The organism is Prosthecobacter dejongeii, from assembly GCF_014203045.1.
GTDB classification, from domain to species: Bacteria; Verrucomicrobiota; Verrucomicrobiia; order Verrucomicrobiales; family Verrucomicrobiaceae; genus Prosthecobacter; species Prosthecobacter dejongeii.
The window spans coordinates 115,343-346,028 of the sequence record NZ_JACHIF010000005.1 but is presented as its reverse complement, the minus strand read 5'-3'; the positions used below and the strand labels follow the sequence as shown (position 1 = coordinate 346,028).

196 protein-coding genes, 1 tRNA gene, 1 other RNA gene and 1 pseudogene are annotated in these 230,686 nt (G+C 58.1%); 92 read left to right on the top strand and 107 right to left on the bottom strand.

Annotation, left to right across the window (positions count from 1 at the left end; all coding sequences use genetic code 11):
- Positions 1-526: 526 nt before the first annotated feature.
- The gene (locus HNQ64_RS14090; protein ID WP_184209643.1) at positions 527-2,653 is read right to left on the bottom strand and encodes a hypothetical protein; all 2,127 of its coding nucleotides are present in this window, start codon (positions 2,651-2,653) and stop codon (positions 527-529) included.
- A 241-nt stretch (positions 2,654-2,894) separates the two neighbouring features.
- Here HNQ64_RS14090 and HNQ64_RS14085 point away from each other — a divergent pair, with 241 nt between their 5' ends.
- Both HNQ64_RS14085 and HNQ64_RS14080 read left to right on the top strand, forming a co-directional pair.
- Positions 2,895-3,896 (top strand): CobW family GTP-binding protein, encoded by a 1,002-nt coding sequence (locus HNQ64_RS14085; protein WP_184209641.1) that lies wholly within the window; start codon positions 2,895-2,897, stop codon positions 3,894-3,896.
- A gap of 46 nt (positions 3,897-3,942) precedes the next feature.
- The gene (locus HNQ64_RS14080) at positions 3,943-4,422 is read left to right on the top strand and encodes a hypothetical protein (RefSeq protein WP_184209639.1); all 480 of its coding nucleotides are present in this window, start codon (positions 3,943-3,945) and stop codon (positions 4,420-4,422) included.
- Between the two features lie 278 nt (positions 4,423-4,700).
- Here the strand turns inward: HNQ64_RS14080 and HNQ64_RS14075 are convergent, their stop codons facing one another.
- A complete protein-coding gene (locus HNQ64_RS14075) occupies positions 4,701-7,010 on the bottom strand; it encodes a hybrid sensor histidine kinase/response regulator (protein WP_184209638.1) in 2,310 nt (769 codons plus the stop codon).
- 315 nt (positions 7,011-7,325) lie between these two features.
- On the opposite strand from HNQ64_RS14075, the gene HNQ64_RS14070 reads away from it, so the two are divergent.
- From HNQ64_RS14070 to HNQ64_RS14050, 5 genes are all read left to right on the top strand, one after another.
- Complete coding sequence (locus tag HNQ64_RS14070) at positions 7,326-8,456, top strand: tyrosine-type recombinase/integrase (RefSeq protein ID WP_184209636.1); 1,131 nt, start codon at positions 7,326-7,328, stop codon at positions 8,454-8,456.
- Entirely contained in the window at positions 8,453-9,022 is a 570-nt protein-coding gene (locus tag HNQ64_RS14065; RefSeq protein ID WP_184209634.1) for a hypothetical protein, read from the top strand. The genes HNQ64_RS14070 and HNQ64_RS14065 overlap by 4 nt, the downstream gene beginning before the upstream one ends.
- A 42-nt stretch (positions 9,023-9,064) precedes the next feature.
- A complete protein-coding gene (locus HNQ64_RS14060) occupies positions 9,065-9,313 on the top strand; it encodes a helix-turn-helix domain-containing protein (RefSeq protein ID WP_184209632.1) in 249 nt (82 codons plus the stop codon).
- A gap of 8 nt (positions 9,314-9,321) precedes the next feature.
- Positions 9,322-9,567 (top strand): hypothetical protein, encoded by a 246-nt coding sequence (locus HNQ64_RS14055; RefSeq protein WP_184209630.1) that lies wholly within the window; start codon positions 9,322-9,324, stop codon positions 9,565-9,567.
- 182 nt (positions 9,568-9,749) lie between these two features.
- Positions 9,750-10,964: a primase-helicase family protein gene (locus HNQ64_RS14050; protein ID WP_184209628.1), complete on the top strand. Its 1,215-nt coding sequence runs from the start codon at positions 9,750-9,752 to the stop codon at positions 10,962-10,964.
- A 107-nt stretch (positions 10,965-11,071) separates the two neighbouring features.
- Here HNQ64_RS14050 and HNQ64_RS24480 read toward each other — a convergent pair whose 3' ends face one another.
- The gene (locus HNQ64_RS24480) at positions 11,072-11,368 is read right to left on the bottom strand and encodes a helix-turn-helix domain-containing protein (protein WP_408004363.1); all 297 of its coding nucleotides are present in this window, start codon (positions 11,366-11,368) and stop codon (positions 11,072-11,074) included.
- On the opposite strand from HNQ64_RS24480, the gene HNQ64_RS14040 reads away from it, so the two are divergent.
- Complete coding sequence (locus HNQ64_RS14040) at positions 11,367-12,449, top strand: DUF4339 domain-containing protein (protein ID WP_184209624.1); 1,083 nt, start codon at positions 11,367-11,369, stop codon at positions 12,447-12,449. The two genes, HNQ64_RS24480 and HNQ64_RS14040, sit on opposite strands and share 2 nt — an antisense overlap.
- 284 nt (positions 12,450-12,733) lie before the next feature.
- Here the strand turns inward: HNQ64_RS14040 and HNQ64_RS14035 are convergent.
- From HNQ64_RS14035 to HNQ64_RS13995, 9 genes are all read right to left on the bottom strand, one after another.
- Positions 12,734-12,805, bottom strand: a tRNA-Arg gene (locus HNQ64_RS14035).
- A gap of 232 nt (positions 12,806-13,037) precedes the next feature.
- Positions 13,038-14,177, bottom strand: a complete 1,140-nt coding sequence (locus tag HNQ64_RS14030; protein ID WP_184209622.1) for a transposase — start codon at positions 14,175-14,177, stop codon at positions 13,038-13,040.
- A complete protein-coding gene (locus HNQ64_RS14025) occupies positions 14,174-14,668 on the bottom strand; it encodes a hypothetical protein (protein WP_184209620.1) in 495 nt (164 codons plus the stop codon). Before HNQ64_RS14025 ends, HNQ64_RS14030 begins: the two co-directional genes overlap by 4 nt.
- A gap of 257 nt (positions 14,669-14,925) precedes the next feature.
- Positions 14,926-15,690, bottom strand: a complete 765-nt coding sequence (locus HNQ64_RS14020; protein WP_184209619.1) for a hypothetical protein — start codon at positions 15,688-15,690, stop codon at positions 14,926-14,928.
- A 1-nt stretch (position 15,691) separates the two neighbouring features.
- A complete protein-coding gene (locus HNQ64_RS24350; RefSeq protein ID WP_184209617.1) occupies positions 15,692-18,430 on the bottom strand; it encodes an RHS repeat-associated core domain-containing protein in 2,739 nt (912 codons plus the stop codon).
- Between the two features lie 278 nt (positions 18,431-18,708).
- Entirely contained in the window at positions 18,709-19,485 is a 777-nt protein-coding gene (locus HNQ64_RS14010; RefSeq protein WP_184209615.1) for a GNAT family N-acetyltransferase, read from the bottom strand.
- Complete coding sequence (locus HNQ64_RS14005) at positions 19,482-21,011, bottom strand: amino acid adenylation domain-containing protein (RefSeq protein ID WP_184209613.1); 1,530 nt, start codon at positions 21,009-21,011, stop codon at positions 19,482-19,484. The genes HNQ64_RS14010 and HNQ64_RS14005 overlap by 4 nt, the downstream gene beginning before the upstream one ends.
- Positions 21,012-21,041: 30 nt before the next feature.
- On the bottom strand, positions 21,042-22,025 hold the full coding sequence (locus HNQ64_RS14000; protein WP_184209612.1) for a hypothetical protein: 984 nt from the start codon (positions 22,023-22,025) through the stop codon (positions 21,042-21,044).
- On the bottom strand, positions 22,000-23,436 hold the full coding sequence (locus HNQ64_RS13995; RefSeq protein ID WP_184209610.1) for an MBOAT family O-acyltransferase: 1,437 nt from the start codon (positions 23,434-23,436) through the stop codon (positions 22,000-22,002). The genes HNQ64_RS14000 and HNQ64_RS13995 overlap by 26 nt, the downstream gene beginning before the upstream one ends.
- 583 nt (positions 23,437-24,019) lie before the next feature.
- Here HNQ64_RS13995 and HNQ64_RS13990 point away from each other — a divergent pair.
- Positions 24,020-24,484, top strand: coding sequence for an RNA recognition motif domain-containing protein (locus tag HNQ64_RS13990; RefSeq protein ID WP_184209608.1), 465 nt, complete (start codon positions 24,020-24,022; stop codon positions 24,482-24,484).
- 372 nt (positions 24,485-24,856) lie between these two features.
- On the opposite strand, the gene HNQ64_RS13985 is transcribed toward HNQ64_RS13990, so the two are convergent.
- From HNQ64_RS13985 to HNQ64_RS13970, 4 genes are all read right to left on the bottom strand, one after another.
- Positions 24,857-25,978 carry an aldo/keto reductase gene (locus HNQ64_RS13985; RefSeq protein ID WP_184209606.1) on the bottom strand — a complete coding sequence of 374 codons (1,122 nt, stop codon included), beginning with the start codon at positions 25,976-25,978 and terminating at the stop codon, positions 24,857-24,859.
- 190 nt (positions 25,979-26,168) lie between these two features.
- Positions 26,169-26,432, bottom strand: coding sequence for a 50S ribosomal protein L28 (gene rpmB / locus HNQ64_RS13980; protein ID WP_184209604.1), 264 nt, complete (start codon positions 26,430-26,432; stop codon positions 26,169-26,171).
- A gap of 90 nt (positions 26,433-26,522) precedes the next feature.
- Positions 26,523-26,948: a nucleoside-diphosphate kinase gene (ndk, locus tag HNQ64_RS13975; protein ID WP_184209602.1), complete on the bottom strand. Its 426-nt coding sequence runs from the start codon at positions 26,946-26,948 to the stop codon at positions 26,523-26,525.
- Between the two features lie 106 nt (positions 26,949-27,054).
- Entirely contained in the window at positions 27,055-28,296 is a 1,242-nt protein-coding gene (locus HNQ64_RS13970; RefSeq protein WP_184209600.1) for a TolB-like translocation protein, read from the bottom strand.
- Between the two features lie 335 nt (positions 28,297-28,631).
- Here HNQ64_RS13970 and HNQ64_RS13965 point away from each other — a divergent pair, with 335 nt between their 5' ends.
- A complete protein-coding gene (locus tag HNQ64_RS13965) occupies positions 28,632-30,626 on the top strand; it encodes a DEAD/DEAH box helicase (RefSeq protein WP_184209599.1) in 1,995 nt (664 codons plus the stop codon).
- Positions 30,627-30,783: 157 nt separating this feature from the next.
- Here the strand turns inward: HNQ64_RS13965 and HNQ64_RS13960 are convergent, their stop codons facing one another.
- Positions 30,784-34,632, bottom strand: coding sequence for a hypothetical protein (locus tag HNQ64_RS13960; protein WP_184209597.1), 3,849 nt, complete (start codon positions 34,630-34,632; stop codon positions 30,784-30,786).
- Between the two features lie 255 nt (positions 34,633-34,887).
- Between HNQ64_RS13960 and serS the strand changes: the two genes are divergently transcribed.
- Positions 34,888-36,159, top strand: a complete 1,272-nt coding sequence (gene serS / locus HNQ64_RS13955) for a serine--tRNA ligase (protein ID WP_184209595.1) — start codon at positions 34,888-34,890, stop codon at positions 36,157-36,159.
- Between the two features lie 1,024 nt (positions 36,160-37,183).
- On the opposite strand, the gene HNQ64_RS13950 is transcribed toward serS, so the two are convergent.
- The 4 genes from HNQ64_RS13950 to HNQ64_RS13935 are packed head-to-tail and all read right to left on the bottom strand — an operon-like array spanning position 37,184 to position 40,106.
- Positions 37,184-38,023, bottom strand: a complete 840-nt coding sequence (locus HNQ64_RS13950; RefSeq protein ID WP_184209593.1) for a patatin-like phospholipase family protein — start codon at positions 38,021-38,023, stop codon at positions 37,184-37,186.
- Positions 38,020-39,051: a lysylphosphatidylglycerol synthase transmembrane domain-containing protein gene (locus HNQ64_RS13945; protein ID WP_184209591.1), complete on the bottom strand. Its 1,032-nt coding sequence runs from the start codon at positions 39,049-39,051 to the stop codon at positions 38,020-38,022. The genes HNQ64_RS13950 and HNQ64_RS13945 overlap by 4 nt, the downstream gene beginning before the upstream one ends.
- 14 nt (positions 39,052-39,065) lie before the next feature.
- Complete coding sequence (locus HNQ64_RS13940; protein WP_184209589.1) at positions 39,066-39,320, bottom strand: acyl carrier protein; 255 nt, start codon at positions 39,318-39,320, stop codon at positions 39,066-39,068.
- Positions 39,321-39,368: 48 nt separating this feature from the next.
- Positions 39,369-40,106, bottom strand: coding sequence for an SDR family oxidoreductase (locus tag HNQ64_RS13935; protein WP_184209587.1), 738 nt, complete (start codon positions 40,104-40,106; stop codon positions 39,369-39,371).
- 436 nt (positions 40,107-40,542) lie between these two features.
- On the opposite strand from HNQ64_RS13935, the gene HNQ64_RS13930 reads away from it, so the two are divergent.
- On the top strand, positions 40,543-42,327 hold the full coding sequence (locus tag HNQ64_RS13930) for a 2-oxoacid:acceptor oxidoreductase subunit alpha (protein ID WP_184209585.1): 1,785 nt from the start codon (positions 40,543-40,545) through the stop codon (positions 42,325-42,327).
- Positions 42,328-42,564: 237 nt separating this feature from the next.
- Positions 42,565-42,969: a glycine zipper domain-containing protein gene (locus HNQ64_RS13925; RefSeq protein ID WP_184209583.1), complete on the top strand. Its 405-nt coding sequence runs from the start codon at positions 42,565-42,567 to the stop codon at positions 42,967-42,969.
- Between the two features lie 7 nt (positions 42,970-42,976).
- Here the strand turns inward: HNQ64_RS13925 and HNQ64_RS13920 are convergent, their stop codons facing one another.
- The 10 genes from HNQ64_RS13920 to HNQ64_RS13875 form a co-directional block, all read right to left on the bottom strand.
- Positions 42,977-43,228 carry a hypothetical protein gene (locus tag HNQ64_RS13920; protein ID WP_184209581.1) on the bottom strand — a complete coding sequence of 84 codons (252 nt, stop codon included), beginning with the start codon at positions 43,226-43,228 and terminating at the stop codon, positions 42,977-42,979.
- A 205-nt stretch (positions 43,229-43,433) separates the two neighbouring features.
- The gene (gene folE2 / locus HNQ64_RS13915; protein WP_184209579.1) at positions 43,434-44,225 is read right to left on the bottom strand and encodes a GTP cyclohydrolase FolE2; all 792 of its coding nucleotides are present in this window, start codon (positions 44,223-44,225) and stop codon (positions 43,434-43,436) included.
- A gap of 83 nt (positions 44,226-44,308) precedes the next feature.
- Positions 44,309-44,548 carry a 30S ribosomal protein S18 gene (gene rpsR / locus HNQ64_RS13910; RefSeq protein WP_133795417.1) on the bottom strand — a complete coding sequence of 80 codons (240 nt, stop codon included), beginning with the start codon at positions 44,546-44,548 and terminating at the stop codon, positions 44,309-44,311.
- An 18-nt stretch (positions 44,549-44,566) separates the two neighbouring features.
- The gene (gene rpmG / locus HNQ64_RS13905; protein ID WP_184209577.1) at positions 44,567-44,740 is read right to left on the bottom strand and encodes a 50S ribosomal protein L33; all 174 of its coding nucleotides are present in this window, start codon (positions 44,738-44,740) and stop codon (positions 44,567-44,569) included.
- A 23-nt stretch (positions 44,741-44,763) separates the two neighbouring features.
- Positions 44,764-45,798 (bottom strand): TraR/DksA family transcriptional regulator, encoded by a 1,035-nt coding sequence (locus HNQ64_RS13900; RefSeq protein ID WP_184209575.1) that lies wholly within the window; start codon positions 45,796-45,798, stop codon positions 44,764-44,766.
- Positions 45,799-45,945: 147 nt separating this feature from the next.
- Positions 45,946-46,500, bottom strand: coding sequence for an ECF-type sigma factor (locus HNQ64_RS13895; protein WP_184209779.1), 555 nt, complete (start codon positions 46,498-46,500; stop codon positions 45,946-45,948).
- Positions 46,501-46,511: 11 nt separating this feature from the next.
- Positions 46,512-46,730 (bottom strand): hypothetical protein, encoded by a 219-nt coding sequence (locus HNQ64_RS13890; protein ID WP_184209573.1) that lies wholly within the window; start codon positions 46,728-46,730, stop codon positions 46,512-46,514.
- 184 nt (positions 46,731-46,914) lie between these two features.
- A complete protein-coding gene (locus HNQ64_RS13885) occupies positions 46,915-49,656 on the bottom strand; it encodes an ATP-dependent DNA ligase (protein WP_184209572.1) in 2,742 nt (913 codons plus the stop codon).
- Positions 49,657-49,745: 89 nt separating this feature from the next.
- Positions 49,746-50,462 carry a zeta toxin family protein gene (locus tag HNQ64_RS13880; RefSeq protein WP_221305454.1) on the bottom strand — a complete coding sequence of 239 codons (717 nt, stop codon included), beginning with the start codon at positions 50,460-50,462 and terminating at the stop codon, positions 49,746-49,748.
- Positions 50,463-50,485: 23 nt separating this feature from the next.
- Positions 50,486-50,809, bottom strand: coding sequence for a hypothetical protein (locus HNQ64_RS13875; RefSeq protein ID WP_221305453.1), 324 nt, complete (start codon positions 50,807-50,809; stop codon positions 50,486-50,488).
- A gap of 34 nt (positions 50,810-50,843) precedes the next feature.
- On the opposite strand from HNQ64_RS13875, the gene HNQ64_RS13870 reads away from it, so the two are divergent.
- From HNQ64_RS13870 to HNQ64_RS13835, 8 genes are all read left to right on the top strand, one after another.
- Positions 50,844-51,722, top strand: coding sequence for a hypothetical protein (locus HNQ64_RS13870; protein ID WP_184209568.1), 879 nt, complete (start codon positions 50,844-50,846; stop codon positions 51,720-51,722).
- A gap of 94 nt (positions 51,723-51,816) precedes the next feature.
- Entirely contained in the window at positions 51,817-52,068 is a 252-nt protein-coding gene (locus HNQ64_RS13865) for a hypothetical protein (protein ID WP_184209567.1), read from the top strand.
- 53 nt (positions 52,069-52,121) lie between these two features.
- Positions 52,122-52,427, top strand: a complete 306-nt coding sequence (locus tag HNQ64_RS13860) for a hypothetical protein (RefSeq protein ID WP_184209566.1) — start codon at positions 52,122-52,124, stop codon at positions 52,425-52,427.
- A gap of 3 nt (positions 52,428-52,430) precedes the next feature.
- Positions 52,431-52,904 (top strand): hypothetical protein, encoded by a 474-nt coding sequence (locus HNQ64_RS13855; RefSeq protein ID WP_184209565.1) that lies wholly within the window; start codon positions 52,431-52,433, stop codon positions 52,902-52,904.
- Positions 52,901-53,476, top strand: a complete 576-nt coding sequence (locus HNQ64_RS13850; protein WP_184209564.1) for an RNA polymerase sigma factor — start codon at positions 52,901-52,903, stop codon at positions 53,474-53,476. The genes HNQ64_RS13855 and HNQ64_RS13850 overlap by 4 nt, the downstream gene beginning before the upstream one ends.
- Positions 53,477-53,562: 86 nt before the next feature.
- Positions 53,563-54,141 (top strand): CDP-diacylglycerol--glycerol-3-phosphate 3-phosphatidyltransferase, encoded by a 579-nt coding sequence (pgsA, locus tag HNQ64_RS13845; RefSeq protein WP_184209563.1) that lies wholly within the window; start codon positions 53,563-53,565, stop codon positions 54,139-54,141.
- Between the two features lie 31 nt (positions 54,142-54,172).
- Positions 54,173-54,322, top strand: a complete 150-nt coding sequence (locus tag HNQ64_RS13840; protein ID WP_184209562.1) for a hypothetical protein — start codon at positions 54,173-54,175, stop codon at positions 54,320-54,322.
- 71 nt (positions 54,323-54,393) lie between these two features.
- Positions 54,394-54,858 carry a RidA family protein gene (locus HNQ64_RS13835; protein WP_184209561.1) on the top strand — a complete coding sequence of 155 codons (465 nt, stop codon included), beginning with the start codon at positions 54,394-54,396 and terminating at the stop codon, positions 54,856-54,858.
- Positions 54,859-54,876: 18 nt separating this feature from the next.
- On the opposite strand, the gene HNQ64_RS13830 is transcribed toward HNQ64_RS13835, so the two are convergent.
- From HNQ64_RS13830 to hisC, 3 genes are all read right to left on the bottom strand, one after another.
- A complete protein-coding gene (locus HNQ64_RS13830) occupies positions 54,877-55,059 on the bottom strand; it encodes a CPXCG motif-containing cysteine-rich protein (protein WP_184209560.1) in 183 nt (60 codons plus the stop codon).
- A 62-nt stretch (positions 55,060-55,121) separates the two neighbouring features.
- Positions 55,122-55,583 (bottom strand): SRPBCC family protein, encoded by a 462-nt coding sequence (locus HNQ64_RS13825; RefSeq protein ID WP_184209559.1) that lies wholly within the window; start codon positions 55,581-55,583, stop codon positions 55,122-55,124.
- Positions 55,584-55,669: 86 nt separating this feature from the next.
- Complete coding sequence (gene hisC / locus HNQ64_RS13820) at positions 55,670-56,767, bottom strand: histidinol-phosphate transaminase (RefSeq protein ID WP_184209558.1); 1,098 nt, start codon at positions 56,765-56,767, stop codon at positions 55,670-55,672.
- 142 nt (positions 56,768-56,909) lie between these two features.
- On the opposite strand from hisC, the gene HNQ64_RS13815 reads away from it, so the two are divergent.
- A complete protein-coding gene (locus tag HNQ64_RS13815) occupies positions 56,910-57,881 on the top strand; it encodes an NYN domain-containing protein (RefSeq protein ID WP_184209557.1) in 972 nt (323 codons plus the stop codon).
- Between the two features lie 724 nt (positions 57,882-58,605).
- Here the strand turns inward: HNQ64_RS13815 and HNQ64_RS13810 are convergent.
- From HNQ64_RS13810 to HNQ64_RS13795, 4 genes are all read right to left on the bottom strand, one after another.
- Positions 58,606-59,496, bottom strand: a complete 891-nt coding sequence (locus HNQ64_RS13810; protein ID WP_184209556.1) for a prepilin-type N-terminal cleavage/methylation domain-containing protein — start codon at positions 59,494-59,496, stop codon at positions 58,606-58,608.
- Positions 59,497-59,683: 187 nt separating this feature from the next.
- The gene (locus tag HNQ64_RS13805) at positions 59,684-60,202 is read right to left on the bottom strand and encodes a dihydrofolate reductase (protein ID WP_184209555.1); all 519 of its coding nucleotides are present in this window, start codon (positions 60,200-60,202) and stop codon (positions 59,684-59,686) included.
- Between the two features lie 89 nt (positions 60,203-60,291).
- Positions 60,292-61,230, bottom strand: a complete 939-nt coding sequence (locus HNQ64_RS13800) for a 2-hydroxyacid dehydrogenase (protein WP_184209554.1) — start codon at positions 61,228-61,230, stop codon at positions 60,292-60,294.
- Between the two features lie 26 nt (positions 61,231-61,256).
- The gene (locus HNQ64_RS13795; protein WP_184209553.1) at positions 61,257-61,637 is read right to left on the bottom strand and encodes a globin domain-containing protein; all 381 of its coding nucleotides are present in this window, start codon (positions 61,635-61,637) and stop codon (positions 61,257-61,259) included.
- A gap of 98 nt (positions 61,638-61,735) precedes the next feature.
- Here HNQ64_RS13795 and HNQ64_RS13790 point away from each other — a divergent pair, with 98 nt between their 5' ends.
- Positions 61,736-62,134 (top strand): molybdopterin synthase catalytic subunit, encoded by a 399-nt coding sequence (locus HNQ64_RS13790; protein ID WP_184209552.1) that lies wholly within the window; start codon positions 61,736-61,738, stop codon positions 62,132-62,134.
- Positions 62,135-62,194: 60 nt separating this feature from the next.
- Here the strand turns inward: HNQ64_RS13790 and rseP are convergent, their stop codons facing one another.
- Entirely contained in the window at positions 62,195-63,703 is a 1,509-nt protein-coding gene (gene rseP, locus HNQ64_RS13785; RefSeq protein WP_184209551.1) for an RIP metalloprotease RseP, read from the bottom strand.
- 223 nt (positions 63,704-63,926) lie between these two features.
- Here rseP and glgX point away from each other — a divergent pair, with 223 nt between their 5' ends.
- The 4 genes from glgX to HNQ64_RS13765 all read left to right on the top strand — a co-directional run bounded on the left by glgX (position 63,927) and on the right by HNQ64_RS13765 (position 68,808).
- A complete protein-coding gene (gene glgX / locus HNQ64_RS13780) occupies positions 63,927-66,038 on the top strand; it encodes a glycogen debranching protein GlgX (protein WP_246431051.1) in 2,112 nt (703 codons plus the stop codon).
- A 158-nt stretch (positions 66,039-66,196) separates the two neighbouring features.
- A complete protein-coding gene (locus HNQ64_RS13775; RefSeq protein ID WP_184209549.1) occupies positions 66,197-66,604 on the top strand; it encodes a GntR family transcriptional regulator in 408 nt (135 codons plus the stop codon).
- Complete coding sequence (locus tag HNQ64_RS13770) at positions 66,601-67,461, top strand: ABC transporter ATP-binding protein (RefSeq protein WP_184209548.1); 861 nt, start codon at positions 66,601-66,603, stop codon at positions 67,459-67,461. The genes HNQ64_RS13775 and HNQ64_RS13770 overlap by 4 nt, the downstream gene beginning before the upstream one ends.
- A gap of 63 nt (positions 67,462-67,524) precedes the next feature.
- Complete coding sequence (locus HNQ64_RS13765) at positions 67,525-68,808, top strand: hypothetical protein (protein ID WP_184209546.1); 1,284 nt, start codon at positions 67,525-67,527, stop codon at positions 68,806-68,808.
- Positions 68,809-68,819: 11 nt separating this feature from the next.
- Here HNQ64_RS13765 and vccD read toward each other — a convergent pair whose 3' ends face one another.
- The 8 genes from vccD to HNQ64_RS13725 form a co-directional block, all read right to left on the bottom strand.
- Entirely contained in the window at positions 68,820-69,452 is a 633-nt protein-coding gene (gene vccD, locus HNQ64_RS13760; RefSeq protein WP_184209544.1) for a Verru_Chthon cassette protein D, read from the bottom strand.
- A gap of 76 nt (positions 69,453-69,528) precedes the next feature.
- Complete coding sequence (gene vccC / locus HNQ64_RS13755; RefSeq protein ID WP_184209542.1) at positions 69,529-70,677, bottom strand: Verru_Chthon cassette protein C; 1,149 nt, start codon at positions 70,675-70,677, stop codon at positions 69,529-69,531.
- Between the two features lie 131 nt (positions 70,678-70,808).
- Positions 70,809-71,333 (bottom strand): Verru_Chthon cassette protein B, encoded by a 525-nt coding sequence (vccB, locus tag HNQ64_RS13750; protein WP_184209540.1) that lies wholly within the window; start codon positions 71,331-71,333, stop codon positions 70,809-70,811.
- Positions 71,334-71,565: 232 nt separating this feature from the next.
- Positions 71,566-75,909, bottom strand: coding sequence for a Verru_Chthon cassette protein A (gene vccA, locus HNQ64_RS13745; RefSeq protein WP_184209538.1), 4,344 nt, complete (start codon positions 75,907-75,909; stop codon positions 71,566-71,568).
- A gap of 231 nt (positions 75,910-76,140) precedes the next feature.
- Positions 76,141-77,094, bottom strand: a complete 954-nt coding sequence (gene tal / locus HNQ64_RS13740; RefSeq protein WP_184209537.1) for a transaldolase — start codon at positions 77,092-77,094, stop codon at positions 76,141-76,143.
- Positions 77,095-77,204: 110 nt separating this feature from the next.
- Positions 77,205-77,798, bottom strand: coding sequence for a hypothetical protein (locus HNQ64_RS13735; protein WP_184209535.1), 594 nt, complete (start codon positions 77,796-77,798; stop codon positions 77,205-77,207).
- Positions 77,799-77,937: 139 nt separating this feature from the next.
- Positions 77,938-79,296 carry a trigger factor gene (gene tig, locus HNQ64_RS13730; protein WP_184209533.1) on the bottom strand — a complete coding sequence of 453 codons (1,359 nt, stop codon included), beginning with the start codon at positions 79,294-79,296 and terminating at the stop codon, positions 77,938-77,940.
- Positions 79,297-79,483: 187 nt separating this feature from the next.
- Positions 79,484-80,659 (bottom strand): hypothetical protein, encoded by a 1,176-nt coding sequence (locus tag HNQ64_RS13725; RefSeq protein ID WP_184209531.1) that lies wholly within the window; start codon positions 80,657-80,659, stop codon positions 79,484-79,486.
- 229 nt (positions 80,660-80,888) lie between these two features.
- Here HNQ64_RS13725 and HNQ64_RS13720 point away from each other — a divergent pair, with 229 nt between their 5' ends.
- Positions 80,889-82,343, top strand: coding sequence for a phospholipase D-like domain-containing protein (locus HNQ64_RS13720; RefSeq protein WP_184209529.1), 1,455 nt, complete (start codon positions 80,889-80,891; stop codon positions 82,341-82,343).
- A gap of 51 nt (positions 82,344-82,394) precedes the next feature.
- Here the strand turns inward: HNQ64_RS13720 and ispG are convergent, their stop codons facing one another.
- The gene (gene ispG, locus HNQ64_RS13715) at positions 82,395-84,191 is read right to left on the bottom strand and encodes a (E)-4-hydroxy-3-methylbut-2-enyl-diphosphate synthase (RefSeq protein ID WP_184209527.1); all 1,797 of its coding nucleotides are present in this window, start codon (positions 84,189-84,191) and stop codon (positions 82,395-82,397) included.
- 171 nt (positions 84,192-84,362) lie between these two features.
- Between ispG and HNQ64_RS13710 the strand changes: the two genes are divergently transcribed.
- Entirely contained in the window at positions 84,363-86,585 is a 2,223-nt protein-coding gene (locus HNQ64_RS13710; protein WP_184209525.1) for a DUF1549 and DUF1553 domain-containing protein, read from the top strand.
- Positions 86,586-87,041: 456 nt separating this feature from the next.
- Here HNQ64_RS13710 and HNQ64_RS13705 read toward each other — a convergent pair whose 3' ends face one another.
- Positions 87,042-87,947: a helix-turn-helix domain-containing protein gene (locus HNQ64_RS13705; protein ID WP_184209523.1), complete on the bottom strand. Its 906-nt coding sequence runs from the start codon at positions 87,945-87,947 to the stop codon at positions 87,042-87,044.
- A gap of 104 nt (positions 87,948-88,051) precedes the next feature.
- Here HNQ64_RS13705 and HNQ64_RS13700 point away from each other — a divergent pair, with 104 nt between their 5' ends.
- From HNQ64_RS13700 to HNQ64_RS13685, 4 genes are read left to right on the top strand one after another with little or no spacing between them, the layout of a single operon-like run.
- Positions 88,052-89,095: a TIM barrel protein gene (locus tag HNQ64_RS13700; RefSeq protein ID WP_184209521.1), complete on the top strand. Its 1,044-nt coding sequence runs from the start codon at positions 88,052-88,054 to the stop codon at positions 89,093-89,095.
- A gap of 22 nt (positions 89,096-89,117) precedes the next feature.
- Positions 89,118-89,951: a class I fructose-bisphosphate aldolase gene (locus tag HNQ64_RS13695; protein ID WP_184209519.1), complete on the top strand. Its 834-nt coding sequence runs from the start codon at positions 89,118-89,120 to the stop codon at positions 89,949-89,951.
- A complete protein-coding gene (locus HNQ64_RS13690; RefSeq protein WP_184209517.1) occupies positions 89,948-91,069 on the top strand; it encodes a Gfo/Idh/MocA family protein in 1,122 nt (373 codons plus the stop codon). Before HNQ64_RS13695 ends, HNQ64_RS13690 begins: the two co-directional genes overlap by 4 nt.
- A gap of 13 nt (positions 91,070-91,082) precedes the next feature.
- Complete coding sequence (locus tag HNQ64_RS13685) at positions 91,083-92,090, top strand: carbohydrate kinase family protein (RefSeq protein WP_184209516.1); 1,008 nt, start codon at positions 91,083-91,085, stop codon at positions 92,088-92,090.
- Positions 92,091-92,097: 7 nt separating this feature from the next.
- Here HNQ64_RS13685 and HNQ64_RS13680 read toward each other — a convergent pair whose 3' ends face one another.
- The 4 genes from HNQ64_RS13680 to HNQ64_RS13665 all read right to left on the bottom strand — a co-directional run bounded on the left by HNQ64_RS13680 (position 92,098) and on the right by HNQ64_RS13665 (position 99,520).
- Positions 92,098-93,099: a Gfo/Idh/MocA family protein gene (locus tag HNQ64_RS13680; protein WP_184209514.1), complete on the bottom strand. Its 1,002-nt coding sequence runs from the start codon at positions 93,097-93,099 to the stop codon at positions 92,098-92,100.
- Positions 93,100-94,150: 1,051 nt separating this feature from the next.
- Positions 94,151-96,010 carry a hypothetical protein gene (locus HNQ64_RS13675; protein ID WP_184209512.1) on the bottom strand — a complete coding sequence of 620 codons (1,860 nt, stop codon included), beginning with the start codon at positions 96,008-96,010 and terminating at the stop codon, positions 94,151-94,153.
- A gap of 148 nt (positions 96,011-96,158) precedes the next feature.
- Entirely contained in the window at positions 96,159-98,861 is a 2,703-nt protein-coding gene (locus HNQ64_RS13670; protein WP_184209510.1) for a DNA translocase FtsK, read from the bottom strand.
- A 116-nt stretch (positions 98,862-98,977) separates the two neighbouring features.
- Positions 98,978-99,520, bottom strand: coding sequence for a gamma carbonic anhydrase family protein (locus HNQ64_RS13665; RefSeq protein WP_184209508.1), 543 nt, complete (start codon positions 99,518-99,520; stop codon positions 98,978-98,980).
- 140 nt (positions 99,521-99,660) lie between these two features.
- On the opposite strand from HNQ64_RS13665, the gene HNQ64_RS13660 reads away from it, so the two are divergent.
- Positions 99,661-99,936 (top strand): HU family DNA-binding protein, encoded by a 276-nt coding sequence (locus tag HNQ64_RS13660; protein ID WP_184209506.1) that lies wholly within the window; start codon positions 99,661-99,663, stop codon positions 99,934-99,936.
- Between the two features lie 154 nt (positions 99,937-100,090).
- Here HNQ64_RS13660 and HNQ64_RS13655 read toward each other — a convergent pair whose 3' ends face one another.
- The 10 genes from HNQ64_RS13655 to HNQ64_RS13610 all read right to left on the bottom strand — a co-directional run bounded on the left by HNQ64_RS13655 (position 100,091) and on the right by HNQ64_RS13610 (position 112,272).
- A complete protein-coding gene (locus tag HNQ64_RS13655) occupies positions 100,091-100,912 on the bottom strand; it encodes a helix-turn-helix domain-containing protein (protein WP_184209504.1) in 822 nt (273 codons plus the stop codon).
- 155 nt (positions 100,913-101,067) lie between these two features.
- Entirely contained in the window at positions 101,068-101,712 is a 645-nt protein-coding gene (locus tag HNQ64_RS13650; protein WP_184209502.1) for a response regulator transcription factor, read from the bottom strand.
- Positions 101,709-103,139, bottom strand: a complete 1,431-nt coding sequence (locus HNQ64_RS13645; protein WP_184209500.1) for a PAS domain-containing sensor histidine kinase — start codon at positions 103,137-103,139, stop codon at positions 101,709-101,711. The genes HNQ64_RS13650 and HNQ64_RS13645 overlap by 4 nt, the downstream gene beginning before the upstream one ends.
- A gap of 147 nt (positions 103,140-103,286) precedes the next feature.
- Complete coding sequence (locus tag HNQ64_RS13640; protein ID WP_184209498.1) at positions 103,287-104,189, bottom strand: universal stress protein; 903 nt, start codon at positions 104,187-104,189, stop codon at positions 103,287-103,289.
- Positions 104,190-104,275: 86 nt separating this feature from the next.
- Positions 104,276-106,672: a heavy metal translocating P-type ATPase gene (locus HNQ64_RS13635; RefSeq protein ID WP_184209496.1), complete on the bottom strand. Its 2,397-nt coding sequence runs from the start codon at positions 106,670-106,672 to the stop codon at positions 104,276-104,278.
- An 87-nt stretch (positions 106,673-106,759) separates the two neighbouring features.
- Positions 106,760-107,197: RNase P RNA component class A (rnpB, locus tag HNQ64_RS13630), an RNA gene on the bottom strand.
- Between the two features lie 77 nt (positions 107,198-107,274).
- On the bottom strand, positions 107,275-107,958 hold the full coding sequence (locus tag HNQ64_RS13625; protein ID WP_184209494.1) for a response regulator transcription factor: 684 nt from the start codon (positions 107,956-107,958) through the stop codon (positions 107,275-107,277).
- Positions 107,955-109,721, bottom strand: coding sequence for a PAS domain-containing sensor histidine kinase (locus tag HNQ64_RS13620; RefSeq protein ID WP_221305451.1), 1,767 nt, complete (start codon positions 109,719-109,721; stop codon positions 107,955-107,957). The genes HNQ64_RS13625 and HNQ64_RS13620 overlap by 4 nt, the downstream gene beginning before the upstream one ends.
- Before the next feature lie 8 nt (positions 109,722-109,729).
- Positions 109,730-110,713 carry an ABC transporter substrate-binding protein gene (locus HNQ64_RS13615; RefSeq protein WP_184209490.1) on the bottom strand — a complete coding sequence of 328 codons (984 nt, stop codon included), beginning with the start codon at positions 110,711-110,713 and terminating at the stop codon, positions 109,730-109,732.
- Positions 110,714-110,805: 92 nt separating this feature from the next.
- The gene (locus HNQ64_RS13610) at positions 110,806-112,272 is read right to left on the bottom strand and encodes a DUF1501 domain-containing protein (protein ID WP_184209488.1); all 1,467 of its coding nucleotides are present in this window, start codon (positions 112,270-112,272) and stop codon (positions 110,806-110,808) included.
- A 69-nt stretch (positions 112,273-112,341) separates the two neighbouring features.
- Between HNQ64_RS13610 and HNQ64_RS13605 the strand changes: the two genes are divergently transcribed.
- Genes HNQ64_RS13605 through HNQ64_RS13595 form a run of 3 tightly spaced genes read left to right on the top strand, consistent with a single transcriptional unit; the run spans position 112,342 to position 114,347 of the window.
- Positions 112,342-112,638, top strand: coding sequence for a type II toxin-antitoxin system VapB family antitoxin (locus tag HNQ64_RS13605; protein WP_184209486.1), 297 nt, complete (start codon positions 112,342-112,344; stop codon positions 112,636-112,638).
- Between the two features lie 8 nt (positions 112,639-112,646).
- On the top strand, positions 112,647-113,042 hold the full coding sequence (locus HNQ64_RS13600; protein ID WP_184209484.1) for a type II toxin-antitoxin system VapC family toxin: 396 nt from the start codon (positions 112,647-112,649) through the stop codon (positions 113,040-113,042).
- Between the two features lie 48 nt (positions 113,043-113,090).
- Complete coding sequence (locus tag HNQ64_RS13595; RefSeq protein ID WP_184209482.1) at positions 113,091-114,347, top strand: family 16 glycoside hydrolase; 1,257 nt, start codon at positions 113,091-113,093, stop codon at positions 114,345-114,347.
- A gap of 48 nt (positions 114,348-114,395) precedes the next feature.
- On the opposite strand, the gene HNQ64_RS13590 is transcribed toward HNQ64_RS13595, so the two are convergent.
- Together HNQ64_RS13590 and HNQ64_RS13585 are read right to left on the bottom strand one after the other, a co-directional pair.
- The gene (locus tag HNQ64_RS13590; protein WP_184209480.1) at positions 114,396-114,992 is read right to left on the bottom strand and encodes a pyridoxamine 5'-phosphate oxidase family protein; all 597 of its coding nucleotides are present in this window, start codon (positions 114,990-114,992) and stop codon (positions 114,396-114,398) included.
- 58 nt (positions 114,993-115,050) lie between these two features.
- Positions 115,051-115,422, bottom strand: a complete 372-nt coding sequence (locus HNQ64_RS13585; protein ID WP_184209478.1) for a hypothetical protein — start codon at positions 115,420-115,422, stop codon at positions 115,051-115,053.
- Positions 115,423-115,550: 128 nt separating this feature from the next.
- Between HNQ64_RS13585 and HNQ64_RS13580 the strand changes: the two genes are divergently transcribed.
- Together HNQ64_RS13580 and HNQ64_RS13575 are read left to right on the top strand one after the other, a co-directional pair.
- Positions 115,551-116,447: a LysR family transcriptional regulator gene (locus HNQ64_RS13580; RefSeq protein ID WP_184209476.1), complete on the top strand. Its 897-nt coding sequence runs from the start codon at positions 115,551-115,553 to the stop codon at positions 116,445-116,447.
- 80 nt (positions 116,448-116,527) lie between these two features.
- Positions 116,528-117,280 carry a Fic family protein gene (locus tag HNQ64_RS13575; RefSeq protein ID WP_184209474.1) on the top strand — a complete coding sequence of 251 codons (753 nt, stop codon included), beginning with the start codon at positions 116,528-116,530 and terminating at the stop codon, positions 117,278-117,280.
- 358 nt (positions 117,281-117,638) lie between these two features.
- Here HNQ64_RS13575 and HNQ64_RS13570 read toward each other — a convergent pair whose 3' ends face one another.
- Positions 117,639-118,418, bottom strand: coding sequence for an ABC transporter ATP-binding protein (locus HNQ64_RS13570; protein WP_184209471.1), 780 nt, complete (start codon positions 118,416-118,418; stop codon positions 117,639-117,641).
- 170 nt (positions 118,419-118,588) lie between these two features.
- Between HNQ64_RS13570 and HNQ64_RS13565 the strand changes: the two genes are divergently transcribed.
- The 4 genes from HNQ64_RS13565 (at position 118,589) to HNQ64_RS13545 (ending at position 124,399) form a co-directional block, all read left to right on the top strand.
- Complete coding sequence (locus tag HNQ64_RS13565; RefSeq protein WP_184209469.1) at positions 118,589-121,903, top strand: PSD1 and planctomycete cytochrome C domain-containing protein; 3,315 nt, start codon at positions 118,589-118,591, stop codon at positions 121,901-121,903.
- 45 nt (positions 121,904-121,948) lie between these two features.
- Positions 121,949-122,176 carry a hypothetical protein gene (locus tag HNQ64_RS13560; protein ID WP_184209467.1) on the top strand — a complete coding sequence of 76 codons (228 nt, stop codon included), beginning with the start codon at positions 121,949-121,951 and terminating at the stop codon, positions 122,174-122,176.
- A gap of 318 nt (positions 122,177-122,494) precedes the next feature.
- Positions 122,495-123,937 (top strand): DUF1501 domain-containing protein, encoded by a 1,443-nt coding sequence (locus HNQ64_RS13550; protein ID WP_184209463.1) that lies wholly within the window; start codon positions 122,495-122,497, stop codon positions 123,935-123,937.
- A gap of 27 nt (positions 123,938-123,964) precedes the next feature.
- Positions 123,965-124,399 carry a hypothetical protein gene (locus tag HNQ64_RS13545; RefSeq protein WP_184209461.1) on the top strand — a complete coding sequence of 145 codons (435 nt, stop codon included), beginning with the start codon at positions 123,965-123,967 and terminating at the stop codon, positions 124,397-124,399.
- 7 nt (positions 124,400-124,406) lie between these two features.
- Here the strand turns inward: HNQ64_RS13545 and trxA are convergent, their stop codons facing one another.
- From trxA to HNQ64_RS13525, 4 genes are all read right to left on the bottom strand, one after another.
- Positions 124,407-124,820 carry a thioredoxin gene (trxA, locus tag HNQ64_RS13540; protein ID WP_221305450.1) on the bottom strand — a complete coding sequence of 138 codons (414 nt, stop codon included), beginning with the start codon at positions 124,818-124,820 and terminating at the stop codon, positions 124,407-124,409.
- 217 nt (positions 124,821-125,037) lie between these two features.
- Positions 125,038-128,286: a PAS domain-containing protein gene (locus HNQ64_RS13535; protein ID WP_184209459.1), complete on the bottom strand. Its 3,249-nt coding sequence runs from the start codon at positions 128,284-128,286 to the stop codon at positions 125,038-125,040.
- Positions 128,287-128,404: 118 nt separating this feature from the next.
- A complete protein-coding gene (locus HNQ64_RS13530; protein WP_184209457.1) occupies positions 128,405-129,826 on the bottom strand; it encodes a class II fumarate hydratase in 1,422 nt (473 codons plus the stop codon).
- Positions 129,827-129,882: 56 nt separating this feature from the next.
- A complete protein-coding gene (locus HNQ64_RS13525) occupies positions 129,883-130,095 on the bottom strand; it encodes a hypothetical protein (protein ID WP_184209455.1) in 213 nt (70 codons plus the stop codon).
- 129 nt (positions 130,096-130,224) lie between these two features.
- Here HNQ64_RS13525 and HNQ64_RS13520 point away from each other — a divergent pair, with 129 nt between their 5' ends.
- From HNQ64_RS13520 to gcvH, 3 genes are read left to right on the top strand one after another with little or no spacing between them, the layout of a single operon-like run.
- A complete protein-coding gene (locus HNQ64_RS13520; RefSeq protein ID WP_184209453.1) occupies positions 130,225-130,830 on the top strand; it encodes a hypothetical protein in 606 nt (201 codons plus the stop codon).
- A gap of 37 nt (positions 130,831-130,867) precedes the next feature.
- Complete coding sequence (gene leuD / locus HNQ64_RS13515) at positions 130,868-131,464, top strand: 3-isopropylmalate dehydratase small subunit (RefSeq protein WP_184209451.1); 597 nt, start codon at positions 130,868-130,870, stop codon at positions 131,462-131,464.
- Positions 131,465-131,494: 30 nt separating this feature from the next.
- Positions 131,495-131,872 (top strand): glycine cleavage system protein GcvH, encoded by a 378-nt coding sequence (gene gcvH, locus HNQ64_RS13510; protein ID WP_184209449.1) that lies wholly within the window; start codon positions 131,495-131,497, stop codon positions 131,870-131,872.
- A gap of 24 nt (positions 131,873-131,896) precedes the next feature.
- Here the strand turns inward: gcvH and HNQ64_RS13505 are convergent, their stop codons facing one another.
- Positions 131,897-133,255 carry an arylsulfatase B gene (locus tag HNQ64_RS13505; RefSeq protein ID WP_184209447.1) on the bottom strand — a complete coding sequence of 453 codons (1,359 nt, stop codon included), beginning with the start codon at positions 133,253-133,255 and terminating at the stop codon, positions 131,897-131,899.
- A gap of 133 nt (positions 133,256-133,388) precedes the next feature.
- Here HNQ64_RS13505 and HNQ64_RS13500 point away from each other — a divergent pair, with 133 nt between their 5' ends.
- Both HNQ64_RS13500 and HNQ64_RS13495 read left to right on the top strand, forming a co-directional pair.
- On the top strand, positions 133,389-133,790 hold the full coding sequence (locus tag HNQ64_RS13500; RefSeq protein WP_184209445.1) for an NINE protein: 402 nt from the start codon (positions 133,389-133,391) through the stop codon (positions 133,788-133,790).
- A 63-nt stretch (positions 133,791-133,853) separates the two neighbouring features.
- The gene (locus tag HNQ64_RS13495; protein WP_184209443.1) at positions 133,854-134,903 is read left to right on the top strand and encodes a ComEC/Rec2 family competence protein; all 1,050 of its coding nucleotides are present in this window, start codon (positions 133,854-133,856) and stop codon (positions 134,901-134,903) included.
- Positions 134,904-134,923: 20 nt separating this feature from the next.
- Here the strand turns inward: HNQ64_RS13495 and HNQ64_RS13490 are convergent, their stop codons facing one another.
- From HNQ64_RS13490 to HNQ64_RS13475, 4 genes are all read right to left on the bottom strand, one after another.
- Positions 134,924-135,490: a hypothetical protein gene (locus HNQ64_RS13490; RefSeq protein ID WP_184209441.1), complete on the bottom strand. Its 567-nt coding sequence runs from the start codon at positions 135,488-135,490 to the stop codon at positions 134,924-134,926.
- A gap of 22 nt (positions 135,491-135,512) precedes the next feature.
- The gene (locus HNQ64_RS13485) at positions 135,513-136,925 is read right to left on the bottom strand and encodes a DUF1501 domain-containing protein (protein WP_184209439.1); all 1,413 of its coding nucleotides are present in this window, start codon (positions 136,923-136,925) and stop codon (positions 135,513-135,515) included.
- Positions 136,926-136,962: 37 nt separating this feature from the next.
- A complete protein-coding gene (locus HNQ64_RS13480; RefSeq protein WP_184209438.1) occupies positions 136,963-143,448 on the bottom strand; it encodes a DUF1800 family protein in 6,486 nt (2,161 codons plus the stop codon).
- Between the two features lie 103 nt (positions 143,449-143,551).
- The gene (locus tag HNQ64_RS13475) at positions 143,552-144,421 is read right to left on the bottom strand and encodes a LysR substrate-binding domain-containing protein (protein WP_184209436.1); all 870 of its coding nucleotides are present in this window, start codon (positions 144,419-144,421) and stop codon (positions 143,552-143,554) included.
- 223 nt (positions 144,422-144,644) lie between these two features.
- Here HNQ64_RS13475 and HNQ64_RS13470 point away from each other — a divergent pair, with 223 nt between their 5' ends.
- On the top strand, positions 144,645-146,018 hold the full coding sequence (locus HNQ64_RS13470) for a glycosyltransferase (protein ID WP_184209434.1): 1,374 nt from the start codon (positions 144,645-144,647) through the stop codon (positions 146,016-146,018).
- A gap of 236 nt (positions 146,019-146,254) precedes the next feature.
- Entirely contained in the window at positions 146,255-147,586 is a 1,332-nt protein-coding gene (locus HNQ64_RS13465) for a glycosyltransferase (RefSeq protein WP_184209432.1), read from the top strand.
- Here the strand turns inward: HNQ64_RS13465 and HNQ64_RS13460 are convergent.
- On the bottom strand, positions 147,583-148,707 hold the full coding sequence (locus HNQ64_RS13460; RefSeq protein WP_184209430.1) for an acyltransferase family protein: 1,125 nt from the start codon (positions 148,705-148,707) through the stop codon (positions 147,583-147,585). The genes HNQ64_RS13465 and HNQ64_RS13460 overlap by 4 nt on opposite strands.
- Before the next feature lie 478 nt (positions 148,708-149,185).
- On the opposite strand from HNQ64_RS13460, the gene HNQ64_RS13455 reads away from it, so the two are divergent.
- From HNQ64_RS13455 to HNQ64_RS13440, 4 genes are all read left to right on the top strand, one after another.
- The gene (locus tag HNQ64_RS13455; protein ID WP_184209428.1) at positions 149,186-149,383 is read left to right on the top strand and encodes a hypothetical protein; all 198 of its coding nucleotides are present in this window, start codon (positions 149,186-149,188) and stop codon (positions 149,381-149,383) included.
- A gap of 50 nt (positions 149,384-149,433) precedes the next feature.
- Positions 149,434-150,189 (top strand): NlpC/P60 family protein, encoded by a 756-nt coding sequence (locus tag HNQ64_RS13450; RefSeq protein ID WP_221305449.1) that lies wholly within the window; start codon positions 149,434-149,436, stop codon positions 150,187-150,189.
- A 56-nt stretch (positions 150,190-150,245) separates the two neighbouring features.
- Positions 150,246-150,755 (top strand): peroxiredoxin, encoded by a 510-nt coding sequence (locus HNQ64_RS13445; protein ID WP_246431050.1) that lies wholly within the window; start codon positions 150,246-150,248, stop codon positions 150,753-150,755.
- Positions 150,756-150,842: 87 nt separating this feature from the next.
- Positions 150,843-151,436, top strand: coding sequence for a hypothetical protein (locus HNQ64_RS13440; RefSeq protein WP_184209422.1), 594 nt, complete (start codon positions 150,843-150,845; stop codon positions 151,434-151,436).
- Positions 151,437-151,546: 110 nt separating this feature from the next.
- Here HNQ64_RS13440 and HNQ64_RS13435 read toward each other — a convergent pair whose 3' ends face one another.
- Entirely contained in the window at positions 151,547-152,998 is a 1,452-nt protein-coding gene (locus HNQ64_RS13435; RefSeq protein WP_184209420.1) for a Gfo/Idh/MocA family protein, read from the bottom strand.
- A 169-nt stretch (positions 152,999-153,167) separates the two neighbouring features.
- Between HNQ64_RS13435 and HNQ64_RS13430 the strand changes: the two genes are divergently transcribed.
- The 5 genes from HNQ64_RS13430 to metX are packed head-to-tail and all read left to right on the top strand — an operon-like array spanning position 153,168 to position 160,956.
- The gene (locus tag HNQ64_RS13430; protein ID WP_184209418.1) at positions 153,168-155,276 is read left to right on the top strand and encodes a tetratricopeptide repeat protein; all 2,109 of its coding nucleotides are present in this window, start codon (positions 153,168-153,170) and stop codon (positions 155,274-155,276) included.
- A 55-nt stretch (positions 155,277-155,331) separates the two neighbouring features.
- On the top strand, positions 155,332-156,042 hold the full coding sequence (locus HNQ64_RS13425; RefSeq protein ID WP_184209417.1) for a DUF1003 domain-containing protein: 711 nt from the start codon (positions 155,332-155,334) through the stop codon (positions 156,040-156,042).
- Between the two features lie 38 nt (positions 156,043-156,080).
- On the top strand, positions 156,081-158,618 hold the full coding sequence (locus HNQ64_RS13420) for a phosphatidylglycerol lysyltransferase domain-containing protein (RefSeq protein ID WP_184209415.1): 2,538 nt from the start codon (positions 156,081-156,083) through the stop codon (positions 158,616-158,618).
- 50 nt (positions 158,619-158,668) lie between these two features.
- Positions 158,669-159,694, top strand: coding sequence for an A/G-specific adenine glycosylase (locus tag HNQ64_RS13415; protein ID WP_184209413.1), 1,026 nt, complete (start codon positions 158,669-158,671; stop codon positions 159,692-159,694).
- A gap of 56 nt (positions 159,695-159,750) precedes the next feature.
- On the top strand, positions 159,751-160,956 hold the full coding sequence (gene metX, locus HNQ64_RS13410; protein WP_184209411.1) for a homoserine O-acetyltransferase MetX: 1,206 nt from the start codon (positions 159,751-159,753) through the stop codon (positions 160,954-160,956).
- A gap of 15 nt (positions 160,957-160,971) precedes the next feature.
- Here metX and HNQ64_RS13405 read toward each other — a convergent pair whose 3' ends face one another.
- The 3 genes from HNQ64_RS13405 to HNQ64_RS13395 all read right to left on the bottom strand — a co-directional run bounded on the left by HNQ64_RS13405 (position 160,972) and on the right by HNQ64_RS13395 (position 164,240).
- Positions 160,972-162,822, bottom strand: coding sequence for an amidohydrolase (locus HNQ64_RS13405; protein ID WP_184209409.1), 1,851 nt, complete (start codon positions 162,820-162,822; stop codon positions 160,972-160,974).
- Positions 162,823-162,929: 107 nt separating this feature from the next.
- Positions 162,930-163,463, bottom strand: a complete 534-nt coding sequence (locus HNQ64_RS13400) for an antibiotic biosynthesis monooxygenase (protein ID WP_184209406.1) — start codon at positions 163,461-163,463, stop codon at positions 162,930-162,932.
- Positions 163,464-163,562: 99 nt separating this feature from the next.
- Positions 163,563-164,240, bottom strand: a complete 678-nt coding sequence (locus tag HNQ64_RS13395) for a hydrolase (RefSeq protein ID WP_184209404.1) — start codon at positions 164,238-164,240, stop codon at positions 163,563-163,565.
- Positions 164,241-164,378: 138 nt separating this feature from the next.
- Between HNQ64_RS13395 and HNQ64_RS13390 the strand changes: the two genes are divergently transcribed.
- Positions 164,379-164,729, top strand: coding sequence for a winged helix-turn-helix transcriptional regulator (locus HNQ64_RS13390; RefSeq protein ID WP_184209402.1), 351 nt, complete (start codon positions 164,379-164,381; stop codon positions 164,727-164,729).
- 685 nt (positions 164,730-165,414) lie between these two features.
- On the opposite strand, the gene murC is transcribed toward HNQ64_RS13390, so the two are convergent.
- The 9 genes from murC to HNQ64_RS13345 form a co-directional block, all read right to left on the bottom strand.
- Positions 165,415-167,721: a UDP-N-acetylmuramate--L-alanine ligase gene (gene murC / locus HNQ64_RS13385; protein WP_184209400.1), complete on the bottom strand. Its 2,307-nt coding sequence runs from the start codon at positions 167,719-167,721 to the stop codon at positions 165,415-165,417.
- Between the two features lie 79 nt (positions 167,722-167,800).
- Positions 167,801-168,202, bottom strand: a complete 402-nt coding sequence (locus HNQ64_RS24345; protein ID WP_184209398.1) for an HNH endonuclease — start codon at positions 168,200-168,202, stop codon at positions 167,801-167,803.
- Complete coding sequence (locus HNQ64_RS13375) at positions 168,202-168,465, bottom strand: hypothetical protein (protein WP_184209397.1); 264 nt, start codon at positions 168,463-168,465, stop codon at positions 168,202-168,204. Before HNQ64_RS13375 ends, HNQ64_RS24345 begins: the two co-directional genes overlap by 1 nt.
- 43 nt (positions 168,466-168,508) lie before the next feature.
- Positions 168,509-168,793 (bottom strand): Smr/MutS family protein, encoded by a 285-nt coding sequence (locus HNQ64_RS13370; RefSeq protein ID WP_184209395.1) that lies wholly within the window; start codon positions 168,791-168,793, stop codon positions 168,509-168,511.
- 13 nt (positions 168,794-168,806) lie between these two features.
- Positions 168,807-169,556 carry a sulfite exporter TauE/SafE family protein gene (locus tag HNQ64_RS13365; protein ID WP_184209393.1) on the bottom strand — a complete coding sequence of 250 codons (750 nt, stop codon included), beginning with the start codon at positions 169,554-169,556 and terminating at the stop codon, positions 168,807-168,809.
- Complete coding sequence (locus tag HNQ64_RS13360; RefSeq protein ID WP_184209391.1) at positions 169,553-170,086, bottom strand: rhodanese-like domain-containing protein; 534 nt, start codon at positions 170,084-170,086, stop codon at positions 169,553-169,555. Before HNQ64_RS13360 ends, HNQ64_RS13365 begins: the two co-directional genes overlap by 4 nt.
- Before the next feature lie 12 nt (positions 170,087-170,098).
- Positions 170,099-170,587: a DsrE family protein gene (locus HNQ64_RS13355; protein WP_184209389.1), complete on the bottom strand. Its 489-nt coding sequence runs from the start codon at positions 170,585-170,587 to the stop codon at positions 170,099-170,101.
- A gap of 24 nt (positions 170,588-170,611) precedes the next feature.
- Positions 170,612-172,054, bottom strand: a complete 1,443-nt coding sequence (locus tag HNQ64_RS13350; RefSeq protein WP_184209387.1) for an MBL fold metallo-hydrolase — start codon at positions 172,052-172,054, stop codon at positions 170,612-170,614.
- A 21-nt stretch (positions 172,055-172,075) separates the two neighbouring features.
- Positions 172,076-172,633 carry a rhodanese-like domain-containing protein gene (locus HNQ64_RS13345; protein WP_184209385.1) on the bottom strand — a complete coding sequence of 186 codons (558 nt, stop codon included), beginning with the start codon at positions 172,631-172,633 and terminating at the stop codon, positions 172,076-172,078.
- Between the two features lie 86 nt (positions 172,634-172,719).
- On the opposite strand from HNQ64_RS13345, the gene HNQ64_RS13340 reads away from it, so the two are divergent.
- From HNQ64_RS13340 to HNQ64_RS13310, 7 genes are all read left to right on the top strand, one after another.
- Entirely contained in the window at positions 172,720-173,085 is a 366-nt protein-coding gene (locus HNQ64_RS13340; RefSeq protein ID WP_221305447.1) for an ArsR/SmtB family transcription factor, read from the top strand.
- Between the two features lie 5 nt (positions 173,086-173,090).
- Entirely contained in the window at positions 173,091-174,119 is a 1,029-nt protein-coding gene (queG, locus tag HNQ64_RS13335; protein ID WP_184209383.1) for a tRNA epoxyqueuosine(34) reductase QueG, read from the top strand.
- A gap of 66 nt (positions 174,120-174,185) precedes the next feature.
- Positions 174,186-174,935: a PEP-CTERM sorting domain-containing protein gene (locus tag HNQ64_RS13330; protein ID WP_184209381.1), complete on the top strand. Its 750-nt coding sequence runs from the start codon at positions 174,186-174,188 to the stop codon at positions 174,933-174,935.
- Between the two features lie 61 nt (positions 174,936-174,996).
- Positions 174,997-175,251, top strand: coding sequence for an acyl carrier protein (locus HNQ64_RS13325; RefSeq protein WP_184209379.1), 255 nt, complete (start codon positions 174,997-174,999; stop codon positions 175,249-175,251).
- Positions 175,248-176,462, top strand: a complete 1,215-nt coding sequence (locus tag HNQ64_RS13320) for an FAD-dependent oxidoreductase (RefSeq protein WP_184209377.1) — start codon at positions 175,248-175,250, stop codon at positions 176,460-176,462. Before HNQ64_RS13325 ends, HNQ64_RS13320 begins: the two co-directional genes overlap by 4 nt.
- Before the next feature lie 17 nt (positions 176,463-176,479).
- On the top strand, positions 176,480-177,655 hold the full coding sequence (locus tag HNQ64_RS13315) for a glycosyltransferase (RefSeq protein ID WP_184209375.1): 1,176 nt from the start codon (positions 176,480-176,482) through the stop codon (positions 177,653-177,655).
- Between the two features lie 92 nt (positions 177,656-177,747).
- On the top strand, positions 177,748-179,184 hold the full coding sequence (locus tag HNQ64_RS13310; RefSeq protein ID WP_184209373.1) for an exopolysaccharide biosynthesis polyprenyl glycosylphosphotransferase: 1,437 nt from the start codon (positions 177,748-177,750) through the stop codon (positions 179,182-179,184).
- Between the two features lie 33 nt (positions 179,185-179,217).
- On the opposite strand, the gene ggt is transcribed toward HNQ64_RS13310, so the two are convergent.
- On the bottom strand, positions 179,218-180,888 hold the full coding sequence (gene ggt, locus HNQ64_RS13305) for a gamma-glutamyltransferase (RefSeq protein WP_184209371.1): 1,671 nt from the start codon (positions 180,886-180,888) through the stop codon (positions 179,218-179,220).
- 50 nt (positions 180,889-180,938) lie between these two features.
- Here ggt and HNQ64_RS13300 point away from each other — a divergent pair, with 50 nt between their 5' ends.
- Complete coding sequence (locus HNQ64_RS13300; RefSeq protein ID WP_184209369.1) at positions 180,939-181,712, top strand: DUF3313 family protein; 774 nt, start codon at positions 180,939-180,941, stop codon at positions 181,710-181,712.
- Between the two features lie 18 nt (positions 181,713-181,730).
- Here HNQ64_RS13300 and HNQ64_RS13295 read toward each other — a convergent pair whose 3' ends face one another.
- The 3 genes from HNQ64_RS13295 to HNQ64_RS13285 form a co-directional block, all read right to left on the bottom strand.
- Positions 181,731-181,955 carry a PEP-CTERM sorting domain-containing protein gene (locus HNQ64_RS13295; RefSeq protein ID WP_184209367.1) on the bottom strand — a complete coding sequence of 75 codons (225 nt, stop codon included), beginning with the start codon at positions 181,953-181,955 and terminating at the stop codon, positions 181,731-181,733.
- 94 nt (positions 181,956-182,049) lie between these two features.
- The gene (locus tag HNQ64_RS13290; protein WP_184209365.1) at positions 182,050-183,582 is read right to left on the bottom strand and encodes a glucan biosynthesis protein; all 1,533 of its coding nucleotides are present in this window, start codon (positions 183,580-183,582) and stop codon (positions 182,050-182,052) included.
- A 66-nt stretch (positions 183,583-183,648) separates the two neighbouring features.
- Positions 183,649-184,329: a YceH family protein gene (locus HNQ64_RS13285; protein WP_184209363.1), complete on the bottom strand. Its 681-nt coding sequence runs from the start codon at positions 184,327-184,329 to the stop codon at positions 183,649-183,651.
- Positions 184,330-184,465: 136 nt separating this feature from the next.
- On the opposite strand from HNQ64_RS13285, the gene HNQ64_RS13280 reads away from it, so the two are divergent.
- Entirely contained in the window at positions 184,466-184,720 is a 255-nt protein-coding gene (locus HNQ64_RS13280) for an FmdB family zinc ribbon protein (protein WP_184209361.1), read from the top strand.
- A gap of 165 nt (positions 184,721-184,885) precedes the next feature.
- On the opposite strand, the gene HNQ64_RS13275 is transcribed toward HNQ64_RS13280, so the two are convergent.
- From HNQ64_RS13275 to mtnP, 3 genes are all read right to left on the bottom strand, one after another.
- Positions 184,886-185,371 carry an 8-oxo-dGTP diphosphatase gene (locus HNQ64_RS13275; RefSeq protein ID WP_184209359.1) on the bottom strand — a complete coding sequence of 162 codons (486 nt, stop codon included), beginning with the start codon at positions 185,369-185,371 and terminating at the stop codon, positions 184,886-184,888.
- A 93-nt stretch (positions 185,372-185,464) separates the two neighbouring features.
- On the bottom strand, positions 185,465-186,325 hold the full coding sequence (locus HNQ64_RS13270; protein WP_184209357.1) for a D-hexose-6-phosphate mutarotase: 861 nt from the start codon (positions 186,323-186,325) through the stop codon (positions 185,465-185,467).
- Positions 186,326-186,337: 12 nt separating this feature from the next.
- On the bottom strand, positions 186,338-187,210 hold the full coding sequence (gene mtnP / locus HNQ64_RS13265; protein WP_184209355.1) for an S-methyl-5'-thioadenosine phosphorylase: 873 nt from the start codon (positions 187,208-187,210) through the stop codon (positions 186,338-186,340).
- 91 nt (positions 187,211-187,301) lie between these two features.
- On the opposite strand from mtnP, the gene HNQ64_RS13260 reads away from it, so the two are divergent.
- On the top strand, positions 187,302-187,706 hold the full coding sequence (locus HNQ64_RS13260; protein ID WP_184209353.1) for a DUF2721 domain-containing protein: 405 nt from the start codon (positions 187,302-187,304) through the stop codon (positions 187,704-187,706).
- Here HNQ64_RS13260 and HNQ64_RS13255 read toward each other — a convergent pair.
- Complete coding sequence (locus HNQ64_RS13255; protein ID WP_184209351.1) at positions 187,701-190,379, bottom strand: DEAD/DEAH box helicase; 2,679 nt, start codon at positions 190,377-190,379, stop codon at positions 187,701-187,703. The genes HNQ64_RS13260 and HNQ64_RS13255 overlap by 6 nt on opposite strands.
- A gap of 172 nt (positions 190,380-190,551) precedes the next feature.
- Here HNQ64_RS13255 and HNQ64_RS13250 point away from each other — a divergent pair, with 172 nt between their 5' ends.
- Positions 190,552-191,085 carry a hypothetical protein gene (locus HNQ64_RS13250; RefSeq protein ID WP_184209350.1) on the top strand — a complete coding sequence of 178 codons (534 nt, stop codon included), beginning with the start codon at positions 190,552-190,554 and terminating at the stop codon, positions 191,083-191,085.
- Here the strand turns inward: HNQ64_RS13250 and HNQ64_RS13245 are convergent, their stop codons facing one another.
- On the bottom strand, positions 191,086-192,390 hold the full coding sequence (locus HNQ64_RS13245) for an SGNH/GDSL hydrolase family protein (protein ID WP_184209348.1): 1,305 nt from the start codon (positions 192,388-192,390) through the stop codon (positions 191,086-191,088).
- Positions 192,391-192,601: 211 nt separating this feature from the next.
- Between HNQ64_RS13245 and HNQ64_RS13240 the strand changes: the two genes are divergently transcribed.
- Entirely contained in the window at positions 192,602-193,597 is a 996-nt protein-coding gene (locus tag HNQ64_RS13240; RefSeq protein ID WP_184209346.1) for an OmpA family protein, read from the top strand.
- Between the two features lie 61 nt (positions 193,598-193,658).
- Positions 193,659-193,895 (top strand): hypothetical protein, encoded by a 237-nt coding sequence (locus tag HNQ64_RS13235; protein ID WP_184209344.1) that lies wholly within the window; start codon positions 193,659-193,661, stop codon positions 193,893-193,895.
- 569 nt (positions 193,896-194,464) lie between these two features.
- On the opposite strand, the gene HNQ64_RS13230 is transcribed toward HNQ64_RS13235, so the two are convergent.
- From HNQ64_RS13230 to HNQ64_RS13215, 4 genes are all read right to left on the bottom strand, one after another.
- Entirely contained in the window at positions 194,465-195,496 is a 1,032-nt protein-coding gene (locus tag HNQ64_RS13230) for an MlaD family protein (RefSeq protein ID WP_184209342.1), read from the bottom strand.
- Positions 195,497-195,503: 7 nt separating this feature from the next.
- Positions 195,504-196,283 (bottom strand): ABC transporter ATP-binding protein, encoded by a 780-nt coding sequence (locus HNQ64_RS13225; protein WP_184209340.1) that lies wholly within the window; start codon positions 196,281-196,283, stop codon positions 195,504-195,506.
- Positions 196,283-197,089, bottom strand: coding sequence for an MlaE family ABC transporter permease (locus tag HNQ64_RS13220; RefSeq protein WP_184209338.1), 807 nt, complete (start codon positions 197,087-197,089; stop codon positions 196,283-196,285). Before HNQ64_RS13220 ends, HNQ64_RS13225 begins: the two co-directional genes overlap by 1 nt.
- A 111-nt stretch (positions 197,090-197,200) precedes the next feature.
- On the bottom strand, positions 197,201-198,805 hold the full coding sequence (locus HNQ64_RS13215) for a porin (RefSeq protein WP_184209336.1): 1,605 nt from the start codon (positions 198,803-198,805) through the stop codon (positions 197,201-197,203).
- A 110-nt stretch (positions 198,806-198,915) separates the two neighbouring features.
- Here HNQ64_RS13215 and HNQ64_RS13210 point away from each other — a divergent pair, with 110 nt between their 5' ends.
- From HNQ64_RS13210 to HNQ64_RS13190, 5 genes are all read left to right on the top strand, one after another.
- Positions 198,916-199,956 (top strand): aldo/keto reductase, encoded by a 1,041-nt coding sequence (locus tag HNQ64_RS13210; protein ID WP_184209334.1) that lies wholly within the window; start codon positions 198,916-198,918, stop codon positions 199,954-199,956.
- Positions 199,957-199,980: 24 nt separating this feature from the next.
- Positions 199,981-200,571, top strand: a complete 591-nt coding sequence (locus HNQ64_RS13205; RefSeq protein WP_184209332.1) for a hypothetical protein — start codon at positions 199,981-199,983, stop codon at positions 200,569-200,571.
- 168 nt (positions 200,572-200,739) lie between these two features.
- Positions 200,740-201,621, top strand: coding sequence for a hypothetical protein (locus HNQ64_RS13200; protein WP_184209330.1), 882 nt, complete (start codon positions 200,740-200,742; stop codon positions 201,619-201,621).
- Positions 201,622-201,686: 65 nt separating this feature from the next.
- Positions 201,687-203,426, top strand: a complete 1,740-nt coding sequence (locus tag HNQ64_RS13195; RefSeq protein WP_184209329.1) for an ABC transporter ATP-binding protein — start codon at positions 201,687-201,689, stop codon at positions 203,424-203,426.
- A 19-nt stretch (positions 203,427-203,445) separates the two neighbouring features.
- Positions 203,446-203,877 carry a hypothetical protein gene (locus tag HNQ64_RS13190; protein ID WP_184209327.1) on the top strand — a complete coding sequence of 144 codons (432 nt, stop codon included), beginning with the start codon at positions 203,446-203,448 and terminating at the stop codon, positions 203,875-203,877.
- Positions 203,878-204,502: 625 nt separating this feature from the next.
- On the opposite strand, the gene HNQ64_RS13185 is transcribed toward HNQ64_RS13190, so the two are convergent.
- Positions 204,503-205,432, bottom strand: coding sequence for an amidohydrolase family protein (locus HNQ64_RS13185; RefSeq protein ID WP_184209325.1), 930 nt, complete (start codon positions 205,430-205,432; stop codon positions 204,503-204,505).
- A 150-nt stretch (positions 205,433-205,582) separates the two neighbouring features.
- On the opposite strand from HNQ64_RS13185, the gene HNQ64_RS13180 reads away from it, so the two are divergent.
- A complete protein-coding gene (locus tag HNQ64_RS13180; RefSeq protein WP_184209323.1) occupies positions 205,583-206,398 on the top strand; it encodes a hypothetical protein in 816 nt (271 codons plus the stop codon).
- A gap of 48 nt (positions 206,399-206,446) precedes the next feature.
- Complete coding sequence (rph, locus tag HNQ64_RS13175) at positions 206,447-207,232, top strand: ribonuclease PH (RefSeq protein WP_184209321.1); 786 nt, start codon at positions 206,447-206,449, stop codon at positions 207,230-207,232.
- A gap of 330 nt (positions 207,233-207,562) precedes the next feature.
- Here the strand turns inward: rph and HNQ64_RS13170 are convergent, their stop codons facing one another.
- Both HNQ64_RS13170 and HNQ64_RS13165 read right to left on the bottom strand, forming a co-directional pair.
- Positions 207,563-208,450: a polyphosphate kinase 2 family protein gene (locus HNQ64_RS13170; protein ID WP_184209319.1), complete on the bottom strand. Its 888-nt coding sequence runs from the start codon at positions 208,448-208,450 to the stop codon at positions 207,563-207,565.
- 127 nt (positions 208,451-208,577) lie between these two features.
- The gene (locus HNQ64_RS13165; RefSeq protein WP_184209317.1) at positions 208,578-209,126 is read right to left on the bottom strand and encodes an MOSC domain-containing protein; all 549 of its coding nucleotides are present in this window, start codon (positions 209,124-209,126) and stop codon (positions 208,578-208,580) included.
- 81 nt (positions 209,127-209,207) lie between these two features.
- Here HNQ64_RS13165 and HNQ64_RS13160 point away from each other — a divergent pair, with 81 nt between their 5' ends.
- Complete coding sequence (locus tag HNQ64_RS13160; RefSeq protein WP_184209315.1) at positions 209,208-210,974, top strand: FAD/NAD(P)-binding protein; 1,767 nt, start codon at positions 209,208-209,210, stop codon at positions 210,972-210,974.
- A 24-nt stretch (positions 210,975-210,998) separates the two neighbouring features.
- Here HNQ64_RS13160 and HNQ64_RS13155 read toward each other — a convergent pair whose 3' ends face one another.
- Positions 210,999-212,300, bottom strand: a complete 1,302-nt coding sequence (locus tag HNQ64_RS13155) for a M20 metallopeptidase family protein (RefSeq protein ID WP_184209313.1) — start codon at positions 212,298-212,300, stop codon at positions 210,999-211,001.
- Between the two features lie 102 nt (positions 212,301-212,402).
- Between HNQ64_RS13155 and HNQ64_RS13150 the strand changes: the two genes are divergently transcribed.
- The 11 genes and pseudogenes from HNQ64_RS13150 to katG all read left to right on the top strand — a co-directional run bounded on the left by HNQ64_RS13150 (position 212,403) and on the right by katG (position 226,392).
- Positions 212,403-213,323, top strand: coding sequence for a D-alanine--D-alanine ligase family protein (locus tag HNQ64_RS13150; protein ID WP_184209306.1), 921 nt, complete (start codon positions 212,403-212,405; stop codon positions 213,321-213,323).
- 140 nt (positions 213,324-213,463) lie between these two features.
- Complete coding sequence (locus HNQ64_RS13145) at positions 213,464-214,456, top strand: cell division protein FtsQ/DivIB (protein WP_184209287.1); 993 nt, start codon at positions 213,464-213,466, stop codon at positions 214,454-214,456.
- A 6-nt stretch (positions 214,457-214,462) separates the two neighbouring features.
- A complete protein-coding gene (gene ftsA, locus HNQ64_RS13140) occupies positions 214,463-215,677 on the top strand; it encodes a cell division protein FtsA (protein ID WP_184209284.1) in 1,215 nt (404 codons plus the stop codon).
- A gap of 44 nt (positions 215,678-215,721) precedes the next feature.
- Entirely contained in the window at positions 215,722-217,629 is a 1,908-nt protein-coding gene (locus HNQ64_RS13135; RefSeq protein ID WP_184209282.1) for a cell division protein FtsZ, read from the top strand.
- A gap of 12 nt (positions 217,630-217,641) precedes the next feature.
- Complete coding sequence (locus tag HNQ64_RS13130; protein WP_184209281.1) at positions 217,642-218,472, top strand: polysaccharide deacetylase family protein; 831 nt, start codon at positions 217,642-217,644, stop codon at positions 218,470-218,472.
- On the top strand, positions 218,469-220,481 hold the full coding sequence (locus HNQ64_RS13125; protein ID WP_184209279.1) for an ABC transporter substrate-binding protein: 2,013 nt from the start codon (positions 218,469-218,471) through the stop codon (positions 220,479-220,481). Before HNQ64_RS13130 ends, HNQ64_RS13125 begins: the two co-directional genes overlap by 4 nt.
- 6 nt (positions 220,482-220,487) lie before the next feature.
- A complete protein-coding gene (locus tag HNQ64_RS13120) occupies positions 220,488-221,393 on the top strand; it encodes a hypothetical protein (protein ID WP_184209277.1) in 906 nt (301 codons plus the stop codon).
- Positions 221,394-221,408: 15 nt separating this feature from the next.
- A complete protein-coding gene (locus tag HNQ64_RS13115) occupies positions 221,409-222,248 on the top strand; it encodes an ABC transporter ATP-binding protein (protein WP_184209275.1) in 840 nt (279 codons plus the stop codon).
- Between the two features lie 89 nt (positions 222,249-222,337).
- Complete coding sequence (locus HNQ64_RS13110; protein ID WP_184209273.1) at positions 222,338-223,333, top strand: OmpA family protein; 996 nt, start codon at positions 222,338-222,340, stop codon at positions 223,331-223,333.
- Positions 223,334-223,514: 181 nt separating this feature from the next.
- Positions 223,515-223,931 (top strand): annotated as a pseudogene (locus HNQ64_RS24165) (Fur family transcriptional regulator); the annotation flags it as partial.
- 241 nt (positions 223,932-224,172) lie between these two features.
- Positions 224,173-226,392 carry a catalase/peroxidase HPI gene (gene katG / locus HNQ64_RS13100; protein WP_184209772.1) on the top strand — a complete coding sequence of 740 codons (2,220 nt, stop codon included), beginning with the start codon at positions 224,173-224,175 and terminating at the stop codon, positions 226,390-226,392.
- Between the two features lie 870 nt (positions 226,393-227,262).
- Here katG and HNQ64_RS13095 read toward each other — a convergent pair.
- On the bottom strand, positions 227,263-230,667 hold the full coding sequence (locus tag HNQ64_RS13095; RefSeq protein WP_184209270.1) for a PVC-type heme-binding CxxCH protein: 3,405 nt from the start codon (positions 230,665-230,667) through the stop codon (positions 227,263-227,265).
- Between the last annotated feature and the right edge of the window lie 19 nt (positions 230,668-230,686).

Below are 230,686 nucleotides of genomic sequence, written 5' to 3'. Positions count from 1 at the left end.
GGTAGCCGGGGGTGGAGCGAGGAACGAGCGGGAACCCCCGGACTCGAGCATAACCAAAGATTCAGCAAGCGTTGCGCCCTGGAGGGGCGCGAGAAAGGCCGATTGCACCCTTTCGATCTCGATGGACCCAACCACGCCGCTGGCATCCTTCCAGGATGCGACCCTGAGCGAAGGGCATGCTTGGCCTAACCAGGGGTGCGTTCGTCCCGCAAGCGGGACTCACGGCCCCCTGGCTACCCGCTGCGATGCCTCCGGCATCGGGGGAGCGGAGGAGGGCTAAACTCGTCATTCGAAGTGAGGGCTCCCCTCGCCCCGGAGGGGCGAAAGAAAAGTAGCCGGGGGTGGAGCGAGGCTTGGCGAGCGGGAACCCGCGGATGGGTGGAATAACCAACGATGCGGTCAGAGGTGCGCCCTGGAGGGGCGCGAGAAGGGCGCCAACGAGGCATGTCTGGGGCGGACGGCATCACTCGGAGAGGGATTCATCCTGGACCTGCACCCCATGACGTCGCCGCCTGCGCCGCCCCTTTTACTCCGCCTTCTGTTGATCATTCAAAATCAGCCGAAGGAGCGGGAAAAGGGCGTCTTCGCACTCCTTGCGTTTGAAGCGGAGCTGACGCTTCACCAGTGGATTGCTAAACATGCGGTGGGTTTCCCCGGCTTTGCCATCCAGGATGTCGAGCCAGCTCGAACTGGAGGCATCCAGTGCTGAGGCCAGGCTTTGATCCAGCAGCGGCATCTTCAGCACGATGTCCTGCGGGCGCGCCACTTCATCCAGCATGTCTGCGGAGACGGGGCCATCTTTCATGCTGACGATGAGCACGGAAGGCGAATCCCCAAAGACGGAGCTGCGCCACTGTTTGATCGCGGGCACGGCAGCGGCCTTGGCCGTGAGCAGGTGGATGGGCATCCAGTGCAGGCCTTCATCCACCCGCAGGCTTTGGATGATTTCAGGGTTCAGATCCCGGGCCAGCACGTCCTGGCAGCTCGCGGGCAGATCGGCCAGCACCAGCTTGCGCTCCATGGCCGTCTCCACCAGCCGCCGCATCGTGTCCACATTGTCAATCGGCATGGATTCGATCTTCTCCGGGGAGATCTTTTGGAAATCGCGGTTCCCCAAGGCATCGCAATCAAACATCGCCACGTCATCGCGATTTTCAAAATTGGCGAGTTCATAGATCAAACGCGCGATGGTGCTCTTGCCAGTACCGCCACTGCCAGCGGTGATGAGGATCATTTTCATGGAATCAGGGAGTCTAGGAGGCTGAACGGAGAGTGGATGAACGGGAAAAACAGGCATGCCCGCCGCAGGCACCGCGGCGAGGGCGCGGGGCAGAGAAAAGGAGTCTCCGATGGCGGACTTCAAAGACGCCAGGGCGCGGGGATCAGGCGGTGCTGGGGGCAGGTAACAGGAGAAAAGCCCCGGCAACTCCTTGTCCTGAGAGCCCCCCATGTCATACCCGGAAAGGCTGAAGGTCCCGTCTTGCAGCGTCTGCACCAGGCGGCTGAATTGCTCCCCCCTCAGCGGCTGAAGGTCCGTAAAGGCCAGGCCCGGCGCGGAGGCCTCGCGAAAAGTCACCGGAGAGCGCGCCTGCGCCGGGTTGGGGTGAAAGGCATCCAGCGAAACAGAAAACTCCGGCAGGCTGTCCAGCCGCACGTCCAGGATCTTTGCATCCAGGATGCTTTCCCGCTGGCCAGGCAGGTGCAGCCAGATGTGCTGCGGGTCCAGATTCACCTCCTCCGTGATCTCCGTCAACTCCTCCAAACGCCGCAGCAGGAGGGTGATCTCACTCGCATTCAGCCGATTTCGGTGCGCTAAGAAACGCGACAGCCGCACGGGGCTGAGGTGGGAGCGACGGCCTTCCCGCCTAGGATCCAGCGGCACCTGCGGCAGCGCACGGCTGGCCACTTTGGGGTGCCACACTTCCCCCACGAGGAGCTGAGACATGAGGTTGGACCCCCGCAACTCCCGCGTCACCGCTGCCGTGGCCATGAGCAGGATGCCTTTGAGCTGCCGCAGATCCAGCGCCGCACTGCCCGTGTGCTGGAGCTGGCGCAGCGCCGTCAGCAGGGATGAGGGCACCCGCGCGGCCACGTTGTGGTCCACCACCGGATTCGCCTGGCCACTCAGCAGCATGCCGCACACCTTCAGCAGGCGGGAGGGCAGATCCCCCGGTTTTTTTGTCAGGTAAGGCTGCTCGAACCGGTCAATGAAAAGCTGGAGAAACTCCTGCTGCCACAGCCCCACCTTGCAGCTCAGCGGGTCCACATAGCTCAGGGCCTCAGGCAGCCAGGTCTCCAGCGCTTCCAGCTCCGTGGCCAGTCGCCACACCAGGATGCAGGCCGTAGCCACCGGCATGGGGCCCACCCTTTTGCAGTAATCCTGCAGCGGCTCTCCCGGTGCCCCCCCGAGGGTGATGGTCGTGCGCTGCGCCTCCGCCTGCAGGCTCAGCGCCCGTGGCAGAGAGGGGAAATACCCCCCCAGCAAACCGGCCAACCATGCCGCCTCTTTCTTCTCAAAAAACTGCCGGATCAGCCACGGCCCCCGCGCCGGGCACACCTCCTCCGTCCCCGCCCGCAGCGAGGAAAACAAAGTGGGTTCGGTCTTGAGGGAGAGACCTGGGGGATTCACGATCGGCGATCGTGTTTGCGACATATGAAGGAGGTGATTTTAGGTAAGCTATAAGGAAACGTTAATCGTGCATAAAGCAGGAGTCATGCAATGACACAAGAGAGTATTGGCCGAAGGAAACTTTGTGTGACGAATCTCACAGAGAAATTTATAGTCGGATAATGCAAAGGATGAAACGCGACCACTTATAACGCAAATAATTTGCATTTCAAAAGAAGCTCCATCATAGGCTTTGCGTGAAGCACACGCCCCCCCCAGCCAATAAATGAAGCGCCTCCCCCTTCTCTTGATCGCAGGCTTTCTCGGAGCCGGGAAGACCACCTTTCTCCGCCGTCTGATGACGTCACTCCGAGAAAGCGGCACCGGCTTCAGCGTCATCGTCAACGACTTTGAAAATGCTGAGGTGGATGCCGTGCGGCTGCGCACCCTCGAGGCCGAAGTCCGCGCCCTCAATGGCTCCTGCGTCTGCTGCAGTTCCCTCCATGATTTTATGGAAATGCTGGGAGACATCCCCGTGCCCAAAGGCGGCGTGCTGCTGGTGGAGGTCAATGGGGCCTCAGACCTCCTCTCCCTCATCGCCGCCATCACCGTGCGGCATGAGTGCCAGCGCTTCACCTCCCCCCTCCAGGTCACCCTGCTGGATGCCAAACGCTGGCAGACACGCGGCGCACAAAACGAGCTGGAGCGCGAGCAAGCCCTCACCTCCACCCACTGGCAGCTCACCCATGCCCAGGAGGTCACCCCGGCCCTTTTAGAGCAGCGCCGGGCAGACATCCGCACCCTCTGCCCCCAGGCCCGTGAGACCGATGCCGCCGCCCTGGCAGACGATCTCCGCCTCCTCGCCGCGACCTCCCGCTGGGCCCGGCCTGCGGCCACCCCGCAGCCCCTGGCAGATCCCGCTTTAGCCACCTCCGCGCCCCCGCCCCAGCATCACCATGAAGGCCCGCGCGCCTTCACCTCCATGCAGGTGAAAGTGCCTTTTGTGGTCAAACGCCGCGACCTCGAGCTCACCCTGGCCGCCCTGCCAGAGAGCGTCATCCGCGTGAAAGGCCTGTGCCGCCTGGCCGAGCTCCCCCAGGTGCCCATGTCCTTTCAGCACGTGCGCCCGCAGGCAGAGACGTGGTTCCTCCCCATGATCCAGGCCCGCAGCATCACCCCCATCGGCGTCATCATCGGCGTGGGCCTGCCAGAGGCTTCCATCACCGCCCAGTTCCAGGCCCTCCCCACCGCCGAGCTGACGCCAGGATTCGACCCCAACGACTGGTGAAGCCCTCCCTTGCCAAAGACCCGCGATTGGCTACATCGCAGCCCTCATGTCGGATTCCCCACGTCCCAAACGCACCCGCTCAGCCCCGCTCCAGACCACCGGGCCTGAGGGCGAGGCCTGGGCGCTAAAGACCCAACTTGAGTTGGAACAACTGATCTCAGGGGAAGGCCCCGTGGACCTGGCCGAACTCAAAACCGTGGTCGGGAAAATGCAGGTCGTCATCGCCGACTACCTCGAAAGTGGCAAAAACCTGAACATCACCCTCCAACCCATCGAAATCCTCTCCGCCATTGATGCCGCCCTGGAGGAAGCCCAAGGTCGCCCCAGCCCCTGGCCCGATGGAGCCGATGCCCGCACCTTCTTCGTACACGGCCTCTATGACGAGATCATCCAGCAGCCCAGCAACATCTTCGAAACCCGCCTCTTCCCCGATGGCAGCCAGCGCTACATCCCCATCAGCCCCGCCCTCTGGAAAGCCTGCCTGCACAGGCTGCGCGAGAGTATCACTCACGCGAAGCTGAGGTGAGGGGCGCGAGCAGACGTTTCTCGCGCCCCTCCAGGGCACATCCCATAGCGACACCATTGGTTATTCCGCCCCTCCTGGGCGGGGGAAAACGTCCTCGTCCGCAAGTACAGTATCCATCACTCTCCGAGTGATGCGTCCGCCCCAAACAGGATGGTTCGCCCCCCGATGCCGGAGGCATCACAGCCAGTAGCCAAGGGTCAAGTGAGTCCCGTCTGCGGGACAAACACACCCCTGGTTAGACCAAAATACCTCTTGTTACCCCCACATGCCTGCCCCATTCACTTGCGCACTTCGCGCTGGGCCAGCACCGTTTTCACCAGGCGCAGCATATCTGCAGGCTCGTAGGGCTTGGGCAGCACAGCGGCAAAGCCATAGGCAGCAGGTTTAGCCATCACAGGATCATCCGAATAACCACTGGAAACGATGGCCAGCACTTCTGGGTCAAGCTGGCGCAGGCGCTCCATTGTGCGAACGCCCCCCATCCCATTCGGGATGGATAAATCTAAAATGACCAGATCATAAGGGTGCCCGGCTTGCAGGGACTCCTGGTAAAGACGCACCGTTTCACTTCCCTCAGCACTCTCAGCGATCTCGTAGTTTTGGCTGCTGAGATTCCTCACAATCAGGCTACGGATGAGGGGATCGTCCTCCAGCACCAGGATACGCGGCGCAGCCGAAGGCGGTGCGGAATCAAACGCCGTGGTCAGACCGATCGAGTCCACTTCTTCACCATCGGCATCCACCGGCAGGTAAAAGCGTACCGTCGTCCCCCGGCCCGCCTCACTGCGCACAGACAGGGAACCACCGTGTGCTTTCGCGATGGATTCGCACACCGTCAGCCCCAGGCCCGTGGCGTTTTCCGCCTTGCGCGTGCTGAAGTAGGGCTCAAAAATATGCGTTAGATTTTCTGCTAGGATGCCCTCACCTGCATCAATCACCTCAATCACAATACCGCTCGGCTGGCTAGGATGGTCCGTCAGGAGCTCATGGGGAAACATCTCCCCAGGGTCTGCCGCCACGCAGCGCACCGTGATCAGCCCGCCTTCAGGCTGCGCCTGCTCGGCATTGCGGATGAGATTGCCTAACAAACGACGGATCTGTGCCGGGTCCACGGCCAGATTCGGCAGACGCGGCGCCAGCTCCAGCCGATATTCGATACGCGTAGCCCGACTGTGATGGAGGAAAAACTGCTCCACCAAATCGCTCAACAGTGTCGGGCGTTTGATGGGAGCACCCCCACGGGCAAACGTGAGGAGCTGCTGCACCAGACCTTGCGCCTGCAACGTGGCCTGTTTGGCGGTATGCAACTCAGGCAATTGCACCGCACTGCGTAGCCGCATTTCCGCCAGGGAAATATTGCCTAACAAGACGGTGAGCAAATTATTAAACTCATGTGCGAAACCACGAGCCAGCAGTCCCAGAGACTCCAGCCGATCCAGCCGATTCCGCCGTTCCGCCTCTTCCCGGCGGCTTGTGATGTCCTGCATCAGTACCAGCAGTCCCTCGGCAAAAGGGTGGCCGCGAATCTCCAGCCACGTCTGCTTCTCCTCAAAATACAGCTCCCTCGTCACCGACTCACGGTGCAGCAGAGCGTGAGCTAAGGCTTCGTAGTGGGACTCCCGCGTCGCCGTCGGCAGCAGGTCCCAGAGATTTGCCCCCAGCAGCTTTTCCGGCCCGCGTTCAAACAGGCGCTGCGCACTCGCATTCACATAGATCAGCTTCCACCGACTATCTAAAGCAATGAGGGGATCTGAAATACTCTCCACCACATCCACCAGCGGTGCCTGCGCAGCACGGTCACTCGGCGTAGGCACAGACGGCTGATTTTCCACCGCTGGAGAGGCCAGACCACGGAAAAGAATGACCACACCCGTGAGCTGGCCAGACTGATCCCGCAGCGGCGTGGACCGATCCTGTACTGCCACTCGCGATCCATCCAGCGTCGTCAACCACACAGTCCGCTCCGGCAAAGTCTGCGTCGCAGAGGTCAGCTCCACCGCAGCCGGCTGGCCGCTGGCGTGGTAAATGCGAAACACCTCATGCAGAGAGCGGCCCACCACCTGTGCCTCAGGCCAGCCCGTGATGCGCGCCGCAGCGGGGTTCATAAACACAATCACACCCCCCAGATCGGCCGCAATGACCCCATCCGCCAAACTCTGGAAAGTCTCAAAGTAACTGCGCTCCCGGCTCATCCGCTCCCGGTCCGCCTGGTGGCGAGAGGCAGCCACCTCCACCGTCAGGCGCAGCTCATCCTGGTTAAAAGGCTTCAGCAGATAACCGTGGGGATTCGTCTCGCGGGCTCTGTGCACCGTCTCCAGGTCCGCACAGGCCGTGACATAGATCACCGCCACATGCCCCCGCTTTTGCAGGCGCTTCGCCGTCTCGATCCCGTCCAGCGGGCCATTGAGATGCACATCCATCAGGACCAGGTCCGGCTGCAACTCATCGTAAAGGCGCAGCGCCTCCTCCCCCGTCGCACAAGTGCCCACCACGCGGTAACCCAGCCCCGTGAGACACGCAGCCATGTCACAGCCCACGAGACCCTCGTTCTCGACGATTAGGATGCGGGTACGGTCTTGGCCAATCATGATGAAACTCGCGATTATTACGCTTATTCTAAATATCAGCACATCTCATAATAAATCGCAATTGAATTTATCACCGATGTTCCGGGGGAAAAACCCCAGAAAACCCGGGGTTGCAAAAGTCAGACACCCCAGCAAGCCGAGTGTTCACAGCATCCCACACGCTCCTACACCACTCACCTCCGGCAAGGCGTATCCCCGACAGGAATCGAACCTGTATGTCCACCGGGCACGCCGGACCCTTGTAAAATCAAGGATTCTACGACCATAAAGACTTGATAAACCTTCCTGACGTTGTCACTAATGTTGCCACTCAACATGGCCGCCCTTCGCAAAAAACCCCGCTCCCCGTTCTGGTTTGCCTGCTTTACCCTGCCTGATGGCCGCCGTGTGCAGCGGTCCACCAAGGAAACGACCCGCAAGGCAGCCCAAGCCAAAGCGGATGGATGGGAGAAGCTATCCAAAGAAAGAGCAAAGGCCCGACAGGCTCACCGCGTCATTGCCGACATCTACAAGTCAGCCCATAACAAGGAACTGCCAGACGCCACCCCTCGCGCCTTCATCACTGCATGGCTGACGCGTCGTCAGGGCGAGCTTGCCCCCGCCAGCTACGCCGCATATTCAGGCCGCGCTACGCACTTCCTTTCATGGTTGGAGGCTGCCGCTGATGGCCCCATGGCTGATTTGGAAACAAGGCACTTCACCGCTTATCGTGACGCCTTAGCCGCCAGGGTTTCCGCCAGCACGGCAAACCATGGAATCAAACTCCTGCGGGTGATTCTGGAGGATGCACGCCGTGACAACTTCATTGCCGATAACCCCGCCAAGGATTGCGGCTTGCTCAAACAGGAGACAGACACGGCCCGCCGTCCTTTCACTCTGGTGGAATTGCGCTCTCTCATGGGGGCCGCAGATGAAGAATGGCGCTCCATGCTGATGTTTGGCCTTTATACCGGGCAGCGTCTCGGAGATTTAGCGCGGCTGACATGGGCCAACGTGGATTTGCAGGCAGGGGAAATCCACCTTCGCACGGCCAAAACAAAACGATTCATCCGTGTGCCTATTTGCACGCCACTCATGGAGCACATTGAAGGCTTACCTGCGGGCGATGATCCCAAAGCGCCCCTTCACCCTCGCGCCGCCACCAGTAAGCAAGTGACCGTTTCTCGCCAATTTGGCGAACTGATGGCCGTTGCCGGACTCCGCGCCGCCGTGAATCATGACGCCAGCAAAAAGGGCCGTGGTTCACGCCGGGCCGTTTCCGAACTGTCCTTTCACTCACTCCGCCATACGGCAACCAGCATGATGAAAAACGCGGGCGTCTCGCCTGCCGTTGTGCAAGACATCATCGGCCATGATTCCGCCGAAATGAACGCGCAATACACCCACATTGAAAGCAAGACCAAGCGAGATGCTCTGGACAAGATGCCTAACCTTTTGAAGCCATGAAACAACTGATTGATGGTAGCGTGACGCGCTATTTTCGCGCGTGGGTGGCAGAGTGGATGGCGGTATTCCCGACTCCTAAAGATGACAGCCTTTATAGCAAAAGCGATTTGGTTGATATGCTCATGTACAACGGGGATGATATTAGCGATGCAGATGCTGCCGAATGGGGAAGGGTGATTGCTTGCGCCATTCGTGAAGGCTCAATAAGCAAGATTCATGACTTGGCAGACTACGCTGAAGCGGCTCAAAAAATTCGTCCCAAAAAAGCAGGGAAAATTGTTCCTTGGCCTAACAATCCGTTTGATTTGGAGGAACCCGAAACGAAGCAAGCTCAACGGGCGCGAAAGCTTGCGCTCGCATACCGCCAGCTTCTTCAAGCTGGCCAAAATCCAAACCGTCTCGAAGTTTGGGAGCACGCTTTTCCTGGTGTCCCAGCCAAAGGTGAAGCCTATGTGAAGGCCTTTCAAACGCTTGGCCTTGACCAAGTGCCTAAAGCAAAATCAGGGCAACGACCCAAGGCACAAGGGGAGACGGAATTAGTTCGGTCAAAGCGAGAGAAAAAATGAACTAAAGTGCCTCACTGACTCCACTGACGATCTTATGTCGTCATGAAAATAACGACCCCGCCCGCCCCCACTTACCAGCCTGAATGGCTCCGCGTCAAAGAAGCCTGCACGTTCTCTCGTCTGAGCAAGCCCAAGCTCTATGACTTAATCAATCGCAGCCTGATCAAATCCGTCTCACTCAAAGAACGCGGGCAGGTGAAAGGCACCCGCCTGATTTCCTTCGATTCACTTCGCGCCTTTCTGGAGTCCCGCGCATCGGGCGGTGAAACCCTAACCACTAACCTTCAGTAACTGCGCCCATGAACATTCCTGAAGATCCCGAAATCCTATGGCGTGCGATGAATGTTGCAGCACTTACGGTTGGGCCGTTGGATATTTTAGCTAGGCCCACAGTCGGCTTCACACCTGAAGAAAGAGCGGCGAATGCCGCGCATAATCAAGAGATGGCAGATAAAGCTCTTATTCGATACGAAGAAAGGTTGGTCCTTACGGCAAAGGCGGTCTTGAAGGTCTTCATGACACTCAAAAAAGGAGGTCCACTGTGAAAGCAGCTTTTAACGAGGCTGAATTTTGGGGCGGTGGCGCTACCGTAGCCAAGAGGGCAAACACGACGAAACCAAAGGCCAAAAATCCAAAGCCCACGCCCGAATCCAGAACCGACCCCGCCACCTGCTTTTTCTATGACGGCCATGGGTATTACATGGATACAGGCCCCCTCTACATTCCTTTGCCTGATTTAGCTAGCGTTCGCCGTCACTTGAAAAGCGCTGGATGCTACGGAGAGAAAGACCTTACCGGATTAAGACCCGACGATCACGCTTTAAACCGCATTCAAACCGCTCAATTCGTGAGCTACGCCGGACCCCTTGCAGGCCACACCAGAGGACTTCATGAGCTGCCTGGAGGCAAACGCGTACTGATCACTGAATCTCCTAAAATATTGATCCCCGCCCCCGGCCAATGGGTAAACCTGAACGCCGTATTTACAGGGTTGCTAGGGCATGAAGATTTGACCCAGTTACACACTTTTTATGGTTGGTTGAAACTGGCTTTTGAATGTTTGGAGACTGGCAAATATCGGCCTGGACAAGCTCTTGCCCTTGCTGGTCCTAGAGGCTGCGGAAAATCGCTTTTGATTGATGTTTTGAGGGGTGTCCTTGGCGGTAGAACTTCGGGCGCTTATGAATGGCTGTCGGGACGGACCTCATTCAATCTGAGTTGTGCGGGCGCTGAATTGCTTGTGGTGGATGACAAGGCGGGCAGTTCAGATCCTCGCGCCCGTGCGGCTCTGTCTGCCAATATCAAATCCTCCCTTTTCGCCGGGGAGGTGCGCATAGAAGGAAAGCATAAAAACGCCTTCGATTGCCGCCCTATTTGGAGGCTTGTTTTTGCCCTGAATGATGAACCGGAAAATCTGCTTGTCTTGCCTCCACTGAATGAAGATGTGATGGATAAAATCACGCTCTTGCACTGCCACCGTTTCACTTTGCCGATGCCTGCACATACTTTGCAGGAAAAAACTTTGTTTTGGAAAACCCTGGAGGCAGAAATCCCCGCATTCCTTCATTGGTTGAAAAGCTGGGAGATCCCCGCACACCTGGAGGAAGAACGTTGCGGGGTGAAGCACTTCCACCACCCATTACTTGTCGAAGGCTTGCAAACTCTCGCGCCTGAAATTCAGCTTTGGGGCCACATTATGACCGAAGTGGAGGCTGGTTCCATCACTCTTCCTTGCAAGCTCACGGCTAACGAACTCAAACGTATTCTTACCTCACCAAATGCGGTTGATTGTCATGCTGCCCGTCGTCTCCTTATGGATTGGACCCCGGCCTGTGGCACATACCTTGGCCGTTTGGCTTCATCGCATCCTGAACGCGTCCGCAAAGCCGGGAAATTGCATGGCACTGAACGCTGGGAACTCTTGCAGCAAAGCGCGTTTTAGGGTGGAGTGGTGTAGCTTGTTTTTTGGTTGTTGTTTTTCATCCTCTTGGGTTTGTTCAGGGATATTTCGAGATATTGCCCCACCTCTCCACCTGGAAGGCACCAAGCTCACTCAAACGATTCAGCGACCAGGGCAGGAAAATCCACGCCAAGACCATCTGCAATCTTGAGGAGAACCCAGTAAGTGGGGCAAGCATCATCGCTTTCTAGGTGAGTGATGGTTGTGCGGGCAAGTCCGACTTGGGCTGCCAATTTGTTTGCGGAGATCCCTTTACGCATTCGCTCCCGCTTCAAGAGAAGCACAAGTTTTCGTTCACGGGAGTCTAGCTGAGAGGGGCGTGGCACCCGCAATCCAAACCACGCTTGACGGAAAACACCTTGGCATGATAATGCCAGGAGCTGCATGTCTGAACACCTCTATTATATCCGTAAGGACACGACCGAACTTGGCCCTCTCACACTCAGCCAGCTACGCTCTATGTGGTGCCGTGGGGAAGTCACCATAAGAACTCCATATCGCTTGGAGGGATGGAAGGGATGGAAAAATCTGGACGTTATGCAGCCGATATTGGATGGAGCAGAGCCTCCACCTCCTGCGCATCCCACTCCAAAAAAGAAAGCAGAGTTTCAGAAGGGATGCGGTTGCGCCGGGCTGATTGGCATTGTTTTCCTTTTCATCATGCTCAGTGGGTCAAAAGATAATCAGGGACTTGCCCCCGACTCGAAAGACAATGGACCGGAGGCCATGCCAGCCGAGGAGGCCGAGCGCCTGAACAAGCTTTACCCGTCCACGGGAATTGAAGAAATAGTCAGGGCAGAGCCAATTAAAGAGGCTCTGAAAAAGCAAGATGGTGAAGAGCTTTTGAAGGCCAAACTTTCGGAAAGTATCAAAAAGCACATTCCAACACCTGATTCGTTCCAGTTTGAGAAACAAACTTCATTCATGGACCTGGGAGACTTTAATCAATCCATTGTTAAATTCACTGCGGAGAACGAATTCGGACACCGCAAAGAATACGAAGCTCGCTCACATGTTTCATTGAATGGTGACACCGTGGCAGTAGTCGAAATTCAGGATGAAGACTCAGGTTTAACAATCTTTGAGGATGGCGTGGCGGGTGTAAAAATTAAATTGGTGAAGGCGAGGGCATCCACATGGACGCGTGATGATGGCGAGGAATTCATCATGGTTTACCTGGACTGGAAGAACATAGGTGAGAAGCCAATCCACGCGGTGAAAGCAACGATCAGATCAAAGGACGAAGATGGACAAATTATGGATTTCCTGAGCGTTTTAAGCCCATATTACATTTACGTATCTGAGGATGCTAAAGGCATTTTGCCCGGTGAAACCTATACCGAACCAAAAGGCCGTGGATATAATTTGGGGAAAGTGGAAACACTTAAAAAGTTTCGGTTTAAAACAGCAGATGCAAGGCTTGAAAAAGCATACGGGCAGAGAGGACTAGAGGGAAAACCTAATTGAATTAAGAGAATGATCAAAATTTGTCCCCTTTAGGGTTTTTGGGTCCTTCCTGGGGCCGTGGGGTGCGGGAGCGCAAAGGACCTCAGTATTTTTCAAGATACTGCAAGTAATTTGCCGTTTCGTTTCGCATAGGGCTCAAATTTTACGACCTCCATTTCATAGACTTATGAGGGGAATGTGACTTGGCTGACTTGTTCAGTCTTCATGGACTTGTTTTTCCATGTTGTCACTTGCGTTGCCACTAGCCCCCTTTCCGAAACGTAACTCATTCACTATCAACCCAGTATCCCCGACAGGAATCGAACCTGTATTTAGAGTTTAGGAAACCCTCGTTCTATCCATTGAACTACGGAGACGTCTGATTTTCAACGATTGGCGGCGTTGAGGGGGCTGAGGAAATCAAGATTCGAAGAAGGAAAGGACGAATCTTTACCCAAGGCATTTAGACTCATATCTGGAGATGGTCAGTTGTCCAACAAAACGCTTCTGGGCACATGCAATGAGTCGAGTGCAACTACAGTGCGACGCCTTCGGAAAGGCATTCGTGCAGACAGAGGAATCCCGGATCCATTAGATTTAAATCCAGCATCACCCCACCGCACGCACTCGCAATCGGCGAAGAGAAAACAGATTCCCCGCGCACTCGCTCAGCTTTCGCGCTCCATCCTTGCGTTTTGGGCCGAACCACTCTCGGTTCTCTTCAAACACGCTCTCCACAAACGCCTGGCTTCCTAGCACCAGCCCATCGGTAAAGTAGCGCACTCGTCGCAGCCGCACCAGTTCTGCGGGACTTAGTTTCCCCTTCTCGGCCAATACTTTCCGGGCCTCCTCTGCAGTCACTCCTGGCCTAACCACGTTTGTGTTTTGCGCATCTCTCACTTCCCTGCCACTGGCATACAGCAGGCAGCGGTAGGCCTTTGCCGCCTCGTGTTTCACCCATCCATCCACAGGTTTAGCCACCACTTTGCACAGCCCACGCTGGGCTCTCCGGCTACCACCCACGGCCTCGCCATACCCACACCAGCGATAGTCTTTGAGATCTTCCACCAATCCCGCCCGCACCGGGTTCAGATCAATGTAAGCCGCCATCGTCCGCAGCGCTTCGCCCCCACTTTCCACCATCACGCTTTTGAAACGATCCATCCACAACGTGCCGCGTCGGCCCCGGCGTTTGTTGAACCAACGGCTGAAGCGTTCTTTGACCTCCTTGACGTAAAGGGACAGGTCGCAAAAACGTTTGTAGAGAGCTTCCAGTTTCTCTTGCACCCGGGCTTCCAGTCCCAGGCGACGCAGTTCCGCGAACTCCTCACGCAGGAAGGCCAAGTAGGTCTTACTATAAAGCAGGCGCAGATGTTCAAAGAGTTTTTCTTCACCCGTGGGCCCTGCGAATCGTTGCAACCACACCTCCCTGCGAGGCACCTCCACCAACACATGGAAGTGATTGCCCATGATGCAGTAAGTCACCAGCTTCACGCCTGAAAAGTCCGCCAGCCGCCACATGAGCCGTTTCAGCGCTTCCTTTTCAATTTCATCAAAGAAGACCTCACCACCACAGGTGCGCGACATGACGTGGTAACAGTAACTTTCCAAGGGTCCCTTTCCCACCACCCGCCTGCGCCCGCCCGACCAAGAACGCGCCGCAGGATAAGGAGCAATCTTGGCATTAATCCCAACAAGCTGCTGCTCCATCGCATGGCCCTGAGAATCAAGCCTTCGGGTGGTTTTCATGGGGATGGAATTGAGCTCAAAAAGACGTCAAGGCAAGCACTGATTGCCTGGCATCTTTTTAAGTGGCTGCGAAGGGTCTCAAAAGCGCGGATCACCAAATGGAGGCTCAGGGCTTTGCGCGACTGACAGTAGCCAGAGGTGCCCAACGAAGGTTGGGTGAAGCTTGCCGCGTGGCCTTGGCGTTGGGACAGCCGCCAGCAGCGCAGTTTGGAGACGACTTCCTGGCAGGCCATGTCCGGATTGAGCACCTGGTAAAGGAAGGCCCAGAAGACGGTGATCGGCGGCAGCAGGCGCACCCGCCCAGCCTTCGCACCTGGAGCCTTGGCAAAGAAGGTATCCGGCAAAAACACAGTCAGCAGCGAAGCGAGATCCGGCAGTGCGAACTTCCGCAGATCCTGGAGACCAGTGGCAAGGCGGGAGACTTCGGAGCGCTTGGCACGCCCTTGGAGACAGCGGGGAAAATGGGGCAGAAAGCAAGTTTTGAGAGCCATGCTCATGCAACCCGGAAACCTAGGCTGAGTTGTACTCGCCACCCAACCGTTTCACACGTTTCAAACGGCTCAAAATCAACGAGACCCCGCCTTAACTGAGTGCCATTCTTGCCTGGCATCTTTTTTCATGGCATCTTTTTTCATCGCGACTACAAGCATCTGGCATCCACGCTAGCAGGCATGCACTGGATCGCTTTTTCAACACTCATGCTTTCTTCCCTATTTCCTAAAATTTAACAACAATTTCTAGGTTAGGTTTATTGTTTATCTAGCATTACGTCTTTTGAATTATCCCAACCAGCTTTAAAGGCCTCTTTAAATATCTCCCGTGTGTCGTGAAACGGTAATAACTCGTTTTTATTAGTTATCAAAGATACATTCGGCTCAATAAGTAAATAATCCACTTTATCAAATTCTACTTCTGGTATTGCGCGCGAGAACCATCCATGCGCATATCCAATAGAAAAAAGCGACATTAAAGCAGGACTTGAATTGTATTTACCAGGTATTGCTACCGGGTTATATGATCTAATGAGCTGATCAAGCATTTTATTCTCCCTTTCAATATTAGGATTATTAATTAATTTCAACCTATCACACAATGCTAGGACAGTAATATCCCAAAGAGGAATAACTTGTGAAGCATCATCAAGCGAACCAGGAGAGACCAACAATTGATCGTTTTTATTTATATCCAGTTGATAAACTCCAGGTGGTAAAAATTCCGCCGAATCATCCTTTGATGAAAACCTTGCGAAACCAAGAGGTCCTAGCCCCATAATTTGATCAATGTAGATGTGCTTATCACCTGTAATACGGATCCATATTCGGGCTGAATTTGCAGGCAATGAGCGCAGTAAAACATCACGGCGATCAGCTCCAATAGTTAGCGTCATTGATGCAAACCTCAAATAATCAGGGCTTGAGTTGGCAATTCCCAACCAACTGTCAGCATGAAGCATAACAGGAACAATAAAAATGGCAATACAAGCAAAAGCTTTCAAATAATAATTTTGTTTCATATTATTTATTAATATAATCCTTTAACTTATGACACCATTGACAATCCGGCTGGCCACTAGATCCATCTGTATACATTAAATTGCTTTTTTCATTACTATGAGTTTTTTGGCTCGCGGCATCAATCCATTTTATAACATGTCCCATCTCGTGTGGCAGGGTCCACTTTGAAGCCGACATATTCAAAAGAATAAGGTTGTCCGTCCTACCAGCCATCCCATTAACCTTGAATAAACCACTTGTCCATCTACCCGTCAGAATTACATGAAAGTGACTATCAGGCCACTTTATCTTTTTATTCAGCTCCTTTAACGCGTCATAGATCCCAGCTGGGGGCGGGGTTTTTAGTTTACCTGGGTTTCCTAAGCTATCAAAGCCACCAGGTAAATCTGATCCGCTAAGCGGGTTTTTACCAAACAATTGATCGTTCCCTAACGGGTCAGCAGAATCGAGAGGGCTCCATTCGCCGTATACTTGGCTACAATCTATTTTGACTCCTAAATCGTTGCATCTATCAAGCACTTCTTTCAAATCGGCCATTGCAGAACGAGCTCTTGCTTCCCATTCAGGCATTGTGTTACCCGGAAACATCGTGTTATTAAAACTTTGACTTGCCCTATCATCAAAAACAAAAGCAACCTTAACGCTTTTTTTTCCCAAATAATCCACCCGAGTAACCACATCATTGCCAACCATCCCATAAAGATTGACCCCGCCTTTCTCCCCAATCGGATCTCGGCTGATCCATTGGGTCATTACTGGCGAGTAGTAGCGGTAGCCGTAGTAGACTAGTCCGGTTTCTACATCCGTATACTTGCTACTGAACCTCACAGCATTCAGACCTTCTTCCGGTTCGTTTGCTCGGATGCAAAGGCCATAACCATCGTAGTCATACACGGCGTAGCGATCAGCCTGTGTACTGCTCACTAGGCCGATTACGTTGCCGTTGAGGTCCATGTTGACCCAGTAGCTTTCGGCACTCTGCGTGCCGCGTTCATGGCGTGTCAGCGCTAGCAGGCCTCCCACACCGCCGGCTCCATCCCAGCTCCCGCTCACGTCCGGGCCCCACACGTAGCTGCGTTTCACGTAGGCTCTTGTTCCGGGGCTGCTGCTCACCTTCGGCGCGTCTTTCGCCCCGCCGTGGTATTCCACTTCCGCCATCAGGTTCCAGCCATCGTAGATAAACCGCACATCACTGCGCAGTTCCCACACGCTGCTGACCTTTTCCTCCACCTTCTTACGCACGCGTCGGCTCTGCGCGTCGTAGCTGAAGCTCAAGCGTAGCTCTGGCACACCTGCCGTCACGGCGGCGGCCTGCGTGGTTAGTTGTTTAAGCCGATTCTCCGCATCCCAATGGTATTTCCAGCGAGCATCATCGGTGAGATTGCCGTCGGCATCATGGCTGAGGGCATCATGCTGTGGCGGAATGTAGAGTTTGCCAGTCTGACTCAGCACAAGGCCAGAGCTGACGTTGTCTGGAACAGTCACCTCCACATGCTTCCACTGTGGCTGCATGGTACCTTGGATAACCTCCCCAAACCACTTTCCTTCGACGGCGGGCATAACGTCATTAACCATAACGCTGCTAGGATCTAACGCCAAGCCATCCACCCACGTAAAGTCGCGGTAGTTCATGGTTCTTTGATTGAGAGAATTGTCTTCATAAAAACCGCCACTATCACCAACGAGGTTACGCGAAATGTCTCGATAACTAAGCTCACTGAAATTCGTGCCATTCAAGGTGAACAGTTTTCGATCCCGCAGCACCTGGCCCTTGCTGTCATAGGTGTAACGCCAACCTCCGTGGCCGGAATAATTACCAATCCCGAAGTCTGGGTCCACCGCTCGGATGTCCACTCCGGTGGATGGGGTGCCTGTGGTCCCCACCGTGCGGGATTGGGTGTAACCACTGCGACTGTGGGTGATGGTGCGCATGCCCTGGGCCAGCGAGGATACCTCCACCGTGGTCAATGACAAGCTGGAAGCCACCGTGTCCTGCCGCGTCAGCGTGCGGGTGGCGGAGGTGGCATCTGCCGCCTGTTCAAAGGTGATGCTGCGGCTGCCTGAGCTGACACGCGCCAGTTCCCCCCGCGAGCCGTAACTCCAGCGTGCGGCTGGCAGCACCACGGCCTGTTCATTCACCAGCCCGCGCTCGGGCAAGAGCTGACTTTGGTAACCGACCCGCCGTCCCAAGCCATCCACCGGCATGCGGATCTCCAGGCCAGCCAGAGCGTCATCCACATCGCCACTGATGGTTTCTAGCTGAGGGATGCCCTCGGGCGAGTGGTCTGCATAGGTGTGGCTGCCCGCCGCATCCACCCACTGGCTGAGGCTGCCATCTCGCCGGAAACTGTAACTCACCGGCGGGGTGTCATCGCTGTAAGTCTGGCCTGAAACACGTCCCGTGACGTCATAAACGAGTGTCTTCACTAGGGCCTGCCCCCCGACCTGCCGCGCCCAGGTGCGCGTGGCCGCCTGGGCCGAAGCGGTGTGGTAGGCATAGGTGGTGCGCTGGCCTGCGGCGTCCTGTTTGTAATGCAAGAGCCCGCTGGATGGATCAAACGCCCAGGTGGTCACATCCGGCTGGCCCGGTATTCTGTAGGTTGAGAGACTATTTTGATCCCCATATTCATTGAATCCGTAGGTCACTGGGTAAGCGCCAGCGCCCTGCTGGCCCGAGGCACGGCCAAAGCTATCATAGAGGTACTCCACCACACTGGTGGCACTGCTGAACTTGGCCACGTAGGGAGCCGTCTTCGTATGCAGCTTCCCAGCATGATCATGATTCGCCGGATGGTAGGTGTAGCTGGTGGTGCGGGTCTAAAAAGATAAAAAGATGCCAGAAGAACTAAAAAGATGCCAGACATACAGAACGATCTCAATGTTCTAACCACTTAAACGCCAAGGGTATCTAGCGAGTTTAGAAGCCTAACGATTGGCGCGAGGTTTCTCTGAAACTGGGATAAGAGAATCTCCAAAGTAAACGAAAAGACTACAGGCGCGCCAACGCCGAGGCGAAGTCACTTCCGCATCTGCACCAGTTCATCACCGAAGCCGCTGCGGCGCCAGAAGGCGAGGGCGCCTTCGTTGCCGGTGAGGACTTGGATCTCGATGGAGCGGACTTTGCTGCTTTTCAGCCAGTCTTCCATCTGGGCGACCATGCGGCCGGCGAGGCCGTGGCGGCGGGCTTCGGGCTTCACATAGACGTAGCTGATCTCTCCCACCATGCCGCCGCCGAGGTGGGCGGGCAGCATCTTGCAGTGGGCGCTGGCGAAGCTGACGAGTTGACCGCCGACGCTGGCCCCGAGGACGAGGAAGACGGACTCAGGGAGTCGCTCCAGCGATTGCAGCCAGAGTTTTTCGCCGCCTTCGACGAGAGGTAAACGCAGGCCCTGCCCGGCAAAGCCTTGGAACATTTCCTTCATCAAAGCGGGCACCTGCTGCCACTCGGGACTGCCTTTGGCGAGGCGCTGGATTTCAGGCCCGGACGAGGATGAGGCGGTGGCTGCTGCGCCTGCGGGGCTGCTGGGGGTGGCCTCGGTTTCGGGGAGGTTGAGCGCGGTGGAAACAATTTTGGTTAGGCCGCCCAGGGTGGCGTATTCGGCGGGGTCCAGGCTCATGAGGTCTGGGAAGACGCCGAAGCGCTGTTCGATCTCGGCCAGCAGGGCCACGAGGCCAAAGGAATCCACCAGACCGGAGCCCACGATGATGGAGCTATCCTCAGCTTTGGCGGGGTTGAGTCCGGTTTTGGCAATGAGAAAGGCGCGGATGTCTTCTTTGGAGTGGGAGGCGGTCATGGGAGCAGCAGGGCTAAGGCGTTTCTATCCGTCTTTCCATTCGAATTCAAAGGCATCGTTGCGACAAAGACGATTCGTGAGGGAACCATGTAGGCGGGCAACTGAGTCTGCAGGGTGGCTAGCAGTGCCTGGGCGTCTTCGGGCGTGCCGCTGCCTTCGGCAAAGGCGACGATGCCTTCGATGGTCGCTCCACTGCGTGGCCAACCGATGGCAGCCACCGAGCGCCCACCGGCGGCGCTGCGCAGGGCGGTCTCCACCTCCCCCAGCTCCACGCGGTGCCCATGCACCTGGATCTGGCTGTCCAGCCGCCCCAGGTAATGCAGGGTGCCGTCTTCACCCGCCCGCACCAGATCGCCCGTGCGGTACCACCGGGAGTCATCCGGGTCAGCGCTGAGGGTGACAAAGGCCTCGCGAGTTTTTTCTTCATTGGCGAGGTAACCTGGGGAGACTTGAGGGCCGGAGAGCCAAAGTTCCCCCGCTTCCCCTGCCGCGACGGGTTTACCATCCACCACCAGGGCGGTGCGGTGGCCTGGAAAGGGCTGGCCGATGGGGACGACGGGACGTTCTTCGCCATCGCCTGCCGTGCCCACCTGATGTGCGGTGATGGCGATGGTGGCCTCCGTCGGCCCATAGAGATTCCACACCTGCGAATGCGGTGCCGCAGCCTGCCATTGCTGCGCCAGGGCGGTGGGCAGCGCCTCACCGCAGAAGAGGCTCTGTTTTAAAGTGGGGAAGGCATTTTCACGGAGGAGGCGCAGCCGCGCCAGTAAGGACGCCGTGGAGGGCACGGAGAACCAGTGGGTGATGCGCTGGGTGAGGATGAAGCGCGCGGGGGCCATCATGTCCATGCCCGCAGGCACGCAGAGGCAACCGCCGCCCAGCCAAGTCACAAACAGATCATGCACGCTGAGATCGAAGGTGAGCTCAAACATCTGGGAAGCACGGTCCCCAGGGGCTACCCCATAGGCAGCGGTGGCGTGGGCCAGGTAGGTCTGAAGATTTTCAGGAGTGATGCCGATGCCCTTGGGCTTGCCCGTGCTGCCGGAGGTGAAAAGAATGTAAGCGAAGGCCTCGTTTTCAGTCCCACTTTTCGTTAGGCCTGCATCGGCCCCAGGGACACTCAGCGTCACGTCCCCTAAAGGAGATGGGCCGCTAACCGTGCGTGTATCAGCCAGCGAAAGCTGAGCCTCGGCAAAGAGGCTTTCCAGTAGGGGCTGGGAGGCGGGATCATGCAGGACACCTGCGCAACCGGCCACGCGCAGCATTTCAGCGAGGCGGCTGGGCGGAAACTTGGCATTCAGGGGCACGTAAGCGCGGCCACTGAGCATGGCGGCGAGCAGGCCCACATACATGGCAGGCTCTCGCCCGCCGAGGATGCCGATGGGGCCTGGAGGCAGGGACTGGAGGCTCTTCGCCACTTGGCCAGCCGCCTCCCAAAGGGCGTGGTAGGAAACTTCACCCTGCGGCAGAGACAGGGCGGGGAGATGCGGGTGCGTTTGGAAAGCGGCAGAGATTAGATCACGCATCGTCAGGGTCTGGATAGAGAGGCTACGGCTTCACGGCTTGGGCGGCTGGGTGAGCGCTTGATTGAGAGAGCTGCATAAAGCGCGGGTGAAGATCTCTGCGCCCTTTTCATCCAGGTGGGCTTTGTCAAAAAAGTGCGCGGCGGTGATGCCCTCCACAGCTCTCAAGTCAGCAAAATAGGCACCTGCCTCTGCGATGGTCCGCACACGATCTTCAGGCACATCGTAAAGGTTCAGGTTAGGCACGGTCACCACCACCGCTTGTAGGTGGCGTGCGCGGATGTCCTCCAGCAGACTTTTCAGACGCTTTGAAGTCGGGGGGGAATCGGTTTTAGACTTGGCGGCTTTTTTCTCGGCCAGGGTAGAGATTTCAAAAAGGACGGTCCGATTATAAGGCATCAAAATGTCCATGACACGCCGCTGCACACGCCGCCTGGAAGCGTAGGAAACCGAGGTTTTGGCCATCATGAATTCCAGGCGAGATTCGGTATTTGGAAGTTCAGTGCTGGCGAAGGTCAGTGCATCCTTGGAACTGACGAAGTAACTGCCAGCGACACGTGGCTCCGTATTGCCATCGTCAAAGTGGGACGTGCCACCACAGATCACCACCAAATCTGGGCGGCATGAGGGGTCACTAAAATATCGCCGCCACGCCCATCGCCAGCTCATGATGGAGCCGCCATCGGGATAGAAGAAGTAAGGGCGAACTTCCCGCCCGTAACGCGTCTTAAACTCTGAAACCAACTGCTCTGGCACGATGCCTTCACGAATGGAGGAATTTCCGATGAAGAGAATTTTGAGTGCTTCTTTGGAGGCTCCATCTGCCGTGCTGATGGAAGCTGCAAGCTGAGGTGCCGAGCGGATGTGCGCCACATCAATGGAAAGGCGCTGTTCAATCAAACGCAGTGTGATCTCTGTGCTTAAGAGCAACAAAGCCAGAATCAATAGCACCTTCCATTCGCTGGAAGACCACAGGCTTTTCCTGGGATTCTCAGAACTGGAAGTAGATGAATTCATGGGTGTTTTCTGGCGGTAAGAACCAGATCATGAGCAGCATGACAGCATACACCGACGTGCGGGCGGGCCAGGAGACTTTTAGAAGAGCGAGGTGATCCTTTTTAGTTTCTAGCCAGCCCTCAAAAACCATCAGCGGCCCCGCAAACAGCAGCAACTGAGCGAGCCCATAAATCACAAACTCTGTGATCTGCCAGCGTGAACCGAAGGCCATGAACAGCGCCCCCGCCTGCCCGATGTTATCGGCACGGAAGAGGATCATGCCCACGCACATGAGGTGAAAGGTGCCGATGATCCAGGGCATGCGGCGTAGCAGGCTACTGCCGGCGGGCGGCTCCGCAAACCAACCGCGACGCGTCAGCCACAACTGTAGGCACAGGTACACACCATGCAGCAGGCCCCAGAAAAGAAACGTCCAGTTCGCCCCATGCCAGACGCCACTGGCAAGCTGAACGATGATGGCCACGGCATAGACCTTGGTCATGCCCTGCAGCCAGGTCATGCGCATCAGCGGCATGAAGAGGTAGTCTCGCAGCCAGGTGGAAAGGGTGATGTGCCAGCGCTGCCAGAAGACCTGGGGAGAGGTGGCCAGGAACGGGATCTTAAAGTTCCAGCTCAGGTTAAAGCCCATCCATTTCGCGATGCCCTGCGCCATGGAGCTGTAACCGGAGAAATCTCCATACACCTGAAAAGCAAAGGCATAGGAGCCGAGCAACACTTCCCAGGCACTGAGCTGCTCTGGAGGCAGGCTAAAGATGTGATTCACCAAGACGGCCATGTTATCGGCGATGACCACCTTTTTGAAAAAGCCCACCATCAGGTGATAGAGCCCCTCCGAAAAATCATCCGCGCTCAGCGGCTGACGGGGGGTAAAAAGCTGCGGCATCAGCGTGGAGCTGCGCTCGATAGGCCCTGCCAAGAGCTGCGGAAAAAAACCGCAGAATAAGGCGTAATCCACCCATCTTTGCACGGGGGCCTCCTTCCGCCGATACACGTCCATGATGTAGCTGACGGTCTGAAAGGTGTGAAAGGAGATCCCGAGAGGCAAAATGATGTTTTTGATCCATCCTGGCACGTCACAGGCATAACCAAAGAGGCCCATCAAATGGCAGGTCTCTCCAGCAAAGAAATTCAGGTATTTAAAGACAAAAAGCAGCCCTAAATTGGAGATGAGTGACAGGGCCACCCAGCCTTTGCGGAAGCTGGGCCGAGACTCCCTTCCAAGCTGCCGACCGATGAAGAAATCCACACTCACTAAGTACCAAATCAGCGGTAGAAAGCGCCAGTCCCACCAGCCGTAAAAGAAATTGGTAGCGACAAGCAGCAGGATATTTTGACCACGAAGTCCCAGACGCCAGTAAATAGCCAGGAACAGCGCAAAAAAGACCCAGAATGTTAAAGTATGAAACAGCATGCTCTAGCAAGGCTGACGCGAACATGCAGCTGGGGTTCTCCAAGGTAGGCACGACAATTCTCTGTCATGATCGCATGCCATTTTTCGCTCTCCTTGAGGCTCTCCATCCAGTGGGCTCATTTGATTCTATCGAAAAGCAGGGAAAGCCGAGCCTGTCCAGCGAAATGCACGACAAGCCTCGGATACTCGACTGATTATCAGTGCCTTCTCGATCAGGAAACTCATCCTCTCAAACAGGCGTCTAATTCTTCGTAAAAAATATTTTTTCTTTTCTATCCAGCCATTTCCTCAGAAGGGATTCCTCGCAACGTGCAGTGAAAGAATGCAAATGCCTGAAACCGGGCCTGCCAAGCCTTTCAAAACCCCTTTAAAACGGCTACTCATGGCCCTCAAAGCCACAACTCTCCTGCCTTACAAACGATTGCCCGGCACCAAGAATAACGCTTGCATTCGCTTCCCTCCTCTGCAACACCTCCGATGCGTCCACCTGTTTGAGGGTTAGGTCCAGAAGTTCACAGGTGAATGTTTCGTCTTTGAGGGTTCTGGCTGATCAAAATTCAGTGACCACTCAGTTATTACCGAAATGAATACGAAAATGTATGTGGGGAACCTCCCCTTCAGTGCCACCGATGTTGATCTGCGCGATCTCTTCGCCCAATTCGGCGGCGTTACCGATGTCTTCCTGCCAATGGACCGTGAGAGCGGTCGCCCACGTGGGTTTGCGTTCGTCAGCATGGACACACCGGAAGCGATGACGGCAGCCATCACTGGCCTGAATGGCAAGGACTTCGGTGGTCGCTCCCTGACGATCAATGAAGCTCGTCCGAAAGAAGAGCGCCCTGCCTTCGGTGGCGGCGGCGGCGGTGGCCGTGGTGGCTACGGCGGCGGTGGTGGCGGCGGCGGTGGCCGTGGTGGCTACGGCGGCGGTGGTGGCGGCGGCGGTGGCCGTGGCGGCTACGGCGGTGGTGGCGGCGGCGGCGGTGGCCGTGGCGGCAAAAGCTGGGACCGTGACCGTGGTGGCAAGGGCGAAGGCGGCGAACGCTGGTAATCGCTCGGTGGCCTAGCCATAAACAATTTGAAGGCGGAATCCTCACGGATTCCGCCTTTTTCATGCCTTTTTCAACTTAGACCGATTTCCAAAAAGATTGTCCGAAAAGCGGCGAAGGGGTGGGACGATTGGCGGCGTTTTTCGCTTGGCTGTTATCGTCAAGATAGCAGCCTGCGCTCTTGCCTTGCCACTCATCCCACCGCGCCCGCCTTTTCAATCGGACAATCTTTTTGGAAACCGGTCTAGAGCTTCCCACTGAACAGAGCGGGAGAGCGAAACGAAACCGGGGCAGCTATGAATGAGTCGCCTCTCGCACTTTGTCTGCATGCTGCGTCACCGCCTCACGCAGACAAATCGAGAAACAAAATCCGCCTACCAGGCAGTGCCCAAATCCCAGCGACTGGCGAGTGAGAGCAATTCAGGACGCATGGGCCATTCATCCGGCCGAGCCTCCTGCCCCTCATGGCGCTGGCTGGCTCCTTTGAGCGTCATACAACCGGTGTTGTCACCGATCTGGCGGATCATCTCCACTTCTTCAGCACTGAGGATGTTTTCGACTGGCAGTGAAGCAAGCTCAGCCAACTTGCTCTCGATGCTCTTGGCGCCTTCGCCGGCTTCTTGGATGAGGGTGGGCACGACGCTTTTTACAGGCTCTTGAGCCAAGTCCCAGAGACAGGCTAGCTGGATCATGGTAAGGCCATGTTTGTCTGCAATGTGACGGATCTTTTCCATCTTCTCACCTGCATGGTCCACCCAGCCCGCTGGGCGGTGGGTGCGGTGATCCCCATCGCGGAATTTGTGCCCAGGTTTCACGTCATCATGGAAGATACCGCCGTAGTCCACTACGCGAGTGAGGATGTCCACCCCGTGCTTTTTAGCCGCAGGTAGAACATGCTGGCCGGGCCAGGGCTCCAGGGGATTCAAAATAATCATGGCCCAGTCCATGCGGTCACCGAAGCGCTCAAAACAGTCAATCATATCCAGCGTGAAGCCATTGGCCGGGCCAGGGGCGATGCCGAGACGATCTGTCAGCCCTTTGTCCTTCAAGGCCGTCAAGCCATCCCACACGACTTCACTGGTGTAACCCACAGTATCGGGATTGTGCAGCATCAGGAGGTCAAACTTATCTGCCCCGCATCGTTGGAGCGACTTCTCCGTGGCCATGGTCAGGTAGCTGCCATATTGCTCTGGCTGGTGGAGACTGGCCTCGGTAAAACGGGGGTAGCCTTTGGCACCTGAACGAAGGCCTTCATAGAAATCATGCCCCACCATGCCGACGAGGCTGTACTCATCTCGCGGCAGGCCCTGGAGCGCCTGCCCCAGCATGGAGTCTGCCCGTCCTGAGCCATAGACATCGGCGGTGACAAAGGTGCGGACACCCTGGTCAAAAGCGCTGCGAATCATGCGGATGTAGCGTTCATCATCCAGCATTTCACCGAAGTGCATGAATTTGCCGCCACTCCAAGTGCCGTAAGCTGTGCGTGTGAGGTTCATAGGGGGTTGGGGATCTGAAATGATACGATCAGGATGGAAAATCGGTGGATGAGGGGGAGGATCTTGCAGAGTCCGCGCAAGTCAGCAAGAAGAGACGTCTTCCAGACAAAATCGGGCTCATCAGTTGGACATGAAAAAAGGGCAGGCCTTTCGGACCTGCCCTTAAAACACCAACAAACAACGAAAAGAATCAGATCAAACCAGCTTCCTTCAAGGTCTTGAAGGCACCGTTTTTGTCCATGGTTTTCAGCGCACGAGCGGTAAGCTTGACATTCACCCAGGCATTGAGCTCAGGAACGAAAATGCGCTTGTGGCGAAGGTTCGGATAAATAACGCGCTTCACACGCTTGGTGATGTGCTTACCGATACCACCTTCCTTCTTAGCTTTACCGCTGCGATGAATGTGGTGGCCGCGTGTAACGCCAGCTCCGGTGATTTGACAAACTTTGGCCATGTGAGTGCTCCTTGAGAAAAAAATTGGGGCGCGATAGTAGCTGAGGACGCGGGCGCGTCAACCTCAGAAACATTTTTTTGCACCGATGGGTTAGTAATTGAAGATTTCGCCGTCCTTGAAAAACCGTTTCAGTTCCACCGCAGCCGCCTCTGGGGAGTCGGAGGCATGAACCACATTGGTCATTTTATCGCTGCCAAAGTCACCCCGGATGGTGCCTTTAGGAGCCGCCTTGGAATCCGTTGGGCCCAAGAGGTCGCGGACGTGGGAGATGACATTTTCACCGGCAAGGGCCACGGCGATGACGGGCTTGCTTTTCATGAACCCGGCGACTTCAGGGAAGAAGGGTTTATCGGCGATGTGGGAATAGTGGTCCTTCAACAGCTCGTCGGTGAGCTGGATCATTTTGATGCCGCGCACACGGAAGCCTTCGGCCTCCAGACGCTTGAGGACTTCGCCATTGAGACCTTGGGCGACGCAGTCGGGCTTCAGCAGGAGGAGGGATGTTTCTTGGGCCATAGTGGGGGTTGGAAAAAGGGCGCGGAAGGTGCTGTCCATGTGCCATGGAGTCAAGCAAGAAGGAAGGGTGCCTCCATGATGGCTTGAACCCTCGTGGGCGTAGCCATCAAGTCCCCACGATGTCGTGAATCTCGATCAAATACATCTGGCGTCCTTTGTTGTGAGGCGAATCTATGCAGACGAGACGCCCATCCCGACTGCTGCGGGGGTGGGTATCACAGCGCCATTCCCCAGTGTAAAAAGCCGGACTGTAGAAGTGCCCTAAGTCCACCCGGCGGTCGGTCGGGATGTGGTAGAGGTACGGGGTCTGCATGCGCTCCTTGTCCGGGTAGCAATCATTCAGCACCCATTCATTCTGGGTGTGCGGCACGTAGGTATTGTGGCCGTTGCGGGGCATTTTGTCCTTACCCACGACTTCGACCTCACGGGTTTTGTCTTTATAAAGGTAAAAACGATCTCCATGACTGGGGTGGAAGGCCCAGGCAAAAACGTGTTGAGGATCCCTCCAAACGAAGTGGGAGGTTTTGCCTAACGGATCGAGGATGTAAAGGTCCGAACCGTCCGCCTTGGCCGTGAAGAGGCGGGTATTGAAAGTTTTGTCCCCATCGCCCTTCCAACGATGCAGGAAAATGAAGCGGCTGCCATCCGGCGAGAATAACAAGTGATTGAACCAATGCTTGGCATTCGGACTAAAGCCCCCTTCATAAGGAATCGCTGCCGCTTGGGCGAAGGTGATGATGAGCTTTTGCTCTCCTGTCTCCAGGTTGATCTTCCAGATCCCAGCATCCTCGGGCGCTAGCTCGTCTTTGTTTGGGTCTGGTACTCCCGCATAACCATACCCTGGCCGGGTGTCATTGAGTCGTCGGAAATCTGGGGCGATGCCCCATTTGCCATCTGGGCTGAGGTTGTACACCGGGTGTGGAAGCGTGCGCTTTTTCTGCGTCTTCACATCCAGCAGGTGGCAGACGAACTGGCCCTCCACCCGGTCATTCCACATGACGGTACTTTCCGTTCCAGGCACCCACTGGAGCATGCAACCCTGCTGCCAGTTCCACGCGTGGGATTCGCCCAGCTCGATCCATTTATCCCCATCCTGCAGGTCCACCATGCCTACTTTGATCTTGTCCCCTGCTGTAGGAGACCGATGCTCAAAGTCCACTTCATTGCCCAGCACGTAGCGGTTGTCTGGGCTGAACTGGTCCTTGTCATAATAGGCGAACCAATGATGCTTTGGCCCCTGGGTGATCTGGCGTACCTTGATGCCGTCTGCCGCCTGGGCGGACAAACCGAGGCGGGAAGCAAAAAGGGCGGAGACGGAAGTCTGGATGAAATGACGGCGACAGGTCATGGTCATGACTAGACCTGTGCGCCTAAAATTGTCGAATCGAAAAGGACGAACAAAGACGTCTCATGGCCCCAATTCGAAATCGATGGGTGCTGAAATGCAGTGGCGTCAGACCTCGCTCAGGACCACTGCGACACCGCCCCGCTAACAAACACTGCTTGCGTTTTCCACGATTCATGGAATCCTGCGAACCGGTTTTTAACCGCTTCCCCACTTGGGGCCGAAGTTTGACATGTAGCCCGCCAGATCTGGTGGTGATCCCGTCTCCTCTCACAGAGACGCCCTTACTGCGACAGGTTGCCCGCTCACGGAAGCCTACCTGCCGGCACGTAACATACATGGAAAAGACATTCGCAGATCTCGGCCTTTCGCCCGAGCTAATGAAAGCAATCGCGGCCCAAGGCTTCGAACAACCCTCCCCCATCCAGGCCCAGGCCATCCCCGTCGCCCTCACGGGTCGTGACGTCGTTGGCCAGAGCCAGACCGGTTCCGGCAAGACCCTCGCCTTCGGCCTTCCAGCCGTGGATCGCATTGACCCGACGAGCCGCAGCACCCAGGTCCTGATCATGTGCCCGACACGTGAGCTGGCCATGCAGGTCTGCGCCGAGATTCACAAAGTGGCCTCCTTCAAAGAAGGCGTCCGCGCGACACCGATCTACGGTGGCTCCTCCTATGACCGCCAGATCCGCGCTCTGCAGATGGGCTCCCAGATCGTCGTCGGAACTCCTGGCCGTATCCTGGACTTTGTGGATCGTGGCACCCTCCGTCTGGATGACCTCAAGACCCTCGTCTTTGATGAAGCCGACGAAATGCTGGACATGGGCTTTGCCGACGAGATTGAGCGTCTGATGCAGGCCGTGCCGAAAGAGCGCCAGACCATCTTCTTCTCCGCCACCTTTGATCCGCGCATCCGCCGTCTCATTGACCGGTACACGAATAACCCGGCCACCATCACCATCGAACAAAAAGCGATGACGGTGCCGACCATCGAGCAGCGCTACTATGAAGTGCAGGGCCGCAGCAAAACGGAAGTCCTCTGCCGCGTGCTGGATATGGATTCCCCCCGCCTCACTATCGTCTTCGCCAATACGAAAAAGGCGGTGGATGACACGGTGGATGCCCTCACTGCCCGTGGTTATGCGGCAGACCGCCTGCATGGCGATCTCAACCAAGTGATGCGTGAACGTGTGATGCGGAACTTCCGCAATGGCACCATCGAAGTACTTGTGGCGACGGACGTGGCCGCTCGCGGTCTGGACGTCAATGACATTGACCTCATCGTGAACTTTGAGCTTCCGTATGACACGGAAGACTACGTGCACCGCATCGGCCGTACCGGCCGTGCCGGGCGCAAAGGCACCGCCGTCAGCCTCGTCGCAGGCCGTGAAATCTACCTCATGCAGCGCATCCAGCGCTTCACGAATGCCAAAGTCACCCGCGCCAAAGTTCCTTCCCAAGAAGAACTGGAAGCCACCCGCGTGGACCAGACCTTTGAGAAGCTCAAAGCCACCCTGGAAGCTGGCAGCTACACGAAGCATGAGCACACCGTGCAGCGCCTGCTGGACGCTGGTTTTGACCCGACCGATATCCTCAGCGCTGTGCTGGACCTGTGGATGAAGGAATTCTCCCGTGAGGGTGAGCAGATCATCGAAGACCGCGCCAACCAGCGCCCACAGCAGCCGCAGCGTGAGTTTGTCCCCAGCCAGCAGTCCGCCGTCACTGGCCGCACCGCTGCTGCAGGTGACTCCCCCCCGGTGCCTCGTCCGGCTGATGCCCCACGCGCCGAAGAACCAGCCCGTGATGAAGGCCCCCGCCGCCAGGATGCGCCGGCTCCTTCCTACCAGGAACCTCGTGATGACTTTGGCCCAGCACCGATGCGCTCCCGCTCATTTGTACAAAAAGGCCCTCGCTCCGGCATGGTGCGCCTTTTCGTGAACATTGGCGGCATGGACAATGCCCGCCCAGGCGACATCGCCGGCATGATCTACAACACGGCGAAGATCCCCAGCGGCACCCTCGGCACGATCGAAATTTTCGAAAAATGCGCTTACGTGGAGGTCCCTGAAGATCATGTAGAAACCGTCATCACCACGGTTACCGGCACCAATTACCGTGGCCGCGACGTCCGCATGAACCTTGCCGACCGCCAAGACGGTGGTGGCGGCCAGCGCAGCAGCTTTGGTCCTCGTGGTTTCGGCAGCAAGCCAAGTTACGGTGGTGGAGCCAAGCCAGGTGGCTTTCGCAAACCCTACGGTGGCGGTGGTGGCAAATTCGGTGGCAAGCCCCAGGGTGGCCCAGGAAGTGGCTTCAAAGGCCGCCGCTGGGAAGACTGATCTTCCCCTTTAACTGAGGGTTTGATCCTCGGATTCATCAAGAGCCTGTCGTCACTGACAGGCTCTTTTTTTGCATCTTGTTTTCATCCGATCCCCCTTTTGCCCAGCCCATGTCTGGAATCGTCGATCAAAAAGAGGAAGAGGAAAAGCCTTTGGTTCAGAAGGCGCTGCGGAGGTCCACGGCGTAGCTGCGGTTTAGGCGGATGAGTTGCTCGGTATCCGGCCGCAGGAAGGTCTCAGGAACGAGGCCGTAACCGAGGCCGAAGCTGCTGAGGCTATTGGGCTCACGGATGATGAGGCCTTGCATGTTGTAGGGCTGGCGACGGTACTTGCTTTTGTAGGTATCGGTCTCGGGGTCGTAGGTTTCTTCGACGAGAATGACGAGACTGCCGGTGGCGCTGAAGTGGCCTGTGGCAGGATTAAATTTGATGCTTTTGAGGGTAAACGAGTCTCCGTCGAGGTCAGGTGGGATGACCACGCTGTGATCCTTGCGGAGGGTGGTGTAAACACTGACACCGAGGGTGGACAGGTAAAGATTATCAGCGCCGACGTTCGTGTTCAACATGAGCGGACCGGTGAGGCCGCTGGGATGGTTGGGCTTCAGGTATTTGCCGCAGGCATTGAGGGCGACCGTGGTGTTGATCTCGATGGGGTAGTTCTTTTGGCCGGTGTAGCTGGCGGCAGTTTTTATCCAGGTGAAGCTGCCGCTAATGCTAGCATTGAGATAGTCAGGCCCTTGGCTGCCGGGATTGAGGCTGTAGGTGTAGAGGATGCCGCCTCGGTTGCCGTAGAGGTGACGCAAGCTGTTGATCGTGAAGTCTTGATTAACAGGAGCGGAGGAGGTGAGGGTAGTGCCATCGGCTAATTTTCCTACCTGGCTAAAGACACCGCTAGAGCTGACGGTGGCGCGGGTAAAGCTGCTGCCGCCGGGGCGGGAGTCGCTACCGTCGGCGGGGTCGAAGCCGAGGTTAAAGATGCCACGGTATCCGGCATCCAGAGGGGCTTTGCTGCTGTAGGGGCAATGGATGAGATTGCCACTGAGGGACTGCACCCCAGAGCCGTTTTCTGGACTGGTGTAAGGAATTTCCAAGTAACATTCAAAGCCGCCGTTTTCGACCTGGAAGTGGAAGGTGCTAGGGCCATCGTGGCTGATAGAGCCGCCGAGAGCGCTCGTGAGGGCTAGCCGGGCGGTGCCGTGGTAGCGACTGCTGCTGGTGCCGAGGTCCTGGCCATTGACCATGCTGCCAGTGAAGCCGACGTGACCGCTGCGCCCAGCGTGGTTGCTGGCGCTGACTTTCCCAGTGAAGCGCCCGTCCGGCGTGATGGTGACATCAATCACAGAGGAAAGGACACCATCGAAGAGCGTTCCGTAAAAACGGCCATAGGTTCCCGTCGGGAGGGTGGGCACCTCAAGCAGAACTTTAACCGGCGCGGAGCTGCCGAGAGGGTTCACTGCGGTGAAGGTGAGCGTGTAGCGACCAGACTTGGTGGGTGTGCCGCTGAGGATGTGGGAAATAGGGTCGTAACTGAAGCCTGAAGGCAGACCTTTGACCGTGAAGCGGTCTGCTTGCTCAGGCAGAGGGAGTTCAGCCTGATAAAAGAGGCCGATCTGGGCAGGCTCCAGCGTGAAGGCCTCTAAAGTAGGCACCGCACTGACGATGGTGAGCGTCTGTTCTGCGCAGGTGAGCTCGTTCGCACCGAGCTCATTGGGGATGAACCTAGCCGTGCAAGCATACGAACCTTCATCCGCTGCCGTCGGAGAGGCAAAGGTAAGGGTTGGGCTGTCCACGCCACTGAGACCCGGGCGGGCCTCTAGGGGCTCGCCATTGTGAGTCCAGCTATAGGTGAGGCCTGACCCGACGATGGGGATGGTCAGTTTAAATTTGCGCCCAACAGCGATCTGGTGATTGCGGGGGCGGCTATCCATGACGGCAACGCGGATGTCGCGCGTGTAGCTGCCAGTGATGGTGCGTGCCGTGAAGCTGTAGGTACCGGCATCGGCAAAGGTGGCCGCCCCCACAGTGTATTCGGCCACGGTGTTGGCCAGGGGGAGGGCTTTGCCATTGAGTTTCCAACTGCTGCGCCACTCGTAATTGGTGAAGATAGTGGGCGCTATCTGGAAGGTTTCACCGAGTGAGATGAGAAGATTATTGTGGGGTTGGATGTAGGGGTCGTTGACGTAATCCACGACAAAGTCGTCGCTACGTATTTCGCCATCGGCATTGGTCACCACGATGTGGTGGGTGCGGGTAGCAGGGGTGTTTTCAAAGAGACTGAAGGTAATGTAATTACCGTTGATATTGAAGGTATTGACCACCTCGCCATCGGTATAGACTTTGCAGGTGGCCGGCAGGCGGCCACTGTAAAGGTAGGAACTGTACCCGAAGGTGCCGATGAAGACTTGGGAACGACCAGGCGGAGGGAGACTGAGGACAGGCGGCTGACTCACGGTGATCTGGAAAGGCGCACTCGTCTGGGTGATGCGCTGGGTGGGGCCCTGGCCGGTTACCTCCAAACGCCAAGTGCCTTCATGGCTGCCCTGGGCGGAGAAACTGTAACTGGGCTCCTGCGTACGAGCTAACAAGGTATTATTACAATACCAACTGTACACCGCAGCCACGCCATCGAGCACAGCCACATCCGCATGGATCTGGGTGTTTTGACCTGCCTGCAGGGTGCGGTCTGGCGGGGTGGAAAGGATGGAGAGACCAGGAACAGGTGCATTGTTACCACGTAGCACCCGCAAGACGGCCATGGAATCGAGCGGATCAGTGCCTACCCGCGTAGTGCCGATGAAAAGGTAATTGTTTGCGGGGTCATCCCGCAGCCCTGCCAGCAGGTTTCCACCGCTGCCCAGGGTGTAAGTGACATCTCCAGTGCCACCAAAGGAACTGTCTGTCTGGCCATTCCACTCCAGGCGGCGTAGGCGGATCTGCGAAGTATTTGGCTGCCCCGGCACATGGGCCGCAATGATGATGCGGCCATCCCTCTGGACGAGCACATCTCCCGGCACCCAGGAGGGGGAACCGAAGGTGAAAGTGTGGATGCCATCATTAGAAAAGGTGGTGTCCAGTGCACCTGTGGGAGTAAAGCGCATGACTCCCATTTCATTACTGGAAGGAGAACTGGTCACGGCAGCGACGATATTCTGCTCCACATCCAGCGCCAGCGCTCGCACGCCTTGGTTATTGCTGGCGCTGCCGCCAGTGGTAGAGGTGAGCAGGCGCCCATTGAAATTCGCAAAGTTGGTATCCGTCACTCCCGTGGCTGAGAGACGGCCAACGTAAGCGAACGCTCCATTGGAAGTGCTGCCTGCATAGAGCACCCGACCATCGGCCTGCACTTGCAGACTGGTCACGGTCTGGTCTGAACTTCCTCCATAAACATACCGCCCGCTGGTACCAAAGGAGGTATCCACACTGCCACCGCCGGCGACAATGCCAAAGAGCTCAGCATCTAAATCGGCAGCACCCGTGCGGACAGCATTACCAGAGACGATGATGCGCCCATTCGCCAAAGATACCACGTCCGTCAGGGTGGCAGCGGAGGCATGTGAAAAGCGAGTGATGGCAAAGGTATTGTCCAACGTTCCTTGGGCTGTCAGACGCAGGATGTAATAAGTGCTTCCCGCATCGCCAGCCACGATGATTTTACCACTGCTCTGAAGGGCCAAGGCACGAACGGTAAAGGGCTGGGTATTTTCTGAAAATGTGAAAAATCCACTGGTGCCAAAGTTGGTATCTAGCTGCCCGTTGGCTAAGAGACGGCTGACGATCATTTTCTGATTCCCCGAACCATCTAAAAGCTGCCCGGCCAGGAGCATCTCGCCCGTAGGCAACACCTCCAAGGTATTCGCCTTGGCCTTCTGTCCCGTCAAAGTGGCCAAATGCACATCTAACAACGAGCCGCCCCCCAGTGCAAATACTTGCCCCTGTGCAGGATGCTGACTGACCATGAGAACCGCCAGGAAGGCTAGCAAGCGAACGAAGTAAGGATAAATTCTCATGGAGTTATCCGTATTCCTTATGAGATTCAGTCAAAGGAAGCAAGATCATTCCGTGACAGAGCCGTCACTAAGCTCACCCCAGAGCGGGTCCTGGAGTTCGATACTCCACCTTCCATTCGGCGGAGATAAAATGATTCTCCAAGGCAGGCAGGCGCATTGCTCCTGTGCTGCACTGTTGGTGAGAAGGTGGCTTCTGCGGGACAAAGTGGCTCAGGCACTCGACAACGCGCATTCTCCCGCTAATCTCCGCGCCCTATGCTCGATATCCGCCTCATCCGCGACAACCCTGATCTGGTCAAAGAACGCCTCGCCACCCGCAGTGGTGACTACGCGTCCGTCGTGGATGAAGTGCTCTCCATAGACACCGCCCGGCGCGTGGCGGAGACGGAGAGGCAGAAGCTGCAGGGCGACCGCAACCGCATCAGCAAGGACATCGGCATCGCCAAAAAGAATGGCCAGGACACGAGCGCCATTGAGGCCGAAGTGCGGGGCATCAATGACCGCATTGACCAGATCGGCCGCGATGCGGACAGTGCCGACGCCCGCCAGCGCGAGCTCCTCCTAGGCCTGCCCAATCTGCCCCACGAGGCCTGCCCTGTGGGCCACAGCGCGGAGGAAAACCCCGAAGTCCGCGTGTGGGGGAAAAAGCCGACGTTTGAATTTGAGCCGAAGGACCACACCGTCCTTGGCCAGCAACTGGGCCTGCTTGATTTTGAAGCCGGGGCCAAAATCACCGGCAGCGCCTTCGTCGTCTATCGCGGCCAGGGTGCACGACTGGAACGCACCCTCATTAACTTTCTGCTGGACCTCCACACCACCGTCCACGGTTATCACGAAATCAGCCCGCCGCTGCTCGTGAAGCCCGAGTGCCTCGTGGGCACCGGCCAGTTGCCCAAGTTTGGTGATCAAGTCTATCACAGCCCGGAAGATAATCTCTACCTCATCCCCACTGCTGAGGTGCCGGTGACGAACCTGCATCGCGATGAGATCCTGAAGCTGGACCAACTTCCCATCAACTACGCGGCCTATACCCCGTGCTTCCGCCGCGAGGCCGGTAGCGCTGGCCTGGGCACGCGCGGCCTCATCCGCATGCACCAGTTTGACAAAGTGGAGTTGGTAAAAATCACCACGCCAGAAACGAGCATGGCCGAGCTGGAAAGCCTGACGGCGAATGCCGAAAAAGTGCTTCAGTTGTTAGGCCTGCATTACCGTGTCATTGAACTCTGCACCGGAGATATCGGCTTTGGGTCCACCAAGACCTACGACATCGAAGTCTGGGCTCCTGGCCAAGGCACCTACCTGGAAGTCTCCAGTTGCAGCAGCTTTGGCGATTACCAAGCCCGCCGGATGAACCTGCGCTACAAGGACGAGAACGGTAAAAACAAAATCCCACACACCCTGAACGGCAGCGGCACCGCCCTGGCCCGCCTGTTCGTGGCGCTGGTGGAAACCTACCAGCAGTCCGATGGCAGCATCCTCATCCCCGAAGCTTTACGCGGCCACTTTGGTGCGGAAAAGATCGGGTAAGCCTGCTTGGCTCCTAGCAACCAACGTTTCTCGGGCCCTTCAAAGACGCTCTAATTTTGGCGCGGTTTTGGTTAGGCGCCCGAGGTTTTAGATCGCCTAACCACGCTTCACGCGTGGTTCCTACTTGCATCCACTGGATGTGGTATAACGCCCCCATACCGACGTGGGAAGCAGATGACCAACGCAGCGCCAGGCTCGCTGCGTTTTCCGATGCCGGAGGCATCACAGCGGGTAGCCGGGGGTAAGTGAGCCCTAGCGAACGCACCCCTGGTTAGGCAAAAAACACCCTCACTCAGGGTCGCATCCTGGAAGGATGCCAGCGGCGTGCCCGTGGTCCAACGCCCACCCTTCAACGCCCGGGTTCACCCCCCTCAGACCGTCCCGCGTGCGGGACGGGACTAGAATACCCGGAGCCACCTTGCTGCGACCTCCCTAGCACCACCTGATGGCTCAGGAGGCTACGTCACCAGCGCCCAGGTTCGCTGCGTTTTCCGATGCCGGAGGCATCACAGCAGGTAGCCGGGGGTAAGTGAGCCCTAGCGAACGCACCCCTGGTTAGGCCAAAAAATACCTTCACTGAGGGTCGCATCCTGAAAGGATGCCAGCGGCATGCCCGGGGTCCAACACCCACTCTTCAACGCCCGGGTCCCCCCCCTCAGACCGTCCCGCCTGCGGGACGGGACTACCATACTCAGAGCCACCTTGATGCGACCTCCCTAGCACCACCTGATGGCTAAGGAGGCTACGTCACCAGCGCCAGGCTCGCTGCGTTTTCCGATGCCGGAGGCATCACAGCGGGTAGCCGGGGGTAAGTGAGCCCTAGCGAACGCACCCCTGGTTAGGCCAAAAAACACCTTCACTGAGGGTCGCATCCTGGAAGGATGCCAGCGGCGTGCCCGTGGTCCAAAACCCACCCTTCAACGCCCGGGTTCCCCCCTCAGACCGTCCCGCCTGCGGGACGGGACTACCATACTCAGAGCCACCTTGCTGCGACCTAACTAGCACCACCTGATGGCTCAGCTAGCTACGTCAGCATCGCTTTCAACTGGGTGTCGTACAGGTTCTGCGCTTGGGCTTCGCCGGCAGCGTAATAGTTAGGCATTTCACGACCGGAAAAGGCCACGGGCCGGGAGTGGACAGTGCGTGTGACGAGGACTTTTTTCCCATGCAGCTCAGCCAGGCGCAGACGGTAGTCATGCAGTTGCTCGCTGGCGCATTCGTGCGCTTTCGAGGCGAGGTGAAAAAGATTCAGAGGGAATAAACGCGGGGGGGCGCTTTCCGTGTGAGTCACGCGATGCATGAGGATGACGTCCACCTCGGGATCCTCCAACCATGGATCAATGGGAGCCTCATGCGCTACACCACCGTCAAAGCAATGCATGCCGCCGTGGGGGATGGGGGCGAAGACGGTGGGGATGCAGCAACTCGCCACCATGATCTGTGCCAGTGGCCCTGCGGTGAGGAAGTGGGTGCGGCAGCTTTCCAGGTTGCTCACAGCGGCCATAAAGCGAGGCGCGGTGAGATCTTCGATCTGCTTTTTACCCATCACCTTTTCCAGGTAGGCGATGGCGCCATCCGTTTTAAAAGCCCCCACGTTCGATTCAAAAAAACTGCTGCGGATGTAGTGCGTGAGCCAAGGCGTGCGGCGGATGAAGGAGCGGCGAAAGCCATGCGCCAGCACCGTCTTGCGGATGATGTCCTGCGGCAGGCCAGAGGCATACAGCCCGGCGGCGATGGCACCGGCGGAGGAGCCGCCCACCACAGTGGGGCGCACACCCAGGGCATGCAGACGGGCCAGGAACCCGGCATGCGTGGCAAAGCCTAAAAATGAGGAGCCTAGGGAGATGGCGAGGCGGGGTTTCAAACGTCGGGTGGGGGGGTAGCAGAGGTGGCAGAAACGGGCGTGGAAAGCGGGGGCGCAAGCGCGGGGCGACGACCAAAAATAAAGAGCAACCCACCCAGCAGCCCCCAAGCCACACTCATGCCCCAGCCTGCGAGGGAGGCGGAGACGGCGGTGGACTCCGGCACACTGGTCATGGCGCTCACCAGGGTCTCGAAAGTCTTTTCTCGCACGCCCAGGCCGGAGACGGAGATGGGCAGGCCTGCGGCGGTATCCACAATGGGCATGGCCGCCATGATCTCCAGCAGCGGTGCCTGCCCGCCCACGGCGTAAATGCCGCAGTAAAAAGACAGGAAATGCGTGCCAAAGATGAGGATGGAAAGCAGCGCGGCGATGAGTGAGCAGCCCCAGGCCCGGCGGATGGCATCACAAGCCTGGGCAAATTTTTTCAGCGGCGGCCAACCCAAGATCCACGGCCACTGCCGCTCCCCCCAGTTATAAAGCCGGGGCGTGAAGGAGATGGCTGAAAGCAGGATGCCCACCAGCGACCCGCCCATGAACCAACTGAAGCCCTTGACAATGGCATGCACCTCCGGCCCGTAGCTGTCTAGCCGATCCCGAAAGGCATAACCACACGTGAGGAAGAGCACGGCCAGCCCCAGCATGCCCAGCATGTGATCCAACATGATGGAGACCAAGATGGGTAGCCGCCGGGCACCGGGCCGCTGCATGAGTGCGAGCACACGATACGCATCCCCGCCCACCGCGCCCAGAGAGGTGATGTTAAAAAAATTGCTCACCACAGTCACGCGCAGCACTTCACGGCCTGGGACAGGGTGCTCTTGGCCGATGAGGAGCACCTGCCAGCGCAGGGCGCTGAACCAGGTGGATAGGCCCACAAAACCCAGCCCTGCCAGCGTCCACGGCCACTCGGTGAGCATGGACTTTAGGTGTGGCAAGATAGCCACAGTGAAGCGGTGCTCGCGAAAAATCATCCACAGCAGAGCCGTGGTGATGCCAAGTTTGACCAGGATAAGCAGGGCCTTTTTCATGCGCCCGTGGGGAATCAGGCTAGGCCTGCCTCTTCGATCGCTTTGGCAATGCTGTCCACGCTGTGCAGCGTTTCACGAGCTTTATTTTGATCGCTGATTTTCAGCTTAAAATGTTTCTCAATGGCTACCACGAGTTGCAGGGCATCCACACTGTCGAGACCGATGCCATCTGGGCCAAAAAGAGGGCCTTCATCGGTGATTTCGTCGGCGCTCACTTCCAGCATGAGTTCGCTGGCCATGACTTCTTTGATGCGTTGGCGGAGGTTCATTCGTCAGATAATAAAAGGGGGGAGTGTAGGAAAAGAATAGAGCAGGAATCAGACAAGCGCCCCATCGAGTTTCAGGGAAGCGCCAGTCATATAGCTCGCCTCCGGGCTAGCAAGGAAGAAAACCACCGCAGCAATCTCTTCGGGCTTGGCAAAACGGCGCATGGGCGTCTCCCGCCGCACCGCTTTGATCTGCTCGTCAGTCCAGCCTGCGGGCAGTGCACCTTCGATGTGGCCGGGGCATACGGCATTCACGGTGATGCCCAGGCGCGCCGTTTCCTTTGCCAAACTCTGTGTCAACCCCAACACGCCAGCCTTAGCTGCCGCGTAGTTCGTCTGCCCCGCAGGGGAATGCAGAGCGCTGAGGGAGGCGATATTCACAATGCGGCCCCAGCGCTGGCGCATCATGGGCTGAAGGGCTGCCTGACAACCAAGGAAAACGGCGCTCAAATTCGCCTCCAGCACACCCGCCCACTGGGGCATCGTCATGTGGGCCAGCAGGGCGTCATCGTGGTAACCAGCATTGTTGATGAGGACAGAGAGCGGCCCTCCACCCTGGGCCTCTACCTGGGCCAGCGCCGCTGTCCATGACTCCGCCTGGGTGACCTCCAGCGGGCACAGAAAAGCGCGGCCAGGGAACTCCGCCACCAGCGCCGCAGCCTGCTCCTGCCGCTGGCGCACGCCCAAAAAGACGAGGCAGGCCGGGTCACGCTCCAAAAAATAACGGGCCGTGGCATGGCCCAGGGTACCATTAGCACCAGTGATGAGGAGGCGGCGGGGATCTGACATGAGAGAAAGGGGGTGAAAACCCCGAACAGTGACCGTGTTCGGGCGCGCCCATCTTGCTGGTCGTGTCCCAGATGGCAAATCCAGAAACTATTTTTCTGGAGGGAGGCCATGTCCTGAAAAACGGAATCCGCGTCTCTCACCCGCCCCCCCTGATCAGCGCATGCGAGCCCCCTTCCGCTCACTGACCCCACACCTACAAACACATATCTGGTTAATCCAGTCATCCCACTCAAAAAAACAGCCGACTCCCCTGCCCTCATTAGCCTCCTTTCACCCCGCCTGCTTCCGTACCCTCGATGATCTCGTTCGCGGTTAGGCCGCTCTCTTTTTTCTTTCCCTTTGTCAAACGCTGGCTTGACGGGGAGCTGCCACTCATTGCAGCATCGAAAATAAGGTCTCAGTCACCCAACCATCGCCTGGGGCCGCATGATTCACCATGTCCACAGCCACCGCTTCCATGGGATCGTCCTCGACGACTCTCCGCAATGCCGTCATCCGTCTTGCAGGCAATTCACAGGACGGGATTCAATCCATCGGCGGGTTCCTCGCGCGTCTCGCGGGGCGCACCCAGCATGATGTCATGACCTACATGACCATCCCCTCCACCATCTCCGGTGGGCCGTCCATCTTCCAGCTCCACCTGGGCTCGGGCGAGGTACTGCACCCCGGTGATGAGAGCGATGTCTTGGTGGCCTTTTACCAACACAGTTACGATGCCCACTTCAGCTCCCTGCGTGAGGGCGGCCTCTGCTTTTACGACAGTGGTGAAGTCACCGAGTTGAAGCAGGAGCGTGGCATCCACCACATCGGCATTCCCTTCACCGCTGCCACGGTGGAGGCCATCGGCGGCAGTGCGCGAGATCGCGGTAAAAACATGTTCGTTCTGGGCCTGCTGTGCGCGGTTTATCAGTTGGACCGCGACAAGCTCGCAGGCATCGTCAGCCGCCAGTTTGGTAAGAAGGATGAGAGCGTGCTGCGCAATGCCATGCTGGCCTTCGATGCCGGATACGCCTACCCCATCGGCGACATGGGCACCTTCCATTTCGAAGAGGGGGAGCACACCGATGAGCACCGCCTGAGCACGGATGGCAACACGCTGATGACCATGGGCCTCATCGCTGCCGGGGTGCGCTACGGCTCGGCCTACCCCATCACGCCTTGGTCCAGCATCATGGAAACGCTGCGCAGTGAGCTGCCTAAATACGGAGGCCTCTACGTGCAGGCGGAGGATGAACTGGCCGCCGTCTCCATGACCATCGGCGCCGCGTATGCAGGCCATCTGGCCGTGACGGGCAGCGCTGGCCCTGGCCTGAGCCTGAAGATGGAGGCCCTCAGCTATGCCAGCATGGCGGAGATACCCCTCATCGTCATCAACGTCCAGCGTGGAGGCCCCTCCACCGGCCTACCCACAAGTGTGGAACAGAGCGATCTCCTGCAAGCCATCTATGGCAGCCATGGCGACTGCCCGCGCATCGTGCTCGCCCCCAAGGATGTGGAAGACTGCTTTTACATCGCCCTGGAGGCGGGCAAGCTCGCCCGCGAATACTCCTGCCCCGTCATCATTTTGAGCGACCAAGCACTGAGCAGCCGCATCGAAGCCTTTACAGAACCAGACCTGGACCAGCACTGGATGGAACCCGGGCTGGACCTGGCCGAACGGCCTGTAGATTTCAAACCGTACCCGCTGGACCAGATCACCCGTCATGCGCCTCCTGGCAGCAAGATGGCCAGTGGCCGCTACCCGCATGTTACCGGTCTGGAGCACGACGAATGGGGCCACCCCAGTGGCAACCCCAAAATGCACCAGAAGATGACCGACAAACGCCGGAATAAGCTGGTAGCCCTGGCCAAGAGCCTGCCGCTGCCTGAGGTGCATGGCGATGCTGAAGGCGATGCGCTGCTCATCGGCTGGGGCAGCAGCTACGGGCCCATCAAAGAAAGCGTGAATCGCCTGCGTGCCGAAGGGCACAAAGTCGGTGCGGCCCACCTGCGTCACCTCCACCCGATGCCTGCGGGCCTGGACGGCCTGTTTGCCAAATATAAACACGTCATCGTCGTGGAGATGAATGATGCAGGTGTCTATGGTTACGGCCAGCTCGCCATGCTGCTGCGCGCCAGCCTGGCGGATCCCAAGATCCAATCCGTATGCAAGACCGATGGTCTCAATTTCCGCATCGGTGAGATCGTCACCGGCGTGGAAAAAGTGCTGGCCGAGAAGTAATCCCCTCCTTGCCCGCTCCCCGCGCTGGTGGGGAGCCGTGGCGGAGTGGGCGGGGAACGACTGGAGCTGGCGCGGTGAAAGGATGATGCAGGGTCTGCAAAATTCATATCGCCAGCTCTCTTAGGCATTCGCGTTTCCCACATTTTCTTTTTTGAATACTCGCCGCACTGCATGCGTCAGAGCTGCGTATCCTCCATCGCAGTCGCCTTTTCGAAATTTGCTTTCACCGCTAACGCCATGAAAACTTCCCTTCGTCACCTCGCCCTCATTACTTTGTTGGGGCTCACCAGCGGCCTCAGTTCCTGCGTTACCCCGTATCCGGGGCCTGGGGAGCGAAATGGAGCCGTGGTGGGGGCCATTGGCGGAGGTACGCTGGGTGCCATCGTGGGGAATCAAAGTGGCCGCCCTCTGGAGGGGGCCGCCATCGGCGGGGTGCTAGGTGCCCTGGCGGGGTCTGCCCTGGGGGCGAATCAAGATCACTATTATGGCTACCGCCAGCCTGCCTACTACCCCACGCGGGCAGACTACGGACCGCGCTACTACCGCCGCAGCAGCTTTTACGGCGGGGGAGGCTACTATGGCGGGGGCTACCCCTGCGGTCCCGCCTTTGGCGGCGGTTATGGCTACGGCAGTTGCTGGTAAAAGAAACTTAGAGCGCCAGGCCAAAAAAGGCAAAGACGATCAACATGCCCCACCACAGCACCCAGGTCTGCATGCGCCCATAGTCACGGCCACCACTCGTATCGCTGGGGATCTCTTCATCGAACCCGAAAAGACGGGTCTGGTGCTTCCAAAAATAGCCCCCGAGCGCCAATGTGCCTGCGATGCCTAGCCAAGCCAAGATTTTAAAAGGGTACAAATCTTCACGGCTGATGGCGGCTAAAAAGAGTTCCAAGTGCATGCCACCACCCTAGAGCCGCACGGCCTCTGCACCAGATACAGATGCTCGTAAACCCATCATGCACAGACTGCTAGAGACATAAAATGCAGCCGTATCTGTGCGAATGGTTTACCACGGACTTTAGGGTGGGTCCCCTTACATCCAGCGGGGCTTACTTGCTCTCGCAGGTAAGCCCCGAAGTTGAACGCGCCCTTCTTTGAGAGAACTAAGCCTCCGCTTTGTTCGTGCTCTCGATGACGGCCCAGGCATTGTGATTGTGGATGGACTCGAAATTTTCGGCCTCCACGCGGAACCAACGGATTTTTTTGTGGCTGCTAGCCTTCTGGGCCACGCTGCGCACCAGATCTTCCACGAAGACGGGGTTGTCATAAGCCGCCTCGGTGACGTATTTTTCATCGGGACGCTTGAGCACGCTGTAGAGCTGGCTGCTGGCGCTGGCTTCGACGAGTTCGATGAGGTCCTCAATCCAGATGGGCTGGCGGAATCTCACCGAAAGGGTGACCACACCACGCTGATTGTGCGCGCCACGTTCGCTGATGGCCTTGGAGCAAGGGCAGAGGGTGGTGACGGGCACCTCGACGGTGACGACGTAGTCAATTTCTTCTCCTTCGGCATTGACCTCAAAAATGACACCATAGTCCAGCAGCCCTTCGGCCTTGGTGATGGGGGCACGCTTGGCGCGGAAGTAGGGGAACCGCATTTCCACATGAGCTTTGCGCGCATTGAGGCGGGCTAGCAGCTCCTTTGGCATGGCAGCGATGCTGGCCACCGTCAGTTCACGGCCATGTGCATGGAGGATCTCCACAAAGCGGCTCATGTGAGTGCCCTTGTATTGATGAGGCAGGTCCACCGCCATGGTCACCGTAGCGACGGTGTGCTGCTGAGACTGGTCACGGTCGCGAATGCGCAGGGGAAAGCGCAGATTTTTGACGCCGACGCGGTCAATCGCGATTTTGCGGTCGTCCCGCTCGTTTTGAGTGTCTTTGAGATTGGGCATCGGAGAGAATAAACGAAACAAAATTTCCCACTGCCGCAGTTAGCAACAGTGGGAAAGAATTAATAGCACCGCCAGGTAGCTGCTCAGGGCAGAAGGTTCACTGCGCGGGCACGCTTGACTTCACGCGTCACTTTGCGGTGCAGCCAGGCTGGCAGACCGGTGGTGCGGCGTGGGATCAGCTTGCCAGTCTCCGTCAGGAAACGGGAAAGAAGCTCAGGATTGGTGTAAATCAGCTTCTCAACCGGGATGTCCATCCGACGGCGGGGCATCCGGCGGTTGTTCTTGCGGAGGGAGATGAGGCGTTCAGTAGTCTTGGGTTGCATGACGGTGACGGCAGCGGATTAGCGGATCTCGCGGTGCAGGGTGCGACGCTTGAGGAAATGATTGAACTTCACTTTCTCAAGACGGCCCGGAGTGCGGGGGCTTTTTTTGTTGCGAGTGCTGACGTAGCGGGACGTGGGCATGCCCTCCGCCTTTGCTTCCGTGCATTCTAGGATGATGATTTCGCGTGCCATAAAATTGGGGGTGGAATGCTAGACTACTCTTTGCTGAAGTCAAGCGACTCATTACTATTGCTGTTAGAAGTCGTGCTGCTCTCCTCTTCATCGCGGTCGTCATCGGCGTCGTCGCCGGACTCATCGAGGCCAAACAGGGAGCGCACAGGGCGGTTCCAGCGACCGCTACGCTGCTCACGCTCCAGGCGTTCCTGGCAGCTCACCGTGAAACGTGTGAAGGGCAGGGCCTCCAGACGCTCTTCAGGAATGGTTTCACCGGACATCTCGCAGATGCCGTACATGCCCGCGTCAATGCGCTTGAGGGCTTCATTGATTTCGTAGATGGCGTCCTGCTCCTTGGCCAGAAGGCTGAGGGCGAAGTCGCGGTCATAGGCATCGCTGCCCGCATCAGCCTGGTGCATGCCGAAGGCGGAAGAATCGCCCCCTTCACCACCACGGAGGCTTTCAGCCGTCACACCTTCAGCGGAGTTGAGGTAGGCGTCACGTAGTTCCACCAAGCGCTGGCGCATGCGCTTCAGGAAAGCGGCCGGGAGCACAGGCTTCTTCGGCGGGGTGTCCATGGTGATGCCTTCATCTTCAGCACGGCCCATGCGGCGTACATTCGTGATCTTTGGCGTAGGCGGGGCAGGCTTGGCTTTGGCAGGCGCGGCTTTTTCTGCCTTCGGCGCTGGAGCTGCTTTCTCCGCCTTCGGAGCCGGGGCCGCTTTCTCGGCCTTTGGAGCTGGGGCAGCTTTTTTATCTGCAGGGGCTGGCTTCACCACTTCTGCTTTGGCTGGGGCAGCTTTCTTGGCTGGCTCGGCAGCTTTAGGAGCGGCTTTTTTAGCAACAGGGGTCTCCGCCGCTTTTTTGGCAGCAGGGGTCTTGGCAGTTTTAGCAGGGGCTTTCTTCACAGGGGGAGATTTCTGGGGCGCGGGTTTCGCAGCCTTCGTCACGGGTTTTGCCGATGGTTTGGGTGCGGGTTGGGCAGCCTTCACCTGCGCTTTAGGGGCAGGTTTGGCAGGGGCTTTAGTCGCAGGTTTGGCCGGAGCTTTGGGCGCTGGCTTCTTTTTCGCAGGCATGGCTCGTGAGGTTAGGCGTTGGTTCGCAGAGTTCCGCGATCTAGGACGACAGCGGAAAAGAGGCGCGGATAGTGATGTGCTTTACCAAAAATGGCAACCGGAATTCCCTCTTAGAATTTGCTCTAGGCCCGCAAGAACAGGCGAAATTCAGCGGGTGGCCGTGATCTCCCGGTGCAACCAAGCCCTGGCGTAGGCCCAATCCCGCTTGGCCGTAGGCTCTGAAATGCCCAAAACTTCCGCCGCTTCAGCAAAGGTGAGACCCACAAAATAATGCAGTTTCACGAGTTCCGCTTTGCGCGCATCTTCGGCAGCTAACTTATCCAACGCTTCATGCACGGACAGGATCTCGTCATCCAGGAGTGCAGGAGCTGCTATTTGGAGTTCTTCTTCTAACTCCACGTGCACCTGCCCCGCCCCATGGCGCACGGCTTTGCGCTTCCGTGCGCGATCAATCAAAATGCGTCGCATGGCCTCCGCAGCAGCCGCAAAGAAGTGCGCCCGATTCTGAAAGTTGGCATCTCCAAGACGCAGCCAAGCTTCATGAACGAGAGCCGTGGCCTGCAAAGTCTGGCCGGGCAATTCCCGTGCCATTTTAGCGGCAGCCAGCCGCCTTAACTCAGCATAGACTTCAATCAAAAGTTGGTTAGGCGCTGAAACATCCCCCTGCTGACAAGATTGGAGGAGAAGGGTAATCGGGTTCATGGCGAGATCATTCAAATCCACATCGTGGCGCATACCAAGCTCAAAGCCATCAAGCTCGTGCTTAACACCAGCGCTAAAACATGGCGTTGCTGAAGTGCATCCAGGAGACTTTTCAGCGCCAGCGCCAAACCGGGCAATCCACAGAATAACCACGCCGCCATGGCAAAGGGATGCACCAGCAACACGATGAGCAAACGCATCTGCGTGCTGCCACCTGGCTTGGCCTCCATGGCCAAACCCGCGAGCCCCCTCCCCCGAGGGCTAGGGAGAGTAAAAGCAGACTGGTGAGTAGATCCCGCATCAATGCGGGAGGAAGGGGGGAGGAAGAAAGTTTCATACTCCTCACATGCGCAGTCTTTTCCCCAACCGGATCATGCCCGGACATTTTTTACGGCCCCTTTCCTCTACCCCACTTCATGAGGCCACCCCTGCGAGTTTTCTCGCATAAGCCAAGGTATCTATTTCTTCAGGCCTCTTGTCCGTGCGGATGGCTTTGATGCGAGGAAACCTCAGCGACAGCCCACTGTCATGACGGTCACTTGGCTGGATGGAATCAAAGGCGATCTCCAAGACCGTGTCTGGAATGACGGTGCGGACACGGCCTTTCTGACTCAAGGTCGTAGCGGTGAAATGCTCAGTGAGTGTCTCGATCTCCACATCCGTGAGGCCCGAGTAGGCCTTGCCGATGACACGTAGGGCCGAGTGCTCATCCCGCACGGCAAAGGTGTAATCACTGAGCACATGGCTGCGTTTGCCACTGCCTTGTTCCGCCTTCACCACGACGACATCCAGAGTCGCGAACGCTTTTTTGAGCTTGAGCCAGGACTTGCCGCGCCGCCCAGGGCTATACACGCTGGCGGGATCTTTGGCGATGAGGCCTTCATTATTTCGACGCCGTGCTGCCATAAACGCAGCCTCAATCTCCACCGTCGAAGTGACACGCTGCACCTCAATCAAGGTGAGGCCAGTAGGCAGAACCAAGCCTTCCAAAGCCACGCGCCGGGACTCAAGCGATTGATCGAGCAAGGGCCGCCCATTGAGCCAAAGGAGATCAAACACGACATACCTGACACTGATATCGCTGGGCAAAAAAAGGTCGGCTTGATCCCGACGGCCTAACCGCTTTTGCAAATCAAAAAACGAAAGTTTTTTATCCTCAGCATAGGCGATGATCTCCCCATCCAAAATCACTTCCGCGCTTATCCCCTGCGCGGCCTGCATGACCTCTGGAAACTGGAGGCCGATGGGCTTTAAATCCCGTGTGTAAATCTCCACCCGACCACCGCTGACGTGCAGTTGGGCGCGGATGCCATCGTATTTATCCTCCAGCCAGACGGAATGCGCAGAGGTAGCCTCCGCTGCCTTTTCATCTCTGATCAAGCGCTGCCAAATATCCGCTGCCGTTTCTTCAGGAGAAGCCAACATGACCTTGATCGGAACATGCGGCCTGGGGGCGGCCTCATGCAGACGAGCCTCACGCGCGAGGGTGGCCGCATGGCCGATATCGCCGCTCAGCATGGCCGCCTCACGCACCGCTTCAGCAGGTTGAGCGAAGGCCGCAGCCACCGCTTCTTCAATGAGGCCTTCTTTGGACCCCATGCGCAATTCCCCCGTCATCAAACGCACCAGCCAGGACCCCGTGTGGGGACTGAGGGTGGCCAGCGCCTCCCGCAGTCGCTGCGTCTTTGGCGCAGGGCCCCGCGCGGCCCGCAAGGAGCGGAAGAGCGCATCCGTGGCCTGAAGATCCAAAGACTGGGGAGCAGCCATGGTTGGGTTCTTCGACAAGGCCCGGCTGAGGACCAGGTAGGCGGTGCGGCCAGCATCTGCCTGGCTGCGAGAGAGCGTTCGATACTCCGCATCACTCAGCCCGGAAAGCTCCTGCAAAGCACGCCGGATGATGGCCCAACCCGTGTTCAAGGGACCTTCACCCGCAGCGGGGTCAAAGAGTAGGCCTGCGCAATACCGGACCGCCAAAGCGAGATCGGCAGGCTCTGCCAGCGCGCGTAAATAATCCGCCAGCAGCGCCACTTTTTTCAATCGTGATGACTCTGCTGCGGCCTGGGAACAGACCTGCGCCCAGCGGGCCAATTGGTCCGGTTTTTCTGGAGGCTCGGCAGCAGAGGAGGATGGAGGCTCCTCTAACGAAGGGCGAGGAGCAGTCTCCAGCGGAATCTCCAACTGATCTGCTCGCTCCAGCGTCCACGCCTCATACCCCCGAGCACGGAGATCTGCGGCGAATTCCTGGGTGTAACCATGTACCAGATAAACCCGGCGCGGCTTCACCGTGGCCACCGTCTCTAATAGTTCCGGATAGTCAGCGTGGTCACTCAGCGGGAATACTTCATCCACTTGGTAGCGATACTTCGCCCCGGACTGCATGGCCCAGCCGCTGAGCATGGCCGTGCGGCACACCTTCAGCTTGCGGATGGCCTGGCTGCGGGCCCCACTGGGAGGGAAAAGTAACACATGGCCGCGGGCCTCGGCAGCATCAAACAACCGATAAGTGGGCAACTGCCCCAGCAAGGGAGCCACCACCGTCGTCATCTCCAAAATGGATTTGTGGACCATGACAGGAAGGCCTGCCTCACCCAAAGCACAAAGGATCTCTTGCGCCTTGCCTAACGAATAACCCAACAAAACAGGAATGTGCCCTTCATCCAGAGTTTCCCGCACCCATTTGAGCATGGACGCCACGATTTCTGCCGTGGGCGGAAAGTGAAACTGCGGCAGGCCAAAGGTGGTCTCCATGATCAGCGTATCCGCTGGCAGCAGCTCACAGCGCTCAGAGCTCAAGCCCTGGCGCAGTTTGTAATCGCCGGTGTATAGCAGGGTCGCCCCATCGCTGAGGCGGGTGAGATGCAGCATGGCCGAGCCGACGATGTGCCCGGCAGGGAAAAGCCGCATCTGCCAGCCTTCCCACTCAAAGACTTCCCTCATGGGCAACGGATGAAACGTGCTGCTCTCCTTCACCCCATAACGCGCCCGCATGAGTTCCAAGGTCAATTCTGAAGCAAAGGTCACTGCATGCCGCGCCACATGGTCACTGTGAGCATGCGAGATAAAGGCACGTTCCACGCTGAAGTGAGGGTCCAGCCATAGATCTGCCTCAGGCAGGTAAATGCCCTTGCGATGAGTGACAGTGAGAAGAGGAGGCATGAGGCAAAAGGATACGGCTCTGCACGATCACTTGAGGCCCCCGAAATGCCGCATTGAAGTCCAAAGTCCGTCCAGGTGAGGTTTCTATGCTAATGTTGGATCTTATCCCAAACGGAGTGTTGGAACCAATGCGGCAAAGGATCGCATTTGATTTCAAGATCCTGGCCTTCTGTAATCTCCGCCACCCAGAGATGATCTCCCCCATGCCTTGAATTATCGAAAAGATAAGCACGATTGGTAAATCTCACCGCATTTAACAACAGATCTAATGAACGCGAATAACGGCTGACGATCTTATCTTCTGGAACATCATGCCCACCTAGATTCACTCTTGCCTTCACACGTGCCACATTGATAGCGGGATCATCTGTCGCGATGTAATAGAGGTAGGTTTTATAACCCCTGATTTGGGCCTGTTGTAGCAATGCCACTTTATCAGGAGAAGACATCACGGTCTCAAAAGAGAATGACACACCGCTTTCCAGCAACCTCTGCCGTAGAAAATCTGCACAAACAGAAGCAAAATAAGCATTCACCGACACACCTTTAAAAATCAGCTTATCATCTTCAAAACGAAGATTGCACACTTCGCCATCCAGTCCGGCTTTTTTCAGCAAGACGGAGCGAGCAAAAAAAGGAAGAATCTCTTCAACGCTCGTCTTAACTCCATAGGCTTTAGTATCTAAAAATCCAGTCGCTATAATGCCCGCCTCGATCTCATCTGGATTTAGATAAACACCCAATAACTTTTCTGGCAGCAAGCTTTTGATGGTGCTTTTACCGGAACCATTCGGACCAGCAAACATTCGTAACCGAGGAATGCAACGGCTCATGGCAAGCGCACACGAGTCCCTATGGGCACACTTAACGGGGCTTCCAGCACTTTTATCAGCTTACGCGTTCCATCGGGGAAAGCTTGATAAATACCGCCTTCTTCTCGTACCAGCACCGCCTGCCCTGATGCCAGCGCCTGCCAGTAGGCCACATCCACCGCTGCTGCGGATAAGCTGGGAATCTGCTGCTCCAGGTAATCAAGGGCTTGTTCTGAATCTACCATGATCTTGGATTTGACTTTACGATGAAAGTGTCTCGCAGGCAACTCCTGCCTCAACACGCCCCGTTTCAAGACGTTAAAATAATTCGAGTGGCGCATGGGAACCCATTTCTTCCACGTTTAGAAGACCCTCATGAATAGCGTTCGCCTGGGGATAGTCTTCAACATCCTACTTTCGCCTCTACTGGCTACACAGGCCACTGCCCTGCCAGATCTCAGCAGCGTTGCAGTGGATTTGGAAGTACCTGCCATACAGACTGGTGCCCCAGCGGCGGGCCTCCGCGTGCGCCAGACCACCGCTGGCTGGGAAGGAACTCAAGTGCATCATGTGCTTTACCTGCCTACTGATTGGCAGCCAGACCGCGACTGGCCCGTCATCGTTGAATATGCCGGCAATGGCGGTTACCAGAACAAGTATGGCGATGTCAGCGACGGCAGCGTGGAGGGCAGCCGTCTGGGCTACGGCCTCACAGCGGGGCGTGGGTGCCTTTGGCTCTGCCTGCCTTACTTGGAAAAAGTTGAGGGCACTTGGCAAAATGCGCCCAAGTGGTGGGGAGATGTGGAGGAAACGAAACGCTACTGCCTAGCCACACTAAAAGAGACGCTAGCACGCTACCACGGGGATCCGAAACGCGTCCTGCTATGTGGCTTTTCGCGCGGCAGCATCGCCTGCAATTACATCGGTCTGCATGATGATGAGATCGCCCGTCAGTGGTGCGGCTTTTTATGCCACAGTCACTACGATGGCGTCAGAACAAGTTGGCCCTATGGAGGGGCAGATCGTGATGCGGCGCTGGTGAGGCTGAAACGCCTCCAGGGCAGGCCGCAGTTCATCAGCCACGAAGGCAGCACGGCTGAAACGGAGGCTTGGCTGCGGAGCACTGGCATCATGGGAAACTGGACCTTCGCCCCCCTTCCCTACCGGAATCACAGCGATGCCTGGACCCTTCGTGACATCCCCCTGCGCCAGCAGGCTCGCGACTGGCTTCACAAGGTACTCGAGAAAAAATAAAAAACTTTGAGGGGTCGGCAAGGCAGCGGGGTAGCACCGGAAGAAGACGCACCAACCAGCGGCTTCAACCAACCTAAACCACCTAACTATAACCATGAAGAAACTGACCCTCACCTTTGCTGCTGCAGCCCTGATGATGACTGGAGTGAGCTGCTCCACCCCGAACACAGACTCGGGCGGCCGCCGCTACCACACCTCCCCGATCCCGATTCATAACAAAACGGGCATCAGTTGGACCGACACCAAAGCGCAGACTCCTTCGGGTCCTTCGGGCCAGGTTCGTTATCATCACTCCCCATCCCCCATCGCGAGCAAAACCGGCCTGCAAGCGAGCTATGTGCGCTGAGCGCTTGCGCCAAGCACTGAGCCGACTTGTTTGATCACCACCCCACACCTGCCATGAACACACCCGACGATCCCCTCGACGAGCTGCTGTCGCAGTGGCAGGTGCATGGGGAGGTTCCCAGCTCCTTTCAGAGGGAGGTATGGGCACGCATCGCCACGAATGAGGGCGAGCCCACCACCTGGGAAAAACTCACGAGTTTTCTCGTTCAGCCCCGTGGCTGGCTTATCGCCACCGCAGCCTCCATCCTCATCGGTGCCACGGTCGCGTGGGTGGAGACACGCCCGCCACGGCTGAATCCTCATGAAGCCTACGTGCGCTCCATCAGTCCTTTTGCCTCACTCCATCTCGCATCCCACTGAGGCATGAAGATCCGGGAAAAGCTCTTTTTCATGGCCTTAGCGGTCATTCTCCTGGCCTACACCGCACACGAGGTAGTGATCCACCTCCGCCCCGTGCCACCCTCTCCACGGCAGATCGGGCTGGAGTGGCTGCGGGCGGAATACGACATCCCCCAGGAGGCTTATGAAAAGATCGCCGCCCTGCATCAGGACTACTTCGTCCGCTGCGATGAGATGTGCGCCACCATGGAACGGGCACACCGGCCCCTCATCCAGCGGAGCCGCACGCCGCAGTCAAAAGAAACCCCCTCTGCCGCGCTCAAGCGCGAAAAGGCGGTCTGTGAAAACTGCCTGGAAAACATGGTCCAGCATTTAAAGAACGTGGCTGCCCTCATGCCCTCCGTTCAGGGCGAGCGTTTTCTGAAAGACATCCTCCCTGAAGTCATCAATCCGCCCGAGCTGCAAAAACTGCGCTCCCAGGTCACGCCGCTTCAATGACAACCCCTGAGGACGACGAAGACAAACATCTCTTAATCGCCCTGGCCGGAGGCAATGACCCGGCCTTAAATGTCCTGATGCGCCGCTGGAATGCGCGCCTCATCGCCTATTTGCACCGTCTTACCGGCAGTCACACCACCGCCTGTGACCTCGCCCAGGAGACTTTCGTTCGCGTTTACAAACATCGGCAGCGTTATCGCCCCAACCAAAAGTTTTCCACCTGGCTCTTTGCCATCGCGACCAACCTCGCGCGCAACCAACTGCGCTGGCAAAAACGCCACCCGGTGACCCTTTTGGAACCTTCACAGGTATCTGATCTACCACTTCAATGTGAGCTTCCCACCCCGTGCCACAGCCTGGAACGGCAAGAGCGTGCCGAGGCCGTCCGAGAAGCCATTTTAAAGCTTCCTCAAGATTACAAGGAGCCCCTCATCCTTTCCACCTACGAAGGCCTGTCTCACGCTGAGATTGCCGAGATCATGAACACCACGGAAAAAGTGGTGGAAATGCGACTTTACCGCGCGCGTAAACAGCTCAAGGAACTTTTGCTCCCCTGGCTGAAGCAAGAGTGATGGCTTCAACGTTTCCGTCACAAACCGCAGCCTCTCATTGACAGGGGGGGACATTCCCCGGTAACAAAAGAAGTCCGCCCACTTTCATGAACCTGCCCAATCAACTCACCCTCTCACGCCTCGTGCTCACAGGGTTTTTTGTGGCTTGTTTTTATCTGCCCTGGGCAAATGCCTATTCCATCGCCGTCATCATCTTCGGCATCGCTAGTTTTACCGATTATCTGGATGGCAACATTGCCCGCGCGCGCAATCTGGTGACGAACTTTGGCAAGCTCTTCGATCCCCTCGCGGATAAGATCCTCATCGCTGCGGCCTTCATCCTGCTTTCAGTGGATAAGACGATCCCCTCCTGGATCACCATCGCCATCCTCTCGCGCGAATTTTTCGTCACGGGCATCCGCCAAATCGCCGCTGGTCAGGGTGCCGTCCTCGCTGCGGAAAAGCTGGGCAAACACAAAATGGTCTGGCAGATCATCACCGTGCTGTACTTCATGCTCAGCGCGGCTTCACGCGAACCCATCTTTGCTTTTCTAGCCCCCGTTTTTGCTCCCTCCGTCATTCATGACTGGGTGGGTGGTTTCATCATTTACTTTACCACGACCTTGACCCTCGCTTCAGGATTCAGCTACTTTTGGAAGAACAGGCATTTGTTCAACGACGCGTGACAGAACGCCAAGGCATGGTAGATTTTGAGGTATGGTTATCGAATCCATTCCGGCTTTAGCCCATCTGAGTTCTGATGAGCAACTCATCCTAGCCGCTGAACTGTGGCGTGGGAATACGCAAGGCGATGAAGATAGCCCAGATCCGCAGATCGTGAAATTGCTGCGGGAAAGAGAAGAGTGATGACACTCCCCTTCATCGGCGTTTGGGATTGTGATCTTGAGATCCTACCCCGCTTCCGTTAAATTCGATAAATGTCCGCCGAAGCCCAACTCACTGCCCTGAACATCACCCTACCGCCAGCGCCCCCCAAGGGAGGGATTTATAAGCCTGTCGTGGTTGTCGGCCAGGTGGCCTATCTCTCGGGTCACGGTCCCTATTTGGCCGATGGAGGGATGATCCGTGGGCGTGTGGGGGAAGACCTGGACCTCGCTGAGGCCCACGCAGCGGCCCGCCAGACGGGACTGGCCATGCTGGCCACGTTGCAAAAAGAACTGGGCAGCCTGGACCGCATCAAGCGCGTGGTCAAACTCCTGGGCATGGTGAACTCTACCCCTGAGTTTTCCGATCACCCGAAGGTCATCAACGGCTGCAGTGAACTCTTTGCCCAGGTCTGGGGCGAGGAAAATGGCATCGGTGCCCGCAGTGCGGTCGGCATGGGGTCTTTACCAGGCCAGATCGCTGTGGAGATCGAGGGCATCTTTGAGCTGCATTCTTGAACGAGCGCGGGGCTTGGCTCAATCATTGAGGCCATAGGCCATGCCCACCACTTCATCATCCTCTTCCTCAAAGGCGATGCGCATCGGCCGGCAGCAGACCTCGCAGTCGTAGTCCACATCACAAGGAGTCTCAGTGACGAAAGGAGCAGGGACTTCGAACTCCTCAAAACAAGAGGGGCAGGTAACAGGGACCGTGTGCATAGGGACAAATGATGTCGGAGTTTGGAGAAAATTCGCGAACGAAACAGGCTCAAACCACACCTTCAAGAGCCGAAACGACGCACGAGTTCCTGCTGGCGATAGCGGAAGACTTTCTCATGCATCGGCTGGACATAAAGGGCGTGAGCGACCTCGCTGAACGGCCAGAAAGGCAGGGCATAGACCACGTGGTCACTCACTTCCGTGTGCGTCTCAGAGAGCTTTTTGAAACTGTGCCGATGATACCAAAGTTTGTAGGGGCCAAAACGCTGCTCATCCACAAAACATTCACCCGGGACCACCAGCTTGATCTCCGTGACCCAAGTGCGGTAAATGAATGGAGCCAGTTGCAGGCGATACCAAATCAACTGTCCCACATGCACGGGAGATAAGTCCCCACCCACTGTCTGAAAACGCATGTCTGGAGGGGTGATCTCATTGAGATTCGCCGGATTGGAAAAAAAAGCCCAGGCCTCCTCCACGGGGATGGGTAGGACCTGGCTCTGGCGGAACTCACGAAGATGCATGCCATGCATTACGCGGCTTAACTCCTTCTGGGCAGAGGAAGTTAAACCGCCTTTTTTTTCTCACTGGTTAGGCACGGGCCTACCCATCAAGCCTTTCCGAGAAGCGCTTTCAGCTCGGCGATGCAGCGCTCATTCTGCGGCATCGTGCCTACGGAGACGCGGATCCATTCCGGTAGTTTATAAGAGGCCATCGCGCGCAGGATGATGCCTTTGTCCATCATGGCTTTGAACACCGCATTGCCATCTCCCACTTTGACGAGGACGAAATTGGCAAAACTCGGGATGTATTCCAGCCCCATCGCCGCGAACTCAGCCTGGAGGTAAGCGCGGCCTTCATCCGTGATGGCCTTGGTTTTATCCTGATGCTCCTGATCCAGCAGCCCCGCCAGGGCACCGGCCTGGGCCACGGAATTCACATTGAACGGCTGGCGCGTGCGCTGCAGCACATCAATCAACTCTTTGTTCCCGATGCCGTAACCGACACGGGTTCCTGCCAGCCCCTGGATTTTCGAAAAGGTGCGCAGGATCACCACATTCCGGCCTTCGCGCACATACTTCAGCGTGTCCGGTGGGGTATCGAGGAATTCATAATAGGCCTCGTCAAAGACCACCACCACATGCGGGGGAACTTTATCCATGAAGCGGTCAATCGCCTCTTGAGTGACCAAAGTACCCGTGGGGTTATTGGGATTGGCAATGAAGATCTTCTTCGTCCGAGGGGTGATAGCAGCAGCCATCGCATCCAGATCATGCACGAAACCTGGGTCTTCGATTTCGATGGTCTCGGCCCCGAAAACCTTGGCCATGAGTTTATAAACCACAAAGGCGTGCTTGGCTGTGATGATGTTATCTCCCGGCTGCAAGAAAGCGTGACCGATGAACTCGATGATCTCATTGCTGCCACAGCCGATGATGATGTTTCCCATCTCCAGGCCGAACTTATCCGCCAGGGCATTGCGCAGTTTGTAGGAAGCTCCATCCGGGTAGATGTGCACTTCTTTCACCGCTTCCTCCATGGCAGCGATGGCCTTGGGGGAAGGGCCCAGGGGGTTCTCATTGGAAGCCATCTTGATGATGTCTTCAGGCCGCAAGCCACGCTCGCGCGCGACGTCTTCGATCGGCTTTCCTGGTTCGTAGGCGACGAGGTCTTTGAGCTGCGGGTTGGCGTAATTCCAGATGGACATGAGGGTCGGGGTTGGGAGGCTGAGGTATTCGCCTGAGATACGCCTGCTGGCAAGTCTGTGTCGCAGAGCCGTGGGAAACATCCCCGCCCATTCTCCCCACCCCTCTCTTGACCTTTCCCCCCTCCGCCGTGACGCTGCATGCATGCGCAATCCAGAGCGGACTCACACGATGGCAGTCTTTTGTGACTTTGAAAACTTGGCCCTCGGGGTCAGGGATGCGAAGTATGACAAGTTTGACATGGGCAAGGTGTTGGAGCGGTTGCTGGTCAAAGGCAGCATCGTAGTGAAGAAAGCCTACTGTGACTGGGAGCGTTACCGCGAATTCAAAAAGGCGATGCATGAGGCCGCCTTTGAGCTCATCGAGATCCCCCACGTGCGCATGTCGGGTAAAAACAGTGCGGACATCCGCATGGTGGTGGACGCCCTGGACCTTTGCTACACCAAAGCCCACGTGGATACCTTCGTCGTGGTCAGTGGGGACTCAGACTTTTCTCCACTCGTCAGCAAGCTGCGGGAAAATAACAAGACCGTCATCGGCGTGGGTGTGAAAAACTCCACCAGCGACCTCTTCATTGGCAACTGCGATGAATTCATCTTTTACGATGACCTCGTCCGTGAGCAGCAAAAACGCCGGAGCACCCGCCTGCCACGCGCCCCATTGCCCGCGAATGGCACTGAGCCCCGCTCCAGCGGAGAGGCCAAACCGGAGCCCGCCCCCGCCCCGACAGGCCGGGGTGGCCGCCAACCTCGGTCTGCTGCGACAGGGGCTCAAGCTCCCACTGAACCCCGCGCGCCTGCCGAACCAAAACCCGCCGGCGACCCTGAAAAAGCCATCGAAATGCTGATGGCCACCGTGGATGACCTCATCGGCGAGCAAGGCGGTGACCAAGGCGTCTGGGGCTGGAAAGTGAAGGAAACCCTGAAACGCCGCGCACCCCAGTTTAGCGAGCGTTTTCATGGTTTCCGCTCCTTCAATGCACTGCTGGAGGCTGCGGGGAAACGCGGGCTCCTCGACCTCGTCTTTGATGATCGCTCCGGCGGTTACCGAGTGCGACCAGGCGCGGTCATTGAGGCCAGTGAAGCTCATGAAAATGGCGAGACCTTGGAGGGTTAAAACACCTCATCGTTCCCCATGCTCGAAGGGCTTGCATCTTTCAGGCACAATGCCGCGAATCTTGGATGTTGAGAAGCCTGTCCGTCCTCAAGCCCAAAGGGCTTATGCATTACAGCCTAGTGTCATAAACTTTGAATGCTGAAAGCGCCCGTCGCTCACAAGCCCAAAGGGCTTATGTCTTTCAGCCCAGGGTTGGCACAACCCTGGGTATGAGACCGTAAACGTCTCCACTGAAGTCGAACCTCAACGAGGTTCCGTCCTCCGCGCTGGCCCTAACACACCGAATCCAAAATGGAGTCTGCGCGAGCTAAAGCTCTGGCTACTTTGGCTTTGTATCGCCCGCCACCCTTTTGGTTAGACGCGATCATCTCTCCACGGGTCTCCAAAGCACGCATCCCCGTGAGTAGGGCGGATGTGTCCGGCGCAAAAAAACGTCGAAGCTCTTCCACCCCATCGCCGGATTATCCGCCTTGCTTTGACGGTGCCCTTTTTCCTCCCGACCCGATTGATACCTTCAAGCGATGAACCCCAAAAAAACTTCACCTTCAAAGAAGGCGGGTAATCCGGCGACGAAGCGGGAGAGACAAACACGCGGAAGACGCCGGACACACACCGCCCTACAATGGAAAGAACGAATCTACCATACTCTCCCGCCCAACAAAAACGCCGTCTGGATGACTCCAGACGGCGTTGTAATTTTAATCAACCGGGTAGCTTCAGCGAATTACTGCTGAGGAGCACCTGGAAGGGTAGGCAGACCGCCTGCACCAGGAGCACCTGGGAGGGCTGGCAGACCGGCTGGGGCACCTGCGCCTGGAAGGGCTGGCAGACCACCAGCACCTGGGGCTGGAGGAAGGCCACCGTAACCAGGAGCCTGTGGCAGACCGCCTGCTCCAGGAATGTCCTGAAAGCTGCCGGAGCCAGAGACCACGATGTTCAGGATCTGCTGAGGGGTATTCGGGCTAGCCATGGTGAACATGTCAAAGCCACTGCCGAGGAGTTTTGGTCCCACGGAAGCGCCCTGAGCGGACATGAGCTTGACGGTTTCAACACTGGCGTCGTTTTTGCCAATGATGACGGTACCACCCTGCCAGGCACGGCCGGGAACAGGTTTGCCAGCGGCATCGCAGTTCCACTGTGGAGGCCAACCAGCAGCGGCTGGGTTTTCAAACACGATCGGCATGATGCTGGAGCTGGTGTTGGACTGCCCCTGAGTCATGGCCCAATGGTTTTCACCAGCGGTCAGAGCCTGGTCAAACGTCGGTGCGATACCGATGTTTTTGTCAGGCATGAAACGGCTGCCTGGGCAGCCGAAGATGGTTTCGTCCTGCACGAGACCTTCCTGCACGAGGGCGCGGAAAGCATCGTTGGAGGTCAGCGGCACGCTGCCCGTGGTCGGGTTCGTGACGGAGTCCGGATACAGGCCGTTGTTGTCCGAAGCGTAGGTCAGCAGAAGGCCGATGATCTGGCGGCAGTTGCTGGACCCTTTCATCTGGTTGGCCTTCACGGTGATGAGGTTGTATGTGGGGACCGCCAAACTCGCGATGATCGCGATGATGGTGATCACCACCAGGAGTTCAATGAGGGTGAAACCTCGTTGGAGTGCTCTTTTCATGGTAGTAGTGCGTTTATGGTTTGGATTATGATGTATGCGTCCGAAGGCTGAAAAAACCTTCGCACATCGTGATTAGACAGACCCAGCGATTGAAAAGCGAGAAAAATTTTGGCCCAGCGTTCCGATTGCGCTTAGGGCCCTGAATGGTGCTCTGAAAGAGTCACTTTTTTGTCACCTTCGGTGTCGGCTACGCCGCCTTTCGGTAATGCCTGACCCGCTGGTAGGTCACGATGGCAAATCCCTGGGCATGCGTCTCATCGGGCTCACAAATCTTCCTGGAGATAGGCTCCCAATCCTCGCGGGAAAATGCGGGAAAAGCCACCCCACTGCCGAGACGGTCCTCCACATGCGTGATGATGAGGCGATCCGCCAACGGCATGGCGGCCGTGTAAGTTCCTGCCCCTCCACAGACTACCAATTCGGCACTGCGGGCCTTTTCCGCCACGTGCAGCGCCTCCTCCACCGTCGAAACTCGCTCGCCTAAAAAAGGGATGAATGCCTGCTGGCGCGAAAGCACCAGTGGGTGGTGATCTGTAAACCAGCCCAGCATTTCCTCATACGTGCGCCGTCCCAGCAGCAACCATTTGCCATGGGTGTAAGCACGAAAGTGAGCGCGATCTTTGGGCAGATCCCACGGCACCCCCTGGCCACGAGAAATGAATCCGTCCGAGGAAACGGCAGCAATCAGCGTCAACAGCGGGGGCATCTTGAAATATGCACCCCAGACGGATGAACTTCAAGAAGCCGAGTCTCCTTAAAAAGAGCTTTTTGCCCTCATTTCTTCATTTCAACCCCTCAAATGACCGGAGTGAGCAAGGGTTGGCCAGCAAAGTGGGCGGCCAGATTTCCCACGCAAAGCTGGGCCATGGCAAGGCGTGCCTCATGCGTGCCACTGCCGAGATGAGGCAGTAACACGACCTTTTCATGCTGGCACAGCGCTGGAGGAAGGTGCGGCTCATTTTCAAACACGTCCAGACCCGCCGTTCGGATGGTCCCCTGCTCGAGCGCAGAGATTAGAGCGACCTCATCCACGATACTGCCACGGGCGATGTTGATCAGCGTGCCAGAAGCCCCCAAGGCAGCCAGCACGGAGGCATCAATCAGGTGACGTGTCCCTTCCCCACCCGGACAGGCGACAATGAGAAAATCCACCTCCGCCGCGAGGGCGTGCAGGTTGGGCTCAAAACGGTAGTCCACCGCCTGGGCATGGCGTCCATAGTAAGAGATGGAAAGACCATGAGCGCTGAGCCGCTGAGCGATGGCCTTACCAATGCGCCCCAGGCCCACAATGCCAGCCCGCTTTCCGCGCAGTGCATGGGCTAAGGGGAAGCTCCCCTGCGGCCACTGCCCGGCGCGGGCAAAACGCTCCGCCTCCCCCAGACGACGGCTGGTCATCAGCACCAGGGCCATGGCGATGTCTGCCACATCATCCGTCAGCACATCGGGGGTATTCGTCACACGGAGACCGCGCTCCTGGCAGTAGGCAAGAGGCACTCCGTCATACCCCACGCCAAAAACGCTGAGGATCTCCAGAGCGGGCAACTGCTGGAGAAGCGAAATGGGGGCCAGACTGCCGCCGCCCATGGCAATGGCCCGGATCTCAGGACCTACCTCGGCAAGGAGAGCAGCGGGATCTGCCGCATGAAAATAGTCGTGGCAGGTGCAAACCTGACGCAGAGGCTGGAGTAAAAACTCAGGCAGCGGGGCTAAAAGCAGAACGGCAGGCAGAGACATGGTAGAATCGAAGGAATGGAGCTGGATCAGTCAGGCCGATTGCGCATGAAGTCGGCGATTTGGGCAAAAAAGGCGGCTACGGTGGGGACGTGTTCCACGGGCATTTCCACCTCTCTCATGGACGCTCCCATGAGATCTAACCAACGGTCACGCTCTGCCAAACCAATGCTGAAAGGCATGTGCCGACCCCGCAACCGAGGGTGCCCGCGTTCTTCCAGATACGTCTGCGGCCCGCCAAAGCGATAAATTAGGAAATCGGCCAAGCGCTTTTCAGATCCTTCCCAGTCCTCAGGCGGGTACATGGGGCCGATGAGGTCATCCCCCCGAACCCGCCGATAAAAGGCAGCCACAAGTTGGCGCAAACGGTCTTCGCCGAGGTCGTGATAAAGATTGGCCACAGGGTCCATGGATCACAGATGGCCAGCCACGCGCTCTTTTCCAGCCTGGGATGGATTTTGAACAATGTCCGAGTAAAGAAGACCGCAGCACGCTCCTCTTAACTCCCATGCCTCCGTTTCTTTTATCGGCTGACCCTATTCCAGACACGACCAGTCCTTTTGGCCCAGGGCTAGGGGCTGAGGTGCGCTTTCTAGGGGTGGTGCGCGGGGAGGAAGAGGGACTCACGATCTCCGGCATTGATTACACCGCTTACCTTCCCATGGCAGAACGATTGCTAGGGGAGCTAATGGCTCAGGGCCGGGAGCAGCACGGGCCGCATGAGGCCTACATTCAGCATCGGCTGGGTTTTGTCGCTGCAGAAGCCCCCTCCATTCTCATCTGGGTGCGCACACGTCACAGTGCGGCAGCTTTTGACCTTTGCCGTTGGTATCTGAAGGAGATCAAAACCCGCGTTCCCATCTGGAAACGTCCGGTGTTTCAGGAAACAAACACAGAGCCCGTGTGAAGACCTGTGGGGAGCCGGAACGCCTCACTTTTTCAAGTGAGGCATCCGTCAAAGAGCCCACTACTTGACTTCCGGCCGCTGGTCTTTCGGCAGCCACTTCAGTTCCTGAGCGGGGTTGGGCTTTTTATTGCCCCCAATGAAAATATCTCCCAAGTCCTTGAACGTCACGAAGAAGATGAAGCCAAAGAGCGTGAGCGCACAGGCGGTCTGCACCCACTCCAGGGCTCGCGAATGCAGGGGCTTGCGGCGCAGACCTTCCGCGATGGCCATGGTGATGTGCCCGCCATCCAACACGGGAAATGGCAGCATGTTCATGATGGCCAGGTTGATGTTTAAGACGACGCTGAACCACAAGATCTGTAGGAGCGCGGCGGGATCTTGAAGGAGATTGTAATACACCCGGCCGATGCCCACCGGGCCACTCATGTGCGCGGGGCTGATGTCGGAGTTTCCAGAGACCAGTTTGCTGATCATGCTGAACATGCTGCGCGCGGCGTCAGAAACCTGCTCAGACACGGGTGGATAGGCCAGTTTACGCTCGCCCGTGGCATGCCACTCGATACCCACCATGGGACGATTGTATTCCGGTGGCCGCTGGTCTGGCACACGGGGTGTCAGAGTGAGGGTTAGCTCACTGCTTTGCAGGGTCGTTTTGTCTTTGCGACGGACGATCACCTGCACGGGCTGTCCGGGCTTAGTCTCCAGGTATTCAGCAAACCAGATGCGGCTCAAAAGAGGCTGTCCATCCACACTCAGCAGTTCATCATTGGGCTGAAGGCCCGCTTCAGCAGCCGGGCTGTTTTCCTGCACATTGCCCACCATAGGGGTTTCTTTGCCCATGATGCCGACTTCACGCAGCACAGGCCGCTCGAAAAGGCCCATCCACCAGGCGCTGGGTTTCTTGTCCGGGTCTGGCCATTTGGCACCCACGGCGACGGTTTTCACGCCTTCACCGGGACGCTCCACCTGGAACTGAATTTCACTGCCTTCACTGGCGATGACACCCCAGCGCACGCTATCTACAAAACCCTCAAAGCGGCGGATCGGCTGGCCGTCAATCGCCTGGATGATGTCCCCCGGCTTCAAGCCTGTCTTAGCCGCAGGGCTATCCTTCGCCACGTAACCGATGGTTGTGGTGACAAAGGGTTCCGACTGGGGCTTACCCAGCACGCTGACGAGGAGGGCAAAAAGACAAGCCAGACCGAAACTGAATAAGGGGCCCGCAAAAGCGACGATGATCTTATCCATCGGCGTGATGGGAGGAAGCGGCTCATCCGAGGAAGATTCGCCCTCGATCGCGCCCATGGGTGCCATTTGAGGCAGTTTCACAAAACCACCTGCGGGGATGCTGCCCAGGCCGTACTGCACCCCATTGATGGTCTTTTTCCACAGGGGTTTACCGAACCAAATCTGGAAGGCCTCCACCTTCAGCCCACGCCAGCGGGCCGCTAAAAAATGCCCCCATTCGTGGACGAGGATCATGAGGTTAAACACCAGCAACACCTCAAAAATGAGGATGATGATGCGGAGAACTTCACCGACGACGCCTAAAGAAGAGAGCCATTGCATAAGAACTGAAAGCTATACGCGCCACCACGGCGCAGAGACGGAAAGCTAACACCCCACATGACAAGGGCAATCAGCCAATGGTAAAATTCTGGTTATTCCAAAGCTTCCCGTCCACCCTGAGTCCGACCTGCGAATTTCTTTTCTCATGCGTGCACGGCGGAAATCACACAATCCTGAAATACCTCATGCGGCGGCCCGCGCCTTGCTCCATGGCATGAGAACCATGTCTTCTGACCCAGCCATTGCGGGGCCCGCACGCCCTGGAGTCACCCTCACCCCTGAAGGTGCGCTCTTCTGTGTCTTTTCACGTCACGCCACTCAGGTAGATCTATGCCTCTATTCGACGGTTCAGCCCAGCCTCGAAATAGGCCGTGTGCGGATGCGGCGCGGTGAATGCGATCTCTGGTGTGCCTTCGTCCCTGGAGTGAAGGCAGGGCAGCTCTACGGCTACCGCGCCCATGGCCCCTGGATCCCTGACCGCGCACTCAGATTCAATCCCCGCAAACTGCTGCTAGATCCCTACGCCCTCGCCATCGTGGGGCAGCCAGATGGGCGAACCGGTATGCTTGGCGGCACTGGACCTGGCACTTACCCCGGAGCCTATGACAATGGAGCCGAGGCCCTGAAATCCGCTGTCGTGGAAACTTCTTTCGACTGGCAGGGAGATCGTCTGCCCCGCCTCCCCTGGCAGGACACGATTCTTTATGAACTGCATGTCAAAGGCTTCACTCAAAAGCACCCTGATGTGCCGCCAGCTTTGCGCGGGACCTATGCGGGCCTAGGCCACCCTGCCGTCATCGCTTACCTCAAAAATCTGGGTGTGACCAGTCTGCAACTGCTGCCTGTGCATCAGCATCTGGACGATCAATTTTTGCTGGAAAAAGGCCTCACCAATTACTGGGGATACAACACCGTCGGCTTCTTCGCCCCTCACGCTGAATATGCCGCAGCCCAAGATCCGAGTGAGCAAGTCCGCGAGTTCAAGGAAATGGTGCGCGCCCTCCACGCGGCAGGTTTGGAGGTCATCCTGGACGTGGTTTATAACCACACTGCGGAAGGGGATGAACGCGGGCCTACACTGATGTTTCGTGGCCTGGATGACCGCATGTACTACCGCCACACCTTCGACGAACACGGTTCCAATTACATCAACATCACTGGCTGCGGCAATGCGGTGGATTCGGCTACCCCGCCTGCCCTTCGTCTCATTTTGGATAGCCTACGCTACTGGGTAACCGAGATGCATGTGGATGGCTTTCGTTTTGACTTGGCTGTGACGGTGGCTCGTGATCAACACGACAACTTTGATGCCAACAGTCAATTCCTCGCCGCTGTGGCGCAGGACCCCATCTTGTCACAGGTCAAGCTCATCGCCGAGCCTTGGGATATCTTCCGCATGGATAGCTATCAAGTCGGCGGCTTTCCCGAGCCTTGGCGTGAACTGAATGGCAAGTATCGAGATGCCGTGCGTAAATTTTGGGCCGGTGATGAGGGCTCCACGGCCGACTTTGCCAAACGTTTCTGCGGCAGCCAGGACGTCTTCGCCTGGAATCTCCGGCCTGCTCTCAGTAGCATCAATTTCCTCACCAGTCACGATGGCTTCACCCTGCTGGACCTCGTCAGCTACGCCAGCAAGCACAATGAGGCCAACGGTGAGGACAACCGCGATGGCGACAATGCCAACCACAGCGTGAGCTGCGGGGTGGAAGGCCCCACGCAAGACTACCGGGTGCTGAACCTCCGCGCACGCCTGCGCCGCAGTCTGATGGCCACCCTGATGACCTCCATCGGTGTGCCTTTTATCAATGCTGGGGATGAACGCGGCCGCACGCAAAAGGGCAACAACAACGCCTACTGCCAAGACAATGAGCTCAGTTGGTTAGACTGGAGCACCTGCGATGAGGCCATGCTGGACTTCACCCGCCGCATCATCGCTCTGCGCAAAGAATTCTCCAGCCTGCGCCGCACCCAATATTTTGACGGGGTCATGAACCCCACTACAGGCCTGGCCGATGTGACTTGGCTGGAGGGAGATGCCAGCCTGCTCTGCCATGAAGAATGGCATGACCCTAAGCGCGCTTTCTTTGGTGCTTTGATGGATGGTTCACCACCCCTCTTGTTGTTATTCAATCGTGGAGAACTCCCCCAAAAATTCCTCCTGCCCGGCAGCGAAGAGACCCTGTGGAGCGTGGTTTTCGATACCAGCTTACCCGCTGGGTTTTTAGAGGCAGATTCCCGTCTCATCGAAGGCGGGGTCGCCTTTCAGATCAAAGCCAGCACGCTGGTCTGCCTGCGGCTCAATGAGGGGCCAGCACTGGTGGGAGCTCACTGCTGAAAAGAACCTCCATGTGAGTTGCACCGTGACTTGAGCCCATGGCTGCAAGTCTTGTAAGACTGCGCTTCTCCCTCATACCGCCCAAAGCTGTTTTTTGCTTCCACTGGCAATTTGATGTTGCATAACATTACTGTGTATATTTAATATACACAGTAATCATGCCTTCACCCGTTTCCATCAAGCTGCTACTGCCGCCCATCTCACCCGCAGCACCGGGAACCCTGTATGAACAGATCGTCACTGGCCTCAAGCGGGTGATTAGCGAAGGCAAGCTGGTGGCCGATGCTCCGCTGCCCTCGTTTCGCCAGTTAGCAGAGGAATTGCTGGTGAGTGTGATCACCGTGAAGCGCGCTTATGAAGAACTGGAGCGCGAAGGCATCGTCTATCGCAGGCAAGGGCTCGGCACGTTTGTGGCAGCCCGTGGGCAAGATCGCTCCCGAGAAGTCAAACTCGATCAAGCCCGCGCCCTTCTCTCCCAGGCTTACCAGGAGGCCATCGAAGCCGGCCTCACTGGTCCCGAGATTCATCAGCTATTTCAGGAAATCCTCAACGCACGCCAGCCATGAACCCACCCGCCCTCGTCATTACAGCTCTGGAAAAACGCTATGCACGCTTTGCCCTCGGGCCCATCCACCTCACGGTGCCTAGCGGCGTGATTTACGGCCTGATCGGCCCCAATGGAGCCGGGAAAACCACCTTGTTAGACCAGATCTTCGGCATCGGCATGCCAGATGCAGGAAGCATCCGCGTGAGTGGGCGGGACCACCGGCAAGACGAAGTAGCCATCAAACAACGCACGGCCTACGCTGGGCCTGACCTTAGCTATGTCTCTTGGGGCAAAGTGGGGCGTGCCATACGCTTCGTTCGCGGCTTTCACCCCGGCTGGGATGAGGGGCTTGCCACCCGGCTCATGCAGTCTTTTGGCCTGAGTGAGGGAGATCGTATCGCCACTCTCTCGTTCGGGGGACGGATGAAATTGGCCCTCCTGTTAGCGATGGCTTGGCGCCCCGATTTCCTGGTTTTGGATGAGCCCACCACGGGCCTGGATGCTCACGCGAAAAAGGCTCTCTTTTCAGAGCTTCTCGCCATCGTGAGAGACGATGCACGCACCGTCCTGCTATCCTCCCACCAAATCACTGACCTGGAGCGATTCGCAGATCATGTGAGTGTTTTGCACCGGGGCCGGCTGCTGCTGGAAGGTCCTACGGCTGAACTGATGGAGCGACATTTGCAGGTGGAGTATGAAGGCGGACTCCCGATCCAAATTCCAGGCCTAACCATCCTTGCTCAGGAAGGCTCACGATGCCGAGCCATCGTGGATACGCAGGTCCTCCCTTTGACTCGACTGGTGAGCCACGGCGCACAAAACCTCCGCAGCCAAGCCCTGACTTTGGAAGAGTTATTTCTAGCCCTGACCAGCTAGCACAGCCCCGCCCTAAATCATCTCGCAGCTTTCTCCATGATATCCTCTGCCTATTGAGCTTCCATGAAACGCATCATCTTCGACTTCATCCTGCGTTGGCGCTGGGTCATCGCTTGTTACTTGGTATTTCTCAGCCTTTTGACGTGGGTCTTTCCTTTCAGTTTTGCCCCGCTCTTCATGCAATTGCTCATGACGGAAAGGAACCAAGGCATCCTCCGCACCCTGAGACCTCAGCCCGTGACTAAGAGGGATCAAGAACGCGCGTGGTGGTTTATCAGCGTCGGCCTAACAAGCCTGCTCAGCCTACCCATCATGGTGACGACCACGGCCTTGCATCCGTGGGTGATGCAACACATCCGCCATGTCTCCGTGCCCGCCCCCTGGTTCTCTTTAGCTGTAGTTTTATGGTTTGGGGTGGGACTCAGTGCGTTGATTTTTTTACTGCCCACCCAACCACAACCCACTTACCTGGGAAAATTATTGGCCATCCCCGGCCGGATGCTCTGGGCTTTAGCGACTCCTCTTTGTGTTTTCGTCGCCACACGCCTTCCACGCACCCCAGAGGCGATGCAGCCCTGGCAATGGATGCTGGCGGCACTCGTGCCGGTGCTGCTTGGTATCTCCTACTGGGCTGCCCCGAGGGTGCTCGACCCGGTATCCTCTCCCACCCTCACTCGATCCTTCCAGGAGGAAACATCCCCACAGACCGACACGGGCCCCCAAGGGCTATCCCTCTTTCTCCTCACGGTGCATGGGCGCCTGATCGCCATCAGCGTGGCCCTCATGGTGGGGATCATCTCGCTTGCTCAACTCAAAGAAGGTCTATCCAAAACGATGCCCCCTAGTTACGCCTCCATGATGCTGGGCTTAGCAATGTTTCTCCCCACAGGCTTATTCGAAGCCGTGAACCTGCGCATGCTACGCATCCTCCCACTTCGTAGCAGTCAACTCACGGCCCTGCTACTCAGTCTGCCTCTCCTGCAGGGCGTGATCATGGGCCCCTTGCTGGTATGGAGCCTCGGGCTGAGCAGTGGGCATTTACCGCTTTGGCAAGATGTCCTCTGCGCGGTCCTTTACATCGCCGGCGGCGGTGCCGCGATGCTGACGCTCGCTTTTCACGTCAGCTCAGGCTGGCGAGTTTATCTCTATACCCTGCCCATGGTCTTGATGATCCCACTTTCACACCTGAGCGCCTTTCCCCTCCATGAATGGCAGTGTATTTTTGGGAGCCTTGCTTTGATCCTTTCAGCCATGGCCACACAGAGAGGCTTATGGCGCAGTGCAGCCTTTTATCGCCCTCGACTTCGCCTCAATGGCCAAGATGAGTCCGCCCTGAACAACACCTGAGATCATCCGCTTTATTCGGGCCGATAGATCTCCAACTTGGCCGTCACAGGATCAATCTGTAAGGTGTAAAAATTCGCCGGTAATTCTCCCTTTAAGGCATCTTGCTGATCAATCAAAGTGACATGCCAGGCCCCAGCTTCAGGCAGATCCGTCGAGCCATCAGGACGAAAGCGAATGGCCACATATTCCTGCTCTCCTTCGGCAATGGTTTCCGTTTGCGCTTCCAGATTCCAGAGACTCGTCCAGCCTGCGTCCGTAGCCAGGGTGACGCCTTCGGGCACTGCGACCTGAGCTCCTATTTTTTTTAAAGTGGCGATGTCTTCTTCATCTGTCAGTTCAGGATCGTTTTCTACCCATTGCAGCAATTGTAAAAACTGACCGCTGCTGCCATCCACCGGTAGTGTGGGTGGCGCCTTATAAAAGCGCAGTTCCACGTCTGAAGAAAAGGTGAGGGCCAGACCTTGGGCTTCCACAATCTTACCACTGATCAACTCGCCTGCAGAAGTTAACCGCGAGGCGCGGATGGCCCCCAGCATAGTCGGTGCCGCCAGAGCGACCACAAGGCCTAAGATAAGCACCACACTGAGGCTTTCGATCAGGGTGAAACCAGCACGAACTGGCCTCGGAGAAGGGAGAGTCTTCATAACAAATTGAATGATGAAATCATTTCTGCCTCAGCCGAACTGAGGTCACAAAAGTCTAACAATAAGTGCAATTCCTTTAATAAGTGGTGCTGTCCCAGGCTGCATTTCGCATGGGAACCGTAGCGGTAAAGACTCGAAAATTCAGCCTCTCTCGCGTGAGGTATTCCTTCAAACGGGTGAGATCCCGATCATAATGACGAGCCTCCGCAAAGGGAGCATCCGCAGCTGCACAAATATCCACGGCAGCGTTCCCATTTGCTGCATGCCATTGGTTGAGCGAGCCCTCTTCTCCTGCCACCAGAGTGACCCGCACTAGAGGCGGCAGCAGATGGCGAGTGCCTTGATCCAAGGTACCGTCACGCCGCAGAGTGGGTTTATCCAGTGCCGGGGTCGTATTGTTAGCATCTCTGGATGAGTAACGGAAAAGCGGAGCTAACCAGTAGGGGGCTTTGGCTGCGGCTTCGGCAGCCTGAATCGGCACCTGAGGGCTGATCAAAAGCAGCAGGATATTATCTGCAATGGGTCTGGAGGCTGTTTCCAAATCCTGCTTAAACCAGTCAGGTCGGGTGTAAACCGTGTTCCCCTGTACCGTTTGATTGGCCCCGCCGCCAGTATTGGCAGTCGTGGCGGGGATGGCCACCTGTTCAGCGGGTGGGCGGTACTCCATCAATTGATAACGAAACTTCACTGGCACCACCCCACCCGGGAGGAAAGCTGGGCGCTGATCCTCATTGCTCTGAAAGCGCACGTAATAACCTCGTGCATTCAGGAGATTTCCCAGCCCACGATACCCCTGACTAAGCCCTAAGGGAGCTTGAAAAAACAAGGCATGACCCGGGAGCTCTGAAGCCTCTTCACCCGTGCCCACTTCCACGCCTGGGAGCACCCGAAAATCCAATTCTGACTGACGCACATACCCTGCTGGTGGCGAGGCCACATCCGCAGGTGGCACGTTCGACTCAGTCGCCGTGAAATGATAATCCCAATAGGTATTGAGCGTCGCTTGGGACAAATTCCGTGTGAGCGTCTCAAAAGCGATACGCGCGCCACGGAACTGATTCACCTTCCCCTTCGTCTCCCGCCAGGAACGCTGCATGGTTTCCAAAGCCGACAACGTCACAAGCAACAATATAGACAGGACCGCCGTGGAAACGAGCAACTCGACCAAGGTAAAGGCTGGCCGAAACGGCCTGCGGCTAGGTAGGAAGTAGGCGGAAATATTCATGGGGCGATAGCTCCTCAGTTAAGGTCGCATAGGGGGGAGGGACGGGACTCTAGCTTGCATTCAAAGCCTCTAGAACCTGACGATCTTTGATCGTCCTATACTCAATCAATCATTCGTTAGGCCTACCTACCTCACTGTCCAACGCGAGCGATCAAAGTCGTGTGGGTCCGATAGGCCATCGGCAAGGCGTGTTCAAAATCGAAATCTTTATTGGCCACACTCGTCACTTTCACGGTGATACGGCGTAAATAAGGATCCACATCCGAATCGTCCGCAGGAGCGGCAGCATCTGCGGGCAAGGTCACATCGCGAGCAGGAATATGGACAACGGCGACATAGGCCAGATCTGCACCGGGTTCCTCGCCTTCAATGGCCACCCCTTGATCATCAAAGAAATAACGTTGCGTGTTAAACTCGGGGGCCAAGATATCTTGACCATTTTCATCTTGCCACGGAGCCTGGCTGATACTGCCGACGATGTGGGTAGTGATCCTCGTCTCAGCCGCTAAGTTTCCCGCTTCTTTAATGTTTGTCAGCCCCTGAGGAATGAGTCCCAGCAAAGTGGTCAGAGCCAGCGCCGTTATGCCACTGGCCAAAGTGACCTCCACTAAAGAGAAACCACGGCGAAGAGAACGAGGGAGAGCAGGAATGTTCATGAAAGGAGGAGTTTAAAGGGGGGGATAAACAACGCCTTCCTGCGTGGGATCAGCGCCACCCACGATATACCATATCGAAAGAGTGTGAATTTAGATAACCCTTAATTCACCCTGTTCAAGTGGGAATTTAAATTCATTTTTTGGACGTCCAGATTGCTGTCTTATACAAAAAACCCGGTGGGAAGATTTCCCCACCGGGCCTGTCCAGTTCTCACTTCAAAAAGGGCTCCATCTAAAAGCCAAAACGCTGAGTCTGTAAGATGCGGAACTGATGGTAGTGATCCAGCGTCTGACCTGAAGGATTGATCGCGAAGTCAGGCAGGTCAGGTTGGGTAGGGTCCAAATGCCGCTCAATGAGCGTGGAGCCGCGGTACTCACCTGTGATCTTATCGGCCTCTTCCATTGTCTGAGGGCCTGAGGAACGGGCTTTTTTGATCGTCTGTGCGATGTAGTGAACGCGGAAGGTATTTGACCGCGTGGTCACCCGTGGATAAAGGCCAGCGTAGGGACGCTCGCGGGTGTTATCTCCCGTGAGGCGGTGAGCACGCCAGAAGTCATCCATCTTGGTGTGATCCTCAATCCCCGGCACATCTTTGGGTACCAAGTGGATGTCGCAAATCTCGCTAGGACTGATGAAAGTGCGCCCCTGGGCGAAACGCTGCTCAAACTGAGCGAGGGTCTTTTCCACATCCACCTTGTAGTGCCACTGCTTCCCCTGTGTGCTGCCCCAAAATGCGTTCTGGTTGTTGGCATCTGGAAATACTTTGTAGTTAGGCGCATCCTCCGTCGGCACTGCATGGATCACTTCCCCCGCTAAGGCTGCATGCAGTGCCGTGGCGCGGCGGATGTGGGTGAAGGGAAAAATTTGATAATTCAGATTCACCTTACCCGCCGTGGAGAACGGCTCGCTGATGGCATACGGCTCCACCACGGGCATCCAGAAGTATTCCAGCAACAAATGGTCAGCCGGGCTATTGCCCCCCAGCTTGGTCGGCCCACCTGGATGACCTTGCTGAGGACGGAATAGCAACGTTTTCCAAGGGTCTCCCGCATGCACGCCTGAGGGCAGCGAACCGAACATGACGGGCGAGGGAATCATGCGATTGGGCGAATAAAAATCCTGCTCCGTCGTGCGGTGCTGAGCACTCTCACTGAAGTAAGCGACGCCCCCATTGCCTGCCACGATGTTCAGATTCCCCTCATCCGGCTTATTGATGTATGGACCATCCCGATGGGTGCCGGAGCCGTTGTCAAAATCGCCATAACGATGTGCGGCCTCGCGTGCATCTGCCAGGTAGGGGAAGTCAGGCAGACGATGGTTGGGGTAACCTGCACCAGCGACATTGGGCACCAAGCGGTCGGCATAGTCGGTATTGCCGCCGTAGTCATAACCAGGCAAATGATTGGATACAAAGTTGGTTAAACTATGTGCCAACCTGCGTTTGCCATAATGACGATGTGAGGCCCAATCCGCTGCTGGCACCACTTGCTTCGCCGCAGTCAGGCGATAGTCCCCATGACGAATGGTGACCGTCTGCACCACGTCGCTGCCTTCCTTCTCTTCCGCCTGATCAATGAGGTTTTGGTTGGTGGCATTATCCTGAGTGCGGAAGATGCGCGGAGCACCGGGCTGCGCGGAATCAAAGCCAAAAAAGAAAGCACCCATGGTGTGCTTATTATTCACATGCGGGGCGATGTGATGACGGAAGAGGCGGCCACGCAAAGTCGCCCCACCCTGAGGCGCTTTTTTATCCAGGCCGATCAATGTCTCGCGACCGTTAAAACCCAGCGCACCTCGGGTGTAAAACGTCCACCAAGCCGGTGGCTCACGCCCCTGGTCAGGACCCACCGGACGAGCCGCTGTGCGCACGAGTGTAGGAGGGCGCAGAGACACCGCAGGAAATTCTGGCTGCAGGGTCTGTACCAGTTCCGCAGGAGTCTCTAGAGTGGAAGTGGTGCGCCCCAGATGCCCCGAATAGACCTCCACGGTCAAAGGCACCGCTTGCACCTGATCTGTGTTGCTGAGCAGCATGTTCAACTCCCCTTGGCGACCGACTTCAATGTCCACAAAGTTGCTGATAAGGTCATAATTCAAGACGCACTGGGTATCCTTCACGGAGGATGTCGGCTTCACTTCCCAGTTATCATTTCCATAGCTCACGTCTGCGGGCATGGGGGAGCGAGCAGGCACCTCACGCCCGCGCAGCAGGCCTTTGAGTCCCGTGCCATAACCACCCTGCATTTGGGCTCCAGGGTGTGTGGCCCTGCGGCCCGTGTAAAAAAGCTCCTCGTCATTGAGGAAGAGTGGCTTGCCATTGACGCGGAATTTGCTCAGGCCTTTCACCTTCACCGTGAGGTCGGGCTCAATGAGAGTATAACCCGCCGTGGGGATAAAGAACTCTAGAAGCAAACGCGCCTGGATACGCCGGAAGCCTGGTTTCAGAGGCGTGTTCGACTGAAGCTGGTGATTCCAATTGTCTCTTTTATATCCTGGATGTGTCTTGTCAGGTCCATAAGGAAAGCCTCCTGTGAAGGGATACTTCACATCATCCTTGGGCTGATTCAGCGTGGGATCCGGATACGGGCGAGGCGGAAAATTGGAGTACCAACGATCTTCCGCGCCATTGGGCAGATTCGTGCCTAGCTGGCCTTTCTTAGCGCTGCCGCCACCCGGCTTGCCAATCGAAGGATCTTTTTCGATCAAAGGGTTGTTCGGATCATCGGTGTTGTCTGCGGCGCAAATGAAATGCAGCCCCACTTCTGTGATGGTGGGGAAGCGGCCAAAGCCCTGCACCACGTCTCCACTCTTGGTCGTCCAGCGGGCGGGTGTCACCTGCCCATGTCCTGGAAAGCCTAACTTTTCTACCTGGCCACTTTCTGCATCAGGATCATCAGGATCCGTGGCAGCCCCGAAAAAGCGCGGGTCTGTAAAGGTCTTGAAGGTGGTGGGGCGGGCACTCCCAGCGATGTATCCTAGCATGGCATTTTGCGCCTTGCCTGTACCGTCGAACTTATCCGTTCCACGAATGAGACTGCCGTCATGCAGATTCACACTGCGAACATAATCGAAAATTTCCACCAGGATCTGATTCAAATCCTTGTCGTACTTTTGGTTAAATGTTTGCCCCGCTGAAGTGGTGAATCCGGGAACAGGCCGGGATAGCACTTCCTCCAGATATTCCAGCAACACCTTGTTTTCTGGGTGATCCACATCCTGGGTGGGAGAGTCTGCCCACCCACGCTGGAAGACGTAACTGCGAGTGCCGTTGACCGTGCGCAGAGTGCCGCAGTGAGCTATGAGCTGATCAAACGAAGTACGATATTCTGGCCCCCGGTAACTGACTGGCCAGGCCGCGATCTTTGGCAGGCCGAGCGGATTGGCCTCAGGTGCACGACTATGTGCGGTGAGGAAGAACCCAGCCCGCTGAATGTCTGTGGCATTTAGCGTGGTGCTGCCCAGGGTATTCGGCTGACGGTTTTCATTCAGGAGCAGCTCATCTAGACTGGCAAAAAGGCGTTCTTTCCGGAAGGTGGACAAAGCGACGGCAGCGATGTCTGGATCACTGTAGGCTCGTGTGCCGCCACGGCTGCCCCCTGCCCCCACTTTAGGAATGAGATCATAGATGGATTCTTTTTGCGCTGAGCTTAAAAGTTGACCCGGAAACAGCACCGGGCTCAAGGCCGTCGTGGCCGGGTGCCCTGGGTATCTCTGGAATTCACCGCCCACCGGTTGATAGCGAGCATACTTCGCATCCTCTTCATAAAAAAAGGTTGGCATGGCCCACGGGGTAGGTTCTGAGGCCGTGTTGATATTCACCTTCGAGGCTTCGTCATCCGTCCAGAAAGCCACACGCCCGACAATGGGGTTCTGCGGGGTGGCAGGTGAAGGCCCCACAAATTCTTGAGACTGATCCAAGCTGCCTAGAGTGCCATCCTTCAGGACATAGAGCCATTCCACAGGCATAGGCACCCGTTGGCGATCCCCCCCGGCTGTGCGCACACCGCCCACTTGCTGCCCGGCCGCATTTTGTTCACGGTAGGAAAAGCCACCGACACTCGGAGTGCCGTCCCCCTGCGCGCGCGGGTCGAGGATGGGAAACAGTAGCAGCGGCTGCCCCTGTGGGTTGGAACGCACGGCTGGGCGATTCAAGTCCACAAAACGATGAGGGCGCTCCTGCCAGTCTGCTGGAACGACGTCAGCCAACAATTGAGCTTCGATATTCCCCGGGTCACGCAGCACCAGCACGGGGCTGGAGTAGAGCTTATAAGCGGACTGTGCCTGTCCATTGGTGGCGTAGCGGCGCACCACGCCTGGCTGTGAGGTCCAGGCCTCCCAACCGGCTGCGCCCGTGTTCTGCGTGGTGGCTTTGCGCAGTTGTGAGATCACCATATTCACCGCCACTTCGGAAAGCTGGCGGGCCTGCTGCCCATCGGCACTGACATGGGCAGACTTCAATTCGGTCTGTGAGATGGATAACATGGCCACGATCAGCATCGTCATCAAAGCGACCAATGAGATCACCGTCACCAACGCGATACCGCGGCGACGAGAAGAGGGATGGGAAAAAACTTTCATGGCAGGAGGTGCATTTCAAAAAGGTCCAGTTGGGGGGAATGGACGAGGAAAGAGCTGCTTTCCGTAGGAAGAGTAGCGCACACATTAATTCACACTTAATGAGTGTGGATTTAAATACGCTTTAATTCCTTTCAATCAAGTGGGAATTTAAAGACCTGCCCCTCACCTATAGACACAAAAAAAGCGCGATCCCAATTAAGGGATCGCGCCGAGAGATTTGCGGGAGGCAGATTACAGACCTGCTTCGATCAGCTTTTCCAGCTTCACGATGTCCTTGCCGAAGTTACGGATGCCTTCAGCGGTCTTTTCCGTGGCCATGGCGTCTTCATTGAAGAGCCAGCGGAAGGTCTTCTCATCACTACCGATGCGCTCGATTTTCAGGGACTTCGCGTTTTCGGTATTCAGCTTGGCGGTCAGAGCCTCGTCCGAAGCCTGGAGTTCGCCAAGAAGACCCGGGCTGATGGTGAGGAGATCGCAGCCAGCCAGCTCGGTGATTTCACCTTTGTTGCGGAAGCTTGCACCCATGACCTCAGTCTTGTAACCGAAGTGCTTGTAGTAGTTGTAGATCTGCGTCACGGACTCCACACCGGGGTCTTCCGCTGGAGCGTAATCCTTGCCTGTGCTCTTCTTGTGCCAGTCTAGGATACGACCCACGAAAGGAGAGATGAGCTTGATGCCGCCTTCGGCACAGGCCACGGCCTGGGCGAGGCTGAAAAGGAGAGTGAGGTTGCAATTGATACCTTCTTTCTGAAGGATCTCAGCCGCTTTGATGCCTTCCCAGGTAGAGGCGATCTTGATCAGCACACGCTCACGGGCGATGCCTTCCTTCTCATACATGCTGATGAGCTGGCGGGCTTTGTCCACATTGCCCTGGGTATCAAAGGAAAGGCGGGCATCCACCTCCGTAGAGACACGACCTGGGACGATTTTCAGAATTTCGACCCCGAAAAGAATCAGGATGCGGTCCATGATGGACTCGACCTTCGCACCACCTGTGAGGGCGCTGCCTTTGTGCTCGGCAATGGCCTGATCCACGAGGGACTTGTACTCCGCCTTCTGAGAAGCCTGGAGAATGAGGGAAGGATTGGTGGTGGCGTCCTGGGGCTTGTAGGCCTTCATGGCCTCGAAGTCACCCGTGTCGGCGACAACGATGGTGTGCTGCTTGAGCTGGTCGAGCTGGTTCATACGTTCTTATTTGGGGCGTCGAGAATAAGGGCAAGCAGGCCGGATGCAAGCGGCGGTGCATGGGTGAGAGGAAAGCGGTGCCAGAAAAGGCAGGCCAAAAGCGAGAAAACTCAGCGTAAATCGCGCTCAGTGGGTTCTTTGCTCAGAAAAAGAGCCAAAACAAGTCCTGCCAGAGTCCACTCAATCACGTAATCGGCCATGCCTACGATGACCTCACGCACGGGCAGCTCAAACCAAATGTGCTGTGGGAAGATACACACCAGCCCAGCAAAGAGGCCCGCCGCACCACAAAAAGCCAGCCGTCCAGGAAAAGACAACACCGTTTGATGCAGCAACGCGCCCAAGATAAGCGCGGCCAAAAATGAACGACCCAAGCTCCAGCCGAGGCTACTGTTCATATCCCAGTCATGGCGGCCGGGGCGCAGAATGGCATACAGGTAAGGGCCCTCGCTTTTAGCCTTTTCATGGGCTTCGTTCAGGGACTTTTGCTCCGCTGGGTCTGCGTAGGAGACGGCTTTTCGGGGAAAGGGCAGCGTGTAAATGCCTGTGCCGTGCGTGGCATTCGCCTTGAGAACTTCAGCCACAGCAGCCTCATCACGGAAATCATGCAGGCTCTGCTGATGCCAACCCATGAGCATCCAGGAGACATAACCCCAGGCAAAAGATACCAGGGCGGCCAGGAGAGAAGCGGAGAGGAGTTTCATGTGCCCAGGATGCAACTCAGGGACAACTCTGACAACCGAGGATTCTGCCACAGCATGGGCTGCCCCAAAAAAACTCGCCCAACGGGAGAACCGTTGGGCGAGTGTGAGAGGAAACAAGACCTCTTAAAACAACGGGTAGTTAGGCCGCTGCGGGGGAGTGGGTATCGCAGTGTTCAGCTTCAGGCTCGGTTTCTTCGATCTGAGCATTGTCCTTGAGGAACTGCAGAGCGCTTTCTAGCAGAAGATCATCGCGCATGCGCTCGATCATGCCATTTTTCTGAGCTTCAGCCATGAACTTCTTCACGGGCTTCTTCTGGCGGGCAGCCATGTTCGCCAGCGCGTAAGTGAGCTGCTCATCCGTGATGCTGAGACCTTCCTTCTTAGCCACCTGTTCCAGGATGAAGCTGACCTTCACACTCTGCTTGGCCTGGTTGGTGGCGTTGCTCAGGATCTCATCCTGCTGCTTCACCAACTCATCTTGGGAAATGCCCTGCTGCATGGCGCGCATGGCGATGTCGTTCGTGCGGCGCTGAGCCTCACGATTGACGATGTCCTGAGGTACGTCGAACTCCACCTTTTCAAAGATGTGTGCGATGACCTGATTGCTCTTAGCAGTCTCACGGGCCTGCTCGCGGCGACGGCGCACGGCTTCCTTCACTTCACCACGGAGGGTTTCTTCGGTCATGTCACCCCCACCGATTTTTTGAATGAACTCGGCGTCTAGAGCAGGCACCACTTTGTCCTTCACGCCTTTGCAGGTCACAGCCAGGTCCAGCGTCTTGCCGCGAAGGCCTTCGAAAGCGAAGTCCTCTGGAAGCGCCAGGGAAAGTGTGCGCTGCTCATCTTTCGAGATGCCCACCAAGCCTGCGTAGAAGCCAGGGAGGAAGTCTTCTTCAGCGTCCAGAAGGAACCAGTTTTCTTCGATCTGCTTGAGATGCTCTGGCGCATCAGGCAGCACTTCGGCCAGAGGCTTGCCTTCCAGGCTGCCCGTGAAACCCAGCACGACAGCATCACCCAGGGCCGCAGGACGCTCCACATCGGCAAAGGTGGCATAACGCTCACGCAGGTGCAGGATGTCGTGGTCCACGTCGGCATCGGTTACTTCGATGCGGGCCAGCTTCACCGGAATGCCTTTGTACTCGGGCAGCTCAATCTTTGGAGCCAGGCTCATTTCAGCGCTGAAGCTGAAGCTCTGATCCGTCTCGTGGAGGATCTTGTCGGTGACGGAAAGGATATTGATGACTTCCAGGCCTTCATTTTTGATGGCGGTGCGCAGGCCGTCATTGATGAGCTGCTTTTCCAACTCACTGCGGATGTCATCACCGAAACGCTTTTGCACGGCAGCAGCCGGGGCCTTACCTGGACGGAAGCCGGGCAGGCGCACCTGGGTGGCAAAGTAGGCGGTGATGGCGGAGCGCTGCTTGGCGACTTCTTCGGCCGGCACACGGATGTGAGCGATAGCGCGGCAGTTTGGCTGGTGTTCGACGTTGATGTTCATGGCTTGAAAAGGCGGCTTAAAAGATCCCTCCCACAACCAGAGAACAAGGCACCTGGGCCGGAGGGGCAAGCAGGCTAGAACATTTTCCCCTTTTGACAACCCTGGAACGCATCTTGTTAGAAGCCCCCCTCGAACAGACCCAATTTCGCAGGAGGCTCCCGTATGCGCCCGGAAGGGCTTTTTCGCCTCACGGCCCCCGCCGCCGGGCCACCAGAATGCTGGTGGTGGAGCGGTTGAACAGGTAGCCAAAGCCAAAATCCACCGGATGTACCCGGTGCTGGCCATTTCGGTAGGCCGCCATCAAATCTGGCTGCTGCTGACCGAAAATACCCAAGGTTCCCTGGTAATTGCCATACAGATCTACCGTCAAACCCGCCTGCACTAGGTCCTGATAAGGCACCCCAGAGGGGTCCTGCACCAGACCTGGGGTGCTACGCAGCAAGTAACTGCGGATGTTTGAAAAATCGCTCCCATGCATGAGGTAGGAGGCGCTTTTGACGAGGGCCGGAGGGGTGCCCTGCTTGGCCACAAAGGTGAGGAAGGCACCTCCTAGACGGGTAGTGCCGTTGGAAAGATCTTGGCGGAAGTAAAACAGCCGCTTCAGCCCGCCCATGCCTTGACGGAAGCGAATCATCAACCCCGGTGCTGCCCCTCCCGTCACAGCCGCCAGCACGGGCGTACCCGAGCCATCGAGCTGCACAATGTCCACACTCTCCACCGTGGCCCCTGTGCGTGCTAAGAAGGCGAGCAACACGGGCAGTGTCCCACGAAAGCGTGTGGACTGAAGATCGCTGCGCATGTCCTGTGTGACAAAGTAACCGGCATCCATGATGCTGCTGAGGGACTGACGCAGACCATTCAACCCCATCGCCAAATCGCCAGCACTTAGGCTAGCGAGGTCTGGCAGCGGCTCTGCGGGCTCCAGACCACAGAGAATGTAGGTTTCTGCCGAAGGAAAAAGCTCATGAGCAAAGAGGAAATCGGGCCCGCTAAAAGGATAAAACAGGGCCCGATAGCGCTGGAGATCACCGATCTCCTGGGCAGCCCAGGCGCGGAGCTTCTGCCCACGGCCTAGATCATGCCGCCGCCAAAGTGCATCCATCTGCCGCTGGTGAAAGGGCCACGAACCTCCGAGTTCCGCCCCACGATCTGTCTCCATCCCGGCCAGCAGCCGCGCCACTCCATTGATGTCAGCCGCCCGCTGCGGCACATTCAAGGCACCTCCTCCCGTGTACAAAGTCTGCCCAGAAGCTGACTCAGCCCGCCGCACCGTCACGCCTTCTTCAGGCAATTGGCAACTGGACAACAACCCTCCTAGACTGAGAAGGGACAGAGAAGCGCAATTAAGAAAGGCAGACCGCATGCGGGCAATGTGTAACAAGAGCCGTGCCGTCTCAAAGGCGGCATTACCTCACACCCCTGCGTTTATTTAGACTCCGTTTGAGGGTTATGAAAATTTCACAAAAGCTTTTCAGCTCTCTTGATCTTCCTTAAAACGCTGTTTTTTCGATGCCCCGCATTCGTGGCTTCACTCCCTCACTTCCTCATCGGTTTTTTCTGCGCGAAGGTGCATTCTTCGCTAAAGGTAAGTCATGACGGTTGCTTCAATCATGCTGGAATGGAACTGGGGCACTTTGGCCCTGGCTGGTGTCACGCTGACGCTCAGCATCGCGGCTCTGCTGCATTTGTTGACGCATCATCGCGACCACCGTTCCGCTGCGTTTTGGGTGGCCTTGATCGTTCTTTCTCCGCTCATTGGTGCCTGCTTGTACGGTTTGCTCGGGATTAATTTCGTCAGGCGGCGCGGCCAGCAGTATCGCGGCATCATCGGCCCAGCCTACCGCGACCCACCGCCCACCTGCCCCCTCTTTGTCCACAGTGATCCTGTGTTGGCTGAGCGCGACTGCTCCCTGGCCATGACAGTGGATCGCATCTCGCGGTTCAACTTCACCTCCGGCAACACAGTGGAGCCATTGATCAATGGCGACGAAGCCATGCCCGCGATGATCGCCGCCATCGAAAGTGCCCAGGTCAGTGTCAGCCTTTCCAGCTATATTTTTGAAGCCACCCACATCGGCGCAGAGTTCGTCGCAGCTCTCACAGCAGCCCATCAGCGTGGCGTGCAGGTGCGGGTCATGGTGGATGATGCCGGCACCCGTTATGCCTGGCCACCGGTCACGCGAGTGTTGGCAAAAAAGGGCGTGACCGTCTGCCGTTTCATGCCCAATCGGTTCATTCTGCGTCTGCTGACGATGAACCTGCGCAATCACAAAAAAATCCTCATTGTGGATGGCCGCATCGGCTTCACCGGCGGGATGAACATCCGTGAGGGCAACATGATCTCCCGCCAGCCCGCCCACCCAGTGCGGGATCTGCACTTTCGCATCACCGGCCCAGTGGTGGGGCAGATGCAGCGCGTATTTGCTGAGGATTGGCAATTTTGCGCTAGCGAAGTGCTAGACGGCCCTACCTGGTTTCCACCGTTGCAGCCGACAGGTGAGGTGCATGCCCTGGGCATCGTGGACGGGCCCGATGAGGACCTGGAGGTCATGCCCGTGGCGCTCTTTGCTGCGCTAAATGCGGCCCGTCATCGCGTGTGCCTGATGACCCCCTATTTTCTCCCCACCGCCATCCTCATGGCCGCGCTGAAACTCTGCGCCACACGCCAGGTAGAGGTCATCATCATCACCCCCGCCCGCAACAACATCCCCTTCGTGGCCTGGGCCGCTCGCACGCTCTACGGTGAACTTCTCCAAGCGGGCTGCCGCATCTATGAATCGCCCGAGCCCTTTGATCACTCAAAGCTCCTGCTCATAGATGATGCCTGGAGCTGCGTGGGCTCCACCAACTGGGATCCCCGCAGCCTGCGTCTGAATTTTGAATTCAATCTCGCCTGTCATTCCCCTGCCCTGGCCACTCGACTGCACGATCTCTTCCTGGCCAAACAAAAGGAGTGTACCCCGGTCACCGAAGCTAGCCTGGAAAACCTGCCGCTAACGGAACGCCTGCGCAATGGCCTCGCCCGCCTCTTCATCCCTGTGCTTTAGGGATGCAGACGCAATAAACAGCTCTTGGTTAGGCCAAAACATCCAGCATTCTTACGCGGCCACCGGTGCCTCAAACCAGCGCCCGTGTTCTTTGATTAAGTCCACCAGCCGCTCCACCGCTTCCTCCTCAGGGATATTGAACTTCACCGCGGTTTTGCCCACGTAGAGATTGATCTTGCCAGGGGCACCCCCCACGTAACCAAAGTCGGCATCTGCCATCTCCCCCGGACCATTGACAATGCAGCCCATGACCGCGATGCGCACACCTTTGAGATGCCCTGTCGAGGCGCGAATCTTCTGTGTGGTGCTCTGCAAATTAAACAACGTACGGCCACAGCTCGGGCAGGCCACATAGTCCGTTTTGAAAATGCGCACGCCTGCCGCTTGGAGGATGTTGTAACTTAGCCGCAGGGATTGCCCCGGTGCTTCTTCCCCATTGACCAAGATGGCATCGCCAATGCCGTCGCAAAGCAGGGAACCGATGTTCGTCGCTGCCGTGAGGAGATTTGTGGTGAAATCAGATTCCCCACCCGCCGCCGCCTCACCTAACAAAGTGTCTTTCAGCAAGATCGAATGCCGTGCATCCAGCTTCGCCGCCAGCAAGCGGAAGGCGTGAATCGGCGCGAGGTCTAGACCATCCGCCACTGTTACGAGCTTCGCTTCGATAGACGCATTGACGTCATGCAAGGCTGAATCTTCACGAGGATCCAGAGCGATGACGCCACTGTCCTCCACCACCACTTCCGGTTTGAAATCACCCAGCTTGTCCAGTTTGTGCGCCACGGCATCCCACTTCCGCCGGGAGGTGAAGACGGCCACCGTCGCACCGCCGCCCACATCCACGCCTAGGACACTGAGCCGATCCGTGGCACGGCGGCTATAAGTGAAGGGATCGTAACTGATGGGCAGGCTGCTGCTGGTACTGCCGCAGTGGCCCGTACGCACACCTTCCACCACGGATTTCACCAGGGCCTGCGCCACCGGGATTTCATGGATGGCATCCTCCGTCAGCGAGACACGGATGGTATCGCCAATGCCGTCCGACATCAGGGAGCCAATGCCAATCGCGCTCTTGATGCGGCCATCTTCGCCATCGCCCGCCTCAGTCACGCCCAGATGAATGGGGTAATTCCAATCGCTGCCTAGATCATTCAAATGCGCCACCAGCAGACGATAGGCCTCGATCATCACCTTCGGGTTGCTGGCCTTCATGGAGAACAGGAAATTGTGGAAATCATTCGCCCGGGCAATTCGGGCAAACTCCAGCGCACTTTCCACCATGCCATGAGGCGTGTCACCATGGCGATTCATGATGCGGTCGCTCAGGCTGCCATGATTGGTGCCGATGCGCATCGCGCGTCCCAGCTTTTTGCACTCCTGTACCAAAGGCACAAATTGAGCCTCCATGTAGGCCACTTCCTCGGCGTATTGATCGTCCGTGTATTCCTTCACCGCGAACTTCTTTTTGTCCGCATAGTTCCCGGGATTGACGCGCACCTTTTCCACCCACTTCACCGCTTCCATTGCTGCATCCGGTTTGAAGTGGATGTCGGCCACCAGCGGCACATCGCAGCCCGCAGCGCGCAAGCCATCGCGGATGTGCTGCAGATTTTCCGCAATCACACGCGTCTGCGCCGTGACACGCACGATCTCACAGCCCACTGCGGCCAGTTCCAGCGCCTGCTGGATGCAGGCCTCCGCGTCCCGGGTATCACTCGTCAGCATGGACTGCACACGGATGGGATTTCCCCCACCAATGCCGACATTGCCAACCGTGACCAGACGCGTCTCACGGCGCTGGTAATGGTAGAGATCGGGGCAGTAACGGAGCAAACGAGAAGCAGTCATGGAGGTGGGGTGAATACCAAACCCCAAGGTGGGCCGTGTGCAATGGCGGAGTGGTGGACTCTCCCCGCTTCATTGCGACCAAAAAAGAGTCCTCCTAGCCCTGCCCTGGAGGCCGTCAGGGGTAAATCCTGCATAAAAGCGGCCATCTTCCTGCGTATAGACTGTCTGCTCATGCCTGTTTCTTTCCCTCTGTTACGCCCGTTTGCCCTGCTTTCCGTGCTCGGATCGCTCACGGCTGCGCATGGGGAGACAGTACCCTCCTTTCGCCTGGAGGTGATGCCAGCCCTGTCCAAAGCAGGCTGCAACCTGGGCACCTGCCATGGCAATGCCACCGGCAAAGGCGGTTTTAAGTTGTCTCTTCGCGGGCAGGACATGGAGTATGACTACACCGCCCTCACCCGTGATGTCTCCGGTCGCCGGGTAAATGCCTTCGCCCCAGAGGAGAGTCTGCTCCTGGTCAAAGGCAGCAACAAACTCGCCCACGAAGGCGGCAAACGCCTGGACCCCAACGGCTGGGAATACCTCGTGCTGCGCGACTGGATCGCCGCAGGTATGCCAGGGGCCAAGGCGGATGACCTGCGCGTCAAAAAACTCGAAGTTTCTCCTCTCAATCTCATTTTAGAAGAGACGCAGGACCGCGTGCAACTCAGCGCCAAGGCCACCTTCAGCGATGGCAGCCAGCGCGATGTCACAGCCCAGGCCGTGTATGAACCGCTGCAAAATGGCCTCGTCGAAGTGAGCCACGGCGGTCTGGTGAAAAGGCTGGAGTTTGGCGAGCCCACCGTACTCGTCCGTTTCCTGGACCAAAGTGTGCCCGTGCGGCTCACGTTTCTTCGCGCAAACCCCGATTTTGTCTGGGCCAAACCCCGCCGCGACAACTACGTGGACAATCACGTCTTCACCAAGCTGAAGACCCTGCGCATCAATCCCAGCAGCCCATGCAGTGACGAGGTTTTCATGCGTCGTGCCTATCTGGATTTGCTCGGCCTGATTCCGACGAGCGACGAAGCCCGTGCTTTTGCTCAGGAGAAAGCTCCGGATAAACGAGCTCGACTGGTGGATAGACTTTTGGTTCGGCAAGAATTTGCTGATTTCTGGGCCTTGAAGTGGGCCGATGTGCTGAAGGTGGAAGGCCGTACTCTGGATGAAACGGGCATGAAAGCCTTTCACGGCTGGATCCGAGATAACATCGCTCAAAACCGCCCCATTGATGCCCTGGTAAGGGACATGGTTTCTTCTCGCGGCAGCACTTATCAACAAGCACCGGCCAATTTTTACCGGGCCAATCGCACCCCCACAGCCCGTGCGGTCGCAGCCGCCCAGGTCTTCCTCGGCACCCGGCTACAATGCGCGGAGTGCCACAACCACCCGTTTGACCGCTGGACTCAGGATGACTATTACAACTGGTCTGCCGTCTTTAGCCAAGTGGATTACAAAATCCTGTCTAACAAACAGCGTGATAAAAACGACAAACATGAGTTCAACGGTGAGCAGGTCGTTTTCTTGAACCCAAAGCTCACGGTTGAAAACCCCCGCACTGGGGAGAAGGCCAAAGCACGATTTCTCGGGGCTGACATGCCCACTTTGGCCAATCAGCAGGATGAACTCCAGGCTGCAGCCCTCTGGCTCACCAGCGCTCAAAATCCCCTGTTCGCCAAGTCTCAGGTCAACCGCATCTGGTACCACCTTATGGGCCGTGGGCTGGTGGACCCCGTGGATGACTTTCGCCTGACTAACCCCGCCTCTCACCCTCAACTCCTGGAGGATCTTACTCAGGATTTCATCCGCAGCGGGTTCGACCTACGCCACCTGGTGCGAACCATCATGCTCAGCCGCACCTATCAACTGGACAGCACCCCCAACAGCAGCAACGCCACCGACGAGATCAATTACTCACACAACCTGCCGCGCCGTCTCAGTGCCGAGCAGCTTTTTGACTCCCTGCACCTCGCCCTGCGCGTGAGGCCAAATCTGCGGGATCAGTCCGGCCTACGTGCGGGACAGATCGCGGGACCTCAAGCAGGCCGTGGCAGCCCGGACCCGATGTCGCCCGAGGCTTTCCTCGTTCAATTTGGACGCCCCAAACGCGAGCTGAGCTGTGAGTGCGAACGCGCTAACGACACCAGCATCGGCCAGATTTTCCAGTTCATCAGTGGCCCCGTGGTGGGCAAAGCTCTCGGAGATAAATACAACCGCCTCGCTTCCTTGGCAAAAAACGACAATGCAGGCCAAGTGGTGCGCGACCTCTACTGGGCCCTGCTCACTCGGGCGCCTACCGCCGATGAGGCCAAGGTGATGGAGTCCCTGCTCGTCTCTGCCAAAGATAGGCGCGCCGCTCTGGAAGACATTTCTTGGTCTCTCCTGAACGCCAAAGAGTTCGTCTTGCGTCGTTGATAGTTAGAGCGGTTAAAGAAAGACTTCGCCCTTCTGTTCAGGGTGAATCTCGGGACACTTCACCCCTGAACATCTAACAAATAACGCGTTAAGGACAAAGCGACCTGAAAGCGAGCGAGAACCCCCGATCGCTCCCTCATCCCGATCTTCCTAAAACTCCTTGTCCGCCCCGGAGGGGCGAAAGCCATTAGCCGGGGGTGCAGCGAGGCTTGGCGAGCGAAAACCCCCGGTCACCTAACCAATAACGCGCTCACTGCCGCCGCGCCCTGGAGGGGCGCGAGACCCCCGTTCGCTCCCTCACCCATAGCACACCAAAACGCGTTCCCTCTCCCCGCTTGCGGGGAGGAGGCCCAGGTGAGGGGTGGTCGTAGCACGCAGCACATCATTCGCAAAAAGGTGCCCTTATTCTCAAAACGAAGTTTCTAAAACTCGCCTCCTAAGAGCTCACGTCAGCCCTCAACCCTTTCTGCTTTTGCGATAGGCCGTGGGGCTGACCTTCATCACCCGGCGAAACAGCCGATTGAAAAACGACACCTGCGTAAACCCGCAGCGCAGGGCGATTTCCAGCACACTGCGGTCGCTTTCCAGCAACTCCCGACAAGCTGCCTGGAGCCGCAAGTGATTGAGAAATTCGCTCAGCGTACGCCCCGAGTGTTTCTTGAACTGACGCGCAAAGGTGGGGCGGCTGAGGTGGGTCAGTTTTAGCACCTCTTCCAACCTTACCTCCTCACGGAAATGCGCCACTAGATGCCGCACCGCTTTCGCAATAGCCTGCTGGTAATGTGACTCTGCCGCGAGGGCAAAAGAACGTCCTGAAAGTGCGCGATGCTCCGCTGCTGTCGCTTGCTGGATGCGCGAAAGGATGCGCAGCAGCAGCGCCAGTTGATCCAGCCCCTCCACCTGCGTCATTTCCTGTAGCCAGTCTGAGACCTCAACAGCCGTCTTACCCCGCAGGTGCAGTCCATGTCCCGCGCACCTAAACAACTCGGTCATGCTAGCCGTCTCGGGGAAGGACCAAAAGGCGTGGCCTAACGGAAAGTACCACTGCACTGAGATGCCGCTGGAGCCATGACGCGTGTGCCAGTAGTGCGGCAGTCTCTCCCCCAGCAGCACTAGATCCCCGGGAGCGAAGGAGCCGATGTGATCTCCTACAAAACGGGTGCCTTCCCCTGAGGTGAAAAGCGTCAACTCCATCTCCAGGTGAAAGTGCCAGTGCGTCCCCTCACCTGTCACTCGTTCAGCTTCATCCGGCCCCAGCACGCACTCCACCTCCCTCAGCGAGCGCGACCAACGCAGCACTCGAAAGGAGTGCCCGCTGGGTATTTGGATCTGTTCACGCTCCCCCTGCATGACTACTTTCATAGCACCATTTCACTTCGTTCTGAAATCGAAATGAGATGATAGTGCCAGTTTTCGAGACAGCACACGTAGAGTCTTGACTTCCATTCAGCTAAAAAGGCTGCCGCATGAGCACCCCCACCAACTACCGTTTTTCCTTCGGCCCCTGGAACATCAGCGAAGGCGCCGACCCGTTCGGCACTGAAGTGCGTCCCGTTTTCCCCCATGAAGAAAAGTATGCCCTTTATCGCCCACTGGGTTTTGAAGGGGTGCAGTTCCATGATGATGATGTGGTGCCCGGTATGGACGGCTTCACACCCAGCCAACTCACCGAGAAAGCCACTGCGGTGAAAACCATGCTGGCCAACCAGGGTCTCACGCCCGAGTTCGTGGCCCCGCGCCTGTGGTTCGCTGAGCAGACCACGGATGGTGCGTATACCTCCAACAGCGCGGCAGACCGCGCCTATGCCTGGGACCGCACCAAAAAGTGCATTGATATTGCTCGCGCGATTGATTGCAAAGCCATCGTTCTTTGGCTTTCCCGCGAAGGCACCTACATCCGCGAAGCCAAGGATGCCCGCCTGGCCTACCAGCGCATTTTGGAAACGGTGAACGCCATGCTGGACTACGACAAGGAGATCGAAATCTGGATCGAGCCCAAGCCCAATGAACCCACCGACCAAGCCTACGTGCCCACCATCGGCCATGCCATTGCCTTGTCCTTCGCCTCCAGCGATCACAAGCGCGTGAAGGGTCTCATCGAAAGCGCCCACGCCCTCCTCGCTGGTCTCGACCCCAGCGACGAAATGGCCTTTGCCCTCGCCCATGACAAGCTGGGCAGCGTGCATCTCAATGACCAGAATGGCCTCAAATACGACCAGGACAAAAACTTCGGCGGGGCCAACCTGCGCGTCGCCTTCAACCAAGTGCGCGTCCTGGAAGAAGCTGGCTACGGTCAGCGCGGTGAATTCATCGGCCTCGACATCAAGGCCATGCGCACTCAGCGCGGCTGCCCCGTCACTGCTCACCTGAGCAACAGCCGCGAGCTGTTCCTGAACATTCTGGAAAAAGTCCGCACCGTGGACAACAATCTCATTCAGCAGTTCCGCGATGCCCGTGACTACGAAGCGTTAGAATTGTACATCATGAAGCACTTGATGGGACTTAAATAATCGCTGAACGACATCTTCTTCCATGAAACAATACCGTCTCAATCGCCTCTTCAATGCCAAGTCTGGTCGCTGCTTCGATGTGGCTGTGGACCATGGTTTCTTTAACCAGCCTGGTTTCCTTCAAGGCATCGAAGATATGCGCGTGGTCATCAAGACCCTCGTGGATGCCGCCCCGGATGCCATCCAGCTCACTGTGGGTCAGGCCCGTCATTTGCAGGAAGTGCCAGGGCGCTTTAAACCTTCCCTAGTCCTACGAACGGATGTGGCCAACATCTACGGCAAAGAGCTGCCAGAGAGCCGCTTCAGCCTCATGCTGGAAGAAACCATGCTGCAAGCTGTGCGCCTGGATGCCGCCTGCGTCTGCGTGAATCTTTTCCAGATCCCTGGTGCCCCTGAGGTGCATGAGCAGTGCGTGGAAAACATCCTCCGCCTCAAGCCCCAGGCTGATTATTATGGCATGCCGATGATGATCGAGCCTCTCGTTTTTCAAGCCAACAGCATCGCTGGCGGCTACATGGTGAATGGCGATGAAACCGCCATCACTTACCTCGTCCGTCAGGCCGTGGAATTGGGCGCCGACATCGTGAAGGCCGATCCGACTGATGACGTCAGTGTTTATCACAAGGTCATCGCTGCCGCCTCCGGCATTCCGATCCTCGTTCGTGGCGGAGGTCGTGTGAGTGACAAGGAGATCCTGGAGCGCACGCAGGGCCTGCTGGCTCAAGGTGCCGCAGGCATCGTGTATGGCCGCAATGTCATCCAGCATCCAAATCCCAAAGGCATCACCCAGGCCCTCATGGCCATGGTGCATGACAATGCCAGCGTGGATGAAGCCCTCGAACTCGTCACGGCATGAAAGACATCCGCATCGGCATCATCGGCGGCGGCCTCATGGGCCGCGAAATGGCCAGCGCCTTCGCCCGCTGGTGTGCGCTCATCGATGTGAGCGTGCGCCCTGTGCTCACCTCTGTGGCAGACTTGAACCCTGCCACCTTGGCGTGGTTTGACTGCATCCCTTCCTGCACTCAGAAGACCACGGACTATCATGAACTCCTGGCCAATCCTGACGTGGACGTGGTCTATGTGGCTGTGCCGCATAACCTGCATGAAAAGCTTTATCTGGATGTCCTCGCCGCTGGCAAAGACCTCTTTGCGGAGAAGCCTTTCGGCATTGACCTTCCTTCAGCACGCCGCATCCTGGATGCCGTGAAGTCCAGCGGGCGTTTCGTCCGCTGCAGCTCAGAGATGCCCTTCTTCCCAGGCGCGCAGCGTGCCTTTGAACTCGCCCGCAAAGGCGAAATCGGCCGCGTATTGGAAGTCGTTTCAGGCTTCCATCACAGCAGTGATCTGGACCCCACGAAGGCGGCTAACTGGAAGCGTATCAATGCCACTTGTGGTGAAGGCGGCGCTCTCAATGACCTGGGCATGCACTCATGCCACCTACCCCTCCGCCTCGGCTGGAAACCGACACGCCTGTTTGCCCAGCTTCAGAAAGGCTACCCCCAGCGCCCAGACGGCAAAGGCGGCGTAACTAACTGTGATACCTGGGACAATGCCCTGCTGCATACCTGGACGACCATCGCCGATCAAGAAGTCCCCCTCCGCCTGGAAATGAAGCGCCTGGCCCCTGGAGCAACGAACACCTGGTTCATCGAGATCCTCGGCACTGATGGCGGCGTGCGTTTCAGCACCGCAGAGCCGAAGACTCTTTGGATCTTTGAGCGTGGCAAGGAACAGTGGTGGAAGCGTACCGAGCTCGGCTTTGGTACACCGTTCAAAGCCGTGACCGGAGGCATCTTCGAGCCCGGGTTCCCAGACGTCATTCAGCAGATGTGGGCCGCCTACCTGATGGAGCGCGAAGGCCTTCTGGAAGGTCGCTTTGGCTGCGCCACGCCTGAAGAGGCCGTGGCCACGCATGAGATCTTTGCCGCAGCGCTGGAGTCCCAACGCGCCGGCACCGTCGTCAGTCTCTGAGATTCTCTTTGCTATGACCTCCCCTCGCTCAGGCATTCTGGCCGCTGGCAACTTCATCGTGGATTACGTGAAGATTGTGGATCACTACCCCCAGCAGGACATGCTGGCCAGCATCCTGGGCGAGTCGCAGGCCAATGGCGGCGGGCCTTACAATGTGCTTAAAGATCTAGCTGCCATGCAGGTCGGCTTTCCCTTGGCCGCGTGCGGCCTCGTGGGGGACGATGCGAATGGCCGCTGGATCCGCAACGATTGTGAAGCCCACGGCATTGATACCACACAACTGCACAGCACGGCTCTACGCTCCACCTCTTACACGGATGCGATGACGGTGCAGAGCACCGGACGTCGCACCTTTTTCCATCAACGTGGAGCCAATGCGCTCTTTGCGCCCAGCCACTGTGACTGCACAAAGTCCACCGCTAAGATCCTGCACCTGGGTTACCTCATGCTGCTGGATCACCTGGATAGCTTTAACGAAGCGGGTGAAACTCAGGCTACGACTCTGCTACGCCAAGCCCAGCAAGCAGGCCTGGAAACCAGCGTGGACATGGTGAGCACGGAGCACCCCCAGTTCCGCGAGATCGCCCTCAGTGCCCTGCCTCATACAGACCACCTCATCATCAATGAGATCGAGGCTTCCCGTGTCCTTTCCCGCCCTCTTGAGGCGGATGATTTCCAGGCCCTGCTCACCGCAGCGCAGGAAATTTTACAACTTGGCGTTAGGCAGAGTGTGACCATCCATGTGGAGCATGGCGCTGCCGCCTGCACCCGTGCTGGGGAGACTCATATCCAACCCTCGCTCCACCTGCCCACAGGTTACAGCCAGGGAGCCACTGGGGCTGGCGATGCCTTTGCCGCCGGCCTCCTCTATGGCCTGCATGAAGGTCACTCCCTGGCAGATCGCCTGCGCCTAGCCGTCTGCACCGCCGCCGCTTCCCTCTCCCACCCGACCCCTTCAGGAGGGATGAAATCCGTCACGGCGTGCCTAGCCTTGGCACATCAATTCCCGTTCCGGTTTTAGGCCGTGCTCAAGCCATTTCGATCTGCCTGCCCGTTCGCGCCGATTCCAGCGCAGCCAGATTGAACTTCAGTGTCTGCACAGCTTCCTCAAAAGTCGAGAGCACGGTGGGCTTCCCTTCGATACCATCCAGGAAATACCCCGCCTGCCGGATGAACCAATCATCTCGTTCGACGGCGGGATAAAGCTGCCAGGTCCAGTCCGCCTCACCCGCCATCTGCACGCCCCAGCGGCGTTTGTGACCTTGCAGAGCCAGACTGCCGCGTTCGCCATGCAAATGGACATCCACTTCGTTAGGCGCTTGAAACTGGTTCATGGCGTAAGTTACCATCGTGGAGCCGTTCCGGGCCACAATGTTCACGGTATCCTCCACCGTCACTCCATCCAGCACTTGATGGTCTGCATCACAAAACAGCCGCGTGGTCGGGCCTAACAACCATTCCGTCATGTTGGCAAGGTGAGTCAGAGCATCCTGAATCGCCCCCCCGCCTGTCTCATGTCGGGTGTAATAAATCTCCCGGTAAGCCGGACGGAAGGTGGGAAAGTGCTGCCCAGCGATGACGGTGACATGCTTGGGCTGACCGATGATTCCCGCCTGCAACGCTTGTCGCAAATCCTGGACCCAAGGCATGGTGTGATAAACATAGGCCACGGCGACATGGCGATTGGCTTTGGCTATCGCGGCCCGCACCGCATCCACCTGCTCCAGATCCACCGCCAGGGGCTTTTCAATGAGCAGATGCTGCCCTGCCGCAAGGCCCCGCAAAGCCAAACCCAGATGCGTCTGCGCCGGTGTGCAGATCACCCACGCATCTGCCGAAAAACCTGCCTGCGCGGCTTCCAAGCTCTCAAAACCCGGCACTTCATAACGCGAGGCTACATCTTGGAGGAGAGGGCCATTCGTATCGCACACCGCCACTCGCGCACGGCCAGTTTTGAGGAAGCAGCGCAGGTGTCGCTCGCCGATGCTGCCACAACCGATGATCAGGACTGAGTGAGTAGGTGTCTCCATGAGGATGCTGAGATCAAAACGAAGTTCAGCTCCACATCCTATAACGAATCAACGAATAGATTTTCAAGTGGCGTCGAACAGCCTGCCCAGCGTAAGGCGGGTGTGTCCGGCGCAAAAAAACGTCGAAGCTCTTCCACCCCATCGCCGGATTATCCGCCTTGCTTTGACGGCACCCTTTTTCCTCCCGACCCGATTGATAGCTTCAAGCGATGAACCGCAGAAAAACTCCATCTTCAAAGAAGGCGGGTAGTCCGGCGGCGAAACGGGAGAGACAAACACGTGGAAGACGCCCGACACACACCGCCCTACAATGGAGCGCCCCATCCAAGGCGAGGTCTCCGCGAGCTAAAGCTCTGACGACTTTGGCTCCGCTCTCCCACTCAATAAAGGCCACGTCAGTCCTCAAGCCCAAAGGGCTTACGGCTTTCAGCCCAGGGCTGCGAACCTTGGATGTTGAAACGCCCATCCGCCTCAAGCCCAAAGAGCTTATGCCTTTCAGCCCAGGGTTGGCACAACCCTGGGAATCAGACCTTAAACGTCTCCACCGAAGTCGAACCTCAACGAGGTTCCGTCCTCCGCGCTGGCCCTAACACACCGAATCCAAAATGGAGTCTGTTCGAGCTAAAGCTCTGGCTACTTTGGCTCTGCCTCAGTCGCCACTCTTTTGGTTAGACGCGATCCTTCCTCAAGGGTCTCCAGAGAACGCATCCGCGTGGGTAGGGCGGATGTGTCCGGCGCGAAACAACGTCGAAGCTCTTCCACCCCATCGCCGGATTATCCGCCTTGCTTTGACGGTACCCTTTTTCCTCCCGACCCGATTTATTCCTTCTTCAAACGATGAACCACAGAAAAACTCCACCTTCAAAGAGAGGCGGGTCATCCGGCGGCGAAACGGGAGAGACAATCACCTGGAAGTCGCCGGACACACACCGCCCTACGATGATGAGAACGAGCGCCTGTGCCCCGCCTAACTCCTTTTAAAATAAAAAGGCCCAGACCTCGGGGAACTGAATCCGCCAAGATCTGGGCCAATTAGAATGGGTTCAGGCCATTATTCGGCCTTCGACGCTTCAGGCTTGGCCTCTTCTTCCACAGCTTCCTGCACCTGAGGCAGCTCGGGGGCCACCGGTTCAGGCTCGGTCACAGGCAATTCGGATTCGACGGCCTGGGTAGGTTTCTCCCCCAGCACTTCCGCAGAATCTCCGGACTGCACCGCTTCGGTCACCTTCGTTTCGGTGAGGACTTCGTTATCCAGGTCAGAGGACAATTCAGTCTCCACGGGCACTTCACCGCCGACTTCATTTTCGGCAGCTTCCACTGCTTCTGATTCTGGCTCAGTCGTCGTTTCAGCGTCTTTCGCTTCAACCTCAGGCGTTGCAGTCTCCGCAGCTTCCGTCTTGGCGGCCGCCTTGGATTTATCCGGGGCATTTGGCTCTCCCTGCACACCAAGGAAGACCATGCCATCGCTGTATTCGATGACGTAACCTTCGTTGGTCAGCCAGCGCACATCTTTGAGCACGGAGATCTGCTCATCGGTAAGCTGCGGTTTAGCATCACCTTCAGGGGCAGGCTCTGTCCCTGGTACGATGGTTTCCACCAGTTTATTGAGCGGCATGCCCGGGGTGGTTTTCAGCACCTCCACGATCTTCGCCACCCGCTCGGAAAACACCACGCCGGGATCAATGGCGCGGGGTTTCACACGACAGACAAAAAGTTTACCGGCACGGCGCTTGAAGAGCTTCAGCCCACGGCGCTCGAAGCCTCCGCCCAGTTTCTGAGACATTTCAAAGAGGTGCTTGCGCGCGCCTTCCACTGCATTGCGCAGCATGATGCCCAGGATGTGGGTCAGCTTGCCTTTTTCCTGGCTGCCTGGGATCACCACTTCACGGCCTTCGATGACGGCATCTTCACCATGGGTGCGGCGAAAGTGGGCTTCCATCTCCGCGCGGCTGTTTAGCAGCACGGGTTCTGCACCTTCCACTTGGTCCTTCAAATACACCCAGCGCTGGCCTTTGCGCTGCTGCTCTTTCCACTTGGCCACCAGATCCGCATTCACTTCTGTGCGAACGCGGCGCTTGTACTCCTCCAGGGGCATGTTTGCAAAACGCTCGCGATGCAGACGCAGGAGGGTGGACTGGAAACTGTGGTGGCTTGGCGGCCCCAGAAGTTCACCCGTCATCCCACAGACGCCCATGCTCTTAAATTCACCCTTTGGCTCTTCCAGTTCCACTTCCTCGGCGCGGTAGTAGGACTCGATGGCGGAGCTACGCAGAATGTGGCTCAGCGCTTCTTCACGGCTCAAAAACAACCCGCCATCCACAGAGGTGACAAACAGGCCCGTGGGTCGCTCCTGGGCACAACTGAAGCGAACGTGGAAACGCTCACCTTCTGCGAGGACCAGACGCGCCGCATCAAACATGCTGAAAGCATGACCACTGGAACGGATGTGATTGGCCAGAGCCTCGGCAGACTTGTCTTCAGGCTCGATGATGACCTTGATGTCCTTCGGGATTTCCACCCACTCACGCTGCGGGCGCTCAGGACCGCGATCACGGTCACCAAAACGGCGCGGAGCGCCGCGGTCATCACGGCGTGGGCCACCGCCCTGGCCTGGAGGGCCATCACGGCGGGGACGAAATTCACCCCGGTCACGGCCTGGGCCACCGCCAGGTCCTCCTCCGAAGCCACCGCCATCACGGCGCGGTGGCGGGCCGCCACGGCGGTCTCCACTGCGGCGGTCTGGCCCACCTTCACGTCGAGGTCCGCGGTCTTCCCGCTCCTCGTATTTGCTCAGGTTGCTCGGAGCACTCATGCCAGCGACCCAGGCGGGCATCATGCGTAGGTCAGAGAGGTCCACCATCCCAGCGGGTTTCGGGGTTGGGGTTTCAGGAGTCGCTTCAGGTTCAGTCATGACAGGAAATCAGAGTGTGCAGTATGGCGCAACTTCCGCTTTGTCGCCAGCTTTGTTCGCAAACCTGAGCGATGGCTTTTTTGGTACCTGAAATCTGACTTTGGCCGCATCCGGCCTCCACCTTCTCAATGGAGGCCAAATGTCCGGCTTAAATCATGTCCATATCCACCAGGATTTCGCGAGGTTTCGCCCCTTCTCCTGGGCCGATGATGCCGCGATCTTCCAAAATATCCATCATACGGGCCGCGCGGCCATAGCCCAGCTTCAAGCGCCGCTGGAAAAGACTGGTCGAGGCCTTCTTTTCCTGCCGGATGACTTCGAGACATTTCTCCAGGGTGTCTTCCTCCTCACTGCTCACGCCACTGCCTTCTTCATCGTCATCGCCACCCATTTCGCCGGTTTCATCGTCCACTTTGACGTCAAAAATCGGCTTACCCTGGGCCACACAACGCTCCACCACTGCATGAATTTCATCATCCGTGACCAAGGCACCCTGGCTACGGATCGGCTGCGCACCACCAGGCGGCACGTACAGCATGTCCCCTTTACCCACGAGGTTTTCCGCCCCTTTGCGATCCAAAATCACGCGGCTATCCAGCGCACTGGAAACTTGGAAGGCGATGCGCGTGGGGATGTTCGCCTTGATTACCCCCGTCAGCACGTCCGCACGCGGCGTCTGGGTGGCTACAATGAGGTGGATGCCCGCCGCACGCGCCATCTGGGTGATGCGGGCAATGGCCACCTCAATATCCGCCGGTGCGGTCTGCATGAGGTCAGCCAGCTCGTCAATAATGACCACAATATAAGGCAGTGTATCAGGAATGATGAACTCCTGACTGCGGGCCCGGGGCGGCGGTGGCCGTGAATCACCGATCCAGTCGCCATTGTGATCCACAGGCAGTTCAACGGGCAGCGTTTCAGCTTCCAGCTCCGCAGCCACCTCGGCATCTTCCCACGGAGGGGAGGTGCCATCCACCAGATGATCCGCCGCCGCAGCAGCCTTGGCAAAGGCCGCAGAGACCCGCACATCATCCGTCCCGGCCGAGGTCTTGACAGACTTCGCAGGCTGCACGGGCTCAGGTTCCGGCTCAGGCGTGGGTTCTTCCTCCACTACCGGTTCTGGCGCGCCCTGCGCCGCAGCGGCAGCCCTTCTCGCCTCATTCGCGGCGGCACGTTTGCGGTTGCGGTTGTTGAAGGTTTCAAAGTTGCGGCAGCCTTCTTGGGCAAACATTTGGTAGCGGCTCTCCATCTCCCGCACCACCCAGCGCAGGGCCAGCAGCGCCTTCTTCGGATCCGTCACCACGGGCACGGCCAGATGTGGCAGATTGGCGTAGTTTTGCATTTCCACCACCTTCGGGTCGATCATGATGAAGCGCAGCTCATCCGGCGCAAAACGGCACAGCAGGCTGGTGATGATGCCGTTGATACAGACCGATTTCCCTGATCCCGTAGCCCCCGCCACCAGCAAGTGAGGCATGGATGCCAAGTCCCCGATGATGGTCTTGCCATACACATCTTTCCCCAACGCGATCGGCAGTCGCGCTTTGCCATTGGTAAACACCTCATCCTCCAGCAGCTCACGGATCGGCACGATGACCTTATCCTTGTTTGCCAGCTCGATGCCCACCGTGTCCTTGCCCGGAATGGGGGCCAGAATATTGATGCGCTCCGCACAGGTCGCGCGGGCGATGTCATCATCCAGTGCTGCGATACGGGCGACACGCAAACCATCCACAGGCCGCACTTCATAACGAGTGATGGCGGGGCCACGGGTAATGTCGCCCGCCTCCACCTTCACATTAAAGCTGGCCAGTGCCTTGATGATCGTATCCTGGATGGCCATGAGCTCGCGTGGATCCGTGGGCTTATGCAGAGATTCATCCGGCCAGGAAAGTAGATCCAGCTCGGGCAGCTTGTAGTCTTTGAAACGCACCGCCAGGCTACCGAGCGTCCCATGAGGAGCCTGCTCCAGCTTCTGCGCGCGTTTTTTCTCCCACACATCCGAGAGACGCGGCTTGTCCGTTTCTTCCGTGTGAGTGCGTGAGGCCGAAGAATCAATGATCTTCGGCTTCGGCGGCTCAAAGGTCAGCCCCAGTTCAGGCGTCACCAGCGGCCCAGCAGGTGCAGTTTCGGCCTTGATCTCCAACGTGCTTTTCTTCCGTCGGCTCGGCGTCGGCACAGCGGCCGGGTTGTCTGCCAGTTCCGCCTCACGCGCGGCAATCTCGCGACGGATCTGGTAAGTTTCCCACGCCCGAGTGATCTCCATGCGAATGGCCTGGATGGCCTGTAGCGGATGGATGCCACTGGCCAGGAAAAAGCCTACAGCGTAAATGCCCGCCAGCACCACAGTGGAGCCCACCTTGCCCAAAAGATTCGCCAAGATGCTACCGCCGATGAGGTAACCAAACCCCCCCCCGCCACCCAGGGGGGTGATGTTATCCCGCTGATTCAAAATATCCTGAACCTCAAAAATGGCCGCTGTGGTAATGACCATGAGGGCCACGCCCAACCAGGAACGCCCGGTGACTTTCACATTCGAGGCCAGTTTACACACCCCAAACCACGTCATGCTAAAGGGCAGCAGATAGATCGCCATGCCAGCCAGATAGAGAGAGGCCCCAGCCGTCATGGCACCAAAACGACCCACAAAATTTTTCACCACCAGATTCGGCTGATCCGTCACGCTGAGCCAGAACCACGTGGGCAGGTCCATGGGATCATACGAGACGAGCGCCAGCAGATACATGGCCGCCACCACCAGCATCGCAATGCCGACAGCGTCATTCCACGGGCTTTCTTTTTCCTGCACACGAGCACGGGCAGGGCGGGATTTTGCGAGTTCGGCAGCCATGGAAATCGGGGAGCGAGAATTAACTCAGCGAATTAGACATTCAACATTACCAAAATAAATAGGCAACTCAATCCCGAAGGTAGCTAAATTCGAATTTCCATATTTGAGCCTGCTTCTCAGCCTTCCACCGCCAGTCCCGCAGCCATAAACCGGCGGGAAACCGCCACGTACTTTTGCGCCAGTTGAACATTCGCCTCCTGCTCTTCCACCGTGAGGCTCCGCACCACCCGGGCCGGCGAACCCACCACCAGAGAGCCCTCGGGGATGACCTTTCCCTTGGTTACCAAAGCCCCAGCGGCAATGACGCTGCGCGCGCCGATCACGGCCCCATCCAGGATGATCGCCCCCATGCCGATCAAAACCTCATCCCCCACAGTACAGGCATGGACGATGGCGCGATGCCCCACCGTCACTCGATCTCCAAGAATGCAAGCGTGGTCATCACTGACATGCAGCACACTGCCGTCTTGCACATTGCTCTGCGCCCCGACCACGATGCGGTTGATGTCACCTCGTAAAACGCTCGTGTACCAAACGCTGGATTCCTCCCCCAGCTCCACGGCACCCATGACCACCGCGCCAGGGGCCACGAAAGCGCTGCTGGGCACGATTGGTTTTGTCTCAGGAATCAAGAAGTTTTTCAACGGGTTATGGCTCATGAATCCGCATAAATACAGGGGTTGAAGCGATTTTTATGTTTGACGTAAACGCGGGCTTGGAGTCTTAATCGCCGACAATTCCGCTTATCACCCAAGCGTGGATAGCCTCAACTCGAACAACAACCAATACCAGCATCAACATGAATAAAGCTGAACTCCTGGAACTCGTGCAGAAGAATCTTGGCGCAGAAACCTCCAAGCGCGCCGCCGCTGACGCTCTTGAGGCTGTGCTTGAAGCACTCGCCAAAGGCATCAAAAAAGAAGGCAACGTGCAGCTCATCGGTTTCGGCACCTTCAAGGTGGCCAAGCGTGCTGCCCGCACTGGCCGTAACCCAAAGACTGGCGAATCCATGAAGATCAAGGCGTCCAAGAACGTCCGTTTCGTGGCTTCCAGCGCTCTCAAGGGTTCCCTGTAATCCACGTTTGATTCTTTTTTGAATCACTCAGGCCCCGTGTCCTCCCCGAGAGACACGGGGTTTCTTTTTGCTCCTATGTCAGTGCATGAAAAAGCCGCCCCAGAGACTGGAGCGGCCTAACCATCATTGCTCATTCAACCATACCTCATCCTCTTCACGCCACGGCCAAGCAAGGAGTGTGACCATCCTTCATGCGCCCACGATATTCTGTGGGAGATTCACTGGCGATGCGGCGGAAGCTGCGATTGAAATGGGACAGGCTCTGAAACCCCACATCATAAGCCACCTCCGTGATGCGGGCAGCAGGCTTCATCAGCATGCGCTTGGCTTTTTCCACGCGCGCGCGGTTGACGAAGTCCGTAAAGGTCAGGCCCGTGGCCCGCTTGAAGATTTTGCAAAAGTGGAAAGGGCTCACATTCACTGCACTCGCCACTGCATCCAGCGTCATCGGCTCCGCCAAATGAGCATGGATGAAGACCTTGGCATTGCGCACCGCATCCGGCTCATGAGTCGCGTGGGCAAAGAGCAGTCGGTGAGCACTCTCGCCTAATTGTAAGGCAAAGGAACGCAGCAGAGCCAACGCAGCTTCGTAGCGTTCCGGTTCCATCACGGGCACATGTTGGAAGTGCACTTGGGCCGTGCGCACATCCTGCGCACTCCGGTCATCGTCCAACAAGGCATTGGCCAGTGGTGCAAACGTGTGCGCATTGGCAGGCTCTAGGCGGACTCCACCTGTCTGCAAAAGAGCCACGGGGTTTTTCCCCACTCGCACAGGCACCAGAGTCTCCACCACTCCGGAGACCGACTGGTGGGTGACCAGCGTCTCGACAAATTCCATGTCCCCCTGCGCCCTGAGCGTCAGAGGTAGGCCGGTGAGGGTGTGGAAAGCACGCTGATACTGCTGAAAGAGATCGCTCTCCGAAAGAGTTTCGATGAAGCGCTGGCGGCCGTGGGCCTGTGAGGTGGTGGTTTGCATCGTGTTCGTCGGGTGGTTCAAGGTGACGTCCTGAGGCTAGCCTGCGCGCTGCTTCTCCTCTATTGGGGTCAGCTACGGCATTCCGCATGAGGGCACACCGCAACCACTGCGTAGTGGAAACCATTATGAGTCCACGAACTCGGCTCCCCCCTACGTCACACCTTGGCCCGGCCTTGCACCCACTGCACAGCGTACCGGACGAGGGCCGCGCCTTCCGTGATCGCTAGTTTATCTTTGATGTGCGCCCGGTGAGCCTCCACGGTGCGCGCACTGATGCACAGGCGCTCGGCGATGTTCTTGGTAGCCACTCCCTGGCCGATCATCTCCAGCACCTCCAATTCACGATCCGTCAGGCTTTCCAGGCTTGCTGCCTTGGCACGATGCCCCACCACCTGCTCCATCATCCGGCTTGTCATGCTATCACTCACGTAGATGCCGCCTGAGAGCACCTTCCGCGCTGCTGTGATGAGGTGATCCGCCGCCGCCTCTTTCATGATGTAACCCCGCGCACCTGCCCGCAGGGCCCTCTCCCCATACATCGTTTCATCATGCATGGAGAGCACAAGGCACAGCGTGCCGGGGAACTGGGCCTGGATGTCTTTCAGCAGCTCCAGCCCATTTTTATCCGGCAGGGTGAGATCAATGACCACGAGGTCTGGCTTCAGCTCACCCACGGCGGTGAGGCCATCCCGCGCATTCCCCGCCTCACCACACACATCCAGCCCATCCTCTGCACGGATGAGCTGCGCCAGCCCGTGGCGCATGATGGGGTGGTCATCAATCAGGAGAAGACGTTTCATGGATGACTCAGATTGAGAGAAGGCCGGGAGCCAGTAGAGATAGGCACACTGCAACGTACCACCGTGCCGCCAAAGTCATCCAAGTCCACCGTCAGCACGCCGCCCAGCATTCGTGCACGGTGGGTCATCGTCAGCAGCCCCATGCCCGTGCTCTTGCCGGAGACATTGTCCGGGATGCCCACTCCATTGTCACGGATGTGCAACAGCACGTGCCCGTCTTCCTGCGCAAGGCTGATTTCAATGCGCTCCGCATGGCTATGTTTGATGGCGTTAGCCACCGCTTCCTGGGCGATGCGGAAGAGCTGAGTAGCCATCTTGTTATCCGGGATCTCCACCGGCTTGTCACAGCGGAAAGGGCAGCTCACGCGAAAGATGCGCTCCGTGCCTTGAGCCAGATCTGCCAGTGCCGCCATCAGGCCCGATGCATCCAACACCACGGGCATCAACCCGCGCGACATTTCCCGCGCCCGCACATTCGCATGGGTGACGAGGCGCACGATTTCATTTAGATTTTCCGCTTCTGCACTCCCGCTTTTTTGGAGTTGCTGGTGAGCCACCTTGGCTAAACAACCGATGGCAGCCAACTGCTGGCATAGGTCATCATGGATGTCTTGACCGATGCGGTGCTGCTCTTCCTCACTGATCTGTAAAATCTTCTCTTCCAGTTGCTTGCGGTCACTGAGATCACGGATGATGCCAGTAAAAACCCGCCGGCCATCCGGCAACAGGGCCTCCCCCACGGAAAGATCCATAGGAAACACCGTGCCATCCTTGCGCTGCCCCACCGCCTCACGCCCGATTCCGATGATCTTCTTCACCCCAGTCGTGAGGTAGTTCTTCACGTAACCATCGTGCTTTTCACGATAAGGTTGCGGCATCAGCATCTTGATGTTTTGCCCCACCATTTCATCTCGGGTATAACCAAAAAGACGTTCAGTGGCCGTGTTCACGGTTTCGATCAGTCGGGCCTCACTCATCGTGATGATGGCATTCACCGCCGTTTCCAAAACCGCACTGCTGCGCTTTTCAGAAGCTACCAAAGCTTCGCGCGTCAGTTGCAGCTCCGTCACATCCCGGCCGATGCACAGAATGCCCACCACGGGCCCTTCTTCATGGCGGATGTCTGAGTGAAACCACTCCACGTGACGGCGCCCTCCATCACGAGTGATCAGCGGCTTCACGTGGCTGTGGCTACGGTCCCCCCCTTTATTTCCTCGGCATAGCAGATAGGCTGCGGCACGATGCTCCAGCGGGATCAGGCTTTCCACCCAGTCCCGGCCTTTCAGTTCCGCATCCGTGTATCCAGAAAGCTTTTCCAGGCCCCGACTCATCCATTGGATGTGCCCTTGTGTGTTCAGCCCCAGGACCAGCATGCCAGCATGGTCCACAAGGCTTTGAAGAAGAGCGGGGTCTGTAATGGGGATCATGTCGTCAACATGGACATGTTCCCCGTCATGCTCGTGTCTGTCAAGGCAGCCTCCCTTCCCCCCGCAGGCACCGTGACCGTGGCAACCACAGCCCCCTGCATGAGGTTTCAGAATGGCGGAGTTCGGAAGAGGCAGGCTCATAAGAAATCACTCATTGGCAAAGCCTTCAGGCTTCACAGCCAGGATGGAGCAGGGGGCATTCGCCACGATCTTCTCTGCCGTGGTGCCGATCAACAGCTCCCGCAGCCCGGTTTTTCCCCGCGTGCCTAGCACCACCATATCCGCATGAGTTTCTTTCACATGGTCTAGAATGGCTTCGCGGATGTTCACCCGCTCCAGCACCAGCGTGCGGACTTTTACTCCTGGAAAATCACCGCTCAAAGCCCCCACAAATTCAGCCAATTCCTTCTTCCACATCTCCACCGCCTGGACATCTGTCCCCAGTGGCATCGGCGTTACCATACCGCCGTAGTCCAGAGACATCGCCAAGGCAGACTGATATACATGCAGGCAGTCCAGAGACGCCCCATCCTGCTGGGCCAGTGCTAGGGCGATGCGCACAGCCTCCTTCGAGTTATCTGAAAAGTCCACGCAGGTCACCAAGTGCTTGTAGGGCCCGCTGGCATCTTCCCGCACCAAAAGAACGTCCAAAGGAGCTTTCCTCACGCACTTCGCCGCGATCACCCCCACCCGCCCAGGGTCATGGCGTGATCCCTTTGCGCCCATGACCAAAAGATCTGCCTGGCGCACGCGGCATACTTCAGACAACTCTGCAAACGGGTGCCCGATGCGCACTTCACATTCCACCTGCGCCGTCCCCAATTCTGAATCTTCAACAAACTTGGTTAGGCGCTGAGTCCACTCTTCCCTCACGCTGGCTTGGTCCGTCGAAAGGGCCCGTTTCAGTTCATGAACGAGGAATTCATCCATGACATGCACGGCAGTGATCACCGCCTGATTGAGAGAGGCTAAACGCACCGCCTCACGGAGGGCATTGCGGCAGGACGCGGTGAAATCAATCGCCGCGATGATTTTGGAATACGTTTTCATGGTCGTCAGTGTGAGTTGAGGTTAATGGCTTTGACCACGCATTGCCCCCCAGCGTTTGCTTTGTTCTGAGCGCCGCTTGTGCAAAGTCAGGAGTAACCGCCCGCAGCCACCCGTTTGGTGAATGAAACTGCTGTTTCTTCGCGAACTTTCCGCTGCACTCCCTTGAAAGTCCAAGCCACCAAGCTCAGCGTCACCACAGAACTGAGGGGCATGAGAATCGCGGCCGCGAGCGGACTCAGGTGCCCCATCATACCCGCCACCACCGTGACCACATTGTAAGAGACTGAAAATGCAAAAACGCACCGGGTAGCCCGCCTGTGCAGTCGCGCAGTATCGAGCAACCCGCTGACAAACCGCAGGCTATGCCCCAGGAAAAAGAAGTCCGCCTTTTGTTCCAAAAAACTCCGCCCTGCTACCGGGCTGCCCGCACACAACGCCACATCAAAGGCCAGGCTGTCATTGGCCCCATCCCCCACATACAACGTGTCATCCTGCGCGTTTGCCGCCACCCAGGCCGCCTTTTCCTCCGGCGTCATTTCGGCCTGCCATTGATCTCGGCGCAGACCTAGCCGGGCGGCGATGTGGGCCACTTTGGCCTCTCGGTCCCCGCTCAAAATCTGCACCACCAGTCCCCGCTGCTGCAGCCTGCGCACTTCCTCCACAGATTCACTCCTCAGCTCATCTCGGAAACGGAAAGCCGCCAGTATCACCCCATCTCGCCGGAAGCAGGCATCTCCCTCCTGGCCACGCCCCAGGTACCACTCATGTCCGCCAGCATCGGTCAAACTCAGCCCCTGCCCCACCACCTCCTGCACTTCGTTTTGCAGCAAAGCCCCAGGGCCGATGGCATCAAACAAACTGCGGCTCACAGGGTGAAGGTTCCCCGTCACCAGCGTGCGCAAAGCTGTCCATGCGGCCTCGTCCAGATCTTTGAGCACCTCCGCATTTTCCAAAACCGGGTTCTCCAAGGTCAATGTCCCTGTCTTATCGAAGACCACACGCCGCACTCGGGTGAGCCTTTTCCACAGGCCCAAAGACCGCACGAAGACCCCCAACCGTTCTGCTCGTGAGGCGGCTAAATCTTCGGCCAAAGGCACCGCCACCCCCAAAGCGCAGGGGCAGGACACCACAAAGATGGAGATCATAACCTGTAGCGCAAGGGCCATGCCTGCCCCCTGCCACCACCAGACGACCGCACTGGCCCACCCCACGGCCACCACCACCCCCAGGTACACGCGCAGCAGCCGCTCCAGCCCACGATCCCTAAACTCCCCTGGACGCCGGGCTTCGAGCAACTTCCGCAGGGTGCTTTCCTGCCAGCTCTCCAGTGCCTCTACTTCCAAACCACGAGTGCCGATGTGCAGTGCCCCTGAAGGCAACAACTGACCTAACAAACGGTGTTGCGACTCGCTTTCTCCATTGATCCACTCCAGGCTCACAGCGGCCTGAGGACTCAGCAACCGACAGGCCACGGGGATGGACTGGCCAGGCTTGATCGAAAATCGCACTCCTGGTTGCAAGGCGCTCAAAGGTCTAGATCGCTCCTCCCCTAGCAGGGTCACACTTTCAGGAATGGAAGTGTCACGCATCAACTTACGGCGATTTCGCTCCACCGCCGCCTGCTGAGCCCAGCGCCCCGTCAGCATCAGAAAAATAAAGATGGCCACAAAGTCGAAGTATTTCAGCCCCGGGACTCCCGCGATCCAGCCTCCCAAAGAACCAAGGTAGGCAGCGATGATGCCCAAGGCGATAGGCGTATCAATATGCAGTGCACCTAACTGCAAACTGCGCCAAGCTTTCTCGATAAAATAACTCCCGCCAACCAGCATGGCCAAAGTGGCCGAAACAGCCGCGATCATGTCAAACCACGAAGCAAAGGCAAACTCCGCCGGCATGCCAAAATAAGCAGGCAAAGAAAAGGCCATCGCATTCATGGCAAAGGCACCGCACACCCCCACCCGTCGTTCCAGTCCCGACGATTGTTTTTTCGCCTGCCCATCATGAGGCGGCCCCACCAGATAACCAAAAGATTGTAAATCACGTGCGAAGGCCACCACATCAAACAAAGCCGGCGCATACGTCACCCGCAGCTCCCCCTGCACCACATCCACATTCACCCGTAAACCTCCCGCGTGGCGGGAAAAAACGCGCTCTATCAGCCACACACAGCCCACACAAGAGATCCCCTGCAAAGCTAAGTGCAATTCCACCGGTGCACTGCTACGCCTTTCCTCAGGCACGGAGGTTACCTGTGTGGCTGCTTCCACCCGCGCCAGTTCCTGCAGCCATTCATAATCACGTTCCCGCAGACTCTGGGGAGACACCGGCGGCAGAGAAACCCCGCCTTTCAAATCATAAAAATGATCCAGCCCCTGCTGATGCAGCAGATCATGAACGTAAACACAGCCCGCGCAGCAAAAACCGTCTTCGCGATGGCTCGGCACCGGTGTGCCGCAGTGTTGGCAGAAGACCCTAGACGACATCTCCCACCCTAACCCGTCAGGCCTGCATCGCTGCCCGCTCCTTGGTTATGACACTGCACCGATTGCGCGCACTGGCGCTGAAAAGAAAAAGTGGGTCGGCCCTCATAAGCCGGATTTTGTGTCGTCAGCTTTTCAGCCAACGGCGTGGTCATTTATCTGACAGCGCCTCGCGGCACTGACTCCCGCTCACGCAGGATGCGACTATTACCCGGAGTTATCCACCCCCTTGCGAGGGCTTGCGGCCAGGCGGGCCTTTCTCCTGTTCTGTCTTGCACCGCATGGGGTTTGTCGTGCCTCCTTCATTGCTGTCGGAGCGGTGGGCTCTTACCCCGCCGTTTCACCCTTACCTTTTAGAACCGAAGCTCCAAAAGGCGGTTTGTTTTCTGTGACACTTTCCATTGCCCTGAGTTGCCCCAGAACCTCCGACGCTTGCGCGCGGCATGCTGCCTTGTGGTGTCCGGACTTTCCTCTCGTCCGCGAGTGCCGCAAGCGACCCTCCGACGAGCGACCACTCCGGCCGACCCGTTGTCACTTTAGATCGGCTTGTCCATTCGCCAAGCAGAATGTGCCGGACGAATGGACTCCGAGGGGGGAAAGGGTGACTACTCTGCCTTTTTGCCCAGCTTCCGCATCTCCACCCAGCGGATGGCAAAGGAAGTGAGCGAGGTGCCTTCGGTGAGCTTCAGCTTTTGGCGGATCTTCAGTTTGTGCACATCCACCGTCTTCGGGCTGATGCGCAGCGTCTCCGCGATCTGGCCCGTGCTGCGGCCTTCACCGATGAGTTGGAAGACCTCAAATTCACGATCGCTGAGATGATGGATAGCGCCATCTGGCCCTGGATTGGCCCCCGAGGAGAAAGCCAGTAGGATGGTCTCAGACATGCGCTCGCTCAGGGCGATGCTGCCGGACAAAATGCGCCGCAGGGCCTTTTCAAAAGCGCCGTGGGGAGCATCCTTCATCATGTAGCCCTTCGCCCCAGCCTTGAGCGCCCGCTGCGCATACAAGGTCTCATCATGCATGGAGACCACGAGAACGGGCAGGTCAGGATTCAGCACCCGCACGTCTTTGATCAACTCCAGGCCATTGCGACCTGGTAGGGTAATGTCCACCACCAGCACATCAGGCACATCTTTCTCGAGCATTCTCAGGGCCTCCTGCGAATCTGCCGCCGTCCAGGCACAGGCGAAGTCTTCGAGGTTTTCGACAAACATTTTCAGGCCCTCACGCATGAGGGTATGATCATCAACGATGGCGATCCGGTGCGGCAGGTTGGGGGGGGTATTCATGCGATTTCAACGGTGGCGGTTTCAGGATTTAACGAGAGAGGGATGAGGCACTCCACAGAGCTCACAGACTCTTCCCCCTGTGCAGAGGGGTGGAAACTCAGGGAGGCACCCAGGGCATCCAGCCGCTGGCGCACGAGGTGCATGCCCATGCCCTCAATGGCGGCGTGGGCGGGGCGGTAGGGCCTCCCATCATGGGTTACGAGCAAGCGCGCCTCCTGCGGCGTCATTTCGAAGCTGATTTCAATCCACGTCGGGTTGGCGTGTTTAGCTGCATTCGTGGCCAGTTCCTGGGCCACGCGGAAGATATGTGTGGCAGATTCCCCCGTCAGCCCTGTATCGGAGGCTGAGCACTCCACCCGGCAAGGAATCTTAAACCCACGAGTGATGAAATCCCCCAAGTCTGAGAGCGCCGCCGTAATGCCCAGGGCCTCAATCCCCACTGGCGCGAGACCCCGAGCAAAACCGCGGGCGATGCCGGTGGCCTCAGAAAGATCATTCGCCAGTTCAGAGGCCAACGGTTCCTGATTATTGCCCCCGCCACGAGACAGGGCGGATTGCAGCACACCGGTCTTCATGAGGGCCGCAGCCAGGCGCTGGCACAGGTCATCATGCAGATCCATCCCGATGCGCCGCCGCTCATTCTCCGCCGTGTCAAGAAGCCGTCGCTCCAGAGTCTTGCGCTCACTCACATCCATGGCGATGCCAGCCACCGAGCACTCGTGCCCTTCCGTACCGGGCACCGCAAACCCACGGCAGCGCACCCAGCGTAGGTGCCCCTCGGGGGAGGCCACACGCACCTCGATCTCCTGCCTCGGCCCGCCTTGGCGCAGAGACCGCAGCATCTCCAGGCAGCGGCGGCGGTCCTCCCTTACGATGGCATGCAGCCAGTCCCACCGGTGAGTGGCCAGCCTGGCACCCTGGCGTGAAAAGACCGTGGCGTAAGCTTCATTGACAAAGGCGAAGCTTCCGCTCGCATCCGGTGCCAGCCAAAAGACATCCCGCATCGTCGCAGCGATCTGGTGCAGCCGCTGCTCAGAGTGCCGCAACCGATCATGCGTGAGACGCACCGCCTGGGAGACCTGCGCCAGCTCATCCTTGCCGCCCATGGCCAGCATCGGCTCGCTTTCCAGCGACATTCCCTGCACCTGGCAAACGAGAGCCTCCACACGGTCGGTGACCACCTTTTTCAATAACAACCACAGGGCCAAACAGCCCCCCATGAGCGCCATGGACTGCGCCAGCAAAGCATGCAGAGCCACCGCTGAAGCGGAGGCCAGCGGCATCTCCAAATCATACTCCAGAATCACGCTGCCCTTAGCCTGGGCCAGCCCCTCCCAAAACGGGAATACCGCCACCAACCGTTTCCCTCTCACCAGCTCCACCACCCGGCCTTCCATGGATTCCCGCACCTTTTTCAAAACGGGACCCACGTCCGCCAACGGTGTCTCCGCCAGTGTCAAGCCACGCATCTGCTGCATCGTCGCATGACGGACGATATCGCTACCGTCCACAATCAATCCCAAACGGAGATCCTTATTCGTGGAGCTGTAGCTGAGCTCCAAGTCCGCCGCCCGCGAGACTTTCCTCCGCAACAGGTGCTGGGACATGCCCGAAAGACGTGAACCCTCCGCAAACGCCAGGGCCATCATGGCCGTGCGGCGCGTTTGTTTAGACCGTTCATTCAGCCGCAAAGCACTGATGCCGATCAGAGTCGCCCCGACGACAAACAGGGACACGGAAATTTTAAACTGAAGTGAGCGCATCAGATGCTTCATGGCAGTTCCTCCAGTAAGCTCACGTCAAACACCTCAGACGGGTCCAGACGCGCCGCAGATTCCGCATCCTCCACCAGACCTTTTTGCAGCTCGGTGAAAAGCTGCCCCAGCCAGGGCTCTTGCTGACTCAAAAGCCGATGGTTTCGCGCCAAATCCACCCCCTCGAGATTCTTCATCACTTGTTGAAAAACCTCAGCCGTCACCCCTTCACGGCGCAGCACAGGGCTTAGCTCGCGACCATTTTCATAGAGCTTCGGCATCCATTTGAAGTGAGCCTGAATGAGTGAGATCAAAGCCTCCCGATGCACGACGAGGGCATCGGGATGCACTGCTAGGACGCGCACGATGGAGGCCCCTGGAACAGATGAATCATAAACTTCTTTGAGATTCATACTGTGGAGTCTCTGCCGCCAAGGTTCTGAAAGGACCACACCATCCAGCGCCAACTCCTGAAAGATTTCCTCCACCTCGGCAGGATTCAGCGGCACTTGCTGCACGTCTGAGAGCTTTAGATGGGCATTTTCTAGGGCTTTACTCAGCAACCAAGCGCCGGACGTGCGCGGCTCATAGCCGATCCGGCACCCCTTCAAACCCGCGATATTCGTGATCGCGGGTTTGGCCATGAGGGCATCCGCTCCACGAGACACATCCGTCACCATCACGATGCGCAAAGGGTAGCCCTGGTGGATCTGGCGAATGACCTCATCCAGCGAGAGCACCGTGGCATCCACCACCCGATTTCCCACCGCGCGCATGGCCGCAGAGGTCCAGTTCATTTCCACCAGGTTCACCTGGCTGGATTTTAGCTCCCCCGCCTCACGGGCCAGCACCCACGGCTCTGCACCGGCCCACATCCCCACCGCGACTCTCAGCGGCTCCTCCTGCGGAGGCACCGGCACCTGCAAGGCAGCCACCCAAAGCACCAAAACCAAAGCCGAAAGAGCAAGGGTGCCAAAGGAAAAGGAGGAAGGTCGGCTCATGGCGGAGGTCTGCATCTCGCAAAGCAGACACCAGCCTAATCACAAAGCCCCCCTGATGGTCAATAAGCCATGTCTTTATTAAGCACTAAAGGTCATGCCAGGATGCCCTTGACCACATGGTGCTCTTCCACCCCGGTTAACCTTTGGTCCAGCCCCTGGAACTTAAAGCTGAACCGACTGTGGTCAATGCCCATGAGATGCAGAATCGTGGCGTTCAGGTCATTGATATGAACTGGGTCTTTAACAATGTTGTAGCTGAAGTCATCCGTCTCTCCCCATACAGACCCTGCTTTCACCCCACCGCCAGCCATCCACATGCAAAAATTTCGCGGGTGGTGGTCACGCCCATAATTGTCCTTTGTGAGGGTGCCTTGGGAATACACCGTGCGCCCAAACTCCCCACCCCAGACCACCAGGGTATCATTCAGCAGACCGCGTTGTTTGAGGTCCATCACCAGCGCTGCACAGGCCTGATCCGTGTCTTTGACCTGATTGCGCAGGTGTTTAGGCAGTCCATTGTGCTGGTCCCAACCCCGATGCAGGATCTGCACCACACGGGTGCCTCGCTCGATGAGCCTGCGGGCCATGATGGCGCTGTGGGTAAAGCTGCCGGGGCGGTTCACATCGTCCCCATACATCTCCAGCGTCGCCTTGCTTTCCTTGCTCAAGTCCGTGAGTTCCGGCACACTCGACTGCATGCGGAAGGCCATTTCATATTGGGCGATGCGGGTCTGGATCTCCGGATCTCCCACTCGGGCGTGATTGATCTCATTGAGCTGATTCAGGGCATTCAGCATCGTACGGCGATCCCCCGGATTCACCCCTGGCGGATTCTTCACAAACAGCACAGGATCTCCCTGCCCACGCAGGGCCACCCCTGTATATTTGGTGGGCAAAAACCCGCTGCTCCACATGCGTGTGAACAGCGCCTGGGCCGCGCTTTCCGGCGGGAAACTGGGCGTAAAAACCACAAAGGCTGGCAGGTCATTGCTCTCGCTACCCAGGCCATACGCCAACCAGGAACCGATACTCGCCTTACCCGGCACCTCATTGCCCGTCATCACAAAGGTGCACGCGGGATCATGGTTGATCGCCGTCGTATTCACCGTCTTCACCAGCGCCATTTCGTCCACGATCTTCGCCGTATGTGGCAGCAACTCACTCACCCAAGTACCGCTTTTGCCATGCTGCTGGAATTTGAACATGGAGGGGGCCACCGCCAGCCGTGACTGGCCACTCGTCATCGTGGTGATGCGCTGGCCATTGCGCACGCTCTCGGGCAAATCCTTGTCGAAATAATCCTTCAGGCCCGGTTTGTAATCCCACAGGTCCAACTGCGAGGGCGCCCCATTCATGTGCAGGTAGATCAGCCGCTTCGCCTTCGGCGCAAAGTGCGGCAGGCCCGGCATCGGCGGGTGGATCATCCCCTCCGCAGGAGCGGCCGAAGCGAAACCTCGCCCCAACATGGAAGCCAAGGCGATGCTACCCGCACGCAACCCCACCTGGCCGAAAAACTGGCGGCGTGTCTGCGCAAGGTGGTATTCGAGAAGCGGATCCATGGCTGCTAATACGTTCCATCCCACCTCTGAATATCTTCTCAGGAAAAGAATTCGAAAAGTATGGCAAGCATGCCATACTCTTTTATGAAGATGACCATGCACATTGATGAAAAAGTGCTGAGTGAAGTGATGCGCCTCACAGGCAGCACCAGCAAAACTGGAGCGGTCGAAAAAGCCTTGGCAGAGATGGTGCGGCGGAGCCAACTGAAGAGCCTCTTGAAAGAAGGCCTGGGTATGACAGCGTCCGAAATCAAAGCCAGCTTTGACTTTGAGACTTACGATGCTCTGGACCCAAAGCCGCCCTCCAAAGCCAAAAACGTGACCTATAAAAAGACATCGAGGCCTAACAAATCGTCCGTCAAGTAACCACGTTCATGATAAATGGCCTTCTCGTGGACAGCAGTTTCTACATTGACCGTCTCCGCCAAGGGCGGGACCCGCTCCATGACCTCGCTGCCCTTTCCGAAGACTGGGAAATCCTCACGTGTGGCGTGATCATGGTCGAGGTTTGCCGTGGCTTTCGGGAGGCCAAAGCACGTGACCGATTTCATGAAGCTTTTTCGACCATGATCATCCTCCCCACGACCCCCAAACTCTGGCAAAAGGTCATGGAGCTCGCTTGGCACATGGACCGCCAGGGCAAACCCATGCAGGTGACGGATCTCACCATCGCCGCCAGCGCTCTGGCCGTGAATGCCTGTTTGCTGACCAAAGACAGCGATTTCAGTCGTGTGCCCGGGCTCCAGATCTTGACGGATTTGCCCCAATAAGAAGGTTTGGCGAAGGAAGCAGCCCGTGCCATCCGTAATGCCACCCTCATGTTCCTGCGCCGCCATCACTTCCTTGCTCTTGCTGCCCTGCCCCTGCTGGCCCTCACCGCTTGTCAGCCCAAGGAGGAGCAGGGTTTTGTGCCCATGTTCAATGCCAATGACCTCAAGGGCTGGGTGAATGCCAACTGCGCGCCCGAGACCTGGAGCATCAAAGATGGCGTCATCTCCTGCACCGGCCTGCCCACGGGCGCGCTACGCACGGAGAAGCAGTATGAAAACTTCATCCTCGAGGCCGAATGGCGGCACCTCAGTGAAGCGGGGAACTCCGGCATCTTTGTCTGGGGCACCCCTATCAGCGCCCCCGGCGTGCCCTTTCTGCGGGGCATCGAAGTCCAAGTCCTGGACCACGGCTACATGAAAAAAGCCGATCCCAAAAAACCCAAATGGTTCACCACCCATGGCGATGTCTTCCCCATCCACGGTGCCACCATGGACCCGCATGGCGAGAGCAATGGCAAGCGCAGCTTTCCCAGCGAAGAGCGCAGCAAACCCAGCCCCGAGTGGAATCACTACCGCATCGAGGCCAACAAGGGCCGCCTCACCCTGGCCGTGAATGGCAAAGTCGTCAGTGGTGGGGATAACTGCAACTATCGCAAAGGTTACCTCGCCTTGGAATCCGAAGGTGCTCCGGTGGAATTCCGCAACGTCCGCATCAAAGAACTCCCTTCCACAAACGCAGCCGCTGAGATGACGGCCCCGCTGGACCAGGGGTGGAAAGCCCTCTACACGGGCGTGGATTTCCGTGGTTGGAAAGTTCCGGCGGCAGGTGCGGCCAAGTGGACCACCGCCGACTGGCAGATCAAGCTGGGCGCTGGCCCCACCGGCCCAGCCCTCTGGACCGAGCAGGAGTATGGCGACTGCGAAGTCATCGCGGATGTAAACATCCCTAAAGGAGCCGACCTCACCAAACCCGTCGCCGGCCTTTGTGTGCGTGGCCTCAGCCATCCCCTCGTCATGTTCGGCCAAGGCAAAGCTCCCATCGTCCTCGGGGCAGACAAGGTCAAAGCAGGCCAGTGGTACCGCATCAAAGCTACCCTGAAAGGCAACACCGCCAAAGTCCTCATCACCGAAGCTCAAGAAGCCAATCCCCAGACCTTCGAAGCCACCGTTGACATGGGCCCAACAGGCAGCCTCGGCCTCTCCGACCTGACCCAGGCTGTCAGCTACGCGAATGTCTTTGTGCGCGAGCTCACCCCTCCTGCCGCCACCGCAGCCCCTGCTCCAGCCGAGGCCCCAAAGCCCTAAGCAGGCTGGTTTTAAAAACTGGAAGAAGCTAGCTTTTGAGCCCCTAGCTCAGGTCGCTTTCCGGAGCTGCGACTCGAGTTCCGAGATGCGTGCCTTGAGCGGGGCCACAAGCTCCGCCACCTCAGCCGCCGTGTATCGTGGAGTGATGTACTTGGGGCAGTTCCAGTCATAGGAGACGATGCGGATTTTAAAGATACGCTCTGTCAGCCTAACCATCTCTGGCGCAGCGACTTTCTCCACCCAGTCAGGGTGCTCGCGAGCGTCCAGCACCTCGGCATGTCCCATGAGCTTGAGCCGCACCCGCTGGGGATAATCCATCAGAAAGAGAGACACCCGATCATTCACCGCCAGATTGCCCGTGCTCAGCATCTGGCGGTTCCCCTTGTAATCAGCGAAGGCAATCTCGTTAGGCGAGATGACTTTCACGAAGCCCGGTGGCCCACCCCGATGCTGGATGTAAGGCCACCCGGTTTCGCTCACGCTGCCCAGATAGAAACTGTCGCGGGATTCAATGAAACCAACTTCATCCGGCCCCAACGCGTCATCCTGCGTCGCAGGAGGCAGCACCTGGGAGCGGCCATAATAATGTTCCTGCGCAGCCAGCACTTCTGGGGTGAAGGAGAGATCAAGAAATTTATGGGCCATGACGAATGTTTGGTTAGGTATGAATGATTCAAGACAGCATCGGTCGGTTTGCAGAGGCTTAGAAAAGCAGCACCTGCCAGCCTTCCGCGAAGTAATGGCGTAGGCTCAGCACGCCTGTGGCGCCTGCCACCGCATTGTCGCTCTTCATGGCGATGCCACTGGCCTCAATGCCCTCGGTGGCCCCAAAAGCCGTGGCACAGGCACAGGATGCACCGACCACCAGATCCCGTACTTCGTTGTAGAGTCCATTGGCGGGGTTGGTGATTTTAGACAGCTCCGCTGGCCAGCGGGTGCCGGTGCCGATGAAGCTGAGTTCCACTTCGTCCCCGGCCCTTTTGCCTTCTGCGGCCACTGCCAGGGCATTGAAAGCACGTGCAAAAGCCTCTTCTCCGGCTTTGGGATCGCTGATGATGATGATAGCGGTTTTCATGAGATGTTCGTTGTTAGGTTGGTTTGTGGGAAGACTCCCGGTTGACGAACCATCCTGCCTCCCTTCTCGGACGACGAATAATGCCCATTCGCTGTTGCCGTTATGTCGGATGGACATACCCTCCAGCCATGATTGATCGCATCCGCGCTCTGCTCACCGTCATCGAAGAAGGCAGCGTCAACCGTGCCGCCGTGCGGCTGCGCATCACTCAGCCTGCCCTGAGTCGGCAAATGAAACTGCTGGAATCTGAAGTGGGCGGAAAACTGCTGGATCGCGAGACCAGCGGCGTGAAACCCACCAGCCTGGGCCATGCACTGGTCAAGGCCATGAGCCCCGTCATCACCGCCTATGAAACCGCCCTGGCCGATGTGCGGCGGCAGGCCCGTGGCAGCCGGTCAGAGCTGCGAGTCGGTTACCTCATCTCCGCCGCCCAGCCCCTCCTCTCCCCCACCCTCGAGCGGCTGCGCAAGACCCACCCCGAGCTGAAGCTCAAGCTCCACGACATGTCCCCCCGGGAGCAGATAGACGCCTTGAAATCTGGCGAGCTCGACCTCGCACTCATCGGCCAAGAAGGAGCCGTGGCCGCGCAGGATTTTTACAGTTTCAAACTCGCTTCCTTTGGCGTCTGTGCCGCCCTCTCCGCCGCAGATCCACTCACTTCTCAGACAGCACTCCGCCTTAAAGACCTGAGCCGACACGACTTCATCGGCGTGGATGAAGACCAGATGCCCGGCCGCAACCGCTGGATCACCTCCCTCTGCCGCACCGCCGGCTTCAAACCCCGCTTCCTCGCCCACCCCGACGGCATCACCCACGTGCTCTCCATGGTCGCCTCCGAATCCGCCGTCACCCTGCTGCCCGACTACTTCAAATCCACCACCCACCCCGGCATCACCTTCGTCCCTATCTCCGATGCAAAAGCCCGCTGGGACTTCATCGTCCTCTGGCAAAGAGGCAAAACCCCCACCTCCATCACCACTCTGGTCAATGCTTTGAAAAAGACCGCGCAGCAGTTTTCGGTTTAGAGACGGCGGTTTTCGGGTTTTCCCGATGGAATCTCCGCTGGCTTTCCTCCAGCTTCTGACGCAGTTCAGTCCGTGCGATTATGACCTTCTCCGCTGTTGATCACCTCAAAACGATTCTGGACCAGCACCGCCCGCTGGATCCAGCCATCGTGCGCAATCTGCGTGAGGACCTCATTGTCCGCTGGACTTACCACTCCAATGCCATTGAGGGGAATACTCTCACTCTCCGAGAGACCAAGGTAGCACTGGAAGGCATCACCATCGGTGGCAAATCTTTACGCGAACATCTCGAAGTCGTGAATCATCGCGATGCTATTTTATTGTTAGAAGAGTTGGTGCAAAAGAACGAGCCGCTGTCTGAATGGACACTCAAGTGTCTGCATCAACTCATCCTCAAAGGCATTGATGATGACAACGCCGGACGCTATCGGACTGTGAATGTCAGGATCGCCGGGGCCAGTCACTTGCCGCCTGACCAAGTTCTGGTGCCGGAGTTGATGGAACGCTTCATCACGTGGCATCACCAAGAAGCTCCATCGCTGCACCCGGTGGAAAGAGCCGCGCGAGTTCACAGCGATTTTGTGAAAATTCATCCCTTTGTGGATGGCAATGGACGCACTTCCCGCCTGCTGATGAATCTGGAACTCATGCAAGCTGGTTACCCTCCAGCCGTGCTTCCCGTGGAAAAGCGACTGGCTTATTACGAAGCTCTCGATCAAGACCATGCCGAAGGCAACCCGGCCCCCTTCCTCGAACTCATCTCAGGAGTCGTCCAGGAAAGCTTCCGTCCCTATTTCCACTCGTTAGGCCTGCCTTGGCCACAGCTTTGTTAATTGCACTGTCGTTACGGATGTTGGCTTGTTAACTTGCCTAACATCGAGTTCTGATGAGTCATTGCTTCTGTTTGAGAACAAGAGGCACCACACAAAACGAGAAGAAAACGACTCCGATTATCAGCATCGTTCCCTCCCTTTCATCAGATTCTTCAACGTGCGATTTTGGCTCATTTGCTACGACCAACCAGAGGATGATGGCGACCAAGAAGTAACTGAACAGAGCCAAGATAAAAGTACACCCAAGTCTTTTGGTATAGAGATTATTTAATTTCCCAAAATACTGGTTTAAGATCTTCATGCTCGGTTGGCCATTGAATTGAAGGGGCGGAACAGATCTCCATGTTTCCGTTCAACCTCACCCCACCACCAGCGCATACCTCTCGCCGCGTTCTTCCAGTTCCACGGGGGCGCCGTAGATTTCGCTCAGTGCCTCGCTGGTGAGGATGTCGGCTTTTTCGCCTTGGCTGTGGACTTGGCCGTTCTTTAACAGCAGGACGTGGGTGAGGCAGGGGAGGATTTCTTCCACGTGGTGGGTGACCATGACGAGGGAGGGAGACTCGGGCCAGGTGGCGATTTCGGCCATCCATTGGAGAAAATGCTCGCGAGCGACGGGGTCCAGGCCGGCGCAGGGCTCGTCCAGGATGAGGACGGAGAACTGGGCCATGAGGGCGCGGCAGATGAGGACTTTCTGGCGCTCGCCCTGGGAGAGGGTGCCCCAGAGGCTCTTCCGCAGGTGCGGGCTGCCGGTGGCCTTCAGCAGGGTGGCGGCCTGCCGCTGCCAGGCGGCGGGTGGGGCCTGCCAGAGGTTCAGCTTGGCCTCGCGGCCACTGGCGATGACGTTGATGACGGGCTCGCCCGGCTCAATGAAGGTGGTGAGGGTATTGGTAACCAGGCCCACGCGCTTGCGCACTTCCCGCCAGTCGCTGTTGCCGAACTGGTCTTCGCCGATCTGGATGTCGCCGCTGGTCGCAGGCTCGTAGCCCGTGATGAGATTGATGAGGGAGGTCTTGCCACAGCCGTTCGGACCCAGGATGCACCAGTGCTGGCCAGCCTGCACCTCCCAGTCAATGCCTTTGAGAATGCGGCGACCACTCCGGACGAAGGTGGCTTTTTGAACACGTAAAACGGAGGACATGAGGGGTAGGATGTAGCGCGGCAATCCACAGGCTGCAAAGCGCAACGCAAGATTGAAGATCTGCCCATCCTAGTGCAAGGTGGCACGCGGGTTGCGCGTATTTTCCTCCTCGATCAGCGTATTTTCCAGACGTTGATGGTAGCCCGCTGCTTCATCGAAGCCCCCCTCAGATGACTTCCCAGACTCCATTTTTCCTCCGGCTCCTCGGCGGCAGTTTTGCCGTCGCTGGTTCTTTGGCCGCTGCCGCCGACACCTTTCCGCCGGAACAGATCGAATTTTTTGAGAAAAGCGTGCGCCCCGTCTTGGCGGAAAATTGCTACAACTGCCACGGAGATCACAAGCATGAGAATGGTCTCCGTATGGATCTGCGCAGCGCTATCCTGCGCGGCAGTGACTATGGCAAAGTGGTGGAACCGGGCAACCCGGCTGCCTCCAAAATGATCAAGGCCATCAACCACGCCGCCGGGGTAGAGGCCATGCCCAAAAAGGGCGATAAACTCAAAGCTTCCGACATCGCAGCTCTGGAAAAGTGGGTGCAGATGGGCCTGCCCTGGCCGGAAGAAAAAGAAGTGGCTCATGGGGCCGCAAAGGCAGATCCCATGCAGCACTGGGCCTTCCAGCCGGTGAAAAAACCTGCGGGCACGGTGGATTCTATGGTCGGCGCGAAATTGAAAGCGGCGGGACTCGACTTTGCCCCGACTGCGGATGCCGCTACGCTTTGCCGCCGCATCCACGTCACCCTCACAGGTCTGCAGCCCTCCTATGAGGACGTAAAAGCCTTTGAACAAGCCTGCGCCAAAAATGCCCAGGCCGCTACGGATGCCCTGGTGGGCAGGCTCCTCGCCTCCCCAGCCTATGGCGAGCGCTGGGCGCGCCTGTGGTTAGATGTGGCCCGTTATGCCGATACCGATGGCTATCAAGTCGCGGGCAAAAACACCCGCTACCCCTATGCCTACACCTACCGTGACTGGGTGGTGAAGTCGCTGAATGACGACATGCCGTATGACAAGTTTTTGATGTATCAGTTGGCAGCGGACAAGATGGTGCCTGCGGGTCAAAATGATCCCCACTTGGCTGCCCTGGCCTACCTGAATGTGGGGGACCGTTTCATCAGCAACAAGGATCTGCAGACCGATGACCGCATCGACGCTGTGACACGCGGCATGCTGGGCCTAACCGTGGGTTGCGCACGCTGCCACGATCACAAATTTGATCCTATCCCGGCCCGCGATTACTACGCGCTCTACTCCATCTTCAACAGCAGCGAAGAGCCCGCCAATGAAGCCATGCCTATCATCGGCAAAGCGACCAATGAGGCGGATATCAAGGACTACGATGCCAAGGTGGCTGCCATTGCCAAAGAGGAGCTCGACTTCAAAAAGCAGGTCTATGATGAAATCCGCCATCCAGAGCGTGTCACCGAATACCTCGCCTTTGCCCAGGAAGCCGTCACCATCAAAGATCGCAACACGCTGAAAGGCCGTGCCGGACAGCTCAAGCTCCGTGACAAAGTGGCTGATCAATGGGGAGACTTCCTGAAACGTCACGCCCTGAAGGACAAGCCGCATCCGGTGATGATCGCGTGGAAAGAATTTGCTGCCCTCCCAGCGGATCAGTTTGCCGCTAAGGCCCCAGCCGTCGTCGAAGCCATGATCAAAACTGAGCGTGGCCTGAACGCGGTGACTCGCAATGAGCTGGCCAAACGCCCGGCTCCCAAAAATTTCAATGAAGTGGCCGCGCTGTATGCCGACATCTTCAATACCTGCCTCGCTGGCAAGGAACCGGACAATGCGGACTGGAAACAAGTGCGTGAAATCCTGCAAGCAGCCCCCAGCCCCATGTCTGTGCCAGTGGAGCAGGCGAATATCTTCTTCACCCGCAAGGACCTCACTCAGATGGTCAAGAACTCGAACGCGAGGCTGAAGCTGGAGTCTGAGCACCCGGGTGCCCCTCCTCGCGCCATGGTCATGCTGGACAAGCCAAAACCTGCCGACGTGAGCATCTTCATCCGTGGCAATCCTAGCCGCCGAGGCGCAGTCGCCCCACGCGGATGGCTCACCATGTTTGGTGGAGAAAGCTTCAAGGAAGGCAGCGGTCGCCTGGAACTCGCGCAGAAAATCGCTAGCAAGGACAATCCCCTCACCGCTCGTGTCATCGTGAATCGCGTGTGGGCCCAGCATTTTGGCAAGCCTTTGGTGGGGCAAACCAGTGACTTCGGCGTTCAGACGGATAAGCCCGTGCAGCAGGACGTTCTAGACTACCTCGCCGCCACTTTCATGGAAGAAGGCTGGAGTCTCAAAAAACTGCACCAGCGCATCCTCAGCAGCCGCACCTACCAGCAGGCGGCTCAAGTCAGCGCGGAAAAAAACCTCAAGGATGCCGACAATGAACTCCTCAGCCGCCAGAACCGCCAGCGTCTGGACTACGAATCCATGCGAGATGCTATGCTGCAAGTGGCTGGAGATCTGAACCCCGGCAAGATCGGCGGACGTGCGGTCGAATTGAAGGATAAAGAAGCCGATACCCGCCGCAGCATCTACCTTCTGGTGGATCGTTATGATCAAGCCACTGTGCCTGCCATGTTCGATTTCGCCAATCCGGACAACCACAGCCCCATCCGCTACGTGACCACCGTGCCGCAGCAGGCCCTGTTCCTCATGAATAGCCCCTTCATGCAGCAGCGCTCCACCAAGCTGGCCGCCGCCACACCCGTGAAAGGCAGCACGGTGGATTCAGAATCTGTGCAGGCTCTCTACCACCGTGTGCTGCGCCGCGATGCGCGGCCTGAGGAAGTCGAGATGGCCCAGCGCTTTTGCAATGATGCCGAGGGTCTCAGCCGCCGCGCAGCCGCCTTTGTCTGGCGTTACGGCTGGGGACAGGTGGAAAAAGACGCTGCCACAGGCAAAGTGAGCTTAGGAGGTTTTGAGCCCATGCCTCACTACGGCAAGGTCGGCCAGAGCACCTTCCGCTGGACGCCTGAGAAAGTGCATCCTTCCAAGGAATTTGGTCACCTCTACATCGGAGCAGGCAATGGCCACCCCGGCCACTCCTGGCCCGCTGTGATGCAATGGACTTCTCCTTTTGAAGGCCAGAAGATTCGCATCAGCGGCGTCATCAAACGCGCCAGTGAAAGAGGTAACGGCGTGCGTGTCTGGATCATCTCCAATCGCGCGGGGAAAATCCGTGAGGAGCTGATCAAACCCGCCAGCAGCGTGGACATCACCGCCGATCTCGAAGTCAGCCAGGATGAAGTGCTGAGCTTCGTCGTCGAATCCGAAAACAAAAACACGGACAGCGACAGTTATACCTGGGCACCCAAGATTGAACTTGTGGAGGCCGATGGCCACCTGAGTCCTCTCACCCGTGCCGATACTGACTTTTGCGGTCCGGAAGGCTGGCCCATCAACCGCGCCAAAGCTCAAACACCCCTGGCTCAGCTCGCTCAAGTGCTCATGATGTCGAACGAGTTCCAATTTGTGGATTGATTTCGTATTCTATTACTCACTCACACCGAAACCTGGAGGTTCCTCATGTCCATCGCCCACATTCGTGAACAGATCGCAGAACTCAGCTATGAAGAGCGCCTGCAGCTTTCTGATTGGCTCCAGATCACGACCGCCCTCGAGGATGAAGACGCAGAAGAGGCCGCTGAACTGGCTCTGGCAGAGCAGCGATCTGAAGAGCTTCGGTCAGGGGCTGTCATTGCGATCCCGTGGGAAGAAGTAAAACGACAGTTGGCGATAGCCTCGCCAACATGAACGTTGATTTTCACCCTTTGGCAGTCCGTGACTTGCTTGATGCACAAAAATATTAAGGCGAAATTGATCCAGCCCTATCGAAAGACTTCCGCCGCCAGCTTGATCTCATTGTAGCCACTTTATCAAAGTCGCCCTTTTTCTATCATCCCCTTTCTCTCCGTTCTCGGTTTAGGCGCGCCAATATGAAACGTTTTCCTTTTCATTTAATTTATGAAGTGACCGATTCAGAATCTCTGATCCGAGTCGTCGCCGTGCGCCACAACAAACGCCACCCTTCCCACGGTCTGAACCGTTCTTGGCCCCAAATTTAATTTTCCCATGTCCCACCACGCCCCCAACCTCGAACATCACTTCCTTACCCGCAGACAGCTCCTCAGCCGTCTCGGCATGGGCTTGGGCTCCATGGCCCTAGGAGATATCATGGGTGCAGGCAAGGCCCAGGCCGCTTTGAATGCCACCAACCCCTTCGGCGTCCGTCAGCCCCACTTTGAGCCGACAGCGAAGCGGGTCATCCATTTCTTCATGAATGGTGGCCCTTCACAGGTGGATACGTTCGATCCTAAGCCCATGCTGGATAAGTATGACGGCAAGGCCCTGCCGAACATGTCTCTCAAGACCGAGCGTCCCACTGGGGCCGGCCTGAAGTCCCCCTTCAAATTTCAAAAGTATGGCCAGTGTGGCCTGGAAGTGAGTGAAATTTTTTCCCGCACCGCCCAGTTTGCCGATGACCTCTGCGTCATCCGCTCCATGCAGGCCGATGTGCCTAACCATGAACCCTCCCTAGGTCTCATGAACACTGGCGATGGCCGCCTCCACCGCCCCAGCTTCGGCTCTTGGGTGACTTATGGGCTGGGCTCTGAAAACGAAAACCTGCCGGGCTACATCTCCATGTGCCCCAAGGGCATGCCCACGCGCCGGACAAAGAACTGGCAGTCCGCCTTCCTCCCCAGCATCTACCAGGGCACCTACATCAACACCGAGAACACAGATGTGGACAAGCTGGTCGAGTTCATCAAAAACACCTCGCTGGATATGAAGCAGCAGCGTCGCCAGCTAGACCTGCTCTATGAGATGAATCACAATCACCTCATCCAGCGTGACAAAGATCAGCAGCTCGATGCCCGCATCCAGAGCTACGAACTCGCCTATCGCATGCAGATGGAGGCGACGGATGCCTTCGACATCAGCAAGGAGCCTGAGCACATCCGCAAAGCCTATGGCGAAAACGACTTTGGTCGCCAGACCCTCATCGCCCGCCGTCTCCTCGAGCGCGGCGTCCGTTTCATCCAGCTCTGGACTGGGGCGGGCCAGCCCTGGGATAGCCATGATGAAATTCTCGACCACGCCCGTCTCGCCAAGGATGTGGACGGTGCCATCGCCGCTTTCATGGCAGACATGAAGCAGCGCGGTCTTTTCGACGATACCCTCATGATCTGGGGTGGTGAATTTGGCCGCACGCCTGCCGTCGAGCTCCCCACACCGGGTTCCAATGCAGGCAAACAGCGCGGTCGCGACCACAACCACTACGGCTTTACCAACTGGCTTGCTGGCGGCGGTGTCAAAGGTGGTTATACCCATGGTGCGACGGACGAGTTCGGCTTTGCCGCAGTAGAGAAACCCGTTCACGTGCATGAACTGCACGCCACGCTCCTGCGCGCCCTCGGTTTCGACCACTCCAAGTTTACCTTCAAGTATGCAGGTCTCGACTTCCGCCTTACTGGAGTCGAAGACTGCAAAATTGTTCCAGAACTGCTGGCCTGAGATTCAGACTTCGGCCAGAGGTGAGGTATGAGTGAACCCCTCCCTGCTGAATCCGAAGTCGCCGCTCTGCGGCAGGAAATAAAGGATTTGCGCCACGTGATCAAGCTCATGTGGACTCTCCTAGTCCTCTTTCTTGGCTACATCAGCTTCCGCGCCTGCACCTCCATTTACCAGTTTGAAATCATCTTTGAAAACATGCTGGGAGACAAAAATAAACTCCCCGACCTAACCAAAAGCTTGATCGCATGGAGCCGTGCCGGAGATGGTTTCGCGGCCCCTGCTTCAGTCATCCTACTCATTGGAGTAAGCCTCATCCTTCCCTGGAAACTCAAAAGCATCCGTGCCTCAGTCTGGGTTTCATTGATCTGCACAAGCCTGCTGGTGATTCACACCGCTCTATGCTGGGCAGGCACCTTTGCGCCGCTCATCACAGTCATCAAAGACTTGTCGGGCGCTGAGTGATAGCCTCTCACAGCCCCAGCATCTGGAGCATTTTAGCTTTGGAAATGGCCCCAGACTCACGGGCCACCTCGCGCCCCTCCTTGAAAGATATGAATGTGGGGATGCTGCGGATGCCGTGACTGGCCGCCAGCTCACTCTGCAAATCCACATCCAAGCGCACCACCTTCGCCCGGTCAGAAACTTCGCGTGAAAGTTCTTCGACCACCGGGCCCACGCTGCGGCAGGGACCGCACCAGTCCGCATAAAATTCCACTAGCACCGGCACGGTGGCATTTTTCACTTCCGGTAAGGTGGAGTAGTTCCGCCCCTGCGAGCTCAGAGGGGTCGCCATGTCCAGGGCGATCCAGCCACACCAGGCCATCACTGCCCCTGCGATCCACAACCCGATGTTGGATGACTTCATGCCCAAAATGTCCAGCATTCTCCTCAAATGCCAAGACCTTTCCCTGAGGTTAGACTCAAGGCCGCTAAGTAATGGGAGTGACGTTGAAGTTTTTGGGAACGTGGTCAGAAGCAGGAGAATGCATGCGCGGCCATCAGCACACTGGCTGGCGAACATGAACCGAACTTCAAGCGTGTTCCATGCCTAAGAAGGCACCCACCTTGCCTGGTGTCCCTGGGATGACTCTAGGAACTGCTCAAACAGCCGCCATTTCAGCCAGCAGGCGGCGCAGTTGGGCGAACTCCACGGGCTTCGTCAGGTGGGCTACAAAACCTGCGTCGTAGGCTTGTCGCTGATCTTCTTCCATGCCATAACCTGTGAGGGCGATGCCACGCAGCCCATACTGAGCCTTGAGGCTACGCATCAACTCAATGCCGGTGCCATCAGGCAGGCCGATGTCGCTGACCACAAAATCTAACTTTTGGTTAGCGGCCAATACTTCAGCCTGGGCGATGCATGTGGCGCTGATGACCTGATAACCTGCACGTTTGAGCAAACGACTCAGCACCGCCAATGTCGGCTCATGATCCTCCACGATCAGCAGGCGTAAAGAAGAGGCCGATGTAGGGTCGGGTTTAGCCGTGGAATCCCCGCCCTCAGATTCATCGCCTGGGGAAGGGATCTCATTCCCACGAGTGGCCGGAAGGCGCACGCGGAAGAGGGCTCCCTGGTCTGCGCCTTCACTCTCTGCCACAATGCTGCCTTCATGCATGTCCACGATGGCCTTGGAGATAGACAGCCCCAAGCCCATTCCACCAAAGCGATGATCATTGGTGAGACCCGCCTGTTCAAAAGGGCGGAAGATACGCTCAAGTTTATCCGCAGGAATCCCTATCCCGGAATCGACAATCTCTAAAACTAGACTGTCCTCTTCATCATAAGAACGAATAGCGATGGAACCTTTGGTGGGCGTGAACTTCACGGCATTCTTGAGCAGATTCCAAAACACTTGCTGGATGCGAGCAGCGTCACAACGGATCTGAGTCAGTGTGGCATCCAGGGCCAGTGTGATCACCAGCCCTTTGGCCTGAGCTTCATCACGCGCGATCTCGAGAGCGTGGCCTAACAAAGCATGCGCATCGCCCTCCTGGAGCCGCAGCACCATTTTACCGTGGGTGATTCGGGTAAGATCGAGAAGATCGTCGATCAACCTGGCTTCGAGGCTGACGTTGCGCTGCATCATGCGCAGCGTTTCACGCACGGTGCCTGGGAGTGCAGGGTCTTCACACAGATCTTCCACAGCCATCAAAACAGGCGTCAGCGGCGTTCTCAGCTCGTGAGAGAGAGCCGCTAAAAATTCATCCTTAGCACGGCTGGCACGCTCGGCCTCAGCCCGGGCTTGGCGGGCGGCCTCTTCGGCTTTGACCACATCGTGGATATCGGTGGAGGTGCCATACCAGCGCACGATTTCACCCCGCTCATCCCGCAGAGCTACAGCACGCCCTAAAAACCAGCGATAATTCTGCGTCGCAGGCTCATACCAACGGTAACGTATTTCATAGGGTGCCCCAGTGCGTACGGAGTGATACCAGACCTCCGAACAGCGTGGAGCATCCTCCGGGTGCAGGACGGAGAGCCAGCCTGCATCTCCTGCTTCACGCTGCGGACGCCCAGTGAAGTCATACCAGCGTTGATTGAAATATTCCACATGCCCATCGGGCCGCGCCATCCAGACGACCTGGGGCATGAGATCGGCAATTTGACGAAACCGGGATTCACTTTCCTTCAGATCTCGGGTCACGCGGGCACGTTCCAGGGCTTCCCAGCAGCGGTTGGCCACATGTTGAGTGAGTGAGACTTCCTCCGCTGTCCAGCGGCGTGGCCCATTCATGTGCACGGCCATGGAGGCCACCAGTTTGCCATCTTTGTGCAGTGGCACGCAGATCACAGCGCGGATCTGCCCATTTTCATAAGATTGAGTGCCTTCCGGGGCTGGCTCGTGCGTGAAGATGTCCTCCACGACGTAGGCCTCATTCGCCCGCATGAGGGCGAGGACATGCGATCCAAACTGGGTGAAGGTATAACGACCAATGATACTCCCCACCCCACAGGTATAATCCCCGAGGATATTCATCGTATCTTCATCGGCCTCAATGTCTGCGTAAGCACAGCGGTCCACCCGGAGATGCTGGCCTAACAAACGCGCGGAGATGGCCACGATGTCTTCCGCATTGCTCAAAGGCCGTACCGCATCATCCAAAGAAACAAGGAACTTTTGCCTCTGTTCGGCATGTCTTCTTTCCGTGATATCCAGAAAAGCCCCGACACTGCCACAGCTCTCTCCCCGCTCATTAAAGAGGGGCGAGACATATTCCAGTAAGCGCACCTTACGCCCATCTGAAAAAACGAGATTCAGTTCACAATCACGGATCTCCTTGCCGTCACGCGCAGCCAACTGCATGGGCAATTGCTCCGCTGGCACTTCCACTCCATCGTCATTGAACACGCGGAAATGTTGGGGAATCTGCCCCTCAGGAGCTGTTTTGGAAGCGTTGCCACCATGCGGCACTTCGAGCAGTTTTGAGAAAGCAGCATTGAGGCGTATATGGCTGCATTGAGGATCATTCGCGATGGCGATGCCAACCGGCAAGACCTCCAACAAGGTCTCGAGTTCTGCCAATCGAGCCCGGCTTTCTTGACTCAGCCGCGTCATTTCTCTTTCCGCCACCAGACGCTCCGTAATGTCCGTAAACTTCACCGCCACCTGCGACTGCTCTGGGCAGCCAATGGGAAAGGCATACACCTCAAACCAGCGCCCCAGTGACTCAGACCCCTCCGTGAAGTTCACCGGTTCCCGTTCCTTTGCCACTCGGCCATAAATCTGAAACCAGTGCTCCTCATGCAAGGGATTCATTTCCTTGATGGTTTTACCATGCGCATCCTTCAGACCCGTGTGTTTTTCAAAAGCCAGATTGGTTTCGACAAAACGGTAGTCCACCGCCCGGCCATCCTCATTCCAAATCATTTCTAACACACAGAAACCATCATTGATGGAGGCAAACAATGAGCGGTAACGCTCTTCACTGGCCTGCAGAGCCGCAGCCACGGCTTTGTCCTCCGTGACATCTCGGAAATAAACAGAAAGCCCACCTCCACGGATGGGAAAGCCACGCACAGAAAACCACCTTTCCCAGGGCGTGTAAAAGACCTCGAACTCCACCGAGACCCCTTCCCGAACAGCCCGGAGAAATTCCGTCTCAATAATGGTCCCATGAGCGGAAGGAAACATCTCCCAGTAACTGTGGCCTAACAAAGCATCGGGTGACTCGATGTAAGCCGAAAGGATGCGCTTCGCCGCTTCATTCACAAAGGTAAAACGCCACTGGGGATCAAACCCATAAAACCCATCCGTGATGCTTTCCAGAATCCGCGTCACATGATCTTCATGCTCACCCACGCTGAATGAATGAGGGGAAATTGACGCCGTGAGATGAGAAGCCTCCATGAGTTCAAAATGAGTGGAGTGGCGACCTCTGATGCAAAGGCAGTCGGCACAGCAGAAGCATCATAACGTGAAGTTGAACTTTTGCCATGGAGAAGGATGGGGGAAATAAGCCGATATTTCAGGAGCTCGCGCCAAGGAGAGACGCATCTGGCCCGCACATGCGGGCGGGGTCTAGAGCTTCGTCTAACTCTTTTTGGGTGAGGCCCAGGGCCTGGAGCTGCTGCTGACATATTTGCCGCACTGGCACCCCGGTGCGGGCACTTTCCTTGGCAATCACAGCCGCTCGATCATAACCAATTTTCGCATTCAATCCCGTCACCAGAGCTAAGCTACGCTCGATGAAATCCCGACACCGCGCTTTATTCGCCTCAATGCCCTGCACGCAACGTTCATTCAATAAGGCGGTAGCCCTAGAGAGCAGGGCGATGCTTTCCAGCACAGCCGCCCCGAGGGCAGGCATCATCACATTCAGCTCAAAGTTTCCCTGAGCCGCACACCAGGTGACCGTCGCATCATTGCCAAAAACACGCGCACACACCTGCATCAGGCTTTCAGACATCACGGGATTCACCTTGCCCGGCATGATGCTGCTGCCTGGCTGCGTGGCGGGCAGGATGATTTCACCGATGGCACATTGGGGCCCAGAACTCAGCCACCGCAGATCATTGGCCATTTTAAAAAGACTGGTCGCCAGCGTTTTGAGTAGGCCGCTCACCTCCACCAGCGCATCCCGCGCCGCTTGGCTTTCAAAGGGGTCTCGAGCCTGGCTAAAAGGCAGGCCTATGCGCCGTGAGATCTCGGCAATCGCCAAAGCAGGAAAATCAGGATGCCGATTTAAACCCGTGCCCACGGCCGTGCCGCCCAGGGGTATTTCTGCCAGCGCCTGAATGGCTCTTTGCACACGCTCTCCCCCCAGTTCCACCTGCCGCGCATACCCCTTAAACTCCTGGCCTAACCGAACGGGGGTAGCGTCCATCAGGTGCGTGCGTCCAATTTTGAGCACGTCCCAAAAAGCCTCGCCTTTCTGGGCAAGACTGGCCTGAAGCCCTCGCAGAGAAGGCAGCAAACGTTCATTCATTTCTCGCGCGGCAGCGATGTGCAAGGCCGTGGGAAAAGTGTCATTCGAGGACTGACCCATGTTGACATCATCATTCGGATGCACCGGGTCCTTGGCCCCGATGGGCTTCCCCGCTAATTGGCAGGCACGATTGGCGATCACCTCATTGACATTCATGTTCGTGCTGGTGCCCGAACCGGTCTGATAAATATCCAGAACAAAATGAGCGTCCAACTTACCTTCGGCGACCTCCTGTGCTGCCTGCTCAATGAGGTCAGCCTTTTCCTTCGCTAGAAGGCCTAACCGATGATGCACCTGGGCGGCAACTCCCTTGATGATGCCGTAAGCGTGAATGATGGGAAACGGCACGGGGTGGCCGCTGACTGGAAAATTGAGCACTGCTCTCTGAGTGGAGGCCCCATACAGCGCATCCGCTGGCACTGGCATTTCCCCCATGCTGTCTTTTTCCACGCGGATCGTCATGGGTGAATGCTGGCAGATCTGCCGCGATACAAAAAGACGAAAAGAAGGAATATAAACTAACGGGTCTGGGCCACCCGCTGGAGATAACGTGAACTCTCCTCATTCTTAGCCACGGCGATCATGGGTTTTTCTTTGTCCTTACCGATCGGCTTGGTGGCCACGGTTTCAGGGAAAGGGGTAGCGGCATCGCTGGCACCGATAGCCGCCATCACCAAGGTGAAAGCTAGCACGGAGCCAGCTAGAACTGGAGTCAAAGTCGTGTCTTTCATACACTCTTTCATCGCGGTCATGTCCACATCTGCGCGTATGGTTTTCGGTACGCGGCAGATTTTCCAAAAACGATCCGAGACATCTGCTGAGCCGCCTCCAAGATCAGCAGCCTTCCGAACGTTGAACTCATGATGTCCACACCCTCACCCCGTCCTCTTTGGCAAGATCTCCTTCATGGGGCCCTCGGCTTCGCTCTGGTCAGCCTAGCGGCTTTTTCCATCTGGGCTTTTGCCGGAAGGTTCTTTGCTCCTTTCGGCGGTGAAGTGGCCATGTATGCGGCTATTGCTGGGGTCTTTTTAGGTTTTTCCGGCCTGTTACTGGGTCGGCTGGCAGGCAGCATCGGACGATTTTATCAGGCTTTTTTGCCCGCCTTTTTCCTCTATGCCATCGTCTGGTGCATCGCTTGGTTTGCGTTTAAAAATCGCACAGGGGAGTGGCTGGGAGCAGCGGCAGGCAGCATCATCTTCACCTATGTCGTCATGAAAATCTTGGGCTCCACACGGGGCTGGCTCTTAGCAGCCGTGACCTTGTTTGGCCTCCATTCCGCAGGCTACTTTGCTGGTGACTGGGCCATGTATGATGTCTGGCTCAGCCCAGATAATCTGGCAGATCTGACCAAAAAGGACCGCGCCCAGGCCGCGCTGATGGGGAAACTTTCCTGGGGTCTCTTCTACGGGCTGGGCTTTGGGGCCGGGATCGGCTGCGTCTTTCACCGCGCGCGGGTTGGGGCTTGAGCGGCGGCACTTCCCTGCTATACATTCCCTTTCCACCATGGCTCTTGCAAAGATCACCCAAGTTTCCGGCACTGCCGTCCACGTCCCAGGTTCCGATATTGATACGGACCGCATCATCCCTGCCCGCTTCATGAAGTGCGTCACCTTTGACGGTCTGGGTGAGTTCGCTTTTTACGACGTGCGTTTCGATAAAGACGGCAAACCTACCGGCCATCCCCTGGATGACCCGCGCTTCAAAGGGGCCTCCATCCTGCTTTCCGGCACGAACTTCGGCTGTGGCAGCTCCCGCGAGCACGCCCCCCAGGCCCTCTATCGTTTTGGCTTCAGGGCCGTCATCGCCCAGAGCTTTGCCGAAATCTTTTTTGGCAACTGCACCACCCTCGGCATCCCCTGCGTGATTGCCTCCGCTGAAGACATCGCCAAACTGGCCGCTGCCGTGGAAGTCAACCCCGCCATCGAAGTCACCGTGGATGTGGAAAACAATCGCGTCGTCTTCGGTGATGACACGTTCAGCGTGAAGATCCCCACCACCGCTCATGAAGCTCTGACCAGCGGCAAGTGGGACCCCATCGCCGAACTCCTCGAATCCAAGGAAGCCATCCACGGTCGCATGAGCGCCATGGGCTGGGTCTAAGCCGGGTTTCTCTCTTTCAAACCACCCATCATGAGCACCGTACCCGACCAGCTTCGTTATCGCGATTCCCATGAGTGGGTGGACCCCACGCAGGAAATCTCCCCCGTGGGCATCACTGACCACGCCCAGGCGGAACTGACCGACGTGGTCTTTGTGGACCTGCCCAAGCTGGGCCCCGTCACCGCAAGCCAGCAGGTCTGCGTGGTGGAGTCTGTCAAGGCCGCCAGTGACATCTACTCCCCCGTGAGTGGTGAAATCGTGGAGGTGAATGAAGCCCTCAATGCCGAGCCCGGTCTCATCAATACCGACCCCTACGGCGCAGGATGGATCTTTAAAATCAAGATCGCCCAGGCCGATGAAGCCGCCTCTCTCATGGATGCGGCCGCCTACAAAGCCCACATCGGCTAAAAGGTGTGCAAAGAAGGGTGCTGTCTAGTGCGGCAGCCCTTCTAAATCGACCGGCAGCTTGGGGTCATCCTTGGCTTTTTCAGTCGCCAGCTTTTCTCCCCATTCAGCGACCTTGGCGGGATTCACCTCGGCAAGGTTTTCTGTTTCATAGGGGTCTTTGGCGATGTTAAAAAGCTCGGCCTTGCCCTTGGCCCGTGAGATGAATTTCCAGTCGCCATACCGCAGCGATGCATCGCCGGAACGATGAGCGATGTAGATCGGGCGTGCCGCAGGCAAAACCATCTCTCCACTCAGGGCCCGCCACTGGCTCACTCCATCCCACTTCAGATCTCCCTTCGCCTCATACCCGACCAGGGTGGCCAGCGTAGGCATCCAATCCACCGCATGCATGGGCGTGCGGAAGAACTGGGGCGACAGTTTCCCGGGCCAGTTCGCAAAGGCGCACACCCGCGTGCCGCCTTCATAAAGCGTGTTCTTTTGGCCCCGCAGTGGATGGTTTTCACTGTTCAGCGGTGAGTGCCCCACCTTCCCCACATAGGCATTCTTGAGAGATTCGATACCGCCATTGTCGCTGGTGAAAATGATCAGCGTCTGCTCCCGCTGCCCCGTCTTTTCCAAGGCCGCCACCATCTGGCCGATCTTTGCATCCAACTGGGAAACCATGGCCGCCAGGCGCAGCCGGCTGTCCTGCTTTTCTGGCTCGTCATGGAACTTCACGCCCTCATAGAGCTTCTTGTATTCTTCAGGGGCATCCACAGGCGTGTGCACGGCATGGAAGGGCACATAGATGAACCACGGCCCCTTACTTTCCTCGATGCGCCGCACCGCCTCAGCCGCCACCAGTTCGGTGGCATTGCCCTCTTCATGGAAAAGCTTGCTATCGCGATGCCAAGTGTCCTCATAGGGACCCACACGATACTTGTGCGTCCATGGATCTGCCGCCCCAGTCAGCGTGCCATAGCCGTGGTCAAAGCCATAGGCATTCGGCCCCCACTCCACGCGCGCACCCAGATGCCACTTGCCCGTCTGGTAGGTAGCGTAGCCCAGAGATTTCAGCATGGAGGCCATCGTCAGCGTGCCCAGCGGCATGGCGCGCAGGTTACTCGGAGCCAGAGCCTGCGGGCCAAAGCGCCCCGGATACCTGCCACTCATCAGCGCCGTGCGTGTGGGGGTGCAGACAGGTTGCACATAGTGCTGGTCCAGCTCCACCCCTTCCTTCACCAGTTTGTCCATGTGCGGTGTTTTGCCAAATCCCCCATGCCAACCCACATCTGCCCAGCCCAGATCATCTGCAACGATGAACAGTATGTTAGGCCGGGGAGTCTGCCCGTGAACCACAGCCGAGGCCAGCAACAGGACGAAAAGAAAAGCCAAGAAACGCATCCCCTAAAGACGAAGTCGTCCGCCCCATATTTCGCAGGAAATTCGATCCGTCATTCAACCCCACGACCACGTTCCAAACCAGTCACGATATTGCAGTGGCCCTCATCGGCTTTAGCCACACTGTCTCTTCGGTATGAATATCGCTCCCACCTCCACTCATAATAAAGCCCTCGGCTACATCCTCTGGATCTTCGGTTTCACAGGCGCTCATCGTTTTTACTTTGGCAAGCCCGCCACCGGCATCCTCTGGTTTTGCACCGCGGGTCTCTTCCTCATCGGCTGGATTGTGGACCTCTTCCTCATCCCCGGCATGGACCGCAAGGCAGACGCCCGCTACACCTCAGGTCCTTATGAGTACTCCACCGCCTGGATACTGCTCACCTTTCTCGGCATCTTTGGCGTGCACCGCTTTTACCAGGGCAAGTGGATCTCCGGCCTGCTTTACCTCATCTCAGGTGGTGGATTCCTCATCGGGGTGGTCTATGACTTCTGCACGCTCAACAGTCAGTTGGATGAACTGAACCGCAAAAGCTAACGAGCCACAAATTTTTCCTGCTTAGGAGAGAGAAACAGCCCCGTGCATGCGTGAAGCCTCTGCATGAAACTGTTTCTCTTTCTCTTTTGGGCCTCTCTCTCTTTTGTCAGCGCTCGGGACGGCACCCTGGATCTCTATTGGATTGATTCCGAAGGCGGCGGCTCCACCCTCATCGTCACGCCAGAGGGCGAGTCCATCCTTGTGGATACTGGCAATCCCGGCGGGCGCGATCCCCAGCGCATCCAGCAGGTAGCCACCCAGGTCGCTGGCCTGAAGCGCATTGACCACGTCGTCATCACCCACTTCCATGCCGATCACTTCGGCGGCTTAGCAGAGCTGGCCGAGCTCATGCCCATCGGGACTCTTTATGACAAAGGCGTGCCCGAGGGCAGCCCCGATGGCAAACCGCAAGACATGCGCTGGGCCCTCATGAGACGCCCTTACCTGAGCGCGAAGGTAGAAAAACGCGTGACTCTGGCCGCTGGTGACGAACTGCCCTTAAAACAAACCGCTGGCTGCCCCAAGCTCAGTCTGCGCTGCCTAGGCGCTAACCAAAAGTTCATCACGGCCCCAACCGATGCGCCACGCAATCCACTCACAGGCAGCGTTCCCCCCAAAGCCGTGGACCCGAGTGACAATGCCAACAGCGTGGTCCTCTTGCTTCAGTTCGGTGATTTCCGGTTCTTTGATGGCGGTGACCTCACCTGGAATGTGGAGGAAAAGCTCGTCACGCCGATCAATCTTGTCGGGACGGTGGATCTCTATCAGGTGAACCATCACGGTCTCGATAGCAGCAACAATCCCGTCCTCATCCGCAGCCTGCAGCCCACCGTTTCCGTCATGAACAACGGGCCCAAAAAGGGCACTAGCAAATCCGCTCTGGATGCCCTGAAGTCTGCGCCTAGCCTTATTGCCATGTATCAGGTCCACGAAAACATTCGCGAGGATCACGAAAACACGACCGATAAAACCATGATCGCGAATCACGGTGATCCCGGCGAAGCCTGTACCGCACATCCCATCCACTGCACCGTCAGTACCGACTCCAAAAGTTACACCCTCGCCGTGCCCTCGCAGTCTCACTCCCGCACGTATCAAACACGCGCCAAGTAAGACACCTGAGTCATCGAGCTTCACTTAAACTCCAGATCGGGTGGGAAATTCCGCACCAGATCATCCTTCGTGTAAGGCAGCCCGTCCGGCCCATCGTAAACGAGCTGGAACGCACAGCCGCTGCTGGAGATCACGTGAAGGCGGATGCCTGGCGCTTCAGGAGCAGAGCGGAAGGCCTCTTTTTGCAGCGCCGGATGCTCCTTGGGCACCAGGGCTAGATTCTTGCGATTGCCCCCAGCCAGTTGGTCACACACCTCTTGCCAAGTGCCGTTGGGCAGAGAGCGCACCGTTGTCCAATAATCCACCAGCATTTGCCCCACGATGGTCGTCTGCTGCTCCGGGGTGAGATCGGGTTTGAGTAAATCATTCAGCGGCCCAGGCGGCAGACCCGCCGCAGGATCTGGCACGGGCAGGCCCGCCTTCAGCGCCGGATCTTCCGGCTGCAGACTCTCTTGTTTTTGACCTAACCATGTTTGCACACCCGCCCATAATCCCCCAATGCCACCACTTTTGCCAAGCATGAGCCCAAACAAGACCGCCAGAAGCAGCAGCAAAATGAAAGCGAAAGGACGAAGGAATGATTTCACAACGAACAATCTTAGCCTCACCTCACGCCGCTTTCATGAAACCTAAATTAGCGTCAAAGTTCAGGATGTTCGGGAACACATCCCGAATCTGTGAGTCGGAGAGGCCAAACCACTTCGCCATCGTCGCGGCATATTGATCCACCGCAGTGGTCGGCACCCAGCGGCCACGCCCTGTATCCAGCGGATTGCCTGCCACGGTGATGTCTGGGTCTGGGAAGCTGCCATAGACTTTCTGCCCATTCACACCGCCACCCATGATCATGTGATGCCCACCCCAACCATGGTCAGAACCACGTCCGTTGGAATCATACGTGCGGTTAAAGTCCGAGGCTGTGAAGCTCGTCACCGCATCTCCCATGCCGATGCTTTCGAGCCCATCTTGAAAGCCCTTCATTGCCGCGCTCACCCGGCCTAACAAACCTGCGTGATCATCGAGCTGCGGCCCATGCGTGTCAAAACCACCCGTGGCCACGAAGAAAATTTGCCGCGTGATACCCAGCGGCCCCTGCGCCTGGATCATCTTCGCCACCGTGCGGAGTTGCTCCCCCAGGTCATTGTTCGCCGGGATGGTGGGAAAATTCGACGTGCCTTGCAGAGCTGCATTGATCGTATCCGCCTCGATGATGGACTTGTTGGAAAGGTCGGCAAAAGCGTCCTCCATCAGGTTCGCATACTCCGCATTCAAGATGTTGCGGAAGGCCGTGTAGCGTGACACATCCTGACTGCTGCTCCCCTGCCCCAGCCGAAACACCGGGGTACCACCTGGACCTGGACGGAAGGGCAGCATCGTCTTGCCGACCTGGAAGAAATTCGTTCCGCTCAGAGATACCAGCATCGAAACCGACGTGCGCTCCTGCGTGCCCACCAGCGCCTCCGCCATCCTAGCGCCCCAGCCCGTCTGGTTATACGCGGCATTCATGGTGCTGGCAGAGGTCTGCCACTGCACCTGCTGGTCACTGTGGGAAAACAGGTTGTCCGGAATGGCTGCCGTGCGGTTATGATAGTCTTGCAAGGTCGCCGGGGCAATGAGCGTGCCCACATTCGACATCAGCGCCAGCTTGCCTTGATTGTACAAGTCTCGGCAGCCTGTCATGGAAGGATGCAGCCCCAGGTTCAGGCCATTGTCATTCAGCGTGTTAAGCGCTAAAATGTTCGCTTGAGGGATCGTCAGCACCGTGCGGCTGGCGGCATACTTCGCATGGGCCGAGGACTCGCGGGGCATCAGCAGATTGTTGGAGTCATTCCCCCCATACAAGAAGACACAGACGATGGCCTTATACGGTGTCCCTGGGGCCAGCACATCTGCCGCCTGCGCATTCATGTGGCGCAGCGTCAGGATGGTATTCAGCAGGCAGGTCGTGGACATGGCCGAGCACGCACTGCGGCCCAAAAAGTTCCGCCGGGTGAGGAGCGTGGGCATTTCGTTCGGTGTCATGGGCGCAAAAGGAAAAAAGGTCGATAAGAAGGATAAATCAACGCTCGGTGGAAAATTCAGGCGAGGCCGTGATCAGTTGCAGCATCACCTTCACCCCATTGTTGGCATTGGCGATGTGGAGCGCGTGAAGGTTCATCAAAGAGGCCCGCAGGCCTGCCGACATAGAGCGACCTAACAAAAGGGTCTCCAATTTACTCAACAGCACCTCAGGGGTATTCCACACGCTGGTCAGCGGCAGCAGGTCCAAGCCCACGCGCCCGCCTTGGTTCGCGTAAAATCCATTGGTCACGCCTTCAAAGAAGTAGTTCGCCGTGTCCGTCACCGTCAGCTCCGTGGTGATCTCATACTCGGGCGCTGCCAGTCCAGCATCCAGGAGAGCGCCAGGAGGTGAATAGGTCGGGTTGAAGAAATTGAAGACCGTCGGGGCCTGCATCGGCCACTGGCCCAGCTCGTCGCTCGCATTCCACATCACATAGCGGCCCAGCACAGGTGGGTTGCTGTTCGGCGGTTTGGGCAAAGCCCGCAGCACACGGGCTAGGCGGATCATCGGCTCACTCATTTTGCCTGCACCGGGAGCCGCATTCAGCGTGCGTGCTTCTGCATCCAGCAAGATGGCCTTCACCACCGCGCCGATGTCTCCACGCACCCCTTTGCCATTGTCATCCCAGACCTTCGAGACGCGGAAGAGATAGGCGGGGCTGGGATTGCTGGTGACCAGACGTTGGATCAATCGTTTGCTGATGAAAGGCCCCACGTTGGGATGCGCCGCGAGGATGTCCAAGCAGCGGCGCACATCCTGGAGTGCCGTTTGCCCTGCGGGTATCGTGGCCCCACCCACGATGACTTTCTGCCCCCGGTCATGCGCGTCTTCAAACGACATCATCGGGTTGATTTCATCCGTGGCATTGCCACTCCAGGTGAAGCTGCGCGAGTTATTAAACGTCCACCCGGTGAAGGCGCGCGAAAGCTCCAAAATCTCATTCTGCGAATAGGTCGGAATCGCATTGCCTGCGCTATTGCGCTTCAGCGTCCCATCCTTGTTCAGGTGCTCAAGCCCGATGCTGAAGAGCTGCATGATCTCACGCGGATAGTTTTCATCCGGCTGCGTTTTGGAGCTGCGCACCATCGTCAGCCACACCCCCATCATAGGGTTAAAAGTCACATCCTCCAGCAGCTTGCGGTAAGGCACGCCTGGAGCCACGCTGCGGGCCAGCAGGTCGTAGTAGTTCGTGCAGCCGCGCGGGTAATTGCGCAGTGCGCCGTTGCGGTCTGAGATGACCAAAATCTCACTTAATGCCAAGGCCACACGCTGCCGCAACTGGTCCGGTGCCGTCGCTGCGATGGTCCACCAACTGTAAAGCCGATCTTCTGTCTCCAGCGGGGTATTTGTCATCGGCATCACGGCCCCAGGTAGGCCCAAGGTATTGGCCGTGCGAGAGAGCTCCAGCAACCGCTCCTGGGCACCTTCAAACAAAGCTATGCGATCCAGGTGCTCCAGATGCGAAGTCACGGGCAGCGCCAATTGTTCATCGATCCACTTGGAGAAGCCCATCTGCTTCACACGGGCAATGTCCGCTTCCGAAGGGCCAAAGGTCGCCTGTTTCAGGAACCGCGCCGCTTCCAGATCATCCGTGATCGTTGCCGGGGCTGTCCAGGGGCTTGCCACATGGCTACCGCTGGCATCTGCGGGATACGTTGGCTCCGTGCCTTCAGCCACCGCTACGGTGACCTGCCGCGTCGCGATCACCGACTGGTTGCCCGATGAATCGGTAACGACATAACGAAGCGTGTAAGTACCCGGTTTGGACGTGTCCACCGTGCCTTGCGTGGTGACAGATCCTGTGAGGTTGCCATCTTCCAAATCCTGCGCGCTGAAGCCAGGGTCCACATAGCTTCCGCCCACCGGAATGATCACACTGCTGCCACCCGTGAGGGTGATGGTCGGAGGCTGCTTATCGGCAAGTTGAAACGGCGAGAGGAAAGGCCCGTCAATCACCTCAAAGGCAGTCGCTCCAGGCAACAACCAAGCCAGCGCCAAGTGATCACGCCAGCCGGATTCCTTGAACCGAATCTCCACGTAGTAGCTCTTGCCCTTCGTCAGCGAGATCGGGCGAGAAAGCTGATAGTCAGGGAACTTGCGCCACTCATAGTAATCCGTCCCCGCCGGGACAAAGCAGGCGAGTTCTTTCTTCTCGGGCGTGCGGTCTGTGCTGAGGTGCACCTCGCTCCAATCATCCGATGCCAAGTTAAAACGATAGATGCCTGTCACTGGCGGATGTAGGTAGCCGCGCAGCAGCATGCCGTAGTTTTCCCCTTTGTTAGAAGGGATCTCAGCACGTGGCAGTTGCACGCGTGAGTCTGGGTTGTTCGGGAATTTGGGCGAGGCCATCAAGTCCGTGACCCAGCTGCCATTGATGCCATTGAAGGTCTCCGCCAAGATTGAACCTGTCCCTGGTGCGATGGCCGCAGCCAATGTCAGCGTGACCTCCGCAGAGCGGGTATTCACGCCATCCGTGGCGGTCAGTTGCAGTTTGTAGGTTCCTGCCGCTGGCAATTCCACATCCGTGGTTAGGGCCGTAGGATGGTCAAAGATCGCGGTGCCCTTGGGGCCGCTGAGGATGGACCAACGATACGCCATCGCCTGCGGTCCCGGCACATAATCCACCGCTGAACCTTTGAGGCTAAACCGATTTTTCGGCCAGTAACTGCTCTGAGGCTCCCCTGCCTTCACGATCATCTCACCGTCGAAGGCACTGGCCGTGACACCATCCGGCGGGCTCAGCAGAGCCCCAGGAATCACCTGCGCCTCCGCATCCGTCTGCGAAGCTAACCGATAAGCCACCGCGAAATAATCATCGCTGCCACCCTCCTTATGCAGCGCCTGCACATAATAACGAGTGCCTGGCACGAGGTGCAGCACTGCCGACTTTTGCGAAGCATACCTTGTCCAGTTATACCGACCTGTGGCGTAAGGCGTGGAGCAGATCTTTTGTGCACCCGCTGCCGCATCTCCTTGGGGGTTCAACCAAAAAGCACTCTCTTCATCACTGGCCAAAAGGAAAACGTAGTCTCCTTCGATGGGCACTTGCAAGAAACCAGTGAGCCGCTGCCCATAGTTATCACCCCAGTTGCTGGGCGTCTCCAAATTGGGCAAAAGATCGCTGTGGTTAGGCTTGCCCTTGTAGGCAGCCGAATTGGTGAGATTCACCAACTGATATCCCGTGACACCCGTCCACGTTTCACGCAGCAGACCACCCGCTTTGGCAGCGAGTGGATTCTGCACCGTCACCAGCAGCGTATCAGTCCCCGTGCTCGTGCCATCCGTGGCCGTCATCTTGATTTCATAAACGCCAGGACCGGAAAACTTCACCCTCGCCACCGGACTCGCTTTGTTGTCAAAGGAGACCTTCGCCGACTTCGAAGACCACTGGTAACTCAGGGCTTTCGGTCCTGCTTTCAAATCATACACCAGAGCGGCCAGGGCCAGCTCATTCTGTGGCCACAGCACTGTGCGGTCTGTGCCTAGCGCCACTGTGATCTCAGGATTGAAAGCAGGGACCACGCGCTCTGGAATCAAAAATCCACGCGACACAACCTCACGGCCATTGGTGCCAGGACCGTCCATGGCCACGGCGAGGTAGTCTGAAGAATCCCGTTCTTTATGCAAAATCTCCACGGGATAAGGCACCCCCGCCGTGAGGCTCAGCGTGGCTGATTTCTGCGAGGCACGACGATCCCAATCCCGCGAATTGTACACGGCACTGTCCAGATAAGCGACCCGGCGAATGCCCTGCCCATCATTGAGATCCAGCTTCAGCTCGGAAGCATCGTCTGAGGCGATCCAAAAGGTATAAGACCCGCTCACAGGCACCATGAGGCTGCCTTTCAAGCGCGTGCCATAGTAGTCGGCCCAGTTGCTCGGAGGCTCCACCCCAGGCAGCAAATCCTCAAAGTGCGGGTATGCCAGCGCCGGGTCATAAGTGAACAGATCTGGTAAGGTGATGCCCTCCACATCCAGCCACACAGACCTTGTCAAAGCGCCCGTCGTCTTGGCCAAAGGCGCGGCCAAGGTGATCACCACCGTGTCCCGATGCGTGTATGCACCTTCCATAACAGCCAACTCGTAAGTGTAAATCCCTGCGGCACTAAAAATCACTTCACTGGTTAGGCTCGCTGGCTCCACCACCGTGCTTTTAGGGCCAGACAATTGCTTCCAGAGAGCCGTCGGGGTTTTATCCGAGCTGAGAGCCTTGATCCAGGAGCCTGCCAGGCGCGTGCGATCATGTGGCCACCAGTAGGTGCGGTCCTTGCCAGCTCTCGCATAAAAGGTCAGCGTGGGATCAAAGGCAGGCGCTTTCTGGCTGGGCTCCAGGTAGCTACCCTCGATCACCTTCGGCCGACGATCTCCCTCGGGACTCCAGGCCACCGCAAAGTAGTCACTGCTCCAGGTCTCTTTGTGCAGTAGCTCCACATAATAGCGCCCACCAGGTTTCAGAGCGATGGGGGCTGAGGTCTGGGAAGCTTCGTTCGTCCACACCTCACGGCCACTGGCCGTGGTGGCGTAACAAACTTTGCGTAAATTAGCCATCGTCGCATCGGTACTGATCGAAAACTCGACCGCATCATCTCCCGAGACATAAAAAACATAGTTCACGGGATCTGGCCCACCTGCGGGCACATTTAAAATGCCGGTGACCCGAGTCGCATAGCGGTCTGCCCAGCTATTGGGCTGTTTGAGATCTGACACGGCATCCGTGATGTCAGGGAAATTTGGGAAAGCCGGGTCTGCCCGCAGAGCATCGAGGGTCGCATACTGCTTGTCCCACCACACTTGGCGGGTCAGCGCTCCCACCTGCGCATTGAGGGGGGCTTTCACCTCCACGGTCACTTCATCCGTGCTGGTATTGTTCAGCGTGGTCACGCTGTAACGCAGCACATAAACACCCACTTTGGGAAAGGTGGCCAGGGTCTGTGCAGCATCGGCGGCAGAAAACAGGACTCCCTTGGGACCACTGACCTGGGACCAGACACGCGTGGGCGTATCTGCCCCCCAGATGCGGCGGGATTCATACGCACTGAATGAGACGGAGTTCCTCGGCATGTGCAGCACCACATCCCGCCCAGCATTCAGCAGGTAGTCATGGCTGAGATCAAACTCCTGCGTTCCAGCGATCACCGCTGCGGCGTCGCTGGGGGGGGACAGATACTCTCCGGTAATCTCGCTCAGGTAGTCCTGTCCCGGTTGCTGCCACATCACCGTGCAGTGGTCCGTGCCCCAGTCCTCTTTGTGGCGGATTTCAAAGGCATACTTTTGCCCGGCAGTGAGCGTGATGGCCGGGGAAGCCTGCGCAGCATGGTTGGCAAAATCCGTCGCATTCACCGCCGTGGTCACAGCAGCCCGCAGTTGCAGATTGGCTGTAGTCGCATCCGTGCTCAGATGAAACTCAGCCTTCTTACTGGCTGCCATGAAGAACCGATAACTCCCCGTCACGGGCACCAGGATAAAGCCACGCACCCGCTGCCCGTATTGCTCAGCGAGGCTTTGCGTCTGGGTCAGCGTGCTGACCTGGCGATGAGCATGCGGGAAGTTTGGGTAGTCCAGGCTCCGCGAAAGCGAGGCCACCGTATTGCCATCCACGCCGAACCAATAGTCTGCCAAAGCTTTGCCAGCATCTGCCGCCAAAGGTGGCTGAATGGTCACCGTCACGTCATCAGAGGCGGTATTGCCAGAGTGACTCGCGGTGGCGCGAAAAACATACACCCCCGCGCGTGTCAGGCTCACTGGAGTAGTGGCTGCATCTGCCGTCGCGATCGTCGCCGTAGGGCCGCTCACTTGCGTCCACTGGATTGTCGGGGAGACATTCGCATCCGCCACATTCAGGGCCTGAGCTGCCAGCTCCACCGTGTAGTTAGGCGCGTATTGCGTGACGGGCTTACCCGCCTCCACCAAGAGCCCAGAGGGGATGCTTGCAGGCACCTCGAAGGGCGTGAGCACTGCCCCCGGAATCACCTGCGGGGTGGCCGTGGGAGAAGTGGCCCAGGCGACGGCTAGGCTATCACCCCCGTAGCCTTCCTTCATCAGCGCCTCGATGTAATAACGCTGCCCTGCCTGCAAAGAAATGGGGGCAGACTTTTGCTCGGCAAATTTGGTCCACCGCTGCGCCTCGGTCCAGCCAGGCACCTGCGCGACACGCACTTTGTTAGCCGCTTGGTCATCCGTGCTCAGCCAAAGTTCGCAATTATCATCTCCGCTGACCCAAAACGTGTAGCTGCCCGTGACCGCAGGGGTGAGGTAGGCGCGCATGCGCACACCATAACGCTCCGCCCAGTTCACCGGTGCGGCAAAGTTAGCATCCACCGTGCGCAGCAGGGGATTGCCCGGGTAATCTGCCGAAAGCGTGAGGTCCGCCACCGCCCCGCCATCCAGATGAGTCCACACCTCCCGCAGCACGCCCGTCTGGGCATTGAGTGAGGAAACCAGGGTCAATAAAAGACCAATGACCGAAGCGGGAGCCTTGTTCATGCGGAATTATGGAAATTAGCATGTTTAGGGAACGCACGCAATAGGTTGATCCTGAATGAATCAATTGTCACATATTGCCCCACCCACCCTTAAGAATAACCACTCAAGCATGACCAAAAACACGCGCCAGCACCTGGCCTAACCGCGATGTTTTGCGCGTGATCAGCCGCACTCTGCGGACTGGACTGGGCTCCAGCCGCAGAAATTTCACGCCCTCCACCTGCGGACGATCAGCGATGGCCATTTTAGGCATCAAGGTAACTCCCGCTCCGTGGCGGATGAGGGCGATCAAGGTCTCAATGCTGGTGGCGATGGATTCATTCTGGCCCACGCCTCCATGCGCGGTGCAAAAATCCAGCACTTGATCCCGCAGGCAATGGCCGTCCTTCAAAAGCAGCAGACGATCTGTGCGCAGGCTTTCTGCGGACACACGATGTTTGGCTCCGGCCAATCCATGCTCGGTCGGCACCGCAAGGAGGAGTTCGTCATCCATCAGCACCGTCTCCTCCAGGAGAGAATCCAAGATCGGGGTGGCGGTGATGGCCGCATCTAGCCCGCCTTGAGTCACCCTTTTTTCGAGGGCATGCGTCACGTCCTCCACCACGCGCACGGCCGTCTCTGGGTAGGCAGACTTCATGGCGGCAAGCACCGCACCCAGGCGATACGGGGCGATGGTGGGAATGAGGCCCAGGCTGATTTCTCGCGGCATCTGCCCCACTTCGATCGCCGCCTCATCCAGCATTTCCTGGCGGGCACGCAAGATGCCTCGTGCTCTGGCCACAAAGGCAAGTCCTGTGGGGGTGACGACAACACGGCGATTTGTCCGCTCCACCAACTGCACGCCCAGGTCCGCCTCCAGCTTCTGGAGCTGCAGGCTCAGGGTGCTCTGGCTCACATGGCAAGCCTGGGCCGCCTGCCCAAAGTGCCCATGCTCTGCCACTGCGACGAGGTATTCAAGATCGCGAAAGTTCATGAAGGGTGCTGAAAGGAGCCAACCAAAAAGCGGAGACTTGCACAAGCATTCATGACATTCCCCATTTCGGCCAGTGATATAAGGCGTTGAGGGTGAAACCCTGGAGGCACGATGTTGACATGGAGCGAGGAGGGGCTAAGTCGCAGCCGCTTCTCTGGGGAGGCTGTTCACTGCCCGAAGGCTTCCCAAACATTCGTGCCGCAATGCCGACTTAGCCGTGAGTATGGAGTCTGCCACCTCTGCCCCTTTGCCTTCTCAAACACAGCCGTCTCTCCTGCGACGGGGCTGGTTACTTTTGCGTTTACGGCTGACGGATGAGTTGCGGCACTCGCGAAAGCTCCGCAGTCTGAATGCCCTGCGGCTTCGCTTACTCTCGAGTTTTTCACCGCCGGCCCAAGCCGCCGCCATGCTGTGCCGCGCTCTGGAATTCAGCGAATCTGGCAGTCTCAATCAGCACATCATCCGCCGGCTCAGCCGCTTCCCCACCACGGAAGCGTTTTGGCGACCCATCGTGGCAGCGCTGCCGCGTTATCGCAGTCTCGTCGTGCAGCAGCCTCACCTCACGCGATCCATCATCTTAAAGGCCCCAGGCCCTGATGGGGAGAAAGGCGTGCTGCTCATGTATTTCGAGTACAACTGGGTGCGCCTGACTTTAGGGATTCCTGAGGCAGAGTTTCGCTGGCTGGAGGAGCGGTTTGATTTCATTCTCTCCACCAGTTGGTCCCCCACCGATTACGCCTCCATCAATCTAGTGTTGGCGAAGACCTCGGGGCCTGTTTTCATCCAGCCCTGCAACTACACGGAAAAAGCCAAACTGCAGGCTTTCCACCCGCGCTTAGTGGTCTTAGACACCCTGCCGTGTGACTGGATTGACCCTCAGTTTTATCCCTCTCAGCCACAGCAAGAACGCCCCATCGACATCCTCATGGTGGCCAATTGGGGCGAATTCAAACGGCACTGGGATTTCTTCCAAGCCCTGCGTCATTTGCCACCTACTTGGCGCATCGTCCTGGTGGGGCAAAAAGAGGGAAATCGCGACCAGAATTTCATCGCTCATTTGGCTCAAGAGATCGGCGTACCGCAAAAACTGGAAATCTGCCAATCGTTACCCGCTGAGCAAGTCTCCCTGCTTCAGTTGCAGGCCCGGGTCTCCCTCATCTTCAGCCTCAGAGAAGGCTGCTGCGTGGCTGCGGTGGAGTCGCTCTTTGCAGGCTGCGCCCTGGGCATCCGCGCAGACGCTCATGTCGGCCCGCTGCACTACATCCACGACCTCACCGGCAAACGCCTGCGGCCAGGGCACCTCGCGGAAGATATTTTGGCGCTGCATCGCGCTGCACCTAGCCTGCAACCCGCCCACTGGGTCAGCCAAAACATCTCCTGCCACCAGACCCGGCTCAAGGTGAATGAAGTACTGCGCCAACAATCCGAAAAACGAGACCTTCCCTGGACCCGAGATTTATTGCTCCCCCATTGGCGCCCCTATCCACGCCATGCCCGGGCCGAAGATGCGGCCTCTCTACGCCCTCTTTATGATGAATGTCACCAGCGGTTTCCCCAGGTCTTCCCGGCGGATCTGTTGGAAATCTCCAATCACTGAGCGATGCCACCCCTACCTCCAGGGCTTGTGATTGCCTCCCTCCTTTCCGTTTTGCCTGCACAGCACGATCACTTTATAACCGACATACGAAGCGTTCCCGTCCACCCCTGGAGCGGGGCGACTCCTAGCCTTTTCATTTTGCCCCACTTCTGCCCTACCGAAACGATGCTGACATGGGATTCCCCCGGCCCTCTTCAGAAGAACGAACCCATGGATTTATCGAATCACGTCCGCCCATGAAGCTGACACCGCTCTTTCTTCTCGGCACCCGCCTGAGTGACACCCTGCGTTACTCAGAGACGGTCCGTTCTGGGGTGGGCCGCCTGCTCAGCTTCGCCGCCCTCTGGACAAAAAAGCCCACACGCGTGGCACTGCTGACCCGTGCCTTGAGCCTGTGTGACCGCCCGGCCACCTGGCAACCCATCCTCAAACGTCTCCAACAGGAGACCCACGGTGCCGATGACCGCCTGTGGAGAGAGGCCATGCAAGATAGCTCCAGGTTACCCGGCCTGGTCAAAAAAGATCCTGCGTTGACACGGACGGTATTGCTCAAACGCCCAGGTGAAAACGGAGAAAAGGGCGTCCTGCTGCACTACTTTGAGTACAATCTTGCCAGACTGCTGATGGCGCTGCCAGCGGCAGACCTCCAGTGGCTGGCCGCTCGTTATGACATCGTTCTAGCCGCCAGTTGGACACCGACGGATTACGCTTTGTTAGGCCTGGCCACCGCGCTGCTGCCAGATGGGATCTGGGTGCAGCCCGCCACGCACGGGGAACGGGAACGGCTCACCCGCTTCCACCCTCAACTGCGCTGCTTACCAGGCCTGGCCTGTGACTGGGTGGAGCCAGCTTTTTACCAGCCAAAGCCCTGGAGTGAACGCTCCATTGACATCCTCATGGTGGCCAACTGGGGAGACTTTAAAAGGCACTGGGAATTCTTTGACGCACTCACGCGCTTGCCCAAGGAGCTGCGAGTCGTCCTTATCGGCCAAAATGAAGGTCGCAACACCCGGGAAACCATCGCTCAATTGGCCCAAAAAATAGGCGTGCCGCAAAACCTGGAGATCAAAGAATCTCTCCCCATCGCAGAAGTCACCCGTTTGCAGTGCGACTCTAAAATCTCCATGGTCATCAGCCGCCGCGAAGGCGGTTGTGTCGCCATGGTGGAATCCCTCTTTGCAGGCGCAGCCATCGCCATGCGCGAAGGGGCCAGCATCGGCTCGGCCGCCCATATCAATGAAAAAACAGGAGCCTTCCTGCGCCCGAGCCATCTTGCCGAAGACATTCAGGCCCTGCTGCAACGCGGAAGCGGGCTGGACTCTGCCACCTGGGCGGCGGACCACATTTCCTGCCACATTTCTCTCGCTGCCATGGAGGCCACCCTCCGCGAACATGCCAAGGCCCAAAATCGCCCCTGGACCTACGGCTTAGCGAAAGTCCACTGGCGCCCCCACCCGGTGCTGGCCAATGCAGAAGAACGCCAGCAGATGCAATCGGCCTATGACGAGTTGCACCAACGTTTTCCCCACTTGTTCACTCAGGATCTGATGACCAGAAGCGCCTCTTAGGAGGCCGCTGAGCCTAGAGGCGGGGAGCCCACCTGAGTCAAACGACGCCCTAACTGAATGCAGGGGATCTCGACAAACCGATGCAGGATGTAAGCAAGGAGTATCGTCAAAGCGGCGGAAATAAGGAAGAGCCACAGGGCAGATACTGGCAAAAACCCATCCAACCACAACCAGCGCAGCGCCATGAGAATGGGGTAATGCAGGATGTAGATGCCGTAGGAGATATCATACCGAAGCATCTTCTGTAACCTCTCAAGGCCAGACCTCAAAACGGGCCAGTGCAGAGCAGCCGCAATGAAACCCGTGCTGCCAAAGGCACATAGGTAGAGGCTGGTCTCCATCTCCGCGAAGAAATAACGAAGGGACATGGCTCTGTATAAAAACAGACTGATGGCCAGGAGTACACACCAAGCGAAGCCATTGAGTTTCTTCCAAAAATCTCCAGGGATGCGGTAAAGCATGATGCCCAAGGCAAACTGGCCCAAGAATGAGGCCGTGCCGATGACGTGATCATGCAACCAAGCACTGCCAAGGACAAAGCCTGCCAAAAGCGCCGTGGCCGCCCAGCCATTTAAACGCGTCATCAACCAAAACAGCCATGGGAAGATCATCGCGATCTTCGCCTCGACCATGAGCGTCCAGACGGTGGGCAAAGCAAAGTAGGAAAGCATGCCAGGTGCCACCAAGGTCGTTTGCAGCAGCCACTGCTTCACCTGCAACCCAGGGCTATCCAAGAAAGTCGCAGGCATGTCCGAAAGATAGCCTAACCCCTCCCGCTGGTAAGCGAAAACCAGGACCGCAAACGTCATCGCTAAAGCCACCCAGTAGAGCGGGTAGATGCGGAAAACCCGGCGCAGGCCAAAATTCCAATAGGTCCGGAAAGACGGCAGCGAACGGCGCAGAGATATGGAAAGCACGTAGCCACTGAGGACGAAAAATAAAGTCACTGCCCCCTTCGCATCCAGGAGGCCGAAGTACTCACCCTTCTCTGAATGCACCTCAAAGATGACGTAGAAATGCTCGCGAAAAACCACCCAGGCAGCGATCAGCCTGAGTGCATCCAGCGCCCCAAGACGGTGGGGAGCGCCTATGGATTTTTCGGATTCTTTTTCACCAGACATAATTTCGGCAGATCATCGGGGGTAGATCATCCATGCGTTAACCATTACAAGAGCGGCATTGTGAAAAGTCCAAGCGCATTTTCTTCTACAACGAAGTCTTCTATGATCGGTCTCGTGGCAAGCTGACCCAAACGTCACCTAAACGGGTTTCAGTGCCCTCACTTCAGGGCTGCGGGAAAGTTTATGATTGGAAAAACCAATCAGTTTTTCCAGTTCAAACAATTATATCAATATCATGGAAGCCGCATGTTAGGCAGTCCACTCCTCCGCAGCTTTCATGCACCCTGCTAACAACCATGTTCAACCCTCCCTGCCCAGAGCCCCCGTCTTTGTCCAGAGAGGGGATCAAACATCCAGCCAGGCCATGCTCTGCGGGCTAGGCTGATACTTTCCCCCCCAAAACCAGACCCTTTCACCCTTACCGTGAGCCTCCACATGGATGGAGGCGGGGTGGGAGGGTTTCTCCTTCACAACCTTCATGAAAAATCTGAAACTCGATTACGGTCAACCATTAGCCATCGTGGCCCTGCTGCTCGTGCTCTCCACCGCTTTTGCTTTTGTCGAAGAACCCGTGACTCCGCCACCGCAGCCCCCTCGCCAGTCTAGCCCAGATTTATTCAGCCGCATGCTTGAGCAGATGAACCAAGGCCTGGCTTTTTGGATGGGTGAAAAGTGACACGATGTGTGTTGTGAGGAAGTAGCTGACCTCCTATGGGTGCCAAAGGCATGACGGCAGCGCACCCCCGCACATTCTTCCTTTCCTGGTCACGTGCCGGGGCATTTCTGGCTTTGGCAGGTGGCATGGTGAGTTGCGCGGCGATTTCTCCTGACCTGCGCCATCGCCCGCAGGCCACCGTCCGCCGCGCCGAGGTCATGGCCACCGCACAGGCATACGCTGAGCACAGATGGCGCGCGAATGCTGAGAACATTAGGCACGGCCTGGATGGGCGGGGGATCCGGGTGGATACGCCAGACAGGGATTTCCAGCCGAAGGATGGCACCCGCCCAGGGTGGTGGCTACCGGGGCAGTGGAATCAAGGCATGCCTTATCAATGGGGTGGCTTTGATACACCTCCAGAGTTTGACCGCAAAGTACGCCGTGGTTTGGCCGCTGGCGATGTCTATACCCCGGCTAAACGAGCTGGGCTGGACCATGCGGTAAGCTTAGAGGCAGCAGGGATTGACTGCTCGGGCCTGGTCTCTCGCTGCTGGCGATTGCCACGTTCCGTTTCGACACGGGAGTTGCCCCAGTTTTGCCAACGGCTCTCCAGTTACGAAGACCTGCGACCGGGAGATATTTTAAATACCACCAATGCGCATGTCGTGATCTTTGCCGGCTGGGGCGATGCCGCCCACACTCAAGTGCGGGTCTATGAAGCAGGCTGCCACCCCGACTGGAAGGTGCTGAAGCGACGAATCCGGAGAGACTTTCTAAACGTGAAAGGCTACATTCCATATCGTTACCTCGGCATGCGGGAGTGATTGGATGAATCCGCCCGCCGCGCAGGTGCGAACGTAGGCATAGAATGAAACACACCATGCGCCTCCTTACCGCCCTTTTTACTGGTCTCTTCGGTTCCTGCAGTGCAGCGACGACGCAGGCGAACCAACCTGCCCCTCAAGTCTCTGGCGTGAACCAAGATGGGGTCACGGTGAATTTCCAGGAAGTGTATCGAAAGGGTCCCACGGTGGTCTTTTTCTACCCAAAGGCAAATACCCCAGGCTGCACAGCCCAGGCCTGCTCTCTGCGGGATGCTTTTGCAGACCTGACTAAGCAGGGAGTACAGGTGCTGGGGGTTTCACTCGATGGGGTGGAGGCACAGAAGAAATTTAAAACTCAGCGGCAGCTCCCCTACGACCTGATTGCCGATCCTGAAGGGAAGATTCTGGAGGCCTTCAAAGTGGGGAAAGTGATGGGAGGCCTGCTTTCCATGGCGCAGCGGCAGTGTTTTTTGGTTAAAGATGGCAAGATCGTCTGGCATGATGACAGCGCCTCCACCTCTGGACAGGCGGCTGACATCAAAAAAGCACTCGCTGAGCTGAAGTGAAAAGAGGGTGTGATTTCGCATTGATCTTTCGGCGTCAGCCATAAGTATCTGCCTGCGTTCGACACCTTCAATTTCGCAGCTTTCTGCATGAAAATTTGCTCTATCCTGGCCCTTCTCCTTCTTTCCACGTTATGGTCCAGTGCCCAGTTGGCGTCCATGCAGTTGCCCAAAACTCTGACCTGGGTGGAGGAGTCTTCCCAGCGCGATAGCCGGGGAAACATCACGCGGACTTGCAGTGTGTATTCCATCGAAGGTGCGGACTGGAGACATGAGTTCACCAATCAAGAAGCTGAAATCGCGATCACGGTCTGCCGCAATAACACGGTGGTTTCCACCCAGACCGGAGCCGCACCCTCAGGTCCCATCCCAGAGTTGACGAAGATCTACGAGGCTCTGAGCAGCCGCGCTAAATTTGAGGTGGTGGATATCATCGGCGGCACCGGATACTCCCGCTACCGCGAATCCCTCGCCGGGGGCGGCAGCCGACTGATCTGGATGGACCGCGCGATGGGCTTCCCACGCCGCATCAGCACCACCTATCCAGATGGCAGCACCCAGGAACAGTCTCTGCGCGTGATCACCGTAGATTCGGCCAACCAACGCCGCCTTTTTGACTCCGGCACGCTGTATCCCTTTTTCGGCCATCAACTGGATGAATGGCATGCTCGTGTGAGCAAGTGAGAATTTTTTTCACCAGACTCTTTCAACATTAAAAAAACCCGGCACTGCCTGAGCAATGCCGGGTTTTTTGTGGATCTTAAAACCCGTCCCAAACGGGTGCTAAGCAGCGATTAAGCTTTCCAACCGTCGCGGTAAGCGGGGCGGGAGACGAACTTGTTCGGCGCTTCGGCATTGGAGACCTTCATGCCCTGCTTGTCCCACTGCACGCTCTGCTGAGCACGCACGGCCAGGTTGCCCAGAAGCACGAACTCGGTCAGCGGGCAGCTATAGTCGAAGTTGGAGCTTGGCAGACCGCCGTTGACGATGTGGTGAGCCCACTCGCCCTGCGGATTGTTCGGCATCACGCTGCGGGTTTCGGTTTTCTTGATTTTGCCGGCCTTCATGTCGAGACGCACCTGGGTGTAGCGCTCTTCATTGTAAATGACGGGGCTGCCGCAATAGGCTTCACCTTCAAAGACGGTGCCTTCGGTGCCGATGAACATCATGCCGCTGCTGGCTTTTTCGAAAGCCTTCTTGGCCAGCTCACTGGTCATGTGCGGGGAGATTTCAGGCTTGTTCGGCTTGCCGTCCTTGGAGCCGTCATTCCAGGAGACCTTGAGGGCTCCATGCTTGCCAGCAGGCATGTGATAGACGAGGTCAGACCACACCGGGGCGCAGGTATCCGAGATCGGGCTGCTGGTGGCGTCAATGCGCTCAGGGATGAGCTGGCCGAGGATGCTGAAGGTGGCGTCCATGATGTGGCACCCCATGTCACCCAGAGCACCGGAGCCGAACTGCCACCAGCCACGCCAGTTGAAGGGGTGGAGGCTGTTGCCGCGCTTGCCGCTCATGCCTTCAGGGATTTCAAATTCGAAATAAGGCTCCTTCGCTTCGCTGGAGAGCCAGAGGTCCCAGTCGAGGTTGGCTGGGCACTCAGCGGCCTTCTTCACCAGCGGGCCCTGGGGCCAGATGGGGCGGTTGGTCCACAGGCGGATTTCTTTCAAGGTGCCGATGGCCCCCTGCTCGATCCACTCCTTGGCCAGGCGCTGGCCTTCCATCGTACGGCCCTGGTTCCCCATCTGGGTGGTGATCTTCGCGGTCTTCGCTGCCTGGTGCAGCTCACGCACTTCGCCGATGTAGTTGCAAAGTGGCTTCTGAACGCAGACGTGCTTGTTATGCTTGATGGCATGCATCGCGGCCACGTAGTGAGTGTGGTCAGGCGTGGAGATGATGACGCCATCAATCTCATTGGCCATTTCGTCGAACATCTTGCGGAAGTCCTGATACAGCTTCGGTGCGGCAGGGGCTGCCTGGCCGGACTTCACGTGGTGGTCTTCGCGCTTCTTGGCCGCTTCATTGAGGCGGTTCATGTCCACGTCCACCAGGGCCACGATGTTGTGATCCAGCGTCACTCCTTGGGTATCGGACTGGCCTTTGCCATTGGCACCGATGACGGCAAGGTTCAGCTTCTTGCTGGCGGAGTTCTGGCCACGGAGGAGGAGGTTTGGACCTGCGAAGGCACCAGCGGCGAGGCCTGCCGTGCGGCCCAGAAAATGACGGCGTGAGATGATATTAAGACCCATGGGGTTTATGCTATGTGGTTGAGTTGGGGGAATCGAGATAAACGGCTGTTTTTTCCCGAAATTACGCCCAAATGCTAGCAACCAAGGGGTTTCCCGTCCAGTGGGCAATGTTGCACCGCTATTTACAAAGGGCTGCCTTTCCGCTAAATTCCCCCTCCCCATGAAGAAAATGCGCCTCGCCCCCCTGGCCGCCTTTGGTCTCGCACTCCTTTTCGCTCCCTTCGCTTCCGCGCAGGTGGACGATGCTGCCGAGCAGTTTTTCCGGGGTTACTTGATGAAAAAAGACGCTGAAAAGATGGAAACGGACGGCAATTTCGCCGGTGCCCTCCAGGTCTATCAGCAGATGGGGCAGATCTTTGACACCGTGGCCCAGAGCCATCCTGAATGGCAGCCGAATCTCCTGGCGAACCGCCGTGGGCTCACCCAGCAGGCCATCACACGTGTGCAGGGCCGCCTCGCGCAGCCAGCCGCAGCCCCCGCCCCTGCTCCCACGGCAGCACCCGCACCCGCAGCGGCCCCGACGATGCCCGTTTTCACTGGCAGCACGGAGGCTCCCGGCCCCGGCACCCTCGCCGCCCCGGCAGGCACCCTACCCAGCCTGAGTGATGTGCTTTCCCAGTGGGAACAAAACTACCGCCAGCGCATGCTGCAACTGGAGACCCAAAACAACCAGATGCAGATGGACCTCACGAAGTGGCAGCAGTGGTACCAGTGGGCCTCCGGAGAAATCACCACCGCCCGCGAAGATAAAGAGACCCTGGCTGGCAAGTCTGCGGCGATGGAAAAAGCCATCGAGACCATGAAACAGGAAGTGGCTGCGGGCCGCGCTGCCAATGGGCAACTCGATGCCCTGGTTAAAGAAAAGCTGAACATCGAAGTCGAGTATCGCAAAGCCTCTCAGCGCCTGACCGCTGCCGAACAAGCCTCCAAAGAAGCTTCCCAAAAATTGGCCGATGCCTCCCTGCGCATTTCCACTCTGGAAAAAGAACGCAACGAACTCCTGGTGGAGCGTGATGCCGCCGTGAAACAGCGCAACGAAGCGGTGTCTGCACGCGACATCGCCGTGCAGGAAAGGGACAAGCTCAGTGCCCAAGCCCTGGGCATGCAGACGGAAATCGAAGCCCTGAAAAAACGCGCACCGGCCAAAGACGACGTGAAACTCATCGTGGCTGAAAATGATCGCCTGAAAAAGGAATTGGAAACGGCGCAAAAGCAGGTGGCCAGCCTCCAGTCAGACGTTACCCGCAAGGACCAAGAGATCACTCAACTGCGGGGGCAGATCACCACCCTGCAAACGGAAATGACCGCCCTGCGCCAGCAGAGCGCCACCTTTCAAAACCAAGTGGCAGACCTGACCCTGCAACTCAAAAACCTGCAAGACGGTAAACCTGCCGCCATGACCCCTGAACTGGCTCAAGAAAATGAGCTGCTGCGTGAGATCATCATGCGCCAACTGCGCAGCCAATATCGCCAACAGCAGGCCAAGGACCTCGTCTTAGCGGAACTGCAAAAGATGCAGGGCGTGTCCTCCAAGCTGCTGGAGCAGGTGGAAGAGCTGCGTGGCAGCCGCATGACGCTGACACCGGATGAAGAGAAACTTTTTTCCGATCCCTCCGTTCGTGAAATGCTGGGTGGAGATGGCATCCAGGGCACCCTCATCGCCCAAGCCCCCAAACCTGCGGGCACAGCCCCGACCGAAAAGCCTGTGGATGCTCTCTTGCTGAAAGCCAACGAAGCCTTCGGTGCTCAGAAATTCAGCGAAGCCGCCGCTCTGTATGAAGACGCCCTGCGGGCTGACCCCAAGAGCACCACAGCCTTGGTCGGCCTGGGGTACTCACGCCAGCGTGAAAACAAACTCAGTGAAGCTGAGGCAGCTCTGAAAAAGTGCCTGACGATTGACCCCACTCACGAACTGGCCGCCTTTCACCTCGGCGTCACCCACTTCAAACAACAACGCTGGAACGATGCCACGGCAGCCTTTGAAAAAGGCCTGGCTAAAAACTCCAAAAATGCCCGCGCCCGCCATTACCTGGGCATCATTTCGACGAAGCTGAATTTGTTAGACCGTGCCGAGCGCGAATTTAAAACCGCTCTCGCCATTGATCCGAACTACGGGGAAGCCCACTTCAATCTGGCCGTGCTTTATGCCACCTGGGACCCTCCGCAGTGGGACAAAGCCAAGTCCGAATACGGCGAAGCGCTCAAGAAAGGCGTGGCACCTGACGAAGCGCTGGAAAAACTGCTGAAAGGCACCGGTAAATCCGTCTCCGCACGCTGATGTCCCCAAGAAGGACCTGACTTGTTATTCGCATAGTTTCGCGGCATGGTCACCCATGACTCAAACATGTGCGGTCACTGGCAAATCCTTTTCGCCTAACAAGCTGCGGCCTCTCACGGCCTTGCCTCCACAAATCGCCGACATCCTCCGCAGCACGCATCCGGAACTGAATCCAGATTCCTTGATCAGCACGGAAGTGCTCAATGAAGCGCGTCTGGACTATGTGCGACATTTATTGCAAAGCCAGTTAGGCGATCTCAATCAACTGGACGAGGAAGTCTTGCAAAGCCTGCATCGTCAGGAGCTGCTCAGCGAACACCCAGACAGCGAAGACGAGGAGGAGGGCCAGCTCACCCTGGGTGAAAAGCTTTCAGACAAGCTGGCTGAATTTGGCGGTAGCTGGACGTTCATTCTGGCCTTTGGCGGTTTCATGGCCTGCTGGATCCTCCTGAATGTCGTCCTTTTGGCAGACCGGGGCTATGACCCTTACCCCTTCATTCTGCTCAACCTCATTCTCTCCTGCTTAGCGTCCCTGCAAGCACCCGTGATCATGATGAGCCAAAATCGTCAGGAAAGCCGCGACCGGAAGCGGGCTGAAAACGATTACAAAATCAATCTCAAGGCCGAGCTCGAGATCCGCCATCTGCATGACAAAATGGACTACATGCTGCATCAGCAGGCGACTCGCCTCATGGAGGTGCAGCAGATCCAGATTGAGCTTCTACGGGAAATGGCCAAGGGCAGTTCCTATCGTCAGGGATCGTGAAAATGCCTGGCCCAATTCGTCGTTTTTCATCTCACCCCATGCTTCAGACTTTTCGTCTCCTTGCTCTCTTCCTCTTCATCCTACAGGCACCCGCCCAGGCGCAGGAGGACGAAGATGAGGGCCCTACCCCAAAAGCCTCCATCGCTCTGATCCATGGCACCGCGAAAGTGAGGCTGTATGAACCGGATGAGAACCCTCCACGGGCTATTCTGATCTTCGGTTCCGGCGATGGTGGCTGGTCTGCGTGGGAAGACGCAGTGGCCCACTGGCTGCGTGATGAGGGCGTCTATGTGGTGGGCTTTGATCTGCGCGACTACGCTGTCAAAGATTACGATCAAAAAACCTTGGCGAAGGATATGGCCACCTTAGCTGCCGATGCTACCGGACGCTGTGGCGGCAGCCGCGTCCCAGTCATCTATGGAGGCTGGAGCATGGGGGCGGTGCAGGCCGTCGCCGCAGCGGGAGGCCCGGAAAGATCCCCTTCACTGGCAGGATTGCTCCTCTTCAGCGCTGACAGCCGTGGACGCTATGGCTTGAGAGATAAAGATGAACTGGGGATCACCCCAGAAGGGCCTGGCACCTTTAGTCTTTCGGAATTCAGCTCCGCGATGAAGGACCTGCGAGTGGCCCAGTTTCATGGCGGTGCGGATTTCATGGCTTCCACCGCCTGGGTGCAGAGCCTCAGATCTGCTAAAGCTCTCTACTTGGTGCCCGGTGCCAACCATGGGTTCAATGGGCCAGACGATTCCTTCCAGCAGTGGGTATCACGCGGGGTGAATTGGGTCTTGGGTGACAATAGTGCTGCTGCACCGCCATCCCTCAGCCAACCACTTCCGCTGGGACTTTCGCCACTTTGGCCAGCAGCAGCATTGGCGATCCTGCTGGCTCTGATTTTCATTTTTTCCCGCCGCCATTCTCTGCGCTTTTTGGTGTGGGCGGTCACGATCATGGGGGCTGGAAATTTACTGGAAGCGCTGACTTTAAAATCCCCCGAAGTCCTGGACTGGATGGAACAGTGGCTGCCGCTGGGCATACGAGACAACAGCCGCCTGCTGCTGTTTTTTTCAGGCCTCGGCCTCCTGGCTCTCGCGCGTGGTTTAGGACGGCATAAACACATCGCCTGGCTGCTGACGCTGATCCTTCTCAGCGTCTCCTCCGTGGTTCACCTGACACGCGCGTTTGACTGGCATCACACCTTGGCGGCCCTGGTTTTGCTCGTCCCGCTGGTCCGCTGGCGGCACGCCTTTCTCGCCCGGTCAGACGCGCCTTCCCTGCGCTTGGCCTTTATGGCGGCACCGGTGCTGGCCCTGGGCCTGCTGATCTATGGCACCTCTGGCCTGCGCCAGTTCAGTGAGCGCGGTGAAATGGGGGAAGCTCTCACCTGGATGGATTGCATCAACGGTGCGGCCTCTGCCGTCATTCTACGGAAAAGTGAACTCGACATGGATGGCAGCCGAGATGTGCGACTTTTCCTGTCCAATCTGCGAGGCGGCAGCCTGCTCAGTGCCGTGGTGGTGCTGGGACTCATGCTCCGGCCCGTGCTCAAAAAGCGTCTGCCTGAAGCCACCCCAGAGGAACGTGCGCAGGTGGAGCAGCTCATCATTCAGCATGGCCGAGATCCCATGGATAGTTTTGCTCTGCTGGAGGACAAACGTTACTTCTTCAGCGGAGACAGCTCGGGCTGCATCGCCTATGCCTTGTGGCGTAAGTATGCCGTCGCTCTAGCCGACCCTATTTGCCCTGAAGAAGCCCGGCCTGGCCTGATCTCCGCCTTTGCTCAATATTGTGCCCGGCAAGATTGGGAGCCTGTGTTTTACTGTGCCCACGTCAACAACCGTTCCCTCTATGAGGAAGCCGGATTCGTCATCGTGAAAGTGGGCGAAGATGCACGCCTGGACGCAGCCGATTTTAAACTGGAAGGCGGTAAGTTTCAGAACCTCCGCACAGCCCGCAACAAAGCACGAAAAAACGGCCTCACTTATCAATGGTATGATGCCACCCCGGCACCCGATCACGGCCTGGAAGCACAGCTTCAACTGTTATCACAGAATTGGTTAGAAAACAAACACGGGGGTGAGATGACCTTTGATCTCGGAAGTTTTGATCTTCAGATGATTCGCCAGCGAGGGGTCTCCATCGTGCGTAACCCAGAGGGCCGCATTGAGGCCTTTGCCACCTGGTGGCCTTACGCCCAGGGGAAAGGCCGTTGTCTCGATCTCATGCGTGGCCGGGAGGATGTGCGAGATGTCATGGACTTTTTAATCGTGGAAGCCATTGACCACTTCAAAACACTCGCAGTGGAACAGATCAGCCTGGGCAATGCGCCGCTGGCCAATGTGGAAGCGGGGGAAGAAAATGCGGTGCTGACCCGTGAGGACCGAGCCGTGAAATTCTTGTTTGATAATTTCGACCGATTTTACGGCTACAAAAGCCTCTTCAACTTCAAAAAGAAGTACCAGCCGGAGTGGCAGGGGCGCTATCTCGCTTATCGCCCGCGCACGCCTTTGACCATGGTGGCACTGGCTGTGGCGGGGGTTCATTTACCCAAAGGCTTTCGAGGACTCATCGGCTCCTAAAACAGGCCTTGTGAAAGCGCTTTTTCGACTGCCTCATGGATGATCACTGCATGCTGTCTCCTGCCCCGCTCATCTCCACCGCTCTGGTCTCCTGGTTTCGCCAAAACGGGCGCGACTACCCGTGGCGGCAGACGCGGGATGCGTATGCCATTTTGGTCTCGGAGATCATGCTGCAGCAGACGCAGATCAGCACCGTGCTGGATCGTGGGTATTATGCGCGCTGGCTGGCGCTCTTTCCAGATTTTGCCACTCTGGCGGCCGCTTCTGAAAGTGAGATCCTAAAGGCCTGGGAGGGGCTGGGTTACTACCGGCGCGCGCGCAATTTGCAGAAGCTGGCGCAAGCAGTGGTGGCTGAGCACGGCGGCCTATTCCCAGCGGACCCCACCGCCATCCGTGCCCTGCCCGGCATCGGCCCTTACACGGCGGGGGCCATTTCCAGCTTTGCCTACGGCCTGGCAGAACCCATCGTGGATGGCAATGTGGCTCGTGTCCTTTCGCGCCTGGATAATGATGCCACGCCCATTGACTCCACGGCTGGCAGCAAGCGTCTCTGGGAGCGCGCGACGGAGCTGGTCCAAGCCACCGATGATCCTCGCGCCCTCAATTCCGCCCTCATGGAGCTGGGCCAGACCCTCTGCAAACCGACACAGCCTTTGTGCCCACAGTGCCCCGTAAAAAAATACTGCCAAGCCACGGCTCCCACGTCATTGCCCGTGAAAGCGAACAAGACGCAGATCACCGAAGTCACCGAGCGCGTCGTTTTCCTCCAGACCGCTGAGGGCGTGCTACTAGAGCAAGAGACAGGTGCCCGCCGCACGGGCCTGTGGAAGCTACCCGCCCTGCCGGAAAACCTGGCGGGCACTCCTCCAGCGGTCTTGCTCAAGATGAACTACGGCATCACCCGCTACAAAGTGACGCTGTGGGTGCATGAACTCCCTCCCACCCCCGCGCAGGCTTGGCCGGAGAACCATCGGCTGATTCCACACCGAGACCTCGCCACCCTGGCTATGCCTAGCCCGTACCGGAAAGCGCTGGATAAGCTGCTGGCCCATTCGGCTTTTACTCTAGAGGCCTGAGACTGGGGCACCTTGCACCTTGAAGACGGGCCTTCCTGCTGCTACGTCCTCAGCTTATGTCTAAAGGTCAGGGCAAAACTGCCACGCATTTCTTCCATCTCGGCTCCGAGGCCGAACCCTTCGTCTTTGCCAATGGCGACTCCCTGCCTGGCATCACGGTGGCCTATGAGATGTATGGCAAACTGAACGCCAAAAAGTCCAATGCCATCCTGCTTTTCCACGCGCTCTCCGGCAGCCAGCACGCCGCCGGCCACACGGAGGAAGTGGAAGGCACCGATGACCGCTGGACCAATGATATCAAGGCAGGCTGGTGGGACCTTTTCATCGGCCCTGGCAAAGCACTGGATACCAAACGCTACTGCGTCATCTGCGCCAACTACCTGGGCGGGTGCTACGGCAGCAGCGGCCCGGCATCCATCAATCCGGCCACGGGCAAACCCTACGGCAGCGCTTTCCCACCCGTGCTCACCACCGATGTGGTGCGCAGCCAGATCGCCCTGCTGGATCACCTCGGCATCGAGCAACTGCACGCCGTCATCGGCACCAGCATTGGCGGTCTTCTGGCCTTGAACCTAGCCACCCTTTACCCGGAGCGCGTGCGCATCGTCATGCCTGTGGCCACGGGGCTTAAGACCACCGTGCTCACCCGCCTGACATTGTTTGAGCAGGTCATGGCCATCGAAAACGATCCCCACTTTCACGGCGGGGATTATTACGACGGCCCTCCCCCAGCCTACGGCCTCGCCCTGGCGCGGATGATCTCGCACAAGACCTTCGTGCACTTAGACGCCATCGAAAAACGGGCCAAGGACACCGTCAGCCAGCCGGATGGCCAGCTTTCCTGGTACAAGGTGGGGCACAACGTCGAAAGTTACATGCTCCACCAGGGCAAAAAATTCGTCAGCCGCTTCGATGCCAACAGCTACCTGCGCATCATCAACATGTGGCTGCGCTTTGACCCGCTGCGCGATGCCGGGGTGGACAACTACGAGCAGCTCTTTGCCCGCAGCACCGCTGCAGGCCATCACTACCTCGTCTTCAGCATTGATTCAGACTTCTGTTTCTACCCTGAAGAGCAGGCGGAAATGGTCAGCGCCCTGGAAAAAGCCAGGACCTCCTCCATGCACATCACCGTGCACTCAGCCAAAGGCCACGACTCCTTCCTCCTGGAACCCGAGCTCTACACCCCCCACCTCGTTTACACCCTCGAAGGCCGCGCCCATCGCGACTCCGTGGATGGTCAAGTGGCAGAGGTGGAGTGAATTGAATAGACTCGGTCAAAAGGCGAAGCAGTCGCAGCCGGAGCCCCAGAGTTGGCCGAGAGGTTTCGGGCCGGGCGCGGGACCGCTGCGCTGCATGGTGCGCGGGGCGGCCCAGGGGGCGAAGGAGACGGTGCGCTCGCTGCGGATGAAGCCGGGCGCACCGTAGCCGCCGAACTTGGCCACGGGCGACCAATCGGGCATGACGGGTAGGTCGGCAGGGCCTTGATTTTTAAACTCGGCGTCGGCCCAGACGACCCGGCCACCCAGCAGCGTGAGCACACTGTGGAGGCCTTTGATCTCTTCTTCCGGCACGCCGAAGTAGTCTCCACTCAGCACGATAAGGTCGGCGAGCTGGCCAGGTTTCAGCACGCCTTTTTTCTCTTCGTCGCGGCTGAACCAAGCGCTGCCTTGGGTGTAGAGGCGCAGGGCTTCTTCGCGGGTGAGGCAGTTTTTTTCTGGGTATAAATTCAGCCCGCCGACGGTGCGCCCGGTGACTAACCAGTAGAGGGAATTCCACGGGTTGTAGTTGGCCACGCGAGTGGCATCTGTGCCAGCGCCCACGGGCACGCCCATCTCCAGCATGCGCCGCACAGGGGGCGTGCGCTCGGCAGCGGCAGCGCCGTAGCGGTCCACAAAATACTCACCCTGGAAGGCCATGCGGTGCTGAATGGCGATGCCGCCACCGAGGGCCTTCACACGCTCGATGTTTTTGTCACTGATCGTTTCGCAGTGATCGAAGAACCAGTGCAGTCCCTCCAGCGGGGCTTCTTGATTCACTTCTTCAAAGACATTCAAAAAGCGCGTGATGCTCTCCTCATACGTGGCATGCAGACGGAAGGGCCAGCGGTTCTTCGCCAGCAGGGTGACCACCTCTTTAAGATCTGTCTCCAAGGTGGGCGGCAGGTCCGGGCGGGGCTCGAGAAAATCCTCAAAATCTGCGGCGCTAAAGACGAGCATCTCTCCAGCGCCATTGACGCGGTAGTAATCATCTCCGGAGTCGGGCTGAGTCATGCCGATCCAGCGGGCAAAGTCGGCTTTCTCCTGCCCCTTGTTTTGGGTGAATAGATTGTAGGCGATGCGCAGGGTCAGCTCGCCGCGTTTATGCAGCTCAGTCACCACCTCGTAGTCATCGGGATAATTTTGAAAGCCGCCGCCCGCATCGCAAACACTGGTTAGGCCGAGGCGGTTCAGCTCGCGCATGAAATGGCGGGTGGAGTTGTACTGGTACTCCAGTGGCAGCTTGGGCCCTTTGGCCAGAGTGGCGTAGAGGATCATGGCATTGGGCCGGGCGATGAGCAGGCCGGTGGGGTCGCCATTTTTATCCCGCTGGATTTCGCCACCGGGCGGGTTGGGTGAGTTACGGTCATAGCCCACGGCGCGGAGGGCGGCGCGGTTCAGCATCGCATGACAGTAGAGGTGCAGGATGAAAACGGGGGTGTCAGGAGCGGCGGTATTGATCTCCTCCAGCGTGGGCATCCGGCGCTCCTGGAACTGAAATTCACTCCACCCACCCACCACGCGCACCCACTGTGGGGCGGGGGTGCGGTCGGCCTGGATCTTCAGCAGGGCGAGGGCATCGTGGACGGAGCTCACGCCATCCCAGCGCAGTTCCAGATTGTAGTTCAAGCCGCCACGGATGACGTGCAGGTGGCTGTCATAGAGACCGGGGACGACGCGGCGGCCTTGGAGGTCAATGCGGCGTGTCTGTGGGGTGGAGATGTCTGCGTATTCCTCGCCCTCATCCACGCCCAGGATACGGCCCCCGCCGATGGCCATATTGCGGGCTTCTGGGTAGGCGGGATCCAGCGTGGTGATGCGGCCATTGTACAAGATCAAGTCAGCCTGAGTGGTGGTATCGAGAGACATCGAAGTGAGAGTGCGTGAAGATTTAACCAAGGGGGGCTCATGCCTGAATCAGCGCCCACCGCCTAACCAAAAGAAGAATCCAATCTGAATTTAAAAGCGCCTATGCCTTACTCCTGCGGGTGCAGCCAACGGTGCAGCAGCTTAGTCACGACTGGCATCACCAGCCAGGTGAGGGCCACCACCATGCAGCCGGAGATGACGAGGGCGGACAGGGGCCGGGGCAGCGTGTGCAGGTGTGGGGCTAACAATAGGCCTAACAATAAGCTGGTGGGATAAACCCCCGCCCAGGTGGCCAGCGCCATCTTCCACCGGGGTGGGCGCGGTGCATCAGGCTGGCGAAACCAGGCCTCCAGCCCATGCAGGTCCCGGAACACGGGCGCGCCATCGGTGAGGTGGGCGATCTCTTTTTCCCAGTCCAAGTAGGCCGAGGAGGTGTAAAACGCATCCCGATCTGCCGCGCTGGCAAAGGTGCGCAGGATGCCGTACTCGGCATTTTTTGCGCCGGGGGCGGGATGCAGCATCTGCACTCCACGTGTGCCCGGGATCTCAAGCGAACGTTGGGCAAATCGGCTGAGCCTTTGTTCAAACTCAGCCTCGCTACCGGGGCGGACGTGGCGGGTGATGGCAACATGGATGCTCATGATGAAACGCGGGGCGGGAGTAAAGAAGGAGAGTGGAAAGAAGGCCGCAGCGGCTAGCCGCTGGCTTCATCCTTCCACTCCCTGCCGATGTGGAGAGGATCAATGTTTCAGCCCGCCGGTCACCACCTGGGGTACTTGGGCAGATTGAGGGGCCTTGTGCACCATGGTGTAGGCATATTCCACACCGACGCCATAGGCACCGCCTTGAGATTTGAGGATGTCCATGAGGTTGTTGTAATGCCCACGGTTTTTCCAGTCGCGTTGCCATTCCAACAGCGCGGGGATCGTGGTGAGACGGGTGGCCCCGGCCTGGACCATGCGGCTCATGGCGGCCTCATGCGCGGCAGGGGAAGTGGCCCCGCAGCAGTCCTCCACCACGTAAATGTTGTAGCCTGCGCCGATCATCTCAATCGTGGGCCAGGTCACACACACCTCCGTCCACAGCCCAGTCATGAGAATGTTCTTTTTCCCCGTCGCTTCAATGGCCGCGCGAAAGCCAGCATCGTCCCAGGAATTCATGGAGGTTCGCTCCACGATGGGCTGGCCAGGGAACACATCCAGAAGCTGAGGCCAAATGTAGCCGCTGAAGGACTCCGTCTCCACGGCGGTGAGCACGGTGGGGACGTTAAATTCCTTCGCCACTTTGGCCAGGAGGGTGACATTGTTGATCAAGGTGGCGCGATCAATGTTCGCGACGCCGAAGGTCATCTGCGGCTGATGGTCAATGAAAACCACGGCCGTATCCTCAGCCGTGAAGAGTTGGTGATAGTGACTCATGGTAACACAAAGGGTGATGCTGTTTATTTACCCGAAAGGACAGCCATTCTGCCGCGAAAACAAAAACCGCACAATTAGGCACAAAAAAGTGCCTACCCTGCTTGCGCTCCCACCCCCGACCATGCTTTAAAAGCGAGTATGAAGGAACCCCGAGTGCAATGCCATGTGGAAGAGTTGCTGCGCATGATCGGCGGCCGTTGGAAGGTCGTCCTGCTGCGCGAGCTGGATGCCTGCCCGCAACGCCACGGGCAACTCCTGCGCCGCCTGACGGGCATCACCCAAAAAATGCTCACTCAGCGGCTCCGGGAAATGGAGGCGGATGGCCTCATCCAGCGGCGCGACTTTCAAGAGGGCCGCGTGAAACTGGTGGAGTACTCCCTGACCGATTGGGGCCGCACCGTGATGGTCATCGTCATGGACATCCACCACTGGACGGTGAGCCATCAGGAACATTTTTCAGCGAGAGCGGAGAAAGTGGCCGTGATGTGAGGGCACGTGACGACGGAGAGCGCCCGCGGCGTGAATTCCACAAAGACCTTCGCTCACTCTCCCCGGCCAAGCCGCGCAATCACATCCTCATCGGCTTTGCAATGCCACAGCTTCCCCGATGCCGGAGGCATCGCAGCGGGTAGCCAGAAGTAGTGAGCCCTAGCGAACGCACCCCTGGTTAGGCCAAAACATGCGCACTCACCGTCGCATCCCGGCAGGGATGCCAGAGGGGTGAGCATCCCACATGACCTTCGCTCGCTCTCCTCGGCCAAGCCGCCCAATCACATGCCCATTGGCTTTGCGATCCCACAGCTTCCCCGATGCCAGAGGCATCACAGCGGGTAGCCAGGGGTAAGTGAGCCCTAGCGAACGCACCCCTGGTTAGGCCAAAACACACCCACTCACCGTCACATCCCGGCAGGGATGCCAGCAGGGTGGTTGCACAATCAAGCCTTTACTCGCCCTCCTCGGCCAGCCCCCCAATTACATGCCCATCGGCTTTGCGATCCCAAAACACTCCGATGCCGGAGGCATCGCAGCCGGTAGCCAGAGGTAAGTGAGCCTTAGCGAACGCACCCCTGGTTAGGCCAAAACACCCCCACTCACCGTCGCATCCCGGCAGGGATGCCAGCGGGGTGGTTGCACAATAAAGCCTTCGCTCACTCTTCTCGGCCACGCCGCCCGGTCACATCCCCATCGGCTGGTCTTCGCCGATCACCTTGACCTCCATCTCCAACTGCACGCCGCGCTCACGCTGGGCGATCTCCTGGATCTCGGCGACGAGGTCGAGGACTTCACGGGCGGTAGCACCGCCGCTGTTGACGATGAAGTTGCCATGGATGTCGGAAACGATGGCGGCGCCGACGCTGCGACCTTTGAGGCCCAGTTCGTCAATGAGCTTGCCTGCCCCGCAGACTTCCGGGTTCTTGAAGGCACAACCTGCGCTCGCCCCCACGGGCTGGCTGGTGCGGCGCTTTTGATGAGAGGCGGCGAGTTTCGCATCAATCTCGGCCTGGGGAGCGGGACTGCCTTTCAGCACGGCAGAGACGATGTAGCGCTCTTCAAATTCCGGCACGTTGCGGTAGTGATGCACGATCTCAGCCAGAGGCTTTTCTTTGATCTGGCCATCGGTATCAATGAATCGCACGCTGACGATTTGGTCGAACGTTTCTGTGCCCATGGCCCCGGCGTTCATGCGGATGGCACCGCCCAGATTTCCAGGCACACCCTCCATCCATTCAAACCCACCCAGCCCAGCATTGCGGGCCGCACTGGCGATCTTTTTCAACCGTGCGCCGACTCCAACAATGAGGGTCTGCCCTTCCACACGCACCTCTTCGAAGTCCCCTTTGGCCGGATGGATCACTGCACCGCGAATGCCACCATCTTTGACCAGTAGATTTGACCCGCGCCCGATAACGCGAATGGGCACCGACTGGGAGCGCAGGTAACGAACGATCTCGGCAAAACCCTCCACGGTCCGTGGCTCCACCCAATACTGGGCTGGGCCGCCGATGAGGAAGGTGGTGTGGCGATTCATCGGTTCATACAGCCGCGCTGCACCGCCGCCGTGATCTTCCAAAAGCGCCCACAGTTGCTCCAAAACAGGCAGGTCCTTGGCAATGCAGCGCCCCACTTCATGCACGTTTCCTGCACCGAGCGTGATGAGCAGATCTCCTGGCCGCAGCGCATTTCCCACCTTGTCGCGAGACAGGAGCAGGGTCGGCGTGGACTGGGCTTTGGCGGCGGATTGCGCTTTCACTTCTTCCACGATCGTCTCACCACTGACACCAGGCAGCGGCTTTTCACTGGCCGCATAAACGTCCGTAACAAAAAGTTCGTCCACGTCACCAAAGCTCGCGCCAAACTCTTTCTTTAGCAGTTGCGTGCGGCTGTACCGGTGTGGCTGAAAGAGGCAGACGATGCGCTTTGGCTGCAATCCCTTGGCCGTGGCCAGCGTGGCTGCAATCTCGCTGGGGTGATGGCCGTAGTCATCCACTACGGTGAAGCGCTCGCCACTGTGACGGATCTCAAAGCGGCGTTTCGCCCCGCGAAAGCTTTTCAACGCATGCTGGATGTTTTCAAACGGCACGCCCAGCCGAGTGGCCAAAGCGATGGCGGCGAGAGCGTTCGAGACATTGTGCTTGCCGGGGATTCCCAGGGTCGCGACGCCTAACAAAGTATTCTTTTGATACACTTCGAAGTCCGAATGGTCCGGCTTCATGGCCAGGATGTTGGCGGAGAAATCAAAGTCGCGAGACCAGCCGTAGCTCACGCCCTGAGGGCCCGCACAGACTTCCCGTGCCACGGGATCTTCCGCACAGTGCACCCAGTGCCCAGGGGTCTGGGACAGCAGCCGGCGGAACACGTCTTTGATGGCCTCGATGCCATCGTAAAAGTCCAGGTGCTCGGCCTCGATGTTCAGGATGATGGAATGCTCCGGGTGGAAGTTCACCAGCGTACCGTCGCTTTCATCGCCTTCAGCCACGAAGAGTTCGCCCTCGGGGTCCCAGTGCGCATTGGCCCCCAGAATAGGGATTTCCGCCCCCACGTAGTGACTGGGTTTCAGGCCGCCCTGGCGCAAAACGTGGGCAGTGAGGGCGGAGGTGGTGGTCTTGCCATGGGTGCCGCCTACGACCACGCCCTTCTTATGGGCCATCACGGCGGCCAGGGCCTCGGCCCGGCGCACCAGGGGGATGCCCTGCTTGTAGGCCGCCTCATAGGCCACGTTCCCAGGCTTGATGGCGCTGGAGTAGATGACCATGTCGCACTCTTCCACTTCCTTTTCAGAATGGGGGGAAAAGAAATTCAGTCCCAGCTTCACCAGCCGATCCGTCTCCAGCGTGGTGACTTTGTCCGATCCATTGACCTTATGCCCCAGGGCCAGCAGCAGGGAGGCCAGCCCACTCATGCCCGACCCGGCCACGCCGATGAGGTCAATGCGCATGGGGTGACGGCTTTCTTTGAGGAGGCTGAGGACGGCGTGAGACATGGGAAGCGCCCATGGTAAACGGGAGCCGTGCGCGGGCAAGCGTGAGCACGCATTGTTGCAGCCTCATTGGCGGGTGCGCTCAGTCCCAGTCTCCATCCTCAATCAACACTTGCCGGAGCGCCAATCGGCGTGCGCTATTCATTTGCAGGAGCCAAACAGTCGTCCTCCCCGTCGCGGTGATACCGAGAATTCTCGGCCCATTCATGCAGAAATGATCTTCCCAACGATGATTTCGAGGATGAAACAGCTCCTCAACTTTTCCTGTGTCAGGATCTCGCGAGGTTAAATTGGGCCCTTTGTAGGCATTGCATTTGGCACAAGACAACGCCAGATTTTCCACAGCACTCTCTCCGCGATGTTGCAGGGCGATGATGTGCTCTACATGAAAACGCTGAGCCAACTCATGCTCTTGTTTGAGACGACAATATTCGCAACGACGGGCGGCTCGCTGCCAGACAAGCTGACGAATTGCTGGCTCCATCACAGTTTGCCGGCCTGACGTAAAACTCGTCTTGCATGTGCCTGCATCAGGGAGATCATCGCTACAGTATCTGCATAGGATTCATATTGACGTTGTTCTTCCTGCGTGAGTTGTCCTTCACGTGACTTGTGTGCCATCACCTCGGCACGATCTTGCATCTCCGGTGAGGATTTCAGACTCAAAATGGCCCTGGCAGCCTCAGCATCCATCATGCCGACAAAGGGATCCAACAGGTCTTCTTGAGATACTACACTCTTTGTCATGGACGGAGTTTAATCGGAAGGTCACTGCAAAGCAAGTTGGCTTTCAGGTGAGCCCTTTCACCTGCACCCACGTCGCACCCCAGCCGCCGGATCTCTCCCCGGCGGGCCAGGTCCAGCCTTCGACGATTTCCATTTTATCCAGGGCGGCATGCACACCGATGCGCAGCGTGCCGGTGCCTTTGCCATGAATGACGCGCACGTTCCGGATGCCCAGCTTCTGGCATTCGCCCAGGTAGTCCACCAACAGATCCCCCACCTCACTGGGCCGGAAAGTGTGCAGGTCCAGCTCGTTGGTGATGGGGATGCGGATAGGTTCCTCGTCTTCCATGGCGTGAAGAACATTAAACCAAAGAAAGCCCATTTTGCCACAGCACATAGACCCCGGTGGCGAAAACCAGGAGGGCAAAACCCCGCTGCAGTTTTTTCACCGGCAGACGGCTAGCAAAAAAACTACCCAGGAGCACACCCACTCCCGCCATCCCGGAAAACAGCAGAGCCAGCGGCCAATACACAGGCGCCTCGCCCATGTGACTGAAAAAGCCTGCGGCTGAGTTGAAGGCGATCACGGCCAAGGATGTCCCCGTCGCAGTCCGCTGCGGCAGGCGGGCAAATTTGATCAAGGCAGGCACCAGCATAAATCCCCCGCCGACCCCGATGAACCCGGTGAACAGCCCTACGCCCGTCCCAGCCAGCAGGCAGCGAAGCGGACGACATTCCGCAGGAAGAGTGAATCTCTCCGCTCGGCCTAACCACATATTCAGCGCCACGGTCAGCATCAGCAGCGCGAAAAGCATCATCAAAATCGGTGCAGGCACCCAGGATGTGAACCGTGCGCCCACGGTGGCCCCAGCCATGCCTGAAAGGGCAAACAGAAGTGCTGCACGTGCATGAAATTCTCCCGTTCGTGCACGCTGCACCGCACCCAGCAACGCGGCGATGCCCACCACAAAAAGGCTAACGCCCACAGCCTGCTTCGCTGGCAGGCCCGCCAAATACACCAGCACCGGCAGGGTGATGATGCTACCTCCCGCCCCCGTCAACCCAAGCGATAGGCCGATGAACAAAGCCCCCGAGATGGCCAGTGCATTCATGGCTGGCGGCGCTCCGGTTTCAGCAGGCGGGAAAACAGGCGATGATAGGTATGCACCACCTTCACAGGCTGGCCAGCGCGATGCACTGGCTGGCCTGCATTGGCCCAAGCAAAGATGCCGCCTTCCAGATTCTGCACTTGATGGATACCCGCCTGATGCAGACGCCGCGCCAGCTCACAGGCACGATAGCCGGCCGAGCAATAAACCACATAGGGGGCGGAAGTCGCCAGTTCACGCAGAGCCTCATCTGTCACTGTTTTTACAGGCAGGGAAAGGGCCCCTGGCAAGTGGCTAACGGCGTATTCCTCAGCCGAACGAGCATCAAGAAGCACGGGGTGAGTGGCCACTTCACCTGCCAGCAAACGCTCAACTCCATCCACAGAAAGCTGCGCCACGTCAGGAAACCGCTCCCGCACCACTGAGATGGCCCAAGCTGTGCCCCGCCGGTGGTCCATGAACCACCAAAGCAGCAACGCGACAGCGCCCATGCCGACGAGGGCATAGAGAGCAGGATGGAGCGAAGCTAGCATGAGAGGCTTTCGTTACTCAAACTTGATGTAGGCGTAGCCCTGGAGTTGCAGATCCACCAGCCGGGGGAAGGCCCCCACCACCCGTTTCACCCCAGGCATCAGTTCCCGGGGAGTCACACCTCTTTGCTGCATGGTGTTTTCACAGAGTTCTATCTGCACGCCGCGTTTAACCAATTCTGCCAAAATTTCGCCATTGGGATTTTCAGCTTTGTCCGCTTTCAGCCGGGTGCGCGCTTCGGCATTCACCACGGCCTGTATCCCGGTGCCATGAAACACCAAATGCAGGTGCACCTGATCCGCAGCGATGCCCTGCTTTTGGTAGGTATCCATGAGCTTACGGGCATAGAACAGCCCTTTGTTGACTCCTTCATGGGTCACATCATCCGTCACCTGATAGACGATGCGCAGATTCTCCCGAACTTGCAGCGGAATGACAGGCACGGAAGCCTCCGTAGCCTGCGAAGGTGGCACCACCAGCAGTGGCATCGTGCAAACAAGCATGGCTATTGTCATTTTCATCATTGGTTAGGCGGAAGTTGTTTTTATCTCGATCGAAATTTTCGCAAAGGCTCCGTCCACCAGCACCACGTCACGTCCCTGGCTGGCTAGAAAGGCCACTGCCAAGCTGGCGCGCAGGCCGCTGCCACAGTGGACATAAATGCGGCGGTCTCCTGGCACTTCCGAGAGCCGTGCAGCTAGCCGTGTGTAGGCGATGTTTCGTGCTCCTTGGACATGACGTTCTGCGTATTCATCAGCCCCTCGCACATCCAGCACCAGGGCATCAGGGTCTGCCGCTAGGGCTCCCTGCAACTGCTCAGGTGTGATGTAAGGCTGCGCAGTCATCAGCCCATCCCTGATCTCCTCCATCTCCGCCACCGTCATCCAGGCAGTGACCTGATCCAGCCCGATGCGGATGAGCTGCCGCACGGCTTCTTCCACTTCCGCCGCGTTCTGCACAATCAAGAGGATCCGCACGCCTTCCTCAACATACGATCCCGCAGCAATGGGCAACTTTCCACCCGCCAGTGGAGCCAACAGAGCTCCTTGGATGTGCCTTTGCAGGAACGAAGTGCGATCCGCCCGCAGATCCAGTACGACCACGCGGGATTCTGCCAGATAGGCAGGCACCTCCATGGCGGTGAGGTGCCTAGGCTGAGGCAACCTGCCCTCCGGCAGCAGGGCAGGACCAGCACGGTTGTCTCGCTTCATGCGGGCGAAGTAGAGCGGTGGCTCCGGCTGCCCGGTGAGGATGTCTTTGACAAATTCATCCTCACTTTCGGTGAGGGCTTCGTTGAGCGCCGGGTTAAAACGCCGCTCATAACCTAGAACGCTGCTCGGGACTGCGCCCAGGGCCTTCCCACAGGCACTCCCAGCACCGTGTGCAGGCAGGATTTGCAGATGTTCGGGCAGTCTTTCGGTGCTGCGCAGGCTGGCGTAAAGGGTGCGGGCGCTGGCCTCCATCACCCCGGTCTGTCCGGCGGCTGTTTCCAGCAGGTCTGGCCGCCCCACATCCCCCACGAAGATGAAATCACCACTCAGCAGCGCCATCGGCTCCGTGGCACCATGGCCGTGATCCGTCACCAGGTAGCTGAGGTGCTCCGGCGTATGGCCGGCAGAAAGTACCGCCGTGAGTTCGATGTTGCCCACATGGAAGGAGTCTCCATCGCGCAGAAATTGCGCCTGAGGACTCCCCTGCGCCCATTCAAACTGCCACTCCGGTCCACCTTCCGCAGACAGGTAGGCCTTCACGCCATGGCGTTCCATCAGCTCACGGGCACCGCTGAGGTAGTCGGCATGGATATGGGTCTCCGCCACGGCAGTGATGCGAAGGTCATTTTCAGCCGCCAGCTTGAGGTAGCGATCCACATCCCGCTCTGGGTCCACGATCACGGCCTCGCCTGTGCGCTGGCAGCCGATGAGGTAGGCATTTTGGGCCAAGGATGAATCGGTGATTTGGCGAAGGAACATGAACGTGGAAGAGGTGGAGGATTAACGAGCAGAACAATTCTTGGGCGAACAGCAGGCCTGGCCTTCGATCCGGTTCCAGGGCATCTTAGACAGCAAGATGGCCAGCCCACACCAGCCGGTACTGCCTGCGAGGACCAGCCCCGCACCAAAGAACGCGCTGAGAAAGACCCAGTAAGGATGCACGGTGAGTGACAGGGCCGCCCCCGTCAGCACACCCAGGCCGATGGTGAGCTGCACCTGCTGCATGAGGGGGAAGACTTTTTTCGCGGCACGGGCCACGGGCAGCCCAGAAGCTTTCCAGGCCTGGATCCCGCCTTCCAAATTTTGCACCTGGGTAAAACCTAAAGATTGCAGCTTCGCGAGGGCCTGTTCTCCGCGCTTGCCACTGCGGCAATGGATGACGATGGGCAGATCCCGATTGAGCTCGGAAGCGCGTTTTTCCAGTTCCCCTAAAGGAATGAGCCGCGCCTGGGAGATGTGCTCTTCCGCATGTTCCACAGGCTCGCGGACGTCCACAAGCTGGCAGCGGCCCGCCTGAAGTTGAGTGTTGAGTTGTTTGGGAGTGATGGTGGTTTGCATTGCGAGGGTGGGTTGCAGAGTTAAACTGTTCTGTTGTTGATATAAACTATATTGCTATATAGCGATATAACAAACATTATTCTTTCATGCCTAAAAAGAAAAAATCCGAGCCCAGCCCCATGCCGATGTCTGAAAAGGCCCTGGAGCTGGTGGCGATGCGCTTTCGTGCGCTGTCAGAGCCGACACGGCTGCGGCTGCTGAATCTGCTGATGCAGGGGGAGCACACCGTGGGCCAACTGGTGGAGGCTGCCGGTCTGGGACAGGCCAATGTGTCCAAACACCTCGCTCTGCTGAGAGATGCGGGCATGATCGGCATGCGTAAAGAGGGACTGTCCACGTACTGTTACATCGCAGATCCCATGGTGAATGAGCTTTGCGAAATGATGTGCCGCAGGTTGCGGGAGGACATGGAGGCCCAGGCTCGCGCGCTGGCCTTTGACCCCAAAATCTGAGCCTGATGGATCTCAAGACTCAGCTCATCTCCCAAGCTCATGAACTGGGCTTTGCCGACTGCCGAATCGCCCCGGCCAGACCCGCAGCGCACCGGGAGATCTATGAGCAATGGGTGGCTGAGGGCAAATATGGCGACATGGCCTGGATGGCGCGGAACATGGACCGCCGCACAGACCCCTGCGTGGTTCAGCCAGGGGCGAAGACCGTCATCGTCCTAGCCATGAATTATTATCAAGGACCAGCGCCAGCCACCGCCGCTGGCGGCTACCGCATCGCCCGTTACGCATGGAATGAGGATTACCATGACCTCATCGTGGCCAAGCTAAAGGCGCTGGATGCCTTTCTCATTCAGCATGGCGGCACACAGAGGTACTATGTGGATACCGGCCCGGTGCTGGAGCGGGATTTTGCCAGTGAGGCCGGGCTGGGCTGGGGCGGGAAAAGCACCATGCAGATCCATCGCCAGCTCGGCACCTGGTTTTTCCTGGCGGAGCTCATCAGCACCCTGGATCTAGCGGTGGATACCCCCGCCCGTGACCTGTGTGGCAAGTGCACCCGCTGCATGGTGGCCTGCCCCACCCAGGCCATCACGGCCCCGCGCCGGATGGATGCACGCCGCTGCGTGAGCTACCTCACCATCGAGAGCAAAGGACCCATCCCCTTGGAATTCCGCCGCGCCATGGGGGATCGAATTTATGGCTGCGATGACTGCCTCAGCGCCTGCCCCTGGAACAAGTTTGCCCAGCTTTCCCAGGAGGCGACGTTTCAGGCACGCGAAACAGTGTTTAACCAAAAGTTGCGCGATTTCCTGACCCTGACCGATGAGTCTTTTCGCGCTCTGTTTGCCAAGTCTCCCATCAAGCGCATCAAACGCCCGGCCTTTCTCCGCAATGTCTGTGTGGCCCTGGGCAATGTCGGCACGGATGAAGATGTAGCGGCGCTAGAGATCGCCGCACAGGATGAGCACCCGCTCATCTCTGAGCATGCTCAATGGGCCTTGCAAGAGATCTGGCTAAGGAGCAAGAAAGTATAGGTTCACGTGAGCAATGTGCCGGAGCTCGCGGCCAACGTGGCTTGCGGGTTGCTTGAGTAGGAGAAGATGAAAGGTCTTCTTTGGTTCGCTTTACTCTTCCCTTCGGGGCTTCAGGCGACGACGCTTCTTTATTCGCACACTGGCTCGGCCAATCCCACCACGGAGGGCTGGATCCGCACGTCCACCACGACCGTGGTGGGTGAGCCCTTTGATGATGACGGGCGGGATGTCTGGCGTGTCTATGATCCCGGACTCAGCAGTGGCGGCACCAGCCTAACGTACAGTGCGGTCATGAATGCCACTTTGGCCAGTTCGGTGATGGCCACGGGCTGGGATCTTTCCACCACTCTCAGCGTGCCCACGGATGATCCCACGCTCGGCAACGCCATCGGCACGGATAGCAATGCCTGGCTGGGCTTCATCATCAATGAAACGCTCACCAACCGCCGGGTCTGGGCGCTGATGTTTGGCCGTGCGGCCAATGGGGATACTTTGGTCGCGGCGTATGGCGTCACGGGCACGCGCACTCTGGCCCCAGGCTATCATGATTACAGCTTGTTGTATGATCCCGTCACGGCGCTGGCCACCATCCGCATTGATGGGGAAGTGTGGAAAACTTATGCGGGATTGAGCTTGGCAGGCAATGGCGCCCAACAGGTTTATTGGGGGGATAATAATGGTCAGTCCACCGTCATCCCACCCCGCACGATTTATTATGAGTCCATCCAGTTTTCCACCGTGCCTGAGCCTACGAGGTTGCTGTTGTTGGGCCTGAGCGGCGGGGCGGGGCTTGTCCGTCGGCGGAGAGCCCGATGAAGGCTGGGCAATCTCTGTTTCCCGCCCTTGCCCTAGCGCTCCGGCTTTTCACAGTGATGGCATGCCTGACATCTCACCGGAAGCCGTCATCACCCTCATCACGCAGCACCAGATCGTGGAGACGAGTGAGGCCCTGACGCCGGATGTGGATCTTTTTGCCCAGGGGCTGGACTCGATGGCGATGATGCAATTGATGCTGCATCTGGAGCGCGAATTCAGCGTGCGCATTTCCCCGGCTGAAATGACGCGGAACCACTTTGCCACGGCCCGGGTTTTGTCATCCTGGCTTTCCCACCCGAACCGCAGCGCCGTATGACCCTGGAAGCCGATGTCATCGTGGCCGGAGGTGGCAGCGCGGGGCTGGCAGCGGCCCTAGCGGCGGCCCGTGCTGGTGCACGCACGCTATTGATTGAGCGGCAGACCAAACTGGGCGGCATGGGCACAAATGCCCTGGTTCATACCTTTTGTGGCCTCTTTCACCCGGATGTATCTCAGCCCTGGGCCTGGGTGAATGCCGGTATCCCGGCGGAAATCGGCCAGGCAATGATGGACCGCACGGGACAGACGGCACCTGACCTGATGGGCAGGGTGTACGTGCTGCGCCAGCACCCCTCTCTTTATGCCCAGATTGCCGATGAACTCTGCCTGGCGGAGCCTCGCCTATCCGTCCTAAGCGGTACCGAGTGGATTGACCTCCAGAAGGATGAAAAAGGCTGGCATCTGGGCATCATCACCCGGGGGGAACGTAGAACTCTGCATACTCAAACTCTGGTGGATACCACAGGGGATGCGACCGGGGCCCGTCTCCTGCGGCCTTCGTGGTGCCAGCAGGTGGAGGGTAGCCGCCTGTATCGGCCCGCTTACATCGCCGCTTTCCATGGGGTGCTGGGCACGCATGATGATGGCTGGAGATTGCAAACAGGAGCGGTCATCGTGCGCGCGATCCGGGAGGGTTTATTGCCTGCGGCAGCCATCGGTGCAGGCTTTCGTGACTCCCCCTTCGCGGGTGAAACTTTTGTCACCGTGGATCTGGAGGCCGGGCAAGGAGAGTGGGACCCGTTTGACCCCACCAAACGTGCACGGATGGAGCAGGAGGGGCGCGAAGTCGTGCTGGCCCTGTGGAAATACCTGCGCCAGCAGCACCCCGATTTCCGCCCCTGCCCACCGCCCATGCTGCCAGTGAAAGCGGGCATCCGTGAGACTGCCCGTTACATCGGTGACTACATCATCACCGGGGATGATCTGGCGAGCAGCCGCCGCTTTGAGGACGAAGTCGCGCTCGCAGGTTGGCCCATGGAAAAGCGCGAAAACGCCCGGGGGCCCAAGTTCCGTTACTTTGATGAACCCCTGCCCCCCGGCATCCCCGCACGCTGTCTTTTCCGCCAGGATGCACCGGGACTGTTTTTCGCCGGGCGCTGCCTTTCGGCCGATCATGAAGCGCTGGCGTCTCTGCGGGTGATGGGCACCTGCATGGCCACAGGAGAGGCAGCGGGGAAAATGGCAGTGGACTTTGTCTCCCGCTGCTGACATTGGCATGCCCCGCTATGCGCCTGCTCTGCCTGACGAATCTTTTTCCTGATACCCTCCAGCCCTGGCGCGGGCTGGACAATGTCACCCTGCTGCATGCGCTGAAAGCCGAGCAGCCTGAGGCAGACATCCGCGTGCTGTGCCTGCGCCCGGGACATGGCTACTGGACAGGGAAAGCCTGCACCCTACAACCTCGCTGTGGGGATGAACCCCTGCATCCCAGCTATCACTGGGCCCCCTACATTCCGAAATTTGGCGGCCTGAATGATCGCCTCTACACGCTGGCCGTGCGCCGGGCACTGAGGACCCTGCCTCAGGGGTGGAAACCGGAGGCGCTGCTAGTGCCCTGGCTTTTCCCGGATGCCTGCGGAGTCCACCGCGTGCCTGAATTTGAGGGCATCCCGCTTTTAGCCGTGGCCCAGGGGTCAGATGTTCACCAGTATCTCGACATGCCTTGGCGCCGCCGCGCCATCCAGGCCCTCAGTCAGCGGGCCCACATCATCACCCGCAGTGAAGATCTGCGCCAGCGGCTGTTGAGAGCCCAATCTCCGGCAGACCAAGTCAGCACCGTTTATAATGGCGTGGACGTTCACACCTTCCGGCCTGGCAATCGCCTAGAAGCCCGTCGGGAACTGGGGCTGCCGGAGAAGCCTGAAATCCTGCTCTTCGTGGGGAATTTCCTACCCGTCAAAGGCCTGGACTTGCTCATCCAAGCCACGGCCCAACTTCAAAAAGAGCGGCCTGTACACCTCGTACTCATCGGCAGTGGACCCTTAGAAGCCGATCTCCGAGGACTCTGCCAGACCCGTGGCCTGGAGGCGGTGACCTTCGCAGGGCGAAAGGGTCCTGCCGAAGTGGCACATTACATGCATGCTGCGAATGCCGTGTGCCTTTCCAGTCTCAACGAAGGAGTCCCCAATGTCCTACTCGAAGCCTTTGCCAGCGGTCGCGCGCTCGTTTCCACCGATGTGGGGGGCATCTCTGAAATCACGGCCCCATCTCCCGGGGGAGGCTTTTTGGTCAAGGGCCGGGAAATCGCCGATTATACCGCAACTCTCCGTCGCGCCCTTGAAAATCCACCTAATGAAACTGACTTAAGTCACTATGCGCGCGTACGTTCCTGGCCGCACTGCGCTCAAACATATTGGCAGCGCTTATTTGCTATGACGAAAAAAGTCCGTAACGTTAGATAGTATTTCAGGTAGTACATTTACACTCACTGTAAAAAGACCTCTGTCGACACGCAGTTCTCCCGTTCATGCTTCTTCCCGGCACAAGTCATTGGATGTCCATCGCCCGTCGCGCAGGCCGCGATGGCATCTTTTTCGTTTTGAGTTTCCTGGTGGCAAACTACGTCCGCTTCCAGACTTTTTGGAAGCTGGATGAGTACTTGTTTCCCATCTCAGCAGGCGCAGCCATCCTCATCACCGCCAGTTACATTTTAGGTCTGTATTCGGTGGAGTCGCGAGGGCGCTCACGTTTTTTCGTTCACGGTTTGTTTTTTAGCATCGCCTTCCTGGGTGCTTTTCTTGCCGTCATTCTCGTCGGTTATGTGGACTTCGGCACCCGGGTGGGGCGTGGTTTCATGCTTTTAGGCCTTAGCACCGCGTATCCTTCACTGATGCTTCACCATTGGGTGATGTTTAATAAACACCGTTTTGCTCCTGAGCGTGTGGCCTTCGTGGCTGAGACACCAAGCGAGCTGGAAGAATACCAGTGCCTGCGGGAACTGAAACCTCGCGGCATCGAGATCGTCGGTCGCATCACCGTGCGGGAATCGGACCGGGGATCGGATGTTTTGGGTCGCCTCAAACATGCCACCTCCATCATTTCACGTCATAAGGTGGATCGAGTCGTTTTTGCCGACTGGCGCTTAGGAGATCCGTACTCGCGGCCTTTGCTGCGGCAGTTGCGTTACTCTGGCATCACCTGCAGCCCGCTCATCAGCCTGTGTGAGGAATACCTGCAATACGTCCCGCTGCACTTGGTGACCAATGAATGGCTGATGCACTCGGAAAGTGCGCCCCGAGATTTTTACTTCAGTAAGCTGAAGAGGACTTTCGACGTGATGACGTCTCTGGCGTTGCTGCTTTTGCTTTCGCCTCCCCTGCTGGTCGGGATGGCCATCGTGAAAATTTTCTCTCCGGATGGTCCGCTGTTTTTCACTCAGGAGCGCATCGGCCGATTCGGTAAAAAATTCAAAATCCTCAAGCTTCGTTCCATGCGCACGGATGCGGAAGTCAATGGTCCTCAGTGGTCCAGCGGCACCAAAGATCCACGGGTGTTCCCTGGCGGAAAGCTGCTGCGTCAGTACCGCATTGATGAGATCCCCCAGCTTTTTAACATCTTGCGTGGGGACATGTCCTTCGTGGGCCCACGGCCCGAACAGCCAGCTTTCGTTTCGAAATTGGCTGAGGAGTTAGCCTTTTATCAAGAGCGCCACATGATCCATCCCGGTTTGACGGGCTGGGCACAGGTGAGCTATCCCTACGGTTCCACCACGGACGATGCGCGCTGCAAGCTTGAGTATGACCTCTACTACCTGAAGCACGCAGGGGTCGTTTTCGATCTTCTTATCCTGCTGGATACCATTCGTGTGGTCCTCATCGGCGGCATGAAGAAAGAGGCGCAAAAGCCGCGCTACCTCGCCACCCCCACCTCCCGGACCACCAGCATCCCCGTGATGTCTAACCCGACCAATGCAGTGGACGCAGCGGCGTAAGGCGAAGACAGAGACCGGCAGGCCAAAGTCCCCTCACAGGCCTGAGGCCTTGCCCGGAATGCGGGGGTCATGCGCAGGAACGAGGAGCTTCCGCTCGGCATCCCACATCACAGCTTGGCAGGCCCCGAAGGCGCTGGTTTCATCCAGCGTGTGACCGAGGGCCTGAACTCGACGAAGGGTGCCTGCACCGAACTGGGTTTCAATCTTCAACGTGTCTGGATTCCACTGATGGTGAAAGCGCGGCTCTGCCAGGGCTGCATTCGGGCCTTGGCCGTCGTCAATGACGTGGCTGATGAGCAACAGAGTTTGGGTGATGATCGTCGGCCCGCCTGCAGCACCCACGGTGAGCAGAGGCTGACCATCCTTGAAGACCAGAGTCGGGCTCATGCTGGAAAGAGGGCGTTTGCCAGGAGCGATGGCATTGGCCTCCGCACCGATGAGCTTGAAGGCATTCGGCACCCCAGGCTGCACGGCGAAATCATCCATTTCATCGTTCAGTAGCACGCCTGTGCCTGGGACCACCACCTTGCTGCCAAAGGCCGTATTGATGGTCTGGTTCAGCGCCACCCAGTTCCCTTTAGCATCCGCCGTGGAAAGGTGCGTGGTGTGCTTGCCAAAGATGTCTCCTTCCCACCGGGGCGGGGTGTTGTGAGCGGGCACAGCGGTCACGTGGTCCAGGTCTATTTTTTTAGCCAGCTCAGCCGCGTAGGTTTTATCTACCAGCCCCTTCGGCACAGAGGCAAAGTCAGGATCCCCCAACCAATGGGCACGATCTGCAAAGGCCAGCTTCATCGCCTCCGTCACCACATGGATGCGGCTGCTGGCGCGGAAATGGCGAAGAGGGAAATGTTCCAGCACATTGAGAATCTGCGCCACATGCACCCCGCCGCTGCTGGGGGGTGGCATGCAGACCAATTCATAACCACGGTAGGTGGAACGGATGGGCTCACGCTCCAGAGCCCGGTAATTGGCAAAGTCCGCCGCTGAGATGATGCCGCCATTTTCAGCCATCCAGGTGGCGGTTTGTTGGGCAAACTCTCCCCCGTAAAACCAAGTCAATCCGTGGTCTGCTACCGCCCGATAGGTTTGAGCGAGGTCCTTCTGCACCAGTAAATCTCCCTCCTTCAGCGGCGTGCCATCGGCCTTGAGAAAAATGGCGGCTGAGGCAGGGAAGAGGCGCAGTTTTTTCGCCGTGGCCGCCAGTTTTCGGGCATACACGGCATCTATAGGGAAGCCCTTTTCCGCAAGATCCGCCGCTGGACGAAGGAGATCTGCCAGGGTGAGTTGACCGTGTTTTTTCAGCGCCAGGTCATAAGCGCGTAATGCCCCCGGAATGCCAGAGGCTAAAGCGCCCGTCTTGCTCGCCTCATCGTCCACTTTTCCCTCTTTGAGGTACATGTCACGGTGCGCCTTGGCAGGGGCCATTTCGCGGCCATCAATCGCTGTTAAGGTTCCATCGGCCGCACGGATGACGATGAAACAGCCACCGCCGATGCCGGAATTATGCCCGTCCACCACACCGAGGGTGAGTGCTGCGGCGATGGCTGCATCCACAGCATTGCCCCCGCGTGCGTAGGCGGCAGTGGCGGCATCCGTGGCGAGGGGATGCACCGTGGCAGCGGCAAATTTGGCAAAACCCGTCTCCTGAGCTGCGGCGGAAATCACGCCCAGTCCGACAAAAAAGGAACAAAACAGCAGTTTCATGAGTCTAATCGTAGCGATTCTGTGTTCGCTCGTCCATCGTCCCTCGTGAAATGATTGCCGCCCGTCTTTGTTTTTCTCTGCTCTTCCTGCTCAGCCTCCCTGCTTGCAGTTCCCTAGAACGCCTGGCCAAAGCGGGAGCAGCCAAGCCCTCCGCGTTTCTTCCCCACGCGGCAGATTTGAAAAAGACGAAGGCGGACCACGACCCTTTTCTACGGGTGTGGCGGAATGACTCCAAAGAAGTCTGGGCCAAGGCGGAAACCAAGAAGACCCTGTACATCGCGCCCGTAAGCCTGGACTACCTGCGCCCCATGACCAAGCCGATGTCGCGTGTGGAAGTGCGGGAAAAATCCCGCCAGAAAGAGGCGAAAAAGTTAGCCACCTACATCCGGGATCAATTCACCCAAGCATTCCGCAACTCCAAAACTCCCCGGTATGAAATCGTCGAGACTCCGCAGAAAGACAGCGTGACGCTGGAACTGGCGCTGGTGGAATTCAATCCGAACTCCATCGCCGCCGGGCTGACCCGCCGCGCCATCAACCTTCTGGCCGTCCCTGGAGCCGAGTCCATCGTGGGAAGACCCCTCAAAGGCAGCATCGCCATCGAAGGCCGCGTGTGGGACCCGGAGCAAAAGGAAAGCCTGTATGAGTTTGCGGATGCGGAACACAACCGCTCCGCCCTCATCCTCTCCGTGCATGATTACAATGCCTACAGTGCCTCACGGAAAACCGTCCGCGAATGGGCGGCCCAGTTTGAGCAGATCACCCGCACACCCGCTGGTGGTCGGGTAAAGGACAGCTCCCCATTTACTTTGATGCTGTGGTAGAGCTGGGAAGCTCCAGCATCAGTCCTTCCGCTTCCAGTTGAGCCAAGCCTGCCGATAGGTGAAGGCGATGGCCATGATGCCGAAGCTCAGCAAAATGGCGCGGGAAGGCTCCGGCACAGGCAGCGCATCGGCTGCCACAGAGGAATCCCAGAGCAGTTGGCTGGCTTTGTCTGAATGTTCAGATGCCCGGGCGGCCAAGCCAGCCAGGGCAATCGAAAACAGCCAATAAAAAACCGCGCGCATGAGTTTGTGGAGAAAGCAGGATCTGAACTAAAACCAAAAACATTTAGGACTGACAAGACAAATCCTTCTCAATCCCTTAACGATCAACGGCGGTCTAACGACGCCACTGATACATCCAGCGTTCAGAAATCACCTTTTCTCCATCCTTCATTTCGCACATCATCTCCAGAAGGTTGGTGGTGTCTGGCACATCCAGTTTGAAAAAGGCGCGCCAGCCGCCGGTCTCGCGGTTGAACATGACACGCTTGTCCAGGACTTTGGCCTCGCCGTTGCTCACCACCACGTCCAACTCCGGCACCCAATCCGCAGGCTTGTCCAGTTTGACGCCGCCTTTGGTGAAATCCACCACGTACTCGTGATCGTCCGTCTTCATGACGAAACCCCGGCGGGTATTCGTGACCTTGCAGAGCAGGCCGGGGAGTTGCTCCTCCAGCCAGGCCAGACGGTATTCGAAATTGAGCGGCTCTGTGGGGGTTTTAGGCAGCTCAGACGGGCGCCACATGGCCACGATGTTATCCCAGGTCTCTTCGCCGGTGGAAAGTTCCACGAGGACGACGGCACCTTTGTTAAAGCCTTTGATCGGCTCCACCCACACGGCGGGGCGGCGGTGATACATGGCTTCCAGGTCCTGGAAGTTGTTGAAATCACGGTCACGCTCCCCGAGGCCGAACCCCTTCAACTTATCCATCTCAAAGACGCTCAGGCGCAGGTCACGGCTGACATCCAAGGGGCGCCAGATGGAGGGACCACCTTCGACCTCGATCTGGAGGCCGTCGCTATCATGCACTTCCGGGCGGAAGTCGTAGGGCTTCGGGTGGCTATTCTCGCCAAACCAAAACATGCTTGAAAACGGCGCGATGCCGAGCATTTCGACCGGCTGGCGGAGGAACAAAGTAGCCTTCACCAGCATGTCCGTCGTCTTGCCGGGGGAAACATCGAACTGGTAAGCCCCAGCAATGCTCGGGCCATTGAGGAGGGCCAGAACACGGAAGTATTTCTGCCCTGGCTTCGGCTGCTGGAACCAGAAATGCGTGAAATCGGGGAACTCTTCAGGCTTGCCACCGATGGTATTGACCGCCACACCACGGGCGCTGATGCCGTAGCCTAGCTCTGTAGTAACGGCACGGTAATAACTCGCGCCCATGAAGACCATGAACTCAAAACGCTTATCCAGCAGCGAATGCGGGGCCAGGACACGGAAGCCGGAGTAGCCCTCAGGTTTCTTGAAGCCTTCGGGCAGCTTCAGATTGCCGTAATCAAACAGGCTCTGATCAAAAGGAACAGGCGTGGTGGTGACGCCATCCACATTGAAGAAACCCACGGGCTTTTTGAACATCCACCCCGGATGGAAAAACTGCACGCGGTAGAGCTCCTTGTTTTCGCCGTAGAGAGCTTTGTCCTCCAGGAAACGGATCTGACGATGCCCGTCATATTTGAGGCCTTCAAAAAACGGGTCGAGTTGCTGCGAGGGGGCCTGGTAAGGCTTCAGCGCCACCTGCGCCGCCAGCTTTTGCAGCGACTCAAAATCCGTCACATCTGTCAGAGTCAGGTCTGCCGCTTGAGTGGTAAAACAGACGGCGGTACAGAGAGACAGGAAGAAAGATCCTGAGATACGAGAGGCAATCATAGAAGGGTGCACGGAAGCAGTGCTAGAATGCTCTCTGCCTACGGGCAGTCAACAAGGGGATGGACCTCATTCATCAATCCCTAAGTTCGCCTTTAGCCGGGCTAACTGCGCCTTGAGGAACTCGATCTCGAGTTCCATGCGCTGTTTCCATTCCTGATCTTCGGCGCGTTCTGGCGTTATCACCGGGGCCACGATGATCTCAGTCTGAGGGGCGAGACCACTCGGCTCACCGGTCAAAAGTTGAGCATAAAGTGCCACGCGCCGTCCTGGGCCCGCAGGCAAACAGGCCACCACAGGACCTTCGGGGTAGCTGATGAGGCCGGTCAGCTCCACCTCCACACTTTCCAGATCCGGGAAGGTCTGCAGGCGCTCGGTACGCTGGCGCAGCTCTCCCACCGTCTGTGCGCCGCGCAGCAGAAGCACGGCCAGCAGGGAAATGCCGGGCTTTTCTAGGCGCGGCAGTTTACCTTTGATGTTGTGGCGGAACTTCTGCACGCGGGCACCAGCCACCGTGACTTGGAAGACCCACCCGCGCATTTTCAGCGCCTCCAGCGCACGCTGCACCGTGCCCTCGTCCACGCTCATCACGGGATCACGATTGGTGGACTGATTGCAGGCAGAAACCAGCGCATTCAGCGTCAGCGGATAGTAGTCTGGCAGGGTGATTTCTTTTTCGATGAGGCAGCCGATGATGCGGGCCTCAAGGGCGGAAAGTTGCGGAGCGGGGGCTGTTTCAGAGTCTTCCATGCGAGTCTAAAAGGTGCAGCGCAATGCGCCCGGCTGCAAGGCTGCGGACGCGTGAGAACAATTTCCCTTTGCACGGCAGCGGCGTATCCCGCATACATCCGGTTCCCCGTTTCTTTAAAACCCACCCGTTTAAGCTATGCCCACCTACGACTACGAATGCCAGACCTGCGGCCACCAGTTCGAAGCACGCCAGTCCATGAAAGACCCGCACCTGACCGACTGCCCGGTGGAAGCCTGTGCCGGACCGGTGAAGCGTAAGATCGGTCTGGGCTCCGGCCTCATTTTCAAAGGCAGCGGCTTTTACATCACCGACTACCGCAGCGATTCCTACAAAGCTGCCGCGAAGCAAGACTCTGGCGGCTCTTCAGCCAGCCCGCCAGCGAAGTCCTAGACTGAATCTCCCCGATTAAAAGGCGGGCGCGGTGGAATGAGTCGCAAGGCAAGAGCGCAGGCTGCTATCTTGATGATCACAGCCAAGTCCCACTTGCGGTGACCGTCAATCGTCCCGCCCTCTTGTCACTTTCCGGAACAGATTTTTGGTAATCGTTCAAAGGCTTCATGGCCACTGAATCTCGTTCGTCAGCATCTGGTCATCATCGAAGAGAAAGCGCCCGATGAAGTGCTTCTTTTCGATGAGGAGTTCGGCTAACCAAAAGCGGTCATCGGCCCACATTTCGTCAAAGGGCAGGGCCTTGAGCGAGGTCCACAGCGGGATGGCCTCTGGCGTTTCATAGGCTTCCCCTTCCCACTCCGTGGCACGGAAAACATCCACATGCAGGGCGAGGCCATCCACAAACTGGAACCACAGCTCGCCGTGCTTCACGGGATTCAGCGCCGTGACTCCCAGTTCTTCTTGAGTCTCGCGGATGGCGCACTCGGCCGAAGTTTCGCCGGGGTCCATCTTGCCACCGGGGCCATTGATTTTACCTGCGCCCAAACCGCGTTTTTTGCGGATGAGCAGCACCCGCTCCTGAGCTTCGTCCACAATGAACATGAGGGTGGCACGGATGCCGGGTTGCCAGTGGGTCCAGTCGGGGGTCATAAGGGAGCGCGGAGAATGACACGGTGCCAGAAGAATGCCACCGCGATCCACACCGCAGAAACAGCCTGATGCAACGAAAGGCGCAGTATTCAGTTACAGACGGATGGTGGTCTGGATGACATGCGCTTCACCAGGCGCCACGGTCACTGTTGCATCGCCCGCATTGGCCGCCTCCACACACAGGAAGTGCGGGTAAGCCTCATCCGGCAGATCTGCAAGACGCTTGGATTTCTCGATCCAGGGATTCCACACAACCGTGGTAGCACTGCCGCTTTTTTCAATGGTGAGGCTGCGGCGGAGCGCGGGGTCTTCCACCGTCACGGTGGCCAGGCTGACGTATTGGCGATCCACTTCCTGATCAAAGGTGATGTCTCCCGTTTGATGACGCATGGCGCGCGCGCCCACGGTGTCCAGGTAAGGTGTCTCCGCCAATCCCTTCACGGTGACTTGCGTGATGTCACCCACGGTCAAGTAAGTGTGCAGGGCCTCGGCGATGGAAAACTCACTGCTGCCTTTATTGATGGTTTGCAAAGAGACCTCCAGAGTGCTGCCGAGCAGAACGGTGAGATGCGCCTCAAATTCATGCGGCCAGAGTTCTCTCGTCGCCGCATCGCTGCACAGCACAAAGGCCATTTTCACACCACTGTCCGACTCACTGGCCTCGATCAAGGTCCAAGGACGATTGCGGGCAAAGCCATGCATGGGTTTCGCCTCATCGGTGGGATGCGCATTGAACCACGGCCAGCACACGGGGATGCCCCCACGGATAGGTTTGCCCGGCTCCAAAACTGCGTCTGGGCTGAGGTATAAAACGGGGGAATGCCCCGTGGGGGTCCACTCCATGACATGCGCCCCATTCAGCGCGATCCGCGCCGTGCAGGTGGGGTGATTCACCGTGAAGATGGGATAACCAGGCAGGGCTTCGCTGAGGGAAATGGAGGCGGGGAGGGACATGGCAAAAAGGGGCTAGAGGTAACGTTCGAGGAGGGGCTTCAAATCAGCGGTGACAGCTTCCGGCCACAGCTTGCGGTCGGTCATGATGGCACCATCCAGGGCATGATGCTCGGGCCACGACGGCTCGAGTGGGATGCGGGGAATGACACGGGCGATCACCGCTTTTGCCATCGCCGCATTCGCAGAGACATGGGCCATCACCGCCTCCGCCGTGACGTGGGCTTCGTCTGTTTTCCAGCAGTCGTAGTCCGTGATCATAGCGAGCGTGGCCAGAGAGACTTCGGCTTCGCGGGCCAGTTTGGCCTCAGGTAAATTGGTCATGCCGATGACATCGAAGCCGAGCTGGCGATTTGCATTCGATTCTGCGCGAGTGGAAAAGGCGGGCCCGTCCATGTTCACGTAAGTGCCGCCATTGTGCACGCAGGCCCCTGCGGCGGTGGCCTCCTCCGCCAACAATTCCCGCAGCCCGGAGCTGATCGGATCCGCAAACGCCACATGAGCGACGAGGCCGTTGCCAAAAAAGGTGTGATGCTCACGACGACTGGTGCGGTCAAAAAATTGATCCGGCAGCACCACATCGCGCGGTTTGTACTCCTCCTTCAGACTGCCGACGGCGGTGACGGCGATGATCCAGCGCACATTGAGAGAACGCAGCGCCCAGATATTGGCCCGATGATTCAGCTCCGTGGGCAGGATGCGATGGCCTTTAGCATGACGAGGCAGAAAAAACATGCGCCGCCCCGCATACAGGCCACTGACGATCTTATCCGAAGGGGGGCCAAAGGGCGTGGAGACTTCGATCTCTTCACGACCTTCAAAACCTTCGATGTCATACAAACCAGAGCCGCCGATGATGCCAATAGCTGGGGGAAACGCGTCTGCCATGGTCACATCATAGGGGTGAGCGCGCGGCATTCAAGGGGGCGAATGAAAACCCGCCGTTTCACAGATCCAGGATGTGCCTTAGACTGGCGGCATGACCCTCCCGGATCTGCCCATCGCCACTCCGTCCTTGCTGTTCCCAGCCATTTCCTTGTTGATGCTGGCCTATACCAACCGATTCCTGGCCCTGGCCACCATCGTGAGAAACCTGCACGCCTCCTGGCGGCAAAATCACGATCCTCTGCTGGAAGCGCAGATCACGAACCTCCGCCGCCGCCTCGTCCTCATTCGTAACATGCAGGCTGCTGGCGTGGTGAGCCTCATCGCCTGCACAGTCAGCACCATGTTTTTATTCGTCAGCTACCAGCCAGGTGGGCAGATCTTTTTCGCCATCAGCCTCGTCTTCATGATCCTCTCCCTCAGTCTCACGCTGAATGAGGTGGTGATCTCTGGCCGCGCCCTGGACATGCAGCTCAGTGACATGGCCAAAAGTTCATGAAGCGGCACCTACCAGCGCAGCATTCACATCCAGGGAGACCAGGTGCAGCAGCTCCTCCGTGCTCATTTGCGTGAGCAGGACCTCCGTGCTGCCTTCCTGAGAAAGCAGGGCCTCCGAGAGCGCCATTTTCTTTTCTAACAAGGCATCAATGCGTTGCTCAATGGTGCCCTGGCAGATGAACTTGTGAACCAGTACGTTCTTTTTCTGACCGATGCGGAAGGCGCGATCCGTGGCCTGGTTTTCAATGGCGGGATTCCACCAGCGATCAAAATGGATCACGTGACTGGCGGCGGTGAGTGTGAGACCCGTGCCACCGGCTTTGACACTGATGACCATGAAGGGCGGGCCATCAGGCTGCTGAAAAGCTTCGACGATTTGAGGCCGTTTCTTCACGGGTGTGCCGCCATGCAGCACGAGCCCCTCCCGGCCAAATACCTTGGCCAGAAAGCGAGCCAGAGGATCGCACGTTTCTTGAAACTGGGTGAAGATGAGGGCGCGTTCCCGCCGTTCGGCGATCTGGGCACAGATCTCTGCTAACCGCGCAAACTTTCCGCTGTCCTCATGCCCCCAAATCCCATCGCCATTCCAGTGGCTGGGGTGATTGCACACTTGTTTGAACTGGATGAGGAAGCTCAGCACCAGTCCCTGGCGCTTGATGGGGTCCATGGTGGCGTCACGCATCAGCTTGGCCATCTGGTCCACCAGCTTGGCATAGATGGTGGTCTGCCTTTTAGTTAGGCCGCACCAGGCTTTGACCTCGATCTTTTCCGGTAGGTCATTGATGATGCTCTTATCCGTCTTCATGCGGCGAAGGATGTAGGGCTGCACCACCCGCCGCAGAGGGGCGTAACCTTCGCGCCCTGTCGCACATTGTTTCACCACTTCGGCAAAGACGGAGGCAGGCCCCAGCAGGCCGGGATTGAGGAAATCAAACAGGCTCCACAGATCCCCCGGACGATTTTCCACCGGCGTCCCGGTGAGGGCAATCCGCGCAGGCGCCTGCAAGCGTTTCACCGCCTGGGTGCTGCCGCTGGTGGGGTTCTTGATGGCCTGAGCTTCATCCAAGATCACGAGGCTCCACGGGTGCGACTGCCAGCTCTCGGTCCTTTGCAAAAAAGTGTAGGTGGTGAGCATCACATCGTAGCCACGCAGCATCGCCGCAGGTTGGTGAGCCAAGCGTTGCAGGTCCATCCGCTCCAGCGCAGAAGGGTGGGCGATGAGCAACTTCAAATCGGGCGCGAATTTGGCGATCTCCGCCTTCCAGTTGCCAATCAAGGAAGCGGGCACCACGAGCAAAACGGGCTCCTTGGCCTGACCCTGGCGGAGCAACAGCAGGGCGATGACCTGCACCGTTTTCCCCAGCCCCATGTCATCCGCCAGACAGGCCCCTAACCCCAAGCGTGTCATGAAATGCAGCCAGGCGAGGCCCTTTTGCTGATAAGGCCGCAAGGTGGCACGGAAATGGTCTGGAGGCTGCACCGCAGACGGGTCCAGCATCTTTTCCAGCACCTCTGCGAGGCCCTTGCCCGCCACGATGTCTGACCAGTCATGCAGCGTCTCTGCGGCAGCGGCTTCCTCCGCGCTGGCCTTCGGCACATATTTCGCCAGCAGGCGCATGCCATCGAGGAAACCGATCAGCCCCTCCCCCACCGCATTTTGCACTCGGTTCCAATGATCAAGCACCTGTTGCAGCTTGGCCCCATGCACCTCCACCCACTGCCCACGCAGGGAGACGAGGCCGGTCTCGGAACTCAGCAGCTTTTCCCATTCCGCCTCTGTCAAAGGGCTGCCTTGCAGGGTGGCATCCACCTTGAAAGTGAGCATGGCCCCGGCATGGAGATGGCCATCTTGTGGAGCATCAATGGTCACCTGCACCGCCGGGCGTGTCCCCTTCCCTTCTCGCCACCAGTTGGGCAGTTTCACCACGATGCCACTCTCTTGGAAGACGTGACTGTCGCGCAGCCAGCGGTAGGCCTCAGCAGGGTCCAGCGCCAGGGGCTGGAAGAGGCGGCGTGTCTCCAGCCACTCTCGCAGCAGCGCGCTCTGGGTGGCAGCGGTGCGCACAGGCTCTAGCAGGGCCTGCATGGCCGCTTCATCCTTCTGCCCAGCATACATTTGCAAGGCGCGGGCTAACGGCAAATGCTGCACCTGCCCGCTGGCATTCAACTTTTCGGTGAAGGTGGCTAAAAAGGCAAAAGGACGCTGTGGATCCGTCTTGTTTTCCGCCAGGTGAAAGGTCACACGTCCCACCAGATGCCACGCTGCGTTCGCCGCCTGGAGCCAACCTTCCAGCCCGCCTGGATGAGCGGTGATCTTTTGCTGCACCTGCACCACCATGGCCTGCCACCAGAGCTCCAGAAGTGCGGGCGAAAGATGCTCCACCCCAGCAAAGGGCGGTGCGGTGGCCAGCCAACTTTGACGCTCAGCCTCCGACGGCAGCGGTACCAGGGCGAGATCGCGAGTCTGGCACAGGCGAGTTAAAAAAGGTCGTGCCCAGCCCCGCATCCATCGCCAGGGGGCCTCCAGTTCTGCCAGCAGGAACTCAGTGCCGAGGCCGATGAAAAGTGCCCCCGGCCCCTCGCGGGCGAGCTCGCCCAACCGCCGCTCCTCCACAGTCCCGCGCTCCCCCTCCGTGAGGAGAAGGCCGTCAGGTGTGAGCACAGGTTGCAGCATGGTCCGTTAGTGACGGATAAAGAAGCCACGAGCAAGGAGCAAAGCGACGTCTAGGGTGCACAGCCTCAGAGAGAGCAGTAAATCAAAAGTTTTTTGTCCCGATGCCCCGCTCGTAGAAACCCAGATGAACCGAAAGGTGTATCATGAAGAGCCAACACTCTCCTTTTCATTCATGAAAATTCTCGCGGCTGCCCTGACCTTTTTTCTCACCCTTTCCCTGGCCCATGCAGACCCCAAAGAGGAAGCACGGCAACTCAGCCGCCAAGCCTCCAAAATAGATCGCGAGATTTACAAACTGATCCCGAACATTGAGGACCGTGATCCAGCTCTGAAGGCCCTACAAGAGGAGTCTAACCGAGCCTTCAAAGCCGCTGAAGCAGCCATGAAAACGCATCCCTCACTCGCAGAAGCGCGGGCACAGCGAGATGCGGCCTTTAAAAAGATGGCTGCGTTAGGAAACCAAGGAGATGCGGCCGCCCAAGAAGAGGCCAAGTCTGCGTATGCGGAGAGCGAGCGACAGATCAACCTCCAAGCCCGGCAGGTACCGGAACTCGCTGCCCTGCTGAATGCGGCCGACCAAACAGGGACGGCCTACAGCCAGAAAAAAGAAAGCGTGTATGCCAGCCAACCGGAGACGGCAGACCTGGCCAAAAAAGCAGCCGAACTCCGAGCCAAAGCGGCAGAACTGCGCCGAGCTGCGCGGTGATCATCGGTCCACCTTCAGCCGCATGAAACCGCGCCCGATCAACGGTAAGCGCGCGGTCTGAGAACCATCAGGATTGGTGGTGATGGCACTGGGGGGCAGGTCGGTCCAGTTCACCAGATTGGCAGACTGCTGCAGGCGTGGCGGGGCCCACTCAGCCGCCAGTGGTCGGAGGCGATAGGTCCAGGCGAGCTGGCGGGGTACGTTGCCATTTTCGATCTGGGGCAGAATGAGGCTGGGCGTGGCCACGGAGGCTGAAGCCCCTTCCAGAGAAAATTCCACGGCATTGGTTAGGCCATCCCCATCAGGGTCATCCTGCGGCGCGGTCTGACCATTGGGGATGCCTTGCGTGGCGATCCACTCCTGAAACGGAATGTCTGGATTCAGCCCCAGGATATTCGAGACGATTTCGCGATCCGTCAGCGGGGTGATCTGGGTGGCGGGATACTTGGCCCGGAAGGCCTCGATGACCATCTGCGCGATCTTTCCATGAGCACTGGTGGCCGGATGGAACCCATCGCCTGAGAAAACATAACGCGGCCGGGAATCAGGATCGGCCTGCTTGTAAAAATCAATGCCGCCAATGCGGAAGGGACCATTGATGATGTCCTTGGTAAACTGGTAAACGCCGGGAACGAAACCGATGCCCTTGCTCTGCGCAAAGGTGGCGAGCTGGGCATTTAGGCTATCGAGTGCAGCCGTGACGCGGGCTGTTTTCACCGGGTCCGTAGGATACTGGCGCTGTACATCTGGCGCGCAGCCGAGGTGCGGCACGGAGACGAGCACAATGGGCAGGGAGGACTTCACCCCGCGTACGTAATTGACGATCCACTGGAGGTTATCCCGTGTCTGGTTGATGTAAGTGGTGGGTGAGGCCCCGTTATAAATCTGGCCGTAATAGCTATCCACATCATTGCCACCGGCGAAGATGACAATGCGCTCTGCGGCATCTTCGATCTGGCCTTCCAGTTCCCAAACCCACCAGAAATTCTGAAAGGAACTGAGCTGCCCGCGGATCTCCGTGGTCGTCGCACCGGGGAAGGCCCAGTTGTGCTCGTGGCCAGTGAGCCGGGGATCGGCGTACCCATCGAACTCGCCCAGATCAAACCAGGCATTGCGGCGCTCATGGAGGATTTCGATCCAGTTGCGAGAGTCCCAGGAGGCAGGGTTGGCCGGGAAAAGAGCGGGGAATTCCACCTCGTATTCTTTGGTCAGGCTATCGCCCAGGACGAGGCATTGCGCAGCCGTAACGGGCTGGCAAAGCGTGGCCACAATTAAGGGCAGGCAGAGACGGAAAAGGGGGGACACAACAGTTCTCTGACGGAAGAATACGTGAAAGAGTTCAAGTCCGGCCCCATTTTGCCGCAATTCATTGCGCGGAGATTGAATTTTCCTGAACGCTCATTGCGTGTTACTGTCTCCCGCCCTCATGGCTAATGTTCCTCAATCCACGACTTGGAGTTCGACTCCGCGCTCTTCCTTCCGTTCCCGTGAGGACTGGAGCCTGAAGTGGTGGATCATGTTCGCCCTGATTCTTTCCTTTCTGCTGCATGGGTTGCTGTACGTGAGCTTTGACAAAATCAGCCGTTTTCTGGGCAGCAGTGCCCCAGCGAAAGTGGTGAACAATAAAGTCCCGGAGCGATTCAAGATTGATCCCCAAAAGCTGGTGGAACAAAAGGCCATTCAGGAAATCCCCGAGTTGATCGCCCCAGGAAATCAGCCCGACATCAAGTCCTTTGAGCCAAATCTGGACAACTTCGACAAGGCCCAGATGGTGCCTGAAAACCAGGAGATCGACCTGACGCCGAACGTCAAAGACGTGACCAATTTCATCCGTGCCAATGACCCTGGCGATGGCAAGACCCCGGGCGGCAAAATGCCTGATATGGCCGCCATGTTGGCACCCCAGGCCATCGCCACACCGGACCTCGCCACGGAGATGGCCAGCGTGCGCCGGGATGTGCTATCAAAGCCTGTTTCTGAAAAACAGATGCTGCTGGATGCCGGGGGACTGGATCCTGTGGATGGCGGCAAGGTGGACATGAAGCTTCTGGATCAGGTGAAGGCCCAGGGCCAGGGCGACGGTGCCGGGCAGCGAGTGAAAGGCTTTAGCAATCTAGATGACCTCCTGGGCGGCGGTGGCAGCATGGGTGGCAGCACGGCTCCCATTCTGATGCCCACGGACCTGCTTTTCGAATACGGCAGTGACCAACTGGCCGAAGGTGCCCGCCTGAGCCTAATGAAGCTGGGTTTCCTCATTGAAAAGAACCCGAATTCCCTCTTCATCATCGAAGGTCATACGGACAGCTACGGCGGAGATGAATACAATCTGGAACTGAGCATCCGCCGCGCCAATGCCGTAGTGCAGTGGCTGCGCGACTCCCTACGTCTGGGTGTGGATCGCATCCAAGCCGCCGGAATGGGTAAGACCAAGCCCATCGTCCCCACCACCGGTACGGTGGAAGAACAGGGGCTCAACCGCCGCGTGGAGATCAAGGTCCGTCCTCGGAAATAAATTTCTTAAGGGCCGGGCGTTGCGCTTTGGGTGGCAGCAGCGTAACATGGAAAAGACATTCATGAGCGCACCTGACGAGTCCAAGGATCAACGGCTGAAACAGGCCGAGAAGATCACCAGCCATCCTGAGCAGTATAAAGTTTGCGAAGGTTGTGGGTCCATCGTGGTAGCGCGTGCCGTCACCTGTCCGAGCTGCCACGCCTACAAATTCGATGCCACGGCGACGCGTGTGGTATCTCAAGCGAAGGACTTGGCCCTGCGCACGGCCCACTCAGTGCTGAGCTCGGACTTGACGTGAAATACGGGTCCAATGATTTTGGAGCTGGATCGAGAAGAGCGAACGGAGGCGCTGGGGTGTCCGCTGACACTGGGAATGTTTGGTGATTAAAAGCGTTTAAAAAATGAGGTGGTCCGTCTGTCGAGTATGAAATTCTGAGCGGTTCACGCCTCGTTCACAAAGGGTGCCCTTTTCCCCAAACGACACCTCTGCACTCCATCCGCGAGACCTCTCGACAGCCCCTCACCCCGGGCCCTACTCCCCGCAAGCGGGGCGAGGGAGGGCGTCTTTTGAACTCCATGTGCTGAAGACCATACGATGATCATTCGTTCTTAAACCCCCCGTTCGCTCTCTCATCCAGAGCTTCCAAGACACGTTCCCTCTCCCCCAAGAATTGGGGGACGAGGCCCAGGTGAGGGGGTGGTCGCAGCACGCTGAACCTCGTTCGCAAAAGGGTGCCCTTTTTCTCGAAGACGACGCTCCTAGACTCCGACCCTCGAGATCAGTCGCCAGCCCCCCCAGCCCAGTTCCCTGCATGCGGTGCGAGGGGTGCTAGACCGAAGATTCTCCACTCTGCGTAGGACGGAACCTCAGCGCCGGAAGGGAGAGGTGGGTTTGGAAGGTTCTTCGCGGGTGCGTTCTTTATCAGCGCTGTTGCGGTAAAAGATCACGCCGTTGCGCTTGAGATTGGTGATGAGGTCTTTGAATTCAGACTTCAACTCCGCGTCATTCATCAGAGCTCCCAGGAGGCCTTTGCCGGAGGTGATGTTGCGGGCGGCGACGGAGAAGCTGTCCGCAGCGGTTTTGATGGATTTCAACGAGGCATCCGCCGTGGCCATGGCGGTATCTGCCTTGGCGATGACAGGGTCCAGCTTGTCAATCATGGGGCCGAGCTTCTGAGTGCTGGCCTCGACATTTTTGGCGGAGACTTTGAAGCTGGCAGCGGCGTCCTTGATATCGGCAATGGCAGCCTTGAGATTGTTGGCGTTTTCGTCGCCCAGCACCTTTTCATCCACGCGAGTCATGGTGTTATTCAGGTGCTCCATGCTCTCTTTGAAGTCGGTGATGGTGCTGTCTGAGAGGGCACCTTTGTTCACCTTTTCCATGGCGGCTTTCACATCCACGAGGGCTGTGCGCACGTCGTCGAGGACGAGGTCCACCTTCTTAGCCACCACTTCAGCCTGGCCTTGGAGATCAGAGAGACCGCCAGATTTGCTGCCTTCGATGATTTTGTCATAGTCATGCGGCAGAAATTTGTCCGAAAGGAGGCCGCTGGGTTTGATCTCCACCAAGGCATCTCCCATGAGGCCTTTCGAGCCAATTCCAAAGGTGGCATCCACGGGGATATCCACGACATCGAAGATCTCCAGCGTCATGATGACACCCGTGAAGGTCTCATTGAGTTCGGGGTGCTTCACCACCTTGCCCACCTTCGAGCCCCCGAGGAAAACAGGGGAGCCTTCCTTGATGCCGGAGGCGTTTGGAAACGCCACCTTCAACTGGTAAGTGTCGCGAAAGAGGGTGCGCAGGCTGCCAAATTCCAGGATGATGCCGCCCAGCATCAGCAGGCCCACGAGGAGAAACAGGCCCACGAGGATTTCTGTTTTGCGATCTTTAGTCATACGGGTCTTAGGCACAGAGGCCGGAGCGGCCAGCGATGAAATTTTGGATGTCGGGATTTGTCGAAGTGCGCAGCTCATCCCGCGTGCCGAGAAAGGAGACCACGCCGTTTTTCAGCATGGCCACTCGGTCGGCGATCTTGAACACGCTGCCCATGTCATGGGTGATGACGATGCTGGTGACGCGAAAGCGCTTTTGCAGGCGGATGATCATCTGATCAATCACGTCTGTGACAATGGGGTCCAGCCCTGCGGTGGGCTCGTCATACAGCACACATTCCGGGCGGCAGATGATGGCGCGGGCGATGCCCACACGCTTGCGCATGCCGCCGGAGAGATTGATGGGCATTTTGTCCTTGTGCTCCGCCAGCTCGACCAATTCCAGGGCCTCATGCACTTGCTGGTCAATGTCCGCCTGATTGGTGACACCGGCCTCCTTCAGCGGAAAAGCCACGTTTTGAGCCACAGTGAGGCTGTCGAAAAGGGCGGCGTTTTGAAACAGGTAGCCCATGCGGCGGCGGAACTTGACCAACTGCCGTTCATTCAGACTGCACAGGTCCACACCATCCAGTTCCACGCGGCCTTCATCGGGATGCAGGAGGCCGATGATGTGCTTCAGCAGCACGCTTTTACCCTCGCCGCTAGGGCCGATGAGCACCAGCGTTTCGCCATGGTGGATGGTGAGGTCCACGCCTTGCAGCGTCTTTTGCTCTCCAAAGCTTTTTTTCAAGCCGGTGATGCGGATGAAAGGCACGTCTGGATTCGCGGCTGGGGGGGCGGGCTCGTTCATCACAGGGCAGTCCCCAGGGGGAAAAAGTAGTTCAGCAGCAGGGTGAGGAAGAAATTCGCCACCAGCAAAGCCAGGGAGGAAAAGACCACTGCCCGCGTGGTGCCCAAGCCCACGCCCACCGCTCCGTTGGAGGCGATCAATCCCTGGTGACAGGAGATGATGACGATGAGGATCCCGAAGACAAACCCCTTCACCATGCCAAAACTGAGGTCCTCAAGGTTCGTGTGGTCCCGCACATGCTCCCAGAACCACGCAAAGGGGATGCCAAAAACGCCCGTTCCCACGATGACCGAGGCCCCGAGGCCAAAGACGATGCACTCAGCGATGAGCAGTGGCATGGAAATGAGCATGGCCAGGAAACGTGGCAGCACCAGGTAGTCCACCGGGTGCGCACCCATGACGCGAAGGGCGTCAATCTGCTCACTCACCTTCAAGGTGCCGATTTCTGCCGCCATGGAGGCCCCCACGCGGCCCGTGACCATGAGACCCGCCAGCACGGGGCCGAGCTCTCGGCAAAGGGAGACGCTGACGATGCCGCCGACGGTGGACTCAATGCCGAAGTCTTTGAATTTAAAATACGACTGCGCCGTGAAGACCGCGCCCGTGAAGGCACCCGTGACCAAAACCACCGCCTGGGAGCCATAACCGATCATCACCATCTGCTCGGCCATGAGACGCAGGCGCAGGGTGCCTTTTGTCAGTGACTCCCATAGCTCACCCACCAGCGCGCCTAACTGTCCCAGGTAAGCCAGGAAGTTTAAGAAAGAGCGCCCAGGCAAGGCCAGGAATCCGAACAGTGCATCCATCAGGCGGTTACGATGGCACGCTGCGGGGCAAAGGCAACCCATGACACCGTCACACAAGCGAGTAAGTGATGAAGGAGAGCCGCCGCCTTCATCACACGTGATCCTTCAAACTCAGAAGTTCCACTGAAGCTGGAGGCCGAGACGGTCGGCATTTTCCACTTCGTCGTAGGGAGCTGCGGAGGTGTTCGTGCGCTGGAAGGTGTGGGTGTACATGAGGGTCAGCTCGATGTCTTTGTTCGGGGACCACTCCAGGCCTACATCCACTTCGGAAACATGGTCCCAAGGAGAGTTGGTGCCGAATTTACGACCGCCTTCATAGTGGTTGTAACGGACGAAAGGGAACCAAGTGGCGGTGCCATCCTTGATGCGGTAATTGGCCTGCACGTAACCACCCTGGAGGGAAGCAGTTTCGATGGTGGTCATGTCATTGCTAAGCTGCGGGCCACGGCCCCAAGCCCATTCCGCTTCGATCCCGAAGGGCTGCGGATACAGCACGTAGGTGAGGGCCATGCGCTCGTCCTTATTGCCATGCTCAGGAGAGCTGGGGGTGCCCACTCCAGCAATGTTGGACGTGCGGCTGACGAAGCTGCCGGTGTAGCCTTGCAGGCCGAATTCCATGATCTGCCCGCTTTTGAATTCCACGGGGTAAGCGAAGCGGGCCACATAATGAGGCTGGCCGTTGAGGTCGCCACGGTTCAGCCCCTGGCCGTTGTAAGCACCGATGCCGAAGACACCGTAGTCGCCGGAGCCTTTGAGGCCTTCTTTGACGAGTTTGCTAAAGAGTTTACGCTTCTCTTTCGGCGCCCAGTAGAAGTAGGCACCAATGTCACGCTCACCCTCGACAGCCGAGTTCAGAGCATCCGGACGCTCCATCGGGGCGCGGTTTTGGCTGGACTGAAGGTTCACAAAGCCGAAAGGCACCTTCGACTGACCGACGCGGAAACGAAATTCTTTGTCCGCATCCAGCGCGATGTCCGCGTAAAGGTCACGCATCTGGAGGGCGAAGTCACCGGTGCCCGTGGAGCCCGCGTAGTCACTCTGCGCATAGATGTAGAGGTGATCTGAGACATCGCCGCTGAGGATGAGGCGGCCACGGCGGATGAGGAAGGACTCCGTATCGCTGACGGAGCGATCATTCGGCACATTCAGGCCTTCTGCATTGTCCCCATAGAGGGCGGTGTAGCGAAACTGGGCGTAACCACGGAAGCTGAGGTTTTCATACCACTTGCCGTCCAGCATCTTTTCCATGAGGTCCTTCGGCGTCTCGCTGGAAAGTTTGTCCAGCTCGGCCAGGGACTTTTTGCTTTCGGCAATGTGGGCGTCCAGCTCTTTCATTTCCGCCTCAGTCTGGGCGATGCGCTCTTCCATCTGCTCCAGGCGCGCATTCGATGGCAAGGCAGGGGCTGCGGCTGGTACCGGGGCGGGAGCAGGGGCAGGTTTAGCATCTTCGGCTTGGGCCACAGCGACGAGCTGGTCATACTCTTCCTGCGTGATGGAACCTTTGGCCTTCATGATCTCAAAGAGTTTCATTAGGGCGGCATTGTCTGCCATGGCCTGAGGTGGCAGGCAAAGGCTGCCAAAGGTGAGGGCCACGCCCAGAACGCGGAGGCTCTGTGACAGCTTTGACAGGAGGGAGGTGTGAGTGCGGTTTCGCAGTGACATGTGCGTCACATAAGCACCAACAGCCGCAGTATGGGTAGCTTCAGCGTGTGACATGTTTGTCACATAACCCGTCACAAAGGCCCTTTTGTGACATTTTCCTGTCACAGAGGCGGAAAAACGCGGCTGCCGGTTGCTCCCCGGGCCTCTTCCTCCTAGTTTCCAGCATGGAACGCAGACGACTCGGACGCAGCGGCATTGTGGTGACAGACATCTGCATGGGGACCATGACTTTCGGCCTCCAGGCAGATGAAAAGACCTCTTTTGCCATCATGGATACAGCTTACGAGGCTGGGATCGACTTCTTTGACGCGGCTGAAATGTATCCCGTCCCACCTAGCGCCGAGCGTTTCGGCATCACCGAACAGATCGTGGGCCGCTGGCTGAAAACCAAAACGCGCGGCGAGGTCATCGTGGCTACCAAGGTCACAGGGCCGGGTCATGGCTGGTTCCGCCCACCCATCCGGGGCGGATTCACAGCGCTGGATCGGCGACAGATTTTCCAAGCCTGCGAGGACAGCCTGCGCCGGCTCCAGACAGATTACATTGATCTTTACCAGACGCACTGGCCTGACCACGGCATGCGCCAGGAAGACACCCTGGAAGCCCTGACCGAGCTCGTAAAGCAGGGGAAAGTGCGCGCGATCGGCTGCAGCAATGAGACAAGCTGGGGCCTGATGAAGAACCTTTGGGCCTCTGAGAAAAACAATTTGGCCCGGTTTGACACCGTCCAAAACAACTTCTCCCTGATCAATCGCCGCTGCCAGAACGAACTGGCCCAAGTCTGCCGGATGGAAGGCGTGAGCCTGCTGCCCTACTCCCCGCTGGGAGGGGGCGTGCTCACAGGCAAATACAATGGCGGGGCCCTACCCACGGGGGCACGCTTCAGTGACTACCTCGTCAATGGCGGCGAGCGCCAGCAGCGCATGGCCCGGCGTTTCGTCAATGAACGCAGCCTGGCGACGGCGGAACGGCTGGGGAAAATCGCCGCTGACATCGGCACCACCGTCACTGCCCTATCCGTGGCCTGGAGCCGCCAGCACAATTTTGTCGCCTCCACCATCATCGGAGCCACCACCGTAGCTCAACTTCAGGAAAGCCTAGACGCCATGGATCTCATCTTGGATGCGGAGACTCTGCGCCTCATTGATGAACTCGAAGTGGAGATCCCCAATCCGATGACGGAAGACGGACTGCGGAGACTGTAAACAAGCGACTTTTCCCCCAAGCTCATGCCCCGGCCCCGCCTTTTCTTCTTCCTGGGCCTGGGTGTGCTGCTCGGGGTCGCGCTGCTGATGTGGCGGAGATCCAGCTCTCCGCCCCCACCGCCCGCTTCGTTGGCAAAGCCAGAAGTGCACGCGGGAAGCACACCCCAGATGCATCCACCTCTGGAGCTACCCGGCGATGCCATCCTGAAAAACTACGCGCTGCCCACCACACGCCCTCAGGAAGATCTGGAGGCCCTGGCCCACACGTTGAGCAATCTGCTGCTGCTGATCAAAGGCGACTCACCTTTCCGCATGGGAGCCAATGAAGAATTCGCCGCCGCGCTGCGCGGCAAGAACCGCACCCAGTTACGTTTTCTCTCAGACTCCCACCGTGCCTTCAATGCCCAGGGTCAGCTCATTGACCGCTGGGAAACTCCCCTCTATTTCCATGCGCTGGCGCGAGATAAGGTGGACATCCGCAGCGCCGGGCCCGACCGCCAAATGTGGACGGCGGATGACCTGCATCGTCATTACGACGGCAACTTTCTCAAAGGCGAGGCACTGAATCCGAAGAGCCTGTTTCAAGAGAAAGCGCCGGGAAGGTCTGCACGGTAGTCTGCACTCTCCGAGTGCGGTTTCTTGAGGGCGACTCGCGAAGAAAGGGGGCGGACGCATCACTCGGAGAGTGATGAATACTGTACAGAGCTGCGCCCCTTGGGAGTATATCCGACAAACGGCTTGCAGCCGGGCGTGCCTACCCTTTTGATGCGTGAGATTCCATCCATGCAAGAACTCGCCATCAGCCTGCCCGACATGAGCGGTGCCTTGGAAAGTGTGAAAAGCACTTTTTCAGGCAGCAGCATGACGGCGGGCGGCATGGCCCTGGTGGCCTTCCTAGCAGGGCTGGCCTTTGCACGCGGCATCGTTTCGCAGATCCTCACCATGCTGAGCCTGGGTCTCTCTGTGCTGGCAGGTCTGTACATCTTCCGCCATCGCGCGGAGGTCTTCGGCGCTTATGGGGCGAACATGAGCACAGACACGCTGCTCATGATGTCGGGCGCGGCCGCCATGCTCACCTTTTTCCTCGCGCGGGCCGTCATCAATGTGGTGGCTGGTTTTGGTCTGCTGGCCTTTTTAGGCAGCATCACCGGCTGGAAGGCAGGGCTGCTGAGCCTGCTGCCCTCGGGAGTCATGGTGTGGCTCAGCACGATGGTGCTGCGCCTGGTAGGCAGTGTGTACGGGCTGGAAAACGCCTCCATTCAGCAACAGGGCAAGGGCGAAAAAAGCGACTTCGGGGCCTGGGTGGAGCAACTGGCGCAGAAGGTGGACCACACCTCCGTGGGTAAGTTGGTGGAAAAGCTGGACCCTTATGATTTCCGTGCCACGGCCAATCTGGCGCGGCTGCTCATCCTGTGGCCCGATGGGCGCGTGTGGCAGCAGATCGCGGCGAAGGGCCCCCAAACAGCGCAGGCGCTGAATCACCCCGAAATGGCGGCTCTGGGCCGGGATGAAAAAGTGCGGCAGGCCATCTCGCGGCAGGACTTTGCAGGCCTCATGCAACTGCCCCAGGTAGTCAAGACGGCCAGCAACCCGGAGCTAGAGCCTTTCCTGAAGGGCTTGGCGCTGGAGGAGGCCATGGACAGCATCGTGTATCAGCGGCGATAAAAAAACCGCAGTTAATCTGATCAATTGACGGGGCCCTCACGTCAGAGTTTTCGCCCTCGCCCCCCATGTCCGAAAAACCCACTTCTTTACGCACCACGGCCAGTCGTTTGCTCGTCTTTGCCAGGGCCCATTGGCGCATGGCGGCGGTGCAGTTTGTCCTGGCCATCATTGGCACGTCTTTGATCATTGTCTTCCCCGGTGTGGTGCAGTGGTTTGTGGATGACATCATCCCGAACAAAGACATCCCCGGCATCTGGCGGGCGGGTGGCCTGGCGGTGGGCGCTTTCTTTCTGCGAGAGTTTCTTTTTTACGTCCGCACTCGTCTCAATAGCGTCTTTGAGCAGCGCATGATCTTTGACCTGCGCGGGCAGCTTCATCACAAGATCGCCCGCCTGCCCTTGAGCTGGTTTGACTGCCAGAGCACCGGGGACATCCTCACCCGCATGGCGGATGACGTGCCCGCAACTCAGCGCGTGATCCTGGAAGGCATCGAGCAAGGGGTCACCTCCATCTTGCAGATCCTCATCAGTGCGGTTGTGATGTTTTATACCAACAGCACCTTCGCCCTCATTGTCATGGTGCCCACGCCCTTCATCGCGGCCGGGGGCTGGCTGTTCGCGCGCTGGATCGCCCCCCGGGCCAAACTGGCACGCGAGGCCAGCAGCCACATGAATTCCCTGCTGCATGACACCATCACCGGCATCCGCCAGATCAAAAGCTACACGGCCGAAGATACCAAGCAGGAAGACTTTAACAATGCCAGCCATGGCCTGCGCGAGGCCCAGCAAAAGCTCATGACCGCCTGGGCTGTGTACAGTCCGCTCATGGGTTTCTTCGGCAGTCTGGGTCTCGTCTTGCTGCTAGGCGTCGGGGCCTATGGAGCCATTCAGGGCAACCTGACCACGGGTGAGCTTTTCAAATTCATCTTTTTGTTAGGCTTCTTCTTTGAGCCCATCGCCCGCCTGCATGGCGTGAATCAAACCATCGTCACCGGCCTGGCTAGTGCAGAGCGTGTCTTTAAAATCCTGGATCAGGAAGGCGAAGAAGATTTGGAAAAAGGTCGCACGCTCGCGCAGGCAAAAGGAGCCATCGAATTCCGCCAAGTGACCTTCGGTTATCAGCCGGACAAGCCGGTGGTGCATGGTCTGAACCTCACCGTCCAACCCCGGCAGACCGTTGCCATTGTGGGCGCGACGGGGTCCGGTAAGTCCACCCTGTTTCAATTGCTCACCCGGTTTTATGATCCGCAGTCAGGCAGCATCACTCTGGATGGCTCTCCGATTGCTGATTACAGCCGCGTCTCTCTGCGAGATGCCATTGCCTACGTCACTCAAGATGCGTTTCTCTTCGCCGGGACCATCCGGGAAAACCTGCGCCTGGGCAAACACGCAGCGGACGATGCTGAGATGTGGCAGGCGCTCAATCTAGCCTGTGCGGAAGAGTTTGTTAGTCGTCACCCTGAGGGACTGGATGCGCAGGTGGGTGAACGTGGCGTCATGCTGAGCGGGGGAGAGCGGCAACGCATCGCCATGGCGCGCGCCTTTCTCAAAGATGCCCCCATCCTCCTGCTGGACGAAGCCACCAGCGCTGTGGATACAAAGTCGGAGCAACTCATCCAGCAAGCCCTCGAGACCCTCCGCCAGGACCGCACCTGCCTCGTCATCGCCCATCGCCTCAGCACCGTTATCAGTGCGGATGTGATCTACGTGATGCGTCAGGGAGAAGTGCTGGCCCATGGCCGCCATGAGGATCTGCTTTTGAGCTGCCCCTACTATCGCGAACTGGCCAGTCTGGCGCTGCTATGATAAATTAGCCTTCAAGTCGATGAAGTCTTTTGTTCAGGGTCTGCTGCTGGCTGCCATTCTCTTGCTGACCTGCTCCTGCGGGCGGGGAGTGATAGGTGGCATTTCCTCTCACTACCCGGCCGTAGATGAAGACCCGTGGCTGACTGTTCAGGCTGGTTCTGCCTTACCTCTGGTGGAAGCTCTTGAGCGTTATCGAAACACGCACAGTCATTATCCAAAAGAAAAAAGTGACCTTGTTGGGTTCATGCATTCAGCAGCGACCAAGGATAAAGAGAATTTTGAACTCTGGAGTTATATTTCCGCTCCAAAAGGCTATCGCTTACGGCTGTCACTCGGTTGGGATCCGACTTTGGAGTATGAGCAGAGCGGCAGCACCACCCGATGGCTTTTTGATCCAGGGGATGGCAGTCCAGTAAAAGCGATTGTCCTTCACCCATGGCCTAACAAATAATCATAATCCACCATCTAGAAGGGTGATGGATCTTGATAACAAAGGCCTAACCACAGCCTCCTCTCCCCGCTAGCGAGGATGCGAAGCCGACGAAGCGAACAGGGGCTGGGGTGAGGAGCTATCGAGTGGTCTCGGGGAGGAGTACAAGGTGTCGTTGAAGGGAAGAGGGTGCCCATTTGCGAACGGGATTCTGCGTGCTGCGACTACCCCCTCACCTGGGCCTCTCCCCCAGTTCCTGGGGGAGAGGGAAGGTCTTTTGCAAGCTCGGAATTGTGGGGGCGAACGAGGGTTGATTCAGAACAAAGGAAGGTGGTTTAGTTTTTTGTGTACGAAGGCGAAAAGACATCCTCCCTCGCCCCGCTTGCGGGGAGCAGGGCTGGGGTGAGGGGCGGTCGAATGGTCTCGGGGATGGAGTACAGAGGTCTCGTTTTGGAGAAAAGGGCACCCTTTACCGACGGACTTTATGCATGCTGCGCACCCCTCACCTGTCATTTCGTTTCGCGGCTTCGCACCCCCAATTATTGGGGGCGAGGGACCGTGCTGTTGGAAGCTGGCGATGCGAGAGCAAATGCAGGCTCAAATGTTCCCGTCTGAAGAACCAACCCGCTCTCAACCAACGATGGCATTACCCTCGTTCGATCCAGCGGTAAGCAGCCAGAGAGTTTCGCCAGAAGTATTTCTCTTCCGCCTCACGGCCTTTGCTGCGGAAAAACTCGGCCACCAGGCGGAAGACGGTTTCATACGAACCCCCGCGATCTGAGACGGGCCAGTTGCTACCGTAGAGGAGGCGATCTGGGCCGAAGCATTCCCACAAGTGATCCAGCACGGGCAGGTAGTAGTCCAGCTCACGCGGGGCCTGGCCTTCTTTGCCGGGCACTTGCTCCACCAGGGCGGAGACTTTCATGACCACATTTGGCCGCTGGGCCAGGAGGCGGATGTTTTCTTTCCACTCGGGCTTGAGCGATTGAGGGTCGCCGGAACCGCCGAGGTGATTGATGACGATGCGCAGTGTGGGCACCTCGGCAGCGAGTTGGGCCGCCTGAGGTAGGGCACTGGCGGGACCATTGAGGTCGAGTGAAAGATCCTCCATCGCCAGCCGCTGCGCTCCCGCTTTCACGCGGTCCAGGTTCGCATCCAGCTTCACCAGATCTCCCCGCCAGCGCACGCCGCGAAACAGGGGATTCCCCGCAAAACGTTTCACATGAGAGTCAAAGTGGGCGTCATTGGGGTCCAGATTGCCGACGAACCCGACGATGCATTTTTCCTGGGCTGCCAGGTCCAGGATCCACTGGTTATCCTCCACCAGGGGGCTGGCCTCGACGATGACGGTCTCTTTGATGCCAAGGGGATTTGCCAGGGCCTGCCAGTCTGCCGGCATCACCTTGCGGTGGAGGGGGGTACCGGCCTTCGGCCAAGGAACGCCGCCAGGGCGGGTGGGATCATAAAAATGGGTGTGGGTATCTATCACCCGCACTGCGGCGGGGCTCTGCGCACCGGCCCATGGGGGCAGCAGGGGGCTGAGAGCGGCGGTTTTCAGGAAGTGGCGGCGCTGCATTTCCGCCAGTATGGGCGGGCCCAATCATGGCTGAAAAGACAAAAAACCCGCCGGGCCTGGGGGTAGATTTGAATGGTTGCCTCCCTTCCGGCGTCAGTTTATACATAGGAGACAAGCGGCACCCCCCTTCGGTGGCCGTATTCGTTTTAAATGGCTCTTCAGCAATTCCTCTATTTGGCCGCGACCGTCGTGTTCGCGATTGCCTGCCGTACTTTTGACAATCGCTTCCTGCAAAAGCTCGGTTGGCTGGCCTATCTGGGGGCGTCTTACCTGGGCGGTTATTTCCTCACAGACAGCCACGCGGCAGGAGCGTTCGGCATCGCTCTGTGGTTCATGCTGCCGTGGTTAGAGATCGTCGGCCGCGTGCGTCAATTGCGCTTTCCCATCCATAGCGAGGTCAAACATCGCTTCCCCCCGTCCCGCGAGGTTTTCCCCGATCTGGAAGAACTCAGCCGCGAGACGGAGGCGGCAGGGTTTAAAGAAGCCGGCGACACTGGCTGGAAATGGAGCGAGACCGATCACTTCATGCGCCTGTTTTATCAGGCGGAAAAGCGCACCCAGGCCTCCATCGCCCTCGCCCAGCAGGGTGAATTTGCCTTCTCCTACGTCAGCCTCACCTCCCGCACACGCGCCGGGGTGACCTACACGACGACCAACTACCCCTTTGCCCCGACCATGCAGTTCTCCCCGCAGCAACTGGTGAATCGCCAGGTGTATGCGGACTCCATGGAGACGTTGGTGGCCGCGCATCAGGCCTTTCTAACCAAGCACGAAGTACAGGATCAACTGGTGGATCTGGATACGGACGAGCTTTCTACCTACATCGAGCGCGACATGTCCGCGCAGATTGACCACAACATCACCATCGGCGTCATCGAGCCTGCGGGTGAGGGCGTGTTCCGCTATTCCTGGCGTGGCTGCTTTTACCTGTGGTTTCAGGTGGTGAAGGACATGATCCGCGTCTGAAGCTGACGACTGCCTTGACCGTGCGACTTGATGACGTTAAGGCGTGCGATGCCTAGACCCGACGGACGCACCTACGACCAACTTCGCCCCATTGAATACATCCTGGATGTGGCCCCCCACGCCACGGCCTCCGTGCTGATTGCTTTTGGCAACACGCGCGTCATTTGCGCAGCCACCATTCAGGAGGAAGTGCCCCGCTGGATGAAGGTGCAGAATGTCCAAGGCGGCTGGCTGACGGCGGAGTACTCCATGCTCCCCTACTCCACGCTGGATCGCAAAGACCGCGACAGCAGCAAGGGCCGCCCCGATGGCCGCAGCATCGAAATCCAGCGCCTCATCGGCCGCAGTCTGCGCGCCGTGGTGGACCTCAAGAAGCTGGGCCAGCGCACGCTCTGCATTGACTGCGACGTGCTGCAGGCAGACGGCGGCACCCGCACCGCCTCCATCACCGGGGCCTGCATCGCTGCCTCCATCGCCTTCAATCGCCTGCTGGAAAAAGGCAAGATCACCCTGCAACCGATGACCAAAAAGGTGGCCGCCATCAGCGTGGGCGTACTGAAAGGCGAGACCCTGCTGGACCTCTGCTACGTGGAAGACCGCGATGCCGATGTGGACTGCAACCTGGTGCTGACGGACAAGGGCGACTTTGTCGAAATCCAGGGCAGCGGTGAAGAAGCCACCTTCAGCCAAGCTGAACTGGACTCCATGCTGGCCGTGGGCCGCAAAGGCATCACGGAACTCTGCGCCCTCCAGCAGGAGGCCATCGAAAGCGCCATGAAACCCGCAGAGCCGAAGGACCTGCAAAAGCTGGCAGCCTTCTTTGGGAAAAAGTGATCTGTTTTGGAAGCTGCGCACGTGCGGTGAACAAGGCTAAAGGGTCTTCAGCGAACGAAGGCTAAAAGACGTCCCCCCTCTCCCCGCTTGCGGGGAGTAGGGCGAGGAGTGAGAGGCTGTCGCAGGGCTGTCGGGGCTGGATGACAGCGGTGTCGTTTGAGGGAAGAGGGCACCCTTTTGCAAACGAGGTTCTGCGTGCTGCGACCACCCCTCAACTGGGCCTCATCCCCGCAAGCGGGGAGAGGGAACGCGCTTTTGGAAGCTCGGGATGAAAGAGCGAGTGAGTGGTGGTTTGGCCTTCAGCTAGGACGTCCTCCATCTACCCCTAACTTACTTTTCTTCTAAAAGCAGTTTCTTCGCCACGGCCAACTGAGCCTTTTGTTCTGGAGGCAGCTCAGGGTACTTGAGCTTCATGCCCTGCATCTCATGCAAGATGGCGGCGCTGACGATGAGGCGCATGTTTTTCTTATCATCCGCCGGGACGACATACCAGGGGCAGTCTTCTGTGCCAGTGTGGCGGATGGCGTCTTCATAAGCGTGCATGTACTCTTTCCAAAAGCCGCGCTCTTTGACATCGCCTTCCTCGAATTTCCAATTTTTGCTGGGCGTGTCAATGCGGGCCAGAAAGCGTTTCTTTTGCTCTTCCTTGGAAACATTGAGGAAGAATTTCACGATGCGGATGCCATTGCGGTGGCAGTAAACCTCCAGGTTACGGATGTCTTTGAGGCGATCGGCAAACAGCTTGTCCAAATTCTTCGTGGTCTTCTCCGGCAGTCTTTGGATATCGGTGACGATCTCAGGATGCACGCGGCAGCAGAGAACCTCTTCATAATAACTGCGGTTAAAGATGCCGATGCGGCCACGCTGTGGCAAAACGCGAGAAGTGCGCCAGAGAAAGTCGTGATCTAGCTCCGCACTGGTGGGGCGCTTGAAGCTGTGCACCTCCACACCTTGCGTGTTCACGCCACTCATCACGTGCTTGATGGTACTGTCTTTCCCCGCCGCATCCATGGCCTGAAAGATCAGCAGCAGCCCCTGGCGATCCTGCGCATACATCTTCTGTTGCAGATCATCGATCTCCTCACGGAATTGGGAGATGAGGGTCTCGTAGTGGGCGCTGTCCGTGTAGAGATCCTTCACCTTCGTCTTCGCCTTAGCGATGCGGAAAGGTTTGCCATCGGGCACGCGAAAGTCGTGAAGGTCCAGTTTGAGTTTCATGAGGTCTGAGGGAGATGAGACAGCAGACGTAGCATTAGCAGGAAGGGCTGGCCATGAACAGGGTTAGTTTGGCAAGAATGGCCGCTTTTTGTGGATGCCCAGCCCTTCTCTGGATGAGGGCTTCATCTCAGCCTGGCAGCTCTTCCGTAACACGCAGGATGCCTGGCGTGAGCACCTTCGCCCTCAAACCACCGCGAAAGTCAGACGCTAAAAACTCCTCCGCCCCAGCGGCCACTACCCGGTCCATCCAGTGGCAGGGCTGGCACTCTTGCACACCTTCAAAGACGATGCCTTGAAACAGAAATCGCCGGCCTAACCAATCTTGCAATCTCGGCCCCCGGACGATCAAATTCCGCCGGAAGACGGAAGCGGGCAGCTTAGGCAGGCGAAAGCGGCTGCGAATGTCCTCAACCACCTGCGCATCAAAAAACGTCACCTGCCCCTTGTGGCCGATGCGCCGCTCACTGTAACGATCACCCCGTAGCCCCCGGCCCGCGATGCACTCCACCTGGCTCACCTGCTGAATGCCATGCTGCAACCGCCCTTCCCCCTGCTTGCCCCAGTAGTCATGCCCCGGTGAAATGTAGATGTGCAGCAGCTCCGCCTCCCAGACGGGCACGTTTGCGAGCACCACATCTTCCAGCGGCAGGGGCAAAGGGGGATCGTTGGTTTCCATAACGCGCAGTTATTCAAGTTCGCATCAAGGCCACCAAATGGCTCCCACACGAAGCTCTGATACTCCAACGACTCCCCCCGTATGACCCGTCCTCAATCTCTCGCCATCATCGGCAGCGGCCCTTCGGCGATCTACCTGCTCAAGCACATCATGGATCACGCCGCCAGCCTCAGCCCTACGCTGAGCGAAATCGTGGTCTTTGAAAAGAATGCTTTTATCGGCATGGGCATGCCCTACACGCCACAGACGACGGACATTTACAACATGTCAAACATCTCGTCTGAGGAACTGCCCGAGCTACCCACCACCTTGGCAGACTGGCTCCGCTCTCAGGCTCCTTCCGTCCTCGCAGACCTGGGGCTGGAGGGCATGGAGATCAAGGAAGATGAGGTGTATGGGCGTTTGGCGCTCGGCCAGTATTTCAAAGCTCAGTATCAACTGCTGCAGGCCTGGCTGTCCGAAGTCGGCATCCGCGTTCACAGCCACGCCGACTGTCAGGTGGTGGATGTCAAAGATGATGCTGAAAACCAGCGTGTCACCCTCTTCACTCAGTCGGGTGAGGCGTATGAGTTTGATCGCGTGATCATCGCGACCGGGCACCGCTGGCCTGAAAAAGACGTGCCCGAAGCGGGCTATTATGCATCTCCCTGGCCCATCGCCAAGCTGCTGCCAAAGGAGGGGAAACACTACAACTTTGTCATCGGTACTCTGGGGGCCTCACTTAGCGCTTTCGATGTGATTTCTTCACTGGCTCATCGGCATGGGGACTTTATTCGGAAGGGGGAGACCCTCACTTACCGCCCTCACCCCGGCACGGAAGGATTCAAGATGGTCATGCACTCTTCGAAAGGATTGCTACCGCACTTGCAGTTCGACCAGGAGGAGCCCATGCGGGAAATTTATCGTCATGTCAGTCCTTCAGACATGGCCAAGCTGATGGATGCCCAGGGCAGGCTGAGGTTGGAAACGTACTTCGACCAAGTCTGCCGTCCTGTGCTTCAAGAGGCCTTTCAGAAAGATGACCTGCCCGAGATGGTGAAACGGCTGAAGGACCCTTCGTTTAAGCTGCTCGATTTCATCGAGGAAATGAGCCAGCAGCATGAATACGACAATGCGTTTGAAGGCATGCGCATCGAGATGAAGGAGGCCGAGGAGTCCGTGAAACAACATCGGCCCATCCATTGGAAAGAACGGGTGGATGATCTCATCTACACCCTCAACTACTACGCCGACTGCATGCCGGCGGAGGATCATGTCACCCTGCATAAAAAGTTGATGCCATTCCTTCTCAATGTCATCGCAGCCATGCCTCTGCCTTCAGGGAATACCATTCTAGCCCTTTATGATGCAGGCAAGCTAGAGATGATTCCCGGCTCTGTCACCCATGTCAGAAAATCAAAAGCCAAGCGGCACACGGTGGTTGAGGTGGAGCAGGAAGATGACACCTCCACCTATACTTATGAGATGTTCATTGATTGCAGTGGCCAGGGCCCCCTGGAGCTCGAAGACTACCCCTTTCCGAGCCTGGTGAAAAACAAAACTGTCCGCTCTGCCTGCGCCGCTTTTTACCGATCCAAAAGCGTGGCCAAACTGGCGAAGGAAGACCCCGAACTGCTGTTAAAAATCCATGGAGACACGCTGCTAAAAACGGGCGGCATTGACATTGATCATAGGTATCGGGTGATTGGTGACTGCGGGAAGGCAAACCCAAGAATCCACGACATCGCCTTCCCTCACACCACGGGTCACCGGCCTTATTCCTATGGATTGCAGGCCTGCAATGACACCAGCCGCATCGTCGTGAAAGCCTGGCTGGAAGAAGTGCGGACTGAGGCAGCCGCAGGTTAACTTCCAGCCTCTGCCGGGCTGGATCTACTTCGCATTCAGAAAGTCACAGACCGCCGCCGCCATCACTTCGACTCCGGTTTTTAGACTGTCCTCATCCGCATCGAACATGGGGGTGTGCGCCCCATGGATGATGCCTTTTTTCTCATTGGCCACGCCTAACCGAAAGTAAAATCCAGGGGTCACCTGAGCAAAGTAGGAGAAGTCTTCCCCACCCATGCTCGGGATGACTTCCAGCACATTGGCCTCCCCCAGCAGGCGTTTGAAAGCAGGCAGGGTGGCCTTCACCAGCGCCTCTTGATTGATGATGCTGGGGTAGCCGATGCGGTAGTCCATGGTGTAGGTAGCCCCATGCGCTTCCGTGATGCCTTTGAGGATGCGTTTCATCATCTCCACCACGCCATCGCGAAAGGCCGCATCATAGGTGCGGACGGTGCCCCCCAGGGTCACTTCCTCCGCCAAGATGTTTTCCCGCTGGCCGCCCTGGATGGTGCCGATGCTGATGACCAGGGGCTGGCGGGTGTTCGTCTGCCGACTGCGGATGGTCTGCAAAGCGGTGATGGCCTCCGCCGCGACGACGATGGCATCCACACCTTTATGCGGGGCAGAGCCGTGGGCCATCTTGCCTCGGATGGTGATTTGGAAACGGTCGCTGTTCGCGTTGTCTGCACCGATGGTGTAGGCCACCTGCCCAGCTGAAAGGTAGTGCGTTTCGTCGTCCGTCACGCCCACCGGGGCGACGGAGGTGGTGCAGTGCAGGCCGAAGACGGCATCCGGTTTCGGATTGGCCATCGCCCCTTCTGCGATCATCATCTTCGCACCCCAGATGCCCTTGAAGCTGGCCGGCATGGCCTCCTCGGCGGGCTGAAAGAGGAACTTCACGCTGCCTTTCACTTGGTCGCGGTGCTTGACCAGCAGCTCCGCCACCCCCAGCGCCACTGTGGTGTGCAGGTCATGCCCACAGGCGTGCATCACACCGGGGTTCTGCGAGCGATACGGGACGGAGCGCAGTTCTTTGATGGGCAGTGCATCCATGTCCGCCCGCACGGCCACGCACTTGCCCTCCTGGCCACCTTTGAGCAGAGCCACCACACCATGCTTCGCCACGCCCGTTTGCACCTCCAGGCCCAGGGCGCGCAGGCGCTCAGCGACTAAAGCGGCGGTGCGCGCCTCTTCATTGGAGAGTTCCGGGTGCGCATGGATGTCGCGCCGGGTCTCCACGAGTTTCGGAAACATAGCCTCCACCGATGAGGCAAAGAGAGCATCGCGTTTTTCATCGGCCAAGGCCAGAGGTGAAACCCCGATCAACAACAGCGGCAGCAATTTCATACCGCAAGTTAGGAAAGGCAGACGAGGGTAGCAAGACCCCGTCTGGGGATTTTCGTCAGGCGCTCTTGCACGAATGAGGGAGTGAGAGCATATCTCCCCACCATGCTCGACATCACAGGCAAGAAGATCGCCGTCCTCTTTGGCGGCCCCGGTTCGGAACGCGAAGTGTCTAAAAAGACGGCAGAGAGTGTCATCGCCGCTTTGAAGACCAAGGGAGCGGAGGTGGTGGAAGTGGACGTGACCGGGCCAGACTTTGACGTGCCTGCGGATGCCCTCATCGCCATGAACCTGATCCACGGCACCTTTGGTGAGGATGGCCAGTTGCAGGCGATTTTGGAAGAGCGTGGTATCCCCTACACCGGTGCTGGAGTGGAAAGCAGCCGCATCGCCTTCGACAAAGCTCAGAGCAAAGAGAGATTCGTCGCCGCAGGCGTGCCTACCCCACGTTCGCAAAATTACCTGCTGGATGGCAGCCAGCCGCTCGACATTTCCATCCCCTTGGTTTCCAAACCACCGCGTGAGGGCTCCAGCGTGGGTGTGAACATCTGCCGGACCGAAGCAGAATGGGTCAGCGCCATTGAGGAAGCGAAAAAATACGGCACCTCCACCCTTGTCGAAGAATTTGTGGAGGGGAAAGAGCTGACCATCGGCATCCTGGGAGACCAGGTGCTGCCCATCATTCACATCGAGCCTGTGGATGGGTTCTATGACATGAGCAATAAATACCCCTGGCTGAATGGCACGGGCAAAACGCACTACCACTGCCCAGCAGACCTGGATGAGGCCACCACCCGGCGGGTGCAGGAGGCCGCCATGGCTGCCTTTAAATCCTGCGGCACGGAGGTCTATGGCCGTGTGGACGTGATGCTGCGGAATGACGGTGAACCTTTCGTTCTCGAGATCAACACCATCCCCGGCATGACCAGCAGCAGCCTGCTGCCCAAGGCGGCGCTGGCCGTGGGAATCGAGTTCCCTGACCTCTGCGTGCACATCATCGAGCTGTCTTTGGCAGCGCGAGCCTAGGAGAAGACGGCTTGCGACCTCCGAAAAGGCCGCAGCCACTCTTTTTTCTAGAAAAGTCATGGCGCTTAGACAGCGTTTCGGGTATTTAATAAAAGTTGATCATTAAGGCTTTAAAGTCTTGAGGTCAGCTTCTCCCGAACATGCCCTCACCCAAGAAAGCTTCTGCCCCGGCTCCGAAGCCGCCTCGTCCTGCTGCGAAAAAGCAGCCTGCGAAGGTGGGTGGAGTGACCATGGATGTCTGCCTGCGGGTGGACTCGCCGAAGATCCGCGAGATGGAGAAAAAGGCCGCGCATCGGCGAGGCTTTAAGTGGGCCCTGGGCCTCATCGCCATCATTTGCTTTTTTGTGCTGGTGAAGATCACCGTGCAGGAGGCCATCCTCAAAAACCCTCAGTTTGAGCTGCAAGATGTGGCCGTGCAGACGCGTGGGCCGCTTTCGGTGGAAAAGATCGTTCGCGCCACGTTGCTCACTCGTGGGGAAAACCTGCTGACCATCAACATGCGTGCTCTGCACACCCGCCTGCGCCAGCTCCCCCCCGTGAAGGATGTGGCCATCGAGCGGGACTTTGACGCCGGCCTGATGACTCTGCGCATCACCCAGCGGCAGCCCGTGGCGTGGCTAGACTGCCCGCGCCTGGGCATGATCGCTGGACGCCCTGAAGTAGGCCACCTACTGGACCACGAAGCCGTGCCTTTTCCCTGCGAAACGGTGACAGAGACCCTGGCCGCCCTGCCCGTAATCCGCTACGCGGCGCTGGCCCAAAAAACGGCAGGCACCGCCATCCAGGATCTGCAACTCACCTCAGCCCTCAAACTACTGCGCGAGCTGGAAGAACGCTTTGAAAAAGGCCAGCCTCAGGTGCGCAGCCTGGACATCCAGACCCCCTACTCCATGCTGGCCACCTTTGCTGACAAGTCCGTCATCACCTTCGGCGTGGATGACCTGGATGTGCAACTCGCCCGGCTGGACCGCATCCGCCTCGAGGCCCGCCAGCGGCGGTGGGAGATCGGCACGCTGAATCTCCTCGCCCGGCAAAATGTCCCCATCACCTTTCGCCAGCCGCCTGACCTCGCCGGTCTGCAGCCGGAAAGCCCTGTTCCCGTGACTCTTTCAAAAACCACCTCAGCTCGTTGACACATTATGGCGAAGACCACCATCTATGCAGGCCTGGAAATCGGCACCAGCAAGATCTGCGTCGTCGTCGGCGAGGCGAAGCGCGACGGCACCATCAAGATCTTGGGTGTTGGCACGGCTCCCTCACGCGGCGTCCGCAAAGGCGAAATCGTGGACTTTGACACCGTCCACACCTGCCTGAATGACGCCCTCGTCCGGGCGGAAGACTACAGCGATGTCATGATCCGCAACGTCTTCCTCGGCGTCAGCGGTGGCCACATCGAAAGCGTCAACAATCGTGGCTGCTACCGCCTGCCGGCTGACCAGTCGGAAATCACCGAAGACGATGTCGAAGAGGTGAAGGAGATCGCCCGCAATGTGCCTGCGCCGCAGGACAGCATCTCCATGCACAGCGTCACGCGCCAGTACATCGTGGATGGTGTGGAGGCCGTGCGCCAGCCCATCGGCCGTCAGGCACGGCAGTTGGAGGCGGACTATCACATCGTCCACGGCAGCCTGCCGCGCATCCAGAACTCCATCAAGTGCGTCAAGGAAGTGCCGCTGGAAGTCGAAGACGTGGTTTTCAATGGCATCGCCGCTGCTCAGGTGGTGCTGAACCGTGAGGCGAAACGCGAAGGCGCGCTGATGATTGACCTAGGGGGCGGCACGGCTGACTTCGTGCTTTATGAAGATGGCATGCTCACCATCTCCGGCTGCATCCCTCTGGGGGGAGACCACATCAGCCAAGACATCGCCATGGCCCTCCAGATTCCCCATGGCCGGGCGGAGGCGCTGAAGGTGACGGAAGGCAGTTGCGAATATGAAGACGTCCCTCCCGGCGAAATGGTGCGGGTGGAAGATGACACGGGCTACGTGCTCGGCGAGGTGGAGCGGGCCTTTTTGAATGAGGTCATCTACCTGCGGGTGCGGGAAATTTTGGAACAGGTGCACCAGCGCTGCGAAGGCCACACAGGCCGCATTGCCGCCGGAGTTTATCTCACGGGAGGCACCAGCCTGCTAAAAGGGATTGACGTAGTGGCCCGAGAAGTGTTTGGAATGAAGGTAACGCGTGCAGGTTCAGCTCCCGTCAGTGGCGTGACTGCTACTTTCGAGAATCCTCAATTCTCCGCCCCTATCGGTCTCATTCGTTATGCGCAGATCCTGGACCAAGAAAAGCCCTTCCTGTCCCCGCTCAAAAGGCTGGCACATCGGATGGCGGATCTCCTGTCTGTCGCCATCTGATTTTTCACCCTCCCTTTTAGCTCACCCTCCAGCCACGCCGTACTATGGTTGAATACGATCGCCACTCGCAGCGGGAAGAACCCAACAAGCCCGCCCTTCGTACCTGCATCGTCGGCATCGGCGGCGCAGGCAGCAATGTACTCGACCGCATCACGCTGGATCGCACCGTGGAGGCGCAGCTCGTCTGCATGCACACGGACATCCGTGTACTGGGCCACGCCATGGCTCCGACCAAGATCCAGCTCGGGGCGGAACTGATGCGCGGCATCGGCGCGGGCGGAGATCCCGACCTGGGCCGTGAAGCTGCCATGTTTTCCCGCGAGGAAATCCGCCAGGCCATCGAAGGCTACGACATCGTTTTCATCTGCGCCGGTCTTGGCGGCGGCACCGGCTCTGGGGCTGCTCCTGTCATTGCGGAAATCGCCAAAGCCTCCAACGCCCTGGTTTACGTCACCGCCACGATGCCCTTCAGCTTCGAAGGTCGCCGCCGCCTCAGCCAGGCGGAAGATGCCCTGACCCAACTGCAAAAGCGGGCGGATGCCCTCATCCTGTTTGAGAACAATCGCATGGGCGAACTGATCCTGCCGAAGGACGGCATCCAGAAAGCCTTCGCTCAGGCGGATCAACTCATCGCTCAGAGCCTGCGCGCCGTTTCCACCATCGTTTCCACCCCCGGGTTGGTAAAGCTGGGCCTGGATGACCTGACCAGCGCCCTCAGCACCTCCAATGGCCGCTGCCTCTTTGGCTTCGGCGAAGCCCGTGGCCAAAACCGCGGTGCCGAGGCCCTGAAGCGTGCGCTGAAGAGCCCGCTCATTGATCAAGGCCGCCTGCTGCACCAGACGAAGACCCTGCTGGTCCACATCGCCGGTGGCGAGACGCTCACCCTCATGGAGGTGGATGCCGTCATGAAGCAACTGGGCCGCCACGTGCCCGACCACACCCACATCCTCTTCGGGGTGGCTGTGGATGCCCGCCTGGGAGACGCCATTTCCGTCACCCTCATCAGTTCCCTGGGCCTCACCCAGCTCAACACCATCGCTGCAGCGGCCCCTCCCGCCAACATGCTGCCGATGACGGACCGGCCCATGCCTAGCCTGGCCGATGCAGTCGCTTCCGCCCCACTGGCAGCAGCCCCCGTGGCTGCTCCAGCTCCGGCGGCGACTCAGCAGCCTCCGGCGCTCACGCTCTCTCCGGCCCCAGCGCCCCGTGTCCGTGCCCCACGGCCCGCCCCAGCTCCAGCTCCTGTCGCCGCCCCAGCTCCTGCCCCTGTCGCTGCCGCACCCGAGCCACAACCAGCCGCCGTGGCCGCTCCAGCACGCTCCGCTCCGCTGAGCCGCGATGACTCCATGGACCTGCTGTTCAAGGACGATGAAATCATCTCCCTGGCCGCACCGGAAGCCCACACCTCTTTCATCGCAGACGAGCCTGAACTCTTCCCCGAAGCCCCAGCCGCTGCTGGTCTACCCGACGCCCCTTCTGCGGCGGAACCCGCTTACGAAGAGGAAGAGTATTATGACGAGGAGGAGCCTTCTGCCTCGCATGCCAGCTTTGCTCCAGAACCCGAGTACGAACCGGAGCCCGAGCCGCCTGCTCCCGCCCCAGCCCCGCCCGTGCGGGAGCGCCTCCGCATCGAAGATTTCATGACGCCGGCCCCTGCGCCAGCACCCGCACCGGAACCCCAGGCCGTGGCTCCCGCGCCGCAGCCCCGCCCCGCCACCTCTCCGCTGGCCGCCGTCGTCGCTCGCACCAATTTGCCGGCGGAAGACCTCGCCTATGCCCCTCCCGCTAACATGGTGGTGGCGAAAAAGCCCACGAACCAGGAACAGATTGACCTCGGGTTCTCCGACCAAGATCGCGGCCGATTCAAGGACACCGAGCCTGCCATCGCCTCCGGCGGTGAAGACCTGGACGTCCCGACCTGGATGCGCCTGAAGCGGAAGCTGAAGCGGTAACCGTCTTCCTGGATGGCCCTGCCGATCCCTGAGCAGCCTGAGGCCTGTCGCCGTGAAAATGCGCGGCGTTTCATCGTCAGCCTGCTGCCAGCTACTGCCTGCACCGCCTGTCTTCTCACCGGGCAGTGGGGCTGGGCTCTCGGCATTTTTTGGACGACTTTTTTCCTCATCGGTTATGGCAGCATCGTGCCCCGCGTGCGCCTGTTTGGTCCGCATGTGTCTCAACTTCCTGCCGAGCAAGCCGCCCAGGGTCAGGTGTGGATCACCGTGGATGATGGGCCTGACCCCACCACAACCCCCTTATTGTTAGACCTGCTGGATCGTTACCAGGCCAAAGCAGGCTTTTTCCTCATCGGGGCCAAAGCCGCCCGCCATCCCGAGCTCGTGCGGGAGATCGCCCAGCGGGGGCACCTCATTGGAAATCACAGCCAGACCCACCCTGCGGGCCGCTTTTGGTCCCTGCGCCCAGCGCGCATGTGGCAGGAAGTGGCCGGCTGCCAACAAACGCTCACACAGATCCTGGGAGAAAAGCCGCGCTGGTTCCGCCCTCCGGTGGGGCATCACAATCTTTTCCTGGCCCCACCCCTGCGTGCCCTTGGGCTGACCATGGCCATCTGGAACTGCCGGGGCTTTGACGGCGTGATCAAAGACCCCCAGCTCATTCTGCGGCTCATTGCCCGTTCGTTGAAGCCGGGGGCGATCATTCTGGTGCATGATGGCCCCGCTAACTGCGTAGAAGTACTGGGGGGAACCCTTAGATTGCTGGCCACGCGTGGTCTGCAAGCTGCTCTGCCCCCCTCGTTGCAACCCGCCTCACCCCCACCTAGGCTGGAACCTTCATGAACCGGTCTTTGATCTTTGGCATCCCCCTGGTGGCGCTCGGCGTCGCCAGTTGGGCGGCGTGGCAGGTCCATCGGGCATCCCCCGCCCGGGCCGAGGCGGTGGTGATGATGTTGCCCGGGGAGATCCCGGCGCTGAACCCCTTCCTCCCCACCAGCGAGGCCGAGCGCCAGCTCCTGGACCTGCTGCATGAGCCCCTGATCCGTCTGGACAGTCAGGGCCGCCTCTCCCCTGGACTGGCCGAAAGCTGGGCCTGGCACCAGCGGGTGACCTGCTGGTTCCCCACCACTGAAGCTCTGCAGACCGCCCAGCGTAAGCTGGCAGAAATCCCCCTTTCCCAGCGCCAAGCCTGGGCCTTGGAGGAAGTGACCACCGAAGGCCTCACCCTCATCCTCCGCTTTGCCAAACCTGGCAGCCCCGGCACGGATGAAGCCCTCCAGGCCCTGGCCACGGATGCGCTGCTGCCGCTGACCTTTCTGCGCTTGGATAGCCTGCCTGCTTCACGATCCGTCTTGGAAGCCTTTGCCGCAGATCCCGCTCACGCACCCGGCATCGTTCGTCTCTGGTTTGATGAAGATGGCACCTGTGAACTGGTAACCACCCGCCCCCTCTTGCAAGTGCGGGATGCAGTGGCCACCTGGCTGCTGGATCATGGCCAGCCTGTGCCACGCATGACACCCCTAGCAGAGGTGGCGGGCCTGCTGGAACCGGTGCTGGATTTGGAGCTGAACAATCGTCATAGCTGGCCAGATTCAGCCCCGGTGACTGCGGCGGATGTGCGCGCCACCGTGGCCCACGCCATGCGCCTCGGTTACCCCATCCCAGGGCGCGAGGGCTTCCGTCACATTCAGGAAATCAAAGCCCAGGGCAGCAACACAGTGCGGGTGACGTATCGGCGCAGTTACGGGGCTGCTTTGGCCAGTTGGGTGGGCTTCCCCATCCTGCCCGCAGCCTGGCTGGAAAAACATCCCGAAGGCACCCCTATCCCACTTCCCGGCGCAGGCGAGTGGCAGGTCATCCACCAGAGCACGCAGCGTCTCACCCTGTCCGCCCGCACACCAGGAGAGGGCAGCCAACCCACGCGGCTGGAGGTCCTCACTGGCACCCCAGCACTGCAAACCCGCGTGGCTCTCGCCACAGGCACACTGGATGTGGTGTGGCCTAACGAGAAGTCTGAACTGGAGCAAGAAACCCTGCTGAATTTTCACCCCACCCCGCCGCGAAATCGCCTGCTCGTTGTGTGGAATCTACGCTCCTCTCGCCTCTCGGAATTGCCCGTGCGCGAAGCTCTCGCTCTGGGGCTGGATCGCCCCAAGCTGCTGCCGCAGAGTAATCGAGTACGGCTAGCCGACCCCCTTTTTACCCCCAATCTGTGGTATTCTCCGGGCCCCACCGACTCCGTCTTTGACCCCAAGGCCGCGCAGGAAAAACTGGAGGCCGCAGGCTGGCTGAAAGACGTCTCAGGCGTGGCCAAAAAAGGCGGCCAAGCCCTGGAATTCCAACTGTTAGTCACCACGGGTAACGCCCTGCGAGATGCCCTGGCCCAGGAACTGGCACGGCAATGGGCCCTGCTGGGTGCCCGTGTCACCGTCCTGTCCGTAGCGCCTGAAAACTTGCTCCCAGACCACCTTTCCCCCGGTAAATTCGATGCCGTGCTGCTGGGCCTGGACTATGAACTGGCCTGGGATCAGACGGCCTTTTGGCACAGTGGGCAGGTGGGAGCCGGGCTGAATTTTGGCCAACTGGCCGACCCTCAGCTCGACCTCCTCCTCGAAGCCTTGGCAGGTGAGTTTGACACCTCTCAGCTCCCGCTCCGCGCCCGTGCTTTGCAGGAGCGTTTTCTCTCCCAGCAGCCGGTGTTACCGCTCATCGGCGACTTGCAGGAGATGGCCATTCGGCGCGCGCGCTTCCCTCAGTTGGAGGCCCCCGATTTGAATCGACCTTTGACCCTTCGCCGACTCTTACGGGCCAACCCTTTGGAATCGTTGGAGATGCGCGCGCCTAACGAATAGTTCATCATGTCCATTGTTTCATTCCTCGTTAGCCTCAGCCTCCTTTTAGGAGTGCTGCTGCTCACCGTGACGACAGCGCAAGCGCTGGCGGCCATGGCACGTGGACTGGGGACATGGGCGCGCTGGCCCCTCGCACTGCTGTCTCAGGCCCTCGCGCTGGTACCTCTCTCCGTCCTCATCTGGGCAGTGGTGGGGCAGTGGGTAGGCCAGTGGGGGCTCCCCCTCAGCAGCCTCATGCCAGCCGCAGCAGATTCTGCGGGAGGAGATGCCCTGACACGCCTCGCCACCTGGGTGTGGTGGTGGGCACCGGCCATCCTCCTCCTGGCCGCGCCCCTGACGGCGCACCTGCTGAGCTCCTGCCTCGTAAGTCGGCGGCCTTTTCACCAGCAGGTGGCAGGGTTAGCCCTCCCCGCAGCACTCGGGCTGGCCGTGGCGGAGGATGCCTTTCACCTGCCGGGCGCACTTGCAGCCCTGCTCCCTACCCTCCAACCAGAGGCCACGAGCTCCGTGCTAGGCGCTCTGCTGCCTGTTTTCTTGCTCGCTGGTTTATGGGCCTGTGGGGCCTGCGCCTGGCCCCGCCAGCCAGAGGTTTATCAGCTCACCGCACACGACCAGATCCGCGAAGGAGCCTGGGTCATCGGCCTCAGCCCAGAGGAGACTTGGCGGCGGCACCTTTGGCGCCATGATACCCGTAGAGTCATCTCCACCCTTTGCAATGGCGTGGCCTGGGGTCTGGTACTGTGGGTCGCCCTCGGCTGCCCTGGTCATCCAGTTTTAGCGGCGCAATTTCACGCCGCTTACACCGCCGCTTTGCAGACCCCAGAAGCCCCTTTGCTGCTCGCTTGGCCGTATGTGCTTTGGGCCTTGTCATTTGGGCTGCTGGCCCGCATCATCCTGCCGCGTCCCCGGTAGTACCCCTTCTCCTTTATGTCCTCTCTCCTGAGCATCCGCGACCTGAAGATCGAGTTCCGCCGCCATGGTGGACCGCCTGCCGTGGCTGTGAAGAGCCTGAGTCTGGAGCTGCAGCAGGGGGAATCCATCGCCATCGTGGGTGAAAGCGGCAGTGGTAAAAGCGCCACCGCTTTGGCCCTGGCCCGCCTGCTTCCTGAGCCCCCTGCCACCATCACTGCCGCGCATCTCAGCATCGCCGGCCATGAGGTGCTGAAGATGACGGAAAAGGAACTGCGCAAAGTCCGTGGCAAAGAAATCGCCTACGTTTTCCAGGAGCCCACCACCTCGCTCAATCCCGTCCTCACCGTCCGCACCCAGATCGGCGAAGCTCTGGACCTGCACCGCCCTGAAGTGAAGGATCGCGATGCCGAAATCCTCAGTTGGTTGCGCCTCGTCGGCATCACCGAGCCGGAAAAGCGCCTCAGCGCCTACCCGCATGAACTCAGCGGCGGCATGCAGCAGCGCGTCATGATCGCCATGGCCCTCTGTTGCCAGCCTAAGCTGCTCATTGCTGACGAGCCCACCACCGCGCTCGATGTGACCATCCAAAAGCAGATCATGGAACTGCTAGCCGATCTGCGGAAGCGCCTGGACATGAGCCTCATCCTCATCACACACAACTTCGGCATCATCAAAGATGTGGCTGATCGCGTGGCCGTGATGTTCCGGGGAGAGATCGTGGAGACCGGTCCCACGGCCCAAATTCTGAATCATCCCCAGCACCCTTACACTCAGGCGCTGCTGGACTGTGTTCCCCGCATGGGCGCGAAGAAACATCGCCTGCGGACGATTGATTACTCCGCTTTGACCCAATAGCCGCAACGGCTGCGAAGAGAATCTCCGCCCAGGTGTGACACCTGGCCTCTAGGATCGCGTAACGTTAGGTGACGACATCGTTATCCCTGATGAAACTCTTCCTCCTTCCCCTCCTCGGCCTCGCCAGCTCCATGCTTTCCCTCCAGGCCGCAGGCACTCCTGCAGATGCGGAGGGAGCAAAGGATGACGCTAACATCAAACGCTACAGCAACACCTTCATCTCTCGCTACTCCGATAAGGACTTTGATCGTTACGTGTTGCCTCTGGGCAAGGCCCTCAAGTCCGGAAGAATCACGGAGGGCAAGTATGAAAAATCCCTCGTCCTGGAAGGGCGTGTCACACGCCGCGCTTACCACAGCACCGAAGCGGACCGATCCACTCTGGAACTCTTTCGCAACTATCAGCAAGAACTGACAGCCGCCGGTTTTGAGACGCTCTACCTCCTGGAAGATGGCACTCAAACGCGTGGCGGCATCACCTTCATTGACGATGCCTTCACGTCTTCACTCCAGAGTGAATCGGCTGAAACCCGCTACCTCTCCGCCAAAAAAACCGCCCCCGATGGCTCGCAGATCTATGCCTCGCTCTGGGCGGGCAAGACGGCCTCCATCCGCCCCAACTGGGCGCCGCGTGGGGCACCTTTCGCACTGCTGGATCTCATCACCGTCGGTGGCATGGATACCCGCATGGTCGTGGTGAAGTCCGACGAAATGCAGCGCCGTATGGACGCCGATGGCAGCATCTCCCTCTACGGCATCTACTTTGATTTTAACAAAGACACCCTCAAGCCTGAGTCCGCGCCCACCCTGGAGCAGATCGCCGCATTGCTCAAAGCACAGCCTGCCCTGCGTCTCTACGTGGTCGGGCATACCGACGCCATCGGCAGTTTGCCTTCCAACATGGACCTCTCGGATCGCCGGGCTAAGGCCGTGGTCAGCGCCCTAGTCAACCAACACGGCATCGCCAGCGAACGTCTCGCCCCCGCAGGTGTGGCCTTTCTCGCCCCCGTCGCCACCAACTCCACGGAGCCTGGACGTGCTAAAAACCGCCGCGTGGTGCTGATGCCTCAAGAGGCCAAGCAGTAGCGTTTACTCCCCGCTGAAACAGCCAGTCTCGGCACAGAGGACATGGTGGGCGCAGGAATTTTCCTCGGCCACGATGTTTTTTTGTTTTCAGCCTCAGATGGGTTGGGCTGCGATAAATAATTTTATGGATTTGGACAAATAATGGATTGAGTCCATAACTTTGGCGCGTTTAATAGAAGTCATGTCTGACTTCACCGCCCTTTTTCGCGAACTTGGCATCCCCGTGACGGCGCAGCGCCTGGCGGTTTTGCGTGCTGTGACGGCGAGGCCGCACAGCACGGCGGATGTGATCGCTGATGAGGTGCGCTCAGAGATCGGAGTGATCTCCAAACAAGCCGTTTACAATGCCCTCGGCACGCTGACTGAGCGGGGGCTGATCAGGCGCATCCAGCCCGCTGGATCTCCAGCGCTGTATGAGGACCGGGTAGGCGACAATCACCACCACCTCATCTGCCGCACGTGCGGGATGACGGTGGATGTGGACTGCGCCGTGGGCAAGACGCCCTGCCTCACCGCCTCCCACCAGGCAGGTTTCCAGATTGATGAAGCCGAGGTCATCTACTGGGGCACCTGCCCTGGCTGCCTCGCCCAAAAATCTGGAAATGACCACCCAACGATAGCGAAATCCAACGTTCATCCGACCCACCCCACAACCATCACTCATGAGAAATCCACAATCAAACAACGCCAGTTCAAGGAGGAGTCCAGGAGTTGCCCGCCGATTCCCCATGCAGTTTCTAGGCCGAAAAAAAGCCCTGGGCCTAGCCACCGTGGCCCTCAGCCTCTGGGCTGGCAATAGCCTGGCGCAGGATGAAGCCGCGCACAAAAAGGCCGAAGGGATGGAAAAGTGCCCCGTCATCGGTGGCACCCAAAAAGCCGCCTCCAACCGGCACACCGCCGCTGGCGTGATGTCCAACGGTGACTGGTGGCCTAACCAACTGAACCTCCGCATCCTGCACCAAAACTCAGTGAAGGGAAATCCCCTCGGTGCCTCCTTCAATTACGCGGAAGAATTTAAAAAGCTCGACCTCAAGGCCCTGAAAAAGGACATCGAGTCCCTGATGACCACGTCACAGGACTGGTGGCCTGCCGACTACGGCCACTACGGCCCGTTTTTCATCCGCATGGCCTGGCACAGTGCCGGGACCTACCGCGTGGCTGATGGGCGTGGTGGTGCCTCCGATGGCACGCAGCGTTTCGCCCCGCTGAATAGCTGGCCGGACAATGCCAACCTGGACAAGGCCCGCCGCCTCCTCTGGCCCATCAAACAAAAGTACGGTCAAAAAATCTCCTGGGCTGATTTGATGATCTTCACCGGCAACTGCGCCTTGGAATCCATGGGCTTTGAAACCTTCGGTTTCGCCGGCGGCCGCGAAGACGTCTGGGAACCTCAAGAAGACATTTACTGGGGCCCCGAAACAGAGTGGCTGGGCGACAAACGCTATACGGGCGACCGCAACCTGGAGAAACCCCTCGCCGCCGTGCAGATGGGTCTCATCTACGTGAATCCCGAAGGCCCCAACGGCAAAGCTGATCCCCTCGCTGCCGCCAAAGACATCCGTGAGACCTTCGGCCGCATGGCCATGAATGATGAAGAAACTGTGGCCCTCATCGCCGGTGGTCACACCCTGGGCAAGGCCCACGGCGCAGCCACTCCGCAAGGCCACGTCGGCCCGGAACCTGAAGGCGCAAGCATTGAGGAACAAGGCCTCGGCTGGAAAAACACCTATGGCAAAGGCAATGGTGGTGACACCATCACCAGCGGCCTCGAAGGAGCCTGGACATCCACCCCTGCCGCTTGGTCGCACGACTACTTTGACAACCTCTTTGCCCATGACTGGGAGCTGACCAAAAGCCCCGCAGGTGCGCAGCAGTGGAAGCCAAAGAACAATGCCGCCGCCAATACCGTGCCGGATGCGCATGACCCGAAAAAGAAACATGCCCCCATCATGTTCACGACGGACCTGGCGCTGAAGATGGACCCCATTTATGGCAAGATCTCCAAGCGATTCCAAGAGAACCCCAAGGAGTTCGAGCAAGCCTTTGCCAAAGCTTGGTACAAGCTGACTCACCGCGATCTCGGCCCCATCACCCGCTGCCTTGGGCCTCTGGTTCCTGAGCCACAACTCTGGCAGGACCCAGTGCCGAAAACCACAGGCACGCTGATTGGTGAGCCCGAAATCGCTGCTCTCAAGAGCAAGATCCTGGAGTCTGGCCTGTCCATCTCCCGGCTGGTCACTACCGCCTGGGCCTCCACTTCCACCTTCCGTGGCAGTGACAACCGCGGCGGTGGCAACGGCGCACGCATCCGCCTCGCCCCGCAGAAAGACTGGGAAGTGAACCAGCCCGCTGAACTGGCCAAAGCCCTCGCCACCCTGGAAAAAATCCAGCAGGAGTTCAACAGCAGCGCCAAGGACGGCAAAAAGGTTTCACTCGCAGACCTCATCGTCCTCGGAGGCTGTGCCGCCGTCGAGGAAGCCGCGAAAAAAGCCGGGCAGCCCGTGAAGGTCCCCTTCACCCCAGGCCGCACCGACACCACGCAGGAACTCACGGATGTGGAATCCTTCGCCGTGCTGGAACCCACCACCGATGGCTTCCGCAACTACTTCGGGCACGAGCATGACCGCCCCGCCGAAGAACTGCTGGTGGATCGTGCCAACCTGCTCACGCTCTCCGCCCCGGAAATGACTGTGCTGGTGGGTGGACTGCGTGTGCTGAATACCAGCGTGAGTTTCCCTCAGCTCGGTCTCTTCACCAAGCGCCCCGAGACTCTCACGAATGACTTCTTCATGAACCTCTTGGACATGAACACCGAGTGGAAAAAATCCGCCGTTTGTGAACACTTCTTTGAAGGTCGCGATCGCAAAACCGGCGAAGTCAAATGGACCGGTTCCCGCGTGGATCTCATCTTCGGCTCCAACTCCCAACTGCGCGCCATCGCCGAGGCCTACGCCTCCGATGACGCTCAGCAGAAGTTTGTCACCGACTTCGTTGCCGCCTGGACCAAAGTCATGAACCTGGACCGCTTTGACCTGCAAAACCTCAGCGCCCAGCGGTAATCTGATCCACTAACCCCCCCGACAGGACCTGCTCGAAGCCCCGCTTCGGGCAGGTCTTTTGGTGTCTGTCCCTCGTCAATCCTACTCCACTCACACCCCTCGCCTTACTGGACTAAAATTCGTGCATCAAAAACTCCGAACCTAACAAATAACGCATCAATCCACCCCGCTGCGGAGGTTTGCGAGGCGCAAAACTTAGCACGCTAGATCCCGCAGTCGCGGAACAGGCGCATGTGCGCTCCAGGGCGGACGGTGCGCCTTGGGGCAGACGCATCACTCGGAGAGTGATGAATACTGTACTTGCGAACGGGGCCGTTCCCTACGCCCCGGAGGGGCGAAAGCCGGTAGCCGGGGGTGGAGCGAGGCTTGGCGAGCGAGAACCCCCGGACACCTAACGCCACGTGTGACAACACGGGTTGCGCCCTGGAGGGGCGCGAGAAGGATCGCCCCAAACATCCCGTGCATGGTCGTGCCTGCTTCAGTCCGGCTACCTTCTTCCGCCCTTCCGGGGCGGGGGCGGCAGGTTGAAGGTAGGGCGCATGGCCCCCATGCGCAGTGGGGCGGGAAACGAGCACGTCCGCAGGTGCAGTATCCATCACTCTCCGAGTCATGAGTCCGCCCGCTCTGTCCCCCGATGCCGGAGGCATCGCAGCGGGTAGCCAGGGGTCCGTGACCCCTAGCGAACGCACCCCTGGTTAGGCCAAAAACGCCCCTTCACTCAGAGTCGCATCCTGGAAGGATGCCAGCAATCATCGTTCGCTCCCGAATCCCGCCTCCACTCTCAAAGCCCTTTTTCTAGCGAGCCCCCTAACCAAAAGCCCGGACACCTTGCGGCGTCCGGGCTTGATCAAAAGACTCTTTGAAAACGACTTACTGGAGCGTCACCGCTCCATCCAAAACCTCCACCCGGAAGGTGGCGAGTTCACCGGCGTCTTTGCCAATCACCACACTCACTGGATGCGTGCCCGCAGGTAGGTCCAGCGTGATTTCTGGGGCAATCTCTTTCACCGTCGCATCCCCCACCACCACTTCCACCGCCTGGGTGCTGCTGAGGCCCAGCTTCACCTTGCCGGGGCTGTCCAGCTTCAAGCTGAATTGGATGATCTTGGGGAACCAAGGGTACATTTTGATCTGCTGGATCTCGCTCAGGGGCACTTCCCCATTGACCTGAGAGAAGAGGAGCTGCCACGGGTAGCTGCCGTCTTTCTCATGCAGCGCAGGCAGGCCCACGTGGCGCACGTGATCCACAGCCTCCTGGGTCATGGTGCCCATGACGCGCCAGGTGCGCACGTAGCGGTTCGGTTTGATCTTGTAGTCACCCTCGCGACCCAGTTCGGAAAGAAAACGCACCAGGTCCACAAACTCATCTTCACGTAAGCTGGCGGTCAGGCCCGGAGGCATCATGCTGGCGGGACTCATCTGGCGGCTGGCGATTTGGGCCTTGGGCACTTTCTGCATCTGATTGGAAGGATCGCGGATGATGACTTCATCGCCGCCGTCCTGCACCAGCCCACCGCTGATCACCTTGCCATCGTGCGTGCCGATGATGATCATGTGATAGCCTTCTTTGATCTTCTTGCTGGGTTCCAGCAGGCTCTCAATCAAGTAATCCACCGGGGCACTGCCGCCGATGCTCACAAGATTAGGCCCCAGAACACCCCCAGCGTCGCCGATGGCGTGGCAGGTCTGGCAGAGCAACTGCTGACGGCGGTAGATCTGCTCCCCACGGGCCGCATTGCCCTGGTCCTTCACCTTGGCCACCAGCGTGGCCATCTGCTCAGGCGTCAGGGATTGGTTCATCTGCTTCACCCCACCGGCCGTGCGCAGCGCCTCTTCCAACGGACCTTTGATGCCGCGAGTGGACACCATGCGAATGGCCTCCACGGCCACATAGTCAGGGATGGTCTTGCCTGCGAGTTCCTTGGCCAGGACGCCAGGGAGCTGCTTGTTTTTCAGGAACGCAGTCAGGATCGGCGCGGCTTCTTCCGCCGTCTTTGCTGTGGCGAAAAACTCGATGGCGCGCTGGGCAGCGATCTGCGGCCCTGTATCGGTCAGGCCCTGAACGGCCAGGCTGCGCAGGCCCGCCTGTTCCTGGAACACTTGGTTGAAGAAGTCACGCGACTTGGCACCACCCAGTTTCGCCAGGCCTTGCACCGCGCCATCGCGGATCGCAGGGACCGTGTCTGGTTTCACCAAGATGCTCTGCAAGGTCTCACGGGCAGATTCAATCTTCCACGCCCCGGCCAAGATGGTGGCGCGGTGCACGATCTCAGCCCGTGGGCTTTGTAACCAAGCGATCACGATGGCCTCTGCCCCTTCCGGTTTCACGGACCGGGTGCTGCCAGCTTTCACCAGGGCATCCATGAGACCCACGACCTTGTCGGACATGGCGGGGTCATTTACCAATTCGGCGATCTCCCGTGCCTGCGCGGCATCGGCAGCATCACCCGCCATCGCCATCACAGCTGCCGCGTCATCAGCCGCCAGTTTACCCGCTTTCAGAGACACCAGCAGCGGCTTCAGCGCATCACTGCGGCCTGTGGCCTTCATCGCATAGACGAGGTGCTTGGGGTTATCGTTCAGCTTCAGGTCGCCCTTCAGAGCCAGGGGCATCCACACATCCGCCTGCTCACGGGCCGTCAGTTCCAAAAGGAAGTCCAGGCTCTCATCCATGTTTTGATCCAGCACCTTCAGAGCCAGTTCGAAGGCCTTTGGCTGACGCATGTCTGAAAGCACCGACAGGGCCCACAGGCGCACCTGCGCGTTCTCATCGGCCACGCCTTTTTTCAGCAGTTCCATCGCATCTGGCAGCTCGCGCCAGCGGTGGGAGAGGATGCGCAAGGCAGCGGCACGCACACGGGCATCTGGGCTGGCATACAGGTCACGCCACAGCTTCGGGGAAAAACGATTCAGTCCCTCACGTGCCCAGGCCACCTCCAGCAAGGTGTGCCAGTAATCAGGAGCCGCTTTGTCCAGTGCATCTGGCCAGGTTTTCAGCACGGGCATCACCTCCGCCACACCGCGAGCCCGCAGCTCCTGCTTGGCAAAATGGCGCGTCCATTTGCGGTTGCTCTTCAGCATTTCCAAAAGCTCCGGCACAGGCGCACCGACGATCTTCGGCACCACGCTCAGCGGGCGGCCCTTAGCCGTGATCCGCCAGATACGGCCATGGACGAGATCGCGACGTGGGTCGCGGAAGTCCACTTCCCCGTGCTGGATAATGGGGTTGTACCAATCGGCAATGTACAGCGCGCCATCGGGCCCCACACGAATGTCAATGGGGCGGAAAGCGCGGTGGTTGGAGGCCAGCACATCGGCCTCCTGCTTGGCCACGTAGCCGCTGCCACTTGGCGTGACTTTAAAACGATTCACACGATTGCCACGGAAGTCATTGGTCACCCAGGTGCCCTGCCATTCTTCAGGCCAATGTGGATCATCCAGCACATCCAGACCACACTGCTTCGGCTGGCCGGGGCTCATGCCGCTGAGGGTCCGTTTAGCCCCAGGGGAAGTTTTGAAAACGCTGCCTGGGAAGATGTAGTTCAGGCCTTCACCGCCCGCACCATCTGTGGCGAAGGACTGGCCCCACTGGTCAAATTCATAACCCCATGGGTTGATGAGTCCTTTGCTGATGACTTCCAGGCGGCGCGTTTCCGGGCGGAATTCCCACACCCCACCGCCCATGAGACGACGCACCCCGTGGGGGGTCTCGATGTGGCTATGAATGTAAATGGACTGAAGGAAGGACAGCAGCCCCTCTGGCGTGTGCCGCATGGTGTGCAGCAGGTGGTGCGTATCCTCCGTGCCAAAGCCGCTCAGCACCACGGTGCGTTCGTCCGCCTTCAGGTCTCCATTCGTGTCCTTGAGAAACAGCACCTCCGTCGAGTTCGCCACGTAGGCTCCGCCATCGCCCGGGATCACCCCCGTGGGGATGTGTAGATCTTCCGCAAAGACGGTGGACTTGTCCGCCTTGCCATCGCCATCGGTGTCTTCCAGCACCACCACTTGGTCCTTGGTCGCATCGCCCGGCTTGATCTGGGGGTAAGTGGAGCTGCTCACCACCCACAGGCGGCCCTGGGCATCCCAGTTCATCTGCACCGGTTTGGCGATCATGGGCTCCTGCGCCCACAGCGTCACTTCCAGCCCCTCGGGCACGACGAAACCTGCCTTCTGCACTTCAGGGTTCGGATCAGGCAGATCAGAAGCGGACTTGGGCTGGGAAGCCCAGGCAGCGCCGGTGCAGAGCAAAAGAGAAAGGGTGAGGCGACAGGACATGACGGTGGGATGGCGAGTA

Bases quoted from the DNA above. Each gene is read 5' to 3' on its own strand.
- HNQ64_RS13830 (WP_184209560.1), bottom strand. From the start codon at position 55,059: ATGCACACGGTCCCTGTTACCTGCCCCTCTTGTTTTGAGGAGTTCGAA.
- HNQ64_RS14060 (WP_184209632.1), top strand. From the start codon at position 9,065: ATGAAAATAACGACCCCGCCCGCCCCCACTTACCAGCCTGAATGGCTC.
- HNQ64_RS13160 (WP_184209315.1), top strand. From the start codon at position 209,208: ATGACCCGTCCTCAATCTCTCGCCATCATCGGCAGCGGCCCTTCGGCG.
- HNQ64_RS13640 (WP_184209498.1), bottom strand. From the start codon at position 104,189: ATGAAAACGTATTCCAAAATCATCGCGGCGATTGATTTCACCGCGTCC.
- HNQ64_RS13985 (WP_184209606.1), bottom strand. From the start codon at position 25,978: ATGAACCTCACACGCACAGCTTACGGCACTTGGAGTGGCGGCAAATTC.
- HNQ64_RS14025 (WP_184209620.1), bottom strand. From the start codon at position 14,668: ATGGCTCTCAAAACTTGCTTTCTGCCCCATTTTCCCCGCTGTCTCCAA.
- HNQ64_RS13195 (WP_184209329.1), top strand. From the start codon at position 201,687: ATGTCCGAAAAACCCACTTCTTTACGCACCACGGCCAGTCGTTTGCTC.
- HNQ64_RS13405 (WP_184209409.1), bottom strand. From the start codon at position 162,822: ATGTCTCTCGATACCACCACTCAGGCTGACTTGATCTTGTACAATGGC.
- HNQ64_RS13180 (WP_184209323.1), top strand. From the start codon at position 205,583: ATGGCTCTTCAGCAATTCCTCTATTTGGCCGCGACCGTCGTGTTCGCG.
- HNQ64_RS13960 (WP_184209597.1), bottom strand. From the start codon at position 34,632: ATGAGAATTTATCCTTACTTCGTTCGCTTGCTAGCCTTCCTGGCGGTT.
- rpmB (WP_184209604.1), bottom strand. From the start codon at position 26,432: ATGGCCAAAGTTTGTCAAATCACCGGAGCTGGCGTTACACGCGGCCAC.
- HNQ64_RS13420 (WP_184209415.1), top strand. From the start codon at position 156,081: ATGCTTCAGACTTTTCGTCTCCTTGCTCTCTTCCTCTTCATCCTACAG.
- HNQ64_RS13475 (WP_184209436.1), bottom strand. From the start codon at position 144,421: ATGAACTTTCGCGATCTTGAATACCTCGTCGCAGTGGCAGAGCATGGG.
- HNQ64_RS13650 (WP_184209502.1), bottom strand. From the start codon at position 101,712: ATGAAACGTCTTCTCCTGATTGATGACCACCCCATCATGCGCCACGGG.
- HNQ64_RS14055 (WP_184209630.1), top strand. From the start codon at position 9,322: ATGAACATTCCTGAAGATCCCGAAATCCTATGGCGTGCGATGAATGTT.
- HNQ64_RS13430 (WP_184209418.1), top strand. From the start codon at position 153,168: ATGCGCCTCGCCCCCCTGGCCGCCTTTGGTCTCGCACTCCTTTTCGCT.
- HNQ64_RS13415 (WP_184209413.1), top strand. From the start codon at position 158,669: ATGCTGTCTCCTGCCCCGCTCATCTCCACCGCTCTGGTCTCCTGGTTT.
- HNQ64_RS13585 (WP_184209478.1), bottom strand. From the start codon at position 115,422: ATGAAAACCGCTATCATCATCATCAGCGATCCCAAAGCCGGAGAAGAG.
- HNQ64_RS13110 (WP_184209273.1), top strand. From the start codon at position 222,338: ATGAAACTCTTCCTCCTTCCCCTCCTCGGCCTCGCCAGCTCCATGCTT.
- HNQ64_RS13155 (WP_184209313.1), bottom strand. From the start codon at position 212,300: ATGAAATTGCTGCCGCTGTTGTTGATCGGGGTTTCACCTCTGGCCTTG.
- HNQ64_RS13610 (WP_184209488.1), bottom strand. From the start codon at position 112,272: ATGGATCCGCTTCTCGAATACCACCTTGCGCAGACACGCCGCCAGTTT.
- HNQ64_RS13725 (WP_184209531.1), bottom strand. From the start codon at position 80,659: ATGCGGTCTGCCTTTCTTAATTGCGCTTCTCTGTCCCTTCTCAGTCTA.
- HNQ64_RS13615 (WP_184209490.1), bottom strand. From the start codon at position 110,713: ATGAGCCGACCTTCCTCCTTTTCCTTTGGCACCCTTGCTCTTTCGGCT.
- HNQ64_RS13995 (WP_184209610.1), bottom strand. From the start codon at position 23,436: ATGCTGTTTCATACTTTAACATTCTGGGTCTTTTTTGCGCTGTTCCTG.
- HNQ64_RS13330 (WP_184209381.1), top strand. From the start codon at position 174,186: ATGAAAGGTCTTCTTTGGTTCGCTTTACTCTTCCCTTCGGGGCTTCAG.
- vccB (WP_184209540.1), bottom strand. From the start codon at position 71,333: ATGAACATTCCTGCTCTCCCTCGTTCTCTTCGCCGTGGTTTCTCTTTA.
- HNQ64_RS13135 (WP_184209282.1), top strand. From the start codon at position 215,722: ATGGTTGAATACGATCGCCACTCGCAGCGGGAAGAACCCAACAAGCCC.
- HNQ64_RS14040 (WP_184209624.1), top strand. From the start codon at position 11,367: ATGTCTGAACACCTCTATTATATCCGTAAGGACACGACCGAACTTGGC.
- HNQ64_RS13350 (WP_184209387.1), bottom strand. From the start codon at position 172,054: ATGTTCCTTCGCCAAATCACCGATTCATCCTTGGCCCAAAATGCCTAC.
- tig (WP_184209533.1), bottom strand. From the start codon at position 79,296: ATGAACATCAACGTCGAACACCAGCCAAACTGCCGCGCTATCGCTCAC.
- HNQ64_RS13665 (WP_184209508.1), bottom strand. From the start codon at position 99,520: ATGAGCCATAACCCGTTGAAAAACTTCTTGATTCCTGAGACAAAACCA.
- HNQ64_RS14085 (WP_184209641.1), top strand. From the start codon at position 2,895: ATGAAGCGCCTCCCCCTTCTCTTGATCGCAGGCTTTCTCGGAGCCGGG.
- metX (WP_184209411.1), top strand. From the start codon at position 159,751: ATGTCTAAAGGTCAGGGCAAAACTGCCACGCATTTCTTCCATCTCGGC.
- HNQ64_RS13645 (WP_184209500.1), bottom strand. From the start codon at position 103,139: ATGATCCCCATTACAGACCCCGCTCTTCTTCAAAGCCTTGTGGACCAT.
- HNQ64_RS13735 (WP_184209535.1), bottom strand. From the start codon at position 77,798: ATGAAACTCCTCTCCGCTTCTCTCCTGGCCGCCCTGGTATCTTTTGCC.
- HNQ64_RS13500 (WP_184209445.1), top strand. From the start codon at position 133,389: ATGAATATCGCTCCCACCTCCACTCATAATAAAGCCCTCGGCTACATC.
- HNQ64_RS14090 (WP_184209643.1), bottom strand. From the start codon at position 2,653: ATGTCGCAAACACGATCGCCGATCGTGAATCCCCCAGGTCTCTCCCTC.
- HNQ64_RS13920 (WP_184209581.1), bottom strand. From the start codon at position 43,228: ATGCACTTGGAACTCTTTTTAGCCGCCATCAGCCGTGAAGATTTGTAC.
- HNQ64_RS13855 (WP_184209565.1), top strand. From the start codon at position 52,431: ATGAAGATCCGGGAAAAGCTCTTTTTCATGGCCTTAGCGGTCATTCTC.
- HNQ64_RS13400 (WP_184209406.1), bottom strand. From the start codon at position 163,463: ATGAGCATCCATGTTGCCATCACCCGCCACGTCCGCCCCGGTAGCGAG.
- HNQ64_RS13710 (WP_184209525.1), top strand. From the start codon at position 84,363: ATGCCTGTTTCTTTCCCTCTGTTACGCCCGTTTGCCCTGCTTTCCGTG.
- HNQ64_RS13865 (WP_184209567.1), top strand. From the start codon at position 51,817: ATGAAGAAACTGACCCTCACCTTTGCTGCTGCAGCCCTGATGATGACT.
- vccC (WP_184209542.1), bottom strand. From the start codon at position 70,677: ATGAATATTTCCGCCTACTTCCTACCTAGCCGCAGGCCGTTTCGGCCA.
- HNQ64_RS13890 (WP_184209573.1), bottom strand. From the start codon at position 46,730: ATGGAGGCCAAGCCAGGTGGCAGCACGCAGATGCGTTTGCTCATCGTG.
- HNQ64_RS13300 (WP_184209369.1), top strand. From the start codon at position 180,939: ATGATTGCCGCCCGTCTTTGTTTTTCTCTGCTCTTCCTGCTCAGCCTC.
- HNQ64_RS13360 (WP_184209391.1), bottom strand. From the start codon at position 170,086: ATGCTAGCTTCGCTCCATCCTGCTCTCTATGCCCTCGTCGGCATGGGC.
- HNQ64_RS13560 (WP_184209467.1), top strand. From the start codon at position 121,949: ATGTCCATCGCCCACATTCGTGAACAGATCGCAGAACTCAGCTATGAA.
- HNQ64_RS14075 (WP_184209638.1), bottom strand. From the start codon at position 7,010: ATGATTGGCCAAGACCGTACCCGCATCCTAATCGTCGAGAACGAGGGT.
- HNQ64_RS13205 (WP_184209332.1), top strand. From the start codon at position 199,981: ATGCCCCGGCCCCGCCTTTTCTTCTTCCTGGGCCTGGGTGTGCTGCTC.
- pgsA (WP_184209563.1), top strand. From the start codon at position 53,563: ATGAACCTGCCCAATCAACTCACCCTCTCACGCCTCGTGCTCACAGGG.
- HNQ64_RS13455 (WP_184209428.1), top strand. From the start codon at position 149,186: ATGAAAAATCTGAAACTCGATTACGGTCAACCATTAGCCATCGTGGCC.
- HNQ64_RS13885 (WP_184209572.1), bottom strand. From the start codon at position 49,656: ATGCCTCCTCTTCTCACTGTCACTCATCGCAAGGGCATTTACCTGCCT.
- rpmG (WP_184209577.1), bottom strand. From the start codon at position 44,740: ATGGCACGCGAAATCATCATCCTAGAATGCACGGAAGCAAAGGCGGAG.
- gcvH (WP_184209449.1), top strand. From the start codon at position 131,495: ATGAGCACCGTACCCGACCAGCTTCGTTATCGCGATTCCCATGAGTGG.
- HNQ64_RS13590 (WP_184209480.1), bottom strand. From the start codon at position 114,992: ATGGCCCATAAATTTCTTGATCTCTCCTTCACCCCAGAAGTGCTGGCT.
- HNQ64_RS13145 (WP_184209287.1), top strand. From the start codon at position 213,464: ATGCCCTCACCCAAGAAAGCTTCTGCCCCGGCTCCGAAGCCGCCTCGT.
- tal (WP_184209537.1), bottom strand. From the start codon at position 77,094: ATGAACCAGCTCGACCAGCTCAAGCAGCACACCATCGTTGTCGCCGAC.
- HNQ64_RS13495 (WP_184209443.1), top strand. From the start codon at position 133,854: ATGAAACTGTTTCTCTTTCTCTTTTGGGCCTCTCTCTCTTTTGTCAGC.
- ndk (WP_184209602.1), bottom strand. From the start codon at position 26,948: ATGGCCCAAGAAACATCCCTCCTCCTGCTGAAGCCCGACTGCGTCGCC.
- HNQ64_RS13235 (WP_184209344.1), top strand. From the start codon at position 193,659: ATGAGCGCACCTGACGAGTCCAAGGATCAACGGCTGAAACAGGCCGAG.
- HNQ64_RS13970 (WP_184209600.1), bottom strand. From the start codon at position 28,296: ATGACCTGTCGCCGTCATTTCATCCAGACTTCCGTCTCCGCCCTTTTT.
- HNQ64_RS24345 (WP_184209398.1), bottom strand. From the start codon at position 168,202: ATGGAGCCAGCAATTCGTCAGCTTGTCTGGCAGCGAGCCGCCCGTCGT.
- HNQ64_RS13595 (WP_184209482.1), top strand. From the start codon at position 113,091: ATGTTCCTGCGCCGCCATCACTTCCTTGCTCTTGCTGCCCTGCCCCTG.
- HNQ64_RS13805 (WP_184209555.1), bottom strand. From the start codon at position 60,202: ATGCCCCCGCTGTTGACGCTGATTGCTGCCGTTTCCTCGGACGGATTC.
- HNQ64_RS13825 (WP_184209559.1), bottom strand. From the start codon at position 55,583: ATGCATCTTCGTGAGTTCCGCCAGAGCCAGGTCCTACCCATCCCCGTG.
- HNQ64_RS13685 (WP_184209516.1), top strand. From the start codon at position 91,083: ATGACCTCCCCTCGCTCAGGCATTCTGGCCGCTGGCAACTTCATCGTG.
- leuD (WP_184209451.1), top strand. From the start codon at position 130,868: ATGGCTCTTGCAAAGATCACCCAAGTTTCCGGCACTGCCGTCCACGTC.
- serS (WP_184209595.1), top strand. From the start codon at position 34,888: ATGCTCGATATCCGCCTCATCCGCGACAACCCTGATCTGGTCAAAGAA.
- HNQ64_RS13270 (WP_184209357.1), bottom strand. From the start codon at position 186,325: ATGTCCCTCCCCGCCTCCATTTCCCTCAGCGAAGCCCTGCCTGGTTAT.
- HNQ64_RS13860 (WP_184209566.1), top strand. From the start codon at position 52,122: ATGAACACACCCGACGATCCCCTCGACGAGCTGCTGTCGCAGTGGCAG.
- HNQ64_RS13275 (WP_184209359.1), bottom strand. From the start codon at position 185,371: ATGACCCCCGACTGGACCCACTGGCAACCCGGCATCCGTGCCACCCTC.
- HNQ64_RS13690 (WP_184209517.1), top strand. From the start codon at position 89,948: ATGAAAGACATCCGCATCGGCATCATCGGCGGCGGCCTCATGGGCCGC.
- HNQ64_RS13575 (WP_184209474.1), top strand. From the start codon at position 116,528: ATGACCTTCTCCGCTGTTGATCACCTCAAAACGATTCTGGACCAGCAC.
- HNQ64_RS13225 (WP_184209340.1), bottom strand. From the start codon at position 196,283: ATGAACGAGCCCGCCCCCCCAGCCGCGAATCCAGACGTGCCTTTCATC.
- HNQ64_RS13185 (WP_184209325.1), bottom strand. From the start codon at position 205,432: ATGCAGCGCCGCCACTTCCTGAAAACCGCCGCTCTCAGCCCCCTGCTG.
- HNQ64_RS13635 (WP_184209496.1), bottom strand. From the start codon at position 106,672: ATGTCGTCTAGGGTCTTCTGCCAACACTGCGGCACACCGGTGCCGAGC.
- HNQ64_RS13230 (WP_184209342.1), bottom strand. From the start codon at position 195,496: ATGACTAAAGATCGCAAAACAGAAATCCTCGTGGGCCTGTTTCTCCTC.
- HNQ64_RS13720 (WP_184209529.1), top strand. From the start codon at position 80,889: ATGACGGTTGCTTCAATCATGCTGGAATGGAACTGGGGCACTTTGGCC.
- HNQ64_RS14080 (WP_184209639.1), top strand. From the start codon at position 3,943: ATGTCGGATTCCCCACGTCCCAAACGCACCCGCTCAGCCCCGCTCCAG.
- folE2 (WP_184209579.1), bottom strand. From the start codon at position 44,225: ATGCCCAATCTCAAAGACACTCAAAACGAGCGGGACGACCGCAAAATC.
- vccD (WP_184209544.1), bottom strand. From the start codon at position 69,452: ATGAAGACTCTCCCTTCTCCGAGGCCAGTTCGTGCTGGTTTCACCCTG.
- HNQ64_RS13215 (WP_184209336.1), bottom strand. From the start codon at position 198,805: ATGTCACACGCTGAAGCTACCCATACTGCGGCTGTTGGTGCTTATGTG.
- HNQ64_RS13165 (WP_184209317.1), bottom strand. From the start codon at position 209,126: ATGGAAACCAACGATCCCCCTTTGCCCCTGCCGCTGGAAGATGTGGTG.
- HNQ64_RS13530 (WP_184209457.1), bottom strand. From the start codon at position 129,826: ATGACGATCCGCGTGGAAAAAGACAGCATGGGGGAAATGCCAGTGCCA.
- HNQ64_RS13345 (WP_184209385.1), bottom strand. From the start codon at position 172,633: ATGCAAACCACCATCACTCCCAAACAACTCAACACTCAACTTCAGGCG.
- HNQ64_RS13425 (WP_184209417.1), top strand. From the start codon at position 155,332: ATGACTCAAACATGTGCGGTCACTGGCAAATCCTTTTCGCCTAACAAG.
- HNQ64_RS13810 (WP_184209556.1), bottom strand. From the start codon at position 59,496: ATGAAAAGAGCACTCCAACGAGGTTTCACCCTCATTGAACTCCTGGTG.
- HNQ64_RS13765 (WP_184209546.1), top strand. From the start codon at position 67,525: ATGAAACGCATCATCTTCGACTTCATCCTGCGTTGGCGCTGGGTCATC.
- HNQ64_RS13125 (WP_184209279.1), top strand. From the start codon at position 218,469: ATGAACCGGTCTTTGATCTTTGGCATCCCCCTGGTGGCGCTCGGCGTC.
- HNQ64_RS13460 (WP_184209430.1), bottom strand. From the start codon at position 148,707: ATGTCTGGTGAAAAAGAATCCGAAAAATCCATAGGCGCTCCCCACCGT.
- HNQ64_RS13220 (WP_184209338.1), bottom strand. From the start codon at position 197,089: ATGGATGCACTGTTCGGATTCCTGGCCTTGCCTGGGCGCTCTTTCTTA.
- HNQ64_RS13355 (WP_184209389.1), bottom strand. From the start codon at position 170,587: ATGCTTGTTTGCACGATGCCACTGCTGGTGGTGCCACCTTCGCAGGCT.
- HNQ64_RS13990 (WP_184209608.1), top strand. From the start codon at position 24,020: ATGAATACGAAAATGTATGTGGGGAACCTCCCCTTCAGTGCCACCGAT.
- HNQ64_RS14070 (WP_184209636.1), top strand. From the start codon at position 7,326: ATGGCCGCCCTTCGCAAAAAACCCCGCTCCCCGTTCTGGTTTGCCTGC.
- HNQ64_RS13250 (WP_184209350.1), top strand. From the start codon at position 190,552: ATGAAAATTCTCGCGGCTGCCCTGACCTTTTTTCTCACCCTTTCCCTG.
- HNQ64_RS14005 (WP_184209613.1), bottom strand. From the start codon at position 21,011: ATGCGTGATCTAATCTCTGCCGCTTTCCAAACGCACCCGCATCTCCCC.
- katG (WP_184209772.1), top strand. From the start codon at position 224,173: ATGGAAAAGTGCCCCGTCATCGGTGGCACCCAAAAAGCCGCCTCCAAC.
- HNQ64_RS13940 (WP_184209589.1), bottom strand. From the start codon at position 39,320: ATGAACCTCCGCCAACGCATCAAAGAAGTCATGGCCAGCGAACTCATG.
- HNQ64_RS24480 (WP_408004363.1), bottom strand. From the start codon at position 11,368: ATGCAGCTCCTGGCATTATCATGCCAAGGTGTTTTCCGTCAAGCGTGG.
- HNQ64_RS13450 (WP_221305449.1), top strand. From the start codon at position 149,434: ATGACGGCAGCGCACCCCCGCACATTCTTCCTTTCCTGGTCACGTGCC.
- HNQ64_RS13340 (WP_221305447.1), top strand. From the start codon at position 172,720: ATGCCTAAAAAGAAAAAATCCGAGCCCAGCCCCATGCCGATGTCTGAA.
- trxA (WP_221305450.1), bottom strand. From the start codon at position 124,820: ATGCTGGACATTTTGGGCATGAAGTCATCCAACATCGGGTTGTGGATC.
- HNQ64_RS13440 (WP_184209422.1), top strand. From the start codon at position 150,843: ATGAAAATTTGCTCTATCCTGGCCCTTCTCCTTCTTTCCACGTTATGG.
- HNQ64_RS13875 (WP_221305453.1), bottom strand. From the start codon at position 50,809: ATGCGCCACTCGAATTATTTTAACGTCTTGAAACGGGGCGTGTTGAGG.
- ispG (WP_184209527.1), bottom strand. From the start codon at position 84,191: ATGACTGCTTCTCGTTTGCTCCGTTACTGCCCCGATCTCTACCATTAC.
- HNQ64_RS13930 (WP_184209585.1), top strand. From the start codon at position 40,543: ATGTCCACAGCCACCGCTTCCATGGGATCGTCCTCGACGACTCTCCGC.
- HNQ64_RS13365 (WP_184209393.1), bottom strand. From the start codon at position 169,556: ATGAATGCACTGGCCATCTCGGGGGCTTTGTTCATCGGCCTATCGCTT.
- HNQ64_RS13770 (WP_184209548.1), top strand. From the start codon at position 66,601: ATGAACCCACCCGCCCTCGTCATTACAGCTCTGGAAAAACGCTATGCA.
- HNQ64_RS13295 (WP_184209367.1), bottom strand. From the start codon at position 181,955: ATGCGCGCGGTTTTTTATTGGCTGTTTTCGATTGCCCTGGCTGGCTTG.
- HNQ64_RS13130 (WP_184209281.1), top strand. From the start codon at position 217,642: ATGGCCCTGCCGATCCCTGAGCAGCCTGAGGCCTGTCGCCGTGAAAAT.
- HNQ64_RS13870 (WP_184209568.1), top strand. From the start codon at position 50,844: ATGAATAGCGTTCGCCTGGGGATAGTCTTCAACATCCTACTTTCGCCT.
- HNQ64_RS13315 (WP_184209375.1), top strand. From the start codon at position 176,480: ATGCGCCTGCTCTGCCTGACGAATCTTTTTCCTGATACCCTCCAGCCC.
- HNQ64_RS13505 (WP_184209447.1), bottom strand. From the start codon at position 133,255: ATGCGTTTCTTGGCTTTTCTTTTCGTCCTGTTGCTGGCCTCGGCTGTG.
- HNQ64_RS13320 (WP_184209377.1), top strand. From the start codon at position 175,248: ATGACCCTGGAAGCCGATGTCATCGTGGCCGGAGGTGGCAGCGCGGGG.
- HNQ64_RS13550 (WP_184209463.1), top strand. From the start codon at position 122,495: ATGTCCCACCACGCCCCCAACCTCGAACATCACTTCCTTACCCGCAGA.
- HNQ64_RS13675 (WP_184209512.1), bottom strand. From the start codon at position 96,010: ATGACTGAACCTGAAGCGACTCCTGAAACCCCAACCCCGAAACCCGCT.
- HNQ64_RS13255 (WP_184209351.1), bottom strand. From the start codon at position 190,379: ATGCTGCAACCTGTGCTCACACCTGACGGCCTTCTCCTCACGGAGGGG.
- HNQ64_RS13895 (WP_184209779.1), bottom strand. From the start codon at position 46,500: ATGAACCCGATTACCCTTCTCCTCCAATCTTGTCAGCAGGGGGATGTT.
- HNQ64_RS13210 (WP_184209334.1), top strand. From the start codon at position 198,916: ATGGAACGCAGACGACTCGGACGCAGCGGCATTGTGGTGACAGACATC.
- HNQ64_RS13150 (WP_184209306.1), top strand. From the start codon at position 212,403: ATGCTCGACATCACAGGCAAGAAGATCGCCGTCCTCTTTGGCGGCCCC.
- HNQ64_RS13880 (WP_221305454.1), bottom strand. From the start codon at position 50,462: ATGTTTGCTGGTCCGAATGGTTCCGGTAAAAGCACCATCAAAAGCTTG.
- HNQ64_RS13790 (WP_184209552.1), top strand. From the start codon at position 61,736: ATGCCTCCGTTTCTTTTATCGGCTGACCCTATTCCAGACACGACCAGT.
- HNQ64_RS13115 (WP_184209275.1), top strand. From the start codon at position 221,409: ATGTCCTCTCTCCTGAGCATCCGCGACCTGAAGATCGAGTTCCGCCGC.
- HNQ64_RS13395 (WP_184209404.1), bottom strand. From the start codon at position 164,240: ATGAGTCACTATCACCAACTCTTCACGGCTGAGGATACGGCCGTGGTT.
- HNQ64_RS13520 (WP_184209453.1), top strand. From the start codon at position 130,225: ATGATGTCCACACCCTCACCCCGTCCTCTTTGGCAAGATCTCCTTCAT.
- ggt (WP_184209371.1), bottom strand. From the start codon at position 180,888: ATGAAACTGCTGTTTTGTTCCTTTTTTGTCGGACTGGGCGTGATTTCC.
- HNQ64_RS13570 (WP_184209471.1), bottom strand. From the start codon at position 118,418: ATGTCCTCCGTTTTACGTGTTCAAAAAGCCACCTTCGTCCGGAGTGGT.
- ftsA (WP_184209284.1), top strand. From the start codon at position 214,463: ATGGCGAAGACCACCATCTATGCAGGCCTGGAAATCGGCACCAGCAAG.
- HNQ64_RS13445 (WP_246431050.1), top strand. From the start codon at position 150,246: ATGCGCCTCCTTACCGCCCTTTTTACTGGTCTCTTCGGTTCCTGCAGT.
- vccA (WP_184209538.1), bottom strand. From the start codon at position 75,909: ATGAAAGTTTTTTCCCATCCCTCTTCTCGTCGCCGCGGTATCGCGTTG.
- HNQ64_RS13390 (WP_184209402.1), top strand. From the start codon at position 164,379: ATGAAGGAACCCCGAGTGCAATGCCATGTGGAAGAGTTGCTGCGCATG.
- HNQ64_RS13925 (WP_184209583.1), top strand. From the start codon at position 42,565: ATGAAAACTTCCCTTCGTCACCTCGCCCTCATTACTTTGTTGGGGCTC.
- HNQ64_RS13670 (WP_184209510.1), bottom strand. From the start codon at position 98,861: ATGGCTGCCGAACTCGCAAAATCCCGCCCTGCCCGTGCTCGTGTGCAG.
- HNQ64_RS13850 (WP_184209564.1), top strand. From the start codon at position 52,901: ATGACAACCCCTGAGGACGACGAAGACAAACATCTCTTAATCGCCCTG.
- HNQ64_RS13620 (WP_221305451.1), bottom strand. From the start codon at position 109,721: ATGCGCTCACTTCAGTTTAAAATTTCCGTGTCCCTGTTTGTCGTCGGG.
- HNQ64_RS13170 (WP_184209319.1), bottom strand. From the start codon at position 208,450: ATGAAACTCAAACTGGACCTTCACGACTTTCGCGTGCCCGATGGCAAA.
- HNQ64_RS13120 (WP_184209277.1), top strand. From the start codon at position 220,488: ATGTCCATTGTTTCATTCCTCGTTAGCCTCAGCCTCCTTTTAGGAGTG.
- rph (WP_184209321.1), top strand. From the start codon at position 206,447: ATGCCTAGACCCGACGGACGCACCTACGACCAACTTCGCCCCATTGAA.
- hisC (WP_184209558.1), bottom strand. From the start codon at position 56,767: ATGTCCATCTGGAATTACGCCAACCCGCAGCTCAAAGACCTCGTCGCC.
- HNQ64_RS13945 (WP_184209591.1), bottom strand. From the start codon at position 39,051: ATGAAAAAGGCCCTGCTTATCCTGGTCAAACTTGGCATCACCACGGCT.
- HNQ64_RS13480 (WP_184209438.1), bottom strand. From the start codon at position 143,448: ATGAACAAGGCTCCCGCTTCGGTCATTGGTCTTTTATTGACCCTGGTT.
- HNQ64_RS13815 (WP_184209557.1), top strand. From the start codon at position 56,910: ATGCGCAATCCAGAGCGGACTCACACGATGGCAGTCTTTTGTGACTTT.
- HNQ64_RS13285 (WP_184209363.1), bottom strand. From the start codon at position 184,329: ATGGAAGACTCTGAAACAGCCCCCGCTCCGCAACTTTCCGCCCTTGAG.
- HNQ64_RS13470 (WP_184209434.1), top strand. From the start codon at position 144,645: ATGGAGTCTGCCACCTCTGCCCCTTTGCCTTCTCAAACACAGCCGTCT.
- HNQ64_RS13705 (WP_184209523.1), bottom strand. From the start codon at position 87,947: ATGAAAGTAGTCATGCAGGGGGAGCGTGAACAGATCCAAATACCCAGC.
- HNQ64_RS13485 (WP_184209439.1), bottom strand. From the start codon at position 136,925: ATGACACCGAACGAAATGCCCACGCTCCTCACCCGGCGGAACTTTTTG.
- HNQ64_RS13565 (WP_184209469.1), top strand. From the start codon at position 118,589: ATGACTTCCCAGACTCCATTTTTCCTCCGGCTCCTCGGCGGCAGTTTT.
- rseP (WP_184209551.1), bottom strand. From the start codon at position 63,703: ATGCAATGGCTCTCTTCTTTAGGCGTCGTCGGTGAAGTTCTCCGCATC.
- HNQ64_RS13605 (WP_184209486.1), top strand. From the start codon at position 112,342: ATGCCATACTCTTTTATGAAGATGACCATGCACATTGATGAAAAAGTG.
- HNQ64_RS13535 (WP_184209459.1), bottom strand. From the start codon at position 128,286: ATGGAGGCTTCTCATCTCACGGCGTCAATTTCCCCTCATTCATTCAGC.
- HNQ64_RS13545 (WP_184209461.1), top strand. From the start codon at position 123,965: ATGAGTGAACCCCTCCCTGCTGAATCCGAAGTCGCCGCTCTGCGGCAG.
- HNQ64_RS13375 (WP_184209397.1), bottom strand. From the start codon at position 168,465: ATGACAAAGAGTGTAGTATCTCAAGAAGACCTGTTGGATCCCTTTGTC.
- HNQ64_RS13370 (WP_184209395.1), bottom strand. From the start codon at position 168,793: ATGGAAGACGAGGAACCTATCCGCATCCCCATCACCAACGAGCTGGAC.
- HNQ64_RS14065 (WP_184209634.1), top strand. From the start codon at position 8,453: ATGAAACAACTGATTGATGGTAGCGTGACGCGCTATTTTCGCGCGTGG.
- mtnP (WP_184209355.1), bottom strand. From the start codon at position 187,210: ATGGCAGACGCGTTTCCCCCAGCTATTGGCATCATCGGCGGCTCTGGT.
- HNQ64_RS13095 (WP_184209270.1), bottom strand. From the start codon at position 230,667: ATGTCCTGTCGCCTCACCCTTTCTCTTTTGCTCTGCACCGGCGCTGCC.
- HNQ64_RS13525 (WP_184209455.1), bottom strand. From the start codon at position 130,095: ATGAAAGACACGACTTTGACTCCAGTTCTAGCTGGCTCCGTGCTAGCT.
- HNQ64_RS13435 (WP_184209420.1), bottom strand. From the start codon at position 152,998: ATGGGTCTTAATATCATCTCACGCCGTCATTTTCTGGGCCGCACGGCA.
- HNQ64_RS13260 (WP_184209353.1), top strand. From the start codon at position 187,302: ATGACCCTCCCGGATCTGCCCATCGCCACTCCGTCCTTGCTGTTCCCA.
- HNQ64_RS13290 (WP_184209365.1), bottom strand. From the start codon at position 183,582: ATGATTGCCTCTCGTATCTCAGGATCTTTCTTCCTGTCTCTCTGTACC.
- HNQ64_RS14010 (WP_184209615.1), bottom strand. From the start codon at position 19,485: ATGACCGCCTCCCACTCCAAAGAAGACATCCGCGCCTTTCTCATTGCC.
- HNQ64_RS13660 (WP_184209506.1), top strand. From the start codon at position 99,661: ATGAATAAAGCTGAACTCCTGGAACTCGTGCAGAAGAATCTTGGCGCA.
- queG (WP_184209383.1), top strand. From the start codon at position 173,091: ATGGATCTCAAGACTCAGCTCATCTCCCAAGCTCATGAACTGGGCTTT.
- HNQ64_RS13465 (WP_184209432.1), top strand. From the start codon at position 146,255: ATGAAGCTGACACCGCTCTTTCTTCTCGGCACCCGCCTGAGTGACACC.
- HNQ64_RS13600 (WP_184209484.1), top strand. From the start codon at position 112,647: ATGATAAATGGCCTTCTCGTGGACAGCAGTTTCTACATTGACCGTCTC.
- HNQ64_RS13800 (WP_184209554.1), bottom strand. From the start codon at position 61,230: ATGTCTCTGCCTGCCGTTCTGCTTTTAGCCCCGCTGCCTGAGTTTTTA.
- HNQ64_RS13580 (WP_184209476.1), top strand. From the start codon at position 115,551: ATGATTGATCGCATCCGCGCTCTGCTCACCGTCATCGAAGAAGGCAGC.
- HNQ64_RS14020 (WP_184209619.1), bottom strand. From the start codon at position 15,690: ATGAAACAAAATTATTATTTGAAAGCTTTTGCTTGTATTGCCATTTTT.
- HNQ64_RS13680 (WP_184209514.1), bottom strand. From the start codon at position 93,099: ATGGAGACACCTACTCACTCAGTCCTGATCATCGGTTGTGGCAGCATC.
- HNQ64_RS14030 (WP_184209622.1), bottom strand. From the start codon at position 14,177: ATGAAAACCACCCGAAGGCTTGATTCTCAGGGCCATGCGATGGAGCAG.
- HNQ64_RS13190 (WP_184209327.1), top strand. From the start codon at position 203,446: ATGAAGTCTTTTGTTCAGGGTCTGCTGCTGGCTGCCATTCTCTTGCTG.
- HNQ64_RS13200 (WP_184209330.1), top strand. From the start codon at position 200,740: ATGCAAGAACTCGCCATCAGCCTGCCCGACATGAGCGGTGCCTTGGAA.
- HNQ64_RS13280 (WP_184209361.1), top strand. From the start codon at position 184,466: ATGCCCACCTACGACTACGAATGCCAGACCTGCGGCCACCAGTTCGAA.
- HNQ64_RS13900 (WP_184209575.1), bottom strand. From the start codon at position 45,798: ATGCCTGCGAAAAAGAAGCCAGCGCCCAAAGCTCCGGCCAAACCTGCG.
- HNQ64_RS13655 (WP_184209504.1), bottom strand. From the start codon at position 100,912: ATGCAAACCACCACCTCACAGGCCCACGGCCGCCAGCGCTTCATCGAA.
- HNQ64_RS13695 (WP_184209519.1), top strand. From the start codon at position 89,118: ATGAAACAATACCGTCTCAATCGCCTCTTCAATGCCAAGTCTGGTCGC.
- rpsR (WP_133795417.1), bottom strand. From the start codon at position 44,548: ATGCAACCCAAGACTACTGAACGCCTCATCTCCCTCCGCAAGAACAAC.
- HNQ64_RS13965 (WP_184209599.1), top strand. From the start codon at position 28,632: ATGGAAAAGACATTCGCAGATCTCGGCCTTTCGCCCGAGCTAATGAAA.
- HNQ64_RS13700 (WP_184209521.1), top strand. From the start codon at position 88,052: ATGAGCACCCCCACCAACTACCGTTTTTCCTTCGGCCCCTGGAACATC.
- HNQ64_RS13325 (WP_184209379.1), top strand. From the start codon at position 174,997: ATGCCTGACATCTCACCGGAAGCCGTCATCACCCTCATCACGCAGCAC.
- HNQ64_RS13775 (WP_184209549.1), top strand. From the start codon at position 66,197: ATGCCTTCACCCGTTTCCATCAAGCTGCTACTGCCGCCCATCTCACCC.
- HNQ64_RS13795 (WP_184209553.1), bottom strand. From the start codon at position 61,637: ATGGACCCTGTGGCCAATCTTTATCACGACCTCGGCGAAGACCGTTTG.
- HNQ64_RS14000 (WP_184209612.1), bottom strand. From the start codon at position 22,025: ATGAATTCATCTACTTCCAGTTCTGAGAATCCCAGGAAAAGCCTGTGG.
- murC (WP_184209400.1), bottom strand. From the start codon at position 167,721: ATGTCTCACGCCGTCCTCAGCCTCCTCAAAGAAAGCCGTCACCCCATG.
- HNQ64_RS13935 (WP_184209587.1), bottom strand. From the start codon at position 40,106: ATGTCAGATCCCCGCCGCCTCCTCATCACTGGTGCTAATGGTACCCTG.
- HNQ64_RS13310 (WP_184209373.1), top strand. From the start codon at position 177,748: ATGTCCATCGCCCGTCGCGCAGGCCGCGATGGCATCTTTTTCGTTTTG.
- HNQ64_RS13840 (WP_184209562.1), top strand. From the start codon at position 54,173: ATGGTTATCGAATCCATTCCGGCTTTAGCCCATCTGAGTTCTGATGAG.
- HNQ64_RS13240 (WP_184209346.1), top strand. From the start codon at position 192,602: ATGTTCGCCCTGATTCTTTCCTTTCTGCTGCATGGGTTGCTGTACGTG.
- glgX (WP_246431051.1), top strand. From the start codon at position 63,927: ATGTCTTCTGACCCAGCCATTGCGGGGCCCGCACGCCCTGGAGTCACC.
- HNQ64_RS13835 (WP_184209561.1), top strand. From the start codon at position 54,394: ATGTCCGCCGAAGCCCAACTCACTGCCCTGAACATCACCCTACCGCCA.
- HNQ64_RS13625 (WP_184209494.1), bottom strand. From the start codon at position 107,958: ATGAATACCCCCCCCAACCTGCCGCACCGGATCGCCATCGTTGATGAT.